The 228,813-nt window shown below is 60.0% G+C and carries 201 protein-coding genes, 1 tRNA gene and 4 pseudogenes (1 of these 206 only partly in view); 106 read left to right on the forward strand and 100 right to left on the reverse strand.

Going from position 1 to position 228,813, the window contains the following annotated elements:
- The first annotated feature begins 53 nt into the window (after positions 1-53).
- Genes dpdG through dpdD form a run of 6 tightly spaced genes read left to right on the forward strand, consistent with a single transcriptional unit; the run spans position 54 to position 11,382 of the window.
- Positions 54-389, forward strand: a complete 336-nt coding sequence (dpdG, locus tag AC1Q6I_RS01445; RefSeq protein ID WP_368773268.1) for a protein DpdG — start codon at positions 54-56, stop codon at positions 387-389.
- Positions 386-3,469: a protein DpdH gene (gene dpdH / locus AC1Q6I_RS01450; protein WP_102623968.1), complete on the forward strand. Its 3,084-nt coding sequence runs from the start codon at positions 386-388 to the stop codon at positions 3,467-3,469. Before dpdG ends, dpdH begins: the two co-directional genes overlap by 4 nt.
- Entirely contained in the window at positions 3,456-4,214 is a 759-nt protein-coding gene (locus tag AC1Q6I_RS01455) for a hypothetical protein (protein ID WP_102623969.1), read from the forward strand. The genes dpdH and AC1Q6I_RS01455 overlap by 14 nt, the downstream gene beginning before the upstream one ends.
- Positions 4,214-8,662 (forward strand): protein DpdJ, encoded by a 4,449-nt coding sequence (gene dpdJ, locus AC1Q6I_RS01460; protein ID WP_102623970.1) that lies wholly within the window; start codon positions 4,214-4,216, stop codon positions 8,660-8,662. Before AC1Q6I_RS01455 ends, dpdJ begins: the two co-directional genes overlap by 1 nt.
- 9 nt (positions 8,663-8,671) lie before the next feature.
- Positions 8,672-9,199, forward strand: coding sequence for a phospholipase D-like domain-containing protein DpdK (gene dpdK / locus AC1Q6I_RS01465; RefSeq protein ID WP_102623971.1), 528 nt, complete (start codon positions 8,672-8,674; stop codon positions 9,197-9,199).
- Positions 9,196-11,382: a protein DpdD gene (gene dpdD / locus AC1Q6I_RS01470; protein ID WP_102623972.1), complete on the forward strand. Its 2,187-nt coding sequence runs from the start codon at positions 9,196-9,198 to the stop codon at positions 11,380-11,382. The genes dpdK and dpdD overlap by 4 nt, the downstream gene beginning before the upstream one ends.
- Before the next feature lie 238 nt (positions 11,383-11,620).
- Here the strand turns inward: dpdD and AC1Q6I_RS01475 are convergent, their stop codons facing one another.
- The 8 genes from AC1Q6I_RS01475 to AC1Q6I_RS01510 form a co-directional block, all read right to left on the reverse strand.
- Positions 11,621-12,361: an HAD family hydrolase gene (locus AC1Q6I_RS01475; protein ID WP_102623973.1), complete on the reverse strand. Its 741-nt coding sequence runs from the start codon at positions 12,359-12,361 to the stop codon at positions 11,621-11,623.
- 2 nt (positions 12,362-12,363) lie between these two features.
- A complete protein-coding gene (locus AC1Q6I_RS01480; RefSeq protein ID WP_146015737.1) occupies positions 12,364-13,362 on the reverse strand; it encodes a hypothetical protein in 999 nt (332 codons plus the stop codon).
- 686 nt (positions 13,363-14,048) lie between these two features.
- Positions 14,049-14,684: a 7-carboxy-7-deazaguanine synthase gene (queE, locus tag AC1Q6I_RS01485; protein WP_102623974.1), complete on the reverse strand. Its 636-nt coding sequence runs from the start codon at positions 14,682-14,684 to the stop codon at positions 14,049-14,051.
- A 63-nt stretch (positions 14,685-14,747) separates the two neighbouring features.
- Positions 14,748-15,449 carry a 7-cyano-7-deazaguanine synthase QueC gene (gene queC, locus AC1Q6I_RS01490; RefSeq protein WP_102623975.1) on the reverse strand — a complete coding sequence of 234 codons (702 nt, stop codon included), beginning with the start codon at positions 15,447-15,449 and terminating at the stop codon, positions 14,748-14,750.
- Positions 15,450-15,476: 27 nt separating this feature from the next.
- Positions 15,477-16,532 (reverse strand): DGQHR domain-containing protein DpdB, encoded by a 1,056-nt coding sequence (gene dbpB, locus AC1Q6I_RS01495; RefSeq protein ID WP_102623976.1) that lies wholly within the window; start codon positions 16,530-16,532, stop codon positions 15,477-15,479.
- Positions 16,529-17,827 (reverse strand): tRNA-guanine transglycosylase DpdA, encoded by a 1,299-nt coding sequence (dpdA, locus tag AC1Q6I_RS01500; protein WP_102623977.1) that lies wholly within the window; start codon positions 17,825-17,827, stop codon positions 16,529-16,531. Before dpdA ends, dbpB (AC1Q6I_RS01495) begins: the two co-directional genes overlap by 4 nt.
- Complete coding sequence (dbpB, locus tag AC1Q6I_RS01505) at positions 17,824-18,945, reverse strand: DGQHR domain-containing protein DpdB (protein WP_029290753.1); 1,122 nt, start codon at positions 18,943-18,945, stop codon at positions 17,824-17,826. Before dbpB (AC1Q6I_RS01505) ends, dpdA begins: the two co-directional genes overlap by 4 nt.
- Positions 18,942-19,877 (reverse strand): hypothetical protein, encoded by a 936-nt coding sequence (locus AC1Q6I_RS01510; RefSeq protein ID WP_102623978.1) that lies wholly within the window; start codon positions 19,875-19,877, stop codon positions 18,942-18,944. Before AC1Q6I_RS01510 ends, dbpB (AC1Q6I_RS01505) begins: the two co-directional genes overlap by 4 nt.
- A 181-nt stretch (positions 19,878-20,058) precedes the next feature.
- Between AC1Q6I_RS01510 and dbpB (AC1Q6I_RS01515) the strand changes: the two genes are divergently transcribed.
- From dbpB (AC1Q6I_RS01515) to AC1Q6I_RS01535, 5 genes are all read left to right on the forward strand, one after another.
- On the forward strand, positions 20,059-21,114 hold the full coding sequence (gene dbpB / locus AC1Q6I_RS01515) for a DGQHR domain-containing protein DpdB (RefSeq protein WP_095974524.1): 1,056 nt from the start codon (positions 20,059-20,061) through the stop codon (positions 21,112-21,114).
- A gap of 32 nt (positions 21,115-21,146) precedes the next feature.
- Positions 21,147-21,584, forward strand: a complete 438-nt coding sequence (locus tag AC1Q6I_RS01520) for a hypothetical protein (protein WP_102623980.1) — start codon at positions 21,147-21,149, stop codon at positions 21,582-21,584.
- 44 nt (positions 21,585-21,628) lie between these two features.
- Positions 21,629-21,991 (forward strand): 6-carboxytetrahydropterin synthase QueD, encoded by a 363-nt coding sequence (gene queD / locus AC1Q6I_RS01525; RefSeq protein WP_081235185.1) that lies wholly within the window; start codon positions 21,629-21,631, stop codon positions 21,989-21,991.
- A gap of 130 nt (positions 21,992-22,121) precedes the next feature.
- The gene (locus AC1Q6I_RS01530; RefSeq protein WP_146015736.1) at positions 22,122-22,589 is read left to right on the forward strand and encodes a hypothetical protein; all 468 of its coding nucleotides are present in this window, start codon (positions 22,122-22,124) and stop codon (positions 22,587-22,589) included.
- A gap of 998 nt (positions 22,590-23,587) precedes the next feature.
- On the forward strand, positions 23,588-24,601 hold the full coding sequence (locus tag AC1Q6I_RS01535) for a hypothetical protein (protein WP_173903804.1): 1,014 nt from the start codon (positions 23,588-23,590) through the stop codon (positions 24,599-24,601).
- A 25-nt stretch (positions 24,602-24,626) separates the two neighbouring features.
- On the opposite strand, the gene AC1Q6I_RS01540 is transcribed toward AC1Q6I_RS01535, so the two are convergent.
- The 6 genes from AC1Q6I_RS01540 to AC1Q6I_RS01565 all read right to left on the reverse strand — a co-directional run bounded on the left by AC1Q6I_RS01540 (position 24,627) and on the right by AC1Q6I_RS01565 (position 30,722).
- The gene (locus tag AC1Q6I_RS01540; protein WP_102623981.1) at positions 24,627-25,691 is read right to left on the reverse strand and encodes a hypothetical protein; all 1,065 of its coding nucleotides are present in this window, start codon (positions 25,689-25,691) and stop codon (positions 24,627-24,629) included.
- Between the two features lie 44 nt (positions 25,692-25,735).
- Positions 25,736-27,673, reverse strand: coding sequence for a dynamin family protein (locus AC1Q6I_RS01545; RefSeq protein WP_158244424.1), 1,938 nt, complete (start codon positions 27,671-27,673; stop codon positions 25,736-25,738).
- Complete coding sequence (locus AC1Q6I_RS01550; RefSeq protein WP_102623983.1) at positions 27,648-29,756, reverse strand: hypothetical protein; 2,109 nt, start codon at positions 29,754-29,756, stop codon at positions 27,648-27,650. The genes AC1Q6I_RS01545 and AC1Q6I_RS01550 overlap by 26 nt, the downstream gene beginning before the upstream one ends.
- 159 nt (positions 29,757-29,915) lie before the next feature.
- On the reverse strand, positions 29,916-30,092 hold the full coding sequence (locus AC1Q6I_RS01555) for a hypothetical protein (protein ID WP_158244425.1): 177 nt from the start codon (positions 30,090-30,092) through the stop codon (positions 29,916-29,918).
- Positions 30,093-30,098: 6 nt separating this feature from the next.
- Positions 30,099-30,473: a hypothetical protein gene (locus AC1Q6I_RS01560; protein WP_102623984.1), complete on the reverse strand. Its 375-nt coding sequence runs from the start codon at positions 30,471-30,473 to the stop codon at positions 30,099-30,101.
- Positions 30,474-30,530: 57 nt separating this feature from the next.
- Positions 30,531-30,722 carry a hypothetical protein gene (locus AC1Q6I_RS01565; RefSeq protein WP_102623985.1) on the reverse strand — a complete coding sequence of 64 codons (192 nt, stop codon included), beginning with the start codon at positions 30,720-30,722 and terminating at the stop codon, positions 30,531-30,533.
- Positions 30,723-30,906: 184 nt separating this feature from the next.
- Here AC1Q6I_RS01565 and AC1Q6I_RS01570 point away from each other — a divergent pair, with 184 nt between their 5' ends.
- Positions 30,907-31,956 carry a type II toxin-antitoxin system RnlA family toxin gene (locus AC1Q6I_RS01570; RefSeq protein WP_102623986.1) on the forward strand — a complete coding sequence of 350 codons (1,050 nt, stop codon included), beginning with the start codon at positions 30,907-30,909 and terminating at the stop codon, positions 31,954-31,956.
- A complete protein-coding gene (locus tag AC1Q6I_RS01575; RefSeq protein ID WP_102623987.1) occupies positions 31,953-32,324 on the forward strand; it encodes a type II toxin-antitoxin system RnlB family antitoxin in 372 nt (123 codons plus the stop codon). Before AC1Q6I_RS01570 ends, AC1Q6I_RS01575 begins: the two co-directional genes overlap by 4 nt.
- Before the next feature lie 35 nt (positions 32,325-32,359).
- Here AC1Q6I_RS01575 and AC1Q6I_RS01580 read toward each other — a convergent pair whose 3' ends face one another.
- The gene (locus tag AC1Q6I_RS01580) at positions 32,360-33,031 is read right to left on the reverse strand and encodes a hypothetical protein (RefSeq protein WP_102623988.1); all 672 of its coding nucleotides are present in this window, start codon (positions 33,029-33,031) and stop codon (positions 32,360-32,362) included.
- 556 nt (positions 33,032-33,587) lie between these two features.
- A pseudogene (locus AC1Q6I_RS01585) lies at positions 33,588-35,040 on the reverse strand (tyrosine-type recombinase/integrase).
- A 78-nt stretch (positions 35,041-35,118) separates the two neighbouring features.
- Between AC1Q6I_RS01585 and AC1Q6I_RS01590 the strand changes: the two are divergent.
- Positions 35,119-35,258: transfer RNA gene (locus AC1Q6I_RS01590), tRNA-Ser, on the forward strand.
- A 78-nt stretch (positions 35,259-35,336) separates the two neighbouring features.
- On the opposite strand, the pseudogene AC1Q6I_RS01595 reads toward AC1Q6I_RS01590, so the two are convergent.
- Positions 35,337-35,588: pseudogene (locus AC1Q6I_RS01595) on the reverse strand (integrase); the annotation flags it as partial.
- A 240-nt stretch (positions 35,589-35,828) separates the two neighbouring features.
- On the opposite strand from AC1Q6I_RS01595, the gene AC1Q6I_RS01600 reads away from it, so the two are divergent.
- Together AC1Q6I_RS01600 and AC1Q6I_RS01605 are read left to right on the forward strand one after the other, a co-directional pair.
- On the forward strand, positions 35,829-37,061 hold the full coding sequence (locus AC1Q6I_RS01600; protein ID WP_102623989.1) for an MFS transporter: 1,233 nt from the start codon (positions 35,829-35,831) through the stop codon (positions 37,059-37,061).
- A 13-nt stretch (positions 37,062-37,074) separates the two neighbouring features.
- Positions 37,075-38,007, forward strand: a complete 933-nt coding sequence (locus AC1Q6I_RS01605) for a LysR family transcriptional regulator (RefSeq protein WP_102623990.1) — start codon at positions 37,075-37,077, stop codon at positions 38,005-38,007.
- 237 nt (positions 38,008-38,244) lie between these two features.
- On the opposite strand, the gene AC1Q6I_RS01610 is transcribed toward AC1Q6I_RS01605, so the two are convergent.
- From AC1Q6I_RS01610 to AC1Q6I_RS01620, 3 genes are read right to left on the reverse strand one after another with little or no spacing between them, the layout of a single operon-like run.
- Positions 38,245-40,500: a xanthine dehydrogenase family protein molybdopterin-binding subunit gene (locus tag AC1Q6I_RS01610; protein WP_102623991.1), complete on the reverse strand. Its 2,256-nt coding sequence runs from the start codon at positions 40,498-40,500 to the stop codon at positions 38,245-38,247.
- Positions 40,497-40,961 carry a (2Fe-2S)-binding protein gene (locus AC1Q6I_RS01615; RefSeq protein WP_024076457.1) on the reverse strand — a complete coding sequence of 155 codons (465 nt, stop codon included), beginning with the start codon at positions 40,959-40,961 and terminating at the stop codon, positions 40,497-40,499. The genes AC1Q6I_RS01610 and AC1Q6I_RS01615 overlap by 4 nt, the downstream gene beginning before the upstream one ends.
- A complete protein-coding gene (locus AC1Q6I_RS01620; RefSeq protein WP_102623992.1) occupies positions 40,958-42,232 on the reverse strand; it encodes a c-type cytochrome in 1,275 nt (424 codons plus the stop codon). Before AC1Q6I_RS01620 ends, AC1Q6I_RS01615 begins: the two co-directional genes overlap by 4 nt.
- Before the next feature lie 350 nt (positions 42,233-42,582).
- Between AC1Q6I_RS01620 and AC1Q6I_RS01625 the strand changes: the two genes are divergently transcribed.
- The 8 genes from AC1Q6I_RS01625 (at position 42,583) to AC1Q6I_RS01660 (ending at position 50,470) form a co-directional block, all read left to right on the forward strand.
- Entirely contained in the window at positions 42,583-43,227 is a 645-nt protein-coding gene (locus tag AC1Q6I_RS01625) for a DsbA family oxidoreductase (protein WP_102623993.1), read from the forward strand.
- 37 nt (positions 43,228-43,264) lie between these two features.
- Positions 43,265-44,377 (forward strand): alkene reductase, encoded by a 1,113-nt coding sequence (locus tag AC1Q6I_RS01630; protein ID WP_102623994.1) that lies wholly within the window; start codon positions 43,265-43,267, stop codon positions 44,375-44,377.
- 52 nt (positions 44,378-44,429) lie between these two features.
- The gene (locus AC1Q6I_RS01635) at positions 44,430-45,572 is read left to right on the forward strand and encodes an FAD binding domain-containing protein (RefSeq protein WP_102623995.1); all 1,143 of its coding nucleotides are present in this window, start codon (positions 44,430-44,432) and stop codon (positions 45,570-45,572) included.
- 207 nt (positions 45,573-45,779) lie between these two features.
- Entirely contained in the window at positions 45,780-46,679 is a 900-nt protein-coding gene (locus AC1Q6I_RS01640) for a LysR family transcriptional regulator (RefSeq protein WP_024076452.1), read from the forward strand.
- Between the two features lie 479 nt (positions 46,680-47,158).
- Positions 47,159-48,490 (forward strand): ABC transporter ATP-binding protein, encoded by a 1,332-nt coding sequence (locus tag AC1Q6I_RS01645; RefSeq protein ID WP_102623996.1) that lies wholly within the window; start codon positions 47,159-47,161, stop codon positions 48,488-48,490.
- Positions 48,491-48,494: 4 nt separating this feature from the next.
- A complete protein-coding gene (locus AC1Q6I_RS01650; protein WP_069076664.1) occupies positions 48,495-49,205 on the forward strand; it encodes a sulfotransferase family protein in 711 nt (236 codons plus the stop codon).
- Positions 49,206-49,462: 257 nt separating this feature from the next.
- Positions 49,463-50,026 (forward strand): hypothetical protein, encoded by a 564-nt coding sequence (locus AC1Q6I_RS01655; RefSeq protein WP_102623997.1) that lies wholly within the window; start codon positions 49,463-49,465, stop codon positions 50,024-50,026.
- Positions 50,027-50,110: 84 nt separating this feature from the next.
- Positions 50,111-50,470, forward strand: coding sequence for an NADPH-dependent F420 reductase (locus tag AC1Q6I_RS01660; RefSeq protein WP_227496815.1), 360 nt, complete (start codon positions 50,111-50,113; stop codon positions 50,468-50,470).
- Between the two features lie 142 nt (positions 50,471-50,612).
- Here AC1Q6I_RS01660 and AC1Q6I_RS01665 read toward each other — a convergent pair whose 3' ends face one another.
- Entirely contained in the window at positions 50,613-51,350 is a 738-nt protein-coding gene (locus AC1Q6I_RS01665; protein WP_069076666.1) for an anti-sigma factor family protein, read from the reverse strand.
- On the reverse strand, positions 51,343-51,855 hold the full coding sequence (locus AC1Q6I_RS01670; RefSeq protein WP_069076667.1) for a sigma-70 family RNA polymerase sigma factor: 513 nt from the start codon (positions 51,853-51,855) through the stop codon (positions 51,343-51,345). The genes AC1Q6I_RS01665 and AC1Q6I_RS01670 overlap by 8 nt, the downstream gene beginning before the upstream one ends.
- A gap of 153 nt (positions 51,856-52,008) precedes the next feature.
- Here AC1Q6I_RS01670 and AC1Q6I_RS01675 point away from each other — a divergent pair, with 153 nt between their 5' ends.
- Positions 52,009-52,977, forward strand: a complete 969-nt coding sequence (locus tag AC1Q6I_RS01675) for a metallophosphoesterase family protein (protein WP_069076668.1) — start codon at positions 52,009-52,011, stop codon at positions 52,975-52,977.
- Positions 52,978-52,989: 12 nt separating this feature from the next.
- Positions 52,990-53,298 (forward strand): plastocyanin/azurin family copper-binding protein, encoded by a 309-nt coding sequence (locus tag AC1Q6I_RS01680; protein ID WP_069076669.1) that lies wholly within the window; start codon positions 52,990-52,992, stop codon positions 53,296-53,298.
- Position 53,299: 1 nt separating this feature from the next.
- Here the strand turns inward: AC1Q6I_RS01680 and AC1Q6I_RS01685 are convergent, their stop codons facing one another.
- From AC1Q6I_RS01685 to urtA, 12 genes are all read right to left on the reverse strand, one after another.
- Positions 53,300-53,587 carry a hypothetical protein gene (locus AC1Q6I_RS01685; protein WP_219730552.1) on the reverse strand — a complete coding sequence of 96 codons (288 nt, stop codon included), beginning with the start codon at positions 53,585-53,587 and terminating at the stop codon, positions 53,300-53,302.
- A 77-nt stretch (positions 53,588-53,664) separates the two neighbouring features.
- Positions 53,665-54,543: an urease accessory protein UreD gene (locus tag AC1Q6I_RS01690; RefSeq protein ID WP_102623998.1), complete on the reverse strand. Its 879-nt coding sequence runs from the start codon at positions 54,541-54,543 to the stop codon at positions 53,665-53,667.
- Positions 54,540-55,193 carry an urease accessory protein UreG gene (gene ureG, locus AC1Q6I_RS01695; protein WP_069076670.1) on the reverse strand — a complete coding sequence of 218 codons (654 nt, stop codon included), beginning with the start codon at positions 55,191-55,193 and terminating at the stop codon, positions 54,540-54,542. Before ureG ends, AC1Q6I_RS01690 begins: the two co-directional genes overlap by 4 nt.
- Before the next feature lie 26 nt (positions 55,194-55,219).
- Positions 55,220-56,932, reverse strand: a complete 1,713-nt coding sequence (gene ureC, locus AC1Q6I_RS01700) for an urease subunit alpha (RefSeq protein ID WP_069076671.1) — start codon at positions 56,930-56,932, stop codon at positions 55,220-55,222.
- Positions 56,933-56,935: 3 nt separating this feature from the next.
- Positions 56,936-57,631, reverse strand: coding sequence for an urease subunit beta (locus AC1Q6I_RS01705; RefSeq protein ID WP_069076672.1), 696 nt, complete (start codon positions 57,629-57,631; stop codon positions 56,936-56,938).
- A 45-nt stretch (positions 57,632-57,676) separates the two neighbouring features.
- Positions 57,677-58,432, reverse strand: a complete 756-nt coding sequence (locus AC1Q6I_RS01710; protein ID WP_069076673.1) for an urease accessory protein UreF — start codon at positions 58,430-58,432, stop codon at positions 57,677-57,679.
- The gene (gene ureE, locus AC1Q6I_RS01715; protein ID WP_069076674.1) at positions 58,429-58,869 is read right to left on the reverse strand and encodes an urease accessory protein UreE; all 441 of its coding nucleotides are present in this window, start codon (positions 58,867-58,869) and stop codon (positions 58,429-58,431) included. The genes AC1Q6I_RS01710 and ureE overlap by 4 nt, the downstream gene beginning before the upstream one ends.
- A gap of 23 nt (positions 58,870-58,892) precedes the next feature.
- Positions 58,893-59,582 carry an urea ABC transporter ATP-binding subunit UrtE gene (urtE, locus tag AC1Q6I_RS01720; RefSeq protein ID WP_069081345.1) on the reverse strand — a complete coding sequence of 230 codons (690 nt, stop codon included), beginning with the start codon at positions 59,580-59,582 and terminating at the stop codon, positions 58,893-58,895.
- 2 nt (positions 59,583-59,584) lie between these two features.
- A complete protein-coding gene (gene urtD, locus AC1Q6I_RS01725; RefSeq protein WP_069076676.1) occupies positions 59,585-60,322 on the reverse strand; it encodes an urea ABC transporter ATP-binding protein UrtD in 738 nt (245 codons plus the stop codon).
- The gene (gene urtC / locus AC1Q6I_RS01730) at positions 60,319-61,467 is read right to left on the reverse strand and encodes an urea ABC transporter permease subunit UrtC (RefSeq protein WP_069076677.1); all 1,149 of its coding nucleotides are present in this window, start codon (positions 61,465-61,467) and stop codon (positions 60,319-60,321) included. The genes urtD and urtC overlap by 4 nt, the downstream gene beginning before the upstream one ends.
- A gap of 1 nt (position 61,468) precedes the next feature.
- Positions 61,469-62,371: an urea ABC transporter permease subunit UrtB gene (gene urtB / locus AC1Q6I_RS01735; RefSeq protein ID WP_069076678.1), complete on the reverse strand. Its 903-nt coding sequence runs from the start codon at positions 62,369-62,371 to the stop codon at positions 61,469-61,471.
- A 79-nt stretch (positions 62,372-62,450) separates the two neighbouring features.
- Positions 62,451-63,632, reverse strand: coding sequence for an urea ABC transporter substrate-binding protein (urtA, locus tag AC1Q6I_RS01740; RefSeq protein ID WP_065926081.1), 1,182 nt, complete (start codon positions 63,630-63,632; stop codon positions 62,451-62,453).
- 653 nt (positions 63,633-64,285) lie between these two features.
- Between urtA and AC1Q6I_RS01745 the strand changes: the two genes are divergently transcribed.
- The 3 genes from AC1Q6I_RS01745 (at position 64,286) to AC1Q6I_RS01755 (ending at position 67,812) form a co-directional block, all read left to right on the forward strand.
- Positions 64,286-65,434 carry a transporter substrate-binding domain-containing protein gene (locus tag AC1Q6I_RS01745; RefSeq protein ID WP_069076679.1) on the forward strand — a complete coding sequence of 383 codons (1,149 nt, stop codon included), beginning with the start codon at positions 64,286-64,288 and terminating at the stop codon, positions 65,432-65,434.
- Complete coding sequence (locus AC1Q6I_RS01750) at positions 65,431-66,063, forward strand: ANTAR domain-containing response regulator (RefSeq protein WP_069076680.1); 633 nt, start codon at positions 65,431-65,433, stop codon at positions 66,061-66,063. Before AC1Q6I_RS01745 ends, AC1Q6I_RS01750 begins: the two co-directional genes overlap by 4 nt.
- A gap of 213 nt (positions 66,064-66,276) precedes the next feature.
- Positions 66,277-67,812: an amidase gene (locus AC1Q6I_RS01755; RefSeq protein WP_069076681.1), complete on the forward strand. Its 1,536-nt coding sequence runs from the start codon at positions 66,277-66,279 to the stop codon at positions 67,810-67,812.
- A gap of 48 nt (positions 67,813-67,860) precedes the next feature.
- Here AC1Q6I_RS01755 and AC1Q6I_RS01760 read toward each other — a convergent pair whose 3' ends face one another.
- From AC1Q6I_RS01760 to baeS, 3 genes are all read right to left on the reverse strand, one after another.
- Positions 67,861-68,184 (reverse strand): IclR family transcriptional regulator domain-containing protein, encoded by a 324-nt coding sequence (locus AC1Q6I_RS01760; RefSeq protein WP_227496887.1) that lies wholly within the window; start codon positions 68,182-68,184, stop codon positions 67,861-67,863.
- A gap of 67 nt (positions 68,185-68,251) precedes the next feature.
- On the reverse strand, positions 68,252-68,935 hold the full coding sequence (locus AC1Q6I_RS01765; protein ID WP_024076450.1) for a response regulator: 684 nt from the start codon (positions 68,933-68,935) through the stop codon (positions 68,252-68,254).
- Between the two features lie 3 nt (positions 68,936-68,938).
- Positions 68,939-70,324 carry a sensor histidine kinase efflux regulator BaeS gene (gene baeS / locus AC1Q6I_RS01770; protein WP_069076683.1) on the reverse strand — a complete coding sequence of 462 codons (1,386 nt, stop codon included), beginning with the start codon at positions 70,322-70,324 and terminating at the stop codon, positions 68,939-68,941.
- Positions 70,325-70,467: 143 nt separating this feature from the next.
- On the opposite strand from baeS, the gene AC1Q6I_RS01775 reads away from it, so the two are divergent.
- The 4 genes from AC1Q6I_RS01775 to AC1Q6I_RS01790 all read left to right on the forward strand — a co-directional run bounded on the left by AC1Q6I_RS01775 (position 70,468) and on the right by AC1Q6I_RS01790 (position 76,982).
- Complete coding sequence (locus tag AC1Q6I_RS01775; protein ID WP_024076448.1) at positions 70,468-71,652, forward strand: efflux RND transporter periplasmic adaptor subunit; 1,185 nt, start codon at positions 70,468-70,470, stop codon at positions 71,650-71,652.
- 2 nt (positions 71,653-71,654) lie between these two features.
- Positions 71,655-74,789, forward strand: a complete 3,135-nt coding sequence (locus AC1Q6I_RS01780) for an efflux RND transporter permease subunit (RefSeq protein ID WP_024076447.1) — start codon at positions 71,655-71,657, stop codon at positions 74,787-74,789.
- The gene (locus tag AC1Q6I_RS01785) at positions 74,786-76,180 is read left to right on the forward strand and encodes an efflux transporter outer membrane subunit (RefSeq protein ID WP_102623999.1); all 1,395 of its coding nucleotides are present in this window, start codon (positions 74,786-74,788) and stop codon (positions 76,178-76,180) included. The genes AC1Q6I_RS01780 and AC1Q6I_RS01785 overlap by 4 nt, the downstream gene beginning before the upstream one ends.
- Before the next feature lie 100 nt (positions 76,181-76,280).
- A complete protein-coding gene (locus AC1Q6I_RS01790; protein WP_024076445.1) occupies positions 76,281-76,982 on the forward strand; it encodes an MlaA family lipoprotein in 702 nt (233 codons plus the stop codon).
- An 86-nt stretch (positions 76,983-77,068) separates the two neighbouring features.
- Here the strand turns inward: AC1Q6I_RS01790 and AC1Q6I_RS01795 are convergent, their stop codons facing one another.
- The 16 genes from AC1Q6I_RS01795 to AC1Q6I_RS01870 form a co-directional block, all read right to left on the reverse strand.
- Positions 77,069-78,067 (reverse strand): helix-turn-helix domain-containing protein, encoded by a 999-nt coding sequence (locus AC1Q6I_RS01795; RefSeq protein WP_024076444.1) that lies wholly within the window; start codon positions 78,065-78,067, stop codon positions 77,069-77,071.
- Between the two features lie 71 nt (positions 78,068-78,138).
- Positions 78,139-79,617 carry an aldehyde dehydrogenase family protein gene (locus AC1Q6I_RS01800; RefSeq protein ID WP_069076686.1) on the reverse strand — a complete coding sequence of 493 codons (1,479 nt, stop codon included), beginning with the start codon at positions 79,615-79,617 and terminating at the stop codon, positions 78,139-78,141.
- Positions 79,618-79,689: 72 nt separating this feature from the next.
- On the reverse strand, positions 79,690-80,538 hold the full coding sequence (locus AC1Q6I_RS01805) for a VOC family protein (RefSeq protein ID WP_102624000.1): 849 nt from the start codon (positions 80,536-80,538) through the stop codon (positions 79,690-79,692).
- A gap of 22 nt (positions 80,539-80,560) precedes the next feature.
- On the reverse strand, positions 80,561-82,207 hold the full coding sequence (locus tag AC1Q6I_RS01810; protein ID WP_102624001.1) for a bifunctional 3-(3-hydroxy-phenyl)propionate/3-hydroxycinnamic acid hydroxylase: 1,647 nt from the start codon (positions 82,205-82,207) through the stop codon (positions 80,561-80,563).
- A 21-nt stretch (positions 82,208-82,228) separates the two neighbouring features.
- Positions 82,229-83,050, reverse strand: a complete 822-nt coding sequence (locus AC1Q6I_RS01815) for an IclR family transcriptional regulator (RefSeq protein WP_102624002.1) — start codon at positions 83,048-83,050, stop codon at positions 82,229-82,231.
- 3 nt (positions 83,051-83,053) lie between these two features.
- The gene (locus AC1Q6I_RS01820) at positions 83,054-83,905 is read right to left on the reverse strand and encodes a fumarylacetoacetate hydrolase family protein (RefSeq protein ID WP_024076439.1); all 852 of its coding nucleotides are present in this window, start codon (positions 83,903-83,905) and stop codon (positions 83,054-83,056) included.
- 229 nt (positions 83,906-84,134) lie between these two features.
- A complete protein-coding gene (locus AC1Q6I_RS01825; protein ID WP_024076438.1) occupies positions 84,135-85,580 on the reverse strand; it encodes a carotenoid oxygenase family protein in 1,446 nt (481 codons plus the stop codon).
- 35 nt (positions 85,581-85,615) lie between these two features.
- The gene (locus tag AC1Q6I_RS01830; protein WP_041160978.1) at positions 85,616-86,797 is read right to left on the reverse strand and encodes an MFS transporter; all 1,182 of its coding nucleotides are present in this window, start codon (positions 86,795-86,797) and stop codon (positions 85,616-85,618) included.
- A 15-nt stretch (positions 86,798-86,812) separates the two neighbouring features.
- Positions 86,813-87,805 (reverse strand): SphA family protein, encoded by a 993-nt coding sequence (locus tag AC1Q6I_RS01835; RefSeq protein ID WP_041160977.1) that lies wholly within the window; start codon positions 87,803-87,805, stop codon positions 86,813-86,815.
- Positions 87,806-87,982: 177 nt separating this feature from the next.
- Complete coding sequence (locus AC1Q6I_RS01840; RefSeq protein WP_102624003.1) at positions 87,983-89,539, reverse strand: methyl-accepting chemotaxis protein; 1,557 nt, start codon at positions 89,537-89,539, stop codon at positions 87,983-87,985.
- Between the two features lie 342 nt (positions 89,540-89,881).
- Positions 89,882-90,115 carry a hypothetical protein gene (locus AC1Q6I_RS01845; protein WP_024076434.1) on the reverse strand — a complete coding sequence of 78 codons (234 nt, stop codon included), beginning with the start codon at positions 90,113-90,115 and terminating at the stop codon, positions 89,882-89,884.
- Between the two features lie 281 nt (positions 90,116-90,396).
- A complete protein-coding gene (locus tag AC1Q6I_RS01850) occupies positions 90,397-90,816 on the reverse strand; it encodes a DUF6691 family protein (protein WP_102624004.1) in 420 nt (139 codons plus the stop codon).
- Positions 90,817-90,818: 2 nt separating this feature from the next.
- Positions 90,819-91,253, reverse strand: a complete 435-nt coding sequence (locus AC1Q6I_RS01855; protein ID WP_024076432.1) for a YeeE/YedE family protein — start codon at positions 91,251-91,253, stop codon at positions 90,819-90,821.
- Positions 91,254-91,323: 70 nt separating this feature from the next.
- Positions 91,324-92,127, reverse strand: a complete 804-nt coding sequence (locus AC1Q6I_RS01860; protein WP_024076431.1) for a sulfite exporter TauE/SafE family protein — start codon at positions 92,125-92,127, stop codon at positions 91,324-91,326.
- 28 nt (positions 92,128-92,155) lie between these two features.
- Positions 92,156-93,826, reverse strand: a complete 1,671-nt coding sequence (locus AC1Q6I_RS01865; protein WP_102624005.1) for a bifunctional protein tyrosine phosphatase family protein/NAD(P)/FAD-dependent oxidoreductase — start codon at positions 93,824-93,826, stop codon at positions 92,156-92,158.
- Between the two features lie 52 nt (positions 93,827-93,878).
- Positions 93,879-94,757 carry an MBL fold metallo-hydrolase gene (locus tag AC1Q6I_RS01870; RefSeq protein WP_102624006.1) on the reverse strand — a complete coding sequence of 293 codons (879 nt, stop codon included), beginning with the start codon at positions 94,755-94,757 and terminating at the stop codon, positions 93,879-93,881.
- A 243-nt stretch (positions 94,758-95,000) separates the two neighbouring features.
- Here AC1Q6I_RS01870 and AC1Q6I_RS01875 point away from each other — a divergent pair, with 243 nt between their 5' ends.
- The 6 genes from AC1Q6I_RS01875 to AC1Q6I_RS01900 all read left to right on the forward strand — a co-directional run bounded on the left by AC1Q6I_RS01875 (position 95,001) and on the right by AC1Q6I_RS01900 (position 99,788).
- On the forward strand, positions 95,001-96,326 hold the full coding sequence (locus tag AC1Q6I_RS01875) for a sigma-54 interaction domain-containing protein (RefSeq protein WP_102624007.1): 1,326 nt from the start codon (positions 95,001-95,003) through the stop codon (positions 96,324-96,326).
- Positions 96,327-96,485: 159 nt separating this feature from the next.
- Positions 96,486-96,662 (forward strand): cytochrome oxidase putative small subunit CydP, encoded by a 177-nt coding sequence (gene cydP / locus AC1Q6I_RS01880; RefSeq protein WP_024076427.1) that lies wholly within the window; start codon positions 96,486-96,488, stop codon positions 96,660-96,662.
- Complete coding sequence (locus tag AC1Q6I_RS01885) at positions 96,659-98,230, forward strand: cytochrome ubiquinol oxidase subunit I (RefSeq protein ID WP_024076426.1); 1,572 nt, start codon at positions 96,659-96,661, stop codon at positions 98,228-98,230. The genes cydP and AC1Q6I_RS01885 overlap by 4 nt, the downstream gene beginning before the upstream one ends.
- Positions 98,223-99,359, forward strand: coding sequence for a cytochrome d ubiquinol oxidase subunit II (gene cydB, locus AC1Q6I_RS01890; RefSeq protein ID WP_102625090.1), 1,137 nt, complete (start codon positions 98,223-98,225; stop codon positions 99,357-99,359). The genes AC1Q6I_RS01885 and cydB overlap by 8 nt, the downstream gene beginning before the upstream one ends.
- Before the next feature lie 22 nt (positions 99,360-99,381).
- Positions 99,382-99,504: a cytochrome bd-I oxidase subunit CydX gene (cydX, locus tag AC1Q6I_RS01895; protein ID WP_024076424.1), complete on the forward strand. Its 123-nt coding sequence runs from the start codon at positions 99,382-99,384 to the stop codon at positions 99,502-99,504.
- Entirely contained in the window at positions 99,501-99,788 is a 288-nt protein-coding gene (locus AC1Q6I_RS01900) for a cyd operon YbgE family protein (protein ID WP_024076423.1), read from the forward strand. Before cydX ends, AC1Q6I_RS01900 begins: the two co-directional genes overlap by 4 nt.
- Positions 99,789-99,881: 93 nt before the next feature.
- Here the strand turns inward: AC1Q6I_RS01900 and bamA are convergent, their stop codons facing one another.
- On the reverse strand, positions 99,882-102,248 hold the full coding sequence (bamA, locus tag AC1Q6I_RS01905) for an outer membrane protein assembly factor BamA (RefSeq protein ID WP_102625089.1): 2,367 nt from the start codon (positions 102,246-102,248) through the stop codon (positions 99,882-99,884).
- Between the two features lie 188 nt (positions 102,249-102,436).
- On the opposite strand from bamA, the gene AC1Q6I_RS01910 reads away from it, so the two are divergent.
- From AC1Q6I_RS01910 to AC1Q6I_RS01925, 4 genes are all read left to right on the forward strand, one after another.
- Positions 102,437-103,120, forward strand: coding sequence for a response regulator transcription factor (locus tag AC1Q6I_RS01910; protein ID WP_041160976.1), 684 nt, complete (start codon positions 102,437-102,439; stop codon positions 103,118-103,120).
- Positions 103,117-104,400 (forward strand): ATP-binding protein, encoded by a 1,284-nt coding sequence (locus AC1Q6I_RS01915; RefSeq protein WP_069076699.1) that lies wholly within the window; start codon positions 103,117-103,119, stop codon positions 104,398-104,400. Before AC1Q6I_RS01910 ends, AC1Q6I_RS01915 begins: the two co-directional genes overlap by 4 nt.
- A gap of 57 nt (positions 104,401-104,457) precedes the next feature.
- The gene (locus AC1Q6I_RS01920; protein WP_069076700.1) at positions 104,458-104,910 is read left to right on the forward strand and encodes a hypothetical protein; all 453 of its coding nucleotides are present in this window, start codon (positions 104,458-104,460) and stop codon (positions 104,908-104,910) included.
- Between the two features lie 127 nt (positions 104,911-105,037).
- Positions 105,038-107,443 (forward strand): TonB-dependent receptor, encoded by a 2,406-nt coding sequence (locus AC1Q6I_RS01925; RefSeq protein WP_024076418.1) that lies wholly within the window; start codon positions 105,038-105,040, stop codon positions 107,441-107,443.
- Positions 107,444-107,495: 52 nt separating this feature from the next.
- Here AC1Q6I_RS01925 and AC1Q6I_RS01930 read toward each other — a convergent pair whose 3' ends face one another.
- Genes AC1Q6I_RS01930 through AC1Q6I_RS01940 form a run of 3 tightly spaced genes read right to left on the reverse strand, consistent with a single transcriptional unit; the run spans position 107,496 to position 112,070 of the window.
- Positions 107,496-108,428 carry a sulfonate ABC transporter substrate-binding protein gene (locus tag AC1Q6I_RS01930; protein WP_102625088.1) on the reverse strand — a complete coding sequence of 311 codons (933 nt, stop codon included), beginning with the start codon at positions 108,426-108,428 and terminating at the stop codon, positions 107,496-107,498.
- The gene (locus AC1Q6I_RS01935) at positions 108,425-109,756 is read right to left on the reverse strand and encodes an LLM class flavin-dependent oxidoreductase (protein ID WP_102625087.1); all 1,332 of its coding nucleotides are present in this window, start codon (positions 109,754-109,756) and stop codon (positions 108,425-108,427) included. The genes AC1Q6I_RS01930 and AC1Q6I_RS01935 overlap by 4 nt, the downstream gene beginning before the upstream one ends.
- Before the next feature lies 1 nt (position 109,757).
- Entirely contained in the window at positions 109,758-112,070 is a 2,313-nt protein-coding gene (locus AC1Q6I_RS01940) for a TonB-dependent receptor (RefSeq protein WP_371858336.1), read from the reverse strand.
- Positions 112,071-112,149: 79 nt separating this feature from the next.
- Here AC1Q6I_RS01940 and AC1Q6I_RS01945 point away from each other — a divergent pair, with 79 nt between their 5' ends.
- Both AC1Q6I_RS01945 and AC1Q6I_RS01950 read left to right on the forward strand, forming a co-directional pair.
- Positions 112,150-113,190 (forward strand): LacI family DNA-binding transcriptional regulator, encoded by a 1,041-nt coding sequence (locus AC1Q6I_RS01945; RefSeq protein WP_102625085.1) that lies wholly within the window; start codon positions 112,150-112,152, stop codon positions 113,188-113,190.
- Positions 113,191-113,252: 62 nt separating this feature from the next.
- The gene (locus AC1Q6I_RS01950; protein WP_024076417.1) at positions 113,253-113,867 is read left to right on the forward strand and encodes a TetR/AcrR family transcriptional regulator; all 615 of its coding nucleotides are present in this window, start codon (positions 113,253-113,255) and stop codon (positions 113,865-113,867) included.
- 496 nt (positions 113,868-114,363) lie between these two features.
- Here the strand turns inward: AC1Q6I_RS01950 and AC1Q6I_RS01955 are convergent, their stop codons facing one another.
- On the reverse strand, positions 114,364-117,114 hold the full coding sequence (locus tag AC1Q6I_RS01955; RefSeq protein ID WP_102625084.1) for a beta-glucosidase: 2,751 nt from the start codon (positions 117,112-117,114) through the stop codon (positions 114,364-114,366).
- Between the two features lie 507 nt (positions 117,115-117,621).
- On the opposite strand from AC1Q6I_RS01955, the gene AC1Q6I_RS01960 reads away from it, so the two are divergent.
- The 20 genes and pseudogenes from AC1Q6I_RS01960 to AC1Q6I_RS02055 form a co-directional block, all read left to right on the forward strand.
- Positions 117,622-117,846: a hypothetical protein gene (locus AC1Q6I_RS01960; protein ID WP_041160973.1), complete on the forward strand. Its 225-nt coding sequence runs from the start codon at positions 117,622-117,624 to the stop codon at positions 117,844-117,846.
- 155 nt (positions 117,847-118,001) lie between these two features.
- Positions 118,002-119,732, forward strand: coding sequence for a type II secretion system ATPase GspE (gene gspE, locus AC1Q6I_RS01965; protein ID WP_102625083.1), 1,731 nt, complete (start codon positions 118,002-118,004; stop codon positions 119,730-119,732).
- Positions 119,729-120,931, forward strand: a complete 1,203-nt coding sequence (gspF, locus tag AC1Q6I_RS01970) for a type II secretion system inner membrane protein GspF (protein ID WP_102625082.1) — start codon at positions 119,729-119,731, stop codon at positions 120,929-120,931. The genes gspE and gspF overlap by 4 nt, the downstream gene beginning before the upstream one ends.
- 20 nt (positions 120,932-120,951) lie before the next feature.
- The gene (gene gspG / locus AC1Q6I_RS01975) at positions 120,952-121,377 is read left to right on the forward strand and encodes a type II secretion system major pseudopilin GspG (RefSeq protein ID WP_069076600.1); all 426 of its coding nucleotides are present in this window, start codon (positions 120,952-120,954) and stop codon (positions 121,375-121,377) included.
- 9 nt (positions 121,378-121,386) lie between these two features.
- Positions 121,387-121,818: a type II secretion system protein gene (locus tag AC1Q6I_RS01980; protein WP_069076601.1), complete on the forward strand. Its 432-nt coding sequence runs from the start codon at positions 121,387-121,389 to the stop codon at positions 121,816-121,818.
- Positions 121,815-122,183: a type II secretion system protein gene (locus tag AC1Q6I_RS01985; RefSeq protein ID WP_069076602.1), complete on the forward strand. Its 369-nt coding sequence runs from the start codon at positions 121,815-121,817 to the stop codon at positions 122,181-122,183. The genes AC1Q6I_RS01980 and AC1Q6I_RS01985 overlap by 4 nt, the downstream gene beginning before the upstream one ends.
- Positions 122,180-122,809 carry a type II secretion system protein GspJ gene (locus tag AC1Q6I_RS01990; RefSeq protein ID WP_102625081.1) on the forward strand — a complete coding sequence of 210 codons (630 nt, stop codon included), beginning with the start codon at positions 122,180-122,182 and terminating at the stop codon, positions 122,807-122,809. Before AC1Q6I_RS01985 ends, AC1Q6I_RS01990 begins: the two co-directional genes overlap by 4 nt.
- Positions 122,806-123,531, forward strand: a complete 726-nt coding sequence (locus AC1Q6I_RS01995) for a hypothetical protein (RefSeq protein WP_024076408.1) — start codon at positions 122,806-122,808, stop codon at positions 123,529-123,531. The genes AC1Q6I_RS01990 and AC1Q6I_RS01995 overlap by 4 nt, the downstream gene beginning before the upstream one ends.
- Positions 123,528-124,571: a PilN domain-containing protein gene (locus AC1Q6I_RS02000; protein ID WP_102625080.1), complete on the forward strand. Its 1,044-nt coding sequence runs from the start codon at positions 123,528-123,530 to the stop codon at positions 124,569-124,571. Before AC1Q6I_RS01995 ends, AC1Q6I_RS02000 begins: the two co-directional genes overlap by 4 nt.
- Positions 124,546-125,157 carry a type II secretion system protein GspM gene (gene gspM, locus AC1Q6I_RS02005; protein ID WP_102625079.1) on the forward strand — a complete coding sequence of 204 codons (612 nt, stop codon included), beginning with the start codon at positions 124,546-124,548 and terminating at the stop codon, positions 125,155-125,157. The genes AC1Q6I_RS02000 and gspM overlap by 26 nt, the downstream gene beginning before the upstream one ends.
- On the forward strand, positions 125,154-125,678 hold the full coding sequence (locus AC1Q6I_RS02010) for a type II secretion system protein, XpsN-like (RefSeq protein ID WP_024076405.1): 525 nt from the start codon (positions 125,154-125,156) through the stop codon (positions 125,676-125,678). The genes gspM and AC1Q6I_RS02010 overlap by 4 nt, the downstream gene beginning before the upstream one ends.
- Positions 125,675-127,897: a type II secretion system secretin GspD gene (gene gspD / locus AC1Q6I_RS02015; RefSeq protein ID WP_024076404.1), complete on the forward strand. Its 2,223-nt coding sequence runs from the start codon at positions 125,675-125,677 to the stop codon at positions 127,895-127,897. The genes AC1Q6I_RS02010 and gspD overlap by 4 nt, the downstream gene beginning before the upstream one ends.
- Positions 127,898-128,999: 1,102 nt before the next feature.
- Positions 129,000-131,393, forward strand: coding sequence for a TonB-dependent receptor plug domain-containing protein (locus AC1Q6I_RS02020; protein ID WP_069076608.1), 2,394 nt, complete (start codon positions 129,000-129,002; stop codon positions 131,391-131,393).
- A 16-nt stretch (positions 131,394-131,409) separates the two neighbouring features.
- On the forward strand, positions 131,410-132,375 hold the full coding sequence (locus AC1Q6I_RS02025) for an amino acid ABC transporter permease (protein WP_024076402.1): 966 nt from the start codon (positions 131,410-131,412) through the stop codon (positions 132,373-132,375).
- Positions 132,368-133,141 carry an amino acid ABC transporter ATP-binding protein gene (locus AC1Q6I_RS02030; protein WP_024076401.1) on the forward strand — a complete coding sequence of 258 codons (774 nt, stop codon included), beginning with the start codon at positions 132,368-132,370 and terminating at the stop codon, positions 133,139-133,141. The genes AC1Q6I_RS02025 and AC1Q6I_RS02030 overlap by 8 nt, the downstream gene beginning before the upstream one ends.
- Positions 133,142-133,159: 18 nt before the next feature.
- Positions 133,160-134,083, forward strand: a complete 924-nt coding sequence (locus tag AC1Q6I_RS02035) for an ABC transporter substrate-binding protein (protein ID WP_024076400.1) — start codon at positions 133,160-133,162, stop codon at positions 134,081-134,083.
- Between the two features lie 12 nt (positions 134,084-134,095).
- Positions 134,096-135,679, forward strand: coding sequence for a flavin monoamine oxidase family protein (locus tag AC1Q6I_RS02040; protein WP_102625504.1), 1,584 nt, complete (start codon positions 134,096-134,098; stop codon positions 135,677-135,679).
- 11 nt (positions 135,680-135,690) lie between these two features.
- The gene (locus AC1Q6I_RS02045; protein WP_069076612.1) at positions 135,691-136,125 is read left to right on the forward strand and encodes a RidA family protein; all 435 of its coding nucleotides are present in this window, start codon (positions 135,691-135,693) and stop codon (positions 136,123-136,125) included.
- Between the two features lie 90 nt (positions 136,126-136,215).
- The gene (locus tag AC1Q6I_RS02050; RefSeq protein ID WP_024076397.1) at positions 136,216-137,541 is read left to right on the forward strand and encodes an LLM class flavin-dependent oxidoreductase; all 1,326 of its coding nucleotides are present in this window, start codon (positions 136,216-136,218) and stop codon (positions 137,539-137,541) included.
- 175 nt (positions 137,542-137,716) lie between these two features.
- Positions 137,717-138,118: pseudogene (locus AC1Q6I_RS02055) on the forward strand (Hcp family type VI secretion system effector); the annotation flags it as partial.
- A 195-nt stretch (positions 138,119-138,313) separates the two neighbouring features.
- Here the strand turns inward: AC1Q6I_RS02055 and AC1Q6I_RS02060 are convergent.
- Complete coding sequence (locus AC1Q6I_RS02060; protein WP_102625502.1) at positions 138,314-139,519, reverse strand: DUF1835 domain-containing protein; 1,206 nt, start codon at positions 139,517-139,519, stop codon at positions 138,314-138,316.
- A 255-nt stretch (positions 139,520-139,774) separates the two neighbouring features.
- Here AC1Q6I_RS02060 and AC1Q6I_RS02065 point away from each other — a divergent pair, with 255 nt between their 5' ends.
- The 6 genes from AC1Q6I_RS02065 to AC1Q6I_RS02090 all read left to right on the forward strand — a co-directional run bounded on the left by AC1Q6I_RS02065 (position 139,775) and on the right by AC1Q6I_RS02090 (position 144,871).
- Complete coding sequence (locus AC1Q6I_RS02065) at positions 139,775-140,452, forward strand: ABC transporter ATP-binding protein (protein ID WP_041161261.1); 678 nt, start codon at positions 139,775-139,777, stop codon at positions 140,450-140,452.
- Positions 140,449-141,240: an ABC transporter permease gene (locus tag AC1Q6I_RS02070; protein ID WP_102625501.1), complete on the forward strand. Its 792-nt coding sequence runs from the start codon at positions 140,449-140,451 to the stop codon at positions 141,238-141,240. The genes AC1Q6I_RS02065 and AC1Q6I_RS02070 overlap by 4 nt, the downstream gene beginning before the upstream one ends.
- 165 nt (positions 141,241-141,405) lie before the next feature.
- Positions 141,406-142,038, forward strand: coding sequence for a glutathione S-transferase family protein (locus AC1Q6I_RS02075; protein WP_102625500.1), 633 nt, complete (start codon positions 141,406-141,408; stop codon positions 142,036-142,038).
- Positions 142,039-142,056: 18 nt separating this feature from the next.
- Entirely contained in the window at positions 142,057-142,974 is a 918-nt protein-coding gene (locus tag AC1Q6I_RS02080) for a LysR family transcriptional regulator (protein WP_024076391.1), read from the forward strand.
- Positions 142,974-143,858: a LysR family transcriptional regulator gene (locus AC1Q6I_RS02085; RefSeq protein WP_102625499.1), complete on the forward strand. Its 885-nt coding sequence runs from the start codon at positions 142,974-142,976 to the stop codon at positions 143,856-143,858. The genes AC1Q6I_RS02080 and AC1Q6I_RS02085 overlap by 1 nt, the downstream gene beginning before the upstream one ends.
- An 80-nt stretch (positions 143,859-143,938) precedes the next feature.
- A complete protein-coding gene (locus AC1Q6I_RS02090; RefSeq protein ID WP_102625505.1) occupies positions 143,939-144,871 on the forward strand; it encodes a pyridoxamine 5'-phosphate oxidase family protein in 933 nt (310 codons plus the stop codon).
- Positions 144,872-144,967: 96 nt separating this feature from the next.
- On the opposite strand, the gene AC1Q6I_RS02095 is transcribed toward AC1Q6I_RS02090, so the two are convergent.
- Positions 144,968-145,744 carry a helix-turn-helix transcriptional regulator gene (locus AC1Q6I_RS02095; RefSeq protein ID WP_102642589.1) on the reverse strand — a complete coding sequence of 259 codons (777 nt, stop codon included), beginning with the start codon at positions 145,742-145,744 and terminating at the stop codon, positions 144,968-144,970.
- Positions 145,745-147,146: 1,402 nt separating this feature from the next.
- Here AC1Q6I_RS02095 and AC1Q6I_RS02100 point away from each other — a divergent pair.
- From AC1Q6I_RS02100 to AC1Q6I_RS02120, 5 genes are read left to right on the forward strand one after another with little or no spacing between them, the layout of a single operon-like run.
- A complete protein-coding gene (locus AC1Q6I_RS02100; RefSeq protein ID WP_102625317.1) occupies positions 147,147-148,019 on the forward strand; it encodes an McbB family protein in 873 nt (290 codons plus the stop codon).
- A 22-nt stretch (positions 148,020-148,041) separates the two neighbouring features.
- The gene (locus AC1Q6I_RS02105) at positions 148,042-148,806 is read left to right on the forward strand and encodes a SagB/ThcOx family dehydrogenase (protein WP_306661949.1); all 765 of its coding nucleotides are present in this window, start codon (positions 148,042-148,044) and stop codon (positions 148,804-148,806) included.
- Entirely contained in the window at positions 148,793-149,995 is a 1,203-nt protein-coding gene (locus AC1Q6I_RS02110) for a YcaO-like family protein (RefSeq protein WP_146015787.1), read from the forward strand. Before AC1Q6I_RS02105 ends, AC1Q6I_RS02110 begins: the two co-directional genes overlap by 14 nt.
- Positions 149,996-150,003: 8 nt before the next feature.
- Complete coding sequence (locus AC1Q6I_RS02115) at positions 150,004-150,747, forward strand: ABC transporter permease (protein ID WP_102625320.1); 744 nt, start codon at positions 150,004-150,006, stop codon at positions 150,745-150,747.
- On the forward strand, positions 150,747-151,460 hold the full coding sequence (locus AC1Q6I_RS02120) for an AAA family ATPase (RefSeq protein WP_102625321.1): 714 nt from the start codon (positions 150,747-150,749) through the stop codon (positions 151,458-151,460). Before AC1Q6I_RS02115 ends, AC1Q6I_RS02120 begins: the two co-directional genes overlap by 1 nt.
- A 23-nt stretch (positions 151,461-151,483) precedes the next feature.
- Here AC1Q6I_RS02120 and AC1Q6I_RS02125 read toward each other — a convergent pair whose 3' ends face one another.
- From AC1Q6I_RS02125 to pmrG, 3 genes are all read right to left on the reverse strand, one after another.
- Entirely contained in the window at positions 151,484-153,001 is a 1,518-nt protein-coding gene (locus AC1Q6I_RS02125; RefSeq protein WP_102625322.1) for an ArnT family glycosyltransferase, read from the reverse strand.
- Between the two features lie 9 nt (positions 153,002-153,010).
- Positions 153,011-154,666, reverse strand: coding sequence for a lipid IV(A) 4-amino-4-deoxy-L-arabinosyltransferase (gene arnT, locus AC1Q6I_RS02130; protein WP_102625323.1), 1,656 nt, complete (start codon positions 154,664-154,666; stop codon positions 153,011-153,013).
- Positions 154,667-154,854: 188 nt separating this feature from the next.
- On the reverse strand, positions 154,855-155,538 hold the full coding sequence (gene pmrG, locus AC1Q6I_RS02135; RefSeq protein WP_102625324.1) for a lipopolysaccharide core heptose(II)-phosphate phosphatase PmrG: 684 nt from the start codon (positions 155,536-155,538) through the stop codon (positions 154,855-154,857).
- Between the two features lie 278 nt (positions 155,539-155,816).
- Here pmrG and AC1Q6I_RS02140 point away from each other — a divergent pair, with 278 nt between their 5' ends.
- The 6 genes and pseudogenes from AC1Q6I_RS02140 (at position 155,817) to AC1Q6I_RS02165 (ending at position 162,591) form a co-directional block, all read left to right on the forward strand.
- Positions 155,817-156,485, forward strand: coding sequence for an ABC transporter ATP-binding protein (locus tag AC1Q6I_RS02140; RefSeq protein WP_102625325.1), 669 nt, complete (start codon positions 155,817-155,819; stop codon positions 156,483-156,485).
- Positions 156,485-158,947, forward strand: a complete 2,463-nt coding sequence (locus AC1Q6I_RS02145) for an ABC transporter permease (protein ID WP_102625326.1) — start codon at positions 156,485-156,487, stop codon at positions 158,945-158,947. Before AC1Q6I_RS02140 ends, AC1Q6I_RS02145 begins: the two co-directional genes overlap by 1 nt.
- A 76-nt stretch (positions 158,948-159,023) precedes the next feature.
- Positions 159,024-160,115, forward strand: a complete 1,092-nt coding sequence (locus tag AC1Q6I_RS02150; RefSeq protein WP_102625327.1) for a lipocalin-like domain-containing protein — start codon at positions 159,024-159,026, stop codon at positions 160,113-160,115.
- 277 nt (positions 160,116-160,392) lie between these two features.
- A complete protein-coding gene (locus AC1Q6I_RS02155) occupies positions 160,393-160,767 on the forward strand; it encodes a hypothetical protein (RefSeq protein ID WP_024076376.1) in 375 nt (124 codons plus the stop codon).
- Positions 160,752-160,892, forward strand: a pseudogene (locus AC1Q6I_RS02160) (lipocalin-like domain-containing protein); the annotation flags it as partial. The gene AC1Q6I_RS02155 and the pseudogene AC1Q6I_RS02160, both read left to right, overlap by 16 nt.
- A 187-nt stretch (positions 160,893-161,079) precedes the next feature.
- Complete coding sequence (locus AC1Q6I_RS02165; RefSeq protein ID WP_102625328.1) at positions 161,080-162,591, forward strand: hypothetical protein; 1,512 nt, start codon at positions 161,080-161,082, stop codon at positions 162,589-162,591.
- Positions 162,592-162,651: 60 nt separating this feature from the next.
- Here the strand turns inward: AC1Q6I_RS02165 and AC1Q6I_RS02170 are convergent, their stop codons facing one another.
- The gene (locus AC1Q6I_RS02170) at positions 162,652-163,749 is read right to left on the reverse strand and encodes an SMP-30/gluconolactonase/LRE family protein (protein ID WP_102625329.1); all 1,098 of its coding nucleotides are present in this window, start codon (positions 163,747-163,749) and stop codon (positions 162,652-162,654) included.
- Positions 163,746-164,423, reverse strand: a complete 678-nt coding sequence (locus AC1Q6I_RS02175; RefSeq protein ID WP_024076373.1) for a sterol desaturase family protein — start codon at positions 164,421-164,423, stop codon at positions 163,746-163,748. The genes AC1Q6I_RS02170 and AC1Q6I_RS02175 overlap by 4 nt, the downstream gene beginning before the upstream one ends.
- Positions 164,424-164,638: 215 nt before the next feature.
- Here AC1Q6I_RS02175 and AC1Q6I_RS02180 point away from each other — a divergent pair, with 215 nt between their 5' ends.
- The 6 genes from AC1Q6I_RS02180 to AC1Q6I_RS02205 all read left to right on the forward strand — a co-directional run bounded on the left by AC1Q6I_RS02180 (position 164,639) and on the right by AC1Q6I_RS02205 (position 171,843).
- Positions 164,639-165,562, forward strand: a complete 924-nt coding sequence (locus AC1Q6I_RS02180) for a substrate-binding domain-containing protein (RefSeq protein WP_102625330.1) — start codon at positions 164,639-164,641, stop codon at positions 165,560-165,562.
- A 64-nt stretch (positions 165,563-165,626) separates the two neighbouring features.
- Positions 165,627-167,135 (forward strand): sugar ABC transporter ATP-binding protein, encoded by a 1,509-nt coding sequence (locus AC1Q6I_RS02185; RefSeq protein WP_102625331.1) that lies wholly within the window; start codon positions 165,627-165,629, stop codon positions 167,133-167,135.
- Positions 167,101-168,093 (forward strand): ABC transporter permease, encoded by a 993-nt coding sequence (locus AC1Q6I_RS02190; RefSeq protein ID WP_024076370.1) that lies wholly within the window; start codon positions 167,101-167,103, stop codon positions 168,091-168,093. Before AC1Q6I_RS02185 ends, AC1Q6I_RS02190 begins: the two co-directional genes overlap by 35 nt.
- A gap of 27 nt (positions 168,094-168,120) precedes the next feature.
- Positions 168,121-169,200 carry an alcohol dehydrogenase catalytic domain-containing protein gene (locus AC1Q6I_RS02195; protein ID WP_069076627.1) on the forward strand — a complete coding sequence of 360 codons (1,080 nt, stop codon included), beginning with the start codon at positions 168,121-168,123 and terminating at the stop codon, positions 169,198-169,200.
- A gap of 1 nt (position 169,201) precedes the next feature.
- A complete protein-coding gene (locus AC1Q6I_RS02200; RefSeq protein ID WP_102625332.1) occupies positions 169,202-170,734 on the forward strand; it encodes an FGGY-family carbohydrate kinase in 1,533 nt (510 codons plus the stop codon).
- A gap of 383 nt (positions 170,735-171,117) precedes the next feature.
- Positions 171,118-171,843: an SDR family oxidoreductase gene (locus tag AC1Q6I_RS02205; RefSeq protein WP_102625209.1), complete on the forward strand. Its 726-nt coding sequence runs from the start codon at positions 171,118-171,120 to the stop codon at positions 171,841-171,843.
- Here the strand turns inward: AC1Q6I_RS02205 and AC1Q6I_RS02210 are convergent.
- The 14 genes from AC1Q6I_RS02210 to AC1Q6I_RS02275 all read right to left on the reverse strand — a co-directional run bounded on the left by AC1Q6I_RS02210 (position 171,840) and on the right by AC1Q6I_RS02275 (position 188,474).
- On the reverse strand, positions 171,840-172,844 hold the full coding sequence (locus tag AC1Q6I_RS02210) for a LacI family DNA-binding transcriptional regulator (protein ID WP_102625210.1): 1,005 nt from the start codon (positions 172,842-172,844) through the stop codon (positions 171,840-171,842). The genes AC1Q6I_RS02205 and AC1Q6I_RS02210 overlap by 4 nt on opposite strands.
- Positions 172,845-172,902: 58 nt before the next feature.
- Positions 172,903-173,766, reverse strand: a complete 864-nt coding sequence (locus AC1Q6I_RS02215) for a LysR family transcriptional regulator (RefSeq protein ID WP_024076365.1) — start codon at positions 173,764-173,766, stop codon at positions 172,903-172,905.
- A 148-nt stretch (positions 173,767-173,914) separates the two neighbouring features.
- Positions 173,915-175,321, reverse strand: a complete 1,407-nt coding sequence (locus AC1Q6I_RS02220) for an amidase (protein WP_024076364.1) — start codon at positions 175,319-175,321, stop codon at positions 173,915-173,917.
- Positions 175,318-176,586, reverse strand: coding sequence for a Zn-dependent hydrolase (locus AC1Q6I_RS02225; RefSeq protein ID WP_102625211.1), 1,269 nt, complete (start codon positions 176,584-176,586; stop codon positions 175,318-175,320). The genes AC1Q6I_RS02220 and AC1Q6I_RS02225 overlap by 4 nt, the downstream gene beginning before the upstream one ends.
- Positions 176,587-176,599: 13 nt before the next feature.
- A complete protein-coding gene (locus AC1Q6I_RS02230; RefSeq protein WP_102625212.1) occupies positions 176,600-177,295 on the reverse strand; it encodes an ABC transporter ATP-binding protein in 696 nt (231 codons plus the stop codon).
- Entirely contained in the window at positions 177,295-178,044 is a 750-nt protein-coding gene (locus AC1Q6I_RS02235) for an ABC transporter ATP-binding protein (RefSeq protein ID WP_024076361.1), read from the reverse strand. Before AC1Q6I_RS02235 ends, AC1Q6I_RS02230 begins: the two co-directional genes overlap by 1 nt.
- Positions 178,041-179,051 carry a branched-chain amino acid ABC transporter permease gene (locus tag AC1Q6I_RS02240; protein ID WP_024076360.1) on the reverse strand — a complete coding sequence of 337 codons (1,011 nt, stop codon included), beginning with the start codon at positions 179,049-179,051 and terminating at the stop codon, positions 178,041-178,043. Before AC1Q6I_RS02240 ends, AC1Q6I_RS02235 begins: the two co-directional genes overlap by 4 nt.
- A gap of 1 nt (position 179,052) precedes the next feature.
- Positions 179,053-179,913, reverse strand: a complete 861-nt coding sequence (locus AC1Q6I_RS02245) for a branched-chain amino acid ABC transporter permease (RefSeq protein WP_024076359.1) — start codon at positions 179,911-179,913, stop codon at positions 179,053-179,055.
- A 68-nt stretch (positions 179,914-179,981) separates the two neighbouring features.
- A complete protein-coding gene (locus AC1Q6I_RS02250; RefSeq protein WP_102625214.1) occupies positions 179,982-181,184 on the reverse strand; it encodes an ABC transporter substrate-binding protein in 1,203 nt (400 codons plus the stop codon).
- Positions 181,185-181,317: 133 nt separating this feature from the next.
- The gene (locus AC1Q6I_RS02255; RefSeq protein ID WP_024076357.1) at positions 181,318-182,085 is read right to left on the reverse strand and encodes a FadR/GntR family transcriptional regulator; all 768 of its coding nucleotides are present in this window, start codon (positions 182,083-182,085) and stop codon (positions 181,318-181,320) included.
- Positions 182,086-182,200: 115 nt separating this feature from the next.
- A complete protein-coding gene (locus AC1Q6I_RS02260) occupies positions 182,201-183,820 on the reverse strand; it encodes an alpha/beta fold hydrolase (protein ID WP_102625215.1) in 1,620 nt (539 codons plus the stop codon).
- 101 nt (positions 183,821-183,921) lie between these two features.
- Positions 183,922-185,337, reverse strand: a complete 1,416-nt coding sequence (locus AC1Q6I_RS02265; RefSeq protein ID WP_102625216.1) for an efflux transporter outer membrane subunit — start codon at positions 185,335-185,337, stop codon at positions 183,922-183,924.
- Entirely contained in the window at positions 185,330-187,303 is a 1,974-nt protein-coding gene (locus AC1Q6I_RS02270) for a MacB family efflux pump subunit (protein ID WP_102625219.1), read from the reverse strand. Before AC1Q6I_RS02270 ends, AC1Q6I_RS02265 begins: the two co-directional genes overlap by 8 nt.
- A gap of 1 nt (position 187,304) precedes the next feature.
- Positions 187,305-188,474, reverse strand: coding sequence for an efflux RND transporter periplasmic adaptor subunit (locus AC1Q6I_RS02275; RefSeq protein WP_102625217.1), 1,170 nt, complete (start codon positions 188,472-188,474; stop codon positions 187,305-187,307).
- 345 nt (positions 188,475-188,819) lie between these two features.
- Between AC1Q6I_RS02275 and AC1Q6I_RS02280 the strand changes: the two genes are divergently transcribed.
- The 4 genes from AC1Q6I_RS02280 (at position 188,820) to AC1Q6I_RS02295 (ending at position 192,979) form a co-directional block, all read left to right on the forward strand.
- Complete coding sequence (locus tag AC1Q6I_RS02280) at positions 188,820-189,302, forward strand: sigma-70 family RNA polymerase sigma factor (protein WP_024076351.1); 483 nt, start codon at positions 188,820-188,822, stop codon at positions 189,300-189,302.
- Between the two features lie 119 nt (positions 189,303-189,421).
- On the forward strand, positions 189,422-190,759 hold the full coding sequence (locus tag AC1Q6I_RS02285) for a lysine N(6)-hydroxylase/L-ornithine N(5)-oxygenase family protein (protein WP_069076592.1): 1,338 nt from the start codon (positions 189,422-189,424) through the stop codon (positions 190,757-190,759).
- 169 nt (positions 190,760-190,928) lie between these two features.
- Entirely contained in the window at positions 190,929-192,149 is a 1,221-nt protein-coding gene (locus AC1Q6I_RS02290) for a putative DNA modification/repair radical SAM protein (RefSeq protein ID WP_024076349.1), read from the forward strand.
- Positions 192,146-192,979, forward strand: a complete 834-nt coding sequence (locus AC1Q6I_RS02295) for a TIGR03915 family putative DNA repair protein (RefSeq protein WP_024076348.1) — start codon at positions 192,146-192,148, stop codon at positions 192,977-192,979. The genes AC1Q6I_RS02290 and AC1Q6I_RS02295 overlap by 4 nt, the downstream gene beginning before the upstream one ends.
- 242 nt (positions 192,980-193,221) lie before the next feature.
- Here AC1Q6I_RS02295 and AC1Q6I_RS02300 read toward each other — a convergent pair whose 3' ends face one another.
- From AC1Q6I_RS02300 to ctlX, 7 genes are all read right to left on the reverse strand, one after another.
- Positions 193,222-193,719 (reverse strand): Lrp/AsnC family transcriptional regulator, encoded by a 498-nt coding sequence (locus AC1Q6I_RS02300; protein ID WP_041160970.1) that lies wholly within the window; start codon positions 193,717-193,719, stop codon positions 193,222-193,224.
- A 5-nt stretch (positions 193,720-193,724) separates the two neighbouring features.
- Positions 193,725-194,555, reverse strand: a complete 831-nt coding sequence (locus AC1Q6I_RS02305) for an ABC transporter ATP-binding protein (RefSeq protein WP_024076346.1) — start codon at positions 194,553-194,555, stop codon at positions 193,725-193,727.
- Between the two features lie 3 nt (positions 194,556-194,558).
- Positions 194,559-195,272, reverse strand: a complete 714-nt coding sequence (locus tag AC1Q6I_RS02310) for an ABC transporter permease (RefSeq protein WP_024076345.1) — start codon at positions 195,270-195,272, stop codon at positions 194,559-194,561.
- Positions 195,269-195,970, reverse strand: coding sequence for an ABC transporter permease (locus tag AC1Q6I_RS02315; RefSeq protein ID WP_102625218.1), 702 nt, complete (start codon positions 195,968-195,970; stop codon positions 195,269-195,271). Before AC1Q6I_RS02315 ends, AC1Q6I_RS02310 begins: the two co-directional genes overlap by 4 nt.
- A gap of 151 nt (positions 195,971-196,121) precedes the next feature.
- Positions 196,122-196,901 (reverse strand): ABC transporter substrate-binding protein, encoded by a 780-nt coding sequence (locus AC1Q6I_RS02320; protein WP_024076343.1) that lies wholly within the window; start codon positions 196,899-196,901, stop codon positions 196,122-196,124.
- A 418-nt stretch (positions 196,902-197,319) separates the two neighbouring features.
- Positions 197,320-198,366, reverse strand: a complete 1,047-nt coding sequence (ocd, locus tag AC1Q6I_RS02325) for an ornithine cyclodeaminase (protein WP_069076569.1) — start codon at positions 198,364-198,366, stop codon at positions 197,320-197,322.
- 11 nt (positions 198,367-198,377) lie between these two features.
- On the reverse strand, positions 198,378-199,304 hold the full coding sequence (ctlX, locus tag AC1Q6I_RS02330) for a citrulline utilization hydrolase CtlX (protein WP_024076341.1): 927 nt from the start codon (positions 199,302-199,304) through the stop codon (positions 198,378-198,380).
- Between the two features lie 301 nt (positions 199,305-199,605).
- Here ctlX and AC1Q6I_RS02335 point away from each other — a divergent pair, with 301 nt between their 5' ends.
- Positions 199,606-200,499, forward strand: a complete 894-nt coding sequence (locus tag AC1Q6I_RS02335; RefSeq protein WP_102625605.1) for a GNAT family acetyltransferase — start codon at positions 199,606-199,608, stop codon at positions 200,497-200,499.
- A gap of 143 nt (positions 200,500-200,642) precedes the next feature.
- Here the strand turns inward: AC1Q6I_RS02335 and AC1Q6I_RS02340 are convergent, their stop codons facing one another.
- The 5 genes from AC1Q6I_RS02340 to AC1Q6I_RS02360 form a co-directional block, all read right to left on the reverse strand.
- Positions 200,643-201,662 carry a branched-chain amino acid aminotransferase gene (locus AC1Q6I_RS02340; RefSeq protein WP_024076339.1) on the reverse strand — a complete coding sequence of 340 codons (1,020 nt, stop codon included), beginning with the start codon at positions 201,660-201,662 and terminating at the stop codon, positions 200,643-200,645.
- Between the two features lie 209 nt (positions 201,663-201,871).
- Entirely contained in the window at positions 201,872-203,251 is a 1,380-nt protein-coding gene (gene lpdA, locus AC1Q6I_RS02345) for a dihydrolipoyl dehydrogenase (protein WP_102625604.1), read from the reverse strand.
- Between the two features lie 4 nt (positions 203,252-203,255).
- A complete protein-coding gene (locus AC1Q6I_RS02350; RefSeq protein ID WP_102625603.1) occupies positions 203,256-204,506 on the reverse strand; it encodes a dihydrolipoamide acetyltransferase family protein in 1,251 nt (416 codons plus the stop codon).
- On the reverse strand, positions 204,507-205,565 hold the full coding sequence (locus AC1Q6I_RS02355) for an alpha-ketoacid dehydrogenase subunit beta (protein ID WP_024076336.1): 1,059 nt from the start codon (positions 205,563-205,565) through the stop codon (positions 204,507-204,509).
- 1 nt (position 205,566) lies between these two features.
- A complete protein-coding gene (locus tag AC1Q6I_RS02360; protein ID WP_024076335.1) occupies positions 205,567-206,802 on the reverse strand; it encodes a 3-methyl-2-oxobutanoate dehydrogenase (2-methylpropanoyl-transferring) subunit alpha in 1,236 nt (411 codons plus the stop codon).
- A gap of 195 nt (positions 206,803-206,997) precedes the next feature.
- Here AC1Q6I_RS02360 and AC1Q6I_RS02365 point away from each other — a divergent pair, with 195 nt between their 5' ends.
- Positions 206,998-207,480 carry an Lrp/AsnC family transcriptional regulator gene (locus AC1Q6I_RS02365; RefSeq protein WP_017847498.1) on the forward strand — a complete coding sequence of 161 codons (483 nt, stop codon included), beginning with the start codon at positions 206,998-207,000 and terminating at the stop codon, positions 207,478-207,480.
- A 187-nt stretch (positions 207,481-207,667) separates the two neighbouring features.
- Positions 207,668-209,287, forward strand: coding sequence for a methyl-accepting chemotaxis protein (locus tag AC1Q6I_RS02370; RefSeq protein WP_371858352.1), 1,620 nt, complete (start codon positions 207,668-207,670; stop codon positions 209,285-209,287).
- 58 nt (positions 209,288-209,345) lie between these two features.
- Here AC1Q6I_RS02370 and AC1Q6I_RS02375 read toward each other — a convergent pair whose 3' ends face one another.
- Entirely contained in the window at positions 209,346-210,209 is an 864-nt protein-coding gene (locus tag AC1Q6I_RS02375) for an MBL fold metallo-hydrolase (protein ID WP_102625601.1), read from the reverse strand.
- 94 nt (positions 210,210-210,303) lie between these two features.
- Here AC1Q6I_RS02375 and AC1Q6I_RS02380 point away from each other — a divergent pair, with 94 nt between their 5' ends.
- The 5 genes from AC1Q6I_RS02380 to AC1Q6I_RS02400 all read left to right on the forward strand — a co-directional run bounded on the left by AC1Q6I_RS02380 (position 210,304) and on the right by AC1Q6I_RS02400 (position 216,149).
- The gene (locus AC1Q6I_RS02380) at positions 210,304-210,639 is read left to right on the forward strand and encodes an ArsR/SmtB family transcription factor (protein ID WP_024076332.1); all 336 of its coding nucleotides are present in this window, start codon (positions 210,304-210,306) and stop codon (positions 210,637-210,639) included.
- Positions 210,640-210,811: 172 nt separating this feature from the next.
- The gene (locus tag AC1Q6I_RS02385; protein WP_102625600.1) at positions 210,812-211,624 is read left to right on the forward strand and encodes a sulfite exporter TauE/SafE family protein; all 813 of its coding nucleotides are present in this window, start codon (positions 210,812-210,814) and stop codon (positions 211,622-211,624) included.
- 157 nt (positions 211,625-211,781) lie between these two features.
- Complete coding sequence (locus AC1Q6I_RS02390; RefSeq protein ID WP_102625599.1) at positions 211,782-212,957, forward strand: porin; 1,176 nt, start codon at positions 211,782-211,784, stop codon at positions 212,955-212,957.
- Positions 212,958-213,097: 140 nt separating this feature from the next.
- A complete protein-coding gene (nosP, locus tag AC1Q6I_RS02395) occupies positions 213,098-214,255 on the forward strand; it encodes a nitric oxide-sensing protein NosP (protein ID WP_069076574.1) in 1,158 nt (385 codons plus the stop codon).
- Positions 214,185-216,149, forward strand: coding sequence for a PAS domain-containing hybrid sensor histidine kinase/response regulator (locus AC1Q6I_RS02400; RefSeq protein WP_024076327.1), 1,965 nt, complete (start codon positions 214,185-214,187; stop codon positions 216,147-216,149). The genes nosP and AC1Q6I_RS02400 overlap by 71 nt, the downstream gene beginning before the upstream one ends.
- Positions 216,150-216,294: 145 nt before the next feature.
- Here AC1Q6I_RS02400 and AC1Q6I_RS02405 read toward each other — a convergent pair whose 3' ends face one another.
- From AC1Q6I_RS02405 to AC1Q6I_RS02430, 6 genes are all read right to left on the reverse strand, one after another.
- Positions 216,295-216,960 carry a response regulator transcription factor gene (locus AC1Q6I_RS02405; RefSeq protein ID WP_024076326.1) on the reverse strand — a complete coding sequence of 222 codons (666 nt, stop codon included), beginning with the start codon at positions 216,958-216,960 and terminating at the stop codon, positions 216,295-216,297.
- A gap of 24 nt (positions 216,961-216,984) precedes the next feature.
- Positions 216,985-217,524, reverse strand: coding sequence for a PQQ-dependent catabolism-associated CXXCW motif protein (locus tag AC1Q6I_RS02410; protein WP_024076325.1), 540 nt, complete (start codon positions 217,522-217,524; stop codon positions 216,985-216,987).
- A gap of 108 nt (positions 217,525-217,632) precedes the next feature.
- On the reverse strand, positions 217,633-218,424 hold the full coding sequence (locus tag AC1Q6I_RS02415; protein ID WP_021492851.1) for an ABC transporter permease: 792 nt from the start codon (positions 218,422-218,424) through the stop codon (positions 217,633-217,635).
- Positions 218,421-219,161, reverse strand: coding sequence for an ABC transporter ATP-binding protein (locus AC1Q6I_RS02420; RefSeq protein WP_024076324.1), 741 nt, complete (start codon positions 219,159-219,161; stop codon positions 218,421-218,423). The genes AC1Q6I_RS02415 and AC1Q6I_RS02420 overlap by 4 nt, the downstream gene beginning before the upstream one ends.
- A complete protein-coding gene (locus AC1Q6I_RS02425) occupies positions 219,158-220,117 on the reverse strand; it encodes a YVTN family beta-propeller repeat protein (RefSeq protein ID WP_024076323.1) in 960 nt (319 codons plus the stop codon). The genes AC1Q6I_RS02420 and AC1Q6I_RS02425 overlap by 4 nt, the downstream gene beginning before the upstream one ends.
- A gap of 34 nt (positions 220,118-220,151) precedes the next feature.
- Positions 220,152-221,336, reverse strand: a complete 1,185-nt coding sequence (locus AC1Q6I_RS02430; protein WP_024076322.1) for an ABC transporter substrate-binding protein — start codon at positions 221,334-221,336, stop codon at positions 220,152-220,154.
- Between the two features lie 279 nt (positions 221,337-221,615).
- Between AC1Q6I_RS02430 and AC1Q6I_RS02435 the strand changes: the two genes are divergently transcribed.
- A complete protein-coding gene (locus AC1Q6I_RS02435) occupies positions 221,616-222,878 on the forward strand; it encodes a sensor histidine kinase (protein WP_102624303.1) in 1,263 nt (420 codons plus the stop codon).
- Positions 222,875-223,501 (forward strand): response regulator transcription factor, encoded by a 627-nt coding sequence (locus AC1Q6I_RS02440; protein WP_024076319.1) that lies wholly within the window; start codon positions 222,875-222,877, stop codon positions 223,499-223,501. The genes AC1Q6I_RS02435 and AC1Q6I_RS02440 overlap by 4 nt, the downstream gene beginning before the upstream one ends.
- Before the next feature lie 136 nt (positions 223,502-223,637).
- On the opposite strand, the gene AC1Q6I_RS02445 is transcribed toward AC1Q6I_RS02440, so the two are convergent.
- Both AC1Q6I_RS02445 and exaA read right to left on the reverse strand, forming a co-directional pair.
- Positions 223,638-224,285 (reverse strand): pentapeptide repeat-containing protein, encoded by a 648-nt coding sequence (locus tag AC1Q6I_RS02445; RefSeq protein WP_024076318.1) that lies wholly within the window; start codon positions 224,283-224,285, stop codon positions 223,638-223,640.
- Positions 224,286-224,508: 223 nt separating this feature from the next.
- Entirely contained in the window at positions 224,509-226,404 is a 1,896-nt protein-coding gene (gene exaA / locus AC1Q6I_RS02450) for a quinoprotein ethanol dehydrogenase (protein WP_024076317.1), read from the reverse strand.
- Between the two features lie 255 nt (positions 226,405-226,659).
- Between exaA and pedF the strand changes: the two genes are divergently transcribed.
- The 4 genes in view from pedF to AC1Q6I_RS02470 are tightly spaced (at most 21 nt apart) and all read left to right on the forward strand, a layout consistent with a single transcriptional unit that may run on beyond the window.
- Positions 226,660-227,121 carry a cytochrome c-550 PedF gene (pedF, locus tag AC1Q6I_RS02455; protein WP_024076316.1) on the forward strand — a complete coding sequence of 154 codons (462 nt, stop codon included), beginning with the start codon at positions 226,660-226,662 and terminating at the stop codon, positions 227,119-227,121.
- Between the two features lie 3 nt (positions 227,122-227,124).
- Positions 227,125-228,000, forward strand: coding sequence for a substrate-binding periplasmic protein (locus tag AC1Q6I_RS02460; RefSeq protein WP_024076315.1), 876 nt, complete (start codon positions 227,125-227,127; stop codon positions 227,998-228,000).
- A gap of 21 nt (positions 228,001-228,021) precedes the next feature.
- The gene (locus AC1Q6I_RS02465) at positions 228,022-228,783 is read left to right on the forward strand and encodes a quinoprotein dehydrogenase-associated SoxYZ-like carrier (RefSeq protein WP_102624305.1); all 762 of its coding nucleotides are present in this window, start codon (positions 228,022-228,024) and stop codon (positions 228,781-228,783) included.
- Positions 228,784-228,799: 16 nt separating this feature from the next.
- On the forward strand, positions 228,800-228,813 hold the beginning of the coding sequence (locus tag AC1Q6I_RS02470; protein ID WP_102624302.1) for a quinoprotein relay system zinc metallohydrolase 1. Its footprint extends 919 nt past the window's final position; the window shows 14 of its 933 coding nt (coding positions 1-14); its start codon is at positions 228,800-228,802; its stop codon lies off the right edge, out of view.

The raw sequence follows: 228,813 nt of genomic DNA on the forward strand, positions 1-228,813 counted from the left end.
TTTTTTGATCATTTGGCGAGTTTAAAAGTTGCGCTAGGTGGTATGCCGGGGAAATACATGGCTACTTCAGACCATCCCTAGAGAAAGTTTTTGTAGATAGCAGCCCGTTACCGATCCGCGTGTTTATCGAGCGGTTGGCGGAGTATCTACCGATGCTTGATGGCGGGCGCTATCGCTTATTGCTTGAGCCGCTGATGGAGAGTTGGCAGCCGGATGACCCATATGAGATCAGCGCGGCACTTAGCCACGCTCTAGTTCGTTTGGAGAGTGCCTTCCGCCTTCGACTGGAGAAGGCTTCGGACGATAGCGCAAGTATGCGCCTGCAGTTACCAAATGGTGTTCTGCGCCTTGTAGGTGAGATCCATTACCGCGCTGAGGTATCCATATGAGTCTGCTCAATTACTGGCCAAGCCCCGAGAATGTCCTTCAGTGCATTCGTACCGAAGCGGAAGAGTTAGCCGAACATGTACTGCTGGCGGTGCATGAGCCGATGCAACTGGTCCGGGTCGGAAATGGTGTGGATCAGGAATGTACTGAAGAAGCGCTGCTCAGTCATTTCATGGAAGTAGAGCGACCTATTCCGTTGATTGGCCGTTCGGGCGTCGGTAAATCGCATCTGATTCGCTGGTTGGAAGCCCAGTTGAAGCTGCAGCCAATATCCGACGGCTGGCACATCGTCAGGATTCCTAAGAATGCTAGCTTGCGCCAGGTGCTGGAGAAATTGCTAGATGGGTTAGAGGGCGAAGACTTTGAGCAAGCGCGCGCACGAATCCGCTCTGTTGGCGATCTACTGAAGACGGAGGAGGTTGCTGATCTATTGTTGACCTTTATGGCGCAACAGTTGCACAGGTTAAATGAACGATCCGCAGAGGTCATTCGCTACTACCGCGAGAATCCTGAGGCGCGGCAGCAGTTGTCGATTGAAGAGGGGAGGCGTTGGAAGGATATTCAAGTGCATACCGCACCTGGGAGAGGGCTTTCGGAGTTGATCACTGACTCCAACTTCAAAACGAGTTTACTTGATCCGAAACACTGTATTTACCAATTCGCAAGCCGATTGACCCAGGGGGCAACCGACCAAGAGTTGAGCCGGAATGATTATGAGATCAGGGAAGAAGACTTAGATTTCAGCTTCAATCTCGACGATCTTTCGCAAAATGCGCGTCAGTATATTGGGCAGGCGCAGTTGAACACCAATCCCCAAGCTCGAGCAAGTGCAGTGCGGGTGTTGAACGAGGTATTGGGCGAGTCTACTCGAACAGCATTTCGTTATCTGTTTAGCTTCAATGGCGGTGGGTTCCAGGAGTTGTTCAAGGATATTCGCCGTACTCTCAAACTTCAGGATCGCACACTTGTGGTACTGGTCGAGGATATGGCAGCAATCTCGGCTATTGAGGACGTCCTGATCGATAGCCTCCTAGAGGAGGCCGTGCGGGATGGAGAGCAAGAGCTATGCACACTTCGCTCAGTTTTAGCTGTAACGGATGGTTACCAGGGATACCTGCGGCGTCAGGATACAATCAAGACTCGAGCACAATATGAATGGTTGATTCGCGATAATGGGCTACAGCGCGAAAAGACTCTTGAGCGGATCATCAACTTTTGTGGGCGTTACCTCAATGCTGCCCGCCACGGTCGTTCGGCACTAGAGAGTTCTTGGTACACACGTTCGGACGCTCCTCTTTGGCCGCCGGTCTGGCAGGATGAGGAGGGGGCTACAGAAGAGCTTCAGGCGTTTGGCAATGCTCCCTGCGGAGTTCCTCTCTTTCCATTCAATCGTAACGCTATTGCTGCGTTGGCTGACCATTACTGCAAAACCGACGATGAGTTGAGGTTCAATCCCCGTCAGGTGTTGAATCAGATCGTGTTGCGTGTGCTGCGCCACCATCGCCAAAGTTGTGAAGAACATCGGTTCCCCCCGGCAGAATTTGCAGGACTCAAGACTGGCGCCGGCTTGGCGGATCTCTACCGACTTGATGATCCAGCACGTTGTGAAACTTTGGCGGCTATCTGGGGCTACGACAGTCGTTCGATTGATGAGTTGCAGGTTAATTTGGACTCTCAAGTGGCCCAATTTTTTGGGCTGAAGGGGCTAGCCGAACTACTAAGGGAGGGGAAGGGGGCCTCTTCTACGTGGCCGTCTGCGGAAAAGAGAATTGCTCAAGATAATGGAACTGTACACCGAGAGAGGAACCCTCCTTCATCTCTAGATGTCGACCAGCAGAGAATCGAAAAAATTCAGGAAGCTGTTTCGCTTTGGTTTCAGCGTAAACAGAAACTGGATCAGGATCTTGCTCGTGATTTACGCTCAGGACTGGAACGCATTTACTTGCGATATAGTCGTTATGAGTGGTATGGCTTAAGAGAAAGACCACTTCTCAAGAGAAGGCTGATTCCTATCGAACTTCCATATGCGATAGGTAATGTGGCGGGTTGGACCTTGAAATTTTGTACGGAAAAAGATTTTTTGCAGCCAGAGCGCGTTGCATTCCTCCAAGGGGTGGCCTTAGCTTTGCTGCGTCACGAATATTTCAATGCCAAATCTTCTGATATTGGTTGGCAGTACTCGAGTGGATTTGATGACTATCTTCGTTGCCAGAATTTCGCTGCGCGTTGGGTTCCAGGAGTTCTACAAACGCTTGCCTCCGAAGATCGTGCCAATCTATCTGTATTGATGCAAGATCAAATACAACTTGCGAAGGGGTTGGGGTTATTAGGAGACTGCAGTAACGATCGCCAGCGTTTGAATGAGTTGCTCAGGCCTGCGGAGCAAATTCGAGAATCTCTACCGCGGTCTGTTGTTTCGGCGTTGGAGCAGTTTCGCCAACAGACTCTAAGTGAGTGGGATGAGAGGCGGGACGCCTGGCTGAAGTTGGTTTCAGTGAATGATCATGGAATTGATGGCGATCTGGCGCTCAGGCCGCTTCGGGACGCGCTAAAAGGACTTCAAGAGCATAAACTGGCACGCCTTGACAAAGAAATCATGCAAGCGTTCCAACCTTCAATTTGTGCCCTGGAAGTTTTGGAGGGTTGCACTCGTCAGGAACAGTTCTATGCCCTGATTGACGAAATGATCGAACTCATACGTGGGGTGAGTGATAACGGATTTCACTATCCACAACCTGTTGACTTTCCGAACTCGAAAAAATTGTGTGTGATACTAGTTGGGCTAAAGAGTAATGACGTATGGGGGGCTATAAAAGGGGGGCACGCGCTTCGACTTGAGGCCGATTCGATCAAGCGACTGCAGTTAGTCAACCAACTAGATGGACTGCGGTTGCGGGAAGTCGTTGAGGCGCTGAACTGCTGGAGCATTTTCTACCAGCACGTACTACCGCGATTGGAGAATGAGAACCGTCTGGTTGGCCTCGATGTCTTGCAACTTTCGCAAGAGTCAGTGACCGAACTGCTTGACGAGTTGACCGAGACCTTGTCGGACTTGCGGGAGGCTGGCCGTGACTACGCTTGAGCAGCAAATCCATGCACTACGCGAACAGTACCATCTTAACCAAACCGCTGGTCAGTCGAGAGTTGCAATTGACGACTGCAGAGGTATCCATGAGCGTTTCAGCAAGTTCGCTGAGCGTCTTAAAGAGTTGCAACGACAAACCACTGCACTTGCAGTGCTCCCAGCAGATGCCCCTGAGTCCATGGACTTGACAGAGGCATTTCATGACCAACGATCCAAAGTGGAAGCTAGCGTCAAGAGTTTTGTCCAGGTTTGGCGAAAAAATAAGAACCTTGCTCGCCAGGACGATGCTTTGGATAACGCGCAAAAGGCATTGCAGCACTTAACTGAACAGCTTTCTGAAAAAGTTGATTCTTGCTGGAAAGCTTGGACTGAGCAGCTTTTTAACAGTTGTGTGGTTGAGAAGGCGATTCTTGAGAATCAGCGTGATATACCAGGTTTAGAAAAGATTTACAGTGAGTATGTCGAACTACAGAAAAAATTTATTACTTTGGCTAGAACAGTGCCGTCGACGGTTTGGCCGCTCGAAGAGTTGATGGATTTGGTAGTTCGTATGCAAGAAGTAAGAGATCGAATGACATTAAATTTGCCGGAAAATGTTAAACGGTTTTTTATGTTGTTGAATCAACGCCGCACCTCAGGGTGTGTCTCCTTGTCAGCGTTAGATAAGGATACGTTTGGTTGGTTGCTAGATAATAATATGCTCGATCAGTTTATAGTAGAACGCAGTCGGAAACTATTTTGATGACTATATCTCTCAAGTGCTTACATGCCGGCCTTGATCGGTTGGAAGAGCTAGAAACATGTTTGTTAGCGTGGGGAGATACTAACGGCTTCTTTACCGAAGACGAAGTGTTGACTGTGCTGAAAGATGTACTGCCCAACCTAAATTCTTTAGACGTATTGCTGGGACTGTGCGATCACGCGATGCTAATCGAGTCACCGCACCCTGAAGGGTTGTCCAAGAGATATCGGACTCGAATGGGGGAGGCGGTACACCTCTACCGTAGTCTGCGTCAGTGGTTCTTGAACAAGCCGGTAGAACAGGCCCGTACTCTTGTATCGGATTTCCGTTTTGTTCGACGAGCACGGAGTTACCCACGCCGTGACCAATACTCGCATCTGCTTTTGTCACGACTGCAACAAGTCATGGGGGATAGGGCAGTAAAGCGATTTGAGGTCCCCCTCCGTGAGTTATTGGGAGATGAGGGGGGGAGCGTGAAGCTTGCTGGTTTCCAGTTGCGTGCGACTACTCGAATCTTACAGCAGTGGTTTGAGCGTTCTCCTCATACAACCGGAAGCATTGTCTGTGCTGGTACTGGAAGTGGTAAGACTCTGGCATTTTACTTGCCGGCGATGACCGCTCTGGTCGGTGATTTAGCGAAAGACGCGACACCGCGGGTACGGATTTTGGCTATATATCCACGGCGGGAGTTGCTCAAAGATCAGTTTATGGAAACTTGGAGCCAGTGCCGTAAGTTAGATGGATTGGTTCAATCACAAGCTAACCGAAAGATCCGTATTGGGGCCTTCTTTGGCGATACCTTAGTGGATTTGAAGCATGCCCGTTTAAAAGCCCAGGAACGCAACATTAATCTGTCGTTTGATCTGATGCGCTGTGCCAGTTCGGGTTGCGCAGGGAGCATGGAATGGCGACTGAGTAGCCTTGTTGAGGACCGCGAGGAACTACATTGCAGTCGTTGTGGCCATTGCGTTCCTGGCGACGAAGTCATTCTGACCCGCAGATCCCAGGCCAAGGTGCCGCCGGATATTCTATTCACTACTACTGAAATGCTGAATCAGCATCTTGGGAACTACGACTTCCACGGCCTTTTTGGGGTGGGCGCCTCGGCGGGGCCGACATTAGTGCTGCTCGATGAGGTGCATACCTATGGAGGAAGTAGCGGAGCCCAAACCGCCTATTTGTTGCGGCGATGGATGAAGCGCAGCGAGTGCCGGCCGCACTTCGTAGGCCTGTCTGCCACATTGAATGATGCTGCTGCCTTCTTCGCCGAGTTGATAGGGGCGAAAGATGGGCATGTTGAGTTAATCGAGCCGGTGGCGGACGAGATGGTCGACGAAGGCGCTGAATACCTGATGCTGCTGCGGGGCGATCCGGTTTCGCAAACAGCCCTACTATCTACCACTATTCAGGCTAGCATGCTGACCCGCCGCATCCTCGACAACCGTGATGGGCGGTCAGCAGGTACCTGGGGCAGCAAAGCCTTTGTATTTACTGATGATCTGGACGTCAATAATCGGTTATATCATCAACTTGCCGACGCCGAAGGGTGGAAGGCTAATGGAAGTAACCTGATTCCGGATCACGCTCCGCTTGCAAGCCTTAGGGGAGGAAGCCATTTTTTGGATCATCAGGGGCGCCTCAAGCGTATCCAGTTAGGGCAGGACTGGCAGGTAGGAATAGATATTGGCCATCCACTTGATGGGTGTGATCGAGCTCGAGTGGGACGCACCTCCAGCCAGGACGCTGGTGTTGACCCTAGCTCCGACTTAGTAGTGGCTACTGCTTCACTGGAGGTAGGCTTCAACGACCCATCGGTGGGCGCTGTACTGCAACACAAGGCGCCACGGAATGTAGCTTCCTATTTGCAGCGAAAAGGACGTGCAGGACGTTCTCGTAATATGCGTCCATGGATGCTGGTGGTGCTCTCCGAGTTTGGCCGGGACCGTGTTGCCTTTCAGCGTTATGAAGAATTGCTTTCCCCTGAAATCAAGGGACAGAGGTTGCCTCTGCAGAACGGGCATATCCAAAAAATGCAGGGAGCGATGGCGACGCTCGACTGGCTAGCTATACAACTCAACCAGGGCTCGGTATGGAACATACTGAACCATCCTAAATCGTACTCCGCGCAGTTGAAGACGTTGCTGTCCGTCGTAGATCTGGTGCTGCAACCTGGTAGCAGTCAAGACCGTTTCGTCAGTTACCTCAAGGAAGCATTACGTATTGAAGAAGCTGTATTGCAGCAGGTGCTTTGGGCCTCACCACGTTCATTGATGCTGGCCTTCTTGCCAACGCTCAGGCGAAACCTGATGACACGCTGGTGTGAGTATGGTGAGCAATGGAAAGGATTGTCGCGCGGCCGCTCGCCAATGCCTGAATTTATTCCGGAGGCGCTATTTGCCGAGTTGAATATTCCTAACCTTTTTGTAGTTCTACAGCGAGGGGTGGATAACAAGGGGAAATGGGAGGGCTTGCCATTTTATCAAGCCTTGCGCGAGTTTGCGCCAGGACGAATCTCCAAACGATTCGCCATTAAGCATGATTTGGCTGACTGGCTAGTTCCCCATGGCTTCCAGCCATTGGCAGATACCACACAACAAGTAAACTTTGAGATTGCTGAAGCGTTTGGCGATTATTTGCAAGATGAGGGGTTGGTTGCTGCGGGCACTTCATATGAAACTTCAGTAATGCGTCCTCGCGAAATACATACTTGTATCCTACGGAAAGCACATGGACTAGCGGAGAAGAGCAACGCGCGTATGCGTTGGCAGTTCGAATTCATTGTTTCCGGGTCGACGCCAACATATAAGCCACCTACGGGGAGTTGGGGGCAACATCTGATTGACGTCACCTTCTGCCTGCATCAGCAGATGACGGCTCTTGAAGTAGTGCGCTACAGCGATGGCACCGATGCGATGTTACGCTTTCGCAGCGGTAGCAATGCCCGTGTGAATTTTGTCTGGAAACGCCAGGGCGAACCGATAACCATTGGAGCCCGGCAGTGGGTAGATGCTCTGCGTCTGCGCTTTAGAATAGGAGGTGAAACAATCACCGATTTCTTAAGCGACCCACTGATTTTGGGGGCTTTGCGTCCAATGTTGTTTCGTCGTCGAGTTGAGCAATTGAATCAATTCGACGGAGATCCTTTCGCGGCTAATTGGGTCTGCGAATGCTATCTGGCCGCCTTGGCGGTGGAGTTGCAGGGTGTAGATACGAACGATCCATCAGTGATGTACGCTGCCTTGCAGCGTCTGAGATCTGATGACGGACTGGAGCGTCTACGCACGATTCCACAAAGTCTGTTCCAGCCCGATGATTTGGAGGACAGTCTTAAAGAGCAGGAATTGCAGATTAGTCTGCGCGAATTACTGAGTCGTTCTGAGTTGTTAGATGCGCTGGAAATATGTGCTGCAGCCCTCTGGCAGGATGTCTCGAGACTGCAGGATATCTCTGGTTGGGTAAGGGAATTATTGGCAAATACTTTGGCAGCAGCGCTACAGCAGACACTATGCACCTTGTTCGTAGACGTTGATGAGCGCTCAGTGCTGGCTGATGTGGTTTGGCAGGAAGACTGCCTAGAAGTTTGGCTCAGCGAAGTTGAACAGGGGGGCTGCGGTGTTATTAGTCGATTTGCACAGGACTATATTGAGGACCCGTTGCGTGTGCTGAATACGTTGGCCCGAAGTTTGCGACCTGGTGATTATGAGCAGATCGACTTCGATCTTTATGACCTGTTAAAAAAAGCTTCAATTGATAAGGAAATAGAAGGGGCGATGACAGCCGTTCGGGGGGCAATGGATCACATGCAGCGGCGGCAAGCCAATGCCAATATGCATGCGGTCTTATTGCAACAAGGCTTTGTGCTTAGTCACAGTTTCCTAAGCGTATTGCACTCCCGTGTACTAAGGCCTGGTAGCGGCACCCATACGGACGCGAAACTGCTGATGTTGCTTGCACAGTGGCGCGAACTTGAGGAGTTTAGCGGCGTAGAATGGGGACTGAATATTGCCGCTCACGCTTTGGCGAGACGGGCAGTAGGCAATAATGCCAGTCCATCTGAGTTGTTCCAGAGGCACTGTCTCCATCAGGGACTGCTTTGGCCAAGAGGTAACACCATTCGCCAATCCGAGTTAAGTTTCTACAACCCGTTCCACAATGGCCATTCAACTACAGAAAGGTTGTTGGGGGCCAAATTATTTGCCGAACATGCGCCTCGGTTAGCGTTGTCCAATGATTATTTGGACGAACTGCATCGAATGTTACGTGCAGGAGGGTGCGCTGAGTTAGTGATATCCCGAGAACAACAATGCGTAGTTTCAAACGTGATTACCGAAATTCAGCTACATCCAATCGATTACTTGGGCTTGTTACTTTACCCTCGGATTGGTGGATTGCATCGGGAACGGGGATTGCTAGTGTTGCGTATCGAATTGGCGGAGGCTTTGCAGTGAGGACGTGCCATGAGTGAGCAACGACAGATTTTTCTTCATGGGCCACTGGGACGGCGACAGTTTCGTGAGGTGTTGAGTAGCATGCTAGCGTCATTGCTAATTAAACCGGACGATATATGGCTTGTATCTCCATGGTTGAGTGATTTTCCGCTGCTGGACAACCGCTCTGGCCAATGGGATTCGTTGGAGCCGAAGTGGGGGGCTCGGGAGGTTTCCTTTAATGAACTATTAGCGCGAGCAGTCATTGGCGGTTGTACGTTGCGAATCGTGACTCGAAGTGAACCCTCCAGTCAAAATTTCATTCGGATCCTGGCGAATCGTTTAGGTGCTTCACCAGGATTTTATTACCTACTTAGCGAGAATCTACACACCAAGGGATTTTTAACGCGGACATGCTTTCTGAAGGGATCGTTGAACTACACGTTCAGCGGCGCGCAACGCAACGATGAGCATGTGATCCTAACCCAGGATGCACAATTAATCTCCGACGCACTTTTGGAGTTTGAACATCATTACCGTTTTGAGGCGCAGGCATGAGTAGTTCGCCGGGATGGCTTCAGCGTTTTTTCGCTTCGGACAATCAGATAGTCCTAGATCGGGTGCTTTCTTCAAGCAATCCATATGAACCTAGGTTCCAGGCTCTTCTCCAGCCGCTGATAGCATCCGCAGTTGAGGGGGCCTGGCCGATGCTGCTGCCGGTCAGCCGCAATGGCGAGCTTTACTTTTACGGTGCCGAGAAGGATCGACGGTCTTTGGAGGAGTTGAGGCAGATTTTGCAGGCAAGTCTAGGATCTGCGGATACCTATCCAGATTACAGGCTGATTAAAGATACAGAGGATGAAGCCGAGCGAATTTTGTTGGAGCAAGCGCCAGCGGGACTAATTAGAATTGATTTATTGGCGCGTACACAGAGTGAGTTTGTTTACCGGCAACGGGTGTTCCAAGGGCTGGCCACAGTATTGGCGTTGTATCGCCAGCGACCTCGGATGGCTACTTCATTTAAGCGCCCTCTTGGTCGGATCCTGCGTGATTTCTTCGCCGCTTGCCAGTTGAAAGATGGCTCTGCTGCTTCGCGTCTTTTTGAGGAACTTAAGACTACGGGCAATTTCAGTCAGCGGAACTTGATTTCTCTTGAGTTGCAAGCTTTGGAAGCCGAGAGGCGCTGGACGGATATTGTTGATCACCCTCGATTAATTGATTTTTTGGGAGGGCGAATTCCCGTTAGTGTGGTTAGCTTGCTATTGCGAGCGCTGGGGCATCTTGGCACCGATTCCTTACTTGAAAGAGGGGCTTTCGGCTGCGCCTCTTTAGAACAGTTACGTCTCCTGTATCGGCCACTGAGTCCACTTTTTGCAACTCCACCGTTGCTCGAGGTCCGTGAGTGCTTTGTCTCCGACTGGATGCGGTGGGCGGTGGGCGCAGGGGTGCTGGGATACTCGGAGGGACTCCTTGAGCTTCCGAATTTCGTTGACTCTGAATGGCTTGACCAACTCCGCGAGTGGGTCGGACTCTCCATCGACAATGAACCATTATTAATAACGGCGCAAACTTTCCCCAAAGTCGAGATTACCGAACCGCAGAACTTTGACGAGTTTCGCCTGCTGCTTGAGCGCTCATTGTCATCGTCCATGCAGGAGTTACAAGAGATTTGGTTGGCGTTGCAATTGGTTTCCGAACAGTTGAGGTCTAGATTAATAGCTTATCCTCGTCTGCAGTTCGTGTGGCAAGATCTAAGCCAAACGTTTGATGGTAGTAGGGAGCGCGGTTGGCAAGGGTGGCTGGGACGTCTGGAAGATGTATCCGCGGATCCTGATGTGTTGATCCGCGACCTACAGGAGCAAAGTCAGAATTGGTCAGTGGAGTCTTTCTCCGAGACAGAGTTCAGCAAACGCCTGCACGGTAGTTCATGCACCGGCATATTGTTACGCGACAGTTTGCCGTTGCTGCTCGACTGGTTGGATAGCCGCCAATTGCTATGTTCGGCAGACTTCTGGTTGGAATGGTTGGAACTATTGGCGCTGGATGACCTAGTCAATCCTTCGGATGTGTTATTGGCTGGCCAAGTCGTGCAGCATTTCTTGTCACGACCCAGTCAACTTGATGATCGTATTCGTCTTGGCGAGGCATTGGAGGTGCTATGGGAGAAGGGGGGATCGGTTACTGCCTATCCGGGAATGCTTGAAATAATCGAATTGCTGCTGGAGGAGAGTCAACCGGGACAACATATGCTGCAAAAACTCTGGCTGGTGCTGCAAGGATTCGCCGTGAACCGCTGGGCTAGACTCGAACTGTCGCAGCGCTATTTAACTAAGAGCCTTGCAGGAGAGATCCTTGGTCAAGATTGTGAGGCGAACTTCCCGCGGGCACTCACTCAAGACGTCGACTCTGAAAATAGTGCTTTCGGACCGGCGGCGATGTCAGGTAAGACGCTGGCTATCTACAGCCTTACTGAAGGCGCCGCGCGTCGTGCAAAGGCGGTATTGGAAGACATGTTTGCGGGGCTAGACGTAGAACTGAACCATGATCACACTGCTACCCCAACTTTGTTGAATCTGGCCAAGAAGGCAAGTTACTTTTTATTCGTTGCTGGCAGCGCGAAACATCAGGCATTTTATCCTGTTAGTCGTATACGGCAGGACTTGATCTATCCGTTAGGTCGGGGCGCTTCAAGTATCATCGATGCGTTCTGTAACTACTGCTCTGATAATTCGTTAAGTTGAAAAAATAATCGCCCGTTCTGGTTTTTTAAGGATGGCAGACTATAGGGAGATGGTGAGCCAATCTTTACAGTCCACTAAGCCCCGACATGGTGGCCACCATTTTTTGGTGGCCACCATCGCCCTAAACGATGTGACAGGTCGCTTATATTCTAGGATCGCTAGGATTAACTCATATGAATCCTGTGCAGGTGCAAAACGTTAATGAAAAATATCCGTTGTTAGAATGACTGTATGAGTTTTATTTTTGTTGGTTGAGGGCAAGCTGTACACCGAGGTGGTAATTGGTAATTGTTATAGTCTCTTTCAATGGGGCGTGTTTTTTTTGCCAGAAGGGATTAAAACCTCCAGGGAAATAAATAGTTTTAAAGCCAGCCTCTATTGCAGGAGCGACGTCACGCGTCAGTTGGTCACCAATGGACCATGCTTCTTTATTTTGATAGAGTTTGGCTATTCTCTGATAAAAGGCCTTAGACTTGGTGCCTTCGAGGCACAACGCCACAAAGTGCGAAATGCTATGCTCACTCAGGTGCCGTTTAATTCTTGTTATAGAACCTTCAGTGGCAATAACGACTATCGCTTCATTGCTGTAAAGCGCTTCTAGCCCTTCGATTACCCCGTCTCTTAATGGTGGTGTTATGCTTACTTCATTGTGAAATTTTTGAGTTGCATCTTTAGAAAATACATCGTTGCTTTCTAGGCCTGAAACTAAAGAGTACTTGATAGCGGCCTGTATAGGAGTTCCAGTGATTCTTTTTTTTAAGGCCGATATTAATAGCTCTGTAGGATACCTAAGTCCTAGGTGGTGCCGTTTTGAAATGTACTGATCGACCTCTCTTATATAGTCGAGTCGATTAGCTTGGTCTATTTCTATGTCAAGATTTTCTTCAATTGCTGATAGTAATTTTAACTGTGCCGCAGCATAGATTTTATCAGTGTCCCAAAGAGTGTTATCCGCATCGCTTACCCAGAGAATAGTCATGTTTAATTCTCATAAATTGCTAATACGTTAACATCTTCACCTTGCTTTAGCGTGCCAATTATTTTGATTCCATGTTTATGTCCGCGCCGCACCGTTTGGTATGCGAAAGTTCCGGTGTTGTATCCTCCTCTGGGTGTTAGGTGTAGATGAATTGGTATGATTTGATTTCCAGTTCGAGAGATAAGACGATAGTCAATCCAGTCAATTCGGCCTCCGTCTTTTGTTGCGTTTTCTACGGCCCTCATCGCGACTGATGATTCGAAGTGTTCTTCTAGGCTTCCCCAATATTTTTGCGCTTGTCCTGGTGTAGAACTGTATTGAGGAATTTTATTACCGTTTGTTGTGTTTTTTATAAGATCCTTATAGATTTCTTTAAGTTTTCCATCAGTTGTTTCTGCCGCCATTGGTACAATTTTTGATCCAATAGGTGCCTCAAATATAATGAGGGGCCGTGGCGCGGGTGTATCTATTAGTTTTGATACATCTGTCCACGAAAGAGTCAATCCTTCGGTGTCGAACACTTCTGTAAGGTCAGTCTTTGCCCAAAAAATTCGCTTGGGGTAGTTATTTGCGTAGAAGTTTATTATTTTTTCAAATCGCATTTCGGCGGAATTATTTTTCTCTTGATTAAATTCAGCGCCTTTGCTTGTGCTTGAGCTTCGTTTTTGACCAAGTTTTGTTGCTGTTGATAATTTCATAAAGGGGGCGAGGCCTATTTCACCGCTCCCTGTAATTTCATTGCTATATTCATTCGTGTTTACTGAAGACATGCTTGCCTTTCTTGATTTTGTCTCGAACTCTGGGCGACTCAGTGCGTCATGTAGTTTTTCTACAGCTTGTTCGTCAATAAAAAGAGGTATGTCTGCAACAAACCAAAGTTTATGTCGTAATCTATTTTTAAATTCTTCCTGAGCACTGTTAGGAGCGAGTTTTTTTGCGGTTGATAATGCCCAATATCCTACAGTGGTAAGCATTCTGGAAAGATATTTTTGAAAAGGCATTCGGAAGGTCTCTTTTAGTCGGCAACAACTCTGGGGCTTAATGGCCATTAACAGTTATTAAAGGTGTCATAAGATAATCAACCCCTAATCTATCAAAAAAAGGATACGTCCTCAATGGTGAAGGAGCTCTGCAATTCCATCACCTATTTCGTGAGGTCTACCGCTTGAATCACTTGACAGGCTGCGATACTGATGGGGCAAGGTTTGTGGCTTCGGTGTTACGGATCGCAACCTTGTATCCAGAGTGCGGAGTGTCTGGAAGTCATGAAAAATAGATGGTTCTCCTAAGACTGTTTGAGCGAGATCTTAAAATCATCGTCGAATAGGATGCGCTCTCTTCTGATCTCAATTTCCTCTCGGCTTTCATATTCATGGACGCATTCCAGTGGTATCTCAATGCTTACTACAACAAATGACGCTGAGATGTAATGTCTAATGTCCATAATAATGATGCTTGATTTTGTTTGGGTTGTTGTTTTAGCCGTTCGGTGGTGTCCGTTCAATGAGCCATTTTTTACTGAATAGGTGGTGGGGGTGGGATGTTGATATTTTCCCTATTTTTGAGTTATGAGATTTTTTATGGGATAGAGTTTAAGCAGGTGTTCTACAGTGTCGATATTTTGCAGAGGAAGAGACTATTATAAGAGGATTTTAATGTGTTCATGTTGTGGGTGGTAGTGTAGAGGTTAAGGTATAGCTAAGATTTTGTGACATTGTAAACTAAGTTTCCATTTTGGGTTACTTTTGCAATATTGGATTGCAGCTTCAGTGTTTTCTGCGATTTTTGGTCCGTCCATAGGTTGAAGGTAAAAGTGGTCGAAATTCAGATGTTCAAACATATTTGGCATTGAGTTTGTTTGTGGAAAAATAAGCTTAAGTTCATCTCCATTAGTTATTTTAAGTGCGGTATTTGATTTGGGGCTTACACAAAGCCAATCTATCCCTAAGGGAACTGCAACGGTGCCATTGGTTTCAACGGCAATACTGAAGTTTAGATTATGCAGAGCGTCTACCAATGCTTCGTCGACTTGAAGTAATGGTTCTCCTCCAGTTAATACCACATATTTATGATCTTGATGAGATATTGGCCAAAACGAATCAATGGCATGGGCAAGAGCTTCCGCATTTTTGAATTTATTCCCACCTTGACCATCTGTTCCCACGAAGTCCGTGTCACAGAATGTACAGATCGCGCTAGCCCTGTCCTGTTCTCGTCCCGACCAGAGGTTGCATCCTGAAAATCGGCAGAATACCGCGGGTCGGCCCGCTTGGTTGCCTTCCCCTTGAAGGGTGTAAAACATTTCTTTGATGCTGTAAGTCATTTTGTTTACTCATCTGATTCAAATAGGTGGCGAGTGCACTGATCCGCCACCGCTGAACCATCATCAATCTCGTTCTTGAATGTACTGCTCATATCCAGTTTTGCGCAGTTCGCAAGCTGGGCACGTTCCACACCCGTAGCCCCATTCATGTTTCTGCTGTCGAGTCCCGAGGTAGCAGGTGTGGGACTCTTCTTGAATCAGGCTGACCAAATCTCGATTACCTAGGTCTTCGGCCAAACGCCAGGTCTGAGCTTTGTTGAGCCACATCAAGGGAGTTTCAATGATCACTGGAGCGTCCATCCCGAGGCTCAAGGCCACCTGGGTGGCTTTAAGGGTGTTGTCCCGGCAGTCTGGGTAGCCGGAGTAGTCGGTTTCGCACATTCCCCCGACTAGCACTGTGAGGCCCCGTCGGTAGGCAATCGTGGCTGCGAACGTCAAAAACAGTAGATTCCTACCGGGTACAAACGTATTGGGAAGTCCATTCTTTTCAAACTCTATGGTTTTTTCAGCGGTCATCGCCGTATCGCTGATCTGTCCGAGTAATTTGAGGTCAAGCACGTGATCCTCACCGAGTCGCTTGGCCCAGTTCGGAAATCTGTTACGTACCTCCTGCAAGATACTCAGCCGACATTCGAGTTCGATTCGATGTCTCTGGCCATAATCAAAGCCAATGGTCTCGACGTGCTCGTAACGATCCAGCGCCCAGGCAAGGCAGGTGGTTGAATCTTGTCCGCCTGAAAAAAGAACTAAGGCTTTGGTGTGCATACTGCTCTCCTTGGAACTGGGTCTGATTTAGCGCCGTTTCAGTTCTTGCTTGAGTTTTTCAGTCAGATACTTAGTGAGCAATCCGATATCAGTGGGCGTGTTCTGGATACCATTCCAGGGGCGGCGGTCGGTTTCTGAAATATGCCAATCGCCACTTGTCCATGCCGTATGAGGTTTCAAAAGTTTTAGACCTTTGATAAAATCATCCTTGCTGGTTGTGCCTTGATCGGAGTAAAGCAACTCCATAACGAAGCTCAAAGAAACCAAGCCCGCCCCATGCTTCAAACGTGAGTTCCTGGGCGCTAGTCCTTCCCATTCTGATTTGAAAACTACTCGCACTGCATGGAAGAAGTTGTTGATAAGTTCGATGCTGCGTCCCTCAAAGTCATCAAACTTCATGAAGCTACGGATTGCGCCGTCATTTGCAGAGTTCATCACGAACTTCTGCATCGCCATGTCGCTTAGTACTCCTTTGGGATTCGTATGTTGCTTGATCTCGCCAAATAGAGAGGAGTTAGGCAGAAAATTCAACAGATCAATAATGCGAGCAGCAAATTTACGACTGGTGAACCGTTCTGGCAGGCCGTCAACAGTCGGTAAAAGTTCATAGATCAGTGATTTTGGCAGCGGTCGCGTATTGTTGACGAGCACAAACTGCTGTCGCAGTTCGTTGTAGTCTTTACAAATCAATGCAGATACAAATACCTGGAATCCAGGTTTTTCCATCGTCGCAAGGGCGCTGAGTCGTTGTTGTCCATCGACCACAAAACCTGGTTTTGATTCGGTAGCATCAATAATGATTTCTACAATACCCTCGCCGAGGTCTTTAATCGTTACCCCGTCCAGAAAGGCCAAGATAATTGCGTTAGGAAGCAATGCATCTTCGCGCTGAAGATAGTCACGAATATCTCTGATGTGCGACGCGACTTGATGGCGCTGAAAGCCTTTGAGGTGGCCTTCTTCATCGCGGCCGACTCTCTCAATTTCAGAAAAATCTAAAATTTCATTTGGAGTGGCCGCAAACGAAAATACATCATGCCCGGAGGCCTGTTGGGCGCGCACACCCTTAAATCGATAGATCATTGTTTCGAAAGTTCCAGAGTTTTCTGAAGGTGGCGGTGGTACACGCCTAAGTTATGAAATCCGCGTCGTTTGTTTCGATTGCTGGCTCGAAAGATAATAGTTTCGATACCCGCTGACTGACAAATCGAACATTGGCATTTTTGCCACGGTTTATCTCTCAGCGTGGGTGAGATTAGTCGGACATGCTTGGCGATTTCTTTTTCCATTTCTATTGATGATGATATCGATCCGGAAAGAGTCAGTCGGAGATAGTCTACTAGCACGGCTAAAGTTGAATCAAAGTCGAGCAGGTTTTTATCGTAGTCGCGGATCGCTAGCAACGCCGCTTTTTCTTTGATTTGTAACTCTTCCGCGCTCAGAGTGCCTTTTTTTATTCCTTGCATCAGGCGTGGATTTTCAATTGCCTGAGGAATGCGGATGGCGGTGTAGTAATCCAGTTTGCTTGTATTGTTGCCCATGTAGTAATTACACTTCGCATCTTTAAATGCGCGTATAAGGGGGGAGGTTGAGTCAAAACTGGTAATGCCATATCCGGTGAACTCATGGATGTTCTCAGCTTTAGCAAAACCCAGCAGATGAATATTTGTCTCGGGCTTAAGGACCGCTCGCAACTCTTTCAGAACCTCATGGATTTGATCGACTTTCAAAGGTACTAGACCTCCGATCGCCAAGTAGCGATAACCCATGTCTTCGAGTTGTTTTGCAGCGTTCGCCATGCTTTGAGGAGACCAACCCTGTACCGCTCCAAGAGGTTCGAAAGGCCATTCCGCCTCCTTCACTAAACGCAGAAACTCTTGCGCATTTTTGAGCGTAATTTCGTACCGAAACAGCACATCCTCCGACTGGCTCAGCGCTGGCGGATTGCTGGAGTCGCAGTTGAATATGATGTGGTCCGGCGAGCAGCCGTGGGTGAATCCCGCATCTGAGTAGAACTCTACTACTTCGCTTGGGCTATATGCAGGGGTAGGGTGCTCTACATAGGCGAAAGCCCCGCAGTCCCCTAGGACCATCGTATCTTTGAACTGAATGCCATCGAGTCTTAGAAATTTGCGCGCGCCTTCTCTGAGGAAGCGCTGCTGCTCGGAAGTCGAGTACCGAACCTTTGAATTAGCGACGCCATTTGCAGGTCGCACTGCGCTCATCGAGACCAAGAGTCCGTCATAAGGGACGGGGGTCATCATTTCGTGCGCATACTGGTCATCCCAGTATCTCTTCCGGCCCGGCGCATTTCGATCGTTGATGAAATCGTAGTCCGGGTCTACGTAGTCTTGGGTGTCGGCGTATAAAAATTTCATTGGTGAGCGCTGGTCATATAGAGGCGGATCAAGGTTTCTTGCAGCGCCTTGATATCTTGAGGGGTGCTTTGGATTTCATTCCACTGGACATTAATCATCGGCCACTGACCTGTTGTCCATGCGCAGTAGGGGGCTACTCTGGCCAGTTCTTGTAGCACGGCTTCGTAGGTTTCGCGCTGCCCACCGATTTTGGCGTAGATCCGATCCATAAGCACTCCCATGGCGATGATCCCCGCTGAGTGCATGAGTCGGCTGCTCTTGGATTCAAGTGCCCACGCCTCTGGAAACGTATCACGCACTGCTCGCCAGAAGGTCGTCAGTAGGTTGTACATGGACTCAACGTTCGCCGCACCGTCGGTGCTGGAGGTGTAGGGAGCCAACGCTCCCAACGGATTACTGATGCTATTGCGGATCATCGTTATTACAGCGGTGTCAGTGATCACTGCTTTGCTATTTTGCTCGGACGACCGCTTTATGAGTTTGTGGAAAGGGGAGTTGGGATCGCGGCTAAGAAGCCCGCACAACTCAGCTGGTGCCTTGCGAGCACTCAGTTCGCGGGGCAAAAGGATGCTGCCTGTCTCCGGCAGTAGTTCGTTGATCAGTCGAGTGGGCAAGGGTTTGGCCTTGTTGACCAAAATAAATTGCTCGCGCTGGGTGGTCAGGCTGTCGGATACAAAACCGATCACTGGCACAGGAAGATCCGAATTGGCCGCTTTCGCTAACGCCAATGAGCGCTGTTGCCCGTCCACGATCCAGGCAGACCTCATTCCTTCCTCCCTGATAGGGATCGTCAGCGTACCCGCTTGCGAAAGCCCCGCGTCGCCTGTCGGCTTGCTTCCGCGTGCTGCAACAAAACGCAGGTCAGGAGACAGCGCTAAGATAATTGCATTGGGGAAAAGTACATTTCCCTGATTGAGGTACTCAGTGATCCCTTTGACATGACTCTTAATCTCGGGGCGCTGAAAACCCTTGAGTGGACTGCTGTCTTCACGCGACAGGCGGCTGATGTCGGCAATTCGGACCAGGTCAGATCCCCTGATGAATAATGCATACACATCAAGGTTGTCGCCTTGCGTGGTGCGTAGTGCACGCACCACAATCGCATCTTCGCTCGTCATGCTTTGCTCTCTATGCTGTCTTGACCTTTGATGTCCTGCCAGATCCTCCGAAAGCGCGATTGCTCGCACGACACCAGGGCGTCGTCCCTTAAGTAGCGTAACAATCGGGTGGAACTGCCTTGGTAGTCAGCCCACACACACTCAAGCATGTAGGCAATTTCACTGTCCGATGCGCGCCGCCGGATGGTCGTTTTTGCTAGGGATAAAAGATCCATCGCCGCGCTGACGCTCTTTCGAGCGATCTCAGCAGGAGCACTCGACAGCTCAAGAATCTCAATGAAATGACGCAGTGCTCTCTGAGGGAAATCGTTGCGAGTGCCTGGTAGTGTTGAGGTTTCAAGGCGTTCGTCATAGGGCATCGCTACGCGTCGTAAATGGCTGGGAAGCATCTCGATGCCTGGGCGCGAAGTGAATATTCTGAGCTTGTCGATCTGCGTGTCCCTGATTTTTCCAAGGTCTTCGCCTATCAACTGGACATAGTTTGAAGAGAGGGCAATGAGCACCAAGTCGATGTCGGGTTGGCTGACAAGGTCCGCTAGGGCGCTTCCCTTTGATTGGGTGACATTCACGGCTTCCCACCAATCTGATGCGCGCACACCCAATTTTTCGAGGCGTGGGATGATAGAATTCGGATCCTGAGCCACCGTCAGGTTGTACGGTGGACATCTCTGATCGCCTTCAATCAACCCTAAGCCGGTCGATGCAAACATTAGCTTCGCGTCCAACTTCGTTGCTACGCGCCTCGCGTCAGAAACGCTTCTGCCCACGTAAAGTGAAGATGCCATCAGCGTGGTGGGACGTTCGTCTATTTGCCCCTTCCATGCCTTTGCCATGGCTGCAATCGATGAATAACACTCGTCGTTCAGCACCACCGGCGGCAGGCCGTCGAGACGTTTTCGATTGGTGCAGTTGGTGATGATGACGGTTCTCATGGGAAAACTGTAGGCCTGTTTTGACGGGTGTTGCATTTATCTGAGGCTGACAATTTACCATTTAATAACTGTATGGGCCAATGCGCTTAGGCTAGTTTTTATGCGGAAGGGTTGGTATAAGAGCCTCAATACTGCTGCTACCCCTCTTTCTGGGGGGGCGTTCGATGAAGGAAGAGACTCATTGCTTAAGTTCAGCGCAATCAAGGCGTTACAGAGCCCAACCCACCAAGTGGTATCGTTTGCGGCTACTGTTGAGCAGATTTTGGCGATCGCTAGCATCGACCGAGTCAAGCGTGATGATCGTGGCGCCCTTCATGGCTTTCAGCGGCCACAGGTGTCCAAGCACATACGAGAGATCCGCGATTACCTCTCCCGTCCCGATGCGGTAATGCCCAATGCTGTGGTGTTAGCGTTTACCAGTGGAGTCCGGGTGGTGGAAGGAAATGGAGCCTATGCAGAAATTGAGGTGGATATTTCATCCGGCCCTCCTGGGTTCGTTGTGGATGGTCAGCAGCGCCTTTCTGCGTTAGCTGGGCTCGAGGGGAGTTCGTTCCAGCTACTGGTGTCTGCTCTTGTGTGTGAAAATCAGGAAGAGCTTCGCCGGCAATTCATTCTCGTCAACAACACCAGTCCATTACCGAAATCGCTGGTATATGAACTGCTCCCGTCTGTCAGCGGCCTTCCATTCAGAATGACTTCCCGCGCCCGTGCAGCCCGCATCGTGGAAATGCTGAATTATGACGATCGATCTTCTTTGCAAGGACAGATTAAGCAGCATACCAACCCCTCAGGGGTCATCGGTGATACGTCGCTCCAGAAACTGGTAATGAATTCCCTATCTGACGGTTACTGTCGGGAGGTGATTGAGTTGTCGGGAGGTGAGGATCGGTGTTTCTTGGCCATCAGTGAGTTTTTCCAGGCGGTCCAGGAGGTGTTTGGAAATGCTTGGCATGGTCACACCCCTAAAAGCTCTCGTCTCGTCCATAGCGCGGGGATTATTTCCATGGGGTTCGTCATGGAGCAGTTGTGTGCTACAGGAGCGCCACTAGCCCCAGTATTCAAGTTAGGCCTTAGAAAGCTACAAGGATATACAGCTTGGACGCTCGATTCGGGAGAGTGGTCCTTTAAAACAGGCAACCGGCCATGGAATGGCGTTCAGAATTTACATGGTGATATTCATCTTTTGACTGATCATTTGACCAGGGTGGTTCGAAGTTCGGAACTCGTACCTAGCTAACTGGTGCTCATTACTAATATTTAGGAGGCATTATGACTACTTTGGTTTCCTCGGATCTTTCTCCAGCCCTGGCCAGTGACGCCAGTGTAAAAGAGTTCTCAGAAGTCATCCTTCATCTATCCATGGCTTTTCAGGAAGCATTGAGGAGGCTCGCAGGGCAGGACGAAGCTTTCCCTTCGGAAGGGTATGGCATGCTGACTGAAGCCTACGGTTTGCGGACGCGTGCGAATATTCTCTACCTGACGCCATCTACCCATGTGGTGCAGGCATTAAATTTTTCCCAAACTGCTATGTTGGGGAAATTCGAAGAAATATTGAATTGTTTGAGTGATGTAACCGATTTGCACACTGTTAACTCCATTTTGGTTTCCGTGATCACCATTGCATCAGCGCTGGGTGAAGGGCGAGCCAAAGTTGTAGAGTTTTTGTTTGAAACGTTATGCGTCGATCTTGAGTCTTGGAAGGTTTAGTCTAGGTGTTTGTTTTTTTGTCGCGTGAGATACGGGAGGAATCAGTGGAGATTTTTAAAGAGTTCGTTTTTGAGGCCGCTCATCGGCTGCCCAATGTTCCAGAAGGGCACAAATGTGGGCGTCTGCACGGTCACTCCTTTCGTATTGCAATTTATATTGATGGCCCTGTCGATAGGACGTCGGGTTGGGTCAGGGATTTTTCCGAGATAAAGGAAATTTTCGCGCCTCTGTATGAACGCTTAGATCACAATTATCTTAATGAAATTCCCGGACTGGAAAATCCGACGAGCGAGGTTTTAGCCGTTTGGGTTTGGCAGGAGCTAAAGCCATTGCTTCCAGAACTATCCGCAGTACGTATTCACGAGACATGTACAAGTGGATGTATTTATAGAGGGCCGGAGGTATAACCACTCTCGTGTAAAGAAAGTAGAACTATGCGCCGTGTGTAGTTCACTGGATAGGTGTAGGCTTTCATTGTCGAGTTTGGTGGTTAATTTTCTTGTCTAGCTCGGCCCTCGACCCTGTAGGGAGGTGGATATGGTCAAGCCTAACAACGGTCGAGGTAAAAGTGCTAGACGTGCTCAGACTCTTTCACCATATTCTCTTAAATGGTACCAGGCGAAGATTACTTCTTGGGGCTTTTCGTGGTCATTTCGAATGGCTACCCGACGCGAAGTATCGTCTGGGGAGGACGTTATCCAAGAGTTCGCTGTCCTCACTTTCAAAGGTACTGTGGTTTATCCAGAGGAATTTAAGTATCCGGAGATAGAGATTCAATTGGTGGAAGGGCTTGCCTTCATCCCCAAAGAGTCTGTTACTCCAAGTATTGGCTCGATGAGCGCAAATGGTCGATTGCTCTCGGTCTACGTCTCAGTTCCTGTGGAACGGATAAAGACATTGGTGTCCGTTGCACCTCACGTGCTTGTCGTTGATTTTCATGCATCGCCTTTACACTATCGTCGAGCGTTAGTCGTGTCGATACAATTAGATACTGAGGTGGAGTAATGTTTGGGCGCTGATCAAGGCGTATGTATCGAGTGGGCAAGGCAGGTCATGGTGTCAGGCGATCCCGTGCCAAAGATGCTAATCCGGCAACGTTGCATTGCACCGAAACTCAGTTCTCTCCATCCAACAACTTAGCCGCCCTGAACCTCTCTTCGAGCACCAGCACCACACCGGGGTAATACCTGGGACCGGAAATGAAGCCTTCATGACCGAGGTGTGGAAAGATGTAGGCATAACTGGTTTCTTGGCCTCCGGGGCGTACAAATCCCCGCTGCCCCTCTAGCCAGGTATGCGGCGTTTTTGTTTGTGTGTGATTTGTTGGGCTGCGCCGGGGAAAAGATCGCGATCTCTACATTCGTTCCGCCGCTTTGTGCGAGAACCACCCCAGAGCCCGTTTCTCAGGAATGTAGGTGCAGGTAACAGGCATTCGAAAAACTAGCCGCCGGTCGAAAAACAGTACTTTATCTAGGGTGTGGGCTGAAGTGTGGCTGGCAGATTTTTCCAAACCCAAGAAACGACAACGCCCTGAATAATAAGGGCTTTATCGTGTAAAGATGGCGGAGGCGATGGCGTCGATGGGCGCGTATGACTTGTCAGTCGTCTCTGGATATTTGTCTGAAGTAAAACCCACGATTTGCTTATCTCAAGAACAAGACTTCGCCGGCTGTTTTCAGAACTAGGGCGGAAAAAGGAATGTCGACGAAAATCCTGAGGTCCTGCACCCGTCCAGCTCAGCAGTGAGTCACATGTGGGCCTGGCTTTCGTTGCTCGATTCCGACTCCCGCGATGCTGGCAGTTTGCCTAGTCCGCTGGCATGCTCTCGACGATTCGTCAGCAGACATTGTTGAGCCAAGGAGAGCAGGTGTGGGTTTAGCGAACAAGGCCAAGGCAGTTCAACTGAGTGTTCTGAGCAAATATGGTGTCCTGGCGGATTTTTCCGGCTTGGATGAGGGGGGCTTGACCGTGCCCTGAAGGGGCGTTTGTCTGCAAGCGCGTCGATGGACCTGACCTTTGCTAACTGGTGTGATCAGTTGCTGGGGCTGGGACGGCGAGTGCCGGTTGCGCGTTTTGACCATCAGGTCGCGGGGCAAATCCGGCTGGACAAGCTCGCGGTGGGGCAGGGCCTCGCCGTAAGCCTCAAGGCGCACAACAGGCAGCTTCAAGCCAGGCTCAAGGCGTCCGAGCAAGAAGTCACGCGGTTGCAAGACGAGCTGCAAGCACTTCGGCAAACCAGGAATCATGCGGCATTGATGGAACCGGAGTCCGTAGCCGCGCAGAGGTTGAAGTCTTGGTATCACGATACAACCGATCCTCTGCATAACATCCTGTGGGAAATCAAGGAAATTGACGGTCGCATCTTCGACCATCAAGGCCACATTAACCGGGATTACCGTCAACAACTGGTCGAGATCATTCTGCGGGCACTGAATGGTTTGGCCCGTTTCGGTTTATATGTCGAGGCCGAGTTGCGTGACGCTTCACCCAGAGAGCCTGTTTTGCCATCGGTGATGTTGCATCACAACCCACCAGATCAGGGTGACGAGCATCTACTTGAACACTTCGACTTTGTCGTCAAGGGTGTGCAACCGGATGTGCTGAGGGCGGCCAGCGAACTCCATTTTCTTGGCCAGGCTCTACCTGAAATGGACAAACAGCACCGCTTCGATTGCCACGTCAAGGTCTCCTATCGCCACGGGCTCGAGTTGGACAAGGACGAACTGTTCCATCTGTCTTGCTTCCTGCAAAAGTTGTTTGAGGCCCTGGCAAGGTCAAATGATGGTCGGCCGAGGGGAGCATTGCGAGAAACGGTGATTCTCTGCCTGCTGCTTTCCTGGACCGCACCCTGCATGCCCATGCGATTACAACGAGCGCAGGTGCTGAGCCTGCAAGAAACGTTCTACAGAGGGCACAAGCCGTTCACGACCGAAACCTCGAATCCCGACAGGGACGTATCCGCTGGAAAAATTCTCGAGCACCTGTTCCATACGTTGCATGCGCTTGTTATGCGGTGAAAAGGACAGTGAGCCTGAAGGGCCGCTAGCCGATATGCAGGATCAAGTAGGCCAGCGCTCCGAGGCTCAACAGGCCTACTGGGACGACGGTGTAGAGCAAGGCCTTGGCATGTCCTGCGGTTCGCTGCAGATTGACTTGCAGGTCGTCGACCCGGGCGTCCTGCGTCAGTAAATGCTGGTGAATGGCTGCTAGCGTTTGCAAAGTGGATTCGTGCTGCGTACTGGCGTGGACTGCTTGCGTGCAGAGAGTGACTTGCACGCGCTGGTCCTGCTGGGCAATGGCCTGCTCCACAGAGGTGCGGCCCTTGCTGGCCAACACGGCGATCAGTGCTTCCAGGCGCTTCGTATGCTCCTTGCCGAGTTGTTGCAGTTGCTCGAGCAACTGATCGTTGCCCTCGCGATGGACTGACTGGTTTGCTTCGCTCAGTGCCTTCAGTTGTGTTTGCGTGTCGAGCTGAAACGTCTGGTGATGGTCGTTCAGTTGCCCTTTGAGCGTTTGGCTGTGGGTGTTAAGAGCTTGCAGGGTCTGTTGGCCGAGCGTTTCGGCTTGAGTGCTCAACGTCTCGAGCAGATGCACCGCCCGGGTGACTGCCAGCGCCTCGGTGCTTTGCTGAGTATCTGCCAGTCCGGACATCTGCTCGAACAGCCGCTCATTGCTTTCGTGATGGGCTAGCCGGTTGGCGTCGTTCAGGGCGTGCAGTTGCGCTTGGGTATGGGCCTGGAACGCATGCTGGTGTTCACTTAAAAGGCCATCGAGCGCTTCGGTTTGGCTCGATAGCGCTTTAAGAGTTTGCTGACTGAACGCTTCCGTTTGGGCGCTCAGTGTCGTTGCCAGGTCGTTAGTTCGGGTGTGTGCCTGATGTTCGGCATCGTGTTGGCCGTCCAGCAATGCTTGAAATTGTTCGTCGAGGGCAAGGCTGTTGGCGGGGTAGTGGCGATCGAGCGTTCGCTTGATCTTGCTTATCTGCGCCATCAGACCGTCATGGCGGTCCTTGATCTCTTTGTCGAGCGGATACAGCGCACTGTCCAGCAGGGCAGTGAGTTCGTCTTTCAGTGGCGCGATCACGATATCGTTGAGCAACTGTGCCATGTCTTGCCTGGCGGCTCGCATTTCGTCTTGAACTGTGTTGTCAGTCACGTCGAGGGTTTTCCGGCGTAGAGTTTTTCCGCTTCGTTGATCAGCAAATGGGTATTCAGCACGGCCAGGAATTTATCCATAGCGGTTGAGCCCTTGGCGATACCTGTCTTGACGGTTTGGAGGGCTTGTACGAAGGCGTCATTGACCCGTCGCTCAAAGTGTTCGGCGATTTGCAGCGAGCTGGTCATCCTGGCCAGATTTGCATCCAGTTCTGACTGTAGTTTCGCAAGGGTGTCCTGGTGGCCGTGTAGTTGTTGCAGCTTTTCTGCCACGTTTCGCTTCTGTGTTTTGAGCGCGCGCACGGTCTTCTCGATTTTCTCGGCTTGCGCGCGGAAGCCGTCAATGAAGCTTTGATGGGCAAGTGATGCATGGCGTTGCTGACTTTTACGAAAAGCCATATCCAGCACTATCCTGTCGTTTTCGAAGTTCGACGACCAGAAGTAGCTGTCTCTGCTGTAGTCATCCAGGACATAGGCGATGGCGTGGAAGTCTTTGTCATCGAAGGTGATGCGAGGCAACCGGTCAACACATTCGCTTAAAGGCGCCTTCAGATGATCTGCAGCCACGCGCTCAAATAGTTCATTGAAGATGTCTGTCCAACCCTGGCACCGTTGTTTCAGACGCTCTTTTTCCTCTTCAAGTGCCTCTTGCAGCGCTGACACGGTTTCGGAGTCTACCTTGACCGGCGAGCCTTCGAATAATGATTCAAACAGCGTTTTGCACTCCGTGTGCACTAATTTGGACAGAACGGCACCCAGCTGCTTTTGAGTCGTGTGCTGCTCGTCGAGGCTTGTTTGGTGATCCTCAAGCATCTCTAACCAGGGACTATCGGACAGCGTCGGGTAGTGCTTGCCCAGTTGTTTTTCCAACACCACCAGTTCTTCATCTAGCTCTGCCTTGCGCTCTTCGTAGCGCGCTCGGAACACCGAAATTTGACCCTGTACGACGCTATCCAGTTGAAAGGCCGCGAACAACCGCGAGAACGGTCCGGACGCATCTTTGATGTCGGTAATCAGTTGCTGTCTGAATTCACTGACCACCGGTGCAATGTGCGCATAGTACTCAGGGTCGGTGTTTGCCAGATCACGAGCGGAATCGCCCAGTTCAAGCACATACAGATTGTCGGCAAAGCGTGAAGGGATTTTTAGTTCGAGAGTTTCGATCTCGCTGATCATTGCTAGACGTACTTCGTGTACGTCGAGCGGAGTATCGAGGAAGCGCTTGCGCACGCTACTGAGGGAGAAACAAGAAGTCACTACCACGCGAAAACGTACTGGCTGGCTTGCCCAGTGGGCCAGTTCCTCGATCCGCAGGTTTTCCGGTCGAAGGAAGCCCAGGCTGCTGGCCTGGGTCACTAGTAGCACCAGGTCCGCCACGGTGACATAACGACGAGCGAGCTGTTCTACCAGTTGCTGTTCGTTTCGATTGCGTGCGTCCAACCCGGGCAAGTCGATCAGCTTGACGTCCACGTCGAGCGCATTGCCAGACTCGACCGGGAACAGCCGGTCGGGGATGAGGATATCGGTCAGGTCTGTATTCTGCCGGCTGCCTTGCTCGACTGTGCGGCGAATATCGGCCAGTGCCTGAGTAGCCTGGGCCTCGTCCATTGGCTGGTCACCCCCGATGTACCAGTTGTCATCGGGCGCACGACCGTAGCGCAGCGGCATGGCCGTGGCAGACTTGCCCACGGCTTGGCCGCCGCGTAGTACGCGCGCCACTTCATCGCGAGTGTTCGACGCTAGCCCCAGCAGGTCGAGAATGAGGGTGGTTTTGCCGACTTGCGTCGCGCCGTAGACTACCACCGTCACTTGGTCGGTGCGCCTGACCTGATCGCTAACCTCCGGCGCCAGTTCGTGAACAAACCGGTCGAAGGCTTGCAATGCCCAATCGTGACGCTGTCGATGTCGCTCAAGCCAGGTAGCGGGAATGGGCACGGTCGATCTCGGTTTCCAGATTGCGCCGAGACACGTCCAGTGCCCGCAGTGACCGGGCCAGCGCATCGCGTTCGGCGAACTGGTCAATATCAACGCCGTAGGCCAGGCTCAGATTGCGCTGGATACGCGTCTCTATCATGTCCATCAGTTCGTCATAGTGCTCAAGACTGGTTTCGATCAAGTGGTCCTTGAAGTGCTCGATGCTGGCACCGATGAAGTTCCGTTTGGCCACGTCATAGTGATGCACTGAACTTGCCGCTTTGTAGCCAATGAACCCAAGGCCCATCAGACCGGTGGCGGCCACCGATAGGGTTGCCCCAAGGCCAGTGGCTGCGCCCCCGGCGAGTATAGGAATCACATCGAAGCTTCCGTCGATGGCCAGGTCCACTGCAGTGATTGCGAGCAGGGCGCGAATGGCTTGCTGAGCACCCTGAGTAAACTTCGGCAGCGTTTCGCCAATATCTTTGGCGAGCTGCACGGGGTCGTAGTTCACCAACTGTGAAGTGTCTATGACGTTGCGCCGGCACAGCGCGATGCCCTGGCTCATACGCAGGTATTCCATCGTCAGCGCAGGCAGGTGTTGCAGGGCAGTATTGAACTGCTGGGTTCGAGTCGTGCTGGTATCGAGGTGATTTTCGCTGGAGGTCTCGTTGAGCAGCAGGCAAACGTGCTTCTGAAGTAACTGCGGGTCGACCCTATTGCTCAAAGGGGAGATGGCTCCACCATCAGCTTTTTCGTAACCGAGGTACTGCCCGGGCTGATCTTCATTACGCAGGCTTAACAGGGCCTGGGCGTCGAGATGCTCTTTGGGGGCATGGCCAAGGGCGAGTAGGTCGTTGGCAACGTGGGTCAATGCAAGGTAGGTGGCATCAACGGGGGTCTGGCCGGCCTGGTTTTCCCAGTGCAGATTGATGCGATCTATGAAGCGTTGCTCGGTTTCGCTGGCATTGAGCAGGAAGAAGTCTTTGGCGGTCCGTAGTTTGTTACCCCAGCCTTCTTCCTCGTCGCCGTAGGCTTTTTTGGCGCTAGCCGTGGCTTGGCGTGCGTATTGGTCAACGTAATGGTGCAAGGACTTCTGATATTTTTTGCGGTAGCTGATGACTGACTGGCGGAACTTGTTAAGGATGGAGTCAATCAGTGCGTCCTGGGCGCTGGCGCGTGCACCGGCGTCTTCGACCAAAGATTCGAGCAAGGTCACAGCGGCTTCCAACTCCAACTCCACGATGGAGCGTAGATCCGTCAGGCGCTGGTGGTGAACGCTTTCCGGCACCTGGGCGTATTTGGCCAACGCTTCGATCAGTTGTGGAACCCAGCGCGCGCGGTACTCTTCGCCACGCCCGACGCACAGGATACGATCCAGTTCCTCGGCAGGTACGTCGCAGGCTTCCGCGGCAGAAAGGCGCAGCGTGTCACGCTCATCGTCGCTTTTGCCTTCGGTACGGCCGATGGTAATAATCGGTTGGCGGCCCTGAAGGGCGTTTTCCAACATGTCGACCAGTACTTCGTTCGTTGCGTTAGTCGCCAGGGCATTGGCGTTGGTGACCATGATGCTGCCCATGGCATGCTTGAGCGTGTCGCGCATCTCCTCCTGCCACAGGCTGTTGGTACGGCTCAGCCGTTCGTATCCAGGCAGCAGCAAAAAGCCGAAGCCATCACTGAAGTGACGGCGGGGCACATACAAACGCAGCAGCAGGAAACGTTCACCGGTAGAGAAACTGCGCAGTTCCTTGGCCAGGGTCTCCTGGTTGATTTCGTGTTCCTCGCCGTATTCATCCACGCCACGGGCGTAGGATGCTTCACAGTCTCGCTCGAGGATAAACAGTGGGCGACATTCGCCACGGCCCGGGTTGTCCTGCAGCCAATCATCCAGACCGTAGAGTTCACGTAGCAAGTGGGTTTTGCCGGCGCCTTGGGTGCCGCCTACGCAAATGAAATAAGTCGCGTGCATTTCGCGAATGACTAGCAACTTGCGTAACACCGCGCGAATTTTTTCGCGCTCGGCGTTGGTGCGGTCGAATTGCACGGCGATGTTGAGGATTTGCCGCAGTGCTTCGTTGACCGGGTCGATAAGGGTGGCGTACATGCCGGAACTCCTTGTTAAACGGTACTTGGCGAGTGTGGCCAAGCCCTGGCGAAGCCTTGAGGTGAAACTGGCTACGCCGCAGAAAAATGGTTCGCCAGCATATCGACCGCCCAACGGAAATGTTTAGCGGTCGTTTTCACGACAACGATTGCGTACTGGTTAGCGGTTCGCCAAAACAAACGCGCTACCGCTCAAAAAAGTGCTTTCCGAATCAATCCATTCACCGCCTTCATCACGCTTCATGACTTTTTCGTTTGTGGGCAAACCCTGGGCGTTGTATTGGTAGTTGTAGGTCATGTCGTACATTTTCTTGCCGTTTTTCGTGCGTTTGAGCATGACTTTTTACTGGTCGGGCGCGCCTTGCAGTTCGGTGTAGCTTTCCATCTCACCCTGGCGATCAATGAATGAAGTGACATTGGCTGTCTTGGGCTCGTAGAAAGTCGTGATGCGACTGCCGTCCGGCCAGATGGCGCCGGCTAGACTGCCGGCAGTGTTGTAGTTGAAGCCGTAGGTGCAGTTCCAGGCGTTTTTGTGCGAGGTTTGCCAGCCTTTTTCGTTGTAGTAGAAATCGCCGTCATAGCCTTCTACAGTGGTGAATTCCACCACGCGGCCGGCATCGCCGTAGCGGAAGGTGACCACGGCTTTGTCGCCCTGGCGCAGGGCGAGCAGGCGTCCTTGATCGTCGCGTTGTATGTCGACGTTTTCGAACTTTTGCATCGCCCCCCTTATCGTTGAACAGCACCACGGGGGGGGGGCGTCGCGCTCGGCGTCCTCTCAGCGCCAACCGCCCGATTGCCATTGCAGGACCTGCGCTGATTTCTTGGGGTAACCTTCAGCCTCATCCTCTTTGATCAGTGCATCAAAAAGGATTGCGCAGCGTTCGATCAAAGTCGATGAGATCATCACATTCAAGACACGCTTGTCTCTGTAATCGAGGTAGCTCTCCTTGACCGGGGTGGCGAACAAATGTGGTTCGGCAGTTTTGTTTGTTTAGAGGGTGGATCGACTCGTTGTTGCAAAAAAGCCAAATTGAGCTATCAATGCCTAGGGAGAAATCTGACGAGTGGGTAGCACCAATAAATGGCGGAGGCTTTTCGCTATCATTTGGATCAAGTAGTATCTGCGTTCCTATGGATGGAATATTTAAGAAATGAGTAAGTCCGAAGCTAAGAAGTACAAAGACCTAAATCTTAACTTTGATAGTATCGCTCCATGTATTGAGCGGCATGGTGGAACTAATCCTGTTCTCGAAAAAAAGAACGATAAAGAACAGCATCTTCGGTTTCATGTTAAAGATAACGTTTTTCTTATGAAGATCTTTCCCGTATCGGGAGGAGTTTTTTCCTTGGGGAAGGCTGCGGGTCATTGTCCGGATACATTTGAGCACTTCGCGAATAAAATCATCGAGGAGTGTGTTACGCCTACCCCGGCAAGTTTGAATGTGTCTTTGCCACGCTTTCCATCAGAACATGTTGTGCCTATTCTAGACTATCTGGTGGAGGCAGGGGCCCAAGTTAGTGAGGTTGACGGTGGCACCCTGTGTAAGATGTACAGGGTTGTAGGTTCTCTGGGTGATAGCTTAGTCATTAAGCATTATAACTCGGGTACGCTTCAGTTTCAGGGGAAGTATAGGCAGCTCGCAGCGATTGTTAGTGACTATCTTGGCTCGGTTCTTTCGCTTGATGATGTTATTAAGGCACAGTCAAAAATTTACGTTGTAGAATTAACTGTTCAACAAGTTAAAGATGGGCTTTTAGCGGTTCTTCCCGCTGCGCACGGTTTCATATCGGATGCAGTAAGAATTCAACTTAGCTCTGCTTTCGCGCTCGCGAAAATCGAACTGCCTGTAGAAGACTACTCATGTGTAGCTCTTCCTGCATTGCGCGGTTTAGAAGGGTTCGTCAAGGATCTGTTGATCCGAGGGAACCTCCACCCGGCTAAGCAGTCTACCTTTGGTGACTATTTTCGGGATGGTAAGTTGGGAAAGGATCAATCAACTCACGTGACTGCAAATGGTGGCGTAGCGCTCGCTGAGGTGATAGACGAATGCTATGCTTACTATAGCGCGGAGCGTCATCGAACCGCTCATATGGACGCACCAAGCACTACCAGTAGAATTCTGGATTTTTCGACAGCAAAAGCTATAGTTAGCAAGGTTTTTGAATTAATCGAGGCGGCTTCTAAGAGACTCATGAAATGAAATCTGACTATTTGGTAAGTACTGAGCTTCCTAATAGCTTGGGAGTATCAGCTTTTATTTTGGCGGCCAATTACCATAGCCCTTTTGAGTGTCTTGAAGAAATTTCTCAAGAGCTGGATAGGCAATCGGTTAAGGGGGCTGTTGTTTTTGATCTTCTACTGGCGAATGGCACTAAAATTAATAGATATTTTTTGGCGCAATTCGACGGAAAGAAATTTGCTATAGACAGTATTCAAGAAGCCAGTATGGAATACATGAGCTTCAGTAAGGTGTCAGCTGAGATGCTAAAGCGTAGTGCGAAGCTTATAGATGATGTATTACTGACACCTGCTATGAAGTTTGCGGTGCGTCGCGGTATACCGTTCTAGTTATATTAACTCAAGGTCGACGAATGCGGCCCGCTTCAAATTGATGAACTGTTGTATCCTTCGATTCTGTCTGCCATGACACAAGCCCGTTGTCCCGCAGCAGGTGGTACGTACATACCGAACCGTCTGATGCTTCCGCCGTTCACCGCGGCGTTTGTGCTGTCGGCTGATGCGAAGGGCAGATTCTGGAGTGTCGCAGGTTCGAGCATCCTGAGTCCGTGGAGGTGGCATGCTGACCTGCCTTGGTCATCGCAAATTGGATCCATCACCGAACCCATGCGCTTCCAGCAGACGGCCGTTCCCCGGTGTGCCCATTGGCCCGTGCTGCCGATGGCCAGGCGCTGCAGCCTATCCAGTGACTCATGCAGGTGCCGGACCGTCACGCCGCGTAACTTTTTGGGGCAGGCTTCCAGAAGCGGGTCGTTGGCCGACTCGTCGCCGTCAATGACATCCGGGATCAGCGGCCAGTCTAAACCGGGATGCCGGTGCCATTGCTCAATCCATGCGGTGTAGCCATCAACATCCAGCTTGCCGCCTTTCTTCCAAACCGAAAACGCACCGTTGTCGAACACGAACGACTGGCAGACATCGGCAACGATGCCCATATCGTCCTGACGCGGAAACGGCATCAGGGTATGCCGACCGGCAAGGAACCGGGCGCCGTCCTGGCGGGTGCCAGCGACCGGCATGTCGTGGTATGCAATCATCCGCTAAGCCTCACTGTTCGATCTCGACGCCCTGGTGCGTGGCGAGGATGGTTTGATCGCCGCCCAGGGATTCAGCCAGTCGATCAGCGATCTGCTCGTGTCATCCCTTCTTGATCAGCGCGGTAACTGCCCGGATGTGCTCGACATGGATCATCGACAAGTACCTCAACTCAAGCCGATATAATGGTTTCGCCGTCGGACGGGCAGACGACTACGAACGTGTGTCGGTACGTATTCATGCGGGATCCTCGCCGGCTGGCGTGATTCGTTGATATGGGGTATTGCGGGTAACCGGCATGGAGTCGGATCAGCCGACGTCGAAGAGACTCAACTTGTGGGTGCCGACGCCAAATTGACCTGGTTGCCGAGATTCACTGACCCAGCCTGACTCCTTGCACCGTTGCCTGTTCGAGATTAGTACCGATTTTGAGGTGGGTTAGTCTTACATCGGCACGTGGGTCAATTCGGCATCGGGGTCAACAGGCCGGGACCTATCTGAGGAAAGCGCTCGGCGATGTCCACGAAACTATGAGGACTCAGCACTAAAGAGGCCTACTTATGAAGACAGTAGAAATCCTGTCGCGGTATACGCTGGAAAAGACATCATCGACTCGGTTGGCGGATGCTCGTAGGTTGAGGATCGTACGGCACTAAGCCGATCACCCAGCATTTTCCAGGCGCATTTCTTCTCTTCGGCATAGTCGTGATGGAGGTAGTGGCGCCTAACCCGGGAGCCAGCCAGTACATGGTTTTGGCAGCGATCAATGACATCCAGGCTGACACCTAAGGCTTGCATCATGGTTGCGCCCGTACGGCGTAGGTCATGCGGCGTCCAGTCACCGTTTTGGCCGTCGGCCAGGACCAGCGTGTTGTCATGACGCCGTCGTGACAGGGCCTTGCGGTTTTTGACCCGAGCCTGGCGATCGCCGACCTGTTTACTCACCGCTTTCACGTCCACATGCCCATCATCCTGCTTGTTCGGAAAGCACCACTGGGAATGTCGCGTCAGGGTCTTGAGTTCCTGAAAGAAATGCAGGGCAAAGGGGGAGAGGAAGACATGATGGTCTTGTTTCTTGCCCCGGGAGCCTTTGACGTTTTCGCTCGGGATAAACCAGGTTTGCTGATCCAGATTGACATTCCTCCATTCGGCCTGCAGCAACTCGCCGATCCGGCACAAGGTGCCCAGGCTGATCCAGAGCGCGAGTTGGGGCTCCTTTTTCAACGGCCGAATGCCCTCGTATTTTTGGCCTGCGGGGAGGGTGCTGTAGTCGATAGTCATTTGCTGGAAGCGCTTGTGCAATTCCAACAACTCACCAGGCGAGAGAATACGGCTTCTTTCCTCTTCGTAGTCAGACGGGATCAGCTTATTAATCTCAATAAGGTTGGTCGGGTTGCCATCAACCAGCAGAGCCCGCCAGGGTTGGCGCTTTTTTGCCCATGCAAACATCTGAGTGATATCGGCAAACAAACCAATGGCCTGTCGATTGGCGCCGCGACCGACGACGGTTCGCGCCACGCTCCGTAAGTCGTGTTCATACGGAAGACAATGTCTTGTTTTTCAGTGTGGGGTACAGGTCCTTGGTGAAGCGTCGGCGCATTTCAGCGTTACCATCTTTCCTCGCTACGCCATTCAGAAGCCATTTTTCTGCCATATCTCCTAAGGTCAGTCCCTTTGCCTTTAGCGTTTCGGCGGCGACAAGTTGAGCGTTGACCTCTGCTCGGATTCGCGCTTTTTCGGCTCGTTTATGATCGTTGGGGGTCACTCCGGTCGCTACAAGGTCGCGGGCGATGTTCCGTATTTTGCGTATTTCCGGTAGTGATGTGCCTGGCCATGTCCCGCACGAAATATCGGTGAATCTCCCTTCCCATCGGAACTGGTAATAGAACGCGACGGTAATACATTTTTTCTTGAGTTGAACCTTGCCAGAGAGACCACCGTCTTCCCTGAGCACTCGACCTGCATCGTTCGCGTCTAATGACTCCAGTTCTTTGGCGGGGAGTTTGGTCATGACTTTTCCCTCCAAAAAAACACCCCCACATTTACCCCCACAGAAACGTCAGCTACCGATGGATTTCGTTGGACGGTGCTGGGCGTGGTGGAGTACTGGAGCCCTCGTAGATACTAGCTCGGTGGATTCTTTTTGGGTATTTAGCGATCCGCTGAAATTCGCCAATAGCTAGCATGGGGTGCTAGGGGTCGAGTGTTCGAATCACTCCGTCCCGACCATTATTCCTGAGTAAAATCAGACAATTGAGCCGATCTAACAGATCGGCTTTTTTGTGCCTGGGCAAAATCAGCGCAAAACTACCCGGTGATTTCACTGATATTCAGGTCCGGGATTGCTTCTGCCCAGATGATTTCATCGTGGTCCCGCTGGTAGTTTTTGGTCATGCCCTCGCTCGCATGACCAGTGATCTTTTGCTCATCCTTTCCGGCTTTCTCTTACAGGTGCACCGACAGAGCTCGCACTTCGTGGAAGCCTGGCATCTCCTCTTCCTTCCAGCCCGCGTAGCCGCTCGCCGCCTCGCTGACCGCCTTGAGCGCTCGCGTCAAATATGAGCCGGCCTAATGAATTTGGACATATCAATAGGGCGCTCTGATGGCGTCCAAACCTGAGGTGTGAAGTTGCTGTTATCGACTCAGCCCGGGCATCTCTTGCGCACGACGCAACGCGACGTTGCGTCCCGGCCATATTCTCTCGAGGTGCACTGCCGCCTATGTTGTTGGCCTGGCAAACATGAATGCGAGTGACCTTCGTTGGAAGGTCACCGCTGTCGAACCTCAGGAGTCTATGGCATGGACCTTTCTACACGTGATACAGCAGCGACGATACAAAAAGCATCAATGACAAAGGGGCTGGTGCTTCTATTTGCTTTTTGTTGCGGTGCCATCGTGGCCAACATCTATTACGCACAACCGATTATTAGCTTGATCGCCCCGGATATCGGCATGTCGAGTGGGAGCGCGAGTTTCATCGTTTCGCTGACCCAGATTGGTTATGCGCTCGGATTGTTTTTCCTGGTGCCCTTGGCGGACCTGGTAGAAAACCGTCGGCTGATGATCGCGACGATCGTGATTACGATCTTCAGCCTGGTCGCCGCCGGTTTATCCAAGCAGCCGAGTGTATTTCTAGTGGTGTCGGCACTCATCGGTTTCAGCTCAGTCTCCGTGCAGATGCTTATTCCGTTGGCGGCACATCTGGCATCGGAAGAGTCTCGCGGTCGGGTGGTTGGCGGGATTATGGGGGGCTTGCTGCTAGGGATTCTGCTGGCGCGGCCGCTGTCGAGCCTGGTTGCCGATCATTTGGGCTGGCGGGTGGTGTTTGTCGGGGCCGCCGCCTTGATGCTCGTTATCGCCATCGTGATTGGCATGACCCTGCCTAAATGGCAACCGACCCATCGTGCCTCGTACGGCCAATTGCTGATGTCCCTGGGCCAACTGTTTTGCCGCGAGCCCGTGCTGCGTCAGCGCGCGCTCTATCAAGGGCTGATGTTTGCGGCGTTCAGTTTGTTCTGGACCGCTGTGCCATTGATATTGAGTCGTGAGTTCGGCCTCACGCAAAGTCAGATTGCGATTTTCTCTCTGGTTGGCGCCATCGGTGCCATTGCCGCACCTATCAGTGGCCGTCTTGCCGATGCAGGCCATACTCGACGAGCGTCGCAGGTGGCCATGGTGCTGGGTGTATTGAGTTTCCTTCCGGCCTTCATCAATCCCTTTTACGGTGTGATTGGGTTGGCCGTCACCGGGATAGCACTGGATTTTGCAGTGCAAATGAACATGGTGCTTGGCCAGCGAGCTGTCTATGCATTGGGCACTGCCAACAGAGGCCGTCTGAATGCGTTGTACATGATCAGTATCTTTATTGGGGGTGCAATCGGTTCTTCGGTAGCCAGTTTGCTTTATGAACATGCCGGCTGGCTGGCAATTGCTGCGGTGGGAAGCGCATTGTCGCTGGTAGCTCTAGTCGTCTTCTCGGTGGTTTCTCGTCGGACCCGAACTGGCACAATGCTCAATATGAACAACGGTTGAGTCAAGGAGTGTCATGGACAAGCTGCTCGCATTGAAGATGTTCGTCCAGGCTGTGGATTCGAAGGGCTTTTCTTCTGCCGCTCGACAGTTAGGCCTGGCGACGTCTTCTGTGACTCGGATGATCGATGGGCTTGAGGCGGAACTGGGCGCTGTCTTGCTTAATCGATCCACGCGTCAAATCTCATTGTCAGATGCCGGGGCCGCCTACTACTTGAAAGCGCGGGAAGTGCTCAATGCTGTCGCCGAGGCGGATGCCTCGGTCAGTGACCGCGGGGAACTCCCTGCGGGCCATCTTCGTATTTCCGTGCCCGTAGCGCTGGGGCGTCGTCTGATTGCACCTCATATTGCCTCGCTGTTGAAGCGATACCCTCAACTTGTGTTGGACATGACGCTCTCCGATGACATCGTTGAATTACTGGGGGAGCGCGTCGATCTGGCGATTCGATTGGGATCGGCAGCCGCCATGGATGGTGTCGTCAGTCGTCCCGTCGGTCATTTCAAGCGCCGGGTGGTGGCCAGTGCCGAGTACCTGAATGCACATGGCTTTCCTGAACATCCCATGGACCTCATGCAGCACGAGTGCCTGCGTTTCAGTTACGGCCCAAAGCAACAGGTGTGGACTTTCCTGAAGGAAGGTGAGGAGACTCGAGTACCGATTGAGGGCCGCTTCAAAAGCAACAATGCCGAGGTTTTGCGTGAGGTTGCGTTGGCGGGCGGTGGAGTGGCTCTGTTACCTGACTGGCTCGTCAACGACGATATTGGCAGCGGTGATTTGACTTCATTGTTCGAGTCCTTTGTTATCAATCCGAACGATGCTAGTTCGGCCATTTCCGCACTGTATCTTCCCAATCATCGTGGCTCCAAGCGCGTCAATGCGTTTATCGATTTCATCAGCGAATTGCTAGGGCCTGAAGGCTCGTTTTCGAACGATGCTGTCAGGAGATAGCATTGAAATGCTCAAGCACCTGCAAAACTCTATCGATATTTCCCCAGCAAAGAGGAACTGATAGACCGCGTGTACGACGAGGTATATCAGTGGGATTCCTCGTGTTCGCGTTAACGGGTTGCTGCATGAGCGCCAGGCGCTCATGAGCGTGCGCCTGGCTACCGATTCAGACGTTTCGCCGGCATCGGCTGGCTGACTTGTGGCCGAAGGGCATAAAGTCGACACCGCCCGGATCGGTCATGACCCCAGCGCCTCCTGCCAGCCACGTCGCGCCAGCGGCAGATCGAGCAAGCGCTTGCCGGTGGCATCGTTGATGGCATTGCCCAGTGCTGCGGCCATGGGGCCCTGGACGATTTCCGCCGCACCAAGAAATGGCTGATCCGGCTGATCAATCAGGTGGACCTCGACCTGTTGCGGCAAATCCGGAAAACGCATGATCGGATAGCCGCTCCAGTCGAAACTGTGCATGCCGCTGGCGTCATAGAGGATTCGCTCATAGAGCGTCCAACTGGCGGACTGCACGATGCCACCCTGGATCTGATTGAGCAGCCCGTCGGGGCTGACAATTTGCCCCACGTCGACGGCGGCGACAACGCGATCAATCGTCACCTGTCCAGTCTGGCGCTGCACATGCAACTGCACGGCGATTGCGCAGTAACCCATGATGTTTTTGTAGCGGGCAAAGGCAAAGCCGACTCCGCTGCCGGGGCCCGTTGCTTTTTGCGGCCAGCGGAACTCAGCGGCCACGCGCTCCACCACTGCCCGTGCTCGCGGATCGCTCAAGTGATTCAGGCGAAATTGTACCGGGTCGACGGTGGCCCTGGCCGCCAGTTCATCGACGGTGCTCTCGATGGCGAAGATGTTGATATGGGCACCGAGCGAACGCATGGCCGAGGTCCTGAATGGCATGGTCAGTACAAAATTCAGATCGACCTTCAGGTTGGGTATCTCATACAACGGAACGGCATTGCGGTCGCCGTCGCCTTCGGGCTGAGCGATCGGCACCGAAGGCGCCGGGGTGAAGGGATTGGCCAACAGCCACGCCGGCAACAGGCGCCCGGCGTTGACGATACGTTCGTTGTGCGGCGTACTCCAGAGTTCGTATGTCCAGTCGCGAAGCCGCCCGCTGTCGTCCAGTCCTGCTTCCACTTCGGCAAGCATGGCCGAGCTGTAGGGCTCCCAGAGATTTTCCTGTTCGCGCATCCATTGCACCCGTATCGGCTTGCCGGGAATGGCCATGGCGATCAGCGCGGCGTCGGCGGCGGCGTCATCGGCGCCGTTGTGGCCATAGCAACCGGAGCCTTCAGCGTGGATGCACCGCACCTGAGCCACCGGCAGGCCGACCATCTCGGCGATACCTGCGCGCAATGGATAGACACCTTGAGAGTGGGTCCACACGGTCAGTGTGCCGTCCTTGAACCAGGCCACTGCGCAGGAGGGGCCGATGGAGCCGTGCATCAGGTATTGCTTGGTCACCCGGGCCTTGTAGGCGTGTGGTGTCGGTTGCGGGAGGTCACCCTTGGCACTCACCGGGTAGCGTCGCGCCGGCAATTCGGTGAGGAGTTGATGGATGTGTGTCGAGTCGGGCAGCGGGTTACCTGCTGTCCAGCGGGCCGTGGCATAGCCCTCGCGCATTGCTTTGACCGCCAGCCATTCATCGGTGGCGACCACGGCAAGGTAGCTGCCGTTGCGGATCAGTTTCACCTCACCGGGCAGTTTCCCGAGGGCGGCCTCGTCAATCTCCAGAAGCTGACTGCCGCGCCGGGGTGGCCGTATCACGCGGGCATGCAGCATATCGGGCAGGCGCATATCCTGCACGTAGGCTGCACCGCCGCTGACTTTGGCCGGGATGTCCAGTCGAGGCAGTGATTGGCCGATCAGGGTGAAACGGCTGGCTGGCTTGAAGGGCGAGTTGGCCGATGCAAAACGATGCAGTTGGACCCCTGCCACGGCTTGTGCGTAGGTCATGCTGCGGCCTTGCGCATCGTAGATCACCGCGTCCCGCGTGGTCAGGCTGTCGACGTTGAGATGCCATTGCCGTGCCGCGGACTCGAGCAACAATTGACGCACCTGGGCCGCGGCGTTGAACAGCGCGGTGCCGCTGTCGACGATCGTATGGCTGCCGGCGGTATACCCTTCATTGGGGGTCAGTGCGGTGTCGGCGGTGAGAAAACGGATGAGCGTGGGCGGCACTTCCAGCCGCTCGGCGGCGATCTGCAGGAGCGCAGTTTTGACGCCAGTGCCCAGTTCCACTTTGCCGGTGTAGACGGTGATGCCATCTTTCGCATCAATGCGGATCCAGGCGTCCAGGTGAGGAGTGGCGCGCAGGCTGCCCGGCAGGTCGGGGGCGAGGATCTCTGTCCCCAAGGTGTCTACTTCAGTGTCGGCGAAGGCGCGAGGAATGGCCGGGAGCAGTGCGAACCCCATCACCAATGCGCCATTTATCATGAATGCGCGGCGGCTCAGATCGACTTTTTGCGTTGAGGTTTTCATACCTTGCCCCCTTGCGCGATGACCGACTTGATAGCGGCGAGGATTCGCACATGGGTGCCGCAGCGGCACAAGTTGGGTGCCATGTGGCGACGGATCGTTTCATCGTCCGGATGGGGGTTGGCTTCCAATAGCGCCTGTGCGCGGACGATCATTCCCGCGATGCAATAGCCGCACTGGGCCGCCTGTTCCTCGATAAAGGCTTTCTGCAAGGCGCCCGGTTGGTCAGCGCTGCCGAGGCTCTCGACCGTGCGCACCGATTTGCCCGCCAGCGCGCCGCAGGGCGTCAGGCAGGAAAACACCGGTTTGTCGTTCACTAGCACCGTGCAGGCGCCACATTGACCCAGACCGCAGCCGTATTTGGCGCCGTTGAGCCCCACTTGATTGCGCAAGGCATACAGCAAGGGCATGTCGTCCGCGATGTCCAGTTCGTGAGTCTTGCCGTTGATATCGAGTGTGATCACGGTTGCTGCTCCTGAGCCCGAATGCTTTTGATGGTCTTGTCGAGATCCGTCCAGGGACGGTTCGCGCAACTTTGGTTGCGCAAGTACTCGGCAAGTGCGGCCACATGGGTGTCGTCCAGGCTAGGGGCGAAGGCAGGCATGTAGTGGCTGGAAGCGGCGCTGGACATGGGGATGCCCTGCAGGATGGTCTGGATCAAATTGCGTGGCGAGTCCGCCATCACCGCCGAGGTGTTCGCCAGCGCCGGCCGCGATTCAATGACGCGCATCGGCGCCGCGCCGCCGTGGCAACTCGCGCAGGCGCCGTCGAACAATGAGGCGCCCATAAGTGCTCTGGCGCTGGGCTTGACCCCAGAAGTGCAGGGCGGCGATGGGGCATCCGATGAGGTTTTCTTGAGGTCGAGAATGTACTGCGCGATGGCATGGGCATCTTCCGTCGGCAATTGCGCGATGCTCAGACTGACCGGCAACATCGGGCCCGCTGCTGCGCCGTGTCCTTCGGCGACCTCGCCCGTCAGATAGGCGACCAACTGGGCTTCGTTCCAGGGGTGTTGCGCCTCGGTCATTCCGCGCAGGGCAGGGGCTGTCCAGCCGTCGACGACACCACCGTTGAACCGTTCGCTGCTTTTTTCCCCGCCAATCAGATTCAGGGGCGAATGGCAGGATGAACAATGTCCCGCTCCCTCGACCAGGTAGCGTCCGCGGTTCCATTGTGCTGACTGGTTGGGAAGTGGCTCCAGCGGATCTCCATGCAGGAACAACAAGTTCCAGAAGGACACCAGCGGACGGAAGTTCATGGGGAAGACCATGTGGTTCTGCGGCGCGGTGTATGTGATCGGGTCCACGCTCATCAGGTAGGCATAGGCGTCGGCGATATCGGCGTCGCTCATCTTTCGATAATGCACGTAGGGGAACGCCGGATAGAGGAAATGGCCGTCACGCGCGATGCCTTCACGCATGGCCCGTTCAAAGGCGTCCAGCGACCACTTTCCGATACCGGACTCCGGGTCCGGGGTAATGTTGGTGGTGAAGAGGGTTCCGAAAGGCGTTACCAGCGGCAAACCGCCGGCCATGTAGGCGCCTCCTGGCCGTGTGTGACAGACCGCACAGTCTCCGGCTTCGACGACGCGGCGGCCTCTGTCCAGGGTTTCGCGATCGGCCTTCAGGGGCTGGCTGACCGTGGCAATTTCCGGCCTCCACATCATCCAGAACGCAAACCCTAACCCCACGACGCCGATCGCCAGAACGACACCGATGATCGTTTTGCGCTTCATCGCCTTACCTCTCGAGCTGAATTAACGACAGATTTTTCAATCCGCCGCGTGCGATGGGCGTACGGCGATTTTCCATGACGTGAGCTTAGAGAGGGCGCTTGTGATGGAGTACCCCATCAAGGCGCAACGCTACATTGCGCCAGGCGCAACGGTGACCGAATCAACAACCGTTAACTCGCGCAGCGTGCGCCCCTGTCCAAAGACAGGCGCTCAAGGACCGTGGCGCGCCGAAGGCGTGATCGGCACATCGTTGCGTTTTGCGAAAAGCTACGTTGTGCAATCGACGGATTCTCTGGCGGCGCTCCGGCCCCTACCTTGGGGGGGTGAAACACTCAACCACGGAGACCGTCATGAGTTTGCACTCATCCTCAATTCAAGTGACTTACGACTTCATCTGCCCATGGTGCTGGATCGGAGAGGAACATCTCGAACGCGCTCTGGCCGCTTCGGGTTTATCAACGGACCGCCCCATCGGCTTCCTGCCTTATCAGTTGAACCCTGACATGCCCGTTCAAGGCATGGATCGCAAAGTCTATCGCTCTGGCAAATTCGGCAGTTGGGCACGTAGCCAGGCGATGGACGCACAGGTCACCCACGCCGGTAAGGCGGTCGGGCTTGAGTTCGATTACGAGCGAGTCAAAAAAACGCCCAACACCCTGGCCGCGCATCGGTTGGTATGGCGCGAGCAACAGGCGGGTCGAGACGCGTCGACGCTGGTCAAGGCCATTTTCAAGGCGTACTTCGGCGAGGGGCGGGATATCGGCGACCTCACGATACTGGCCGACATCGCTGCCGAAACCGGGCAGGACCGAGCGGTCATTGTCGACTTTCTCAAGTCCGATGAAGGCACGGCTGAAGTCTTGAAGCTCGAAGCCCAAACCAAGGCATCCGGTGTGCGCTCGGTGCCCAGCATTCAGATCGCAGATGACGTGATCAGTGGCGCCCAGCCCGTCGAAATAATGACCCGGATACTGAAACGAAGCGAAGCCGCTTAAGGCGTTTTTCCAATCCCTATTCATTCAGGAAATCATCATGACTCATCACTTGTTCAGCCCGATCAAACTTGGCCAACTCACCCTCAAGCACCGCGTCGCCATGGCGCCTCTGACTCGTTCGCGGGCGGGGCAACCTGGCAACGTACCGACATCGATGAACGTCGAGTACTACCGTCAGCGTGCCAGTGCCGCATTGATCATTACCGAGGCTACGCAGATTTCGCAGCAGGGCCAGGGTTACGCCTGGACCCCCGGCATCCATAGCGACGAGCAGATCCAGGGCTGGAAGGCGGTCAGCGAGGCCGTGCACGCAGAAGGCGGGCGCATTTTCCTGCAGCTCTGGCATGTGGGGCGAGTGTCGCATCCGGTGTTCCAGCCTGGCGGCGGCTTGCCGGTGGCGCCGACCGCGCAACCGGTGCCCGGCAAGACCTTCATCCTCAATGAAGAGGGCGAGGGCGTATGGGGTGATGTACCTGTCCCTCAAGCGCTGGACATTCCCGGGATCGAAGCGATCGTTGCCGACTTCCGCAAGGCCGCTCGCAACGCGATCCTGGCGGGTATGGACGGTGTGGAAATTCACGCCGGCAATGGTTACCTGCTCGACCAATTCATCAACAGCGCCAGCAATCAGCGAAGTGATCGCTACGGGGGAAGTATCGAAAACCGTGCCCGGTTGCTGCTTGAAGTCGTGGACGCCGTGACCGCGCAAGTAGGCGCCGAACGCGTAGCTGTCCGCCTGACACCGATGGGACGTTTCATGGGGATGGGCGATGACACCCCGGAACAAACCTTTGGCTACATCGCATCCCGGCTCAATCACTGGAATCTCGCGTACCTGCACCTGGTAGAACCGATGATGGTTGGCACAGTGCTCGATGAAAGTAACGACCCACGCTGGGACGCGATCATCAAGCAACTGCGTAATGACTTCCACGGCGTTCTGATGTTGGCGGGAGGCTACTCCGGCGAAACGGCCGAACAGGCCATTGTGCAGGGGCGTGCGGACCTCATTGCGTTTGGTCGCCCGTTCATTGCCAACCCCGACTTACCGGCTCGCTTGCGCGGTCGCAACGAACTCAACGTGGCTGACGGCAACAGCTTTTTTGGCGGCGACGCCAAGGGGTACATCGACTATCCGGTGTTGGCATAACGCAACGCTAAACCGCAGCCGGGGAAATCACCCGGCAACGAGGAGAAAGGTAATGAAGCGTTCAGGTGTTCCGAAGGCCTTGGTCATTGGTGGTTCCCTGGGAGGGCTGTTCGCCGCCACGGCGTTACGCGCGATTGGTTGGCAGGTCGATATTTACGAGCGATCCCCTGCGGCGATGAACAGTCGTGGCGGGGGCATCGTTTTGCAGGCGGATGTCCTGCACCATTTTCGCTATGCGGGCATTCATCCGGCAGGGGCGCTCGGCGTCCGGTCCCATGATCGTCTCTATCTGGATCGAGTCGGTAGCATCGTGCATAAAGAGCCGATGCCGCAAACCCAGACGTCCTGGAATACGCTATACAGCGCGTTATTTTCTGCGTTTCCTGCCGAGCATTATCACCGTGGCAAGACGTTGGTGGATCTGACCCAGAATGAGCACAGGGTGACTGCGACTTTTGCAGATGGCGGCAGTGCAGAGGGTGACCTGCTGATTGGTGCCGATGGCGCGGGTTCAACCGTACGAAGCATGGTGCTGCCTGGAGCGGTACCTACTTATTCGGGGTATGTGGTGTGGCGTGGGCTGGTCGATGAAGAGCAACTTCCAGACTTCGCCAAAACGCAGCTTTACGAGGACTTTGTTTTTCAACAGGACCCCGAATCGCTGATGCTGGAATACATGGTCCCGGGCGTGAATGGCTCCGTTAATCCTGGCGAGCGTCGGTTCAATTGGCTGTGGTATTTGAAAGCTGCACAAGGGCCGGAACTGGACGCTGTGCTCACTGACCGCAATGGCCATCGGCGTAGTCACTCCATTCCACCCGGGGCCTTGGCCACGGGGCAGGATGCTTACATTCGGGAAATGGGTGAGCGGCAGGCGAACCCGGCTTTTCGGGAACTGATTCGCCAGACCAAGGATATTTTTGTGCAGGCGATCCTTGATCTCAACGTCCCGCAAATGGTGTTTGGCCGTGTGCTGTTGACGGGGGATGCCGCTTTTGTGCCGCGTCCTCATACCGCCGGAAGCACGGCCAAGGCCGCCCGCAATGCACTGTCCCTGGCGCAAACAATCGATGACAGCGGCGACCTCGATCATGCACTGCTGGCCTGGCAGCGACAGCAACTTGCAGAAGGCAAGCGCATGGCGGATTGGGGAGTGAATATGGGCAATCGGATCATGGGCATCGCGCAAGCCTGATGGGTGCGGTTCACACCGGCCAACCTGTACCTGCCCCGGGATGCCACTCTATTGATCAATCGGTTATTTGTCGTTTTTTGATTGTCATCCGATCAATTGTAGGGTCGCAGGCCTCTTTAATCAGGCCATTGAGCACAGCCATGCAAGATTCCCATTGCCTGGTCATGCACAGTCGCCACCTTTACCTTTCGATTTCGGAGTCCGTTCATGGACAAGTTGCTTGCGCTGAAAATGTTTGTCGAAACGGTACGCTGTGGGGGGTACTCATCTGCAGCGCGTAAGCTCGGCATCTCCACGTCGTCGGTGACGCGGCAGGTCGCGGGGCTGGAAAGTGAGTTGGGCGCCAGCCTGCTCAACCGCACCACGCGCAATACGAGCGTCACAGTGGCGGGGCAGCACTATTTCGATAAGGCCGTGGCGATCCTGGAGGCCATCGATGAAGCGGATGCCGTCGTTGCCGATCGTGGCAGCGAAGCTCAGGGGCGTCTGCGGGTCAGTGTCCCGGTGGAGTTCGGCCGGCGAATCATCGCCCCGCACTTGGGGCGGCTGCTTGAACGCCATCCCGGTCTGGAAATCAGTCTCTTGCTGAGCGACGAGATCAGTGACCTGCTCAGCGAACAAATTGATGTGTCAGTACGTCTCGGTTCATCGGTTGTCAGTGACGACATCATCAGCAGGCAGTTGGGCGAGTTCCAGCGCTGGGTTGTGGCGAGTCCCGAATACCTGGCACGAACCGGACTGCCCCGACACCCTTGCGACTTGCTGGAGCACCAGTGCTTACGTTTCGATTACCGCATGGGCCACCACCAATGGACATTCCAGGGGGATGAGGACGTCATCCGCTTGAATGTGCAGGGGCGGCTGCAAAGCAACAATGCCGACATTCTGCGCGAGGCTGCCTTGGCCGGTGGCGGGGTGACGCTGTTGGCCGATTGGCTGGTACGTGAGGATGTCAGTGCAGGTCGGCTGACGCGGGTGTTGGAGCAATATGAGGTCAACCCAGGCAGTGCAAGCACCTGCATCAATGCGCTGTATCTGCCCAACCATCGTGGCTCCAGTCGCATCAATGTATTCATAGCGTTTCTTCAGGAAATAATCACGCCCTAAGCGCGTCTCGTGCATCAGGCAAGACCGCGTTGCACATTTCCCCGCGTGCTTGAGTTCGTACAGTGGCATCCATCAACTGCCCCCGGTCGTCAACGCAGCATCCCGCGGCCACTGACAAAAAATTTCGTTTAGAACAGGACGTCAGCATGACGCAGTTGGCAGCTCAAACAGTCTTATCGGGGTGGGCAAGGGTGCTAGGGGGGCGAGTGTTCGAATCACTCCGTCCCGACCATATTTTTCAATGACTTAGGCCAATGTTCACAGCATTGGCCTTTTTCATGTGCGTGAGGCCTGCCAGCTTCCGTTCAGCCTCTGATCATGGCTAATCCTTTGACTTTTTGTGATTGAACAGGCGCGCGATGTTTTGATTTGGGGCAGAATGTCGGACTTCATCGGCTTGACAAAATACTTGGTGATCTCCTTGGTGTGTCTCTGGGCAGGATTTGCTTTCTTCCAAATCGCGCGTAAAGGTTTTGCAGATGTGTTCTGAGTTTTCAATACAGGTTAAAAGTGTTAGCAAGCATTTTCGAATATACGCCAGCCCGCGCGCGCGTCTGCTGCAGATGTTCAGTAGGGAAAAGCACTATAAGGAGTTTGTGGCGCTAGATGATGTTTCTTTTGTAATAAATAAAGGCGAGACAGTTGGCATTGTTGGTCGCAATGGGAGTGGAAAATCTACGTTGTTGCAGATGATTTGCGGCACTCTGACCCCTACTTCCGGTGAGATAACTACACATGGCCGTATTGCCGCGCTGCTAGAGTTGGGGTCGGGTTTCAATCCCGAGTTCAGTGGGCGAGAGAATGTTTACATGAATGCTTCCATACTTGGACTTTCCAATGCGGAAACTGCAGCACGCTTTGAGTCCATACTCGCCTTTGCAGAGATTGAAGACTTCATAGATCAGCCGGTCAAGAATTACTCCAGTGGCATGATGGTGAGGCTGGCTTTTGCTGTGGCTATCAATGTCGACCCGCAGATCCTGATTGTCGATGAGGCGCTGGCTGTGGGGGATGAGCTCTTCCAGCGCAAATGCTATGCGCGGATCGAGGCTATCAAGGCCCAAGGTGCGACCATTTTGTTCGTTTCCCATGCAAGTAATACGGTTGTGAGCCTGTGTGACCGGGCGATTCTGCTGGATGGTGGTAAAAAAATTACTGAAGGCACGCCCAAATCAGTGGTTGGTAAGTATCAGCGGCTGCTGAACGCTCCTGCCGACAAAGCCAAGGTCATGCGCGAACAAATGTTGGCTGGTATCGAGGCGCCTCCGAGTCCCGAGTTGGCTGAGCCTGGAGAAGTGGATGAGCCATGTCAGGAAATGGCGGGATATTTCGATCCGCACCTTGTTTCCAAGACTGTGCTGTCTTATGAATCTCGTGGTGCATTGATCTCTGATCCTCAGTTACTCAACATCCAAGGGCAAAAGGTTAATTGTCTCAAGGCAGGAGAAACTTATCGCTATACCTACCGTGTGCGCTTTGATCGTGATGCTAGGAATGTCCGTTTTGGTATGCTGATCAAGACTCCCACTGGCGTGGAGTTGGGAGGGGCTACTTCAGCCAAGCAGATCGCAGAGGGAATCGTGGTTGTTTCATCCGGTTCCGTGCTGTCGGTGGAGTACAGTTTTGTCTGTCGCCTCAATGAAGGATTGTATTTTCTCAATGCTGGCGTATCCGGGGATTGTGGTGAGGGATTCCACCATCTTCATCGCGTCGTCGATGCGTTGTGCTTTCGCGTGAGTGCGGAAAGCAAGCAGTTCGGGCTTGGTCTCGTGGATTTCTCATGTGCGCCGGAATGGTCTTTGGTAGAGTGATTGGATGTTAAGGTTTATCGGAATTGGTGCCCAGAAAAGCGGCACTAGCTGGTTATACGAAGTGTTGAGCAAGCATCCAAGTGTAAGCTTTCCAGCTGGCAAGGAAGTTCACTTCTGGGATGCTCACTACCTGAATGGTGTTGGCTGGTACAGCAGTTTGTTCAGTGAGGAACGCTGCAATGGCGACATCACTCCTGCCTATGCAATTCTGCCACTCGACCGGATTCGTGAAGTGCACCAATACTTTCCCAGCTTACGTATCGTTTATCTGATGCGAAATCCGATTGAGCGAGCATGGTCTTCTGCCAGGATGGCACTGCGCCGAGCCGAAATGGAGTTTTGTGAAGCGTCTGATCAGTGGTTCATTGATCATTTCAAATCGCAGGGATCGTTGCAGCGTGGTGACTACGCCAACTGCTTGAGAAACTGGATGTCGGTCTATCCTCGTGAGAGCTTTTTGATTTCTCGCTACGAAACGATTGCGCACGACCCCGTTGGTTTCGCCAACAGGGTACTGAGTCACATTGGCTTGGGTGAGTTTTTCTCCGAGACTCATCGTCCCGAGTTATCTCGGCCGGTCTTCGAGGGCTACAAATCTGCTATCCGACCGGAATTGTTGCAAGTGTTGCATCGGCTCTATGCTGACAAGATCGACGCATTGAGCGAGCTGCTCGAGGCTGACTTCTCAGACTGGAAGAACAGGTGTTGGCGCTGACGGAAAGCTGACCCACCCAGCCGATTGATAATTGACCCAGGACGGATTGCTGATTTTTGCCCCAGCAATTGTGGATAAGTTTAGCAGCAGTGTTCTGGTTGACGACGCATCCAGCCCCACTGACCCGCTGATGTAGCGCACTATCGCTCCCGGATCAGCCGTCACTGGCATTCCATGCGCGCTGGATGCCTGGTTGGGTACTGGGTACAGTGCTTGGAGTCCAAGTTGCACTATCCGCCTGAATCGCAAGGATGCCCATGCGTAAAATCTTGATAGCGTTGTCGCTCGTTATTCCCTCGCTCCTGCTGCCTGGCTGCTCAGCTGTGTCGACTTTCGACAAGTATGCAACCTTGCGCTTTTATGAGTTCAGTCGAACGGACATTAAGTACAGTCACTTTGATGGTGAGTCAGGCATGCTGAGTTCTAATCCCAATTTTCGGAATACAATGCTGCCCGCACGGATAGCCGATAACAATCAATGGATCGACTTCACTGATGACATGGGGCAAGTTTATAAGACGTTTGGAAATACCTTACATCGCGACACATTTCCAGCTGGGCTGGAGCCGATCAAAGAGTTTGTTGCCTGGAGTCAGCTTCCGCCAATGCAGCGCCTGATTATGCGCGATACGTTGAATGCCAAGCCTGAGTTCACATCTATTAACGCTCGACTGGTGCTTGAGCGCGGCACGAATGAGCCGCTGTTGGTTTTTACAGGCAGTTCGCTACCTTGGGAGACAGCCCCGCAGTATGCGATCGACAAAGTCAACGCAGTCAGAATGCTGGTGAATGCGCGGATCTGGTATGAGATTTTGAAGTAGCAGGCTTCCGAGAAGGCCAATGGCAGATCTGACAGCCCAGCCCCACGCTGGGCTTTTTGCATCTGGCGGGAAATATCGGTACTAATGAAAACCCAATCGAGCGTGATGTCGTTTTGCCTCTTCCCACTCGCGACCTATGGAATCAAGGCGGTCGATCTGGGTGGCAAGTATTCGAGCGAGGTATTCGCTCAGTTCGTCCCAGGCGCGCGGGTTGTCAAAGCCTTCAACCACCTTGATGTGGCAGTGCTGGCGGAGCCGGAAGTGGCGGGCGGCAAGCGCGTCTTGTTCTACTCAGGCGATGATGCAGCCGCAAAGGCAGACGTGCGTAAGATCATTGAAGAGACCGGCTTCTATCCCGTTGACCTGGGGTCGCTTGACGTTGGTGGGCATCTGGCATCGCTGCCTTTTGGCTCGCTGTCTGCGCAGAACTTCATCAAGATCTGATCGCACAACGCTGAATAACGCGCAGTATTTTCCCCGGGAGACCGGACTGCCGTTGACGAGTGATTCCCGGGACTGGCATCTGGCATTACGCGCGTGGGGTGTAGTGGTCATGCCCTCTCCCTATGGGCGTACTTATCTGTCTTCAGTTCTGGATGAGTTGGCCGAGGGTCTGCAGTTCGCCTTTTTCTACATCGGAAACAAGGACGTAGCGCATGTGCTTAGCTTGCCACGAGACGACGTTGAAGCCTCGGATTGATTGGGTTTGCTGAGGTTTGTCAGCTTCGGGGGTGGGCAGTATGAACACGTTGATAATGTGTTTCGCCCGGCCATAGCTCAGTGCTGCTATGGTCTGGTGTTGCAGATAATCAAGGCGTCCGCCCAGCAGCACAAACCCTTGCGCCGTGTAGTCGACCACCGGTGGCGAGAAGTCGAGTTTGCCGGCGAACCACGGTTTGACGGTGTGACGGTCGGAGGAAACGACGTCGTTGAGGTGTTCGCCCATCAGCGAGCGCACGTGGCTGGAGACGGCTTCGTCCATCAGCGGTTGTTCGCCGTCGGGCGTTGCGATGTAAAGCATCGCGGCCAGCGCCAACGTCGTCGCAGAGAACGCTGGGGCGAGCCATTTCCGCCAGCGTTCCATTAGGCCAATGGCAGGTGCTTCAGGCGCGAAGATACGGGTGGCTAACGCTGCCGGCGCCGGGTAATACGCAGCATGGCGCTTCACGCTGACCTTCAGCGCTTTTACTTCTTCACACACCCGCGCGCATTCCCTGCACAAAACCAGATGCGCAGACACATCCGCAGCCAAAGCAGGATCCAGTTCCTGATCCACATAACCTTGCAACCGAACCCGGCAAACCGGGCAATCAAGCTCATTCATGATCGTGCAACTTCAGTAATTCAATCTTGAGCATCGCGCGCGCCCGGGCCAGTCGCGACATGACGGTGCCCATCGGAATGTCGGCCACCAGGGCGATGTCTTTGTAGGGCAGGTCTTCGAGTTCTTTGAGCACGATCACCTCGCGATACGCTGGCGGCAGGGCGCTGAGGGCTTGCTGGAGCAACGCGACGTTTTCGGTGTGAATGGCCAGCAATTCCGGGGTCTGGCTGTGGCTGAGTGCGCCTTCATGCTCGCCGATGTCGTCTTCGATGGCCACCCAATGCCGCCCGGCCGAGGCTTTGAGCCAGGTGTAGCTTTCGTTGCGCACGATAGCCAGGAACCACGCCCTGGCATTGCCATCGGCAAAGCGCTGCAAAAACCTGAAGGCGCGCAACGCGCTTTCCTGCACAACGTCGCGCGCGGCGCTGTCGTTGCCGGTCAGCCAGCGCGCGAGGTTGTAGGCGGCGTCCAGATGGGGCGCTATCAGTTCCTCGAATTGCTTCATGGTCGGTTCCGCACCGTCACACCTCTATAACTGTGCTGCGCGGGCGTTTATTCCCGCAAAAGAATTTATTTTTTGGCTCGGAATAAACCGCCACCGCGCAAGGTTTCCCTCGTGTCAGCTACCTCACTGTAGTTCGCCCGCGAGGACACACCGATGGCCATGCACACAAAACCTCAACGCCGCACCGACGGCTTGCTCAACCCGGACCGGCGCACGCTGCTCAAGTGTTCGGCGTGGGCCGGGGCCGGCGTCATCTGGGCCTTGCATGGCGGCATTCCGAAAGCCTTTGCGCTGGATGCGGCGGGCAACGTTTCCGATCCCGAGGCGTTGGACAGCACCTTCCACTTCGTACAGATCAGCGACTCGCACATCGGCTTCAACAAGGAGGCCAATCCGGAGCCGGTGAAGACCCTGCAAGTGGCGATCGACAAAGTTATTGCGCTGCCGAAACGGCCTTCGCTGATCCTTCATACCGGCGACATTACCCACCTGTCCAAAGCCGAGGAATTCGACACGTCGGCGCAGTTGCTCAAGGCGCTGCCGTCCACCGTGCATTACGTGCCGGGCGAGCACGACACGCTCGATGCGGGCGGCGGCGCGCTCTATCTGGAGCGTTATGGCAAGGGCACCAAAGGCAATGGCTGGTATAGCTTCGACGATCACGGCGTGCATTTCATTGCGCTGGTGAATGTCTTCAATTTTCAAGCGGGGCGTGAGGCCAATCTCGGCGCCGATCAACTCGCCTGGCTGGCGGATGACTTGCGCGTGGTGTCGAGCAGTACACCCATCGTCGTCTTCACCCACATTCCGTTGTGGACGATTTATCAGCCATGGGGCTGGGGCACCGAGGACGGCGATCAGGCGATCGCGATGCTGCGCAAGTTTGGTTCGGTGACGGTGCTGAACGGGCATATTCACCAGGTCATTCAGAAGGTCGAAGGCAACATCACCTTCCACACCGCCCGTGGCACGGCGTATCCGCAACCTGCACCGGGTGCGGCACCTTCACCGGGGCCGATGACGGTGGCGGCGGATCAGTTGCGCAATTATCTGGGGGTTACCGAGGTGCGTGCCACGCAGGGCGATCACCCGTTGGCGCTGATTGACTCGACATTGGTTTAAGAGGGTGGACAAATGAAAACGCGACTGTTGGCGCTGCTGTGCCTGATGTTGTCGATGCCGGTGTGGGCGCAGGAAGTGAAGATCGACATCAAGCAATTCATGTTCGACCCCAAGGATCTGACCGTGGCCGTGGGCACCAAAGTGACGTGGGTGAACGACGATCAGGTCCCGCACACGGTCGCGGAAACCCACAAGGTGTTTCGCTCGGGAGCGCTGGATACGGACGATAGTTTTTCCTGGGTGTTCGATACCCCAGGGGAGTTTGAGTACTTCTGTGCGCTGCATCCGCAGATGATCGGGAGGATTATCGTGACTCAATAATCTAGCCGGAAAACGTCAGTACCGTTGTCTCTTCAGTTGCCGCGATGAAGGCCGCGACCTGCTCCTTCGGGGGCGGAGAGAGTTGGCAATATTCGTCTGCCAGGTATTCGATAACGGCTTGGTCATCCCAGGGGCCAAGCGATGTCAGGTAGTCAGGGTACTGATTCTGAATCTCTACCCATGAAGAGTAAGGTTTTTTGGAGAGCAGCATCTTTGTGTGGGTGTAAATAATGTGGATGTGCACGAGGCGGTTTTCCTTACGCTGCCTGGGGGTTGTGACTTCTTTCATGACTGTCCTTGCGCAAGGGCCGGCGCGGTGGAAGCGGGCGCGCCATCATCTACAAAGAGCTTGAGCAGCATCAGCACTCATTTGCGACGTACACGCGGTGCCACGCCGGTCAGATGCTCACGCACGCACGCCCAGGCTGTGTGAAGGCTGTTGCGCAGTGACACGGCATCAAGGGTCATGATGCGTAATGAAACCCCGCAATCGTTGGGCAACGCGCTGACACCCAGATAGCGGTCGGGGTGAGCGGGTAGGGCATTGCGCAAGGCTGTTTTCAACGCTTCGACAGGTAAGCCCTGGCCCACAAGCATAAATGTTGCCAGGGTCTGGAAGGCATGACTGACGCCCGGTAATTGCCGCAGCAGGTCTTGCCCGCTCAGCGCCAGGCGATCGCCGGCCAGTAAGCGGCCTGCCGGGCAGCGCACTTCCAGGTCGGCGCGGTAGAAATCGAAGAGGCCGGCACTGTCTTGAGGGGTGTGCAGGCAAAACGCGTCGCACAGCATCACCCTGGCGCCCGGGTGCAGATTCACCCTCACCTGGCTGTACAGGTTTGCCTGGGGAAACAGGATCGTCGCCATTGGCAGGTACTCCAGCAATGCTCCGCGTTCGGCGGTGAGGCTGACAGTCTGGCGTGCCGATTGCTCGAGCATGCTGTGCGCTACCGTCGCCGCGCCAGTGCTGACATGGACTTGAGTGTCCGGCCCGGCATGCAGGTGCATCCGCAAATCCTGCCCTGCGAAAATCCCGCCCGAGCACGACTGCACATACACGGCGGCCATGTCTTTCGGGTCGTCCGGCAGCTTCAGGGTGCGGCCCAGATGAAAGGGATAGCCCACGCGCTGCTCGCTGATATAACTGGCGCCGGACGGCGCTTTGCTGAAGGCGATCCGGGCCTGCACCGGTGACGATGCCTGGGGCGGGGCAATCAACGGGCGAAGCAGTTCCTGCGGCGCGTTCATGGTCGGTCAAACAATACGGCGCGGCTGATGGCTTCGACTACCGCGTCGACCCCGTCACCCGTCGCGCAGTTGGTGAACAGCACGGGCCGGCCGTTGCGGGCTTCGGCGGATTCGCGACGCATGCGTGGCAGATCAACGCCCACATAGGGCGCCAGATCATATTTGTTGACCACCAGCAGATCACAGCTCAACACGCCTGGCCCTCGTTTGCGCGGGATGTCATCGCCGCCAGCAACATCAATCACAAAGATCCAGTAATCCACCAAGTCCAACGAGAAGGTCGAGGCCAGGTTGTCGCCACCGGACTCAATCAGGATCAGGTCCAGGTTCTCGAATCGCGCTTCCAGTTCGTCGGCCATTTGCAGGTTCAGCGTCGGGTCTTCGCGGATCGCCGTGTGCGGGCAGGCGCCGGTTTCTACCGCGAGCACCCGTTGTGGGTCGATCAGGCCGCTGCGCTGCACCCGTTCGGCGTCCTCGCGGGTCGCCAGGTCGTTGGTGATGATGGCCAGTTCGGTGCCGCGCGCGATGAAGCGCGGAATCAGTTGCTCCAGCAGGCGAGTCTTGCCCGAACCGACCGGGCCGCCAATCCCGACTCGCGCGGCGCCGGGGTGGGCTTGCGGCTGCGGTACGGCGTGGAATGCAGTGCTCATTATCGGGTTCCTTTTATTGGCTGTGATCAGCGCAACATGTAGCGCTGGGCCAGGGGCACTTCGCTGACCGGCTCGCAGGTCAAGCGCTCACCGTCGGCGTACACATCGAAGGTCTGTGGGTCGACGCGAATGTCCGGGCAGGCGTCGTTGTGCAGCATGTCGGACTTGCGCAGGGTGCGGGTGCCGAAGGCCGGCAACAGGACTTTTTTCAGGCCCAGCTTCTCGGCGGTATTGGCCTCTACCGCGAGGCGGTTGACGAAATTCACCGACAGCGCCTGTTTGGCTTCACCGAAGGCACCCCATTGCGGGCGCATGATCAGCGGTTCGCAGGTGTACAGCGAGGCTGCCGAGTCGCCCATCACGCCGTGCACGATAAAACCGCCCTTGACCACCAGCTCCGGCTTGATGCCAAAAAAGGCAGGGCGCCACAGCACCAGGTCAGCGATCTTGCCCGGCTCCAGCGAGCCGATATAACTGTCGATTCCGAACACCCGCGCAGCATTGATCGTGTACTTGGCGATGTAACGCTTGATGCGTTCGTTGTCGCCCAATCCGGTTTTTTCTTCCGGCAAACGGCCGCGTTGGTCTTTCATCTTCGAGGCCAGTTGCCAGGTGCGACAGATCACCTCGTTGATGCGCCCCATGCCCTGGCTGTCGGAGCCCAGGATCGAAATCGCCCCGGTGTCGTGCAGGATGTCTTCGGCGGCGATGGTCTGCGGACGGACCCTGGACTCTGCGAATGCCACGTCTTCCGGCACGTCCGGATTGAGGTGATGGCAGACCATGATCATGTCCAGGTGCTCGTCGAAGGTGTTGACGGTGTACGGATTGGTCGGGTTGGTCGAGGAGGGGATGCAGTTGGATTTTCCTGCCACGCTGATGATGTCCGGGGCGTGGCCGCCGCCTGCACCTTCGGTGTGGTACATGTGGATCGTGCGGTCGCCGATGGCGGCCAGCGTGTCTTCGAGAAAGCCCGACTCATTCAGGGTGTCAGTGTGCAGTTGCACCTGAAAGTCGTATTCATCGGCCACCTTGAGGCAGGTATCGATCACGGCGGGCATCGCGCCCCAGTCCTCGTGGATCTTCAAACCCAGGCAGCCACCACGCAGTTGGCCGAGCAGCGATTCCGGCTTGCTGGAATTACCCCTGCCGAGAAAGCCGAAATTGATTGGCCAGGCTTCAGAGGCTTGCAGCATCTTGCCAACATTCCATTCGCCGCCGCAGTCGATCCCCACGGTAATCGGCCCAAGCGAGCCGCCGATCAGCGTCGTCAGGCCCGCGGCGAGCGCGTGGTCGCAGAGTTGCGCAGAATCGAAATGCACGTGCACGTCGATCCCGCCGGGCGTGACGATCAGGCCTTCAGCGTCGCGCACGGTGGTTGCGATGCCGCAGATCAGCAGCGGATGCACACCGTCCATGACCTGCGGATTGCCGGCCTTGCCGATGGCTACGATCTTGCCGTCCTTGATGCCGATGTCGCCTTTGACGATGCCGATCACCGGGTCGATGATCAGCGCGTTGCAGATCAGCATGTCCAGCGCGCCGTCTGCGCTGTCATGCCCCGGCATCAGGCCCATGCCGTCGCGCAGGGTCTTGCCGCCGCCGTGCAGGCATTCATCGCCGGGCACCGAGTGGTCGAATTCCACCTCGGCCAGCAGCGAAGTATCCCCCAGGCGCACGGCGTCGCCGGTGGTGGGGCCGTACATCGCGGCGTATTCCTTGCGAGTCATCGTTGCCATGGATCACGCCCCCTTGAACTGTTGAGCGCGCGCGCGATCGAGCGCGATGGCTTTGCAGGCCGGATCGTGCAGGTTGCCGTTGGTCAAACCGCTGAAACCGTGGATGTCACCCGTGCCGCCGAATTGCACCAGGTGCACTTCGCGCAGCTCCCCCGGCTCAAAACGCACGGCGGTGCCGGCGGGAATGTCCAGGTGCATGCCGAAGGCGGCGGCGCGGGGGAAATCCAGCGCCTTGTTGACTTCGAAAAAGTGGTAGTGACTGCCGATTTGCACCGGCCGGTCGCCGGTATTGATCGCCCGTACGGTGGTCGTGGGGCGACCGCTGTTGAGCTGTATATCGCACTCGGGCGAGATGATTTCGCCAGGCGTCGGCATGACGGCCAACGGCAACTGGCCGGGTCGAATCGGCTGATGCACGGTGACCAGTTTGGTGCCATCGGGGAACGTACCCTCCACTTGCAGCACCGGCAGCAGATCGGCCACGCCGGGCATGACATCGTCAGTGTTGAGGAGCGTTGAGCCGAAACTGATCAGCTCGGCCACGCTGCGCCCCTCACGGGCGCCTTCCAGTATTTCATCGGCAATCAGCGCCGAGGCTTCCGGAAAGTTCAGGCGCAGCCCTTTGGCGCGGCGTTTACGCGAGAGTTCGGCGGCGGTGTACAGCGTCAGCCGCTCAAGTTCGGTGGGCGTCAGCAGCATGTTCAAGCTCCTGTGTCGGCAGCAGGCGTTTTCGTGCCTGCCACCTCAATTGGCGAAAAGACGGAGGTCCTGGGTTTCGTGACGCATCACGGCAATCTCGGCCATGGGTGTGAAACCGCTGGCGTCGTCGGGGGCGAGCGGAGCCTCAGCCAGCAGTTGCAGGAGCAAGGGCTGGATATCGGTAAGCACCCGCTGCGCATCCACATGCCCCATTACGCCCAGGCGCACAGCGGCGCTGACCAGTCCGGTGCATAACCCATGGGCGGCAGCGAGTTGGCAGTGCTCGAGTGGCATGCCGAGACGTTTCCACAGCAGCCCTTGCAGCACCGGCAAATGCCCCGGCGTTGCTCGGGCGAGCACGTGTTGCTGGTAAGCGGCAGCGCCGGGTGTACCGAGCGCGACATGCACGCCCAGCAACGATTGGCCAACGCGACGTGAGCCTTGGCGCAGTTCCTCTGCCAGGGTCAGGGCCTCGATGTGACTGTCCAGGTCCATCAGGGTGGCGAGGTCAGCCGCCGCGTGCCAGGCGGCGCATAAAAACACCCGGTCAAAACTGTTCCAGCGATGGCGCAATTGCCCTTCGACGAAGGCCCGCACCTGAACGCTGCGATCATTCTGCAGCCCGCGCTGACGGCGCCTGACAGGGACGCGGTCGGTCATCGAGTCGTTCTGCCCCAGGCGTGCATCGGCCACCAGCGTTTCCAGCCCCCATGACCAGGCAACCGCGCCGCCGGGGAAAAAGCTGTCCGCCTGTTGCAGCGCCAGCAGGCTGCTGCGCAAATCGGCCGGTGCGGCGCTCATAGGCGCTGCACCCGGCCGTCCGCGAGCATCGGCGCCAGACGTTCGAGGTAATCGGCCTGCGGGCCATTCAGCGGGATCCGTAACGTCGTGCCTGCAAAGCGCACGGCCCAGTGCATGTTTCCGGCGAAATACCCCAGCTCCAGCGCTGCGGCAGCGTCCCTCGGTTGCAGGTCGAGAAACTGCACGTCCTGCATTTGCACGACGATGGCGCGCTGACCGTCGAGCATCAGCACCGAGCCGTTACGCAGTTGCTGATGGCGCTCCAGCCGAATCGCACAGTCGGTGCCGCGATCACTGGCCAGGCGCAGGCGATGACGCTGAATATCGCTGGCCGACAGGCTGAGGGTTTCGACCTGGCCTGCGTGGCTGAGGTCATGCAAACGGTCGGCGAGGGCAGGGTCGCTGGCCTGGCCCAGAATGCGGTCAAGGATCAACATGGTGTGCGCTCCCAGGTCCGGTTTCAGATGGTCAGGTAGCGCAGGATGCGCTCGCGGTCGACGGTTTCCCGGACCTCGCTGTGGACGAACTCGCCTTTCTCGATGATCAGGTAACGGTCGGCCACTGCCATCGCAAACGACAGCACCTGTTCGGAGACGATCAGCGAAAACCCCCGTTCTTTTTTCAGCAGGTTCAGGGCCCGGGCGATGTCCTTGATGATCGATGGCTGAATGCCCTCGGTCGGCTCATCCAGGATCAGCACTTTGGGGTTGGACACTAGCGCGCGGGCAATCGCCAGCTGTTGTTGCTGGCCGCCGGAGAGGTTGCCGCCCTTGCGTCGACGCATCTCGAACAGCACCGGGAAGTACTCGTAGATGTAGTCGGGAATCGGCGCGGCTGGGGCGCCCTGCATGCCCGTGAGGATGTTTTCCTCAACCGTCAGGTACGGAAAAATCATCCGCCCCTGTGGCACGAAGCCCACCCCGGCGGCCACCCGCTCATAGCTCTTGCTGGCAGTGAGTTCCTGGCCCGCCAGCGTGATGCTGCCGCTACGTGTCGGCAGCATGCCCACCAGGCTTCTGAGCAGGGTGGTCTTGCCCATGCCGTTGCGACCCATGATCGCCAGGGACTCGGCGGGTGCGAGAGCCAGGTTGAGGTTGCGCAGCACATGGCTGTCGCCGTAATACACGTTCAGGTTATTGACGGTCAGCATGCTCAGTGCCCCAGATAGACGTCGATGACGCGAGGATCGTTTTGCACCTGATCCATCGAGCCGTAGGCCAGGGTTTTGCCCTGGTGCAGGACGGTGACTTTGTCAGCCACTGACTTCACGAACTCCATGTCGTGCTCGATGATCACCATGGCGCGGCCCTTGGCGATACGCTTGAGCAGGCCCGCGGTCTTTTCCCGTTCGCCTGCACTCATGCCGGCCACCGGCTCGTCCAGCAGCAACAGGTCCGGGCGCTGCATCAGCAACATGCCGATCTCCAGCCACTGCTTTTGCCCGTGGGACAACAGCCCGGCTTTGCGCCCCAGTTGGTCCTGGAGGAAAATCATCTCGGCGGTCTGCTCGATCTCTGCTTGCAGGGCCGCGTCTTTGCGGGCGAACAGGCAGTTAAAAATGCCGCGTTTGCCAGGCGATGAGATGTCGAGGTTCTCGCGCACGGTGAGGTCTTCATACACCGAAGGGTTCTGGAACTTGCGCCCAACGCCCGCGCGGGTGATCTGGTACTCGATCATGTTGGCCAGTTGCAGGTCCTTGAAACGGATGCTGCCGGCACTCGGGCGGGTTTTGCCGCAGATCATGTCAAGCAGGGTGGTCTTGCCCGCGCCGTTAGGGCCGATCACTACGTGCACCTGGTTTTCTTCGACATAGAAATTCAGGCTGTCCACTGCCTTGAACCCGTCGAACGACACCGTGAGGTCTTCGACACTCAGCAACAGGCCACTCATGACTGCACCTCCTGTTGGGCGTGGCCAAGGCGTTGCAGCAAACCGGCCAGCCCGGTCGGCAAGAACAGCACCACGCCCATGAACAGGAAACCGATGAAGTACTGCCAGAAGTTGACGAAATTTTCCGACAGGTAGGTTTTGGCCACGCCAATCAACAGCGTGCCGTACACCGCACCCACCAGCGACAGACGCCCGCCAAGGGCTGCGTAAATGACGATTTCGGTCGAGGGGATGATGCCCACCAGCGACGGCGACGCGAGGCCGACCTGCAGGGTGAACATCACTCCGCCGAGCGCCGAGATCAGTGCCGCCACGGCAAAGATGAACGCTTTGAACAGTGCTGTGTTGTAGCCGGAAAACCGCACGCGGTCCTCACGGTCACGGATCGCCACCACCACTTTGCCCAGTCGGCTGCGCAGGATGAACCCGCACAACGCCACGCAGCCCAGCAGCAACAGGGTGGTGATCAGGTACAGAATCCAGGGCGTTTGAGGCGTTTGCAGGCTCATGCCAAAGGCGGTCTTGAAGTCGGTCAGGCCATTGACGCCACCGGTGTAGCCTTGCTGGCCGATGATCATGATCGACATGATCGCCGCCAACGACAGGGTGATGATCGAAAAGTACACGCCGCCCACGCGCTTCTTGAAATACGCGTAGCTGAATACAAACGCGAGCAATGTCGGGAGGATGAGGATCGCCGCAAAGGTGAATGTCGCCGACTCGAAAGGCTTCCACCACCAGGGCAGCGCGTCGACGCTGTTCCAGATCATGAAGTCCGGCAACGCCGAGCCGTAGAAGGCGGCGAGTGCGCTCGCCGCTTCGTCGGTGGCCGTGGCTTCAAGTTTCAGGTACATCGCCATCATGTAGCTGCCAAGGCCAAAGAAGATGCCCTGGCCCAGGCTGAGTATCCCGCCGTACCCCCAGATCATCACCATGCCCACGGCGCAGAACGCCAGGCTCAAATATTTGCCGGCCAGGCCCAGGCGAAAGTCGCCCAGGCTCAGGGGCAATATCACCAGCAACAGCAGCGACAGCCAGGCCAGGCTGTGGCGCTCGAGCAACGGCAGCAACCCGGCGCGCAGCCAGCGCGTGGTCGGCGTCGAGGTGCTGGGGCGGGTGAGGGGCGTCTCAGTCATATCGTTCATCTCAGCGTCTCACTTTCGCGGCGAACAAGCCGTTGGGGCGGAAGAACAGCAGCACGATCACCACCAGCAGCGTGATGGCTTTGGCCATGGATCCGGTGGTGAGGTATTCCAGCGAAATCTGCGTCTGGCCGATGGCGAAGGCCGACAGGAAGGTGCCCAGCAAACTCTCCACCCCGCCAAACACCACGACGATGAAGGTGTCGACCAGGTACTGCTGGCCGCTCACCGGGCCGGTCGAGGCGAGCATGGTGAACGAGCTGCCGGCGATCCCGGCCAGCCCGCAGCCCAGGGCAAACGTGACCGCGTCGACGCGGGCGGTGTTGATGCCGGCCGCCCCGGCCATGGCGCGGTTCTGGGTCACCGCGCGAATGCGCAAACCCCAGCGGCTGCGGTACAAAAACAGAAACACGGCGCCGGCGATGACCAGTGTCAGGCCGATGATGAAAATCCGGTTGAGCGGCAGTTCCAGGCCATCGCTGATCTTCCAGGCGCCTTGCAGCCATTGCACGGTGGGCACGCTGACTTCCTTGGGCCCGAAGACTTGGCGGAACACCTGCTGCAGCACCAACGACAGGCCCCAGGTCGCCAGAAGCGTGTCGAGCGGGCGGTTGTACATGAAGCGAATAAAGCAGCGTTCGAGCAAGAAACCAAACGCGAAGGTCACGACGAAGGCCACGCCGATGCCGATCACGAAATACCAGCCCATGTAGTCGGGAAAGTAGCGCGCAAACACCACGGACGTGACGTAGGTCATGTAGGACCCCATCGCCATCAACTCGCCATGGGCCATGTTGATTACGCCCATCAGGCCGAACACGATGGTCAGCCCCAGGGCCATCAGTACCAACACCGAGAACAGCGAGAACCCGCTGAAGACCTGCATCACCAAAATATCGAAAGTCATTGCGTCGCTACCTGTCGCTGCACGTTGGCGGACCGCGTGGGCGGGAGAGGGCGCGAGTCAGATCGCGCCCGACCCTGCATCACAGTTTCGGGAAAGGGTTGGGCTCGATGGGCGCGGACTCGTAGATCACGTCAACCTGACCCTGGGCATTGAGGGTGCCGATACGCGCGCGCTTCCACAGGTGGTGGTTGTCCTTGTGGACTTTGACCTCGCCTTCAGGCGCGTCGAGGGTCAGTTCCGAGGACGCGGCGATCACGGCCGGGACGTCGAAACTGCCGGCTTTTTCCACGGCTTTCTTCCACAGGTACACTGCGGTGTACGCGGCAGCCATTGGGTCGCCGACCACGCGTTTGTCGCCATAGCGGGCCTTGAAGGCGGCGACGAATTTCTCGTTGACCGGGTTTTTCAGGCTCTGGAAGTAGCTCATGCAGGTGAGAAAACCGGTGAGGTTTTCGGCGCCGATGCCGGTGACTTCTTCTTCGGTGACGGCCAGCGCCATCAGCGTCTGGTTGCTGCTGTCGATGCCGGCGGCCTTGAGCTGTTTGTAGAACGCCACGTTTGAGCCACCGACGATGGTGGACAGCACGATGTCGGGCTTGGCGGCCTTGATTTTGTTGATCACCGAGGAGAACTCGATGTTGCCCAGGGGCAGGTAATCCTCACCGACGATGGATCCGCCCTGCTTGGTCACCGACGCCCGTGCCAGCTTATTGGTGGTGCGCGGCCAGATGTAGTCCGACCCCACGAGGTAGACGGTCTTGCCTTTGTTGGCCATCAACCAGCTGACGGCTGCCAGGGTTTGCTGCGACGCTTCGGCGCCGGTGTAGATGATGGCCGGGGATTTTTCCAGGCCTTCATAGAACGTCGGGTAATACAGCAACGCCTTGTTGCGTTCGAACACCGGCAACACCGCTTTACGCGACGCCGAGGTGAAGGCGCCGAACGTAGCGACAACGTGATCGTTTTCCAACAGCTTGCGCGCCTTCTCGGCGAAGGTCGGCCAATCGCTGGCACCGTCCTCGACGATCGGTTCGATGGTCTTGCCGAGCACGCCACCGCTGGCGTTGATTTCGTCGATGGCGAGTTTTTCCGCATCCACCACCGAGGCCTCACTGATGGCCATGGTGCCGGTCAGCGAGTGGATGATGCCGACCTTCACGGTCTCGGCTGCCTGCACCTGGCTGACCAGGGAAAACGGCAACAGGCTGAAGGCGCCCAGCAACAGGGCATGCTTGATCAAACGGCGTTTGTCGTTGTGCATTCACTTCTCTCCAGGAATAAAAAAAGCCCGACATCCCGGCTAAATCAATAGTCGGGAAATCAGGCTTCTTGTGCCGAATCTGGCGGGACAGCTGTGTCCGATCCAGTCGTACGCGAGGTGCTTCCCTACTTGCCAAGGGGGCGTAGGGCAAACAGCTGGCGCGATGTCTCTGGAGAGTTATAGCAAGGGCAGTGCCAATTGCGACCAGGGCGTTTTCCGGGCAGTTGAGGGGAGGGGGCGAGTGACTCCTGCATCTATTGCCGCGTGTCACTGGCCTGCGCTGCTTTGGCGCGAATGCATGATAAATGCACCAATACCGTGAGCATGTGGGCGGCATGGGTTGGCTCCAAGGCAAGGATTGAAACCGGCTGGCGCCAGGCGAGCAGGTTGCCCGTTGTGTGTGGCCCACTATCTGCATGAGTGACAGGCAACACCCTCGCAGGGTCCCTTGTCACACGCCCATCCTTGGCAGGTGTGGAAGGCCCCTCGCATGACTGGCCCTGACAGCGTTGTCGCGCCAGCCCCAGGCACAACCCGCCTGAGAGCAGCCGTTGCGTTTACACGGCGTCTCGTTCAATCATTTTTTTGCACAGGCCTCCAGACCCCCATCCACGAGCGGGTGTCTTTTCTCACGTTGAACAAGGTTTATAGGCATGGTTGACCAGTCGATCCGCATAGGCGGTCTGTTTTCCGATACCGGTGTCACGGCGGCTGCCGAGGGCTCGACGATGCGCGGCGCGCAGTTCGCGATTGCGCAGATCAATGCGGCCGGCGGGGTCGATGGTCGCCCGCTGCAGTTGATCACCCGCAACCCCGATTCAACGCCTGCGCTGTACGCCATGCACATCGAATCGCTGATCCGCGAAGAACACCTGCGGTTTTTCTTTGGTTGCTACACCTCGGCTGCACGCAAGGCGGCACTGCCGATTGTCGAGCGCTACGACGCCCTGTTGCTGTACCCGGTGTATTACGAAGGTTTCGAGTATTCGCGCAACATCATCTACACCGGCGCCACACCGAATCACAATGCCTTGCCGCTGGGTAATTACATGCTGGACAACTTCGGCAATCGCGTGTTGATGATCGGTTCCGAATACGTCTACCCGTACGAAACCAATCGCTTGATGAGCGACCTGTTGTACGAGCGTGGCGGCACCAAGCTGGGCGAGTATTACCTGCCGCTGAAAAATGCGCGGCCGGAAGATTTCGCCAAGCTGATGGTCAAGGCCAAGGAACTCAAGCCCTCGTTTATTTTCTCGACAGTCGTCGGTGAAACCATGGGGCATTTGTACCAGGCCTACGCCGACGCAGGCTTTGATCCGGCAGTGATGCCGATTGCCAGCCTGACGACCAGCGAAACCGACATTCAGCAAATGGGTGTTCACCTGGGCGCGGGGCATATTTCGGCGGCTACGTATTTTCAGTCGGTGGACACGCCGACCAACCGCCAATGCATTGCCCAATACCGCGAGCTGTTTGGTCAGCATCAGGTCACTGACCGTTGCTGGGAGGCGGCCTACTTCCAGGTGCATTTGCTGGCCAAGGCGATCGTTCGAGCGGGCAGCACTGAAGTGGAGGCTGTGCTGCAGGCCATGCGCGGGCTGGAATTCGAAGCGCCACAAGGACGCATTCGGATCGATGCCAACAATCACCATACGTACCTGTTTTCGCGGATCGGCCGGGCCAATGTCGAGGGTCAATTCGACATCCTTTACGAAAGCCAGCGTGCACTCAAGCCTGACCCATATGCCATTGCACCCAATTTCAATGAATGGTCCGGCTCGGTGGGGAGACGTCTATGACCGTGCGCGCCGCCAAGAAACGCCTGCGCAACGACGGTGCCGGTGGCATCAAGGACCTGCGCGACGTCAGCGTATTGGTGATGCACCCGGATGACGAGGATGGACGCAACCTGATCGAACAGTTGCAGCGCATCGGTTGTCAGGTGCGTGTGCAATGGCCGATTCCGGAGCGCTTGAGCGCTGAGGCGGACGTGATCGTGTTGGCGGTGTCGCCGGAAAGCCTGTCGACCAACACACCATGGCTGCTGCACGCCAGCACGCCGCCGATCATTCCGGTGATTGCCTATGAGAACCCGATCATTGTCGAGGCATTGGTGCAATTGAACGCTTGCTCTGTCATTCCTTCGCCCGTGAAGTCGTTCGGTTTGCTGACCGCGTTGGCGATCACGCTCAGTCAGTCACGCAAGGCCCGCGAACGGGAAAGGCACGTCAAGCGCCTGGAAGGGCGCATGGCGGTCATGCGCACCGTGCAGCAGGCGAAAATAATCCTCATCGAAACCAAGGGCATGTCGGAGACCGATGCCTACAACGCCTTGCGAGATCAAGCCATGGCCAAACGCGAACCGGTGGAAAAAATCGCCGAAGCACTGGTCAAGGCCCACGAGTTGTTCCGACAAGCCTGTTCCTGAACAGTCTTTGAGCATCAAGCTTGTGAAGGCTTGATCCTCTTCTGCGTGGACGTTTGCCATACGCCTCACTTGGCAGGTATGGATCACCGCGTGGCGACCGGCATGGACAATGGAGTCCTCCGGAGCGAGCCGTAACCTGTGCATTGGGCACGGCCGGTTCGAGTCAATGATCACCCGATATCGGGTGGTTCTTAACGTCACTTGGAGAACACCATGTCCGTAAAACGCCCCAGCAAAGCCGATTTTCTGATGGCCGCCGAAGACCACGGTTATCACCTGACAGATAGCCAGATGGAGGCCTTCCTCAATCTGGCCGACGAAACGTTGAACGCCTATGAAGCCATCGATGCGCTGTACGCCGCCAACGTCGCGCAGCAACCGCCTGAACGCGAATACAACAAAGCCGCCGAGGCAGACAACCTGCACGGCGCCTGGTACGTGAAAACCCGCATCGTTGGAGCGGCGCAAGGGCCATTGGCCGGCAGGACTGTGGTCATCAAGGACAACGTGTCGGTGGCTGGCGTCCCCATGGCTAACGGTTCATTGAGCCTGGACGGGTATATCCCGTCCGAAGACGCCACTGTGGTCAAACGCTTGCTGGCGGCCGGGGCCACGGTGGTCGGCAAGTCGGTGTGTGAAGACTTGTGTTTCTCCGGGGCCAGTTTCACCTCCGCCAGCGGCCCGGTTAAAAACCCGTGGGACCTGACGCGCAATGCAGGCGGCTCGTCCAGCGGAAGCGCGGTGCTGGTGGCGCTTGGCCAAGTCGACATGGCCATCGGCGGCGATCAGGGCGGTTCGATCCGGATGCCGTCGGCCTGGAGCGGCATCGTCGGGCACAAACCGACTTACGGCCTGGTGCCTTACACCGGGGCGTTCCCGATTGAGCGAACCATCGATCACGTGGGCCCGATGGCCAATAACGTGCGCGATGTGGCAGTGATGCTCGATGTCATTGCGGGAGCCGATGGGCTTGATTCCCGGCAAAAGAGTCCACCCGCGGTCAACTGCCTCGCGACGCTGGACCAGGGCGTTGCCGGCTTGAAGATCGGCTTGCTGCGAGAGGGGTTTGCGATCCCGGGGATGTCCGAGCCGCAGGTGGATGCGCTGGTCAAGGCGGCGGTTGCCCAGCTTGAAAGCTTGGGCGCCAGTGTCGGCGAAGCGAGTGCTCCGTGGCACACGGGCGTGGCATTGGATCTGTGGAACGTGATTGCCACTGACGGCGCGGCGTATCAGATGTTGCAGGGCAATGGTTACGGCATGAACGTCGACGGTTATTACGACCCGGACATCATGAGTTACTTCGGCGAAAAACGCCGTGAACACGCGGATGCGTTGTCCAGTAGCGTGCGAGCGGTCGCGTTGACCGGTCACTACAGCCTGAAAAACCTGCATGGCGCCTACTACGCCAAGGCGCGGATGCTGGTACCGGAGCTGACGCGCCAGTACGACGAGGCATTCAAGGATTTTGATGTATTGGTGCTGCCCACCATGCCCTTCGTAGCCACGCCGTTGACCGCCGCGGATGCGCCCGTCGAGGAGTACGTGCACAGTGCACTGGACATGCTCGCCAATACCGCGCCGTTTGACCTCACGGGGCACCCCGCGACGTCGATCCCGGCGGGGCTTGCGGACGGCTTGCCGGTAGCCATGATGATCGTTGCCCCGCGTTTCCAGGACGCCCTCGCATTACGCGTTGCCCAGGCCTACGAACACGCCCGTGGCGCATTCCCTAAACCCCCGGCGCTGTAAACCGATTGCCTGCCCTGGCGCTGGCGAATACGTTCGCTGGCGCCTGGGCTACTTTGCCTGCCAGCCCAATTGTCTGGAAATCTGCTGGGTGGCTTCCATCAGCCGATTAACGTAATCCTGCTTGAGTTCTTCGCGAAAACGAAAGCAGGGGAAGGACACGCTCATGCCCGCTATCACGTGGCCGAAACGGTCACGGATCGGTGCGGCCAGGCAGCGCATATTGTCTTCGAACTCTTCATGGTCTTCGGCATAACCCTGGGCGCGTACCACTTCCAGTTCTTGTAGATAGGCCTCGATGCTGGTCAAGGTGTTGGCGGTACGGCGCTCGAAACTTTCTTCCTGCAAATGAGCGATCAGCTCGGGCTGCTCCAGCCAGGGCCTTTAGGATGGTCAAGGGGGGCGTTGCCAGGGTGCAGACTGCCTTGGCCTCGACAAAACCTCAGCCCCCGGAAAGCTGAAACCGATAGCCCACCCCATACAACGACTCGATGGGCGTTTCCCCAGGGCATGCCTGCTCCAGCTTACGCCGCAGGTTACGGATATGGCTGTCCACCGTGCGGTCGGTGACCACACGGTGGTCGGAGTAGATGTTGTCGAGCAGTTGGTCACGGGAAAACACCCGCCCGGCGGAACGTGCAAAGGTGCTGAGCAAGCGCAGTTCCAGCGGCGTGAGGTCCAGTTCGATACCGTCGAGTGACGCACGGTATTGCGCTTCGTCGATCAGCAGGCGCGGCGGTGTGCTGGTCAGCAGTTGGGGGCCGCGACGCAGGATGGCCTTGACTCGTGCTACTACCTCGCGCGGGCTGAACGGCTTGCAGATGTAGTCGTCGGCGCCCAGGTCCAGGCCCTGCAGGCGGTCCACCTCTTCGACTCGGGCGGTGATCATGATGATCGGTACGGCGCTGAACCCGCGCAGGTCCTGGCACACTTGCATACCGTCGCGCCCGGGTAGCATCAGGTCGAGCAAGATCAGGCGCGGTGCCTGGGCGCGCACGCTCGGCACCACCTGCAAGCCGTTGTCCAGGCAGCGCGTCGGGTAGCCCGCGGCGACCAGGTAATCGCGCATCAGTGCGGCCAGCTTCGGTTCGTCTTCGACGATCAGGATCGGGCTTTCGTCGCTCATGAGTCAGGTATTCCGTGGCAGGCGCAGGGTCAGCCAAAGACCGCCGAGGGGGGAGTGAGCGGCGCTGAGGCTGCCGCCGTGGGCGAGGGCGATGCTGTGACAAATCGCCAGCCCCAGGCCGGCCCCGCCACTGGCGCGGTTGCGCGACGATTCACCGCGATAGAAACGCTCGAACAGGCGCGGCAGTTGTTCGGCTGAAACGCCTGGGCCGGAGTCTAGAACATCAATGCACACGTCGGTGCGATCCAGGCCGGCGCGGATGCGTATGAGCCCCTGCGGGTCGGTGTAGCGCACGGCGTTTTCCAACAGGTTGGAAAACAATTGCTGTAAGCGATTGGCGTCGGCCAGCAGTTCTAGGGGTTGGGATGGCAAGTCCAGTTCGATGCGCAGGTGCTGGGCGTGCAAGCGCTCCTGGAACATCGCCACACTGTTGCGCAGCAGCGGCTCCAGTGCGCAAGCGCTCTTGCGATAGGTCAGTGCGCCCACATCCGCCAGGGACAGTTCATACAGATCATCCACCAGCTTGCTGAGCATGCCGACCTCACCTTGCAAGGATTTCATCGAGCCTTGGTCCAGGGTGCGCACGCCATCCTCGATGGCCTCCAGCTCGCCGCGCAACACCGACAGCGGGGTACGCAATTCGTGGGACACATCGGCCATGAACTCACGACGCATCTGTTCATTGCGCTCCAGGGTATAGGCGAGCTGATTGAAGTCCCGGGCCAATTGGCCCACTTCGTCATTGGAGGCCACCGCCACGCGGCCGCTGTAGTCGCCGCTGGCCAGGCGATGGGTCGCTGCGGCCACCCGTTTGACCGGCTCTAACAACGTGCGGGCGATCCACCAGGCAATCAGCATCGCCAGTAGCAGCGAAAAGGCGCCCATCACCAGGCTGGTGCGTAACTGGTATTGCTGGAACCGTTCGCCGCCGGCCTCGGTCACGCTCTGGAACGGGGTCACGGCCAGCCAGCCGACGGTTTCATCGGCCACCACGATCGGGCGCAACAAGGCGTCGTTGCCGATATCCGGGTAGCCGTTCACGCGTTTTTTGTGTTTATCCAGCAATGCAATGCGAAACAGCGCGCCCGTCAGGTCCGAGGCCATGGGGGTACGCAAGTCGTTCTTCGCCGGATCTTCGCCGAGTTCGGGCCGCATAATGTCAAACCAGCGGTCCGGCTGGTTGCGCAGGAACTCCCAATTCCCCTCACGCGCATAGGCACTGGCCAGGCGTGGCAGCACGGGTGCCATGCGGTCCAGCGCCTGCTCATTGAGATACCCGAGAAAGCCGCGCCCAAAACTCCAGCTCGTCGCCAAGCCCATGCTCAGGATGACCAGCAGCACACCGGCCAGTACCGCGATAAACAGCTTGGTGGAGATACTCAACTTCATGCAGGTGGGCCGTTAAGAATGGATGGACCATTTAGGCCCTGGCGACGGAAAGATTCAACCCGGTCGGGCAATCTTCAATTTTCCTGCACATTTGCCTCGCAGGATGGCGCTGACTCAAGCCATTCCGTCTTGCAGAGGCAGCTATGTCCACGAAAATAATCGCCAAATTCCTGGTAACCGCCGCGGTTTTCCTGTCGTTGATCATTCTGGTCATGTTGGGTGGCTGCTCCGGTGGCGAGCCGGCGCCTGAAGCGGTCACCCCCAAAGTCTCGGTGATCAGCATAAAGCCCCAGAGCCAGGTGCTGACCACTGAGTTGGCCGGGCGCACCCAGGCGTTCATGGTGGCGCAGATTCGTCCGCAGGTGGGCGGCATCGTCCAGCGGCGACTGTTTGTCGAGGGCGCGGATGTCAAGGTCGGGCAGGCCCTGTACCAATTGGATGCGGCGTCCTATACCGCCGCGCTGGCGCAGTCCCAGGCGAGCCTGGCCAAGGCTCGCGCCACGCTTAAATCGGCGCAGAGCACCGCCAGGCGCGACGCGGAACTGGTGAAGATCAATGCCATCAGCCAGCAGGATAACGAGGACGCCCAGGCGACCTTGCTGACGGCTGCCGCCGATGTGCAAGTCGCCGAGGCGGAAGTCGAAACTGCCCGGATCAACCTGGCGTACACACGTATCACCTCGCCGGTCAGCGGGCGCATCGAAACGTCCACCGTGACCCCTGGCGCGCTGGTGGTGGCCAATCAGGACAGTGCATTGACCACGGTGCAGCAACTCGATCCGATCTATGTGGACGTTACCCAATCGACCACGCAATTGCTGCGGCTCAAGCGGGACCTGGCCAGCGGCGTGTTGCAGTCCAACGGTGACGGCCAGGCGCGGGTCAGCCTGAAGCTGGACGATGGCAGCACTTACAACCAGCAAGGGCGGCTCAAGGTCAGCGGCGTCAGTGTCAACGAGGGGACGGGCACCGTCACCCTGCGCGCGGAGTTCGCCAATCCAGACCACCTGCTGCTACCGGGCATGTATGTCCGCGCGGTGCTGGAGCAGGCCCGCAATGACCAGGCCATTCTGGTTCCGCAAAAAGCAGTGACCCGCAGCGCCAGCGGTGTGACCACGGCGCTACTGGTGGTCGACGGCAAGGTGGAACAACGTCAGCTGAGCATTGATCGCGCGGTGGGCAATCAATGGTGGGTCACGGCAGGCCTCAAGGCGGGTGACCAGTTGATTGTCGAAGGCGGACAAAAAGTCCGTGCCGGTGCCGCAGTCCAGGCGCAGGACGCCAGCGCGCAAGCGGCCACGCCACCCACCCCTGTGAAGGAGGGTTAAGCGTGGCGCACTTTTTTATTGATCGACCGATTTTCGCCTGGGTCATCGCCATCGTGATCATGCTCGGTGGCAGCCTCTCCATCAGCCAGTTGCCGTTGGAGCAATACCCGGACATCGCGCCACCCACGGTGAAGATTTCCGCGACCTACACCGGAGCCTCGGCCAAGACCGTGGAAGACTCGGTGACCCAGGTCATCGAACAGCAGATGAAAGGCCTGGATAACCTGACCTACATGTCGGCCACCAGCAGTTCGGCGGGCAGTGCCAGCATCAGTTTGACGTTCACCGCCGGCACCGACCCGGATGTCGCCCAAATGCAGGTACAGAACAAGCTGCAACAAGCCGAGTCGAGACTGCCGCAATCGGTACAAAGCGAAGGCCTGACCGTGACCAAGGGCGGCTCGGACTTCCTGATGATTGTCGCCCTGGCATCGGATGACCCCAGCGTGACCGGCACCCAGATCGGCGACTACATTTCCACCACCTTGCTGGACTCCATCAGCCGCATAGACGGGGTCGGCGATGTGCAGACATTGGGGGCAGGCTATGCCATGCGTATCTGGCTGGACCCGGCCCTGTTGGAAAAGTACGCGCTGATGCCTTCGGACGTCAGCAGTGCCCTGGAGGCGCAGAACACCGAAGTCTCCGCCGGGCAACTGGGGGCATTGCCGGCGATCAAGGGGCAGCAGTTGAACGCCACGATCAGTGCCCGCAGCAAACTGCAGACCGTCGAAGCGTTTCGTGATGTGGTGGTCAAGTCCAGCAGCGACGGTGCCGTGGTGTTGCTGGGCGATATCGCGACCCTGGAACTGGGCAGCGAAAGCTACGACATCAGCACCGCCCTCAACGGCAAGCCCGCGGCGGCCATGGGGGTGCAACTGGCGGCAGGCGCGAATGCGCTGAACGTCGGCAAGGCGGTCAAGGCCAAGCTCAAGGAGATGGAACCGTTCTACCCGACTGAAATGCAGCTTAAAAACGTGATTGCCTACGACACCACGCCGTTTGTCAGCCTGTCCATCGAGGAAGTGGTCAAGGCCTTGGGCGAGGCCATCGTGCTGGTGGTGTTGATCATGTTCCTGTTCCTGCAAAACCTGCGCGCGACGCTGATCCCGGCGATTACCGTGCCGGTGGTGTTGCTGGGCACGTTCGGCGTGTTGGCGATGTTTGGCTATTCGATCAACACCTTGACGATGTTTGCCATGGTCCTGGCGATTGGCTTGCTGGTGGACGACGCCATTGTGGTGGTGGAAAACGTTGAGCGGCTGATGGGGGAGGGGCTATCGCCTGTGGCGGCCACGCGTCAATCGATGCGCGAAATCAGCGGCGCACTGGTCGGCATCACGCTGGTGCTGAGCGCGGTGTTTATCCCCATGGCGTTTTTCGGCGGTTCCACCGGGATTATCTATCGGCAGTTTTCGGTGACCATTGTCTCGGCCATGGTCCTCTCGGTGTTGGTGGCGATGACGCTGACCCCCGCGCTGTGCGCTTCGTTGCTCAAAACCCACGATGGCCAGGGGCATGCGGCCCAGCGCGGGTTCTTCGGCGGGTTCAACCGCACCTTTGAACGTGCCAGCGCCGCTTACGAGCGTTGGGTGGGTGTGGTGTTGCGGCGTTGGGTGCGCAGCCTGCTGCTCTATGGCGGGGTGCTGGTGGTCATGGCGGTGGGCTACATGAGCCTGGCCACGTCGTTTCTGCCGGACGAAGACCAAGGGATCCTCCTGGCACAGATCCAGTTGCCGGTCGGCGCGACGGACAGCCGCACCCAGGCGGTGATCAAGCAGTTCGAGGACTACATCCTCAAACAGCCCGAAGTCGAAGCGATGATCAGCATCAGCGGGCTGGGCATGGGGGGGAACAGCCAGAACACCGCGCGCGCGTTTATCCGCCTCAAGGACTGGGACGAACGCGGTGGGCCCGGCCAGGGTGCGGCGGCCATTGCCCAACGGGCGACCCTGGCACTGGCCAGCATCGGGGATGCCGACGCGTTCGTCATGCAACCGCCGACCGTACGCGGCCTGGGCCAAAGCTCGGGGTTCGACCTGCAACTCAAGGACCTCGCTGGCCTGGGCCACGATGCACTGGTGGCGGCCCGCGAACAGTTTCTTGAGCTGGCCAGAAAGGATCCACGTTTGCTCGGGGTTCGCAGCAACGGCCTGGACGATGCGCCGCAGCTCAAGGTCAGCATCGACGACCGCAAGGCCGGGGCCCTGAGCCTGAGTACCAGCGACATCAACACCACCTTGTCGACGGCGTTGGGCGGTACTTATGTGAATGACTTTCTCAACCAGGGCCGGGTGAAAAAAGTCTACGTGCAGGGCCAGGCATCCGCGCGCATGCAGGCCGCGGACCTTGATCATTGGTTCGTGCGCAACAGCAACAATGAAATGGTGCCGTTCTCATCGTTTGCCAGCAGCACCTGGAGTTACGGCTCACCCTTGCTGGAACGCTACAACGGTAACGCCTCCCTGGAAATCGTCGGTGACCCCGCGCCAGGGGTGAGCTCCGGCGACGCGATGGACGCGGTGGAAGCCATTGTCCGGCAATTGCCCCAGGGCATCGGCTACGAATGGACCGGGCAGTCCTATCAGTTGCGGCTATCCGGCTCCCAGGCCCCGCTGCTCTATGCCCTCTCCGTATTGTTTGTGTTCCTGTGCCTGGCCGCACTCTACGAGAGTTGGTCGGTGCCGTTCTCGGTGATTCTGGTGGTGCCCCTGGGGGTGATTGGCGCCGTGTTGGCGACCCGCGTCGCGGGGTTGAGCAACGACGTGTATTTCCAGGTGGGGCTGTTGACCACCGTGGGCCTGGCGGCGAAAAACGCGATCCTGATCGTTGAGTTCGCCAAGCACCTGCAAGAGCAGGGCAACAGCCTGATCGACGCGACGCTGATCGCGGTGCGCCAGCGCCTGCGGCCGATCCTGATGACGTCCCTGGCCTTCATGTTCGGCGTGTTGCCGCTGGCCTTGAGTACCGGCGCAGGTTCCGCCGGACGTCAGGCCATCGGTACCGGCGTACTGGGCGGGATGTTCAGCGCCACGGTGCTGGGGATCTTCTTTGTACCGCTGTTTTTTGTGCTGATCCGCCGCCGTTTCGGCCGCGAGCGCAGTGCTCGTCAATCTGCCCCGACAGGTGATGCATGATCAAGTCACATTGGCCTTTACTGGCCGCCATGGTCCTGGGCGGCTGCGTCAACCTGGCGCCCCAGTATGAGCGGCCTGAAGCGCCCGTCTCCGGGCAATGGCTGCCGGCGGCCAGCCTGCCGAAAGGGCAGGTGGGCGCCGACGTCAAATGGCAGCAGTTCTTCACCGACATCCGCCTGGCGCAGTTGCAGGCGTTGGCGCTGGCCAATAACCGCGACTTGCGCCTGGCCAACCTGAACGTGGAGAAGGCCCAGGCGCAGTACCGCATCAAGCGCGCGGACCTGTTTCCCACCCTTGATGCGAGCGTCAGCGGCACCCATAGCCGTACGCCGGGGTCGTTGTCCAATACCGGCACGGCGGCCACCACCCACGATTACAGCGCGCAATTGGGGCTGAGCAGCTATGAACTGGACGTGTTTGGCCGGGTACGCAACCTTCGGGACGAGGCCCTGGAAGACTACCTGGCGCTGACGGAAACCCGGCGCAGCACGCAAATCAGCCTGGTGGCCGAAGTGGCCACCGCCTGGCTGACCCTGGCGGCCGACAACGAACGGCTGCTGCTGGCCCAGGAAACCCTGACCAGCCAGTTGGCCACCTACAACCTGACCCAGCGCAGCTATGCCCTGGGCGGCTCCTCCGCGCTGTCCGTGGCCCAAGCCCAGACCACGGTCGAGTCGGCGCGGGGCGATGTGGCGTCCTACGAGAGTCAGATTCTGCAGGACCGCAATGCCTTGCGCCTGTTGGTCGGCAGTGACGTGCCCGAGGCCCTGTTGCCGGGCACGCACCTGGAGTCAGCGGCCGTGCTGGTGCAGATACCCGCGGGCCTGCCTTCCAGCCTGCTGCAACAACGCCCGGATGTGCTGTCGGCCGAACACACCCTCAAGTCCGCCAATATCGATATCGGCGCGGCGCGCGCGGCGTTTTACCCCAGCATCAGCCTGACCGCCAATGCCGGCTCCTCCAGCGCGGCGTTGGCCGGCCTGTTCAAATCCGGCAGCGGTGCCTGGACCTTTGCCCCGAGCATCAGCGTGCCGATTTTTGACGCGGGCAGTAACCGCGCGACCCTGGACTCGGCCAGGGTCGAACGTGATATCCAGGTGCAGACCTACCAGCAAACCCTGCAGACCGCGTTCCGTGAAGTGGCCGACGCGCTGGCGGTGCGCAGCACCCTGGATCGCCGGATCGCCGCGCAACAGGCGCTGACCGACGCCAGCCGCAAAAGCTTCGAACTCTCCGATGCCCTCTATCGTGGCGGGTCGAAAAGCTACCTCGAAGCCCTGGATGCGCAACGCTCCCTCTACAGTGCACAGCAAGACCTGATCACCCTGCGCCTGACCGAGCAGAGCAACCGCATCACGCTCTACAAAGTGTTAGGCGGCGGCTGGAACTGAAGGCCCAGGCGAAAAGACTCTGCCGCATACACACATAACCGCAGCGATGGAACGGCTTGCGTGGATCAAATCGGGTGACTTCATTCATTGGGGAACAAACATGCGTGCCTTTCGTTTCACCTTAAGCCGTCGGGCCCAGGCACTGGCCTGCGCCTGTTTCATCACGCTGTCACCGCTGTGCCGTGCGGATTCCGACGAGGACCCATGGGAGGGGTTCAACCGATCGATCTTTGCATTCAATGACACGTTGGATACGTATGCACTCAAACCGCTCGCCCAAGGCTATCAATTCATCACCCCCCGTAGGGTCCAGGACGGTATTCATAACGTCTTCAACAATCTGGGGGAGGTGAAAAACCTGGCTAACAATGTACTTCAAGCCAAATTTCACAGTGCCGGCGTGGATACCAGTCGCTTTTTGCTCAACAGCACGCTGGGCCTGGTGGGGATGATCGACGTCGCGACGCCGATGGGGCTGCAACGCAGTGACCAAGACTTTGGCCAAACCCTGGGGCACTGGGGCGTCAACAGCGGCCCTTACCTGGTACTGCCATTCCTGGGGCCAAGCACGCTTCGCGATGCACCCGCGATCCTGCCCGATGCCTACGCCAACCCGGTCCGTTACATCGGCGACGTTCCGACGCGCAATAGCCTGTACGGCGTGAGCATGATCGACGGGCGTGCCCAATACCTGAAATCTGAAAAGCTCATCACTGGCGATAAATACAACTTTATCCGCAGTGTTTATCTGCAAAACCGAGCGTTCAAGATCCAGGGCGCAAACGTCAAGGATGACTTTTGAGCCGTGTGACGACCTACACGAGGTGACCTGCATGCGTTGCCAGGCCCGTCCAGCCTGACCTCGGTGTGGATGGGCGGTGCCTGGGGTTACGCCGCGGTGGAGTTGGCGCGGGCGTCGCTGGCGGTCTCACGAAACAGCCGGGGCGACATGCCGAATGTCGACTTGAAGTGCCGGCTGAAATGGGAGCTGCTGCCATAACCCCAGGCGTAGGCTATTTCGGTGAGGGAGCGATGGGCCTGCTCGTGGTTGCGCAGGTCTTCGGCGCAGCGGGACAACCGACGCTGCCAGATGTACTCGCTGACGCTGCACCCCAGTTCGTCCTGGAATGCCCGATGCAAACTGCGCACCGAACACTGCTCGGCGTTGGCGATGCGTTCGATGCTCAGGTCGCGGTCGGCCAGGTGGCGCTCAATGTAGGCCTTGAGGCGGTTCTGCTTGAAGAAGCGGAAGTCATGGTCGAGCTGCTTTTCATCTTGCTTGTTCTTCAGCGCATTGTTCAGCAGCCCGGCGATACTGTCGCCGATCAGCCCCGCCGACTGGCTGTTGAGCAAGGGGTATTGGTGGTAGGCGTCGCTGATCAAGTGCATCAGCATGCGCCCCAGCCCGTTGCGGCCGCTCAAGTGCATGTCGCCGGTCTGGGTCAGTTGCCCGGCAGCCCCCTGGAACAGCAGGATAAAGTGCTCGCAGCCCTGGGTACTGGTGACGCTGAAGGGTTTGCCGCAGTCGACCAGGAGCATCTCGTCCGGCGCGACGGCGCTGCTTTTCTGGCCTTGCTCGAAGTGACTGACACCGGCGATTTGCAATATCAGCATACGCGGGGTGTCGAGCACATCGAGCGCCTGGCTCAGGTGACGTGAATAGCGATGGGCACTGGCGGTCATGCGGCAGAAACGCAACTGGCCCAGGTCGCCGTATTCCAGTCGCCCCTGGAAATTACCGTTGTGCAGCGGGTCGATGTGGGTGGATTCCAGGCGCTTTATATACTCCGGCGTGCGGCCCAGATGATCGCTCATGAATTCTTTCCACTTCATCAGCCGATCGGAGCGCATGACCTGTTCGGTGGACACACAGGCTAGATTATTCATTGGTTTCGCCTTTTGTTTTTTGTTTTGGGCAGACGGGGCAGGGCTGGACCCTGCCCGATCCTCGCAGACGATCAGAACGGGTAGTGATGGCTCCCGGCTTGCCAGGTCACCCAATGGGCCCGGGTGAATTCATCCAAGGCATAGTGACCATTGAAGCGGCCAAGGCCGGAGTTCTTTTCGCCGCCGAACGGCGCATTGGGCTGATCATCGACCGTGATGTCGTTGATATGGGTCATGCCCGCCACGATGCCACGGGCAAAGCTCAGGCCGCGCGCCATGTCGCGGGTAAACACCGCACTGGACAGACCGTACTCGCTGGCGTTGGCCAACTCCAGGGCATGGGCCTGGTTTTGCGCGATCATCAACGGCAGCAACGGCCCGAAGGTTTCGTCGCGAGCCAGGGCCTGGTCGGGGCCCACTTCGCCAAAGACATGGGCCGGCAGCACCAGCCCGCGCGCCTGGCCGCCACACAACTGCTTGAGACCGGCGCGCTCGGCGGCGGCGATCTTCCCCAGCAGACCGTCGAGCTGACTTTGGTTGACCACCGGCCCGATCACCGTATCGGCCTGGGCCGGGTCACCGGTCTTGAGATTGCGCACGCGCTCGACCACCAGCGCTGCGAAATCGGCATACAGCGAGCGATCCACAATGACCCGGTTGACGCTCATGCAAATCTGGCCCTGATGCAGGAAGCGCCCGACCACGGCGGCATGCGCCGCGATCTCGATGTCCGCATCCTCCAGCACCACCAGCGGCGCGTTGCCGCCCAGCTCCAGCGCCACCCGCTTGATGTGCTTGCCACCGGTGGCGATGCGTCCGACATTGCGTCCCACATCGGTGGAACCGGTGAAAGAGATCAGGCTCGGTATCGGGTGTTCGACGAAGGCATCGCCAATCTCCGAACCCGCGCCGACCACCACGTTCAGCGAACCGGCCGGGAACCCGGCTTCTTCGAACAGGTGGGCAATCAGCAGGCCGCCGGTCACTGCCGTGTCGCTGGCCGGCTTGAGTACCACGGTATTGCCCAGCGCAAGTGCCGGCACCACGGAACGCATGCTCAGGTACAGCGGGAAGTTCCACGGGCTGATCACACCGACCACCCCCAGTGGTTCGCGAAACACGAAGCTCTGCTCACCAGGCTTGTAGCTGGTCAGGATCCGTCCCTCAACCTGCATCGGCAGGGTGGTGCACTCGCGAACCAGGTTGAGGGTGAACTGCCACTCCATGCCCGCCTTGATGCGGGTACTGCCGGACTCACGGATCAGCCAGTCGATGATTTCTTCGCGGCGGTTCTGGATGACCTGGGCGAGCTTTTCCAGCTGTGCGCCGCGCTCGGTCGGGTGCAGCGCGGCCCAGTCGGTCTGTGCGCGCTGGGCGGCCTGGTAGGCGTCATCCAGGTCGGCCACCGAGGCCAGGGGCATTTCCAGCAAGGGTTCGCCGTTGAAGGGGTTGCGGTCGTCCAGGCGTCGTGTCGAACCACCGGCGCGCCAGGTGCCGTTGATGTATTGGTCGCCGTTGATGGCGTAGGCCGCGAGTATTGGAGTTGTCATTGTCTTACCTTTGAGGCAGGTAGCCGCGTCGATTGAGGGTGGGTGAGGGCAGACCCTTTAGGTTGTGCGTATTCAGCTTCGGATCCAGGCGCGTCCCCAGGAGTTGAGGGTGTATTCCTCCTGCGGCCAGACGCCAGGCGGGCGCGTGGCCTCGGTGATCTCCAGCTCGGCCGAGAACTCCAGGCGGTTGCGATCGGCATCGACCACCATGAAGAACAGGTTGTTGCCTGGGCCATGTCGTCCCGGGCCGAAGAACAAGGTGATGCGTTCCTTGGCGAAGCGGTCGCCCCAGTCGCGAATGTCGTTCCATTCGTTGGTTTCGTAACAGTGGTGATCCCACTCGTTTTTCGATCCGCGGAAGAACGCCAGCGAATGGTGCTCATCGTCCGAACGCAGGAAGCAGGTGGTGAGCTGGCCGCTCTGCTCGTCGACGACGTTGTCCGAGACGGTGAAGCCCACCGTGTTGACGTAGAAGTCGATCATCGCTTCCAGCTCCGTGGTCTGGAACACCACGTGCTGCAGGCGGCCCGGCATGCCCTTGCGGTCGAGCGTGGACGCGCTGCGAGACACCCCAAATACGGTTTGTCGACCCTGGGGGTCACGGATTTGAAAGGCGCCCGCTTCCAGCAACGGCGAGTCGAGCGCCTCGACGTTACAACCGTTGCCGAGCAGGCGCGTGCGCAGCTCGTTCAAGTGTGCTTGGCTGCCTAGGTCGTACGCCGCCGCGAGCAGGCCGCTATGGTCGGCGGGCGAGATCAGCATGGCCCGTTGAGGCCCCTGGAGCAGCCAGCTGCCGTCGGCTTGCGCCAGGCTGTCCATGTCCAGCAGGCGCCGATAGAAATCGACTTGCTGCTGGGGCGCTTTGCTCGCCAGGTGCAGGTAACACAGGCGTGCGGGAGTGGAAGTCTGCAAGGTTTGCATAAACACCTCTGGGGCTGATGGTTCAGGGGTAGACGGGCGCCATCGCCGGCTGATCCACGCGATGGTTCGTCAGGGTGATGCCGAACAACGACTGCAATGCGCCAGCGGCCTGGTCTTGTGTGGCCAGGTCGAAGATGGCGGCCACATAGCGATCCGGGCGCAGCAGCACAAACGTGTGGCTGTCGCCGAGCAGGTCCTTGAGCGCATCCTCGCGGTCGTGCAGCACGGTGCAGCCGGGCAGTGATGGCAGGGCCTGCACGTGCGCCGGCAGGATCAGGATGCGCTTGGCTTCCAGGTGGTCCCAAAGGCCGTGGCGCAGTTCATCCAGGCGCTGGCGAGCGGGGTCGCCATATTGGATCAGGGCAAAACCGGCACCGATGGTGGTGTCCAGCAGTTGTATGTGGCCTTGGGCATCGGTCAGCAATGGCTGAGGAAACATTTGCCCGCAGGCCAGCTTCCCGGCCTTGCCTTCGGGCAATACCAGGCCTTTGGTAAAACGTGGTTTGGGCTTGAAGCGCATTTGCAGGAAATAATCGCGCAGCGGCGGCACCAGGCCGATTAACGCGAAGGCCGCGCTGATCAGGCGAGCCCGCAGCACGGTGGCCGGCGCCATGACCACGCCAAGGTTCAGGGCCAGCTTGATCAAGGCCCAGGCATGGTCGCGCCGCTCGCTTTCGTAGGACAGCAGGGCGGTTGCGGCCATTTGGCCCTTGAGCACAGCGATCAGCTTCCAGCCCAGATTGTGCGCGTCGCGAACGCCGCTGTTCATCCCTTGCCCGGCGTAGGGCGGGGTCAAGTGGGCGGCATCGCCGGCAAGAAATACGCGGCCGACCTGCCAACGCTCGGCGACGCGGGCATGAAAGGTGTAGACCGTCTTGCGCACGATAGACACCGGGGCATCGCCCTTGAACGGACGAAGCAGCGTGTGCAGGCATTCGGGGCTGAGCACCTGCGCATCGGTTTCGCCCGACTTGAGCTGGAACTCAAAGCGCCGAGTATGGTGCGGGCCGGGCACTTCCACCACCGGGCGTCGGGCATCGCAATACACGCGGGTCTGCCAGAAGGGGTCGTCGTCCTGGTCGGTGTCGACCACCAGCCAGCGTGAGGAAAAACTCGACCCTACCATCTCGATCCCCAGTTGCTTGCGCACCGGGCTGCGACCGCCGTCGCAGGCGATCAGGTAGCTGGCCTTGACGTCGAGCAGTTGGCCATCGGCATCCTTGATCAACGCGCGCACGCCGTGCTGGTCTTGAGTGAACTCGAGCAGTTCGTGATTGAAGCGCGCTGTCAGGTTGGCAAAACGTTCAAGGCCGACCTTCAGCGTGCTTTCGAACAGCGGCTGGCGAAACGCATTGCGCTTGGGGAACCCATATAACCTGCCGGTGGGCTCGACCTTGCCAAAGCAACGGCCGCCTGCGCGGGTGAAGTAATGCACACCGTAGCCGGGCACGACGTCGCGTAACACGGCGTCATCCAGCCCGATCGCCTGCATGGTGCGCAAGGATTCATCATCGATCGAAACGGCGCGGGGTTCGGTCACGGTGCCGGGTTTGCGGTCGACGATCAGGGTGTCCACATTGGCCTGGCCGAGCAGGTTGGCCAGGGTCAGCCCGGTGGGGCCGGCGCCGACGATCAGGACTTGAGTGCTGAAGCTGTTGAGGGTTGTCATTGTTATTCCCTTCCAAAGGTTTCAGTCCGGCTGCGGCGGGCGATGGGTCAGCGCCGCCATGCGTTGCGACAGCGTCTGCGCGAGGGCCAGCATCTGTGCCCCTTGTTGCGCTTCCTGGGCGTTGTCGCGCTGCTGGATCGGGCGCACGCAACTGATGCTGCCGACCACCTTGCCGTCGCTGTCGAAGATCGGCGCCGCCAGGCCGTAGACGCCGGGATCGATTTCCGCCGCGCTGGCGACATAGCCCTGGCGACGCAGTTGCTGCAGCGAGCGGCGGAACTGTTCCCAGGTCTGGCCCAGGTGGCTGGCGCGCACTTCATCAGGGTTTTCCAGGAACAGTTGGTTGTGCTGGCGCGAGGTCATGTTGGCGAGGATCGCCTTCGACGTTGCGCCGAGGAACAGCGGCCTGGGTGAGCCCCGGGAGTAGCTGACCTCACTGAACAACTCGCCATGCTGGTGGATACACACCACCTGGTCCTTGAACAGCCGGCAGATCAGCCAGACCTGTTGTTCGCTCCAGCGTGGCAGGTCGTGTTCCAGCGACTGTGCGGCGCGCACCAGGGGGTCGCTCAGGCGCAGTTGGCGGTCCCAGGTGATAATCCGCGCGCCGAGTGCGTAGCGTCCGGCTTCGACCTGAAACAACAGGCTCGCCTCGGCCAGTTCGCGCACATAGCGATAGATGGTCGAGCGCGTATAGCCCAGTGCGGCGCCCATTTCGTCGACCGCCCAGATCGGGCTGGCTTCGGTGAATAAATCCAGTACCCGCAGCATGCGTTCAAGGCTCGAACCTTTGCTATCGGCGTCCTGTTCGGACAGCTGTTCTGCTTCAGACAATGGCTGCATGGCTTACTGCTCGTCGGCGATGTTGTTGCGCAGAATGCCGATGCCGGCTATCTCGACTTCGACGGTATCGCCGGGCTTCATCCAGACCGCTGGTTCGCGGAAGGCGCCGACGCCGCCGGTGGTGCCGCTGACAATCACATCGCCGGGCGCCAGTTCGGTGAAGGTGGAGCAGTACTCGATCAACTGGCGCACACTGAAAATCATGTCGCTGGTGCAGGTGTGTTGCATCACTTCGCCGTTCAGGCGCGTGGTCAATTCCAGGTCCTGCGGGTCGCCGATCTCATCGCGCGTTACCAGCCAGGGACCGAAGCCGCCGGTGTTGGGGAAATTCTTACCCGGCACGAACTGAATGGTGTGCTTCTGCCAGTCGCGGACGCTGCCATCGTTGTAGCAGGCATAACCGGCCACATAGTCCAATGCATCCGCTGCCTTGACGTGCCGCGCGGTTTTGCCGATGACCACCGCGAGCTCGCCTTCGAAGTCCAGTTTGTGCGAAGCCTTCGGACGAATGATCGGTTGCAGGTGCGCCACCTGGCTGTCGGCGAAGCGCGTGAAAATCATCGGGTAGGTTGGCATGTCACGCCCGGTTTCACGCACGTGGGTGGCGTAGTTGATGCCGATGCACAGCACTTTGCCGGGGTTTGCGATCACTGGCAGGAACGTCACGTCCGCGATTGCGACGCGGGGCAATGACGCCAGCACGGCTGGGGTCAGTTCCCCGAGGCGATGGGCGGTGATGGCTTGCTTGAGGTCCGTGCCAACGGTGGGCTTGACCGATTCCAGGTCAATCAACTGGTCACCGTCGACCACACCGTAGGTCGTACGGCCGTGAACAATGAAGCTTGCGAGTTTCATGAAGTGTCCTCTCGTAAAGGGCAGCGGGAGATGGCGGCAATGGGGGTTAATCTAGTCCTGCACATTTATCCTGTAAAGTGGGATTTATGCATAAATCCTGCAATATGAAATAAATGAGATTTTTCTGTTCGATCATCGGATCGAGGCCGGCAATGCCAGGCAGCCCGTGCCATTCCAGCAAGTGGATGGCCACGGGCGTGACGCGCGGAAGGGGGAACGCTGGGACGATTTAGCGCGGTGCCCAGCAGCCATGCAGTGACATGCGCAGGCGGAACGGGATTTTGATGCGTGCGATGGGGCCGGCGGCCATGGCGGAGGCGTCCAGCACCACCAGTTCGCTGCGGCCTTCGGCAATCAGGTTGAGCAGGCACACCACGTAGCCATCGCCTTCCGCGGCGTCAGCGGAGCGTGGAATGAAAATGGGTTCCTGGAAGCAGCCGCTGTCACCGGGAAACCAGGCATCGGTGACACCGGTGGTGAGGTTGAGGTGAGCCAGCAGGTTAAAGAACTGGAACGGCATCGGCCCGTTCGACGGGTTGTAGGGGCGCTCTGGATCGAAGGCGAGCAGGAATCCATGTTCATATTTGCGCCCGATGTAGCGGTCATCACAGCGGGGAAACTCGCAGGGGTAGTCGGTCAGCGCCTGGGGTTGCAGTTCATCTTGCGCACTGTTGAGGTCGAACACCCAGCGCATCAGGCTGGCGGCCAGGGTTTCCGGTGGCGGTACAAAACCGTCCGCCTGGGGGAAGAAGTAAAAGATGTTGCCGCCGGTGACCGGCATGTCCAGATAGACTTTGCCGCCTTCGTCGAACGCATTCAGGGTGTGGCCCTGGAAGCCGTCCTTGGGCCCTTTGAACCAGCGCACGTCCCGCGCATGCCCATGGCGGGGCAGCACGGCAAACAGCTGGGGCAGCTCGGGTTGCCACTGGAAATGCTGGCCGCCATTTTTCATGCGCTCGACGTCTACCGTCAGCGGGATCAGCGGGAACACCACATAATGTTCGGTGACCGCGAAGTCGTGGACCATCGCTGCATAGGGGGCCTGGAACCAGATTTCATGCAGCAGTTTTCCCTGCGGCGAAATCTCGAAATAGGCCATGTCGGGTGTGCCGTCGCCTTTGGCTTCGTAGCTGAAGGCCAGCAGGTTGCCGGTGACGGGGTCGAGCTTGGGGTGGGCAGTGAACGTTGCAGAGTTGATCTGCCCGTCGAAATTCCACTCGCCGAGGGTTTCCAGCGTCTGTGGGTCCAGGGCCCAGGGCATGGCATCTTCCTTGAGCGCCAGCAGGACGTTGTTGTGCGGGATCACCGAGGTGTTGGCGGTGGTGTTGTTTTTGGCCGCGAGCGGGTCGTTGGTGTAGACGTTGCGGTACACGCCGTTGAGCGAACGCCCTTCACGGCGTTGAGCGACCAGGCGATCGGTCAGCACATAGCGTCGACGCAGCGAGACCTTGCCGCCTTCAAAGTAAAAACCGCTGACCAGGGCGTCGCCGTTGAAGAAAATATCGCTGCCGAGCATCGGCGGGTACTGCGGGTCCGGCGACACCTGATAAAAAGTGCCACGGATCGACTCGGGAAGGGTGCCTTCGACTTCAAGGTCGTACACCTCGCCCTCGACGCGGCTGGGTGCATACAGCGCCCCGGAAAATTCGGGGGTATTGGGGAATGGCGTATTCATTGCGTGATCTCATTGAGCGGTTTGGTTGACGTCGTTCAGGCGGATTGGGTTGCCAGGGCTTGCCCACAAGGCTTCACGCCTCGACGGAAACGGGCCACCACCAGGCACGAGATGATCAAGGCCAGCATATAAGCGCAGGCGGCGAGCCAACCCACCGCGCGAAAGTGCCCTTCGCCGACTACCAGCGCGGCGCCAAAGGGGCCAAGGCCCTGACCGACGAAAATCGCTGCGTTGCCAAGGCCGGCCAATCGACCGGAGGGGTCGAGTTCGGCGGCCATGGACAGCAGGTACGGCAAGCTGAAAAACCACACCATATGAATCAGGCAAGCCGTGGTGGCGAATGCCACGGTGCTGTCGCCGTAGACCATGATCAGGGTGGCCAGTAACGCAGTGCCGAAGCTCAACAGTTGCGGGAACAATAGCCCCAGACGCCGCCCGATCAGCCCGGAAAGGCCGGCACCGAGGGCGCCCGCCAGGATGCTGCCACCGAGGATGGCGCCGATCTGCTGGGGCTCCAGGCCCAGGCTTTTGCCGATGCGTTCCTGATACACCCACAGGGCGGAGTGCCCGAAGAACAGTAGCGCAAACAGCGCGATCAGCAGCATCGACGTCAGCCCGAACGGCCGGGCTGCGCCATGGGCGATGCGTTGGGCGTCCGGGTAGTGCCTGGGTATTCTCCAGCAACCCAGTGCGGCGAGCAGGCTGGTGATGGCCAGCAGGCAAAAGGCACCCTGTACGCCAAACCCCCGCAACAGCAGGGGCATGGAGGTGACCAGCAGCATGCCCCATAACAGGTTGCCGATATTGATCACCGCAAAGGTCGCATCTTTGGACCTGCGCAGTGCCGCGGTCGCATATACCACCGCCATGACCGCGCCACCGCTGGCGCCGCAGATGATTCTGAAGACCACCAGCCATGCCTGGCTGTGAAGCTGGGTGCTGACCAGGTTGCCAGCGGCCAGGATCAACAACGCTACCAGGGCAAAGCGGCGGCGGTCGACACGCGCCATCAACAGCGCACAGGCGCCGCAGGCGATGGCCATCGCGATCAGCTCGGCGGCGAAAATCGTGCCGATGGCATTGAGCGGCACACCCAGTTGATCAATCAACGCGCCGCCCAGAATCGGCTGGATCTGCAGCGTTCCCAGGGAAATGACCATCATCAGGCAGATAACGCCCAGTGATTGCTTGCTGTCGATGGAGTCGAGCGCATTCATCACACATCACCTCAGTCAGAACTTATGGACGTAGCGAACTTGCACGGCGTAATCGGTTTTGCTGCGGTTCTCTACGCCGGTTTCTTTATAGGTATTGAGCCAGAACGCCTTGTCCTCAGTGATCTTCCAGAACAGGCCAGGGCCAATGCCGAGGACTTTCTCGCGGGAATTACTCAAGCGGTCGCCGTTGACCTGGTCATCCGAAATCTGCCGGAAGTAATAGCCGTTGATCCCGACCGAGACCTTCGGGAACACCTCGTACGAGGCCGTAAAGTTGGCCCAGGCCGATTGCCCTGCTTGGGTGTCGCGCACCGGTCGCCCTTCAAAGAACTGCGCCGAGCTGCTGGCTGGATCGTCGTTCTTGAAGTTGTACAGGTAATTCAGGCGCCAGCTCACTTCCCAGCGCGGTGCCGGCATCAAGGTCGCGGCCCAGTAGGGGTTGAAGGAGAAGTAGTTGGAGCCGGTATTCAAGTCCTTGTGTTTGTCGTACTTGCCGGTGGGCAGGATCGTATCGAAGGCCACGCGCTGCACAAACACCGGCCGGCCTTCGGCATTGACGATCGGATCGAACTGGATCTGCGGGCCGACCGTGACGTCGCCCAGGCCAACGCCGTTGTCCTTGAGTTTGGCGCCGTTGTCGCCAAAGTCGCCGTCCAGTGAGATCACGGGTACCAACAGGCTCCAACCCAGGTGCGCGCCACCGCCGATGGTGTCGGGTGAGTAATAGCTGAATTGGTTGATCAAGCTGATGACATTGATCTTCGGGTTATCGAAGTTGCGGTTGTCCTTGCCGCCATTGTCACGAATGCTGCTGGCCGTACTGAATTTCAGATAGGTCTGATGCGTCAGCCCGGGTGGCCCGGCGAACCCGTCGTAGAAGCTGGTGCCGCCCAGGTTGATACCGCTGGGTTGGCTGACGGAGGGCGGAGGAGGGCCCTCGGCAGCATAGGTGGCAAGTGATACGAAGCTCAGAGCCAGGCACGCTGGCAAGGATGGTGTCAGTCTCATTGACGTCGCTCTATTATTGGAGTTGTGAGCTGGGGTAGCTTCCCCTGGCGCTTCAACTCTAATTCCTGAGCTTTTGCGTTACTTGTACACAGCGGTCAGAGTTGACTGAGAGCGTCATGTTGCCGGCGTTAGGCGCTTGAGCGGCAAGTTTGTGCAATCAGCCCACCCCTCGCGCCCCTAGACCTTGAAGCGCTCCACCAACCTTTCCAGTTCATGCCCCAGCCGCGCCAGCTCGTTACTCGACGCTGCGGTTTCTTCGCAGGTGTTGGCCGTCTGCTCGGAAATGTCGCGGACGTTGATCACGCTGCGATTGATCTCCTCGGTGACAGCGCTCTGTTGTTCGGCTGCCGTGGCAATCTGCTGGTTCATTGACTGAATGATCGAGACCTTGCCCGTGATGTTCTCCAGCGCATTGACCGCTCGATGGGTGCATTCCACGCTGCTTTCACTCAGCAGCAGGCTGCTTTCCATGCCGGAGGCCACGGCGTGGGTGCCGCTTTGGACGCCGGCGACCAGGGTTTCAATTTCTTCGGTGGAGCGCTGGGTGCGCAGGGCGAGGTTGCGGACCTCGTCCGCGACCACCGCAAACCCGCGACCAGCCTCTCCGGCGCGGGCCGCTTCGATGGCCGCGTTCAGCGCCAGCAGGTTGGTTTGCTGGGCCACGGCCTTGATCACATCCAGTACGCCGCCGATTTTGTCGCTTTGTTCCTGGAGATGGCGCACCGCGTCCGCCGACTGGTTGAGTTCTGCCGCCAATCGCTGGATTTGCGCGATGGCTTCGCCCACGATCCGTTCCCCTTCGCTGGCCTGCTGATCGGCGATGGATGCCGCCGCAGAAGCTTCTTCGGCATTGCGTGCGACGTTGTGCACGGTGGCGGTCATCTCGTTCATTGCCGTGGCCACATGATCCGTTTCGGCTTTCTGGTTGCTGATGCCGGAATTGGTGTGCTCGGTGACCGCCGACAGCTGCTCGGCCGCGCTGGCCACCTGGATAACACCGGAGCGAATGCCGTCGATCAGTTCGTGGAGGTTGAGCATCATCTGCTGAAGGCCTGATTGCAGCTGGCCCAGTTCGTCACGCCGGTTGACCTGCAGATGCTCGGTCAAATCACCCTGGGCAATGCGGTTCACCGCCCGGAGCGTGTGTTGCAGTGGGTTCACGATTTGACGGGTGATGACCCACGCAGCGAGGGCGCCCAGCAACAGCGCCAAGGCCGCGACGAGCCCCAGCAGGGTCTTGGTGGAAGCGGCGTCGGCATCGCGTTTGGCATTTTGCGATTGAATGAGTTTTTGCGTGGTATCGAGCAGCAGGTCACCCAACTGGCCCATCCGTTTAAACAACGACGCCTGGTCAATGCCGGGGGTGGACAGGTCGTGCAGCAGCCCTCCGTACGCGGTGACCGCATTTTCCTGCTGTTGGATCAGGTCGGCATCCAGTGGGTCGATGAACAGTGCCCGAATACTGTGCAGGTGGGCTGCGAGCTGATCCAGGGTTTGCTGCAACGGTTGATAGGCATTCGGTTGGGAGTTCGTACCGATGCGTAGACGAATGATTCGCAAGTCTTTGGTGTAATCGCTGACCTGCGCAATTTTTTCAACTTTCAGCCCACGATCGGTCAACGTCACCACGGCGTACCAGCCGGTCGCGGCCAGTAACAACGCAAGCCCCAGTACCAGACCGAACCCCCAACTTAATTTAGCACTGACTCGGATATTGCTGATCCAGCCGAACATATGGACTCCCGGTAGTAACGCAGGTTGATAAGTGAGTTCTGAGTGTCGACCTTGAATCGCAATGCTTTAGCGTGAGTGTGACGGCCACACTATTACTCCGGCTGGTTTTGAGCACTGCATGAAAAAATATCGAGAGGTGGAATGAAGGGCGGTAGTGCCACTGAAAGGTTAAAGCACCTTGTTTTTCGGGGGGTGGAAAGATTGGCCAATTAACCAAGTGCGTTTTCAGAAGGCTCATAGTGTGATCTTGTGCTTTAGTCGAATATTCAGGAAGGCCAGGTTCTGGTGAGCCCGAATAGAGAGCGACAACTTCCCGAAAGGGCCACGATCGTCATCATGAATTTAATGGTTGATGGCTTTTTTCAGGTAGGAAAACAGCTGGTCCTGGCAAGCCCTGTAGTGATTTTCAAGGTTCTCGACCTCCCACATGCGGGCGAGCCAGACCTCATCGCAAGCCTCTTCTAAATGGTTTACGGTTGTCATCCAACTGGTTTGGGCGTTCAGCGTCGCCTGCATTAATTGCAAGAACTCCTCATTAATGGGAAGGGTATTGGGTGTGGATTGTTTGAGGGGCATTAAAAGTACCAGGCAACAATTTTAATCAGGGTGGGGGTTTGTGCTGCCCACTATAAAACGCTGCTCGCAAAGGGCCATATTCGACGAATGGCTAACAAGTCGGGCACTCATAGTTGAATTTTTTAGGTGCGGGTATTCATCCGCTGGATAATATCGTTATGGTGATAATCATTGTTTGTTGCATTAAACCGATGATTCGATTCAGCCGATAAGTTGAGCCTTAAATAATCGCTCTTGAATGATCGGCTGCAACGCTATTGCTGTTGAGAGTGCAAACGCAATCAACGACCGCGGCGGTTTTCCAGGGCCGTAAATAACAACATGCCACCCAGCATGGCCACCATGAACACCAACGCTTGCCAATGCCCGGTCAGCAGGATGGCCACGGCCGGCCCAGGACAAATTCCGGCGATCCCCCAACCGATGCCAAATAACAGGCTGCCGCCGATCAGGCGCCGGTCCAACTCACGCTTGGCAGGGAACTGCATGGGCGCGCCCAGGAGCGAACGGGCGTGTCGGCGTGCCCAGGTCAGCGGGCCAATCGCGACGGCAATGGCGCCGCCCATGACCAGCGCCAGGGACGGGTCCCAGGCCCCAGCCAAATCCAGGAACGCGAGCACTTTGCTCGGGTTGGCCATGCCGGCCAGCAGCAGGCCCAGACCGAACAGCAGGCCGGCGATGAATGCCGTGACTTTGAGCATGTTCAAACCCCCAGTAGATGACGCAGCACAAACACCGTCAGGAATCCGCTGGCCATGAAACAAACCGTGGCGACCATTGAGCGCGGCGACAGGCGTGATAAGCCACACACCCCATGGCCACTGGTGCAACCTGAGCCATACCGCGTACCAACCCCCACCAGCACACCGGCGACGATCAGCCCGAGCCCGCCGCTCTGGAACTCAATCGCCGGCAGCGCGGCAAACAAGCCCCATAGCAGCGGCGCGACCAGCAGGCCCAGCAGAAACAGCGCTTTTTCACTTACGCCTTCGCCACCGCGCTGCAGCAGGCTGCCGATCAGGCCGCTGATGCCGGCGATGCGGCCGTTGCCGACGGCGAACAGGCTGGCCGCCAGGCCAATCAATGCGCCGCCTGCCAGGGACGACCAGGGGGTGAAGTTGAGCCAGTCGACAGTCATGGGGTTTCTCCTGTGCACATCTTGGGGGACTGGCGCGGTTCAGGCGCGCCTGAAAGTCGCTCGTTCAGGTTCATGTATTAATCGCCTTGACCAGCAGGGCCACCGCCACCAGCATCGACACGGCGGCAAACCCTCGTTGCAGGTGGGGCCCCGCCAACCGAGCCGCGATCAGGCGTCCGCCGGCCATGCCAGACAATGCGCCCAGAGAGAACGGCAGCGCAATTGCCCACTGCAAATGCCCGGCCGCCGAACTGGCCGCAACGCCGGAAATGGACACCAGCGCTATCACCGCCAGGGACGTTGCCAGCACCGACTGCGTGGTCAAATTCGTGTATCGCTGCAGCGCCGGTACCATCACAAAGCCGCCCCCCACGCCGAGCAGGCCCGACAGCCCGCCCGCGACTATGCCAGACACGGTGAGCGCCCAGGCGCACGGCGCCGTCCAGTTCAGCTTTCCGCGCTGGGGGTTCAATACGCAAGGCGGCTTGGGCGCGACGGCGGTCTTCGAGGCCGGGGAGGGCGGCAACGAGCGCTTGAATACCCGGAACGCCACGTACATCAGCACGCAGGCAAACAGGACCGTTAACGGACGATTCGGTGTGCGTTGTGCCAACCAAAGGCCCAGGGGCGAGCAGACGATCCCCGCGGCCGCGATCAACAACGCGGCCTTGTAGCGGACGGTGCCGTTCTTGAGGCCCATCACCGCGCCCAGGGTCGCGGCCAGCCCTACCGCCAGCAGGCCAATAGGCCCGGCCTCGGCCATGCTCAAGCCCGCCCCGAATACCAGTAACGGCACCGCGAGTATGCCGCCGCCGGCACCGGTCAGGGCCAGAATCACGCCCACCGTGAGCCCCAGCAGTAAGACGATGATCATCTGAGTGTCCTTGCCTTCTGCGCGGCATTCATTGGTCGGTCAACTCGGGTTTCGCCAGCCACTCCCGCCCCTTGAGCATGCCTTTCCAGTACAGCGGCGGAAGAATCCGCTCTTTGAGCAGCCAGGCCAGCCTGGAAGGTCGAGTGCCGTCGATCAGCCATGACGGGAAGCTGGGGGCGACCTTGCCGCCGTAGGTGAACTCCGCCAATACAATCTTGCCGCGCTCCACTGTCAGCGGGCAGGAGCCGTAACCGTCGTACTGGGCGACGCCGGTTGCCTTACCGAGTGCCGCCAACACGTTATGGGCCACCACCGGTGCCTGCTTGCGCGCGGCGGCGGCTGTCTTGGCGTTACTGGTGTTGGCTACGTCGCCCAGGGCGTGAATGTTGGCCCAGGTTTTATGGCGCAGCGTGGCGGGCTCGACATCTACCCAACCCGCCGCGTCTGCCAGGGGGCTGACCCGAATGAAATCCGGCGCGATCTGCGGCGGCACCACATGCAGCAAATCAAACTCGCGCGTCACCCGGCGAGCGCTGCCATCGGCGTGTACGCTGCTGAACGTGGCGGTGCGTGCCGGGCCATCGACGTGGGTGAGGGTATTGCCGAAATTCAGGTCGATCCCATACGCCGTGACATATTCCATCAACGCCGGCACATAGTCGGCCACCCCGAACAGCACCGCGCCGGCGCTGTGGAACTCGATGTCGACGGCATCCAGCACACCGCTGCGTTTCCAATGATCGGCCGACAAGTACATGGCTTTTTGCGGTGCCCCGGCACATTTGATCGGCATGGGCGGCTGCGTGAAAATCGCCCGGCCACCGCGCAAGTGTTGCACCTGTTCCCAGGTATAAGGCGCCAGGTGATACAGGTAATTGGAGGTCACGCCGTTGCGCCCCAGGGTCTCTGATAAGCCCTCGATGGCATGCCAATCGAGCTTCAGGCCGGGGCAGACGATCAGTTGCTCGTATTTGACCACCCGGCAGCCATCCAGAATGACCGCGTTTCTCTCGGGTTCGAAGGCCGCCACCGCGGCCTTGATCCAATGCACGCCGCGGGGCAGGGTGGCGCCCATGGTGTGGGCCGTTTGACGCGCATCGAACACACCGCCGCCGACCAGCGTCCAGCCAGGTTGGTAGTAATGCACATCGGCCGGGTCGACGATCGCGATGTCGAGCCCCGGCGCGCGTGCCAGCAGGCTGGAGGCGGTGGCGATACCCGCCGCGCCAGCGCCGATGATGACCACGGTGTGCTGCGCCTCAGCCACTTCGACCGGCGTGCGACCCTGGTTCGCAATCCGCCGAATCACGCCTTTCATGTCGAAGCCGGCTTTTTTGGCGCTTTCGACAATGTGCGGCAGGTCGTGCTGACCTGCTTGTGACAGCGCCCACATCGTGGTCGAGCGCATACCGGAGCGGCAATAGGCCAACACCGGCTTGGGCAGCGTTTCCAACAGTTGGCCGAAGGCAATCCCTTGCTCGTCGGTGACTTTGCCCGATTCGGCGGGTAGATAGTGCGCCTCGATGCCGACCGCGTCGGCGGCGCGTTTGATTTCGGCAAACAACGGTTGGTCAGCGCCCTCACCATCGGGGCGGTTGCACACGATGGCTCGAAAGCCGGCGGCTTTCAGTTCGGCCAGTTGGCTGGGGAAAATCTGTTCTGATACTGATAGAGCAGGTGCAAGGCTGCGGATATCCATACGTGTCTCCGTGATGGGGATTTTTCTTATGTGTTTTTTTGGGTAGGAAATGTCAGACGACGTTGAGGGGGATTTTCAGGTAGCGGGTACCGTTGGCTTCAGGCGCAGGCAAATGCCCGGCGCGGATGTTGACCTGGACTGAGGGCAGAATCAGGGTCGGCATGTCCAGCGCTGCATCGCGCTTGGTGCGCATCGCTACGAACGCCTCCTCGCTGATGCCATTACGCACATGCACGTTGAGTTCGCGCTGTTCGGCAACGGTGCTGACGAATTGCACCTCACGCCCGCCCGGCTGGTAGTCGTGGCACATGTACAGCAACGTCTGCGCGGGCAGGCTCAGGACTTTGTTGATGGACTGGAACAGCGTGCGCGCGTTACCGCCGGGGAAGTCACAGCGGGCGGTGCCGTAGTCGGGCATGAACAGGGTATCGCCGACAAACGCCGCCGTTTCACTGCCATTGCTGATCAGGTAGGTCATGCAGGCCGGCGTATGGCCGGGGGTATGCAGCGTAGAGCAGTGCAGCGTGCCGATACGGAACGTTTCCTCGTTGGCGAACAGGTGATCGAACTGGCTGCCGTCGCGGGGCATATCGCTGCCGGCATTGAACAGCGTGCCGAACACCTTTTGCACCGTCGAAATCTGGCTGCCGATGCCTATTTTTCCACCGAGCTTTTCCTTCAGGTAGGGCGCGGCGGTCAGGTGGTCGGCGTGGACGTGGGTCTCCAGAATCCACTCGACCTGCGCATTCAGCGCGTTCACCCGGGCTATCAGGCGGTCGGCAGAGGTGGTGGCGGTGTGGCCTGATTTGGGCTCGTAATCCAAAACGCTGTCGATGATCGCGCAGTGGTGGGTGGCTTCATCCAGCACCAGATAGCTGACGGTATGGGTAGCAGGATCGAAGAAGCCTTCGACGTGAAGTTTGGCGCGCATGAACGGTCTCCTTGAGGGGGCTTTTTTACCGAGCCACTTAGACTAAGGACTGACAGTGCAATAAGTTTGCCAGGCGATGGCGCCCACTAAATCGTCTGATATCTAATTGATTTTATTGGGCTTTATATTTGTGTATGGGCGTGTTCGGGCGTCTGTCGGATGGGGTTTTCTGCCATTGGCAGTGCCTGTTGACAGAGGTGGCAGTGCCACACCAGGATAGAAGAATGGATTCCAGGAGCCATGATGAAGACTTTCCAGCCGACCCCCACCAACGCCGTGCCCCCTCCGGATCAAGTGCAGTCGCTTGTTTCGTTTTTGGAGCACGAACCCAACCCCATGATCGTGCTTGATCCGGACTACAACATCCTGGCGGCCAACACGGCTTATCAGCGTCAGTTCGGCAGCGCCGACAAGCCCTTCATCGGGCATAAGTGCTATCAGATCTCCCACCATTACGACGTCCCGTGTGATCAGGCGGGTGAGAATTGCCCGATGAAAAAAGCCCAGGAAATGCGTGGGCCGGATCGTGTCTTGCACATCCACCACACGCCTCGGGGGCCTGAGCATGTCGACGTGGAATTGCGCCCGATCCTCGACGAGCACGGGGTGATTACCGCCTATGTGGAGCGCCTGACACTGGTACGCAGCGCCTCGGCGCGCCCCAGCGACGAAGGGTTGGTCGGCTGTTCACCGGCTTTCAACCTCGCCCTGTCGGAGTTGCAACGGGTGGCGCCCTCCATGCTGCCGGTGCTGCTGCTGGGGGAATCGGGCACCGGTAAAGAGCTGTTCGCACGCGCCGTCCATGAAACCAGCGAGCGGGCCGCCGGGCCGTTTGTGGTGGTGGATTGCTCGGGCTTGACCGAAACGCTGTTCGAGAGCGAGCTGTTCGGCCATGAAAAAGGCGCCTTTACCGGCGCCATCACGCGCAAGCCCGGCTTGGTCGAAACCGCCCAGGGCGGCACATTATTCCTGGATGAAATTGGCGATGTGCCGCTGGCCATGCAGGTGAAACTGTTGCGCCTGATCGAATCCTCGACTTATCGCCGGGTTGGCAGTGTCGAGACCTGTCACGCCAATTTCAGATTGATTGCCGCCACCCACAAACCGCTGGAAAAGATGATGGAAAAAGGCGAGTTCAGGCAGGACCTGTACTATCGCATCAGCGCCTTCCCGATTCACTTGCCACCCTTGCGTAACCGGGTCGAAGACATCGGCTTGCTGGCCAATTCCTTTCTGCAGCGTGGCGGTGCCGGCAAGCGCCGCCTGACCCTAGACCCTGAAGCCTTGGCAAGGCTCCAGCAGTACCCCTGGCCTGGCAATATCCGTGAGTTACGCAATGCGCTGGAAAGAGCCAGCCTGTTCGCTGACGACGGCGTCATCCGTGCCGTCCATTTACCCCAGGCATGCGTGGCGCTGCCGCCTCAGGCTGTGGCTTCGACACCGTCCGACAGCAACACGCTGGCGCAGGCCCTGGCGACATTCAAAGGCACTCGCAGCGAGTTGGCCAGGCACCTGGGCATCAGTGACAGGACCTTGTACCGACGCCTGAAAGAACAGGGCCTGGCCTAGGCAGTCTCCGACTGCCAGCGCGCTGCCAACCTGGCAGATTGGCAGCGCGCTGGCCTGCCAATTCCCGCTGAATTCAACCCGATCACATCGTAACTTTCTGTTTTATAAGCATATAAATACAGACCCAGGCCTTGGCATGCCCTGTGCTAATTGCCTGGCATGACCATTTCCGACAAACGCCTGCTACGCCATCTGCTCACCGCGGTGCTGATCAAGCTCGTGCTGCTGAGCGTGCTGTGGTGGCTGTTCGTCCGGGATTCGCACGTCACTGTCGACCCGAACACGGTCGGCAACCGATTCGGTGTACCCACCTCGACTCAAGGGGCAAGCAAGTGATCTCAGAACAACTGGTGGATTTGTCACGGCTGCAGTTCGCGGCGACTGCGCTATACCACTTTCTTTTCGTGCCGCTGACGGTGGGCATGGTGTGGCTGCTGGTCATCATGGAGAGCGTCTATGTGATGACCGGGAATGTCATCTGGAAAGATATGACGCGCTTTTGGGGCAAGTTATTCGGCATCAACTTCGCCTTGGGGGTGACCACCGGCATCACCTTGGAATTTCAGTTCGGCACCAACTGGGCCTACTACTCCCACTACGTGGGCGACATCTTCGGCGCCCCGCTGGCCATTGAGGGGTTGATGGCGTTTTTCCTCGAATCGACCATGATCGGGCTGTTCTTTTTTGGCTGGGATCGCCTGAAGAAAGAGCATCACTTGCTGGTCACGCTGCTGATGGCCATCGGTACCAACCTGTCGGCGTTGTGGATATTGATCGCCAATGGCTGGATGCAGAACCCGGTGGGCTCGGAGTTCAGCTACATCACCATGCGCATGGAGATGGTGGATTTCTGGGCGGTGGTGTTCAACCCGGTGGCCCAGGCCAAGTTTGTCCACACGGTATCTGCCGGTTATGTCACCGGCTCAATGTTTGTGTTGTCGATCTCCAGTTGGTACTTGCTCAAGGGGCGTGACATCGAGTTCGCCAAGCGCAGTTTTCGGGTGGCGGCTGCCTTCGGCCTGGCCTCCGTGCTGAGCGTCATCGTGCTGGGGGATGAGTCGGGTTACACGGTGGGCGAGGCGCAGCAAACCAAGCTCGCGGCCATGGAGGCCATGTGGGAAACCAAGCCGGCGCCGGCGGGGCTGACCTTGCTGGCCAGCATCAATGAAGCCGAATCCCGGAACAACTGGGAAGTCGACGTGCCGTGGGTGATGGGCTTGATCGGCACGCGCTCGGTGAGCAAACAGATTCCCGGCATTCATGACATCAAAGAGAAAAACCGCGCGCGCATCCTGCGTGGCATTACCGCGGTCAATGCGCTGGAAGCCCTGCGCGCCGATCGCACCGATAAGGCGGCGTTCGAGACCTTCGAAGCGTACAAGGCCGACCTCGGCTTTGGCCTGCTGCTTAAAAAGTACGTCGCGGATGTCAACCAGGCCACCCCGGCCATTATCGACAAGGCGGTGAACGATACCGTACCGCGCGTAACCCCGATGTTCTGGGCGTTCCGGGCCATGGTCGCGCTGGGTTTCGCCATGCTCCTGCTGTTCGGGCTAGCCTTCTGGAGCACCTTGAAGTCGGCCTGCACACGTCGTCGCTGGCTGCTGCGTTGGGCGCTCTGCATGCTCCCCGCGCCCTGGCTCGCCTGCGAGCTGGGCTGGTTCGTCGCTGAATACGGTCGTCAACCCTGGACCATCTACGGCGTGCTGCCCACCCACATGAGCGTCTCCACGCTCAGCATCAACAACCTCTATGGCTCGCTGGCAGGATTCGTCGCTTTCTACACCGTGCTGCTGGTGGTTGAAATGTTCCTGATGGTCAAGTTCGCCCGCCAAGGGCCCGGCAGCCTCGGAACCGGCCGTTATGCCCACGATGCCAATCTGAAGGAACTCCACCATGCTTGATTACGTCACCCTGAAAATTATCTGGTGGGCACTGGTCGGCGTACTGCTGATCGGCTTCGCCATCATGGACGGCCACGACATGGGGGTCGGCACCCTGCTGCCCTTTGTAGGCCGCACAGACCTGGAACGCCGCGTCGCAATCAACACGGTGGGGCCGCACTGGGACGGCAACCAGGTGTGGTTCATCACGGCGGGCGGCGCGTTGTTCGCGGCCTGGCCGGTGGTGTATGCCACTGCGTTCAGCGGGTTTTACTGGGCGATGATCCTGGTCCTGTGGGCGTTGTTTTTCCGCCCCGTGGGGTTCGACTATCGCAGCAAGATCCACAACGCCAGATGGCGCAGCACCTGGGACTGGGGGCTGTTTGTCGGCGGGGCCGTGCCGCCGCTGGTGTTCGGCATCGCCTTCGGCAACCTGTTGCAAGGTGTGCCGTTCCATTTCAGCGACCTGCTCGTATCGACGTACACCGGGAGTTTCTGGCAACTGCTGAACCCCTTCGCGCTGCTGACCGGGGTGGTGAGCAGTGCAATGATCACGCTGCAAGGCGGTACGTACCTGGCGCACCGCACTGAAGGGGCGATCCAGGCCCGGGCGATCAAAGGCGGGGTGGGCGCGGCGTTGGTGCTGCTCTGCACATTTGTGATCGCTGGCATCTGGTTGCAATGGATCGACGGCTATCGCATTACCTCGGTGGTGGATACCGCCGGGCTGCCGGACATTCTCAACAAGACGGTGGTGCGCGAAGCCGGTGCCTGGATGGCCAATTACGGCCATTACCCTTGGCTGTGGCTGCTGCCCGTGCTGGGCTTGGGCGGCGCAGCCGCTGCCGCGTTGTTGCTGATGATGCGGCGGACCCTGGCCGCGTTCGTCGCGTCGTCGCTCGCGGTGATCGGCGTGATCAGCACGGCCGGTGTCTCGATGTTTCCCTTCGTCATGCCGTCGTCATCGGTACCGGCGGCCAGCCTGACCGTGTGGGACAGCGTTGCCAGTCATCTGAGCCTGGCGATTATGTTCTGGGCCACGCTGATTTTCATGCCGCTGATCGTGATCTACACCTCATGGGCCTATCGCGTCATGCGCGGCAAGGTCACCGTGGCGCAGATCAAAGCCAACGAACATTCAGCCTACTAGCGTCATCGGAGGAGCAACGACTATGTGGTATTTCGCCTGGATGCTGGGAGTCGGCTTTGCACTGCTGCTGGCCATATTAAATGCGATGTGGGGCGAGAACGAAGCCGGCCGCGCCCTGAACGATCGCGACGAGACGCGGCCATGACGCCGCGTGCCGCCGACGCACCGGCGCCCTCACAGCTACACCTGCTGAGCTTGCTGCTTGCCATCGCGATGATGCTGGCGTGTACGCTCTATCCGCCGATGATGACCGCGCCAGATGGCCGCGCTGATCATGGGCTGGCAACGGCGTTGTTCACCGCGATGAGCGTGGCCTTTGTCAGGGGCGTGGGGTTTGTGCCACGCAGGCGTGTGTGGCGCGGGTTGTTCTCGGGCTGGACCTGCCTGGCCGCTCTGGCCCTGGCGGGCGCGCTGAAGTTCCTGCGCTGAAGGAGCGACGATCCCGACGCTACGGTGGCATCTCTTTGCCGTAGCGGGATCGTCAAGCCTTGCGCACAGTGCGGCGCCGGAATGCTGGAAGCGTCAGAACGTCTGGCCCATGGAAAACTGGAAGATCTGCTTATCCGCGTTCTCCGGCGTGCGGATCGGATACGCCAGGTTGACACTCAAGGGCCCCAGCGGGCTGTACCACGTCACGCCCACCCCCACTGAGCTGGCCATCTGGCTCAGGTCCACACTGCCGCAGCCTTGGGTGGTGCTCAGGTAGCATTTGTCCGAATACACCGAGCCCATGTCCCAGAACAGCGAGGTGCGCACGGATTTGTTGTCCTTGATGAACGGCACCGGGAACAAGTACTCCGCGCCCCCGGTAATCAGGATATTGCCGCCCAACGCATCGGTATCGCGGTCTGAATAGTACGCCTGACCGGCGCTGGCATAGGTGCCGGTCGCCGGGGTGCTGCGCGGGCCGAGGGTGCCACTTTTAAAACCGCGCACCGTGCCTTCGCCGCCCGCGGTATAGCTTTCATAGAAGGGCAGCCCGTCCGTGGCGCCATAACCGTTGCCGTAACCGAGCTTGGTATGCAAGCGCAGGGCCGTGGTGTTGCTGACGGGCAGGAAGGTTTGCCCCGTGTAGTCGACTTTGTAGAAGCTCAGGTCACTGCCGGGCACCGTCACGGTCAGGTTGAGGTTTTGCGAGTGCCCGCGCGTGGCCAATACGCCCTTGTTCAAGGTCGACTCCGACCAGCCCAGGTTGGCCTTGAAGTTGGTGAACTGCTTGCCTTCGCGCTCGATGAAATCGTAGATCTCGTCGGCGCTGTAAGTGCCTGGCTCGATGCTGTCGTGTTGGGCGGTCAGGCCGAAACTCAGGCGTGAGGTCTCATTGATCGGGTAACCGAGGGTGGCGCCCAGGCCAAAACTGTTGATGGCGTAATAAGACACCCCATCATCGTAGTATTTGTTGTAGTCGGTCTTGTTGTAGAACGCGTTGTAACCCAGGCTCACCCCGTCGGCCGTGAAGTAAGGGTCGGTGAAACCGATGTTGTACTTGCTCTGGTAGGACGAACGGGTCAGCCCCAGGCTGGCGTAATTACCCGTGCCGAGAAAGTTGTTCTGGGTAATCGAGCCGCCGAGGATCAGCCCCGAACTCTGGGCGAAGCCGACGCTGGCGGTAATCGAGCCGGAGGCTTGTTCTTCCACGGCGTAGTTCACATCCAGCTGGTCATCCACGCCGGCGACTGCCGGCGTCTCGACATTCACCTCCTTGAAGAACCCCAGGCGCTCCAGGCGGACCTTGGATTGGTCGATCAGGTAGGTCGACGCCCAGCCACCCTCCATCTGGCGCATTTCGCGGCGCAACACCTGGTCGTCGGTCTTGGTATTGCCCCGGAAGTTGATGCGATTGACGTAAGCCCGCTTGCCGGGGTCGACGCTGAAGAGGATGTCGACCGTATGGTCGGCGTCATGGACCTGGGGCGTACCGTTGACGTTGGCGAACGTATAGCCTTCGTTGCCCAGGCGGCGGGTAATCAACTCCGAGGTGGTGGTCATCAATTTGCGCGAGAACACCTGGCCCTTTTGCACCAGCAGCAATGATTGGAGCTGGTCTTGCGGGACTTTCAGCTCGCCGCTCAACTTGACGTCGCGCACCGTGTATTTCTGGCCTTCCTGGATGTTCACGGTGATGTAGACGTGCTTTTTGTCCGGGGTCATGGAAACCTGGGTCGAGCTGATGTCCATGTTGATGTAGCCACGGTCCAGGTAATAGGAGCGCAGCCGTTCGAGGTCGCCGGAGAGTTTCTCCCGCGCGTATTTATCGTCGTTCTTGAAAAATGACAGCCAGTTGCTGGTCTTGAGCGTGAAGGTGTCGGTCAAGGCGTCGTCGGGGAATACCGTATTGCCCACCACGTTGATGTGCTGGATCGACGCCACTTCACCTTCATCGATCTTGATCTTCACGCCGACCCGGTTGCGCGGCTGGGCGATGACCTCGGTGTCGACCGACGCCGAATAGCGGCCCTGGGCAACGTACTGACGCTGCAACTCATTGCGCACACCCTCCAGGGTGGCACGCTGGAATATCTCACCTTCGGCAAGCCCGCTCTGCTTCATGCCCTTCATCAAGTCGTCGGTGGAGATCGCCTTGTTGCCTTCGAATTCGATACTGGCAACCGAAGGACGCTCGACTACATTGATAATCAGCACGTCGCCTTCGCGGCTCAACTGGATGTCCTGGAAGAACCCGGTCTTGAACAACGCACGCGTGGAGTCCACCAGGCGCCGGTCATCCGCTTCGTCGCCGACATTCAGCGGCAGTGCGCCGAACACGCTGCCCGCCGAGACCCGTTGCAGGCCATTGATTCGAATATCCGAGATTTTGAAGCCTTGGGCGAGTACCAGTGAGGCATTGAGCAGCAGCGCAACCGAGCAGAGCAGGCGCGAAAAATTCATCAAGATCTTTTCCAGAACACATCGACAAGCAGCGCCGGCGCGCTTGGATCACTCGCCGACCGGTGAAGGGCGAGCATACGAGCGCGGGGCGTTTGGTGCGGTTAACCGAATGTCAAGTTAGGTAAAGGTTGGCCCGAATCGCTGCTGCAAGGCTGATAATGCGCACCCACCCCACAGACGAGCCGGCAATGATCTCCGTACTGTTAGTCGACGACGACCAGGAATTGACTGGAATGCTGAGCCAGTACCTGGCGTGTGAAGGCTTCGAAGCCACGGCCGTGCACACGGGCGAGGAGGGCGAGGCCGAAGCGCTGTCGGGCCGCTACAGCATTGTGGTGCTGGATGTCATGCTGCCCCAGCGCTCGGGCATCGAGGTGCTGCGGCGTATCCGCACGGTCAGCCAGGTGCCCGTGGTGCTGCTGACCGCCCGTGGCGACAACATCGATCGCATCACCGGCCTGGAGCTGGGCGCCGACGATTATGTGCCCAAGCCCAGTTCCCCAGGCGAGCTGGTGGCACGCCTGCGCGCCATCATGCGCAGGGTGCAGGCGGCGGGCCAGCCGACCACCGAGGTGATCAAGACCGGCTCGCTGGTGTTGTGGCCAGGCAAGCGTGAGGCCCTGTGGAACGGCGCCGAGCTGGGTGTGACCAGCACCGAGTTCAGCCTGCTCGAAGAGCTGGCCCGCAGCGCCGGCCAGGTGGTAAGCAAAAAGGACCTGTCGCTCAACGCCCTGGGCTGCCCGCTGACCCGCTACGATCGGCGCATTGACGTGCACATCAGCAGCATCCGGCAAAAGCTGGGGCCGCGCCCGGATGCCAAGGCCTGGATCCAGAGCGTGCGCGGGCTTGGCTACCTGTTGATTGCCGAATGAGCAAGCCCGGCCTGCTGTTCTGGAAGCTGTTCCTGGCTTTCTGGCTGGCGACCACCTTGACGTTCCTGGTGGGCGTCGGTGTGCTTGAGGTGGGCCGCTTCCGCCCGGGCGACCCGCATGTGGAGGCGATCCTCGCCAGCGAAAAGAGGCTGCTGCAACAGTTTGGTGTCCAAGCCGCCGGCCAGCTTCTGACGGTATGGGAGCGGCCGCCGGATGAGGCCATTGGGGTCTATGACAGCACCGGCCAGTTGCTGGTTGGCGCTCCCGTTGCACAGCCGGCCTATGAGCAAGCGGTCACCAGCCGGGAGGGCCTGGCGCTGTCTCTGCGGTCGACCCATGCGCCGGGTAATGACGCAGGCAGGCCGTGGCCCCAGATCCCGCTGATCATCGGTACGCTGATGAGTGCGTTGTTCAGCGGTTACATGGCGTACTACCTGGCCTGGCCCTTGGCGCACTTGCGTCGGGCAATGAGCGATGTGGCCCAGGGGCGTTTCGAAACCCGGGTCAAACCGTCCATGGGCAAGCGCCGCGATGAAATCGTCGACCTGGCCGAAGACTGCGACCGCATGGCCAACCAGTTGAAGGTATTGGTGCAAGCCCAGCAGCACCTGCTGCACGACATCTCCCATGAGCTGCGCTCGCCGCTGACGCGCATGCAAGCGGCCATCGGCCTGTTGCGCCAGGACGCCGCGCGCCTGGAAATGCTCGAACGCATCGAGCGCGAATCCGAACGCATGGACACCCTGATCGAAGCGTTGCTGACCCTGGCTCGCCTGCAAGGCCGGCCCGAAAGCATCGAGCGCGAGCCGGTGGATATCGTCGAATTGCTGGCGATGATTGTCGAAGATGCGCAGTTCGAAGCCGGTATCAAGGGCTGCCGCGTTCATCTGCAGGCTTGCCCGCCGTTTATCGCCTGTGTCAGCGGCGAGTTGCTGTACCGCTGCTTTGAGAATGTGATCCGCAACGCTGTGCGCTATACCCGGCCGGGTACTACCGTGCGGGTCTCGGCGCACGTCAATGCCGAGGCCAATCGCTTGAGCGTGCGCATCAGCGACCAAGGCCCGGGGGTGCAGCATGACCGGCTGCACAGCATCTTCCAGCCGTTCGAGCGCGGCGTGGGCGATGCCACTGTCGGCTTTGGCCTGGGCCTGGCCATCGCCGCGCGGGCAGTGCAGATGCACGGCGGCACTATCGAGGCGCGCAATGAGATGGGGGGAGGGCTGACCGTGGAGGTCAACCTGCACAGCGCGCGATCTTTACACGACATTACATTGGCTTGACCGCCCTGTACGTCGCCGCTCATTAGACTGGTCGCCAGTGATCGAGCGGAGATGGCAATGTTTCAGGTGCATAAAAAGGGCTTTGTGCCCGGCAGGAAAATGGTCGACGGCCTGGTCCCGTATGATTTCTTTTGCGAAGACAGCCCGGCGATCAATCTCTTCGTGTTTACCGGCGCGGCCACCCCAGGCGCAAGCGTCGAAGAGCAGACGCTGTGGGGCTTCACCCGGCTGGAGCGGTTCGAGGCGATGACCAGCGTGCTGGTGGGCAACAAGCAACAGGCCGGCTGGTTTCAAAGCGTCAATGTGCTGACCGGGCCTGACCTGAACGGTACGCAAAGCGTGAAATTCCAGCGCGTGCTGAAAATCATCAAGCACGCGAGCGCCACGCGCAAAGTCGACTACGAGATCCTGACCGACGAAGGCGACACCTACTTCACCCGGCCGACCGTCGCGCCGAACTGTGCGCAAACCGTCATCTATTCGGCCGACACCTCCGCTCAGCGTGGGTAAACACGCCATCAAGGCTGCGTAAGGAGTACTCGAACTTTTTTTGTGAATGATTTTCGTCGAAGCCTGTCCCTTTTTTTCACCTCACCGGTCATTCCAGGTAAGTGAACAAAATCGAGAGCTTCTTCCAATGCCCGCAGTCCTCCCCTTGCGCTTGCGCCCGTTGCTCAAGCTGAGCCTGGTGCTGAGCCTCAGCGCCAGCCCGCTGTTTGTCCCGCTCAGCTATGCCGAAGACACCGCCGCCCGCCGCAGCTACCAGGTGCCCGCCGGGAGCCTGAGTGCCGCGCTGACCCGTTTTGCCGGGTTGTCAGGCGTCAACCTGTCGGTGGACCCGGCGCTGGTCAGCGGGCGCAGCAGCGCTGGGTTGTCCGGTGAGTACGGCGTGGAGGAGGGCTTTGCGCGTTTGCTGCAAGGCTCGGGCCTGCAACTGCAATCGATGGGCGAGCAGGCCTACATGCTGGTGCCGGTACCGGATGGCAGCAGCCTGGAGCTGGCGCCGACGTCCATCCTGGGCACCACGGGCCTGTATGACGGCGATACCTACGCTGGCGGCCAGGTGGCGCGCCGTGGCTCGCAAGGCTTGCTGGGCACGCGGGACTTCATGGAAACGCCGTTCAGCATGACCACCTACACCCAGGACACGGTCAAGAACCAGCAGGCGCGCACCCTCGGCGACCTGATTGCCAGCGACCCCTCGGTACGCGCCACTAACCCGGCCGGCGGGCGGTATGAACAGTTCACCATTCGCGGCTTCAGCCTGTTCAACAGTGATGTGGCCTACAACGGCCTGTACGGCGTGCTGCCCACTTACACCATCGACATGGAAATGGCCGACCGCGTCGACATCTTCAAAGGCCCCACCCAGTTGATCAACGGCATCTCGCCGCGCGGCAGCGTGGGCGGCGGCATCAACGTGGTGCCCAAGCGCGCCACCGACAAGGACATCACTTCGTTTACCGGTACCTGGGCCTCCGACAGCCAGGCGGGCGGGGCGGTGGATGTGGGGCGGCGCTTTGGCGAGGACAACAAGTTCGGCCTGCGTTTCAATGGCGTGAAGCAATCTGGCGATACCACCTGGGACCACCAGAGCGTCGACCGCGAAATGGCGGTGCTGGGCCTGGATTTCCGTGGCGAACGCCTGCGCCTTTCCACCGATATCGGCCACACCGAACGCGATACCGATGCGCCACAGGAACGTGTGCAAGTGGCCGCCGCCGCGCCAGTGCCGAGCGCCAACGATGTGCGCCACAACTACGCGCAATCCTGGAGCAAGGCCAGCACCAACGACACCTTCGGTACCGTGAATGCCGAATATGACCTCAGCGATTCGGTGATGCTCTACGGCGGTGTGGGCGCGCGTAAAAGCAACCACGACTTCCTGCGCCATGCAGTGTCAGTGACCAATGCGGCCGGCGATTTCACGGTGCAGCCCCGTGATTTCACCCGTGATGAAAATGTGCGCACCTACAACGCGGGTGTGCGCAACTGGTTTCACACCGGGCCAGTGAGCCATGAGGTCAACCTGGCCGCCAGCTACTTCTATATGGACTTCACCAACGGCGGCGCGCGTTATGCGAACGCGTCGAGCAATCTCTACAACCCCGTGCAAACTGCGACGCCGTCCGTGGCCACGCGCCAGGATGCGAAGGTCTACACCGAGAACAAGTTCAGTGGCGTGGCCTTGTCCGACACCCTCGGCTTCTTCGATGATCGCCTGCTGTTGACCCTTGGCGCGCGCTGGCAGCGGGTCAAGGTGGATGACTGGAACAATGGGGTCAAAGGCCTCACCGGCTACGACGAAGAAAAGATCTCGCCATCCGGCGGCTTGCTGTTCAAAGCCACCGACAAACTGTCGCTGTACGCCAACTACATGGAGGGCTTGAGCCAGGGCAAGATCGCGCCGTCCACGTCGAGGAATGAAGACGAGATCTTCCCGCCGTTTATCAGCCGCCAGGTCGAAGTCGGCGCCAAATACGACGCCGGAGCCTTCGCCGTGACCGCCGCCGTGTTCCGCATCAAGCAACCGGCCTATGAAACCAACGCCACCTCGCGGTTATTCGGCCCCAACGGCAAACGCCAGAACCAAGGGGCGGAAGTCAGCGTGTTCGGTGAACCGCTCAAGGGCGTCCGCCTGCTCGGTGGGGTGATGTACATCGACAGCGAACTGACGCACACCACTAACGGTACCTACGACGGCAACCGCGCGCCGGCCACGCCCAAGTACAACGTCAACCTCGGCGCCGAGTGGGACGTACCGACCCTCGAAGGCTTGACCCTGACCAGCCGCGGCATCTACTCCAGTTCGCAGTACCTGGACCCGTCCAACGTCAAGGAAATCGACGCCTGGAACCGCATCGACGTCGGCGCACGCTATGCCTTCAAGGTGGATGACAAGCACATCACCCTGCGGGCCAATGTCGAGAACGTCGCCGATAAGCGCTATTGGAGCTCGGCGGGTGCGTCGGATGACAGCGAGCCGGGGCTGACCCTGTCGACCCCACGCACCTACCTGCTGTCTGCCACCGTCGATTTCTAGACGCTGATTAAAAATGTGGGAGAGGCGGTACGACCACTCCCACATTTGGATCTCAATGGGCTCCGGATTTCCACACGGCCCTCTTGACCTCGATGGCTTTGGGCAACAACCGGTTCTGGAAAAACAGATCCGCCGTCGCCTGCTGCGCCTGAATGATCCCCTCATCAATCGGCAAAATCGGCGAAGGCGGGCGGTTATCCATGTAGCGCGCAACCACGTCGGCGGGCAGGCCCATGAAGTCGGTCAGTACTTTCAGGCTGTCTTCGCGCTGGCTGCGGGTAAGGGCTTCGGCGGCGGTGAGTTCGTCGAGCAGATCATGGATAAACGCACCGTTGTCCCGCGCATACTCGCGCCGGGCGGTGTACACCGGTCCCGACAGGCCCAAGCCTTCGCCATTGGCCAGCACCTGGCTGGGGCTCTGGCTCAAGGCGAGTGACGAGTAGGGTTCCCAAATCGCCCAGGCGTCGACGCTGCCTTGTTCGAACGCCGCTCGCGCATCGGCCGGGGGCAGGTATACCGGTTGGATGTCCTTGTAGCTCAGGCCGGCGTTGTTCAGCGCGCGCAGGATCAGGTTGTGGGAGCTGGAACCTTTCTGGAATGCGACTTTCTTGCCCTTGAGGTCCGCGACCGAATGCAGCGGGCTATCGTTGCGCACCAGGATCGTCTCGGCGCTCGGCTTGGGCGGTTCGGCGCCGATGTAGACCAGGTCGGCCCCGGCGGCCTGGGCGAACAGCGGCGGGATGTCGCCGGTGGAACCCACATCCAGTGCCCCCACGTTCAGCGCTTCAAGCATCTGCGGGCCGGCGGGGAATTCGATCCACTTCACATCGGTCTTCGGGAAACGCTTTTCCAGCAGGTCATGTTGCTTGGCAAGGACCAGCGCGATGGAGCCCTTTTGGTAGCCGATCCGCAGGGTGGCGGGGGCGGCGGCCAGTGCGGTTTGCGTCACGGCCAGCAGGGCCAGGATCAGTGCGGGAATTTTCATGCTCCAGCCTCTGTAAAACGATGGGCCGGGCGCGCCAGGCCGAGGTTTTCGCGCAAGGTGGAACCGCTGTATTCAGTGCGAAACAGGCCGCGTCGCTGCAGCTCGGGCACCACTGATTGCGCGAAGTCTTCCAACCCACCCGGCAAGTGCGGCACCAGGATATTGAAACCATCGGCCGCGCCGTTTTCGAACCAGTTCTGCAGCTCATCGGCAATCTGCGCGGGCGTGCCGATCAGGCTGTAATGCCCACGGCCACCGGCAATTCGCCGACCCAATTGCGCGAGAGTCAGTTGCTCACGGTTGGCCAAATCACTCAGCAGTTGCTGACGACTGCGTTGCCCACTGTCGGTCAACGGCAGCTGCGGCAACGGCCCGTCCAGCGGATAGCCGGACAGGTCGAAATTGCCCAGCATGCGCCCCAGCAACGCGACACCCACCTCCGGTTCAACCAGCGCCTGGAACGCCTCGAATTTGCCCTGGGCCTGGGCCTCGGTCGCCCCGACCACCACAAACACGCCGGGCATGATTTTCAGCGAATCCGGCTCGCGCCCGTACTGGCTCAAGCGTCCCTTGAGGTCGGCATAAAACGCCTGGGCATTGGCCAACGAGGTCTGTGCGGTGAACACCACCTCGGCGGTCTGCGCCGCCAGCTCACGGCCGGCTTCGGACGAACCAGCCTGCACGATCACCGGTTGGCCCTGGGGCGAGCGCGCCACATTCAGCGGGCCCTTGACCCGGAAGTGTTCGCCCACATGGTCCAGCACATGCAGCTTCGCCGGGGCGTAATAGTTGCCGCTGGCCTTGTCGCGCACAAATGCATCGTCTTCCCAACTGTCCCACAGCCCGGTCACCACCTGATGAAACTCCTTGGCGCGGCTGTAGCGTTCGCGATGGCCGAGGTGTTCGTCGCGGCCAAAATTCTGCGCTTCGGCGGCGTTGTCCGAGGTCACCAGGTTCCAGCCCGCGCGCCCGCCGGACAGGTGATCCAGCGAAGCGAACTTGCGCGCCACATGGTAAGGCTCGTTGTAGCTGGTGGTCGCCGTGGCGATCAGGCCGATATGCTCGGTCACCGCACTCAGCGCCGAGAGCAGGGTGAGCGGCTCGAAATGATCCGAGCGTGCCATATGGCTGGCGATCTCGCCGGTGGCGGCGGCGACGCTGTCGGCCACGAACAGCGCATCGAACTTCGCCGCTTCGGCCACCCGCGCCAGGTGTTTGTACTGGGCAAAGTCCAACCCCGCATTCGCCGGTACGTCCGGGTGGCGCCAGGCGGCGACATGGTGCCCGGTGGCCATGAGAAAGGCGCCGAGTTTCAGTTGACGGCTCATGCTAGAAATCCTTGCGCAGTTGCACGCCGAAGTAACGCTCATCGTCACGGGGTACAGCGCGGTAGATGTAGTTGCCGCCGCTGGCCAGCAGCGGTGAGTAGGACTTGTCGGCGAGGTTCTTGGCCAGCAATGCCACGCGCCAGCCGTTGTTGTAGTCAGCCAGGGCCACGCTGGCGTTCCAGATGCCGTAGGCGCCTTGCTTGGTGTCGACGTTCTGGCTGATGTCGTACTGCACTTCGCTTTGCCAGCTGTAGTCGGTGCCCAGTTCGATGTCCAGGCCGTTATCCAGAGGGATCGTGTAGTCGGCGCGCACGTAACTTTTCCAGTCCGGGCTGAAGGGCAGTGGTTTGCCGTTGACGTTGCACGTCGCCGCGGCACCGGCGGGGCAGGCGAACTCATCAATGCGCGCACGGGTGTAAGCGAGGGCGCCGGAGAGCTTGAGTTGCTGGGTGGCTTGCAGGGCGTAATCCAGCTCGACGCCTTCGGTGCTGACGCTACCGGCATTGATCAGGCGGGTCACGACCTGGCCGGCGACGGTGTCGAAAAAGTTGGCCTGGTAGTTGTCGTAGTCGCTGTGGAATACCGCGACGTTAGTGGTCAGGCGGTTGTTCCAGGCCGTGGCCTTGATCCCGGCTTCCCACGTGTTGGAGGTTTCCGGCTTGAGCGCATCGGTGTCGCGCGGTTGCATATTGAAGAACACGTTGTAGGCCGGGCCCTTGTAGCCGCGCGAGTAGGTGAGGTAGCTGGTGACGCTATCGCTGATGTCGTACTGCACCCCGAGGCGACCGGACCAGCCGTCTTCGTCCACCGAGCCGGAACTGGAGGTAGCCGGTTGAATCCCGCTGACCGTGGTGGCCGAGGTGGAGACGCGGCGGTGATCGTATTTCAGGTCATCGTGGGTGTAGCGCAGACCGGCGATACCACGAAAGCGCGAGGTGAAATTCAGCGTGGTCTCGCCGAACACCGCGTAGCTGTCGCTGGTGGTGCTGTAGTCGGCGATGCCACGGTCGGTGCGCGTGGTGGTGGTCAACGTACGTTGATAGGTTTCCTCGTCCTTGCCGTGCATGTAGAACAGGCCGCCGACGTATTCCAGGAACTCACCCTTGGGCGAGGCCAGGCGCAGCTCCTGGGAGTATTGGTCGAAGGCCAGCTCGCCCTTGTCGGCAGTGCCGGGGAAGGCGGCGGTCACCGTGCCGAGGCGGTCGCCATCCTGGTACTGGGTGTTGTCCCAGCCGCGCCAGGCGGTGATCGAGGTCAGGGTGTAGTCGCCGAGGTTCCAGTCCAACTGAGCGGACAAACCTTTGTTGGTGTCTTCGACGTGGCTGCGCGTATCGGTGTTGATGTCGCGGTTGTCGCCGGAGGCGCGCACCGGGCTCAGGGCATTGGTGAAGGCCGGGCTCAGGGACTTGCTGACCACGCCATTCGGCGCGTCGTCGTGGGACTGCATGTAGTCGGCGATCAGGGTCAGTTTCACGTCCTCGTTGGGGGTGAATTCCAGCTTGCCGCGAATGCCCTTGTGGTTGTAGCCGTTGACCTCCTGGCCGTTGTGCTGGTTATCGACGTTACCGTCGTAGCTGCCGAACAGCGTGCTGATTGAGCCCTTGAGCACATCCGGCACCAGGCTGCCGCCGATGCCGAAACGGGTGCGGCTTTCATTGCCGCTGTAGTACGACTGGTCGATATAGCCGTGGGTCTCGGCGGTGGGCGCCTTGCTGGTAATGTTGAGCACGCCGGCCGAGGCGTTCTTGCCGAACAAGGTGCCTTGCGGGCCGCGCAGCACCTCGATGCGTTCGAGGTCCAGCAGGTCGAGGGTGGCCTGGCCGGGGCGCGCATAGACCACACCGTCGATCACTGTGGCCACCGTCGGCTCCACGCCAGGGGAGGTGGAAATGGTGCCCACGCCGCGCACGAACAGCGAGGTGTCCTTGTTCGAGGCGCCGGTGCGGAAGTTCAGCGACGGCACTTGCTGGGCGATGCTTGCCACGCCGTTGCGGTTGTCGCGCTCCAGTTGTTCGCCGTCCAGCACCGAGACCGCCACCGGGACTTTTTGCAGTGACTCTTCACGCCGGGTGGCGGTGACCGTCACCGATTTGAGCGTGGGCTCCTGTTCGTCAGCGGCAAAGGCGCCGGGTACGGGGAGGGCGGTCAGACCGGCGAGAAGGAATAAGTGCGTGTGCCTGTGCATGGTGTGTTCGCTCGAAAAATGCCCTGAACCGCTACGGTTCTTACGACCGTCAGCGCCTGTGAAAACTGTCGTGGGCATTCGCTTGAGCGAGTAGCAGACAGCGCGCTTTGTTAGCGCTAACATCGGCATTATTGGTAGCTCGGGTTTAGAGCGTCAAAGACTTAAAAATTATTCCTATATTCTTTTTTGTTTTTAGCAGGATGATCCCGTGAGCGAAGACAAACCGCGCAAACGCCGTGGCGCCGGGCGCGTCACCTTGAACACCGTGGCCCGCCAGGCCGGGGTGTCGGCAATCACCGTGTCGCGCTATTTCAACCAACCGGAGCAGGTCTCGCCCGAGCGTCGTGAACGCATCGCCGACGTGGTGGCCGAGCTGGGTTATGTGCCCAACCTGGTGGCTGGCGGGCTGGCGTCGGCGCGGGGGCGGATCGTGGCGATGGTAATCCCGAACATCTCGGGGCCGATATTCGCCAACACGATCCAGGGCTTCAGCGACACCCTCAGTCGCCATGGGTATCAGCTGTTGCTGGCGTCCAGTTACTTCAGCGCCGAGCAGGAAGAAAGCGCGGTGCGCGCGTTCCTCGGTTGGTCGCCGGCGGCGCTGGTGCTGACCAGCCGCTTCCACAGCGCGGGCACCGACAAGATGATCGCCGACGCCGATATTCCGGTGGTGGAAACCTGGGACTACGTGCCCGACCGCGCGCCGTTGCAGATCGGTTTTTCCCACTACGCAGTCGGCGTCACGGCCGCGCGCTACCTGCATGGCAAGGGCTATCGGCGCATCGCCTTCGTGCAGAACAGCGCTACGGGGGACTTCAGCGCGCAGGAGCGGGGCGATGGGTTTTCCGCGACCCTGATCGAGCTGGGTGTACAACCCTGGGTCTTCGCCCCGGACGCCGACCGCGCGCCTTTCGAGGCCGGCAAGCAGGCGATGGAAGCCCTGATGAGCCATGCCACCCCGCCTGACGCGATCTTCTTCGCCAATGACAACCTCGCCGCCGGTGGTTTGCTGGCGGGACAGCGTGCCGGGCTGAAGATCCCGCAGGACTGCGCCGTGCTCGGGTTTGGCGATTACCCGTTTGCCGAGATGCTGTTACCGAGCCTCAGCACCATCAAGCCGCCTGCCTTGGAAATCGGTGTGCTGGCGGCCACGCGGGTGCTGGAAAGCCTTGGGGTCGTGCCGGTGGAGGATGAAGTACAGCGTTTGAACCTGTTGGACTGCCGCCTGATCGAACGGGAAAGCGCCTGAGCTTTATTTGCGGCCCAGGGGCAATTTGGATACGGTGCAAGCCTGCCCACAAGGACCTCCCCATGACCGAGCCTGCCCCCAAGACCCGCCGCGCGCCCAAAGGTGAAAAACGCCGCGAAGAGCTGTTGGACGCGGCCTTGCAGGTGTTTTCCCTGGAGGGTTACAGCGGCGCTTCGGTGGCCAAGGTGGCGGCCATCGTCGGTATTTCCGTGGCCGGTGTGCTGCATCACTTCCCCAGCAAAATTTCATTATTGATGGGCGTGTTGCAACGTCGCGACGAGGTCAATCAACGGATTGCCGATGAAGTGCGCGCGGAAAAGTCGTTGACCGGGTTGCTCGGCAGCCTGCGCGCGATCAACCGTTCGAACGCCACCGCGCCGGGCGTGGTGCGCGCGTTTACCATCTTGAATGCCGAAAGCCTGCTCGACACCCAACCGGCCTGGGCCTGGTTCCAGGCGCGCTATGCGGCGATTCAGCAACGTATGCAGGGGCAGTTTGCCGACCTGGTCGCAGCGGGGGAGGTGCGCAGCGATGTGGACATCGCCGGGCTGGTGGAAGAAATCCTGGCCATGATGGACGGCTTGCAGATCCAGTGGCTGCGCTTTCCGGAGCAGGTGGACCTGGTGGCGCGGTTTGACAGCTACATCGCGCGGGTCGAGGCAGCCATCAGAACTTGAGTCGAACACAGTCAAATGTGGGAGGGGCGGTGCGACGATTCGACTTGCCCCCGATGGCGGCCTCTGGGCCGACTATTTTTTTGGATTGGACCGGGTACATATCCGTTGCTGCGGTAACGGCGACTTAGGGTTCCGCCCTTACGGCGGCTCACTTTGGAAAAGCCCCAAAGTAAGCAAAGGGCTCTTGCCCCACCACTCGGCACCTCGCCCAGGCTCGGTGTGCCCGCAATCCGACAGTGATTTGGGGGGCCGCCGCCACGCGCCATCCATGGCGCGGGGCGGCTAAACCGGCATCCCTGCCGGTTTACCCCCCAAATCACTATCGAATTGCGGCCAGCGTGGTTTAACGGGGCGCCTGAGATCAAGATCAAGATCTAAAGCAAGATCAAGGGCGGCTCGCTTCGCATCGTGGTTACCGTTGGCTAATACAACGTTGTGTAGATACCCATGCTCATCGGGGGCAAGTCGAATCGTCGCACCGCCCCTCCCACAGAGGTCAGTTACCGGTGGCACTGCCCTGGCTGCTGTCATCGCTCATGTCATAGCCATCACCGTCGCTGGTGCCGCTATCACCTTCATTTTGATGCAGCACACCGCCGGTCTTCACCGTCGATTCACGCAGCGTCGAGTTGAGCGCCGAGCGCGGCAGTGGGTTGCTGGTGGTGGTCGACAGGTCCTGGCGGAACGGGTTGACCAGCTTGGCGTTCAGGCGAATGTCCTGGGACGACGCGCCCACCGACAGGTTGAAGCTGTCGGCATCCACGACCCATTGCTTGCTCGCCACGTCGTAGTAGGCCAGCGAGCGATCGTTGAGCTCGATGGTCACGCGCTTGCTCTCGCCCGGCTTCAAGAACACTTTCTTGTAGCCCTTGAGTTCCTTGATCGCGCGTTCGACTTTCGGGTTGTTCTGGCCCACGTACAACTCGGCCACTTCGGCGCCCGCGACCTTGCCGGTGTTGGCCAGGTCGAACGACACCTTGATCGGCGCACCGGCCACCGCCACCCCAGGGGTCACGCTGATGTTGCTGTAGCCGAAGGTGGTGTACGACAAGCCGTAGCCGAACGGGTAGAGCGGCTTGATGCCCTTTTTCTCGTAGCCGCGATAGCCCAGGAACAGGTCGTCCTTGTAGCTCATCTCGGCCAGGGTTTCCTGGTTGTCGAACTTGGGGAAGGTCGCGTAGATCGGGTTGTCTTCGATGTTGCGCTCGATGCTGATCGGCAGCTTGGCCGACGGGTTGACCTTGCCCAGCAGGATCTCCGCCAACGCCTGGCCGCCGTTCTGCCCAGGGTAGAACGCATGCAGCGCGGCCGGTACCTGGTCGATCCAGTCGCTCATCTTCAAGCCGGTACCGCCGTGCAGGGTGACCACGGTATTCGGGTTGACCTTGGCGATGCTCTGGATCAGCAGGTTCTGGTACTCGGGCAGGTCGAAACTGTGGTCGAAGCCTTCGCCTTCGTATTCATTGCTGTTACCGGCCGCGACCAATACCGCGTCGTACTGGGCCAGGTCCTGCGGTGCCACCAGCGAGGCCCAGCTCATCTGCACGCCCACCAGGCCGCCCATGGTCGACAGGTAGCCGTTGCGGCGTGAATATTCCAGCTTGATGTCGACCGGTTTGCCGGCTTCCAGGTTGACCTTGGCAAACACCGGAATGGTCGGCGGAATACTGTTGTTCGGCAGCGGTTTGCCGTCGCCGTTGTCGAGGACTTTCTGGCCGTTGACGTAGAGGCGCACGGCGCCGTCGGCACGCACCTTGAACACCTGCTCGCCGCTGACCGTCGGGGTGATCTGGCCGCTGTAGCGAATCGAGGTGGCGGCGGTATCGCCGTTCACTGGGAGGCTGTCGGTGGACCAGTCCAGGTCGACATGGGTGTCGGTGCGGCTGGCGGCCGGGTCGCCGGACCAGTTGGTGTTGCTGAAGAACTCGGTCTTCAAGCCTTTGACGCGGTTGCCATGGCTGTCGGCATGGGTCCAGGTCGAGGTGGCGGGGTCCAGGGACAGCCCGTCGATGAACTCGACCTTGGCGCCCGGCGCCAGTTGCTGCAAGCCGCTCAGCTCACTGATGTAGTTGGCGGCCATGACGTTGGCGCTGCCAAAACCGGTAGGTGGCGCGTACTTGGCCAGGGTGCCGACCACGGCGATGCGCTTGACCTTTTTGGCGTCCAGCGGCAGCAGGCTGTGCTGGTTTTTCAGCAGCACGATGCCTTCGCGGGCAGCGTTCAGGGCCACGCGGTTGCTGGTAGCACTGTTCATGTTGTGGCTGGTCAGCGGCGCCTTGCTGTCGAACTTGTACAGGTAGATCTGCTTGAGGATGCGGCGCACCTTGTCATCGATGGTCGCGCTGCTCAGCTCGCCGCTGTCCAGGTACGGCTTGAGGATGGTGCTGTTCATCTGGTAGCCCATCATGTCCAGGTCGGTACCCGCCTGTGCCGCCGGCAAGCCGTTGACCACTGCGTTGTAGTCGCTCTGCACGAACCCCGGGTAGCCCCATTCGGTCTTGAGGATGTCACGCATCAGGTGCTTGTTCTGGCAGGCGAACTCGCCGTTCACCTGCTGGAAGGCGCACATCATCATCGCGACCTTGCTGTTCTTCGAGGCGGACTCGAACGGCTGCAGGGTCATCTCGCGCAGCACGCGCTCGCTGATGATTTCATTGAGGTGGAAGCGGTTGCTTTCCTGGTCGTTGGCGGCGAAATGCTTGGCGTTGGCCCACACACCACGCGACTGAATGCCGTTGATCACCGCCGGCCCCAGGCTGGCGCCCAGGAACGGATCTTCACCGGACAAGTACTCGAACGCCCGGCCGCTGTACGGCATGCGGTAGAGGTTCACGCCTGGGCCGGTGACGAACTGATAGCCGCCACTGGCGGTGTCATAGCCCAGGGCACGGCCCAGGTCGATGGCGCGACGTGGGTTCCAGCTGGCGGCCAGGTTCGGCCCCGACGGGTAGACCACGCCCTGCGCATTGCCTTCGCTGGTGTAGCGCACGCCCACGCCGCCATCGGCGCCGTGAATCTGCGGGATGCCGTACTGGGTCAGTGGCTTGACGTCCCAGCCTCCGGTGCCGCCGATGTAGGCGAGTTTTTCTTCCATCGTCATCTTCGCCAGGGTCTTGTCCGCGGCTTTTTCCGCGCGGCTTACCCGGCCTTCATCCAGGGCGGGGCTGGTGGCCGCATGCACCTGGGACACGGCCAGTGCCAGCAGGGCGAATGCCGACTGTGCACCGATCATTTTGCGTTTATTCATGGGACTCTCCGACAACAGTTCAGTAAACATGGCGCGCCGAGAAGTGCGTATTGCACTGCACCTCGTCACTTTTTTCTGGGCAAAAGTTGCCCGTGATCGCAATTTTTAACCGATGGCTAATTGCAACTATTTGGCGAAATTCGCAGTTTTATAAGTTTAATAATTGTATTGGTTATTGTTGTGGGTAGTGTCTAAGCGATATCACGGGATGGCATTTTGAACCGCGAAAACGGCATAATTAAGGCAATTCTTGCGCTTGTAAGTCAAACGAAAGCTAATTTTTGCGTGAAATAAGAAATAATTTCTTACGTTCTGGAACTAAGACTAAACCTACCAGTCGATTGGTTTAACAAAAAACATCCTGGCATGGCTAACTAGTGGCATTGCTCGATGGTTCTAAAGTGCCATGTTTACACAAGCTGTCATACACAACGCTTTGGTGTAGGGTCTTGATCGAGTTCAAGGCGCCACTTGGGCTATTTGCTGTTTTTGATCTGGAGAAAGTTGATGAAGATTTCCCTGTTGGGTGCCGGTGTTGTATTGGGCGTTGCGCTAAGTGGTGCGGTGATGGCGGCTGATGCCACCGACGCGGATGCCAAGTCAGGCGCCGCCGATTCCACCGTGCTGACCCAGAGCCACGATGCCAAGGCGGCCAAGAAGCAGAAGACCGAAACCACCAAAGGCGGGCGGCCGCTGAACAGCAGCCAGGCCGCGCCGAAGACCTCGAACTAACGGGGAAACGCGGTCCCTTGTGGGAGGGGGCTTGCCCCCGATAACGGTGTATCAGCCGGCGCATACGGCAGCTGGCCCACCGCTATCGGGGGCAAGCCCCCTCCCACAAGGGTTTCCCAACGCCCTTTAGAACATCGCCCTTCAGATAGTCACCCATGCCCAGTTCCTCAACGCCCATCGATGCCTGCCAACTGCACATCCCGCACACCGAACAGGTCTGCGCGTGGCTGATGCAACACGCTGGGTTGAAAACCGTTGACCTGGAGCGCGCCCGGCGCCTGTCCCAGGAGGGCGGCGATGCCGAGTTGCTCGGCCTGCTCACACGTTTAGGGCTGGTCTCGGAAGTGGAACTGGCCCGTGCCTGGGCGGACCTGCTCGGCGCACCGCTGCTGCTGGCCGATGCGGCGCCGCCGCTGCTTGATCCGTTGCCGGTATTGACCGAACGCTTCATGCACCACTACCAGGTGGTGCCCGTGGGCTGGAGCCAGGGCGGCCTGCGGGTACTGGCGGCCAACCCGTCGCTGGTCTACCCGTTCCAGGCCATCGCCTATGCCTGCGGCGTACCCGTGTGGCTGGCCGTGGGCCCGCGCAACGAAGTCGAAACCCTGATCGAGCGCTACTACGGCCAGGGCCGTTCGGCCATGGGCACCCTGATCGAAAACCTCGACGAGCAGGGCAGTGCCCTGGAAGACATCGAACACCTCAAGGACATGGCCTCCGAAGCGCCGGTGATTCGCCTGGTCAACCTGATCCTGCAGCGCGCGGTGGAACATCGTGCCTCGGATATTCATATCGAACCCTTCGAAAACCAGCTCAAGGTGCGCTACCGCATCGACGGCGTGCTGCACGAAGCCGAAGCCCCGCCGTCCAGTTCTTCGGCGGCGGTGATTTCGCGGGTGAAGATCATGGCGCGCCTGGACATCGCCGAGCGGCGCCTGCCCCAGGACGGGCGCATCATGCTGCGCATCCAGGGCAAGGAGCTGGACTTGCGGGTGTCCACGGTGCCCACCAGTTTTGGCGAATCGGTGGTCATGCGTTTGCTCGACCGCCAGACCGTGCAATTCGATTTCCAGAGCCTGGGCTTTGATGGCCAGCGCCTGGAAACCTTCCTCGAAGTGCTCGAGCGGCCCCACGGCATCCTGCTGGTCACCGGGCCCACCGGCTCGGGCAAGACCACCACCCTGTACACCGCGTTGTCACGGCTCAATACCGCCGAGCGCAAGATCATCACCGTCGAAGACCCGGTGGAATACCAGCTTGAAGGCATCAACCAGATTCAGGTCAAGCCGGCCATCGGCCTGGACTTCGCCGGTGCGCTGCGCTCCATCGTGCGCCAGGACCCGGACGTGATCATGATCGGTGAAATCCGCGACCTGGAAACCTGCCGCATCGCCATCCAGTCGTCCCTCACCGGCCACCTGGTGCTCTCGACCCTGCACACCAACAGCGCGGCCGCGAGTATCACGCGCTTGCTCGACATGGGCGTCGAAAGCTACCTGATTGCCTCGACCGTCAACGGCATCCTCGCCCAGCGCCTGGTGCGACGCCTGGACCCGGCCACCCGCGAAGCCTTCGAAGCCCCTGCGGAATTGATCGCCGAGCACGGCCTGGATCGGTTTACCGAGCTGCGCCCGATCCTGCTCTATCGCCCCCGCGCCGATGCGCCGGGCGGTGGTTACCACGGCCGCAGTGCGATCACCGAACTGCTGGTGATGAACGACGAGCTGCGCAGCCTGCTGATGCGCCAGGCCGACGCCGCCACCCTCGAACAGGCCGCCCGCCGTGGCGGCCTGCGCACCTTGCATGAAGAAGGCCTGCGCCAGGCCGTGGCGGGTGTCACCTCCCTTGAAGAAGTGCTGCGCGTCACCCGTGGAGAGGGCGCATGAGCCTGTTCAAATACCGTGCCCTCGACGGCCAGGGCCAGGCGCAAAACGGCACCCTCGAAGCCAAGGACCAGGACGCCGCCGTCGCCGCGCTGCACAAGCGCGGCTTGTTGCTGTTGCAGATCGAGGTGGCGGGCGCCCAGGGCCTGCGCAAGGCCTTCGGCCGGGGCCAGTTGAACGGCGCGGCGCTGGTCAGTTTCACGCAACAGTTGGCCACCCTATTGGGCGCCGGTCAGCCGCTGGAGCGTTCCCTGGGCATCCTGCTCAAGCAGCCTGGCCAGCCGCAGACCCGCGCGTTGATCGAGCGCATCCGCGAACAGGTCAAGGCCGGCCAGCCGTTATCCAAGGCGCTAGAGGCGGAGGGCAGTCAATTCTCGCCGCTGTACTTGAGTATGGTCCGCGCCGGTGAGGCGGGCGGCGCCCTCGAAGACACCCTGCGCCAGCTCAGCGATTACCTGGAACGCAGCCAGTTACTCAGGGGCGAAGTGATCAACGCGTTGATCTACCCGGCCTTTCTGGTGGTCGGCGTGCTCGGTTCGCTGGCCTTGCTGCTGGCCTACGTGGTGCCGCAGTTCGTGCCGATCTTCAAGGATCTGGGTGTGCCGATTCCGCTGATCACCGAGGTGATCCTGGGCCTTGGCCAATTCCTCGGGGCCTACGGCCTGGTGGTGCTGGCCGGGTTGATTGTCGTCGCATGGGCCCTGGCCGCACGTCTACGCGACCCCCAGCGCCGCGAACGCTATGACCGCCGCGTGCTGGGCATCCGCATCATCGGCCCGCTGCTGCAACGGGTCGAAGCCGCCCGCTTGGCCCGCACCCTCGGCACGCTGCTCAGCAACGGTGTGGCGCTGCTGCAAGCGCTGGTGATTGCCCGCCAGGTCTGCACCAACCGCGCCCTGCAAGCCCAGGTCGCCCAGGCCGCCGAGTCGGTCAAAGGCGGCGGCACCCTGGCCAGCGCTTTCGGCAGCGAGCCGCTGTTGCCCGATCTGGCGTTGCAAATGATTGAAGTCGGCGAACAGGCCGGCGAACTCGACAGCATGCTGCTCAAGGTCGCCGAGGTGTTCGACGTCGAAGCCAAACGCGGCATCGACCGCCTGCTCGCCGCGCTGGTGCCGTCCCTGACCGTGGTCATGGCGGTGCTGGTGGCGGTGATCATGCTGGCGATCATGCTGCCGCTGATGAGCCTGACCAGCAATATATGAACCCTTAAGGAAACACGCTGATGCGCCATACCCGATTCAAGTCCGCCCGCCGCCAGGGCGGTTTTACCTTGCTGGAAATGCTCGCGGTGATCGTGCTGCTGGGCATCGTCGCGACCATCGTGGTCCGCCAGGTCGGCGGCAACGTGGACAAGGGCAAGTACGGCGCGGGCAAGGCCCAACTGGCCAGCTTGAGCATGAAGATCGAAAGCTACGGCCTGGACGTTGGCTCGCCGCCCAAGACCCTGCAGCAACTGGTCGACAAGCCGGGCAACAGCGCCGGTTGGGCCGGGCCGTACGCCAAGCCGTCAGACCTCAAGGACCCGTTCGGTCATGCCTTCGGCTACCGCTTCCCGGGTGAGCACGGTGCGTTCGACCTGATTTTCTACGGCCAGGACGGCCAGCCCGGCGGCGAAGGCTACAGCGCCGACCTGGGCAACTGGGAATAACCCACGACCATGGCCAACGCCCAACGCGGCTTTACCCTGCTGGAAATGCTGGTGGTGATCGTCTTGATCAGCATCGCGGCCGGTTTGGTCGGGTTTGGCCTGCAACAAGGCCTGCGCGCCGCCAAAGAACGCCAGGCCGTCGGGCAGGTGGTCGAGGCATTGCGCAGCACGCGGGCGCGGGCGATTGTCAGCGGCACCACCGAAAGCACCGTGTTCGATTTGCGCAACCTCAGCGTGCAGGCGCCGGGCCGTCCGAAAAAGTATTGGCCGGCCGGGCTGCAAGTGACCCTGCACACCGCCGAGCAAGCCGGCGCGGCAGTGGATTTCTATCCCGATGGCAGTTCCACGGGGGGCCATGTGTTGCTGGCCAACGGCAGTCGGCGTTGGCGCATCGACATCGGCTGGCTGACCGGCAGCGTGCAGTCCAAGGCGCTGCCATGAAGCGCCAGGCGGGTTTTACCTTGCTGGAAATGCTCGCCGCGCTGACGCTGATGGCGATCTGTAGCACGGTGCTGCTGGTCGCCTTCGGCCAGAGCGCGCGCTCGTTGTTGCAGGTGTCCCACAGCGACCGCCTGACTCATGCGGCCTTGAGTGTGATGGATCAGGAAGGCACCGGGCCTTTGGCCAGCGGCATACGCCAGGGCGAGTTGGACGGTATCGCCTGGCAACTGCGCATCGCCCAACAGCCCAGCCGCGTTGGCCAGGCGCATCTGTTTCGCCTGGATCTCACCGTCAGCGAAGGCCCGCGCCGTGCCAGTTTCAGCACCTTGAAACTGCGCGCTGCCGGCCTCGGGGCTGGTTTGTGAGGGCGCGTCAGCAGGGCTTCACCTTGCTTGAGATCATGATCGTTCTCAGCCTGCTCGGGGTGTTGCTGACCCTGGTCGGCGGCGCCTTGCTGGGCGCCAATCGCGCCGTGCTCAAGGCCCAGCGCTACACGGTCAGCCTGGATGAAATGCGCGCCGCGCAACAGTTTTTACGCACCGCCATCAGCGAGGCGTTGCCGTTGGATGTGACCGAGGACGACAGCCAGACCGATGGCTTTTTTGCCGGTGGCCCCCAGCGCATGCAATTTGTCGCGACCTTGCCGGGTGTGCTCGGTGGCGGGATTCAGCGCTTCACCTTGCAGTTGGTGGGGCCTGAATCGCAGCGCGACTTGCAGGTGGCGTTCGCACGGTTTGAGTCCGCGGCGCAAGTCAGCGTCCCGGCCTCGCGCAGTGAGCCGCAAGTGTTGTTGAAGGATGTCGAGGATCTGCAATTCAGCTATCGCGGCGTGTCGCCCAAGGGCCAGGCCACCGGCTGGATCAGTACGTGGCCGTGGACCAAGCGCCTGCCATACGCGGTGCGGATTGACGCGCGGGTGAATGGGCCGGTGCCATGGGTGACCCAGGTGGTTGCCTTGCGCCTGAACCTGTCCGGCGGGGCGCCCGAATGATCAAGCATCAACGCGGTGTGGCCCTGCTGCTGGTGCTGTGGGTGCTGGCCTTGCTCAGCCTGTTGTTGGGCGGCCTGGCCGGCTGGGTGCAATTGGAAACGCGCCAGGCCGCCTGGCACCGCCAACACACCCAGGCGGTGCTGGCCGCCGAGGCCGGGGTGGCGCTGGCGATGCAGGCCGTCGCGGACCCGTTGCAGCGCAAGCAGTGGATTGCCGACGGGCGTGAAATCGCGCTGGTGTTCGACGATGCGCAGCTGCGCGTCAGCCTGCACAGCGAGCGCGGCAAGTTGTATTTGAACAGCGCCGAAGTGGGCGATTTCGCCCGCCTGGCCCTGGCCTGCGGTGCGACCCAGGCCCAGGCCAAGCAGCTTGCCAGAGCCTTGGAAGTACGCCGCAACCAGGGCCTGGCGCCGTTTCGGGTGGTGGAAGAAGTGCGCCAGCTGCCGGGCATGACCCAGGCGCTGTACAGCGAACTGGTGCCCGAGATCAGCCTGTGGAGTGGCCTGGACCGGCCTGATCCGGCATTTGCCAGTGCCGTGATGCGCCGCGCGCTGAACCTGCCGCACCCGAGTGCGGTGGGTGCCGATCCCGGCGACGTGCTGGTGGTCAGCAGTCGCGCACAACGCCCCGGCGGTTACCACGCCCAGGTGCAAGCCACCGTGTTATTGAGCCCCGCGCAAGGCAGCGCACAACCTTATCGAGTCCTACGTTGGCAAGAATGAACGAACAGCTAACCGCGCGGCTTCAGGCGCTGGCACAGCCCATCACCCAGCGCTGGCGCGGCAGCCTGCTGCAACTGGGCTGGCGCCTGTGGCTCAAGGAGCTGCGTGGCTGCCTGCCGGCGTGGTTGTCGTTCGCCGATATCCCCGAGCGTGTCTACGCCTGGCCGTTGACCGCGGCGGTCGAAAAGCGCCCTGGCGAAGCGCGTCAGGTGCTGGTGCTGCCGCCGGAAACAGTGCTGGTGCAAACCCTGCAATTGCCTCCGGCGGCGGCGCGCAACCTGTCGACGGTGGTCGGCTATGAACTGGACCGCTTCACGCCGTTCGACGCCGCCCAGTTGTACTTTGTCGCGCGCCAGGAACGCCGCACCCCCAGCCACCTGCATGTCACGCTGGTAGCGATCCTGCGTGAGCGCCTCGACCAGATCCTCATCGACTGCAGCGCCCTCGGCTTGCAGCCCCATGCCGTGGATGTCGCCGATAGCGCAGGCAACCCCATGGGCATCGACTTGCTGCCGGCGCCATTGCGCCCGCGCCAGCGCCCCCAGGGCAAGGGCCTGCAACGCAGCCTGCCGTGGTTGTGCGGCGCCTTGGTGATTGCGGCGATGCTGTTGTGGCTCAACGACCGCCAGCGCGTGCTCGATGCCATGCAGCACAGTGTGCGCGAGCAGAGAGCCCAGGTCGCCGAGATCCAGGCCCTGCGCCAGCAACTGCTCAATACCCGTGGCGCCGCCCAGTACCTGATTCGCCGCAAGGCCGCTCAACCGCCGCTGGCGGCGCTGCTCAACGAGCTGACCGCGTGCCTGCCGTCGGACACCTGGCTCGACCAGTTGGAAGTCAACGACGGCGCCGATGTGTCCTTCTCCGGGCAAAGCGCCAAGGCCAGTGCGCTGATCACCCGGATCAAGGCCTGCCACAGCCTGGAAAACGCCCAGTTCGAAGGGGTGATCCAACCCGATGCGCAAACCGGCAAGGATCAGTTTTCCTTGCGCGCCCACCTGCACCAGGAGGCCGCCGATGCGCCGACCACTGACACCCCGTGAACGCCGTGGCGCGGCCCTGATCGCCCTGGCCCTGGTGCTCGGCGCCGGTTACTGGCTGTTGATCGACAGCTGGTTCGCCGGCCCCCTGCGCAGCATGGGCGAGCAGGCCGAGCAATTGCGTGAACAGCAGCAACGCTACGCCGGTGTGTTGCGCCAGGGCGAGAGCCTGCGCCAACAGCTGGAGCAAGCGCGGCAGGACCCGGCCAGCAGCACCAGCCTGTTGCCCGGCGACGACCCCAGTGCGGTGGCGGCGGACCTGATGCAGCGCATCGCCGACCTGATCAACAGCCGCGCCGGCCTCGGTGGCGGTTGCAGCCTGACCCAGCGCATGCCCATCACCCCGGAGCAGGACGACGCCGAGCCCTATCGCCAGGTCAAGGTCAGCCTGACCCTCAACTGCGCCATCGAGCCGTTGACCGCGATCCTGCATGAACTGGAGTACCAGCGGCCATTTCTGTTTGTCGACGAGATGAGCATCCGCCGCCCGCCGAACGCGCCGGCCAGCGGCGGCGCCGGACAATTGGTGGTGCACCTGTTGGTGCGCGGTTACCTGCAACCGGCCGCCGCCCGGCAGGTGCAGCGATGATCAATGCATTGCGTCCCCTGGAATGGCTGTTGCTCGGTGTGGCCGGGCTGCTGGGCCTGCTGATGGTCGGCATCCTCAGCAGCATCGGCGATGCGCCGCAGTGGTTGCCGGCGCCGGCCCCCGATGCGCGCGCCAATACCGCCGCCAAGGTACTGGTGGCACCGAGCGCGACCCTCGAAAGCCTGGCCGGCACCTGGCAAGCACCGCTGTTCAGCCCCGACCGCAGCCCTGACCGTGCGGTGGGCCAGGCGGCCGTCTCCAGCCTGTCGAGCCTGGTGCTGACCGGTATCGTCCTCGACGGCGACCTGCGCGTGGCGCTGCTCAAGCGTGCCGATGGCCCACCGCTCAAGGTCCACCAGGGCCAGACCCTGCCCAATGGCTGGCGCCTGGAACACCTCACGCCCCGCGATGCGCGCTTTGTACTCGACGGTCGCACGCAAACCCTGAGCCTGCGTGCCCTGCGTTTGCCGCCGCCGTCCACCACCGCCCCGATTACCCTTCCTCACGAGTCCACCCCTTGATCGATACCTTCCCTGGCGCCTTGCGCACCACCGTGTTCTGCCTGGCCACCGCCGTTTCCCTCGGTGGCTGCGGCACATTCCCTGAGCATCTCGACCCGGACGAGGCCCTGTTGCATGAGGCGATGCAGGGCACCGGTTCGCAGCGCCCGCCCGTGGACCCGGCCAGCGAACAGGCCCCGGTCGACAGCGGCCAACCCCAGGCGAAAACCCCGCCCCAGCGCCAGTTGATACGTGGCAACCAGCAGTTCGTGCGCCAACCGGCCGCGGTCTCGGCCGCCAAGGAGGAGGGCAGCGGCGACATCGTCTTCAACTTCGCTGACCAGCCGATCGAAGCCGTGATCAACAGCGTGATGGGCGACCTGCTGCACGAGAACTACAGCATCGCCCAGGGTGTGAAGGGCAATGTCAGCTTTTCCACCTCCAAGCCGGTGAACAAGCAGCAGGCCTTGTCGATTCTGGAGACCCTGCTGTCGTGGACCGACAACGCGATGATCAAGCAGGGCAACCGCTATGTGATCCTGCCGGCCAACCAGGCGGTAGCGGGCAAGCTGGTGCCGGAGATGCGCGTGTCACAACCCTCCAGCGGCCTGTCGGCACGCCTGTTTCCGCTGCGCTATATCTCGGCCACCGAGATGCAGAAACTGCTCAAGCCGTTCGCTCGCGAGAACGCCTTCCTGCTGGTGGACCCGGCGCGCAATGTGCTGAGCCTGGCCGGCACTCCCGAGGAACTGGCCAACTACCAGGACACCATCGACACCTTCGACGTAGATTGGCTCAAGGGCATGTCGGTGGGCGTGTTCGGCCTGCAACGCGCGTCGGTGGCCGAGCTGATGCCCGAGCTGCAAAAAATGTTCGGCCCCGACAGCGGCATGCCCCTGGCGGGCATGGTGCGCTTTTTGCCCATCGAGCGGACCAACTCGGTGGTGGCGATCTCATCGCAGCCGCAGTACCTCAGCGAAGTCGGCGACTGGATTCACACCATCGACGAGGGCGGCGGCAACGAGCCGCAGATGTATGTCTACGACGTGCGCAACATGAAGGCCACCGACCTGGCCAAGTACCTGCGGCAGATCTACGGCACGGGCGCGATCAAGGACGACACGCCGGCCAAGGTCGCCCCTGGTTTGCGCACCGCGACCTTGTCCTCGGCGGGCACCAACAGCACCTCCGGCAGCACGCCGGGTGGCCTGAGCAACAACCTCAATAGCAACCAGCCGCCTGCGGAGGATGACGAGCAGGCACCCGAAGCCGAGCAGGACAACGCCGAGCAGGGCGCGAGCGAAGACGCCCCGGCCAAAAGCCTCGACGCCGGCACCCGCATCACCGCGCAAAAAAGCAGTAACCAACTGCTGGTGCGCACGCGCCCGGTGCAGTGGAAAGAGATCGAATCGGCGATCAAGCGCCTCGACAACCCACCGCTGCAAGTGCAGATCGAAACGCGCATCCTCGAGGTCAAGCTCACGGGTGAACTGGACCTTGGTGTGCAGTGGTACCTCGGTCGCCTGGCGGGCAATTCCACCAGCACCACCGTGGGCAACGCCGCCGGCAGCCAAGGCGCCTTGGGCGGCGGCGGGGCAGGGTTGGGGGCGACGGATTCGTTGTTCTATTCCTTCGTCAGCTCCAACCTGCAAGTGGCCCTGCACGCCCTCGAAACCAACGGCCGCACCCAGGTGCTGTCAGCGCCGTCGCTGGTGGTGATGAACAACCAGCCGGCGCAGATCCAGGTGGGCGACAACATCCCGATCAGCCAGACCACGGTCAACACCGGCACCTCCGACACCACGTTGAGCAGTGTTGAATATGTGCAGACTGGGGTGATCCTCGACGTCGTGCCACGGATTAATCCGGGTGGTTTGGTGTACATGGATATTCAGCAGCAGGTCAGCGATGCCCAGGACCAGCAGGCGTCCAGCAACGACACCCAGGCCAACCCGCGTATCTCCACGCGCTCGGTATCGACCCAGGTCGCGGTGCAGAGTGGGCAAACGGTGTTGCTGGGCGGTTTGATCAAGCAGGACAACGCAGAGAGCGTCAGTGCGGTGCCTTACCTTGGGAAGATTCCGGGGTTGCGCTGGTTGTTTGGCAATACCAGCAAGTCCAAGGACCGCACGGAGTTGATTGTGCTGATTACGCCCAGGGTGATTACCAGCAGCAGCCAGGCGCGGCAGGTGACGGATGATTATCGCCAGCAGATGCAGTTGTTGAAGCCGGCTAACTGAAATGTGGGAGGGGGCTTGCCCCCGATGGCGGCCTGACAGCCGACCAGGATGTTGGATCAGATCGAGTACATATCCGTTGCTGCGGTAACGGCGACTTAGGGTTCCGCTCTTACAGCGGGTCACTTTTGGAAAAGAGCCCGGGATGCCGGCCCAGCCAAAAGTAACCAAAAGGGCTCTTGCCCCACCACTCGGCACCTCGCCTAGGCTCGGTGTGCCCGTAATCCGACAGTGATTTGGGGGGCCGCCGCCACGCGCCATCCATGGCGCGGGGCGGCTAAACCGGCATCCCTGCCGGTTTACCCCCCAAATCACTATCGAATTGCGGCCAGCGTGGTTTAACGGGGCGCCTGAGATCAAAAGCAAGATCAAGGGCGGCTCGCTTCGCCTCGTGGTTACTGTTGGCTGGTACAACGTTGAGCGCCCGGCAGATAGGGCTGTTGTGGCGAGCGGGCTTGTCCCGCGTTGGGCTGCGTAGCGGCCCCAGTAAAGAAGAACGCGGTGTATCAGACACTCTGTAGAGGCTGGTTTTGGGGCTGCTTCGCAGCCCAACGCGGGACAAGCCCGCTCGCCACAGGGAGATTTGTCAGGATCTGAAAAGTGGTGTAGATACCCGTGCCCCGATGAGGGCGTGTCAGTTGGTGCATCTGTGGCTGACCCACAGCTATCGGGGGCAAGTCGAATCGTCGCACCGCCCCTCCCACATTTGGATCTGCGTACATCAGGTAGGCCTGGGTCTGAGCTAAAGGCCTATCTCAAAAGACATTATTTATATGAATAAAAAAACTAAAAAATAATAAAATTAGAGAATATTAGCTTATACCAAAACAGCATTATATTTTCAAAACCCATTCCGTTATGTTTGATCGCAACAGCCTACCCCTGACCTCGGATGGTACCCAGCGTGATTCAGATTCTGCGCGCCATAACCGGGTGATAGCCCCGCGGCAGAATCGTTGGAAGGGAGCTCAACGTATGTTGCCGATTCAACCCCCTCGACTGCCCCACACCTAGTCACCAATCGCCGCAATACCCCTGAAAAAACGAGCACCGCGCCCGCCCGCGTGACTGCCCGACTTCGCGATTTGGAATGTCTGGAGTGGCTATGAAGCAAGTCTTACAACCGACCGTCTTACTGGCGCTGGCCGTACTGGCCGCAGCGGCACAGGCCCAGGACGACAGCACCCTGTCCACCGTGGTGGTCACCGGTAACCGTGGCGCCGAGCAGCGCACGGTCACCAGCAGCCCGGTGCCGATCGATGTGGTCAGCGCCAAGCAATTGCAGAACACCGGCAAGCCCGGCTTGATGGAAGCGCTGAGCGCGGTGATCCCGTCGCTGACCCTGCCGGAAAAAACCGGCTGGGACGCCAGCGGCATGGCCCGTGCCCCGAACCTGCGTGGCCTGAGCGCCGCCGAGGTGCTGGTGCTGGTCAACGGCAAGCGCCGCCACACCAGCGCGACCCTGAACATCAACGGGATCAACACCGGCGCCGCGCCGGCAGACCTGGACCTGATTCCCATCAGCGCCATCGACCATGTGGAAGTGCTGCGCGATGGCGCCGCCGCCCAGTACGGCTCCGATGCAATCGCTGGGGTGATCAACGTGATCCTCAAGGCTGATACCAGCGGCACCTCGGTGACCAACGCCGGCCTGGGTTACGACGGCAAGAAACAGACCGTGCAGCAAAGCCTCAACAAGGGGTTTGAAATCGGCAACGGCGGCATCGTGCAACTGGCCCTGGACGCGCGCAGCCAGAATGATGACAACAAGGCCAGCGCCAACGGCTACACCTATGAGCAAGCCTATGGCCTGGCCGGCAAGTCGACCTACGGCGGCTACGGCACGCCCAAGACCAACCTGCTGACCCTGGGCTACAACGCCGAGCTGCCGATCGATGACCGCTTGAGCCTATACTCCTTCACGACCTATTCGCGGCGCAAGGCCGAGCAGGGCCAGAACTTCCGCCTGCCGACCATCACCAACACCATCACCACCGGACCCAATGGCTACCCGTCCGGCTACACGCCGACCTGGTACATCGACGAGGACGACTTCCAGGCCGCATTCGGTGGCAAAGGTAGCGTGGGCGCGTGGGACTGGGATTTGTCCACCACCTATGGGCGCAACGAGGCGGAGCAGGGCACCACCCATAACCAGAACCCCTCCTTAGGCGAGGCCACGCCGAACAGCTTCACCTCCGGCACGTGGATTTCCACCGAGCTGACCACCAACCTCGACTTCAAGCGCGGCTTCGATATCGGCCTGCAAAAGCCGCTGGACCTGTCCTATGGCTTTGAGCATCGGCGTGACACCTATGAGGTGCAGGCCGGAGACTACGCGTCCTACGCCAATGGCGGCTACTGCGTGGCGCCGGGCAACTGCGCCTCGTCCGGGGCCCAGGTCACCAACGGCATTTCACCGGACGAAGAAAGCAGCGCCTCGCGCAACAGCCTGGCCAGTTACGTTGACGTGGGCTTCAACCCGCTGCCCGACTGGTATATCGGCACCGCCTTTCGCTACGAGCATTACAACGAAGGCGTGGGCGCCACCCGCAGCGGCAAGTTGACCACGCGTTATGACTTCACCCCACAATTTGCCGTGCGCGCCACGGTCAGCAATGGCTTTCGCGCACCGTCCCTGGCCAACAGCTTGTTCAGTGCGCGCTCGACCACCTATGGCGTGGTCGACGGCGTGTACCAGTCGATCAACTACGGTGTCCTGCCAGTCGGTTCGGCCGCCGCCAAGGCCCTGGGCGCAGAGGACTTGAAGCCCGAGCGCTCCACCAACTTCAGCCTCGGCTTTACCCTGACCCCCACCGATCGCCTGAGCTTCACCGCCGACGCCTACGTGATCAACCTGCGCGATCGCATCACCCTCACCGGCACCTTGCTCGGCCCGGAAGTCACCCAGGTATTGCAGAACAACGGCATCAACTCCACCTCCGGCGGCCAGTACTTCATCAACGGCGCCGATACCCGCACCAAGGGCCTGGACCTGGTCAGCAGCTACAACCAGGACCTTGGCCCATACGGCTCGCTGAAGTGGACGGCGGCGTTCAACTGGAACCAGACCAAGATCCTCAACTACAAGGAGTCCACCAACATCCTGGGCACCTCCTATGACTTGATGGATCGCCAGGCGCGCAACCTGATCACCGGAGTGCAGCCCAACACCAAGTTGATCCTCGGCGGCGACTGGAGCATCGATCGCTTCAACCTCAACCTGGCCCTGACCCGCTACGGCACCTACAAGGAAGTCAACTCATCGGCCAACCGCGACCTGGACCGCGTCTACAGCGCCAAGTGGATCACTGACCTGGACCTTGGCTACCACCTCACCAAGGACCTGAACATCGCCGTCGGCGCCAAGAACCTGTTCGACCTCTATCCGAAGAAACAAGGCGTGCCCAGCAGCACCATGCTTGCCAGCTACGGCACCTATTCGCCCTACGGTTTTACCGGCGGGTATTACTACACCCGCTTGACCTATGCCTTCTAAGGCCGAGGAGTCACACATGCCCATCGTCGCCAAATCCTATGACCTGATTGACTCGCCCAGCACGGTGCGCCAGGCCCGTGTGTCCACACCGATCAAAGCCCTGCAGGTGGTGCCCGCGCGCCATCCCTGGCGCTGGGCCGGGTCGATCTTTGCCGCGCTGGTGCTGCTCGCCATCGTGCATTCCCTGGCCACCAACCCGCGCTGGGAGTGGGGCGTGTTCGGCCAGTGGTTCTTCTCGCCGTCGGTGCTGCGCGGCCTTGGCCAGACGCTGTTGCTGACGCTGCTGAGCACGCTGTTCAGCGTCATCCTCGGCACCGCGCTGGCGTTGGCGCGGCTGTCGGGCTCGCCACTGCTGGCGGCCCTGGCCTGGGGCTATATCTGGTTTTTTCGCTCGATGCCGGCGCTGCTGGTGTTGATCATCCTCTACAACTTCGCCTACCTGTACGACCACATCGTGCTCGGCGTACCGTTCACCGGCGTGGTGTTCGCCGAGTGGTCGACGGTCGACGTACTCAGCCAATTCACCGTGGCCGTGCTGGGCTTGAGCCTGATGCAGGCGGCGTACGCGGCGGAGATCATCCGCGGTGGCCTGATCGGTGTAGATGCCGGCCAGCATGAAGCGGCAGCGGCCCTCGGTTTGCCTGCGTCGCGGCGTATCTTCCGGATCATCCTGCCCCAGGCGCTGCGTTCGATCCTGCCGTCGGGGTTCAACGAAATCATCGGCCTGGTCAAAGGCACGTCCATCGTCTACGTGCTGGCTTTGCCGGAGCTGTTCTACACCGTGCAGGTCATCTACAACCGCACCCAGGCGGTGATCCCGCTGCTGATCGTCGCCACCGTCTGGTACCTGATCATCACCACCGTGCTCACCAGCGCGCAGTACTACGTCGAGCGGTATTTCGCCCGTGGCACTGCGCGTGTACTGCCGCCGACCCCGCTGCAGCGCATCCGTCGCTGGCTCAAGGAGAAATCCCATGAGTGACGCCCGCGCCGGCCGTATCCAGATCCAGGGCGTGGGCAAGCGCTTTGGCAATCAACAGGTGTTGAAAGACATCGACCTGACCATCGATCCAGGCAAGGTCACGGTGATTCTCGGGCCGTCCGGCTCGGGTAAATCGACCTTGCTGCGCACCATCAACCACCTGGAAAAGATCGACAGCGGGCACATCACCATCGACGGTGAATACGTCGGCTATCGACGCAAGGGCGACCTGCTTTACGAACTCAAGGAACGCGAGATTCTCAAGCGCCGCATCGACGTGGGTTTCGTGTTCCAGAACTTCAACCTGTTCCCGCACTTGACCGCCTGGGAGAACGTCGCCGAGGCGCCGCTGGCGCACAAGCGCTGGAGCAAGGCCGACGCCCAGGCCAAGGCCACGGCGCTGCTGGCCAAGGTCGGCCTGGCGGACAAGGTCGATGCCTACCCCCGCCAGCTTTCCGGCGGCCAGCAACAGCGCGTGGCGATTGCCCGTGCGCTGGCGCTGGACCCCAAGGTGCTGCTGTTCGATGAGCCCACTTCAGCCCTCGACCCGGAACTGGTGGGCGAAGTACTCGACGTGATCAAGGGCCTCACCCGATTGGGCGTGACCCTGGTGATCGTCACCCACGAAATCGGCTTTGCCCGCGAAGTGGCCGACCACGTGGTGTTCCTCTGCGACGGCGAGTTGATCGAAGAGGGCCCGCCCGAACAGATTTTCCGCCAACCCCGACATCCCCGCACCGCGGCCTTTCTCGGCAAGGTGCTTTAGTTCAAGGAGTGACTGCCCATGTTTATCAATACTGCCCGCGTGGCCCTGCTGGCGCTGGCCGTCAGCACCGCGCAACACGCATTTGCCGTGCAACAGGTCGACCTCAGCCCCGACCGCCCGCGCATCCATGCGCCGCGCAATGAAGCGGCCATCGCGCAGATCCCGCCGGGCTTCAAGTTCGCCCAGCCGGGCAAGTTCACCGTGGCCGTGTCCGGCGTGGCCGGGCCGCCCCTGGCGCTGTTGGCCAGCGATGACAAGACCACCATCGGCAGCGAAGCCGACACCGCGCAACTGGTGGCCGACAGCCTCGGCCTGCAACTCAATGTGGTGCAGACCAGCTGGGAAGACTGGCCCCTGGGCGTCAGCTCGGGCAAGTACGACGCGGTGATCAGCAACGTCACCGTGACCGAGGCGCGCAAGAAGCGCTTTGACTTCGCCACGTATCGCCAGGATGTGCTCGGGTTTTATGTGAAGAGCACCAGCAAGATCAGCGAGATCAAACAGGCGGCCGATATCGCCGGGCTGAAGATCATCGTGGGTTCCGGCACCAACCAGGAAAAGGTCCTGCTGGCCTGGAACGAGGCCAATGAAAAGGCTGGCCTCAAGCCCGCGCTGTTGCAGTACTTCGACGACCAGGCCGCCGCGCAACTGGCGGTGCAATCCGGGCGCAGCGATGCGTTGTTCGGGCCTAACTCGGTGTACGCCTATTCGGCGGCGATCACCGGCGGCATCAAGCGCGTCGGCACGGTGAACGGTGGCTGGCCGTTGCAGGCGGACATTGCCGTGACCACCCGCAAGGACAACGGCCTGGTCAAGCCAATCCACACGGCCCTGGAAGGCGCGATTGCCGGCGGCCAATACGAACAGGTGCTGCAACGCTGGGGCCTGGACGTGGAGCGGGTCGACAAGTCGCTGATCAACCCACCGGGCCTGCCGGATTAAGGAGTATCGACCATGGGACTGACACGACGTGAAGCCTTATCCAGCATCGCTGCGGTAGGCGGCGAAAAGGCCGTGAAGGATGCACTCGCGGTACTCGGCCTGGGGCCGTCGTCGCACCGCCGGCCGCAACCGCTGAAACTCAAGGCCGGCCTGGGGCAGGGCACCCGCGTGCTGGTGCTCGGTGCGGGGATTGCCGGGCTGGTCACCGCCCTGGAACTGACCCGCGCCGGCTTCGCCGTGCAGGTGCTGGAAGCCCGCGACCGCGTAGGCGGGCGCACTTGGACCCTGCGCCATGGCGACCGTGTGGATTACAAGGATGGCCGTACACAGACCGCAGCGTTTGACCCGGGGCATTACTTCAATGCCGGGCCTGCGCGTATTCCCAGCCAGCACCGCACGATCCTCGACTATTGCAGTGAACTGGGCGTGCCGCTGGAAGTGCTGGTCAACAGCAGCCATGGCGCCCAGGTACGGCCGGATGTGAACCAGCCGGCGTTTACGGTTGGCCAGGCGATCAACGATGCGCGCGGGCACTTGTCCGGGTTGCTGGCCAAAGCGGTGCAGCGCGATGCGCTTGACGATGTGCTGAGCGCCGAGGAACGCACGCGCTTGCTGGCATTCCTGCAGGTGTATGGCGACCTGTCCCAGGAGCTGACCTTTGAGGGCACGATCCGTTCGGGGCACCTGGAATCCCCCGCCCACCCTGGCGCCTTGCCTGCCAGCCGCCGCCCGTTGGCGCTGGACCAACTGCTGCACCCCGAGCTGTGGGGCGCCTTGCTGCACACCGAGTTCCCGGAGTTCTCGGCGACCATGTTCCAGCCGGTGGGCGGCATGGACCGCATCACCGATGCCTTCTACCAGCGCGTCAGCGATCACGTGCAGTTGGGCGCCCAGGTCCGCCAGATCCGCCAGTTGGACGACGGTGTCGTGGTGACCTATCACGACCAGCGCAGCGGCCGCGAACAGGTGGTGCGCGCCGATTACCTGGTCTCGACGCTACCGCTGCCGCTGGTGGCCAGGCTCGACACCGACTTCAGCGAGCCGATCAAAGCCGCGCTGCTCAGCACCCGCAGCGACCAGGCGACGAAAGTGGCGTGGCAATCGCCGCGCTTCTGGGAAACCGACTACCGCACCTACGGCGGCCTGTCCTGGATCGAACACCCGGCGCGCCTGCTCTGGTACCCCAGCAACGACCTCAACACCCGCGAGGGCTTGTTGGTGGCCGGCTATGTGACCGGGGAGGGCGCCGATGTGTTTGGCGCGCAACCGTTCGACCAGCAGTACGCCACCTCCAAGGAGGCGGTGGAGTTGTTGCATCCTGGGTATTCCAGGTACCTGCGCCACCCACTGGCGGTGTCCTGGGAACAGATCCCTTTCAGCGAAGGCCCGTGGCTGCAGCGTGAGCACTTCCCGGCCGCTGCCAGCGCCTTGCTCGAAGCAGGCCACGGCCGCGCGTACTTCGCTGGCGACGGCCTGGTGCAAAGCGGCGTGGGCATCTGGCAGGAATCGGCGGCCAACTCGGCGCGGCATGTGGTGGCGCAACTGGCTGAGCGCGTTACCCGACAAACCCACCTTGCGGCAGTGGCCGCCTCCTGAGGAACCCCACCATGAGCGACAGCATTCAACGCACCAGCGTCGGCGATTTCCCGATCTCGCAGACCGTCACCGTACCCGCGTCCGCCAGCCTGGTTTTCGTCAGCGGAACCTTGCCGGACCTGGCTGATCCGAACGCCCCGGCCGGCACGCCGGCGGCCTATGGCAGTACCGAAGTACAGACCGTGTCGGTGTTCGACAAACTACGCAAGATCCTGCGCCAGCAAGACCTGGACCTGGGCGATATCGTGCAGCTGCGCGTGTTCCTGGTGGGCGCCGAAGAAACCGGCGGCAAGCTGGATTTTGCCGGATTGCAGCGCGGTTATACGCAGTTCTTCGGTACCCCTGAACAGCCGAATAAACCTGCGCGCACCGCGCTGCAAGTCGTCGCGCTGCCCTTGCCCGGAGCGCTGGTCGAAGTCGAAGCCATCGCTGCCAGAACAGCCTGATTCACGCGGGAAAAACGCTGGGAGCAAGCCCCCTCCCACCGTTTATCCGGTTCAGCCAGATGATCCTCATGTCCACCTTGGAGAATCCCGATGTCTACAGCACCCCGGCAACTCAAATTCGGCGCCATCCTCACCGGCGTCGGCACCGCGCAAAACGAATGGCTGCACCCGCAAATCCCTGGCAATGCCAGTGTCGATATCGACTGGTACCGTGCCCAGGCACAGCAGGCGGAAGCGGCCAAGTTCGACCTGGTGTTCATCGTCGACAGCCCCTACATCACCCCCGATTCGGCACCGCACTTCCTCAACCGCCTGGAGCCGCTGACCCTGCTCTCGGCCATTGCCGGCGCGACGTCGAAGATCGGCCTGGTCGCCACCTTGACCACGTCCTATACCGAACCTTTCAACGTCGCCCGCCAGTTCGCCTCCCTGGACCTGATCAGTGGCGGCCGCGCCGGCTGGAATGTGGTCACCACCGGCCTGGAAGGCGCGGCCGGTAACTTCGGCCGTGAGCAGCATATCGACCATACCGAGCGCTATCGTCGGGCAGCCGAGCACCTGGAGGTAGTGCAAGGCCTTTGGGATTCCTACGAGGACGACGCCTTTGTGCGCGACAAGGCGAGCAAGGTGTTCCTCGACCCGCAGCGCCAGCACCGCCTCGACCATCACGGCGAGTTCTTCTCGGTGACCGGGCCGCTGAATATCGCGCGCTCAGTCCAAGGCCAACCGGTGATTTTCCAGGCGGGCATTTCCGAATCCGGACGCAGCTTGGCGGCCAACTATGCCGAGGGCATTTTTGCTGGGGTGGGTAATTTCGAGGACGCCCAGGCCTATTACAGCGATATCAAACAACGTACCGCCGCTGCCGGGCGCAACCCCGATCACGTGACCATCCTGCCGGGTATTTCGCCGATCATTGCCGACACCGATGAGCAGGCCCAGGCCATCGACCGCGAACGCAATGGCGAGCTGGATTTGAACAAGGCACTGGTGCAGTTGGGGCGGCCGTTCAACTACCACGACTTCAGCCAGTACCCGTTGGACGAACCCTTCCCCGACCTGGGCGACCTGGGCAGCAATGGCTATCGCGGGCATGCCGAAAACATCAAGCAAGTCGCCCGCGAACAGGGCCTGACTCTGCGTGAGGCGGCGTTGCGCTTTGCCAAGCCGTTCTCCAGCTTCGTCGGCTCGCCCAAGACCGTGGCAGATGAGATCGAGCGTTGGTTTGTGGACGGGGCGGTGGATGGCTTCAACATCCATGTAGGGGCGCCGGATGACTTTGCGCGGTTTACCGACCAGGTGCTGCCGCTGCTGCGTGAGCGTGGGTTGTTTCGTCGTGAGTACAGCCACAGCACGCTGCGTGGGCACCTGGGGTTGCCGGTGCCGGTGAATCGGCATACGGCGGCAAGGAGCTAGGCGGCCTGAGGGTCATCACCACTTCCAGCCGCCCTGTTGTTTCAGGGGCGCGATAACGCCGTTGCGTTTATGCCTGATTTCCAACATCTCTCGGCGCATTTGTCGTTGGCGTTTGCTGTTCAGGCATAGAAGCCCGATCAGCAGGCTTAGTAAGGCAAGGGTAAATAGGAGGTAATGGGCCTGGGGGTTGTCGCAGACAGGGTCGATGCACTCGGGCACTGGAGGTGGTGCGGGCAAGGTCAATATCGCCAACCTGAACCTGAAAAAACCGCTGGATAAATCCAGCCCCAACCTGATGATGGCCTGCGCCAGTGGCAAGCATTACCCCGAAGCCAAATTGGTGGTGCGCAAGGCGGGCGGAGCCAGCCCGGTGGAGTACCTGGTGATCACCTTGAAGGAAGTGATGGTGGTGTCCTACGGCACCGGTGCGCAAAGTCAGGATGATGTGCTCTACGACAACATCGCCTTGAACTTCGCCACCGTCGAGGTCAGTTACCAGCCGCAGAAAGCCGACGGTACCAAGGACGGTGGGGCGGTGAAGTTTGGCTGGAATATCCGGCAGAACGTGAAAGCCTGAGCCACGGCCAATCAATCACTATTACCGCAACAACAAGGCTCGTTGCTTGACTTGCCGCTTTTGTTCAAACGGCAACTCCCCATCATCCCCATACGGCGCGCTGTACCGGTTGCAGGCGCCGGCGCTGGGGGCTACTGGTATCCCATCAAGGCGGTCGGCAGCAGGCAGGTGACAATCAGGTCACTCTCAGGTGAGTCAAGGCCGCCATACGGGCGACAGATGTTTATCAAGGGTCCAATGGCATTGGCCGGGCTTCAGGCTCACACCGCCGACCCACCGTTCATGGCTGGCGTGGTCCAGCCAGTAAGCGTCGCCGTTCAGTACTTGATGCCCCAGTGTCGTCAGCGCCAGCACCCGCCGAGGCCATTCGAGGTGGGGCTCGGTTTCTGTCAGCAACGGCTGCTCACCATCGATCAACGGCCGCAACAGCGCGTGAAACATCATGTCTCCCAGGAACGGCAGCGGTTCGCGCTTGGCCATCAATTCGGCAAACACGCGCCCGAACGTCACCGGGCCGGCTTCGGCGAGGTACGCCAGGGACAGGCGTTCGGTCAGCGACAGCCCATCCCGCGCGCCTGGCAATTCCTGCAGTTGTCGCCGCAAGGCGGGTGCCAGCAAGGGCAGGGCGGGATGCGGGCGCTGGGCCAGGGCGGCCAACTTGAGTGGGGCGCTGTCGCAGTAGGCTGCCCAAGCCTCACGGGCCAGTTGCAGCGCAGCCTCATCGATCAACCGCCGTTGCGGCCAGAGCCAGGCGAGGACATCGGGGGCCAGTTGGCCTATGCCGATAAAGCGTTCGACGCCGGGGATGCGGTCGACCTCGATCAGCTCCAGCTTACGGGGTACACGTTCAAGGCTGGCCAAGGCGCGGATCAGGAACAACTGGTCATAGGCATCCGCCTCGCACCAGAGCACGCTGTGCTCGGCGTTGGCCAGGGTTTCAAGCTGGTTGTACTCATCATTGACGCGACGCGTGACATCGGCCAGGTCCAAGGTGAATGCCTGGCTGATGAACGCACTGCGCATCGCGCGGAATGCGTCGCGGGGCAGGTCGCGAACCGGGCCCATGCACAACGGGTCGGTGAGCATCTGGAACTGGCCCTTGAACCCGGCCAGCTGCAGGCTGTGGGCAATGTCACTACCGCAGCGCCAATGGGTGGTGCGGGCTTCATCGCTGGCGTCGAAATCGGGATGGCGGGCGGCGAAATCGAGGGCGTCGACGTGGGCCTTGAGCTTGGGCCAACTGCTGAAACCCAGTTGTCTGGCGACCTGCCATTGGGCCTGGGACAACGTGGCGCCGGGGTTTTCGGCTTTCAGGCGCGGTAGCAGTTCCTTGGCGCGCTTGCGCTGTTGCTCAAGGTTGATACGGCCATCGGTGGTGGAGGTCAGGGGGCGTTGTGACATACGAGCTCCTTGCACAAACCTTTTCCGCTTTAAGGTTGGGAGTCGTAGAAATGAGGGGGTGCTTCACTGTCTTGGGCGCAGCCCTTTCCGCGGAAGGTGGCGTAGAGAGCGCCAGGCGGCAAATATAGGCAGGGCAGGTGTCGATTGCAAGGCACCGCTATGGGACGGGGCGCCATCGTTTGATTTTTTGCTATGAAAAGCCTGCTCGTCTGCTTCACCATTGCGTCCGACCGACAGCCGAGGAACACCGCGTTCATGAGCGCACTGATCGAAACCCGCGCCCTGACGCGCATGGACGAGCGCCGCCAGGTGCCCTTGCTCCAACCGACGGATTTCTCCTTGAAACGCGCCGACCGCGTGTCGATCACCGGCACGTCCGGTTCCGGTAAAAGCGTGTTCCTGCGGGCCTTGGCGTTGCTCGATGCCCCCTCTTCGGGGCAGGTCCTGTGGAACGGCCAGCCGATCAGCAACGCCCAGATTCCCCACTACCGCAGCCATATCAGCTACCTGTCCCAACGCCCGGCGCTGATCGACGGTACGGTGGAAGACAACCTGCGGTTTCCCTTCAGCCTCAAGACCCTGCGTCAACGCCATTTCGAGCCGGCGGCTGTCATCGCGCTGCTGGGCCACGCCGGCAAGTCGCCCGACTTCCTGGCGAAGAATGCCGGTGACCTATCGGGCGGGGAGGCCCAGGTGATGTCGTTGATCCGCACGTTGCAGCTCAACCCCGAGGTGCTGTTGCTGGACGAACCCACCGCTGCCCTCGACCCCGCGTCATCCCGTGAGGTGGAAGCGTTGATCGATGCCTGGTTCGCCGCTGACAACGCGCGTGCCTATATCTGGGTGTCCCATGACCTCGACCAGGCCCGGCGCATGAGCGATATCCACCTGCACATGAGTGCCGGGGTATTGAGTGGAGCCGCCCAGCCATGAATTATCAAAATCTCACGGCACTGGACATGGCCATTGCCGCTTCGCTGATCCTGATCAACGGCGCGTTGTCGCTGGCGTTGCGCCTGGGCCTGGAGCGCCAGTTGCTGTGGGCCGCCGTGCGCACCGTGGTGCAACTGCTGGCGATCGGTTACCTGCTGGGCTGGGTGTTCGAATTCGCCTACTGGTACGTGGTGCTGCCACTGATGTGCGCGATGACGCTGATCGCCGGGCTGTCGGCTGCCGGGCGCGGGCGGCGCACTTACCGTGGGCAACTGGTCGACAGCATCGTGTCGGTATGGGGCAGTTCGTGGCTGGTGACGGCGGTGGGTTTGTTTGCGGTGATTCGCATCCACCCCTGGTACGAGCCGCAGTACGCGATCCCGATCCTCGGCATGATCCTCGGCAATACCCTGACGGGTGTGTCCCTGGGCATCGAGCGCATGACCCAGGAACTCACATCGGGCCGCAACACCATCGAGATGATCCTGGCCCTCGGCGGTTCGCGCTGGGAAGCGGCGCAGGAAGCGATTCGCCAGGCAGTGCGCGCCGGGATGATCCCGACGCTGAACCAGATGACCGTGGTCGGTATCGTCAGCCTGCCCGGCATGATGACCGGCCAGGTGCTGGCGGGGGAGAGCCCGGTGGATGCGGTGCGCTACCAGATCGTGATTATGTTCTTGATCGCGGCGTCGTCGGCGTTGGGCACGGTCGGCGCGGTGCTGTTGACCTACCGGCGGTTGTTTTCCAAGAGCCATCGATTCTTGCGCGATCGCTTGGAAGAGCGCTGAAGGACTCTCCCGCGCCGAGTTGGCGTACGTTGCAGCGACGGGAAAAAACTTCGGCGGGTGATTGTTTCACTGGATGAAATGCTGGATTGTCAATCCTGGTCATTCCATTGATCGAGGCCGCGGAGGACCCTGCGAGGCGTCGAACCCCTACCTTTGGAGCCTTTCATGTCCCAGCCTGCGATCAAACTTTATGGTTTCCCATTGTCCGGCCACTCCCATCGGGTCGAGTTGATGCTGTCCCTGTTGGGGCTGCCCAGTGAATTCATCCTGGTCGACCTCAAGCAAGGCGCGCATAAAACCCCCGAATTCCTGGCCACCCTCAACAGCTTCGGCCAGGTACCGGCGATTAACGATAACGGCACGATACTGGCCGATTCCAACGCCATCCTGGTCTACCTGGCCAACCAATATGGCGACGGTCAATGGCTGCCCAGCGACCCAGTCGGCCAGGCGCGTGTACAGCGCTGGCTTTCGGCCGCTGCCGGTCAATTGCATGCAGGGCCTGCGAGCGCGCGGTTGGCGGTGGTGTTTGGCGCCGATGTCGATACCGTCACCGCCATCAGCCGCTCCCATGCCTTGCTGGCGTTGGTGGAGCAGCAACTGAGCCAAAGCCGCTTCCTGGCTGGCGAGCAGCCGAGCATCGCGGATATCGCTTTCTACACCTATGTGGCTCATGCACCGGAAGGCAATGTATCGTTGGCCGACTACCCTCAGGTACGCGCCTGGCTCGCCAGCATCGAGGCTTTGCCAGGCTTTGTGGGCATGCCGCGTACGGCGGTGGGTTTGCAATCACAGTAACCCTCACGAGGCGCGCGGATGGATCGATTTCATGAAATGCAGGTGTTCCTCGCGGTGGCCGAGGAGGCGGGCTTTGCCGCCGCCGCGCGCCGCCTTAAGACCTCGCCGCCCAGCGTGACGCGGGCCATCGCCGCCATGGAACAGCGCATCGGCACGCAACTGCTGGCGCGCACCACCCGCAGCCTGCACTTGACCGAAGCCGGCCAGCGTTACCTGGAAGATTGCCGGCGCATTCTCGCCGAACTCAATGAGGCCGAGGAGGCGGCGGCGGGCAGTTATTCCGTCCCCTGCGGCCATCTGGCGGTGACCGCGCCGGTGCTGTTTGGCGAGCTGTATGTGGCGCCGGTGCTGGGGGATTACCTGGATCGCTTCCCCCTGGTGAACATCAATGCCTTGCTGGTCGACCGCGTGGTGAACATGACCGACGAAGGCGTCGACGTGGCCGTGCGGATCGGCCATCTGCACGAGCCTGGCCAACAGGCGATCCAGGTCGGTGAAGTGCGCCGCGTGGTGTGCGCCGCGCCTGGTTATCTGGATCAGTGGGGGCGGCCGCAACGCCCCGAACATTTGCGTGAGGCCAAGGTGGTGACCTCGTCCGCCAGCCAGCGGGTGGGTGAATGGCAGTTTGTCGACGCTGGCCAGCCGTTGACGGTGCCTATTGAGCCGCGCCTGGTGGTCACGGCGAATAACGCGGCGATCAACCTGGCGCGGCTGGGCTGGGGCTTGACCCGGGTGCTGTCTTACCAGGTCGCGGCGGCGGTGGCGGCGGGTGAATTGGAGATTGTGCTGGAAGCGTTCGAGCCGGCACCACTGCCGATCCAGGTGGTGTTCCAGCAGAGCAACCGGGTGCCGGCCAAGGTGCAGACTTTCGTGGACTTCCTCGCCCATCGCCTCGGCCAGGATGCAGCCCTGAACCCGCCGATGCGGCGCGGCTGATGGAGCGCTATCACGACATGCAGCTGTTCGTGGCGTTGGCCGGGCAGCCGAGCCTGGCCGCGGCTGCACGCAGCGCCCAGGTGTCCGGGCCGACGCTGATGCGTGCGATTGCCCGTTTGGAGGCGCGCCTGCGCGTGCCGTTGCTGCAACGCAGTACGCAGGGTGCCAGCCTCACCGACGTGGGCAGCGCCTACATGGCCGACTGTGTGCGCCTGCTGGCTGCCGTGGAGGCCGCGCAAGCCTCGGCCAAAGGCTTGCATGTGCAGGCCCAGGGCAATTTGCGGGTGTTCTTGCCGTTCCTGTTCAGTTGCCACGTGATGGCGCCGGTGTTGGCCAGCTACATGGACCGCTATCCCGATGTACACCTGTCGGCGCATTACCACGACTACTACCCGAACCTGCATGAAGAGGGGCTGGATGTGGCGATCCTGGTGGGTGAACTGCCCAGTTCGGCGCTGATCGCACGGCCAGTCGGGCACGTGCGGCATATCCTCTGCGCCAGCCCCGCTTACCTCCAAGCCCACGGTGCGCCAGCGCATCCCGCCGACCTCAAGCGCCATCATCTGATCGCCAGCGTCGATCAAGTGTCCTGGGCGTTTCGGGGCTATCAGCTCAAGGCCCGTGCGCGCCTGGGGTGTGCCACGGTACAAGGGGCGATCAGTGCCGCGGTGCAGGGCGCGGGCCTGGTGCGTTGCTTGAGCTATCCCGTGCATGAGCATCTGCTCAGTGGGCAGTTGCTTCGCGTCTTGCCAGGCTATGAGCCGCCAGCCATGCCCGTGCACGTGGTGTATCGCGAAGGCCGCAATGCGCCGATGCGCGTGCGCAGCTTTGTCGACCACTGCGTGGCAGCCCTGCGCGAACACCCGGCATTTCAGTTGGCGTAACAGTGGATTGCCGGCGGTGGGCATTCTCTCGGTGCTCGCCGGGGTGCAGCATGGGGCTGTCCAAACTTGAGGTGATTGCCATGAACCCGAACGAACAGTCCCCCTGGCATGCCGGTGAACGGCAGATACAGGCAAGTGCCGGCGCCGCCGAACGCATGGCCGTGATCGGGCCGAAGGTGATTCGCGATCATTTGCCGGAGCAGCATCGGGATTTCTATCCCTTGCTGCCGTACCTGATACTCGGTGTGGTGGATGAGCACGGCATTCCCTGGGCGACGATGCTCGAAGGCGCTCCGGGGTTTGCCCATTCACCCGACCCCCACACCTTGCAGATCGATAGCCTGCCCAGTGCAAGTGACCCCGCCAGGGCCGCTTTGCACAGCGATGCTGCTGTGGGCTTGCTGGGCATCGACCTCAATACCCGTCGACGCAATCGCATGAACGGGCGAATCGGTGCTCTGGATCACGACGGTTTCTCCGTCAACGTGGTGCACACCTTCGGCAACTGCCCCAAGTACATCCAGCTGCGGCCCGTCGATTCAATCGCGCGTAAGCCCGGTTGCATGGCCGAGCACGCCAACCACCTGGATGATGCCGCCCGCATGATGATCCGCAACGCCGACACCTTCTTCGTTGCCAGCTACGTGGATGCGGACGGCGAACGCTCGGTGGACGTTTCCCATCGTGGCGGCAACACCGGGTTCGTGCGGGTCGAAGGCAATGTGCTGACCATCCCCGACTTTGCCGGCAATCTGTTCTTCAATACCTTGGGCAACCTTGCGGCCAACCCCGTGGCGGGCCTGTTGTTCATCGATTTTGCATCAGGTGATGTGATGCAACTGGCCGGTCGCACTTCGCTGATACTCGGCGGCCCGGAAGTCGACGAGTTCGACGGTGCACAGCGGTTGTGGACGGTGACCGTGGAGCATGTCATTCGCCGCCCGGCGGCGTTGGCATTGAGGTGGCGGTTTGCGGAGTTTTCACCGTTCAGCCTGGCGATGGGCCGTCGGTAGATGGGGGAGAGGGGGCGGGGGCGGCTGCGACCGCCACCCGAGGCCAGCGCGCAATGCTTCAGGCCATGCCGCTTGTGGTAAGCATCGGCCTGCGCATCAGGCGCCGATCATCCATTTCGCCAACCCGTGCCGGCCACTGACGCCCAGCTTGGCGGCGGCGCGCTTGAGGTAGGTTTCGACCGAGCTGTTTTTCACGCTGAGCTGTTCTGCCATTTGCGGCACGGTGCCGCCGGTCAACAGGCCGAGACACACCTGCTGCTCACGGGCCGATAGGGTGATATCGCTGAGGGAAAGGCGCTTGTCGAACTCGCGCTGCAACTGCGAGTGTTCCAGCAGGGTGTGCGCCGGTTCGCGCTCGGGGGGCGCAGCCTGGCGCAGCAATTGTGCGTGCCGCTCCATCAGCGGTAACAGGGTGTCTGACAGGCACTTGAGAAACGACAGCTCGGCCAGGGAAAAACCGCGCTGGGCCGGTGGACGGTACAACGAAATCACATAGCGTCGATCACCCTGGCGTGACACCAGGCTGCACTGGTGCGAGCGGTCGGCGCGGGCCCTTATCTGGATCAGCAATGGGTCCTGCATGTCGAGCATGTCCCGCAGCAGCGGATGCTCGTTCAGTGGGGGCAGGGTGTGGGCGGGCGAAAGCTCATTTCTCTGCCCGGCGCGGCCCAATCGCTGGATGTTGAGCACGCGGCCGTGCTGTTCGTCGAGGGTCCATTCATTGAGCTCGGCACCGTGGATCGGTACCCACTGGTCCACCAGCTGCCACAGATGGGCGGCGAATGCGGCGTGGCCGCTGGTTGCGATCAACTCGCCCAATTCGGCGTAAAAAACCGGGTTCTCCATGGTGTTGATACGGCGCGGCAGACTCATAGCCATCTTTCATCCTTGATGTCGAAAACCTCAACGGGCGCCCTGGCGTGGGCGCCGGGGCCCAGGTGTGCGGCGGAAACAAGGGACACAATCTGCCATATAAATAACGCCATTAATTCGACGCTCCTCACGGCCATTTGCGCTGTAGAAGAAACCGCAGTGCTCAATACGATTCGTAACTATTTGATATTAAACATAATTATTGTTTATTGATGGAGTGTTTGTCACTCGGCAGCGGACAGATATAGCTGATGTCCTACATCGATTTCATCGTTTCAACAGTGGGACGCGGGGCTTCGCGGGCGCTGGCTTTTGCCTCGTCGAGCAGGAGGCATTGTTCTTAGGCGAAGGCGGGCAGGCCGAGCTTGAACTCCACGTACTCAGTTGATGCCGGAGAAGCAGGTTGGGGGGCTGAGGGCGTTTAATCGGTTGCTGGTAAAACGTCTATAGCTCAAACCTTTCGCAACGCGGCGAAGTGGCTATTGCCAGACCTGCTTGGACCTGCCGTTGAAGCAACCGGTGAAGCGCAAATACCAGGCGGACTAGCAGTAACGGGGGCCGACGCCGGTATGTGTCCTGCCGCCGAATAGCAAGTCCGGGAAAAATTCGGCAGCCCAGCCAGCCCCCCCAACTGACCGCCGACAAGCCCCAGCTTGTACACTTTCTTGAGCGTTTCTTCCGTGCGGAAAAGCGAAAAATGCAGGAGTTGGTGAGGTTGTAGACCAATGCGGGTGAGTCCTGTGTGCAGCGGCAAAGGGCGGTCGACCTATTTCTTGCCGGATACTTGAAGTAAGACCGTATGTCGGATTTTCTTGTGAGGTTCGTTTGATTTGTTCTGTGTTCTACAAATTTTCTTGGCTTTAAAAGATTTATAGGTGTCGATTGAGATTTGGTAAGTTATTAATTTTATGGGGGTTAAATATTTATATCTAGTATGGGTAGCACATCTTTATTTCGTGCGTGCTTGTTGGCGTTCTGATTATCGTGAAAGAAAATTCCTAAGATATGTGGTTCCTTTTCCTACAAGGCGAACTTGGGAAAGTTGCGCTTTTTTTAAGCTGGGTCTAGATTGCTATCGTCACTTGTTAATAAGTGATTGAAAATAATGTTTGTGTGATATCAGGAGAGTTGAGATGAAAGATGAAGAGTTTGGAATGATGTTTTTTAGTTTCGATAATGAGTATGGGTTCAATCCGTATGTAGGTAACGCTGGCGCATCAGGAAGCCAAGGCGGGTGTGGTGGAAGTGGAGGATGTGGTGGTGGGGGGGGATGTAACGGCGGCAGTGGGGGGTGCCACAATTCAATAGTCGAGCAACCACCTGCGAATGAGTAAATCTAACAGTTACCCACTTAACGAGGTTTTCCAGCGGATGCTAGAAAACCTCTATAGGGGATTGCGCGATGAATATAAGTATACCTAACTATGAAATCTTGAATTTCGAAACGGAAAGCTTAGTCATATCTGACATGGGCGTCTCAAAGGTACATTCGCAGCCACTGCTGAAAGCACTTCGGCAGCTTAAGTTGTCGAGTTGGATGACGAAGGATGAAGTTGACGAGGTGCTATCTGAAAATGGTTTGGAGGCTGACAGTGCATTTGAGTTTTTGAAGGGGATTATTCCATTTAGATCGGTTGAGGAAATATATTTCGAAAAGACGGTAATCGTGCATTCTCTGAGGAAGAGGAGGTACTTTGAAAAGATTTTCAGGCAGGAGTTGTCTGGGATTTTAGAGTTTAAAGAGTTTTCAGGTGACGTAGTTGAATCCATTAGGGGGGGGCGATGCTTTGTGGTGTTGGTGTGTCAATTTTATGACTATAATTCTATTAAGAAGCTGCATTTTGAGCTGGCGAAAGCTTCACCGCAAAGTGCTATTAGCGTTTGTTGGCCGATGGGCGGTTTTTTTTGTATAGGGCAGCCTTATATCGCAGAAATAGGAAATCCTTGCCATTTTTGCACCGTTGACAGACTGGCCAATGATCAGTCTGTTAAGCATTCTAAGAGTAATTGGGCGAGCGTTCTGGCATTTTGTAAGGATAAACATGTAAGTATCCCTTTCAAGGCGCTAAGTCTTTATCAAGAAATGATTGTAATCGGCGCTATAATTAGGAAGGTTAAGTTTTTCACTGAGATTGGTGTGGCGCGTAAATATCAGGATGATATTTTATATGTAACATATCTCCAGTTAAGCGATGGGAGGATTTTCGAGGAGTCGAACTCGCATTGGTATATGTGTGATTGCTTGGGGCGGCAGTATGAAAAATGTTCCGCATGATTATTATCTCAGGTTTATAGAAATGTCAGTCTATGATGAAGTGCTCGAATTTCATAGTAAGGGAAATTTTACGATTCATAAAGCATTTCAAGAACATACCAGTTTGCATTTTTTAGATGAGAGATGCCTTGCACAATTAACAGGGAATGAACTGGTTCTCTATCCTGATATGGATTTGACAGTTGAATTAAAATTCTCCGCTGAAAATAGAGAAGGGTTGCTACGTCGAAATGAATCTTGTGATCGATTTGTATCGGGGGCGTTAGAGTTTGCAGAGGTCGAAAAATTAATTAGTCCGTTGCTGTCAATGAATGCGCATACTTACAAGAGAGGCTATCCAAGTGGTGGGGCACTTTACCCCGCCGAAGTTTTCCTTTGTTCGCTTTCTGAGGAGCCTAGTACTTGGCCAGGTGCGGGAAAGATTTTGCATCTACTCCCAAAGTCTAGAAAGTTTGAAGTGATGCAGGTTGAGACCGATCTTGAAGAACTCAAAGCCGCCATACTAGCTCCCCCCAATGATATTGGTAGTCCCAGCTTGGCACTGATTTATGTTGTCTATATGCCGAAGAGCGTGTTCAAGTATCGGTATCGTGGCTACCGAATGGCGCTCATGGAAATTGGTTCGATCTACATGTTGGTGGAACTCCAAGCTAAATCTATGGGGTTGGCATGCCGACTTTGGTCGGCGTATACGGACTCTATGCTTTGTAAGATTTTGGGTTTAAATCCCGCCTTGTTCTTTCCTATGTGTGTTCACTTTATAGGTGTGCAGCATGAAAGTTATTAATTCTATGCAGAAGCCAGATCTGCCTGGATCATTGCTGTTTCAGCCCGCAGGATTGCTAGCGTTACCAAATTCTGTAGAGGTGTCCGACGCCCTGTCGGTCAATGGGTCAGGCGTGGGAGAAGGTTCGAACTCAATCAAAACGGCGTTAGGTGAGTATTTTGAACGTCGTCATTTTTACAGAGAGATTCTTTCGAGTAAGCAGGGGTTTCTCAATGAGTCGTTGAGGGATGCGGAAGTTGATAGCTTTGTCGGTGCTTTTATCCAGACAGCGTCTAAAAGCGTATCTATTCGAGAGGTTGAAAATCATAAATTTACTTTGAGTAAGGTGGTGAGAGCTCTAGATTTTTCTACATGCTTCATTCCTACTATTTGTATTTCTCTTTCTTCACATAGACTCGAGGATGATAACTTCATTTATCCTCTAAGGGATACCTGTGGATGTAGTTTTCATTGGTGTCCAAACTTTGCATTTCTAGGTGCGGTAAAGGAGTACCTTGAACGGCAATTCCTTGTCAAGTTTTGGTTGACAAAAAAATGTCACTCCATAGTGCCCCCAGGTCGAGCGTTCGAACTATTGTCGCAAAAAAAATCAGGCATTTATACAACGCTCTCATCTCTGCTGGAGAACTCTCGATTTTTGATATTTCTGACATTCGGTTTCCGGGTGTTTGTATATTGGTTGTCTATGGCCGAAACAAGGGGGGGGCATCATGTGAACTATTGCGCAGGGATGTCCTATGCAGCGATGGCTGGCGATGCACTGGAAAAATCAATACTTGAACTATGGCAAACTTATCGATTTATGGATTTGTTTAAGGCTATCGGTTCTGATGAAGAGAAGGTTGAGGATTATTATCTGCGATATTTTCTGAGTTGCAATGTGTATGAGACGTATCGGGATATCACTGATGTACAGGTTGTTGCTGAGGAAAAGAGAGATGCCTCACGAGCAGGTTTTACGTTGTCCGGCTTTTTGTCCGTTTTAAATGATCAGGGTATTTTAGGTTATTTTTATGCAAGACATTCTATGGTTAATGGTGTTGGTTGTGTTTTCAGTAAGTATGTTTCGCCCGATCTTTTCCTTCATATGAATAATTCGAAGAATATAAATTTTTCCAATAAATACTCCAAGGAGTTTGCGGGCGCGATACTGCAGTCTCGCTTGGAAAAAATGGTGCCGTTTCCATGAGGTGAGTGATGAGATATTACCCCTTGCTTAAGCCATTCCTTTTGGCGGGTCTATTTATTAAGGAACAGTTAAAAGAGCCCGTGGCTTTATTTTGGATCGTTATATCCCCAGCGGTTACGTTCTATTTGATCGCCTATGCCAGGGTGGGGGAGGGTACGCTGTCTCAGCGTTATCTGGATAATACCTCGTGGTTTTATGCGTTCGTATCGTCGAGTGTTGCCCTGTTTGGCTTGGCATTTTATATAGTGGGGAGAAGGGAGAGTGGGTTTCTACGATCCTTCGTCTATACGCGGCGCACAAAAATAATCTTTCTTTTGGGGCAGTTTTTTGCCTATTCTGTAATGTCGGTTATCTATTGTTCTGCTTTTTATGTGTTCACGAGAAACTATTTTGGCGTAATGGACGTTACAGAGTTTTTTGTTGTGCTTGGGCGGTTTTACATCTGCTTTCTCTTGTTTTCCGTACCTTCGCTTCTGCTGACGTTGATTCCAATGGGGTTTCAAAATACAAATACGGTTTTTTCTATATTTTCATTCCTGATGCTGGTGCTGGGAGTTGTCAGCGCGAACGCCTCTCATCGCGTGTTTGAAGTGATCCGCTATTTTAATCCGATGTGGTGGGCAAACCAGATAATGTCACTGGGGGTCGCTGAATGCGCATTCCTCGTTAGGGTGGTTGTTTGCCTTTTTGTTATTTCGTTTTTGATGTTGATCCGTTTTTTACTTATTAACCCAGTGTGGAGTCGCTATTGATGAGACGGCTTATCGTAAAAACACTGGGTATCAGATATGCACGTCATGTGGTGCTTGAAAACGCCTCGTTGACGGTCGATCCCGGTTCAATTTCAGGCTTGTTGGGACCTAATGGTTCTGGAAAAACGACTTTTTTTGACGCGGTGTGTTGTCTGAAAAAAGCCAATTCCGGTGAGATATCCAATTCGTTCTCGAAGTTGCTTTATCTATCACAAATCATTACGACGCCGCCGGTGCTGCGAATGTTTGATGTTTTTAAAATGATGATGCTTTTTTGTTCTGACACACAGGTCACACAAAAGCACGCGCTGGAAAAAATTGAAAAATGGAGCCCGGGGATAGCTGAACGCTATTGTGAAATATGGGAAAAGAAATCGTCTCTTTGCAGTTACGGAGAAAAGCGATGGTTTTTTACCTTGTCCCTGCTCTCCGTTAACGCTGATCTGGTGATACTGGATGAGCCCACGGCAGGTGTGGATCCTGAGTTTCGTTATCACATCTGGAAATGCCTGGAAGGGGCTGCCGCGGAAGGTGTCGCGATTGTGGTTTCATCGCATAACGTCGATGAGATCGTTGCCCACTGCGATGACTTCTACATGCTGAGTCAGCGGCGTTTCAACCGCTTCACTGATGCTGAGGGCTTCATGAACGCCTATGACGCTGCAAGCCTGGATGAGGCGTTTATTCATGCCGCGAGCCTGCCAAAGGGTTAAAGGCAGGCGCGCACCAGGCTCGGTTACTTCCCCTGTGGGATAAACGCTACGCTGCCACCCGAACGCGTGTGAAACAACCGCTCGCCATTGTCCGGCTGGGTGGTGATCACCTGGTGATCCGCGCCCAGGTAGGCCAGCGGTGTGGGATCTTCCTTGGAGAACTGCGCGATGATGATCGTATGCTGCGCGTCGAAGCCCTGGCCGCTGGTTTTTTCCAGCCAGGCCATGAACTCGGCGCTGGTGCCCTGGCGCGGGAAGTCCTGGGTCTCGGCGACGTAGTAGAACGGTTTGCCGTGGTTTTGCAGGTACATCGGCAGTTTGTTGTCGACCTCCACCAGTACCATTTGCCATTGGTTCCAGGGGGCGCTCTTGATGGCCTGGGCCTGAACGTCCTTGACGAAACGGGTCACGCCGCCGTTGCCATTGGTCCAGGGATACGCCACGCCCAATACCAGCAGCATCAACAGGGCCGCAGCGGCAAACCCTTTCTGCCAACGCGGCCAGCTCGCCGGTTTTTTCGCCAGCCGCTCACTCACCCACCAGGCCGCCAGTAACTGCGCGAAGGGCACCAGGGGCAACACGTAGTAGCTGCGTCGGCTACCGCTGGCGGTGAAGAACACAAACAACAGGCCCAGGCCCCAGACCAGCCAGCGCACATTGGGGGGAGTCTGGCGCCAGTGCCGCACGGCCAGCCACAGGCCGAGCAGCCAGCATGGGGCCCAAGGCAGGGTGTAGGCGGGCAGGTAGATCAGGTAGGTGTAGATCGGCCCCATATGGTCGAACGGGTCGAAGAAGCGCACCACGTTTTCGCGGAACACCAACGCCAGGCCGCTTTCACCGTAAGTCGGCGCACCGTAGAGGTGGGACAGCACGAACGGGATGGCGTAGAACGCCGCAGCGATCAGCAGCGCCAGCACCAGGCGCAGGTTGAGGTGGCGTTTGTAGCGCTGTTCGCTGAGCAAGTGCGGCAGCAGTACCAGGCCCGGCAGTACAAAACCGATCAAGCCTTTGAACAGCGACGTCGCCGCCAGCAACAGGAAAAATACCGTGTAGCGCCCCAGGCGTGTGTCGTCCGGCCCGCGCCAGTACCACCACACTGCCGCCAGTACGCCACACACGGTGAGCACATCCGCCGTGGCCACGCGTGCCCAGAACAGAAAGTAGAAGGTGGTGGCGAGCATCCAGCCGGCAATCAGCCCGGTGCCCTTGCGGAACAGGCGCTCGCCGATCAGGTAGACCAGCCAGATGCTCAGCCATGCCGCGATCACCGAGGACAGGCGCAGCGACCACGGGCCCAGGCCACCCATCAGGTTGGCAAACGCGGTGATCAGCCAGTAGGAGGGCAGGGGCTTGTCGTAGTACGGCGCTCCCTTGAGGTAGGGGTCGAAGTAGTCGCCGCTTTGCAGCATCTGCAATGCGATATTGGCCCAACGGGTTTCCGGTCCCCACAGATCGCGACTGCCCAGGCCCAGCAGCAGGAGCAAGGCCGACACGCCCAGCAATAGCAACAGGGCGCCGCGCTCGGTTTTCCAGAAAGTCATGGTGGGTTCCTAGGGGGATTGCGGATAGAGGGTGAGTACCAGGTCGCCCTTGCGATAGCGTTTGCCACCGGGCGGCAGTTGCCCCTCTTCAATGTGTTCGCTGGTGCTCCGGACACGCATCAGGACCCCCACCGAACCCTGTTTACGGGCATCGGCCAGCCAGGCCTGGACATCGTCCAGCCCGACCTTACGGTGCACCGAGTCGGGGTATTGCAGGCCATAGCGCAACTCGCCTTCGGTGTTATAGAGCGTCACCTGTGTGCGGTTCAGGCGCCAGGCCAGGGCCGAGGCCGATTCCAGTTCATTGCTCAGCAATGCCTGGGTTTGCTGCAAGTCGTCCAGGTGTTCCAACACGAACTGGTCGGGCATTTCGTTATCCGCCACGAACTCGGGCATGCCCACTGGCAGCAGTACCACCAGCAAGCCGATACCCAGGGCCGGCATTGCCCATAGCGTGAGCGGGCGCACGGCTTGCAGCAGGTTGGAGAGAATCCAGCCCAACAGCACGATAAAGGTCAGCGACAGGCTGAACATCTCCGCGTGGCTATTGCCGTACAGCGGCCTGGTGAGTTGCAGATAAATCAGTGCCACCATCGCGACCATGCCGATCACGAAGTTGAGCATGCCGTTGATGCTGAGGGCGCGTGCTTTGCGTTGTTGAATCAGGTCGATCAGGGCATGCCCCATCAACAAGGCCAGCGGCAGCAGGCACGGCATGATGTAGGTCGGCAACTTGCCGTTGCTCAGGCTGAAAAAGCCCAGCGGCAGCAGCATCCACAGGGCGAGGAAGACCATCGCCGGTTGACGTTTTTCTTTCCAGGCCTTGAGCAGGGTATTGGGTAACAGCGCCGACCACGGCAGGCAGGCCACCACCATGATCGGCAGGAAGAACCACCACGGCCGCGCATGCTGGGCATTGTCGGAGGCAAAGCGGCGGATGTGTTCATGCCAGAAGAAGAAGCGCCAGTAGTCCGGTTCCTGCACGTGGATCGCCCACACCCAGGGCAGGCAGATCAGCAGCGCGACGCCAATCGCCAGCGGGCCATAACGCAGCAATTCACCCAGGCGGCGCTGCCAGAGCATGTACGGCACGGCAATCAGCACCGGCAGCAGCCACGCCAGGAAGCCCTTGGTCATGAAGCCCATGGCACAGGCCACGCCCAGCACCGCCCAGGCTCCCAGCCGGGCCCGCACGGTGCGGCTGTCGAGGGCAAACCACAGCGCTACCAGGCTGAGGTTGACCCAGAACGTGAACTGCGGATCGAGGTTGGAGTAGCTGGCTTGCCCGGCTACGAGGCCAAAGCTCAGGTAGAGCAGGGCGCAGGCGAAGCTTTTGCGTGGGTCGTTCCACAGGCGGCGGGCGATCAGGTAGGCCAGCAGCACGCTCAACCCGCTGGTCAGCGCCGAAGCGATCCGCACCCCGAACAGGTTCTGCCCAAACACCGCTTGGCCGAGCGCGATCAGCCAATAACCGGCGGCGGGTTTTTCAAAGTAGCGCAGGCCCATGAAATGCGGGGCCACCCAGTTGCCGCTGGTGAGCATTTCCTGGCTGATCTGGGCGTAGCGGGTTTCGTCGGGTACCCATAAACCGTGCAGGCCAAGAGGCAGGAGATAAAACGCGGCAATCGCCAGCAGCAGTAAGGGCAGAGGTTTTATTCGGGTCATGCGAACGTCGCTCCTTGACGTCTAAGGGAGGGAAATGGATGTAGGAAAGTTGTAGTGCAAAGACTCACAATGTTCACTAAGTCGCTGAAAATAGTCATGACGTCCTTAACTAACAGGCGCGACTAAACATGCCAGAAGTTGGCTGTCGTTTGGCTGAACACCTGCGCCTTGTATATGTAAAAAATTGTCTAGAGTTGCTTGATTGCCGCTGGCCAGTCCTCGCTGTTCATGATGCCCAGGGTCTTGAAATGGCCGTTGCCCAGCACCTCCACGAACAGCGCGCTACCGTACTCGGCGGTCACCGCATGGGGGTACCCGAGTGCTTGTTCGAAGTCATTGATGCAGGCACTGTGGGTGATCAGCACCAGGTTGCGCCCGGGTTGTTTGTGGCTGAGGATTTCTTCGCCCATGGCGTCGCCGCAGATCGCCAGCGGGCCTGGGGAGAGCAGGGTCTTGCCGAACATGAACTGCGAGGTCTGGGCGGTGCGGGTGGTGGGGCTGCTGAGGATGTCAGCGCTCTCCATACCCAGGGTTTTAAAGGCTTTGCCGATTTCCTTGGCCTGCTGGGTGCCGTGGATGGTCAGGCCATCAGCGGGGCCGAAGCAGGGGTTTGACGAGCGGTCGCAGCGCTCTTCATGGCGCACAAGCACAACCACATTGCCGTCGCGCCAGCCAGCGAGCAAGCCTGAGGTGAGCAGGCGATTACCAACGCCCAGGTCCGGCGGGGACAGTGGCCAGGCCAGGTAGCCGGCCAGTAAGGTCCCGAAGAAGGCAGCCACTGCCATGCCCAGCCAGAGCTTCTTCAAGCGTTTGGCCCGGGCTTGGTATGAGCGCGATTTGGTCAGGGTCAGGTTAACCACGTTGTTCACCATCGACACGTTAGGCAGCGTTTTTTATCAAACAGGTGCAACTCTCTGAGTGCGCCCGTAGTGGTGCAGGAGCCTGTCATACAGTTGCTGTCTTTTTGCTGAAAATCGGTGTGTTAAAAGTTGCCAGTGCCGGCAACTAAAAAGTTGGTCGTTATTGGCAGTTGGTCGGCACTTTATGCGCTGATCGGTAGGTAACCGGTGAAATGCATGTGAAAAATTTGCGTGGCGAGGGCGGTCAGCCGTTATCCTCGATTGCAGTCCATTGGCGAGCGAGCATTCCCATGTTGCAGGTGCAAGGTGTCCATAAAAGCTACGTCACTGCGCAGGGCCCGCTGACCGTCTTGGCCGGCGTTGATCTGCACCTGGCTGAGTGTAGCAGCCTGGCGTTGATGGGCGAGTCGGGTAGCGGGAAGAGTACGCTTTTGCACCTGGTGGCCGGTCTCGATCGTGTCGACAGCGGCAGCATCCGCATGGGGCGGCAGCGTCTCGACCAAATGAGCGAAACGCAACTGGCCCACTGGCGCCGCACGGAAATCGGTCTGGTATTCCAGCAGTTCAACCTCATCGGCAGTTTGCGCGTGGACGACAACCTGGCCTTCCAGGCGCGGCTGGCAGGACGCTTCGATCCGCAGTGGCAGGCGCAGTTGGTGGAGCGCCTGGGCCTTGGCGACTTGCTCAAGCGCTATCCCGAACAACTGTCAGGTGGCCAGCAGCAACGGGTGGCGGTGGGGCGGGCGTTGGCGTCGCGACCGGGCCTGCTGCTGGCCGATGAGCCCACCGGCAATCTGGATGAAGCCACCAGTGATGACGTGCTGCAATTGCTGCTGGACCTGTTGCGCGACACCCCCACCAGCCTGTTGATGGTCACCCACAGCGCGCGGATTGCCGCACGGCTTGATCGCCAGATGGTGTTGCAGCGCGGGCATGTGCAAGCCCCGGATGCGGGTTGATGGCGGTATTCCAGTGGACCTTGCGCGCGTTGCTCAGCCATTGGCGGCGCCATCCCGTACAGTTTTTCAGCGTGCTGACCGGACTATGGCTGGCGACCGCCCTGCTGACCGGCGTACAGGCCCTGAACAGCCAGGCGCGTGACAGCTACGCCAGGGCCAGCCAATTGATCGGCGGCGAACCCCAGGCCAGCCTGAGTGCGCCGGACGGCGCCAGTTTCCCCCAGGCGCTGTTTGCCCAATTGCGCCGCGCCGGGTGGCCGGTGTCGCCGGTGGTGCAGGGGCGGGTGGTGCTCAAGGGGCATGAAGACCAGCGCCTGCAATTGATGGGCATCGACCCGCTGTCGTTGCCCGGCAGTGGCGTGGTGGCGGGGCAGCGCTTGAGCCAGGCACAGATGCTCGTCTTCTTCGAGCCGCCCGGGCGCACCTGGATCGCTCCGCAGACCTTGCAGGCGCTGGGGCTGCACGCCGGTGAGCAGCCGCTGACGACGAGCGGGCGCACCTTGCCGCCGTTGCAGGTACAGCCGGACATGGCGCCCGGCATGCTGTTGACCGATATCGGCTTCGCCCAACCATTGCTGGACATGCCCGCGCGCCTGTCGCGCTTGCTGGTGGACAAGGCTTACGCCGCCAGCCAGCCCACGCCGCCGGCCGAGCTGCAACTCAAGCAGGGCGAAGACAACAACCTGTCGCGGCTCACCGAAAGCTTTCACCTGAACCTTGATGCGCTGGGCTTCCTGTCCTTTGTGGTGGGGCTGTTTATTGTGCACGCGGCCATCGGCCTGGCCCTGGAGCAGCGACGCGGGCTGTTGCGTACATTGCGCGCCTGCGGCGTGAGTGCGCGGATGTTGATCCTCGGCCTGGGGGTGGAGCTGGGTGCCTTGTCGATAGTGGGGGGCGTGCTCGGCGTCGCCAGCGGCTACCTGTTGGCCAGCCTGCTGCTGCCGGATGTGGCTGCCAGCCTGCGTGGCTTGTATGGCGCCGAGGTGCCGGGCCAATTGAGCTTGAGCCCAGGGTGGTGGGTGGCAGGGGTGGGCTTGAGCTTGCTCGGCGCCTTGCTTGCCGGCGCCAGCAGCCTATGGCGCGCGGCCCGCCTGCCATTGCTGGCGATGGCCAATGCCCAGGCCTGGCACGAGGCCCATGGGCGCTGGTTGCGCCGCCAGGGCTGGGTGGCGGCGACGGCCTTACTGATCGCGCTGCTGGCGTTATGGCTGGGCGACAGCCTGGCTGCCGGTTTTGTGTTGATGGCGGCCTTGCTGCTCGGCGCCGCCCTGGGTTTGCCGGTGTTGCTCAACGGCGTGCTGGAGGCGCTGCTGGGGCGCAGCCGTTCGGTACTCGGCCAGTGGTTTCTGGCTGACTGCCGCCAACAATTGCCGGCCTTGAGCCTGGCATTGATGGCGCTGCTGTTGGCCCTGGCCGCGAATATCGGCGCGGGCTCCATGACCTCGGGCTTTCGCCACACCTTCAATAACTGGCTGGAGCAACGCCTCACCGCCGAGCTGTACCTCAACCCGCAAAACCCGGCCCAGGCCGAGCAACTCAGCACCTGGCTGGCGCAGCAACCGCTGGTGCAAACCGTGCTGCCTACCTGGCAGGTTGCGGTGCAATTACAGGGCTGGCCGGCGGATCTGTTTGGCGTGGTCGACGACCCTACCTATCGCCAGCACTGGCCGTTGCTGGAAGCGGCGAGCGCGCCGTGGGACCAGTTGCAGCAAGGCGAGACCCTGATGCTCAGCGAACAACTGGCGCGGCGGCTTGGCGTGAGGCTGGGTGACACGGTCAGTATTCCCACGCCGCACGGTGTGTGGTCGCCCACCGTGGTGGGGGTGTACGCCGATTACGGCAACCCCAAGGGCCACGTGCTGGTCAACGCCCGGCACCTGCTGGCCCACTGGTCGAGACTGACGCCGGCGCGTTTCAACCTGCGGGTGTTGCCGGAAAACGTGGCGCCGCTGGTGGACGAAGTGCAGCGCGCCTTTGCCTTGGAAGACAGCCGTATCGTCGATCAACAGCAACTCAAGGGGTGGTCGAGCCAGGTGTTCGAACGCACCTTCGCCGCCACCGCCGCGCTCAACAGCCTGACCTTGGGCGTGGCCGGCGTGGCGCTGTTCATCAGCCTGCTGACCCAGAGCCAAAGCCGCCTCGGCCAACTCGCTCCGCTGTGGGCGCTGGGGGTGACGCGGCGGCAATTGATGCTGCTGAACCTGGGGCAAACCTGGCTGCTGGCGGTGCTCACGCTGCTGCTGGCGTTGCCGCTGGGCCTGTTGCTGGCGTGGTGCCTGGATGCGGTGATCAACGTGCAGGCTTTTGGCTGGCGCCTGCCGTTGCAAGTGTTCCCGTGGCAGCTCGCACAATTGCTCGGGCTGGCGCTGCTGGCCACGCTGTTGGCGTCGGCCTGGCCGCTGTGGCAGCTGTATCGCAGCCGTCCGGCGGACTTGTTGAGGACGTTTGCCCATGAAGATTAAGCCCCTGTTCCTGGCTGTCCTCTCTGTAGGAGCGAGCTTGCTCGCGAAAAACCCGAGAGCGCCGCGTGCATCCGGAATGTCCGCGTTATCGTTGACGTTTTTCGCGAGCAAGCTCGCTCCTACAGGGCTTCTTCTGTTGCTGCTAGGCGCGTGCGACCAACAACCTGCGCCGCCGGAAAGCTTTGCCGGCCTGGGCAGTGACGCGGCCGACTTTGCCCAGGTGCTGCCCGGCAAGGTCTTCAGCTTTCCCGAGGATCACGGCCCCCACGATGGCTTTCGTATCGAGTGGTGGTACGTCACCGCCAACCTCAAGGACGCCCAGGGCAATGTGTTCGGCGTGCAATGGACGCTGTTTCGCAACGCCCTCAAGGCCGGGCCGACGCAAGCCGGCTGGCACGATTCAAACGTATGGCTCGGCCACGCGGCGGTCACCTCCGCCACTCGCCATTACGCCGCCGAACGCTTCGCCCGCGGCGGCGTCGGCCAGGCCGGGGCGCAGGCAGTGCCGTTCAACGCCTGGATCGACGACTGGAATTTCGCCAGCGAGCCCGGCGCCGCGAGCGCATTGGCGGCGATGCGACTCAAGGCCAGCGGAGCGCAATTTGCCTACGACCTGCACCTGACCTCCAGCCGGCCATTGGTGTTGCAAGGCGACAACGGCTACAGCCGCAAATCCGACCAGGGCCAGGCGTCGTACTACTACAGCCAGCCGTTCTTTACTGCCGAAGGCAGCGTCAGCATCGACGGCAAGACGTATCAGGTCAGCGGCCCGGCCTGGCTCGACCGTGAATGGAGCAGCCAACCGTTGACCGCCAGCCAGACCGGTTGGGACTGGTTCTCCCTGCACCTGGACCGTGGCGAGCAGATGATGCTGTTCCGTGTGCGGCAAACCGACGGCACGGCCTACCTGACCGGCACTTGGATCGACCGCGAGGGCCATACCCAGACCCTGCACAACGCCGACATCCAACTGGCACCGCTGGACACCACGGCGGTCGACGGACGCCAGATTCCCACACGCTGGTCGCTGAAAATTCCCGGTAAACAACTGGATATCACCACCCAGGCCGTCAACCCGAACGCCTGGATGAACCTGAGTATTCCGTACTGGGAAGGGCCGGTGCAGTTTGACGGTGGGGTGGGTTACCTGGAGATGACCGGTTATTAGGGTTGTTTCTGTAGGCCCAGTTTCTTCGCGAAGTAGGCAACTTCCCAAATGCATTTCAGCCCACCCGCGTTTGTGTCCGGGGCGTAGGTGCTTGCTTATATTTCGACGCCATCTTCTTTGCATCTCGGATGTAGGGCATGGCGCAGAGCTATATCAACGACCGCACAACGGACTACAGCAGTTTGAAATCCCGCCTCGTGGGCAGCGCCCCTAGCCAGCAGCGCTCCGATCATTTTGATGTGCTCAACCGGCACCTGCGGCCAGAGGGGGCTTAATCGTGTCGTTTTTTCTTGCCTTCACCATTGTGCATTTTGGTGGGGCGTTTGTCGTTTTGGGGCTGGCGTTGTTTGCCGAATATACAAAACTCGACGAGGTGGAAGGTTATTTCAGTCATAACGAAAGGGTCCGCGCCAATAAGCGATTCTGGAGACGAAACCGGTGGATCGACAGGCAATACCGCATGCTGTTGATGTTTGATTTCCTGTCTGACTCAGCACGCTATGTGAAAGCAGGTGTTGTGACCGAGGCCGAGCTGGCGTCGGTTCCCTTAGGACTGAAGCGTTGGGTGTTGTGGCCTTATTACGTAGGTTTCATTTGGGTTATTGCAACAGTCGTTTGGACCGTTTGGCGTAGATGGGCCGATATCACCTGACCGGCACCTGGATCGACCGCGAAGGCTGCCCCCAGACCCTGTACAACGCCGACATCCAACTGGCACCGCTGGACACAGCGGTGATCGACGGACGTCACATTCCTACACGCTGGTCGCTGAAGATTTGGGCTGTCAGCTGGGGCTATTGGGCACTTGGCTCCAGAGGGGGTCCGTTTTTTTCCACGCGAATTTCTCCTTAAAACCACATTTCTCTGAAAAAATACTGTACATCCATCCAGTCTTATCCTACATTCCATCCCAGGTGACCGGATGTCACCTGACCTTCAGTTTTTAACTATGGATGGATAAAAAATGAAATCGAAAAAAGCCTTTATGCTGGGCGCGGCCATGGCGGCCACCTGCTTTGTCTCGGCCTTTGCCCTCGCTGAACAATACCCTCACCTGGCTGCGCAAGCGGCGCCTCCCGCGGTCAAACAAGGGTTGAAAAACGCTGCGAAGATCAAGGCCAACAAGGCGCCGACTGCCCTCAAGCAGCAACTGCAGGCGGGTGCCCAGTTGAAGAAACCGCTGTTTGCCGCCAAGGCGCAAGCCGACTCGGTGGTGGAAAACAACACCGCGCCGTCCAGGGTGACCCAGGTACAAAAAGCCACGGCCCAGTCGGCGCCCGCCGTGCAGGCCGCGCTGGTCCAGGGCTGTGAGCAGACGCTGGATGTCAACGCGCTCTACACGATTAATGGTGTGCAAACCGGCGACCTGCTGTGCTACCACTTCAACCTGCCGCAGAAAGCGCGAATCAACGTCCTGCTGGTCAACCAGACCGCGGGCACCGACATGTCGTTGTCGCTGTTCCAGGATGACGGCCAGGGCAATCCGCTGCCTTTGGGCACCTCGAACAACCCTGGTACTGGCGATGAAAGCCTCGGCGGTGTGGTGCCGGCCGGCGATTACTACTGGTTCATGGAAGCCAACGCGGCTGTCCAAGGGTCGAGCTTTCAGTTTGGTGTTGCAGTCGATACCAACCTCGACGCCTTTGAACCCAATGACACCCCGGACACGGCCTTCCAACTGCCGGACACCCTCAACTACATCAGCGGCAATGCCGACAGCCTGGATGATGTCGATTACTTCGACTTCACCGCGGTCCGTGGCCAGAGTGTCGGTATTGCGCTGACGGCCGATGCGGCCAGTGGCAGCACGCGTAACAAGTGGATCCTTGAGCGTTTCGATGGTGCCCAGTGGGTCACCGTGGGGGCCAACGTCCTGTCGACATCGATCCCGAGCCCGGGCGTCGGCGGCGTGGTCAAGGTGCGTGTGCGGCCGAACCAGCACCCGAATGAGCCGTGGAGCGCGACGGGTAAATACAACCTGTCGTTTGGCTCCAATCCACGGGTGAACAACCCGGATGTGAAGGGCGAGGCGAACGTGTTGCGCATCCCGTACTCGGCTTCCGATGTGGGCTACGGCTACATGACCACCCAAGCCTATCGGGACCTGACCTGGACCATGGGCCTGTCGGACAGTACCGGTGCGCCACTGGTAGGGCTGCACCCGGTCGTCTACCTCGACCAGCACATCAATCCGGACACCGGCAATATCGTCTACAAGGCGTATTCGGCGGCGACCGGCAGTTCGGGGCTAGCGTCGGGCACGATCAACGTGGGCACCTGCTTCGGTGATTTCCAGACCACCTTTGTCGATTACGCCCAGGGCTACAAGAACACCTGGCGTACCGACTTCAACTACGGCGTGTGGCGCATGGAAGTGCTGGAATACCCAGGCATTGGTGTCGGTGGCGATAACACCGAGTTCGTCAGCTTCGGCCACCTGTGCAAACAGACCTTGCTGAGCAGCACCAAGAGCTGAACATGATTGACCCGTAGTCCCCAGGGCATACAGGCCAGGCGCCTGTATGCCCTGTTTGCGTTATGGCGCCAACGCCAGTTTCAACGGCAAGCGCGCCATGCTCGTATTCTTCAACGAGCCCAGGTACAACCAGTCGCCATACTCCCGCGCGGTGGTGATCGGTGAGTAGTTGCCCGCGCTGCCATCCTGCAAATTAGCGATGACCTTGCCCTCGGTATCCAGCCCCAGCACAAAGGCTTTGCGCTCGATGGGCTTGGGCACCACCATCAGCGCGCGCACCATCACCTTGCGCAGCAGCGGGTAGCCGGCAAAGCTGTCCAGCAACGGATTGCGCGGCGAATACAGCGCGACCCAGAAGCGGTCCTGGCCATTGAAACTGAGGTTGTCCGGCAGGCCGGGCAGGTTGTCGATAAACAGGTCATGGCTGCCGGCGCGGTCGCCCTTGAGCCAGTAACGGCTGATGCGGTAGGCACCGGTCTCATTCACCAGCACGTAGCGTTCATCCGGCCCCAGGGCCACGCCGTTGGCGAATTGCAGTTGGTCGAGCAACACCTCGGTGCGGGCGTTGCTGAAGTCGTAACGCAGCAACCGCCCGTCGCCGCCATGCTCGATCACGGCTTCACCGTCCTGCCCGTAGCCCCAGCGGCTCGAAGCATCGCTGAAGTACGCGTAGCGCCCGCTGGCGTCCACGCTCACGTCATCGGTAAACCCGAACGGCACGCCATTGGCCGCAGTGCTCAGGGTGGTGATCTGGCGATTGCGGTCCAATGCCAGCAGGCCCTTGACCCCATCGGCGATGATCAAGCGCCCATCCGGGTGCAGCGCTATGCCCAGTGGGCGCCCGCCGGTATTGGCCAGCACTTCCAGGCTGCGGCTGTCGGGCGAGGTGCGGATGATGCGCCCGTCATGCAACCCGCTGATCAGATAGCCCTGGGCATCCAGCAGCAGGGCCTCGGGCCCGTCGATGTCTTGGGCACCGATTTTTTGTACGCCCTTGAGGCGCTGGTTTTCGGCGTAGGGGCCGTCTTTCAGCGAGGGCGCCTTGGGGGGGACCCAGTTCACCGGTTGTACTGGGGTGGGCATCAACAGCAGAAAGGCGATCACTGCCAGGAGCAGCACAAACAACAGGTGGCGCAGTTTTTTGGGGCGGGTACTCATGACGGTTCCTGGTTGTCGTGGGGGTTCGGTTCCCAATGCAGGGTGCCGAACAGGTAATCCATCAGCGGCAAGACAATATTGAAGTTGCGCCCCTGCATCAGCTCGCGACGGTGGTGCAGGGCGTGCAACCGGTGCATCTGGCGAATCCACGGCAGGCGTGCCAATGGATGTGCGACGGGCAAGTGCTCACAGGCGTGAAACACTTCGTAAAGCAAATAACCGAGGATCATGCAGCCAGCAAACAATCCGGCGACATTGGGGCTCAACTGCTTGAGCAGCCACCAGGCGGGCAGGGTGATCGCCAGGCTGTGCAGCACGATCAGCCAGGCGGGGAACAGGATCACCCGCCAGTCGCGAGGGCTGTCGTAGGTCATGTGGCCGGGGGTGAAGAAACTGTGGTGATCGCCGGTGTGGCGCGCGTAGAACAGGCGTGACAAGGCATGTTTGTGATGGCCGAGGTGACGGTGCACCAGGTAGATACACAGGTTGAAGAACACCAGGGTCGCGGGCACGGTCAGCCATTGCAGCGGGGTGATTCGATGCGTCGATGACCAGGCCAGGAGGATGCTGGCGATGCCGTAGCCGAACACGAAACCGGCATGCAGCCAGGGGTTGTAATGGGGCGCGACATTGGCGCGGTAGCGGGCGCGAAAGGTCTCGGTAGGGTGGGCCATGGCGGGTGCTCGGATTTTTTTTGTTGGAGGCTGAGCTTAGTTGGTGCTCAAGATTGTGCGAGCTTTTGCGGCGTACCTCCAACAAGCCGCCTCCCATATTTCGACCGCGCCCGACCAGTGGCCCCTTGCGCCTGCCGGATTTCCTTGCTAGCTTCTCGCAAAATGTTAACGATAACATTTGCTCTAACAATAAAAACAAAACAGAGACCCACGCCATGAAAATGCTTCCGAAAACCCTGTGTTTATTGGCTGTAAGCATCGCCCTCGGTACCGTTTCCCCGGCCTTTGCCGACGCCGCCAAACCGCTGCGCATCGGCGCGTCCTTCCAGGAAATCAACAACCCCTATTTCGTCACCATGAAAAACGCCCTGGAAGAGGCGGGTGCCACCATCGGCGCGAAACTGATCATCACCGACGCCCGCCACGACGTGTCCAAGCAGGTCAGTGACGTGGAAGACATGCTGCAAAAGGGCATCGATATCCTGCTGATCAACCCTACGGATTCGGTCGGCGTGCAATCGGCGGTCAAGTCCGCCCACGCTGCCGGCGTGGTGGTCGTGGCGGTCGACGCACAGGCCGAAGGCCCACTGGATTCCTTCGTCGGTTCGAAGAACTTCGACGCCGGCTTCCAGGCCTGTGAATACCTGGCTAAGAACATCGGCGACAAAGGCAATATCGCGATCCTCGACGGCATCGCCGTGGTGCCGATCCTCGAGCGTGTGCGCGGCTGCAAAGAGGCCGTGGCCAAGCACCCGGACATCAAGATTGTCAGCATCCAGAACGGCAAGCAGGAACGTGACCAGGCGCTGACCGTCACCGAGAACATGCTCCAGGCGCAACCGACGCTCAAAGGCATTTTCAGCGTGAATGACAACGGCTCCCTCGGCGCACTCTCGGCCATCGAAGCCAGTGGCCTGGACGTGAAACTGGTCAGCGTCGACGGTGCGCCGGAAGCGATCAAGGCGATCCAGAAACCCGGCAGCAAGTTCATCGCCACCTCCGCCCAATACCCCCGCGATCAGATCCGCCTGGCCCTGGGCATCGCCCTGGCGAAGAAGTGGGGCGCTCAGGTACCCGCCACCATTCCAGTGGACATCACCCTGATCGACCAGGCCAAGGCCAAGGACTTCAGCTGGTAAATCACCCAGGCCCCACGTGCGTCGTGGGGCTTGAGGCCATCCTTCTGAATACGAGGTCGGCGGTATGAGCAGTCTTCTGAAGCTGGAAAATATCTGTAAGCGTTACCCCGGTGTGCAGGCCCTCAAGTCCATCGACCTGCAGGTGGAGCGTGGCGAGATTCACGCGTTGCTGGGGGAAAATGGCGCCGGCAAATCGACCCTGATGAAAATCCTCGGCGGCGTCGAACATCAGGACGAAGGGCACATCCTGATCGATGGCCAACCCCGGCACTTCGCGACCTACCGCGATGCGATTGCCGCGGGCATCGGCATCGTGTTCCAGGAATTCAGCCTGATCCCCTACCTCACGGCGGTGGAAAATATCTTCCTCGGCCATGAGCTGAGCAACCGCTTCGGGCTGCTGCGCAAGCGCGAAATGGTCGAGGCGTGCGAAGCGTTGTTCAAGCGCCTCGGTGTGACGATTGACCTGAAGTGCGCGGTCAAGCACCTGAGCGTGGCCGAGCAGCAGTTTGTCGAAATCGCCAAGGCCCTGGCCCTGGATGCGCGCCTGCTGGTGCTGGATGAACCGACCGCGACGTTGACCCCCAGCGAAGCCGAGCTGCTGTTCGACATCATGCGCGAGCTCAAGCGCCAGGGCGTCGCGGTGATCTTTATCTCTCACCACCTGGAGGAAATCTTTCAGGTGTGCGACCGCATCAGCGTGCTGCGTGACGGCGCCAATGTGGGCGTCACCGAAGTGGCCGACAGCGATATCGACCGCCTGGTGGAAATGATGGTGGGCCGCCGCCTGGAATGCAGTTTCCCTTCCAAGCCGAGCAGCGAGCGTGGCCCGGTGTTGCTGGAGGTCAAGGACATCCAGCTGGTGCGCAACGGCCCGCGTAATCGCTTCAACCTGCACAAGGGCGAGATCCTCGGCTTTGCCGGCCTGGTGGGCTCGGGCCGCACTGAACTGGCCCTGGGCATGATGGGCGCGCTGCCATCGGTGAGCAAAGACGTGTGGCTGCGAGGCGAGAAAATCACCCTCGACGACCCGGCCCAGGCGTTGGCCCACGGTATCGGCCTGCTCCCTGAGAGCCGCAAGAGCGAAGGGCTGATCACCGATTTCAGCATTCGCGAAAATATCTCCTTGAACAACCTGCCCAAGTACCAGGGCGCCTCGGGCCTGATCGACAAGGCCAAGGAGTGCGCCAGTGTCGAAGACCTGATGCGCCAGCTGTCGATCAAGGCGCCCAGCGGCGAAAGCCGGGTGTTCAACCTCAGCAGCGGCAACCAGCAAAAGGTGGTGATCGCGCGTTGGATCAACCACCACTGCGACGTGCTGGTATTCGATGAGCCCACCCGTGGCATCGATGTCGGCGCCAAGGCCCAGATCTACGCGCTGATGCGCAGCCTGACCGAGCAGGGCTACGCGATCATCATGATTTCCTCCGAACTGCCCGAAATCATTGGCATGTGCGACCGCGTCGCCGTGTTCCACAAAGGCGCCATCGTCAAGCTGCTCGAAGGCTGCGCCGTCAATCCTCAAGAGGTCATGCGCCATGCAACAGGGGGCTCAAGTGAATACGTCCATTAACAGCGTCGACACCCGCCGACTGCGCCTGAACCTGGCGCAGCTGGTGCGCTCGCCGGCGTTCTATCCCTTCGTGGGGCTGGTGGTGGTGACCCTGGTGATGATCCTGGCCAGCGACACCTTCCTCACGGCCAGCAACCTGTCGAATATCGCTCGCCAGGTGTCGATCAACGCGATTATCGCGGTGGGTATGACCTGCGTGATTCTCACTGGCGGTATCGATTTGTCGGTGGGGCCGGTGATGGCCTTGTCCGGCACCCTGACCGCCGGCCTGATGGTCGCGGGGCTGCCGCCGGGCCTGGCGATTGGCGCCGGCATGCTGGTCGGCGTGGCCTTCGGTATCGGCAACGGACTGTTCGTGGCCTACCTGCACATGCCGCCGATCATCGTGACCCTGGCGACCATGGGCATCGCCCGTGGCCTGGGCCTGATGTACACCGATGGCTACCCGATTTCCGGGCTGCCGGAGTGGTTCGGCTTCTTCGGTCGCCAGAGCCTGTTCGGCATCGAAGTGCCGATCCTGATCATGCTGATCACCTACTTTGCCGCCTATGTGCTGCTGCAACACACGCGCATCGGCCGCTACATCTACGCCATCGGTGGCAATGAAGAAGCCGTGCGCTTGTCCGGGGTGCGCGCGGCGCGCTTCAAGTTGCTGGTGTACGCCATCAGCGGGCTGACGGCCGCGATTGCCGGGCTGGTGCTTACCTCGCGCCTGATGAGCGGCCAGCCGAATGCGGGGGTCTCGTTCGAGCTGGATGCGATCGCCGCCGTGGTGCTGGGCGGTGCGTCGATTGCCGGTGGGCGCGGGGTGATCGTCGGCACGTTGCTCGGCGCGATGCTGCTCGGCGTACTGAATAACGGACTGAACATGCTTGGCGTCTCGCCTTACGTCCAGAGCGTGATCAAGGGCGGGATCATTTTGCTGGCGATCTTTATCAGCCGTCAGCGCCACCGATAAACCTCTATCCACACAGGACCCAATACCATGGAAAAGCACACTCACATGCAAGCCGTCGTCTGCCACGGCCCGAAAGACTATCGCCTGGAACGCATCGGCAAACCCCAGGCGCGCCCCAATGAACTGGTGATTCGCATCGCCGCCTGCGGCATCTGCGCCAGTGACTGCAAGTGCCACTCCGGCGCGGCCATGTTCTGGGGCGGCGACAACCCCTGGGTCAAGGCGCCGGTGGTGCCGGGCCATGAATTTTTTGGCTATGTGGTCGAGGTGGGCGAGGGTGCCGAGGAGCACTTCGAGGTCTCCGTCGGCGACAAGGTGATCGCCGAGCAGATCGTGCCCTGTGGCAAGTGCCGCTTCTGCAAGTCGGGCAAGTACTGGATGTGCGAAGTGCATAACATCTTCGGCTTCCAGCGCGAAGTGGCCGAAGGCGGCATGGCCCAGTACATGCGCATCCCCAAGACCGCCATCGTGCACAAGATTCCCGAGTCGGTGTCCCTGGAGGATTCCGCGCTGGTGGAACCGATGGCCTGCTCGATCCACACCGTGAACCGTGGGGACCTCCAGCTTGATGACGTGGTGGTGATCGCCGGCGCCGGTACCCTGGGCCTGTGCATGGTCCAGGTCGCCGCGTTGAAAACCCCGAAGAAACTGGTGGTGATCGACATGGTCGACGAGCGCCTGGAACTGGCGAAAACATTCGGTGCCGATGTGGTGATCAACCCGTCCCGTGACAACGCCCGCGAGATCATCAACAGCCTGACCGACAACTACGGCTGCGACGTGTACATCGAGACCACCGGCGTCCCGGCCGGCGTGACCCAGGGCCTGGACCTGATCCGCAAGCTCGGGCGGTTTGTCGAGTTCAGCGTGTTTGGTGCCGAGACCAGCGTCGATTGGTCGATCATCGGTGACCGCAAGGAACTGGACGTACGCGGCGCCCACCTGGGGCCGTATTGCTACCCGATCGCCATCGACCTGTTCGAGCGTGGCCTGGTCACCTCCCAAGGCATCGTCACCCACGACTTCCCGCTTGACGATTTTGCCGAAGCCTTCGAATTGGCCAACTCGACCAAGTCGATCAAGGTGCTGTTGAAGCCGGTGGTTTGACATGAACTACGTGATGGGCGTCGACATTGGAACCCAGAGTACCAAGGCGCTGCTGGTGGATGCTCAAGGCACGATCATCGCCCAGCACAGCCAGGGGTATCGCGTGGATACCCCGAAAGTGCGCTGGGCCGAGCAGTGGCCACAGGTGTGGTTGGACGCGGTCGAGGCCTGCGTTGCGCAGTGCATGGCCAAGGCCGGGGTTGCGAAAGAACAGGTCAAGGCCCTGTGTATCAGCAGCCTGTACGGTGGTTCGGGGATTGCGGTGGATGCGCAGATCACGCCGCTGCACCCCTGCCTGATCTGGATGGACCGGCGTGCCGGCGAGCAGGTGGCGTGGGTGCGTGAGCACGTTGATTTGGCGCGTCTGTACGCGGTCACCGGCAATTCGGTAGACAGCTACTACGGCTTCACCAAGATGCTCTGGCTCAAGCAGCACCAGCCCGAAGTGTGGGCTGACACCCGTTACTTGCTGCCACCCAACAGCTATATCAACTGGTGCCTGACCGGTGAACTGGCGGTGGACCATAGCAGCGCCGGCAACATGGGCGGGGTGTATGACGTGGCACAGCGGGGCTGGTCGCGGGAGATGCTTGCCGCGCTGGGTATCCCCCTGGCGATGATGCCCGAACGGTTGGTGTATTCCGGCGAAGTGGTCGGCGAACTGCGGGACGCCTGGGCCACGCGATTGGGCTTGGCGGCCGGTATGCCGGTCCTCGCCGGCGGGGTGGATGCGGCCATGGCAACCCTGGCCGCTGGGGTGACACAGCCGGGCAACCACGTGGCGATGATCGGCACCAGCATGTGCTGGGGCTATCTGAACCAGCAGGTGGATGCGCACCACGGCCTGGTGAGTTTTCCCCATGTCTACAACGGCCAACGCGACCTGTACATCTTCGGCGGCGCAATCACCGCCGGGGCGTCGGTCAGCTGGTTTCGCGAGCAGTTCTGCCAGGCCGAGGAGCAACAGGCCCGGGCCACCGGCCAGGACAGCCTGGTATTGCTGGAAGAACGCGCGATGAAGATCCCGGCGGGCAGTGAAGGCTTGCTGTTTTTGCCCTACCTGATGGGCGAACGCAGCCCGGTCTGGGACGACCGCGCCAGTGGCAGTTTTGTCGGGCTCAACCTGTACCACAGCCGCATTCACCTGTACCGCGCGGTCCTGGAAGGGGTGAGTTTCGCCCTGCGCCACAACATCGAGGCCGGCACCCGTGGCGCGCACTCCCTGGACCCGCGCTTGATTGTGGTGGGTGGGGCGAGCCATTCGGATTTGTGGATGCAGATCATCGCGGACGTCACGCGCTACCCGGTGTACACCATCGTCCAGGAAGTGGAAGCGGCCCTCGGCGCGGCGTTGCTGGCGGCGCATACGGTGGGGTTGGTGAGTGATGGGGAGATGGCGAAGGGGTGGGTGCAACTGCAATTGCGGGCGGAGCCGAAGGTGGAAAACGTCGAGGCCTATGACCGCGCGTTCGCCGAGTACCTGAAGCTGTATCCGGCCCTGAAGCCCGTCATGCACGGCCTGCAAGCCCACTGAACATCCGACCACCCCTGTGGCGAGCGGGCTTGCTGTGGTGAGGGGGCTTACTGTGGCGAGGGGGCTTACTGTGGCGAGCGGGCTTGCCCCGCGTTGGGCTGCGCAGCAGCCCCAAATCCCGCACCGCGTTTGGTCTGAAAAAACGCGGTGATCTTACTGGGGCTGCTGCGCAGCCCAACGCGGGGCAAGCCCGCTCGCCACAACAAGCCCGCTCATTACCACAGGCAAGCCCGCTCGCCACAAAAAATAGCTCGCCTGCCACAAAAATGCGGTCATCCAGCTGGAGTTTTAATCCTTAACAATCAATAAGTTATTTTGTTTTTTATATGAGGGGGCTTGCCCCCTCCCACAGCGGATCTTCATTGTTTTTGGGAATTTCATTCATGCAAGCCACCTTCGACTTCACCCACCAGCGCATCCTCGTCACCGGCGCCAGCAGCGGTATCGGCCGCGAAATCGCCCTGCAACTCATCAACAGCGGCGCCGAAGTGATTGCCCTTGGCCGCGACGCCCAAGCCCTGTCTCAACTCGGCTGCCAAACCCTGTGCCTGGACATCGCCGACAGCGCCGCCCTGGATAACGCGCTGCAAGACCTGCCGCCCCTGCACGGCCTGGTCAACTGTGCCGGTATTTCACGCCTGGAACCCGCCGCGGCTATCAGCGCCGACGCCTTCGACCAGGTGATGCAGGTCAACGCCCGTGCCGCGGCCCAGGTCGCCAGCCGCGTGGCGGCGAAGATGATCGCGGCGAAGATCGCCGGCAGTATCGTCAATGTGTCCAGCCAGGCGTCGCTGGTGGCGCTGGACGACCACCTCGGCTACTGCGCCTCCAAGGCCGCACTGGATGCGATCACCCGCGTGCAGTGCGCCGAATGGGGCCGCTTCGGTATTCGCGTCAACAGCGTCAACCCCACGGTGACGCTCACGCCAATGGCGACCATGGCCTGGTCCGAGCCGGCCAAGCGCGACCCGGCGCTGGCGGCGATCCCCTTGGGGCGGTTTGCGCAAACCGTGGAAGTGGCGTTGCCGGTGCTGTTCCTGTTGAGCCGCGCGGCCAGCATGATCAGCGGTGTCAGCCTGCCGATCGACGGTGGCTACACCAGCCGCTAGCCGTTCTCCAGCCGGCCGGCGATAACCACCTTGTCCCGTGGCTTGTATGGGTCTTCCAGGCGGTCGAGCAGCAGGCGTACCGCGCTGCTGCCGGCCAGGGAGGCGTCGTGGGCGACGCAGGCGATCGGCACGCCGAAGATATCGGCGAAGGGCAGCCGGTCGATGCCGCAGATGGTCAGGCTGTCATGGGGGATGTTGTGCATGCGCAGCGCGCGCAGGGCACCGAGGGTGATCAATTGGTTGAAGCCCATGATCGCGTCCGGCGCCGAATGTTCGGCAAGGTAGTCGAGGGTGTGCAGGTAGGAGGGCATCAGCGTGTAGTCGCCGGCCTGCACCTCGACCTGCACCTGCGGGTGTTCGGCCAGCACTTCGCGCAGGCCCTTGAGGCGCTCGACGGTGATGCGTGAATGCTCGGGGCCGGTCAGCACCAGCAGGCGCTTGAGGTCAGGGGTCTGGCGCAACAGGTAATGCGCGGCCTGGATGCCGCTGTGGTAGTTGTCGAGCACCACACGGCTGAACGGGCTGTTGTGGATCGTGCGATCGAGCAGCACCACCGGGGTCTTGCCGTTGCCCAGGCGCTCCAGGTAGTCGGGTTGGTAGCTCGGCTCATCGGACACCGGCGACAGGATAATCCCCGCCACGCGGTAGCCGAGCAGGGTGTCCACCGCCTTGCTTTCCAGCTCTGCCAGCTCATCGGTGTCCACCAGCATGATCGTATAGCCGTGCTGTTTGGCCTCGCGGGAAATCGCCTTGATCATCTCGCTGTAGAACGGGTTGTCGACCGACGCCGTGATCACGCCGATGATCAGGCTTTCACTGCGCTTGAGCCCGCGGGCGAAGGCGTTGGGCACGTAGTCCAGCTCCCGCGCCACTTCGAGAATGCGCGCCAGGGTCGCGGGCTTGACCTGGTCGGGTTTGTTCAGCGCCCGAGACACCGTGATGGTCGTCATGTTGACCCGTTTGGCGATGTCGCTGATGGTGACGGACTTTTTCTTGTTCATCGGTAAGGCTGCAAAAGGAAACACCCGCAGGCTAGCATGCACGGCGGTGGTTGGTGACTCAAATCAACGGGTCCCAGCGTTGCGACCAGTCGCTTTCGGCCTTGACCACCTCACGCAGCAACCCCAGCGCCTGCTGCAATACGGCCGAATCCCGCGCTCGCGAGTACACCAGGAATGTCGGGAAGCTGAACTCCGGCGCCTTCGGCACGCGTTGCATCACGCCGCTGTCGAGGTAGCTCTGCACCACCCGCGTGCGGAAGTACCCCGCGCCGCCGTGCTCCAGGATGTACTGCAACGCCAGCGGCCCCAAGTTGAAACTCAAGGCGGCGCGGGCCTTGTCGGGCAGGGCGGCGTCATGCTGCTGGCGAAAACCCGGGCCCCAGTCGATATACACATACGGGTCCGGCTGACTCACCCGTTGCACCAGGATCAGTTTTTCCTCCAGCACCTGCTCCACCTGCAACCCCGGCCAGTATTGCGGCTGGAACACCAGCGCGGCGTCGAGTACGCCCAGCTCTAGCTGGCGCAACAGGTACTCGCCTTCGCGGATTTCGGTGCGCAGGGCATACCCGGGGATGTGTTCGCGCAGGGCCTGGGCCCAGCCGAGCATCAATGGGTTGCACAGGCTGACTTCGCCACCGATATGCAACACGTTGCGGTAGCCATCCGGCAACGGCAGATCGCGCCGCGCGGCTTCCCAGGTTTGCAGCAACTGGTTGGCATACACCACAAACGCCTCGCCATCGGCGGTCAGGCGCGCGCCGGCGCGGTTGCGTACAAACAGCGTACTGCCCAGCTGGCTTTCCAGGTTTTTCACGCGGGCGGTGATGGCGGTCTGGGTGACGTGCAGTTTCTCGGCGGCGGCGGCGAGGCTGCCGCAGCGGGAGATTTCGAGGAAGGTGCGTGCCAGTTCGATGTCCATGAAGCCCCCAGGGATGAATGGGGGACTATTGTAGTGGAATGCGATCAAGAACTGTGGGAGGGGGCTTGCTCCCGATTGCAGTGTGTCAGTTGACCGATCGGCTTCTGGCACACCCTCATCGGGAGCAAGCCTCCTCCCACAGTTGGATCTACGCTACTCCGGTGATCGGGGCTGGCAGATGATCGGTAGGGAATGCCTTGGCATATGCCTGGCAAACCCGCAACACCGTCTCATCGGCAAACCGCGCCGCGACCACGTGCAACCCCACCGGCAGGCCATTCGCCGCCAGCCCGCACGGCACCGACGCGGCTGGTTGCTGCGTCAGGTTGAAGGGGTAGGTGAAGGGCGTCCACTGCGTCCATGCCTGCATCCCGGAGCCTGGCGGTACGTCGTGCCCGGCCTCGAACGCGGTGATCGGCATCATCGGCGACACCAGCACATCGTAGTGCTCGTGGAACGCTGCCATCCTTGCCACCAGCGCCGCCCGGGCTTCGAGCGCGGCGTTGAAGTCCTCCAGGCTCAACTGCACGCCGCGTTGCGCGATACGCAGCAGGCCGGGGTCCAGCAGCTGTTTTTGCGCATCGCTCATCGAGCCGGTCAGGCGGGCGGCGCCAGCCGCCCATAAAGTGCTGAACACCTCCAGCGGGTCACTGAAGCCTGGATCGATCTGCTCGACATGGGCGCCCAATTGCTCCAGGCCTCGAACCGCCTGGGCGACCACGCTGGCCACCTGGGGATCGACGTTCACATAGCCGAACGTGGGGCTGTAGGCCACGCGCAGGCCCTTCAAGTCCATCGCCCCCGCCAACCATGGCGTGGTCCTCGGCGCGCCGATCAGGCCATCCCGCGCATCCGGCTGCGCCACGGTTTGCAGCATCAGTACGCTGTCTTCCACGGTGCGGGTCATCGGCCCCAGGTGGGACAAGATCGTCATGGAACTGGCCGGCCACTGCGGCACGTAGCCGAAGGTCGGCTTGATCCCGAACGTCCCGGTAAATGCACAGGGAATGCGGATCGAACCGCCCGCATCGCTGCCCTGGTGCAGCACGCCCAGGTTCAACGCCGCCGCCGCGCCCGCGCCGCCGGAAGACCCGCCCGCCGTGGTGCGCGTGTCCCACGGGTTGCGTGTGATGCCGTACAGCGGGTTGTCGGTGACGCCTTTCCAGCCGAATTCCGGGGTGGTGGTCTTGCCCAGCAGCACCGCGCCGGCCTTGCGCATAAAGGCCGGGAAGGGCGCGTCGACGTCCCACGGTCCCTCGGCGCTAGACGTACGCGAGCCCTTGCGGGTGGGCATGCCGATCGTCAGCGTGAGGTCCTTGATCGACGCCGGTACGCCGTCCAGCGCGCCGCAGGGTTCGCCCTTGAACCAACGTTCTTCCGAAGCCCGCGCTGCATGCAGCGCGCCCTCGGGGTCGACATGGCAGTAGGCGTTCACCACCGGGTTGTAGCGCTCGATGCGCAGCAGCGCGTCTTCGGTCACTTCAACCGGTGACAGGCTCTTATCGCGAAAATGCGCCAGCAGTTGCACCGCCGTCAGTTGGCCCATCTCACTCATGGCTGATCCCCCTGTGCCGCATTGACCATGGCGCGTAGCAACACCGCGCAGCCCGCTGCCAGGTCATCCGGCGCGGCGTTTTCGATTTCGTTGTGGCTGATGCCGCCTTCGCACGGCACGAAAATCATCCCGGCCGGGCCGAGTTCGGCGACAAAGATCGCGTCATGCCCGGCACCGCTGACGATGTCCATATGGCTCAGGCCCAAGGCGCTGGCGGCGTCGCGCACGGCGTTGACGCAGGCCGGGTGGAAGTCCAGGGGTGGGAAGTCGGCGGTGGGGGTCAACTCGTAGCTCAGGCCGTGTGTGGCGGCGGTGGTTTCGATCACGCCACGCACTTCATCGACCATGGCTTGCAGCTTGTCGGCATGCAGGTGGCGCAGGTCGATGGTCATCTGCACCTGGCCGGGAATCACATTACGCGAACCGGGGTGCAGGCTCAGGCAACCGACCGTGCCGCAGGCGTGGGGTTGTTGTTGATGGGCGATGCGGTTGACTGCGCTGACGACCTCGGCGGCGCCCACCAGGGCGTCCTTGCGCAGGTGCATGGGCGTCGGGCCCGCGTGGGCTTCGACGCCGGTGAGGGTCAGGTCGAACCACTTCTGGCCCAGGCAACCCATCACCACGCCAAGGGTAATGGCCTGGTCTTCCAGCACCGGGCCCTGTTCGATATGCGCTTCGAAATACGCACCGACCGGGTGACCCGACACCGCGCGGGCACCGGCATAGCCGATGCGCTGCAACTCGGCGCCCACCGACAGGCCTTGCTCGTCCTGCTTGTCGAGGGTGTCCTGCAAGTCGAACTTACCGGCAAATACCCCGGAGCCCATCATGCACGGCGGAAAGCGCGAGCCTTCTTCGTTGGTCCACACCACCACTTCAATCGGCGCTTGGGTCTCGATCTTCAGGTCATTCAGGGTGCGGATCACTTCAAGGCCCGCCATCACCCCGTAGCAACCATCGAACTTGCCACCGGTGGGCTGGGTGTCGATATGGCTGCCGGTCATCACCGGTGGCAGGGCGGGATTGAGGCCAGGGCGACGCGCGAAAATATTGCCGATGGCGTCGACACTGACGCTGCACCCGGCCGCCTCGCACCATTGCACGAACAGGTCACGGGCCTGGCGATCCAGGTCGGTGAGGGCCAGGCGGCAGACGCCGCCCTTGACGGTGGCGCCGAGCTGGGCCAGGTCCATCAGCGATTGCCACAGGCGGTCGCGGTTGATCAGCGGGGCATTGCTCTGGAGCGGTTGGGCAAAGCTATTCATCTTCGTACTCCGGTCAGGCGCTCAGGGCCAGGTAGCGATTCTTGATTGTCGGGTCGGCGCGGAAGTCTGCAGCGCTGCCTTCGTACACCACGCGGCCTTGTTCGAGCACGTAATGGCGGTCGGCGAGCTTGTCGCAGACCATCAGGTTCTGTTCCACCAGCAGCACCGGCAGGCCGTCGTCCTTGACCTTGCGCAGGATCTTCACCAGCTCGTCGACGATCACCGGGGCCAGGCCTTCGGTGGGCTCGTCGAGGATCAGCAGCTTGGGGTCGTTAAGCAGGGCGCGGGCGATGGCGAGCATCTGTTGCTCGCCGCCGGACAAGGCGTGGCCGGCGTTTTTGCGCCGTTCCTTGAGGCGCGGGAACATGCCGTACACATCTTCCAGCTGCCAGCGGCTGGTCTTGCGCGTGGCGATGCGCAGGTTTTCCTCAACGCTGAGCAGGCGAAAGATCCCGCGGTTTTCCGGCACCAGCGCCAAGCCCTGGCGCGCGATTTCAAAGATCTTCTGCCCCACCAGCGCGTGGCCATTGAAGTGGATCTGGCCCTGGCGCGGGCAAATGATGCCGAGGATGCTGCGCAAGGTGGTGGTCTTGCCGGCGCCGTTGCGGCCCAGCAGGGTCACCAGTTCGCCGGGGTTGACCCTCAGCGACACGCCTTCGAGCACGTGGCTTTTGTCGTAGTAGGAGTGGATATTCTCGACGATCAGCATCAGGCAGCCTCCCCCAGGTAAGCGGTGCGTACACGTTCATCGGCGCGCACGAACTCCGGCGTGCCTTCCACCAGGATCTGGCCGTGGCTCATAACGGTGATGCGTTGGCTGATGGACATGACGATGCTCATGTTGTGTTCGATCAACAGCACCGTATGGTCGCGGCCCAGGTCGCTGATCAGTTGGGTCATGATCGGGATATCGTCGATGCCCATGCCCGAAGTGGGTTCGTCGAGCATCAACAGTTTGGGTTTGGAGCAGATCGACATACCCACTTCCAGCACCCGTTGCTGGCCGTGGGACAACTCGCCGGCCAAGGTCTCGGCGCGCGCGGTGAGTTGCAGGCGTTCGAGCACCTGGTCGGCCATCTCCCGGTGTTCGCGCTGGTTGTCGACGTGGCGCCAGAAGTTCAAGGCGCGCGCACCGTCGCGGCCTTGGGCGGCCAGGCGCAGGTTTTCGCGCACGCTGAGGTTCTGGAACAGGCTGGTGAGCTGGAACGAGCGCGCCATGCCCAGGCCGACACGGGCGTGGGCCGGTTTGCGCATCAGGGGGTGGCCGTCGAAGTGGATGGCTCCGGCGGTGGCCTGGCGTTCGCCGGTCAGGCAGTGGAACAGGCTGGTCTTGCCCGCGCCGTTGGGGCCGATGATGGTATGGATGGTGCCGGCTTCGACCTTGAGGTTGACGCCGTTGACCGCATGGAACGCGCCGTAGGCCAGCTCCAGGTCCTTGGTTTCCAACAGGATGCTCATAGCCCTTGCTCCTTGGCGACGATGGCCGCTTTGCGACGGCCGCGCACTTTCTCGAACAGCGACGCCAGGCCGCCCCACAACCCCCCGCGCATGAAGATCACCACCAGGATCAGGATCACCCCCAGCAGCATCAGCCAGCGCGGCCACAGGTCGGAAAGGAAGTCCCCCAGCAGCACGATGGAGCCGGCACCCAGCAATGAACCGAACAGCGAGCCGGTACCGCCGACGATGGTCATGATCAGGATGTTCTCGGACATCGCCAGGTCGATGTTCGACAGCGGCACAAAGTGCAGCAACATGGCGTACAGCGCCCCGGCAATCCCGGTGACCGCGCCGGACAGCACGAACACCAGGATCTTGAAGTGGCGGGTGTCGTAGCCGATGGCCGAGGCACGGGTTTCGTTTTCGCGGATCGCCATCAGCGTGCTGCCGAACGGTGAGGCGATCACTCGGCGCGCGCCGATAAAGATCAGCAGGAACAGCACCGCGACGAAGGCGTAGAACGCTCGCGCGTCAGCCAATGACAGCAGCACGGTGTCACCGATACGGATCTCCGGGCGCGGCACGCTGAGCAGGCCGTTGTCGCCGCCGGTCCAGTCGCTCAAGGTGTAGGCAACGAAGTAGGCCATCTGGCTGAAGGCCAACGTCAGCATCACGAAGTAGATCCCGGTGCGCCGGATCGCCAGGGCGCCCACCAGCAACGCGAGGAAACCACCGGCGATGGCAGCCCCCAGCAGGGCGACGAACAGGCCCAGGTGCAAGTGGATCATCAGCAGCGCCGCGCAATAGGCGCCGGCCCCGAAGAAGATGCCTTGGCCAAACGACAACAGGCCGGTGTAGCCGAGCAACAGGTTGCAGGCCAGGGCTGCCATGGCAAAGATCAGGATCTCGGTGGCCAGGGTCGCCGAAGGTAGGATCAACGGCAGGCCGATCAACACCGCCAGCACCCACAGGAGCATGGCGCGTGACTGGGTCTTGGCAAACGGCAGGGGGTTTTTCTCGCTCATGTCAGGCTCTCCCGAACAGGCCGTAGGGGCGCACCAGAATCACCGCGGCCATGGCGCCGTAGATCATCAGGCTCGCACCCTGGGGCCAGAGTGTGGTCATCAGGCTTTGCACCACGCCCACCAGCAAACCGCCGACCAGCGCACCGCTGAAGGAACCCATGCCGCCGATGACCACCACCACAAAGGCGATCCCGAGAATTTCCGGCCCGACAAAGGGTTGGGCACCGCGCAACGGTGCGAACAGGACGCCCGCCATGCCCGCCAGGCCTACGCCGAGGGCAAAGGTCATGGAGAACAGCCGGAAGATATTGGTGCCCAGCAGCGACACGGTTTCGGTGCTCTCGCTGCCGGCGCGCACCAGGGCGCCAAAGCGCGTGCGTTCCAGCAGCAGCCACAGGCCCAGGCCGACCAGCCCGGAAAACAGGATGAGGAACAGGCGGTAGTAGGGGTAGACGAAATCACCCACCACCAGCACCCCACGCAGCAGTTCCGGCACGGCCACGCTCTTGCCCACCGGGCCCCAGATCATCACGCTGGCCTCCTGGATGATCAGCGCAATCCCTAGGGTCACCAGGATCTGGAACATGTGCGGCAGGTGATAAATCCGCTGGATCAATAATCGCTCGATCACCCACGCCAGCGCGGCCACCACCAGCGGCGCGAGCAGCAGCGCCAGCCAGAAGTTGCCGGTGAGGCTCACGGCGGTGTAGCAGATGTACGCGCCCAGCAGGAAGAACGCGCCGTGGGCGAAGTTGACGAAGTTGAGCAAGCCGAAAATGATCGTCAGCCCGACCGCGATCAGGAAGTAGATCATCCCCAGGCCAAGGCCATTGAGTATCTGGAACAGGTAAAGATTAAGCATGCACAAACCCTCGAACAGGTGGCCGCGCGAGCGGCCCTGCCGTGTACAACCGGTGATGTTTTAGCGGATCAGGCGAGCGTGCAGCCCGTGGCGTCCACCGGCGGGAACGACTGGCCGGCGCTGAGTACCTTGGCCAGGTCATCCTTGTCGGCCATCTCGCCAGCGGCCTTGCCAACCAGCAGGTAGTAATCCTTGATCACCTGGTGGTCGCCGGCGCGGATCGATTCCTTGCCGGTCGGGCCTTCGAAACTCAGGCCCTGCATGGCCTTGGCCACGGTCGCCCCGTCGAAGCTGCCGGTGGCAACAATGGTGTCGAGCATGACCTTGGTGCTGATGTAGTCGGCGGCCAGCGGGTAGGTGGGGTTGATGCCGTACTTGGCCTGGGTCAGCTTGACCAGTTCGCGGTTGAGCGGGGTATCGACCTGGTGCCAGTACTGCGCGCCGAGGTACACGCCTTCCAGCACGTCGCTGCCCAGCTCCTGGAACTGGTCGAGGCCGGCGGACCACACCAGCAGGATTTTCATGCGTTCCTTGATGCCGAAGTTCACCGCCTGGCGCAGGGTGTTGGACGACTGGCTGCCGAAGTTGAGCAGCACCAGCACGTCGGGCTTGGTCGAGATGGCGTTGGTCAGGTAGCCGGAGAATTCCTGCTCCTGCAACGAGTGATAGCTGTTGCCGACATGTTCCAGGCCGTGCTCCTTGAGCACGTTTTTGGCGCCTTCGAGCAACGCTTCACCGAACACGTACTGTGGGGTGATGGTGTACCAGCGCTTGGCGTCCGGCAGCAACTTGATCAACGGCACCAGGGTTTCGCGGATCGCGCCGTAGGTGGGCACCGACCAGCGGAACGTGGCGGCGTTGCAGTCCTTGCCGGTGACCTCATCGGCGCCCACCGGTGTCATGAACACGCCGCCGGCCTTGTCGACTTCCTTGGCCACCGCCAGGGCCGACGATGACAGCGTGCAGCCCTGGAAGAACCGCGCGCCGTCCTGCTGGATGGCTTCCTGGACCTTGCGCACGGCCTTGCCGGCGTTGCCTTCGGTATCGATGACTTTATAGTTCAGCGGGCGGCCGAGGATTTCGCGATGTTGTTCCACCGCCAGGCGCGAACCCATGTCGGCAAATTTGCCATAGCTGGCAAAGGCGCCAGACATGGACTTGAGGCCGTAAAAGGTAAAGGGCTCGGCGGCAAATGCCGAACGCACACTCAGCGGGAGGCTGAGGGCGGCGGCTGCGGTGAGGCTGGCTTTCAATAACGTACGACGCTGCATGGGGTGACTCCCTGGTTTAGTTATTGGCAGGAGTAGCAATGGCGATACGGTGGAGCAGGGCCTGTGGGCAGGCCTGTTATTGGGGCGACGCGGTAGCTGGGTTGGAACAGGGTCAAACGCTGGGAGTAGGGTCTTAAGAGTGATCGAACTCCAGTAGAAAATGCGGGCTGACCTGGCCTTCGAGGGCGGTCATATGGTGTTCGGCGTCGCACATGTGTTCATGCATCAGGCTGCGCACCGCGCCTTCGTCGCCGGCACGAAAAGCGCTCAGCAGCTGCTTGTGATAGTCGAGGTTGGCCGCGTCGAACTGTTTGCGTTTGGGCTTGTAGGCTTTTTTCAGCACCACCAGGTCGCGCAGCAGGTCGTTGAGAAACTGCGCCATAAAGCTCAGCAACGGGTTAGGGCAGGCCTTGGCCAGCAGGTTATGGAACTCCAGTTCCGCCAGGCGCTGTTCGCGCTGGCCGGCTTCGCTGTCTTCCGGAGCGCTGCAAAAATCCACGTTGTCCTGCAGGGCCTGGTAATCGGCTTCACTCAGGCGCCCGAGTACCGACACTGCCAGTTCCACCTCGATCACCTTGCGCAGTTGATACACCTGCTCGCCATCCAGGTGCTGGAAGTGCAGGTAATTGCGCAAGGCGCGGCTGGCCGGTTCAGTGCCGGCCTGGTTCAGATACGCCCCGCCACTGGGGCCGGTGCGCGTACTCACCAGGCCCTCGACCTCCAGCGCCTTGAGCGCCTCACGGGCCGAGCCCTTGGAGCATTGGAAGCTTTCCATCAGCTCGCGCTCGGTGGGCAGGCGGTCGCCGGGCTTCAGCGCATCGGTGACGATGGAGCGCTTGACCGACTCGACAATCACATCGGACAGCTTCTGGCGTTTGCGGCGTAGCGGGCGAGTCAGCATGGGTTCGATTTATCGTATTAATGCGGATAAATAGCACTTAATAACGATTGGGCCGGGGCGTCAACGCGAGGTGTCGTTTCTGGTGCGAAGGGGTCGCAAACGGGTGTGGGGAAGCTCACTGCAAGGTGGCATCGGTGCACACCGTCGAACGGGGTGGCTTGGTGCCGTGCATCAGGTAGTCCCCGACCCAGCGGTTCACGCAGGCACTCACGCCGCTGAACGAAACCCCGTGGACATAGGCGTCCTTGAGCTGCACGCGACTGGCCGGGAAGGTGCGTTCAAAGGCCCAGGCGGCACCAGTGGACGGGGCATGGTCGTCGAATTCGGCTTGCACCATCAGCAGGCTGTCGAGCTGTGCCAGTGCCTTGTGCGGCAGCGGGGCGGCGGTTTTGCGTGGCCAGGTCGTGCATTGGCGAGCTTCGAGGGCACTGCCGGCGACGGGGTGCTTGGCGAGGGATTCGGACTCTTTCTGCTGCCACTGTTCTTCGCTGGAGTAGACCGAGTCATTGCACAGGATGGCGGTTTTTACCGAGTCGGCAGCCGACATGCGCAGCGGCCCCGGCTTCGGCACATTGGCCTGCAGCGGTTCGCGCACGCGCTGCAGCAGCAGGCTGAACATTGCCTTGGCCCGCTGTTCGATCTCGGCGTCGGGGCTGAATAGATACGCGCGTGCCCGAGCCTCCAGCGTCAGGTCATCGCTGTCGGGGGCTTCCCGCAGCCAGCGGCTGAGCACGTGGGCCCCCATCAAACCGGCGGGGTCGCTGTAGTAGCGGTTGTTGGAGCGCAGGGCCGTGCGCACACTGGGCAGCAGTTCCATGAAGACCCTGCGCACCGCCACCGGTGAATCGCCCAGTTGGTAGAGCCCTGGGTAAAGGGCGGCGGGGGTGGCGACGAAGCGATCGAAGATCTTTTCCTTTTCGCTGGCCACGATAAAACTGGCGTGCTCGAAGGTGGACGTCCAGTTCAGGTTCGAGTCGAGCACCATGCGCCCGACATGGGCCGGGAACAGGCCGCCGTACCAAGCGCCGAGCCAGGTGCCGTAGGCGTTACCCAGGTAGTTGAAGCGCAGTTCGCCCAGTTGCTTGCGTACAAACTCCAGGTCGCGGGCCGTCTGCTCGGTGGTGATGTAGGGCGTCAGCGGATGGCTGGCGCAGGCTTGGGCGATCAACCGCGCGTTGTGGCGCACAGCGGCCAGGTTGGCCTCGCTGCGGTCTTCACTGACGTCCCCTTGCGGCACGATCTTGCGCTCGGACTGACACTCCAGGCGCGACCCTGGCAGGCTGCCCAGGCCCCGAGGGGTGACTTCGACCACATCATAGGTGTCGGCCAGCTCGCGGTAGGTATCGCCCCAGTCGGGTTGCCGGGCGTAATGCTTCCACACCGTCGCCAGGTGCACGGCGAAGGCGCCGCCCGCATCGAGCCCCGGCCCGCCAGGGTTGGCAAACAGCGCGCCCTGGCGAGACAGCGGTTGCTTGGCGCCGACGCGCGTGATGTCAAAACTGATGCTGCCGCGCTCAGGGGCGGCGTGGTCGAGGGGCGCGGTGACGATGCCGCATTGGGTGCGTTCGATGACCTCCGGGTCCAGGCGCTCAAGCGCGGGCTGCGGGCAGTCGAGAAACCATTCGATACCGAAGGGGGAGGGCTGCGCCTGGGGGTGGCCGACGGAGGGTATGAGGGTGGCCATCAGGACCAGGCAACGGAAGGTGATGGCGCTGGCAGTGGTCAGGGATTTCATCTGCGGTCCTGGTCAGTCGGGAGAGTGACTTTTTTACCAAGGACCGCACGCTTAAAAATGTAGGAGGAAAAAACAGCGCGTGTATGAAATGCGAATTTTGTTTATCGGATGTCGGAGTGCCAGCCGCCCCCCAACGCTTTGTACAGCGCAATACTGGCCTGCAGGCGTGACAGCCGCAGTTGTACGTCCAGGTCCTGGGCCGTGTACAGGGTGCGCTGGGTTTCCAGCACCGTGAGCAGGTCTTCGGCGCCCGCCTGGTAACGGCTTTCGGCGATCTGGAAGGCGGTCTGCGCCTGTTGCAGCTCTTCGCGTTGCCATTGGCGTTGCTGGTCCAGGCGCGTGATGCTGCTGAGGGTTTTTTCCACATCGGCAAAGCCGTTGATGATTGCGCCGCGATAGGTTTGCAGCAGTTCATCCTGGCGCGCGCGGGCCTTGTCGCGTTCAGCCCTTAAACGGCCGTGGTTGAAAATCGGCCCGACCAGCCCGGCGGTCAGCGTGTAGTACGGGCTGCGCAGCATATCCGCGGCCTTGTAGGCGTCGGAGCCGAGCGTAGCGCCAAGGGTCACCTTGGGCAGCAAGGCCGCGCGGGCGACGGCCACATTGGCTTGCGCGGCGGCCAATTCGGCCTCGGCCTTGGCCAGGTCGGGGCGACGGCTCAGCAATTGGCTGGGCACACCCGCACCGATACTCGGCCAGGTCAGCGTCGCGAAGGACTCTGTGCCCAGGTCCAGGGCTTGCACGGGTTGGCCAAGCAGGGTCGCGAGGGTGATGCGCGACTCTTCGGCGACTTGCTGGATCAGCGGCAGTTGCCGTTGCTGGCTGGCGACCAGGCTTTTCTGTTGCGCCAGCTCCAGGGCGGTGGCAGAGCCGGCGTCGTAGCGAGTCTGCACCAGGGCCAGCACGTTGCGCGCATTGGCCAGGTTCAGCTCGGCGATCTGCTCGCGTTGGCGGGCGGCGAGGGTCTGGGCATAACGGTCGGCGACGTTGCCGAGCAGGGTCAATTCCACTGTGGCCTGGTCCGACTCGCTCGCGCGCAGGCTGTACAGCGCGCTGTCCCGGGCGGCGGCGCGGCCTCCCCAGAAGTCCACTTCATAACTGGCGGTGAAATTGGCGCCGAAGTTCTCCACGGTATCGTCGCTTTGCGAGGCATCCAGGTCCGGCCCACCCTGGCCGCGCAACAATTTCTGGCGGCTGGTGGTGAGGTTCAGATTCACCTCGGGCAGCAGCGGCGCACCGGCAATCACCGCCGTCGCCTGGGCCTGGCGCACCCGTGCCATGGCGGCGGCGACGTCGAAACTGTCACGCCGGGCCTGGTCGATCAGGCGGTTGAGTTGCGGGCTGCCAAACTGGGTCCACCAGCGTTGGTCGATGGCCTGGGCGGCGTTTCGCTCGGCGTATTGCCAGGCAGCCGGTGCTGCGATACCGCTGTCCACGGCGGGGGCAGGGCCGGTGCAGGCGTTGAGCAGCAGGCACAGGCTGATGACTGACACGTGCGGCAGGGGGGAGGGTTTATTCACTGGTCAATGCCTTAACCGGATCGAGCCGGGCAGCTTTACGGGCCGGCATAAAGCCGAAGACGACGCCGGTGACCAGCGCACAGCCAAACGCGCCGAGCACCGCCACCAGGGAAAACTGCACCGCGACCTGGGCCAGCAGCAACAGGCCGCCCACCAGCAGTGCCAGGGCGATACCACATAAGCCGCCGACCACCGAGAGCATCACCGCTTCGGTGAGGAACTGACGCAGGATGTCGCGCTGGCGTGCGCCGGTGGCCATGCGGATGCCGATTTCGCGGGTGCGCTCGCGCACCGTCATCAACATGATGTTCATCACGCCGATGCCGCCCACCAACAGGGAAATCGCCGCAATCGAACCGAGCATCAGCGACAGGGTGTTCTGGGTGTGGGCTTCGGCCTGGATCATCGCGGCGTTGTTGGTCAGTTCATAGTCGCGCTTGCCGTTGTGCAGTTTCTGCATCAATTGGTCGATGGCCACTTCGGCGTCATGCACCTTGCGCGCATCGGCGGCGGCAATCACCACGTATTCGGGGTTGTAGCTGCCGAACAGGCGCACGCTGGCGGCGCTATAGGGAATCGCGATGCGGTCGTCACTGTCCTTGTTTCCGGAGGTGGCGCCTTTTTCCGCCAGCACGCCGACCACCTGGAATGGCACGTTTTCGATCAGGATGTACTGCCCGATCGGATTGACCTGGGCCTTGAACAGCTTCTCGCGGATGCGATGGCCGATCACCGCTACGGTGGCGGCGGCCTGTTCGTCGGCGGCGGTGAAGTAGCTGCCCTCGACCACGGGCCAGTTGAAGATCTCCGGGAAATTGGTGTCGTTGCCGCCCACATAAGCCATGTAGTCGACGTTGCCGTAACGCACCCCGGCCTCGGTGCCGTTGACCGGCATGATGCGCTTGACCTGGGGCAGGCTGGCCAGGGCCGCGACGTCGTTGAGGGTCACGATCCCCAGCGGTGTGCGTGGGTTGGGTGACGAGCCGCTCAGATACAGAATGTTGGAACCGAACGCGCCCATCTGCGCCATGACCTGGCGCTTGCTGCCTTCGCCGACCGCCAGCATCACCACCACCGAGGCCACGCCGATGATGATCCCGAGCAACGTCAGCGCGGTGCGGAAGCGGTTGATCCACATCACCCGCCATGCGGCTTGTACCGCGTCCAACAGTTCAGCCTTCCACGCGCCGTTGTGTTCGGCACCGTCGATCAAGCGTTGGCGCAGGTCCACGGCTTGCAATGCGTCGCGGCTGGCGGTGGCCGCGACGTAATGTTCATCGGCGGCAGAGTCGCTGATGATCAGGCCGTCGCGAATCTCGATGATGCGGTTGGCGCGCGCGGCCACTTCGCGATCGTGGGTGATCAGGATCACCACGTGGCCCTGGCTCGCCAGTTCGTCGAGCAGGGCCATGACCTCGGCGCCGCTGTGGCTGTCGAGGGCGCCGGTGGGTTCGTCGGCGAGGATGATATGCCCGCCGTTCATCAGTGCGCGGGCAATCGAGACGCGCTGTTGCTGGCCGCCGGACAGCTGGTGCGGACGGTTGCCGGTGCGCTCGGCCAGGCCCAGGCGCGTGAGCAGGGCGTTAGCGCGGGCGTGGCGTTCGGCGGCGCTGAGGCCGGCATAGATCGCCGGCATCTCGACGTTTTCCTGGGCCGTGCCCGACGGGATCAGGTGGTAGCCCTGGAACACAAAGCCGAACGCCTCGCGACGCAGCCAGGCCAGTTCGTCGTTGCCCAGGTGCGCGACGTTTTCCCCGGCGAACAGGTAGTCGCCTGTGCTGGGGCGGTCGAGGCAGCCGAGGATATTCATCAGCGTGGACTTGCCGGAACCGGAGGCGCCGACGATGGCGACGAACTCCCCGGCATGGATCGACAGGTCGATCCCGCGCAGCACGTCGACCTGCGGGCTATCGCCGCCGCCGTAGGATTTGCGGATGTGCTTGAGTTCGATCAGGGGCGTGGTCACGTCAACCCCCACTGCCGTCGAGCGGGCCGATCAGCAGGTGATCGCCTTCGTTGAGGCCGTCGAGCACCTCGACCCGCAAGCGATCGCTGAGGCCCAGGCGCACTTCGCGCTCCTCGATACGCCCCTTTTTCGTGACCACGCGCGCGATCTGCCTGTCGGCGCGCGACGTTCCCTGCAATGCCGCGACGGGCACGGTCAGCGCATCCCGTGCCTGGCCGGCGACAAAGAACACCTGGGTGGTCATTTCAGCCATCAGCGCGTTGTCGGGGTTATCCACATCCAGCAGCACCGTGTACAGCACAACGCGGCCGGTCCCGTTTTTGCTGGAGCTGGTCGGGCTGCCACTGCCCTGGGTCTCATTCAGCGGTTTGGGGGGAATCGGCAGGATTTGCCGCACGGTGCTGGTCCAGCGGCGGTTGCCGCCGCTCAGGGTGGTGAAATAGGCCGTCATGCCGGGTTTGACATGGCCGATATCGGCTTCCGAGACTTCAGCCCACACCGTCATCGGCGACAACTTGGCGATGCGCAGGATCAACGGCGTCTGCTGCTGCGCGTTGAGGGTCTGGCCGACGCGCGCATCCACGGCGACCACGGTGCCGGTCATCGGCGCATAGATGCGCGTATAACCCAACTCGGCTTCGTCACTGCGCAGGCTGGCCTGGGCCTGGAGAATCTGCGCCTGGAACATCGCGACCCGGGCCTGGGTGGCGCTCAGTTCGGCCTTGGCGGTTTGCACGTCTTCTTCGCGGGTGGCATTGCCGGCGGCCAGGCGCTGCTGGCGCTGGTACTTCTGCTGCGCCAGTGCGTGCTGGGCCTTCTGCTCCTGCAATTGGGCCTTGAGGTTTTCGATGGCGTAGCGGCTGGCGTCGAGCTTGGCCTTTTGCGTCGAAGGGTCGATCTCCACCAGCAACTGGCCTTCCTGGACCTGGTCGCCGGCCTCGACATGGATCTTGCGGATCTGCCCGGACGCCTGGGCGCCCACATCCACGTAGCGCCGCGGTTGCAGGGTGCCCAGGGCGGTGACGCTGTTTTCGATATTGCCGCGCGTGACGGTGACGGTCGTCAGGTTGTCGGCGCCCTGGGGCAGCACCTGCCAGGCGGCCACGGCGATGATGGGAAGCAGGCACGCGGCAGCGAGCAGAGCGCGTCGGGCGGAGCGAGGGCGTTTCATGCTTTGGTTCCAGCCAGGGAAGTTCGGGCCGCGATTGCGGGGGGCTGACAGTTAAACGAGGGAATTGCCCGAAGATTTAGGCGGTTACACACGCAGATAGCGCTATGGCGAGTAAAAAAATCGCCGATGGGTGCAAGACTTCTTTAAAAGTAGATGAGAATTACTATAAATTGCACGCAGCCAAACTGCCATTACTGAATGGCCCGTATTTGTGTAGGAGCGAGCGTGCTCGCGAAGAGCTCAAGGACGCCGCGTTCACTCTGGTTTCCCGCGTTATCGTTGACGTACTTCGCGAGCACGCTCGCTCCTACAGCACCTAATGCCGCCGCCCGTAGGCCGGGAGTCATGTTGGAAAACTACTATCGTGAGCTGGTGTGTTTCCTCAACGCCAAGCTAGGCAACCGCCAGGTGGCCGAAGATGTGGTGCATGACGCTTATGTGCGGGTGTTGGAGCGCACCAGCGAGACGCCCATCGACCAGCCTCGAGCCTTCCTGTACCGCACGGCGTTGAACCTGGTGATCGACGGGCACCGGCGCAATGCCTTGCGCCAGGTTGAGCCGCTGGACGTGCTGGACCATGAAGAACGGTTTTCCAGCTACGCGCCCCACACCAGCCATGATCAGGCCCAGCGCCTGGAGTTGCTCGAACGGGCGCTGGCCGAATTACCCGCGCCGTGCCGCCACAGCTTCCTGCTGCGCAAACTCGAGGGTTTGTCCCATTCGCAAATCGCCGAACGCCTGGGTATTTCACGCAGCCTGGTGGAAAAACACATCGTCAATGCCATGAAGCACTGCCGGGTCCGGATGCGTGAGTGGGACGCGCACTGATCGGCGATCGGTTAAATTTTATTTCATTGTCCTCGTTTCCTATCAACACATGACCTGTTGTGCAGGTCTTGAAGGTATTCCCGCCCCACCGCCACGGGGCTTATCCAGAGGACACTGGAATGACACAGGCAATTGCTTCGCCCGCGGTTCACGACCTGATCGGTATCGGTTTCGGCCCTTCGAACCTGGCGCTGGCCATCGCCCTGCAGGAGCGTGAAAAGACGCAGGGCAAACTGGACGTGCTGTTTCTCGACAAACAGGCTGATTACCGCTGGCACGGCAATACCCTGGTGACCCAGAGCGAACTGCAGATTTCGTTCCTCAAGGACCTGGTGACCCTGCGCAACCCCACCAGCCCGTACTCCTTCGTCAACTACCTCAAGGCCCATGACCGCCTGGTGGACTTCATCAACCTGGGCACCTTCTACCCGTGCCGCATGGAGTTCAACGACTACCTGCGCTGGGTCGCCGGGCAGTTCCAGGCCGTGGGCCGCTACGGAGAGGAAGTGCTGGCCATCGAGCCGATCCTGCATCAACAGCAGGTCGAGGCGTTGCGGGTGATTTCCCGTGATGCCCAGGGTGAGCAGCATGTGCGTACCACCCGTGCGGTCGTGGTCAGCGCCGGTGGCACGCCGCGGGTGCCGGAGGTGTTCAAGGCCCTGAAGGATGATGGCCGGGTGTTCCACCATTCCCAGTATTTGTCGCGCTTGGCCCAGCAGCCCTGTGTCGACGGCAAGGCGATGCGGATCGCGGTGATCGGCGGCGGCCAGAGTGCGGCCGAAGCCTTCATCGACTTGAATGACAGCTTCCCGTCGGTGCAGGTCGACATGATCCTGCGCGGCTCGGCACTCAAGCCGGCCGATGACAGCCCGTTCGTCAACGAAGTGTTCTCGCCGGCCTTCACCGACCTGGTGTTCCAGCAGGCCGGCACCGAGCGTGAACGCCTGCTCGCCGAGTACCAGAACACCAACTATTCGGTGGTGGACCTGGACCTGATCGAACGCATCTACGGCATCTTCTACCGCCAGAAAGTCTCCGGCATTGCGCGCCATGCGTTCCGCACCATGACCGTGGTCGAGAAGGCCACCCCCGGTCCGTTGGGCATCGAACTGGCCCTGCGCAACAACGCCACCGGCGAAACCAGCGTCAGCCACTACGACGCGGTGATCCTGGCCACCGGCTACGAGCGCCAGATGCATCGCGAATTGCTGGCGCCGCTGGAGGAGTATCTGGGTGACTTTGAAGTGGCGCGCGACTACCGCCTCGTCACCGATGAGCGCTGCAAGGCCGGCATCTACATCCAGGGCTTCAGCCAGGCCAGCCATGGCTTGAGCGATACGTTGCTGTCGGTGCTGCCGATTCGTGCGGATGAGATTGCAGCGTCGCTGTTCGAGCATGATCGTCATCGTGGCCAGGGCCGCTCGGTGCAGGACCGGCTGCTCGCCGCCGCCAGCTGACCCCCTTGCAGGAGCGAGCTTGCCGCGAAAACCGTCGACGATAACGCGGGCATTCTGGGTTGACGCGGTGGTCTTGCGTTCTTCGCGAGCAAGCTCGCTCCTACAGGTGGTACTGGCAACACTGTGGGGCGACTGGTACTGTATAAAAAACCAGTATCGGTAGCCCTCCATGCAATTGATCGAAAAACTCAGCATCCTCGCCGACGCCGCCAAGTACGATGCCTCGTGCGCCAGCAGTGGCGCGCCCAAGCGTAGCTCGGAGGGCAAGGCGGGGCTGGGTTCCACCGATGGCATGGGCATCTGCCACAGCTACACGCCGGATGGGCGCTGTGTGTCGCTGCTCAAGGTGTTGCTCACCAACTTCTGCCTCTACGACTGCCAATACTGCGTCAATCGCCGCTCCAGCGACGTGCCGCGGGCACGCTTCAGCCCGGAGGAGGTGGTCACGCTCACGTTGGATTTCTATCGGCGCAATTGCGTCAGCGGGCTGTTCCTCAGCTCGGGCATCATCCGCTCGGCGGACTACACCATGGAGCAGCTCGTGCGGGTGGCCAAGCTGCTGCGCGAAGAACATGACTTTCGCGGCTATATCCACCTCAAGACCATTCCCGAAGCCGACCCGGCGTTGATCGCCGAGGCCGGGCGGTATGCTGATCGCCTCAGTGTGAATATCGAATTGCCCACCGATGCCAGCCTGCAAACCCTGGCGCCGGAGAAGCAGATCGTCTCGATCAAGCAGGCCATGCAGACCATCTACACCGGCGAACAGACCGTGCTCAACGAACCCCGTGCCCCGCGTTTCGCGCCGGCCGGGCAGAGCACGCAGATGATCGTCGGCGCCGACGACACCGACGACAGCACCATCCTCCACGGGGCCGAGGCGTTGTATGGCAATTTCAAGCTGCGCCGCGTGTATTACTCGGCGTTCAGCCCCATCCCCAACAGCCCGAAAAGCGTGCCCCTGGCCGCGCCGCCATTGATGCGCGAGCACCGTTTGTACCAGGCGGATTTCCTGCTGCGCAGCTACGGCTTCAGCGCCAATGAACTGTTCGAAGGCCCTGGCCACCTGGCCCTGGATATCGACCCCAAGCTGGCCTGGGCCCTGGAACACCGCGACGTCTTCCCCCTGGACCTGAACCGTGCCGAAGCGACCCTGATCGCCCGTATCCCCGGTATCGGCCTGCGCACCACCCAGCGGCTGGTGGACCTGCGTCGTGAACGCAAGATCCGTTTCGAAGACCTGGCCCGCATGCGCTGCGTGCTGGCCAAGGCCAAGCCATTTTTCATCACCAGCGACTACCACCCGCAACAGGCTGAAAGCACCAGCGTGCTGCTGCGTGAACAACTGCGTGACCGTCCGCAGCCGCAACAAATGGGGTTGTGGGGATGATCAGCCTGGAATGCGACAACCTGTTCAGTACCTGGCGCGAACAGGCGCGTTGGCTGCTCAGCCATCAGGTCGATCCCAGCCAGGTGAGTTGGGGCGAGGCTGAAGTGGCGGACCTGTTCGCCACCGACGAACCGATCCCCGAGGGGCTGGGGCCGTTCCAGGCGCGGATTCCCAAGGCGTTGCTCGAACTGCTGGAAGCCGCCGCCTGTTACCACGGCGAGCAGCGCTGGAGCCTGTTGTATGAGGTGCTGTGGCGGGTCAGCCATGGCGACCGCACGGCAATGCTCGCGGGGGACAAACTGGGCAGCGAACTGCAACGGCGAATCAAGCAGGTCAGCCGCGAGGCTCATCACCTGCATGCGTTCGTGCGGTTTATCGCGGTACCCCAGGAGGCCGGGCCCGAGCTGCCGGAGTACGTGGCCTGGCATGAGCCGGCCCATGACATTCTCCGCAGCGCCAGCCAGCACTTTATCGGGCGCATGGGCCGCCATCGCTGGATGATCGCGACACCGTTGGATGGGGTTTACTACGATGGCGAGCAACTGATCCATCAACGCCAGTGCCCAGAGGCGTGGCAGCAGTTGGCGCAGAATGTCGAGGACCCCCACAGTGCCATGTGGTTGACCTATTACAGCCACATCTTCAACCCGGCGCGGTTGAACCCCAAGGTGATGGAAGGGCATTTGCCAAGCCGGTTCTGGAAGAACTTGCCGGAGGGCAAGTTGATCCCGGGGTTGATCAGCGAGGCGCGGACGGGGAAGCAGAAGGATGGGCAGGCGAGCCTGATTGGGGCAAAGCCGGGTAAGCGCATCTCCAGCGGGCACGCTTAAAAAATGTGGCAGGGAGCTTGTTGTGGCAAGCCTTAATGCCGTTCAGTTAAGGCTTTTTTGTAGGAGCGAGCTTGCTCGCGAAAAACTCACAGGCGCCGCGTTCATTCAGGAAACACGCGTTATCGTTGACGTTTTTCGCGAGCAAGAACTAGGCGTCCCCCTCGCTCCTACAGAAGGCGATGTACGCTTAACTGAACGGCATTAGGGCAAGCCTGCTCGCCACATACAACTGGGCTTGATCCTTATGCCAGTTCAGTGGCGGTGTTCTTGACGATTGCGAGTTCGGGATGTGCCACGAGTTTGTCGATGTGCAACTCATCATTGTTCAACCAGGTCTCGGTCAGCACCCGGTAATGCTCCATATCCCGGCAGCGCATGCGCAGGCTGTAGTCGAACGGCCCGCTGATCAGCTGGCATTCGAACACCTGCGGGCAGGCCTTGACGCAGGCTTCGAAAGCCTTTTGCGCCGAGCGCCCGCTCTGGTTGGACAAGGCCACGAGCACCAGCAGAGACAGCCCTGGCGAGACCATCTGCACATCGATGATCGCCCCATACCCGCGGATCACCCCACGTCGCTCCAGCTTGCGCACCCGCTCCAGGCAGGGCCGGGGAGTGAGGTGGACCAGTGACGAGAGCTTTTCGTAGGTGATACGCCCCTGATGCCGCAGCACATCGATGATTGCCTCATCGATGCGATCCAGCGCAGGGGAAGAATGGGGTCCGTTGGCCTTGGTATCCATGGGTTTCACTTCAAACGATTGGAAAGAAATTGCTGCAAGCGTTCGCTGTTGGGGTGGTCGAGGATCTCGGCGCCGCCTTGTTCTTCGACCCGGCCCTGATGCAAGAACAGCACTTGGCTGGACACCTGGCGGGCAAAGCCCATTTCGTGGGTGACCATCAACATGGTACGACCTTCCTCAGCCAACGTCTGTATGACTTTGAGGACCTCTCCTACAAGTTCAGGGTCGAGGGCCGAGGTCGGTTCATCGAACAGGATGATTTCCGGCTCCATCGCCAGGGCCCGGGCGATGGCCACGCGCTGCTGTTGACCGCCAGACAGGAACGCCGGGTATTGATCCGCCACCCGGCCAGGCAGGCCGACCTTGTCCAGGTACAGACGCGCGCGTTTTTCCGCCTCGGCGGCGCTCACGCCCAGCACCCGGCGCGGGGCCATGGTGATGTTCTCCAGCACGGTCATGTGGCTCCACAGGTTGAAATGCTGGAACACCATGGCCAGGCGCGTGCGCAGGTTCTGCAATTGCTCCTGGTGCGGTGCGCGGGTACCGGCGCGGCCCTGGCGCATTTCGATGCTGATGCCGTCCAGGGTGATGACCCCGGCGTCCGGTTGTTCGAGGAAGTTGATGCAACGCAGCATGGTGCTTTTGCCCGAGCCGCTGGCGCCGATCAGGCTGATCACATCGCCGTTGCGTGCGTTGAGGGACACGCCCTTGAGCACTTCGTGTTCGCCGTAGCGTTTATGGATGCCTTCGACCTGCAGCTTGACGGCAGCCGTGGCCGTTCGTGTAGCGGGGACATCGACAGGATAAGTGGCCAGGGCCTGCGCGGACTGATTCATGGGTTAGCCTCGGGTAGGAACAAGAAAACGCATCCAGCGACGTTCGGCCAGTCGAAACAGGCCCACCAGTGCAAAGGACAGCAGCATGTAGAGCAGGGCAGCGATACCGAAGGCCTGGAACGTCAGGAACGTTTCGGCATTCGCATCGCGGGCCACCTTGAGGATATCGGCGACGGTGGCGGTAAACGCCAGCGATGTGGCGTGCAGCATCAGGATCATTTCATTGCTGTAGGCCGGCAACGCCCGGCGCAACGCGGCCGGTACCACCACAAACAGGTTCAGGCGCCAGCCATGCAGGCCGTAGGCGCGTGCCGCTTCGAGTTCGCCGTGGGGAATATTACGGATCGCCCCGGCAAAGATTTCCACGGTGTAGGCGCAGGTGTTGAGCACGAAGGCCAGCAGGGTGCAGTTCAAGGCATTGCGGAAAAACTGGTTGAGCAGGGCGTTGTCCTGCACCACCTCCAGGCTGTACAGCCCGGTGTAGCAAATCAACAGTTGGATATACAGCGGCGTGCCCCGGAACAGGTAGGTGTACACCTCCACTGGCCAGCGCAGCCAGACGTGTTCCGAGACGCGGGCCAGTGCCAGGGGGATCGACAGGACAAAGCCGAACACCACCGAGATAATGAACAGCCACAGGGTCATGGCGACGCCGGACAAACCCGCGCCATCGCTGAACAGGTAGGCCAGGCCGTATTGCTGGAACAGTTCGATCATCGCGCCATCCCCTTGATGCCGAGGTTGTAGCGCCGCTCGAGGCGCTTGAAGATGCGGTTGGAGAGGGTGGTGATCACCAGGTAGACCAGGCCGGCGAGGATCAGGAAGTACAACGGCTCATTGGTGGTCTTGCCGGCGTTTTGCGCGGCCTTGACCAGGTCCGACAGGCCGATGATCGACACCAGCGCCGTGGACTTGAGCAGCACCAGCCAGTTATTGCCCAGGCCCGGCAGGGCGAAGCGCATCAACTGCGGGAACAGCACCAGGCGAAACCGCTGCCAGCGGCTCAGGCCATAGGCGGTCGCGGCTTCCAGTTGGCCGACCGGCACGCTGAGGATCGCGCCACGGAAGTTTTCGGTGAAATACGCGCCATAAATAAACCCCAGGGTGATCACCCCAGCGGTGAACGGGTCGATTTCGAAGTAGTTCCAGCCGAATACTTCGCTCAGGTCGTTGAGCCACAGTTGCAAGCTGTAGAAGATCAGCAGGATCAGCACCAGGTCCGGCACGCTGCGGATCAGCGTGGTGTAGAGCGTCGCCGGCACGCGCAGCCAGTTGGCGCTGGAAAGCTTGGCACCGGCGGCGACCAGGCCCAGGGTGAGGCTCAGGGTCAGCGCCAGGAGCGCCAGCTTGAGCGTCATCCAGGCACCCTGGGCCAGCATCGGGCCGTAGCCTTGCAAGTTGAGGAGTTCGTTCATTGGGGGGATCTCTAAAGGAACGACGCCCTTTTGTAGGAGCGAGCTTGCTCGCGAAGAACTCAAGGGCACCGCGTTGAACCGTATTCGCTGCGTTACCGTTTACGACCTTCGCGAGCAAGCTCGCTCCTACAAGGGCTTTGGCCGGTGGGGCTTACTCGTTGTAGATGTCTTGATCACCGAAGTATTTCTTCTGGATCTGCGCGTAGGTGCCGTCTGCCTGTACAGCGGCGATGCCCTTGTTGATCAGCGCACGCAAGTCCTGGTCGTTCTTGCGCAGGCCCATGGCGATGTCCAGGGGCAGGGTCGGGTCCTTGAAGGCCGGGCCGGTCTTGAAGTCGGCGCCTTCAGGCTTGGACAGGAAGTTGAGTTGGGCTTCGAGCTTGTCGGTCAGGGTGGCGTCGAGGCGGCCGTTCTGCAGGTCGGCGTAGTTCTGTTCCTGGGACTGGTATGCCTTGATCTGCGCGCCGAGCTTGGCCAGTTGGGCACGGGCATAGGCTTCTTGCAGCGAGCCTTGCAGCACACCGACTTGCTTGCCTTTCAACGATTCCGGCGTGTCGCCGAACTCGGCGCTTTTACGGGTGATGACCGAGGTCGGGCTGAGGAACAGGCGGTCGGTGAAGTCGATGACTTTCTCGCGCGCCGGGGTCACCGCCATGGACGACATGATCGCGTCGAACTTGCGCGCACGCAGGGCCGGGATCATGCCGTCGAATTCGTTGTGCACCCAGGTGCATTTGACTTCGAGCTTGGCGCAGATGGCGTTGCCCAACTCGATATCGAAACCTTGCAGGCTGCCATCGGCGGCCACGGATTCAAACGGGGGATACTCGGGGAATACGCCAAAGCGGATTTCTTTCCAATCCTGGGCGTGGGCGGTGGTGGCGCACAGTGGCAACAGCAACGCAGCGAAGAGTGATCGCAGTGGAGTCATGTGTAAGTCCCTATATTTTGTAATTGATGTCAGGGCAGTCAAAAGGTGAATCGAGTCTTTATTGTTTAGTGCAGCTTTGTGGTCGTTCGGCTTCTTGTGGGGAGCCCACTTGTTGTGGCGAGCGGGCTTGTCCCGCGTTGGGCTGCGTAGCAGCCCCAAGCCATTCACCGCGTTTTTACAGACACGACGCGGCGTTTTTATTGGGGCTGCTGCGCAGCCCAACGCGGGGCAAGCCCGCTCGCCACAGAGAATGCTTCATGGTGGTGCGTTTTTTGTGTCGTTTACCCCCAGCTCAAAGCGCAAATTGCGCTGTTAAAACAAGCAATGCAGCGGAATCGGCTGTAGCACCCTATGAATCGGCTTTTCAGTCCTGGAAATCCGGCCTGCCCTGGGCGCAAAGCGGCAGGCCAGAGCGGTCTCAGGCGCGCTTTTTGTGCTGTGCACGAGGTTGTTGGGCCAGGCGCGCGAACAGGTCTTTCGGGTCGGCCAGGTCGGGTACCAGTTCCAGCTCGCTGCCGACATCCAGCGCCTTGGCGACGTCGAGCACGTAGCGCAGGGCGGAGTAGTCTTCGATGGCAAACCCCACCGAGTCGAACAGGGTGACCTGGCGCGCATTTTCACGGCCGGGCTGCTGGCCGTTGATCACCTGCCACAACTCGGTCACCGGCGAGTCTTCCGGCATGTGCTGGATTTCACCTTCGATGCGGCTTTGCGGTTCGTATTCGACGATCACCCGGGCGCGCTCGACGATGCGTCGGTCCAGCTCAGTCTTGCCTGGGCAGTCGCCGCCCACGGCATTAAGGTGCATGCCGGGTTCGATCATCTCGTCGGTGAGGATGGTGGCGTAGGCTTTGTCGGCGGTGACGGTGGTGACGATATCCGCACCTTTGACGGCCTCGGCCACGCTGCCGGCCAGGATCACCTTGATTGCCGGGAATGCCTTGAGGTTGGTGGCCAGCTTGGCGGTGGCCCTGGCGTCGATGTCGAACAGGCGGATCTCGTTGATGCCGAGCATCGCGTGGAAGGCCAGTGCCTGGAATTCGCTCTGGGAGCCGTTGCCGATCAACGCCATGCTGCGGCTGTTGTCGCGGGCCAGGTAGCGGGCCACCAGGGCTGAGGTGGCGGCGGTACGAATCGCGGTGGTCAGGGTCATCTCCGCCAGCAGCACCGGTTTACCGGTGTCCACGTCGCCCAGGGCTCCAAAGGCCATCACGGTAAGCATGCCGGCCAGGGTGTTTTTCGGGTGGCCGTTGACGTATTTGAAGGCGTACAGCGAGGCGTCGGACACCGGCATCAACTCGATCACGCCATCCGGCGAGTGGTTGGCCAGGCGTGCGCATTTCTCGAAGTCCTGCCAGCGCAGGTAGTCGGCGCGGATGTACTCGGCCATCTCGGTGATGCAGGTTTGCAGGCCTTTTTGCGAAACCAGGTAGCTGAGGTCGTTGACGTCGATATAACGGGTCATGGCAAGACTCCTTATTGAAATGAGGGACGGGCGGGCAGATGCACTTCTGCCAGCATGCAGCGGGCACTGCCGCCGCCGATGCGTTCGATGTTGTCGATGTTCACCACCACCGGCCGTGTGTGGCGCTCCACATGCTGGCGCTGGGCCGGTTGCAGCGCGCTCCAGGCACTGGCAGACATCACCAGCAGCGGCTGGCCGTCGCGGTCGTGGACTTCGAGCATGTTGCCGGCGAAGGCTTCGAGCTGGTCGAAGTCGAGGCCGAGGATGTCTTTGCCGGTGTCGCGCAGCGAGCGCTCCAGGGCCTGGCGTTCGTTGGCATCGGGCAGCGCTTGCAGGCACACCACCGCGAGGTCGCGGCCGACACTCATCATCACGTTGCTGTGGTAGATCGGCGCATGGTGCCGGTCGACGGCGTGGAACACGCAGAGTTGGTAGTCGAGACGTTCGGCGAACTGGCGCAGGGCGGCGTGGTGGGTGCGCCCGGAATGGCAGGCGTAGCTGATACGGTGCTGACGGTCGAGCACCATGCTGCCGGTGCCTTCGAGGAAGATGTTTTGTTGTTCGAGGTGGCTGAGGTCGATGGTGTCCTTGATCGCAAAGCGCTGCTCCAGCACTTGCAGCACACCCTTGTTGCGCTCCAGTCGGCGGTTCTGGCCTTCCATCGGGTACAGCACCAGGCTGCCATCGGCGTGGCTGCTCCACCAGTTATTGGGAAAGATCGAGTCCGGGGTGTGAGGCGCCGGGGTGTCCTGCACCACCAGTACTTCCACGCCGTGCTGGCGCAGGGTGTCGACGTAGCCGTCGAACTCTTCCAGCGCTTTCTGCTGTGCACCGAGCGGGTCGAGGGGCGCACGTTGGAAGCGGTTGTTGATCGCGGTGTCCGGGTTGAAGGCAAAGCGCGCCGGGCGAATCATCAGGACGGTGTTGGTGGTTTGCATGGGTGCACGAATCCATGGGGTGAGCTGTGGGGCTATTTTGTGGCTTGTGCGGTATGAATCCCGGCTGAAACAACGGGGCGGCTCAGCCGGGAAAGCTGAAAAGGGGGGTAGGGCAGCCGAATCGGCTGCCGGGGGTGGAATGCGGTCAAAATGTGGGAGTGGGCGGTGCGACGATTCGACTGGCCCCCGATAGCAATCTTTCGGTTACAGGTTATCTGACTGGCACACCGCTATCAGGGGCAAGGCCCCTCCCACATTGGTACAGTGGCGACTGTTATAGCGCCGTCAGCCAGGAGGAACCATGTCTACCGTCGTTCGTCTCGCCCAATCCGCCGATGCCGAAGGGATCAGCCAGGTCATCCTCGCGGCTTTGCACAGCAGCAATGCGCGGGATTATCCGGCGGAGGTGATTGCGCGGGTGGCCAGCAACTTCACGCCGGACGCGGTGCTGGACCTGCTCAAGCGCCGTGTGGTGCTGGTGGCGGTGCAGGACTCGGTGATCGTCGCCACGGCGGCCTTGGATGGAAATGTGGTGCGCTCGGTGTTCGTCAACCCGGCGCTGCACGGGCAGGGCATTGGTCGGCTGCTGATGATTGAAATCGAACTGCGCGCGCGGGACGCGGGGGTGACGACGCTGAGTGTGCCGTCCTCGCTGACCGCCGAGCCGTTCTACACCAAGCTGGGCTTTCACACGGTACGCGATGTCTACCACGGCAATGAGCGCACGTTGGTGATGGAAAAGGCGCTGTTGTCGCGCCATCCCATCGGGCCGTATCGCGACCGCCAGCATCGGGCGCAGGTGGTGGCGTTATGGCAGGAGGCGTTTGGTTATGACACGGCGCATAACCTGCCGACCTTGGCGATCGATAAGAAACTGGCGGTCAATGACGGGCTGTTTTTCGTGGCGACGGACAAAAAAACCGTGATCGGGACGATTCTTGCCGGCTACGACGGCCATCGCGGCTGGCTGTACTCGGTGGCCGTGCACGCCGACTATCGGCGTCATGGCCTGGGTTCCTCGCTGGTGCGGCATGCGGAACAGGCACTGACGGCCCTGGGCTGCATGAAGATCAACCTGCAGATCACCAGTGGCAATGATGCGGTGGCGGGGTTTTACGAGGCGCTGGGGTATGGGGTGGAGCCGAGGATCAGCATGGGCAAGAAGATTGTCGAGAATATCCCGACTCAATCTTGAGAACACTGCAAATCAAATGTGGGAGGGGGCTTGCCCCCGATGGCGGAGTATCAGTCAACAGATTCATTGACTGACCCACTGCCATCGGGGGCAAGTCGAATCGTCGCACCGCCCCTCCCACAAGGTTTTGCAGTGTTGCTGGCTTAGACTTTTACGATCCAACCCTCTGGCGCTTCGACGTCACCGGTCTGCACACCGGTCAGCTCTTTGTAGAGCTTCTGGGTGATCGGGCCGACTTCGGTCTCGCTGTAGAACACGTGCAGCTTGCCGTTGTACTGGATACCGCCGATCGGCGAGATCACGGCGGCAGTCCCGCAGGCGCCGGCTTCCTTGAAGTCCGACAGTTTGTCGATGAACACTTCGCCCTCGATCACTTCCAGGCCCAGGCGGGTCTTGGCCAGTTCGATCAGCGACAGGCGGGTGATGCCTGGCAGCACCGAAGGTGACTTCGGTGTGATGAACTTGTTGTCGTGGGTGATCCCGAAGAAGTTGGCCGAGCCGACTTCCTCGATTTTCGAGTGGGTCATCGGGTCCAGGTAGATCGCGTCGGCAAAACCGGATTTCTTCGCTTCCGAGCCCGGCATCAGGCTGGCGGCGTAGTTGCCACCGACCTTGGCGGCACCGGTGCCCTGTGGCGCGGCGCGGTCGAAGGTGGAGATCTGGAAGTTGTGCGGCACCAGGCCGCCCTTGAAGTAGGCGCCGACCGGGATGCAGAACACCGAGAAGATGAACTCCGGCGCGGTACGCACGCCGATGTTGTCACCGGTACCGATCACGAACGGGCGCAGGTACAGCGCGCCGCCGCTGCCGTACGGCGGGATGAACCGCTCGTTGGCCTTGACCACTTGTTTGCACGCGTCGATGAATGCGTCGGTCGGGACGTGCGGCATCAGCAGGCGCGCGCAACTGCGCTGCATGCGCGCGGCGTTCTGGTCCGGACGGAACAGGTTGATCGAGCCGTCCTTGCAGCGGTAGGCCTTGAGGCCTTCGAAGCACTGCTGACCGTAGTGCAGGGCCGTGGAGCCCTCGCTGATGTGCAGCACGTTGTCGTCGGTCAGGGTGCCGGCTTGCCATTCGCCGTTTTTCCAGACCTGGAGAAACCGCTTGTCGGTCTTGATGTAGTCAAAACCCAGCTTGTCCCAATTGATGCTTTCGTTACCCATGACACCCTCTATCTTTGGTCAAGTCGGTTTTTTTCTGAATGGGCGCAACAATACTGCATTCGCAGGTCCGTTCGCATCCCCCGCGTCCCTTGTAGGAGCGAGCTTGCTCGCGAAAAACTCAAGGGCGCCGCGTTCATTCTGGTTTCACGCGTTATCGTTGACGATTTTCGCGAGCAAGCTCGCTCCTACAGACGGCGTTGTGAGCCCGGTTAAAGGTGCAAGGCATGCCCGAGCGCACGCAGTGCCGCTTCCTGCACCGCCTCACCGAGCGTCGGATGGGCATGGATAGTGCCCGCCACGTCTTCCAGGCGCGCGCCCATTTCCAGGCTCACGCCGAACGCGGTGGACAGCTCGGACACGCCGGCACCGACCGCTTGCCAGCCGACAATCAGATGATTGTCCCGCCGCGCTACCACCCGTACGAAACCGGTTTTCGACTCCAGGGTCATCGCGCGGCCGTTGGCGGCAAACGGGAAACTCGACACGATGCAGTCCAGGCCGGCGGCCTTGGCTTCATCGGGCGTCTTGCCGACCACCACCAGTTCCGGGTCGGTAAAGCACACCGCCGGGATCGCCGCCGGGTTGAATTCGCGGTGTTGACCGCTGATCAGTTCCGCGACCATCTCGCCCTGGGCCATGGCCCGGTGCGCCAGCATCGGCTCGCCGCTGAGGTCGCCGATCGCCCACACATTGTGCATGCTGGTCTGGCAACGGTTGTTGATCCTGATCGCCGCGCCATTCATCTCCAGGTCCAGCGCCTCGAGGTTCCAACCCTGGGTATTGGGTTTGCGACCGACGGCCACCAATACCTGGTCGGTCGCCAGTGACAAGGTGTCGCCATTCGGGTCGCGCACTTGCAGGTGGTTGTGTTCGAAGCCGGTGACGCTGTGCTTGAGGTAGAGCTTCACTCCCAGCTGCTTGAGGGACTCAACCACCGGCTGGGTCAGTTCGGCGTCATAGGCGGGGAGTATGCGCTCCTGCGCCTCCACCACGCTGACTTCGGCGCCGAGCTTGCGGTAGGCAATGCCCAGCTCCAGGCCGATATAGCCACCGCCCACCACAATCAGGCGCTTGGGCACGCGGGTCGGCGCCAGGGCTTCGGTGGAGGAGATGATCGGCCCGCCAATCGGCAGCATCGGCAGGTTGACGCTTTTCGAGCCGGTGGCCAGCAACAGGTGTTCGCACTGGATGCGCTGGTCGCCGACGTCGACGGTCTTGCCGTCCACCACGTTGGCCCAGCCGTGGATCACCTGCACCTTGTGTTTCTTCAGCAGCGCGGCAACGCCAGTGGTCAGGCGATCGACAATGCCGTCTTTCCATTCCACGCTTTTGCGGATGTCCAGGGTCGGCACATCCACTTCGATGCCCAGCTGGGAACCCTGGCTGTGGTGGATGGTTTGCTGGAACTGTTCGGCCACATGGATCAGGGCCTTGGACGGAATGCAGCCGATATTCAGGCAGGTACCGCCCAATGCCTGGCCTTCGACCAGAATGGTCGGGATGCCCAACTGGCCGGCGCGAATGGCGGCCACATAACCGCCGGGGCCGCCGCCGATAATCAGTAGGGTGGTATGCAGTGTTTGAGTCATGCCCTTACTCCAGGAACAGGCTGGCGGGTTGTTCGAGCAAGCCGCGAATGGCCTGGATGAATTGTGCCGCGTCCATGCCATCGACCACTCGGTGATCGAAGGAACTGGAGAGGTTCATCATCTTGCGGATCACGATCTGGCCCTTGATCACCATCGGCCGTTCGACGATGCGGTTGACGCCGACGATGGCCACTTCCGGCAGGTTCAGCACCGGGGTGCTGACGATACCGCCCAAGGCACCCAGGCTGGTCAGGGTAATGGTCGACCCCGACAGTTCGTCGCGGCTGGCCTTGCCATTGCGCGCGGCGGTGGCCAGGCGCGCGATTTCCTCGGCATTGCCCCACAGGCTGCGCGCCTCGGCGTGACGCACCACCGGCACCATCAGGCCCACATCGCTCTGCGTCGCGACGCCCACGTGGACGGCGCCAAGGCGGGTGATGACCTGGGCTTCGTCGTCGTACCGCGCATTGATCTGCGGGAACTCCCGCAACGCCACGACCATGGCGCGCACGATGAATGGCAGCAGGGTCAGCTTGCCGCGTGTCGCACCGTGCTTCTCATTGAGGTGCACACGCAATTCGTCCAGGGCGGTGACGTCGATCTCCTCCACATAGCTGAAATGCGCGGCGCGGCGGGTGGCGTCCTGCATGCGCTGGGCGATCTTGCGGCGCATGCCGATCACCGGGATCTGTTCTTCGTCGTTGCGTTCGGCGTAGGGGTTGGCGGCAGCGGACGTTTTCAGCGAACCCCGCAGCAAGTAGGCGTCCAGGTCTTCGTGCAGGATCCGGCCGGCAGGGCCCGTGCCCTGGACCAGGCGCAGTTGGATACCCGCATCCAACGCATGCTTGCGCACGGCGGGGGAGGCCAGTGGGCCTTCATTGGCATCGCGAGCCACGGGGGCGTGTGGCGCCACGGCCGGCTTGCTTTCCACCACCGGGGCCGCCTTGGCTTCAACCACCGGCGCGGCTTTCACCGGTGCCGCGGTGACCGGCGCATCCTTGGTATTGCCTGCGCCTTCCACTTCAATGCTGATCAAGACACTGCCCACGGCCATGACTTCACCCGGCTCGCCGCCGAGGGCAATCACCCTGCCATGGACCGGCGAGGGAATATCCACCATCGCCTTGTCGGTCATCACATCCGCCAGCACCTGGTCTTCGACCACCATATCGCCGACCTTCACATGCCAGGCCGACAGTTCAACTTCCGCAATGCCTTCGCCAATGTCCGGCATCTTGATTACGTGCGTGCCCATTCAGACCTCCATGACCCGTTTCAACGCCGCGCCCACTCGGGACGGACCTGGGAAATACGCCCATTCCTGCGCGTGTGGGTAGGGGGTGTCCCAACCGGTGACGCGTTCGATTGGCGCTTCCAGGTGGTGGAAGCAATGTTCCTGCACCAGCGCCACCAGTTCGGCGCCGAAGCCGCAGGTACGGGTGGCTTCATGCACCACCACGCAACGGCCGGTCTTTTTCACCGACTTGACGATGGTTTCCAGGTCCAGCGGCCACAGGCTGCGCAGGTCGATGACCTCGGCGTCGATGCCGGTCTCCTCGGCGGCGACTTGCGACACATACACGGTGGTGCCGTAGGTCAGCACGGTCACGGCCGAGCCTGGGCGCACGATGGCGGCCACATCCAGTGGCACGGTGTAGTAACCGTCCGGCACTTGTGCCTGCGGGTGTTTCGACCACGGCGTGACCGGGCGGTCGTGGTGGCCATCGAACGGGCCGTTGTACAGGCGCTTGGGCTCCAGGAAGATCACCGGGTCATCGTTTTCGATCGAGGCTATCAGCAGGCCCTTGGCGTCATACGGGTTGGACGGCATCACCGTGCGCAGGCCGCAGACCTGGGTGAACACCGCTTCGATGCTCTGGCTGTGGGTCTGGCCGCCGTAGATGCCGCCGCCGCAGGGCATGCGCATGGTCAGCGGTGCGGTGAACTGGCCGGCCGAGCGATAACGCAGGCGCGCGGCTTCCGAGATGATCTGGTCGGTGGCGGGGTAGACGTAGTCGGCGAACTGGATTTCTGCCACCGGGCGCAGGCCGTAGGCACCCATGCCCACCGCCACGCCGATAATGCCGCTTTCCGAGATCGGTGCGTCGAACACCCGCGAACTGCCGTATTTGCTCTGCAGGCCTTCGGTGCAACGGAACACGCCGCCGAAATAACCGACGTCCTGGCCGAATACCACCACGTTATCGTCACGCTCAAGCATCACATCCATGGCCGAGCGCAGGGCCTGGATCATGGTCATGGTGGTGGTGGTCATGGCGGTTTCCAATTCGATGCTGTTGTTGTGATCGTTCATGTCAGACCCCCAACTCTTGACGCTGGCGCTTCAAGTGCTCCGGCATCTCTTTATAGACGTCTTCGAACATGGTCGCGGCGCTCGGAATCTGGCCACCGGCCAGGGTGCCGTACTGTTCGGCTTCTTTCTGCGCGGCGATCACCTCGGCTTCAAGTTCGGCACTGACCGCCGCGTGTTCCTCTTCGGACCACTGGCCAATCTTGATCAGGTGCTGCTTGAGGCGGGCAATCGGGTCACCCAGGGGGAAGTGGCTCCAGTCGTCGGCAGGGCGGTACTTGGACGGATCATCCGACGTGGAATGCGGGCCGGCGCGATAAGTGACCCATTCGATCAGGGTTGGCCCGAGGTTGCGGCGCGCACGCTCGGCAGCCCAGGCGGAGGCGGCATACACCGCGATAAAGTCGTTGCCATCCACGCGCAGGGAGGCGATGCCGCAACCGACGCCGCGTCCGGCGAAGGTGGTGGCTTCACCGCCGGCAATCGCCTGGAACGTGGAGATGGCCCACTGGTTGTTGACCACGTTGAGAATCACCGGCGCGCGGTACACGTGGGCGAAGGTGAGCGCGGTGTGGAAGTCCGATTCGGCGGTGGCGCCGTCGCCGATCCAGGCGGAGGCGATCTTGGTATCGCCCTTGATTGCCGAGGCCATGCCCCAGCCCACGCCTTGTACGAATTGGGTGGCGAGGTTACCGGAAATAGTGAAGAAACCTGCGTCCTTGACCGAGTACATGATCGGCAGTTGGCGGCCCTTGAGCGGATCGCGCTCGTTGGACAGCAGTTGGCAGATCAGGTCCACCAGCGGTACGTCGCGGGCCATCAGGATGCTTTGCTGGCGGTAGGTGGGGAAGCACATGTCGTCGATGTTCAAGGCCAGGGCCTGGGCGCTGCCGATGGCTTCTTCGCCGAGGCTCTGCATGTAGAACGACATTTTCTTCTGACGCTGGGCGACCACCATGCGGTTGTCGAAGATCCGCGTCTTGAGCATGGCGCGCATGCCGCGCCGAAGGACCTCGACAGGCACCCCTTCGGCCCATGGGCCCAGGGCCTGGCCCTGGTCGTCGAGCACGCGGATCAGGCCCTTGGCCAGGTCGGCGGTGTCGGCGGGTTCTACGTCGATGGCGGGTTTGCGCACCAGGCCGGCGTCGGTCAGGCGCAGGTAGGCAAAGTCGGTCTTGCAGCCTGGGCGGCCCGAGGGTTCGGGAACGTGCAGGCGCAGTGGTGCATACGGCTGGTTCATGGCTTTCTACGCTCGATCTTGTGAATTTCTTGTAGTGGGCGCGCTAGCTGACAGTCAGTCTTCGGGTAGAAGAAATCTTGTCCTACAACAATCATAGGCTCGGCGTAGAAGAATATTTATCTCTGTTTCGTTGCGCTCCGGCTCATTTGCGGATAAAAAAACTGCATAAACATAATAAACAGGTGATTTTGTCTCATGCGCAAACTGGACCGTACCGATATCGGCATTCTCAACGCCTTGCAGGAGAATGCGCGCATCACCAACGCCGACCTCGCCCGTTCGGTCAACCTCTCCCCCACGCCGTGCTTCAACCGGGTCAAGGCGATGGAGGAACTGGGCCTGATCCGTGACCAGGTCACCCTGCTGGATGCCGATTTGCTGGGGCTGCACGTGAACGTGTTTATCCACGTCAGCCTGGAGAAACAGAACGAACTGGCCTTGCAGCAATTCGAAGGCGCGATTTCCGACCGGCCCGAGGTGATGGAGTGCTATTTGATGGCCGGCGACCCCGACTATTTGATCCGCGTACTGGTGCCAACGATCCAGTCACTGGAGCGCTTCATGATGGACTTCCTGACCAAAGTGCCGGGGGTGGCGAATATTCGCTCAAGCTTTGCGCTCAAACAGGTGCGTTACAAGACCGCGTTGCCACTGCCACCGGATGGCTTGATGGTCTGATACCAACAGGTGATAAGACTCACCACTTTGATAGTTAGCTAGATAACTAAAGTAGTTGTTTTATTATTTCCACCTATAAATAAAAAATTGCTTAATCAGTCACGTATTTTTCACATCCGTTTCAACACATTAACACCCATAAGGCCGTGAAGTTCGCGGCCCAGGAAAGGGGTGAGCCGCGATGTCCATGAGAGCCTTGAAGTTGAACTTTCGTACCACGCTATGTTTTGGTGTGGTGTGCCTTCTACTGTTGATACAAGGGGCCATGACGCTGATAAAAGTCGACAAAGTTTATTCGTCGACTGTCGATATAGAAACTAACTGGCTGCCCAGTATTCGTCTGGGCGGTGAGATAGATGCGGCGTTTTACAAGCTGCGTCTTGATCTGCGTCGTTTTGCCATGGAAAGCGACCACCAGGACCCCGCGTCCCTTGAGAAACTCAAAAGCATTCGTGCCGCCGCGCTTGAAGTTGCCGAGCGCTATGCACCGTTAGTGTCGGGCCCCGAGGAAGAAGCCAAGTACAAGCAGGCAATGAGCGGGATCAAGAACTACGTCCAGAAAACCGATGAGTTTCTTGCGCAAGTCTCCACCCTGTCCCCTGAGCAGATGTCGACTTACTTGCGTGATGTCAACGGGCCTATTGCGCTTGAAGTGCAACGCTCCATCAGCGAACTGATCGAGTTGAATGCCCGCGGCTCCAGCCAGGCGGTGCAAGTTGCCTCCGGTGAGTATCAAGCCGCGCGTCTGTTTACCTGGCTACTGATGATCGGCTCAGTGCTGCTCACCCTCGTGGTTGCGCGTTTGTTTACCCGCAGCATTATCATGCCGGTACGTGAATTGTTGGTGTCGACCGGCAAAATTGCCGACGGCGATTTGCGTGTCGCGATCGCCGTCAACGGCAATGACGAGTTGACCGAGTTACAACGGTCGACCGCGTCCATGCAAATGAACCTGAAAAGTACCTTGCAGCATATTTCTGAGGCGTCCGGGCAGTTGGCCTCGGCTGCGGAAGAGATGAGCGCCATTACCCGCGAGTCCAGTGCAGGGATTGAACGCCAAAGCATGGAAACGGATCAGGCGGCCACGGCGGTTAACGAGATGACGGCGGCGGTGGAAGAAGTGGCGCGCAATGCGGTTTCGGCTTCCCAGTCGACGCAAGACTCCCAGCGCTCGGCCAAAGTTGGCCATGAGCGGGTGACGCAAACCATCGCCTCGATCGAGAAACTCAGCGCCACGGTGCAGCAGACCGGTATCGAAGTCGAAGGGTTGGCCAAGCAGGCACAGGACATCGCCCGGGTGGTTGAAGTCATTCGCTCGATTGCCGAGCAAACCAACCTGCTGGCCTTGAACGCGGCCATTGAAGCCGCCAGGGCAGGGGAGCAGGGGCGGGGCTTTGCGGTGGTGGCCGACGAAGTGCGGGCACTGGCCCATAGAACGCAAACCTCGACCCAGGAAATCGAGCAGATGATTGCGAAAATCCAGACGTGCTCCAGTGACGCGGTGTCTTCCATGGCCCTCAACCGCAACGAAGCGCTGGACTCGTTGAAGATCGCCCATGAAGCGGGCCTGGCCATTACTCAGATCACCGAGGCCATCACGGATATCAATGACCGTAACCTGTTGATTGCGACCGCCTCCGAGGAGCAGGCCCACGTGGCCCGGTCCGTGGACCAGAACCTGATCAGTATTCGCGATCTTTCCATCCAGAGTTCGTCGGCGGCCGGTCAGACCTCGATCGCCAGCCAAGAGCTGTCGAGGCTGGCGGTGGACCTCAAGCAGATCGTGTCGAAATTTGCCGTAGCCTGATCACACCTGCGAAATACCCCCGGAGCATGCAACGGCATGGACGCCACGCAGGATGGCTTTAGAGCTGATTCAACGGAATCTTCAGGTACACCACCCCATTCCCCTCCGCTGGCGGCATATTGCCCGCTCGCACATTCACCTGGATCGCCGGCAATAACAGCGTGGGCATCCCAAGGCCCGCATCGCGCTGGGTGCGCATTGCCACAAACGCCGCTTCGTCCACCCCGTCATGCACATGAATATTCCCCGCGCGCTGCTCGGCCACGGTGGTCAGGCATTGGGCCGCGCGGCCCTCGGGTGGGTAGTCATGGCACACGTACAGCCGGGTCTGGGGTGGGAAGGCCAGGAGTTTGCGCATCGACGCATACAACTGGCGCGCATCGCCGCCGGGGAAGTCACAGCGGGCGGTGCCGACATCCGGCATGAACAGGGTGTCGCCCACCAGGATCAACTGGTCGTCGATCAGGTAGGCCATGTCCGCTGGCGTATGCCCGGGGACGTGCAGGGCCTTGGCCTTCAGAGAGCCGATATGGAACACCTCATCCGGCGCAAACAGGTGATCGAACTGCGAACCGTCGACGCGAAATTCCGGCTCCAGATTGAACAGGTTCTTGAACACGTCCTGCACCTTGCTGATGCACTGGCCAATGGCGATCTTGCCGCCCAGTATCCGCCGCAAGTACGGCGCGGCAGACAGATGGTCCGCATGGGCGTGGGTCTCCAGCAGCCACTGCACCTGCAGGTGATGCTCGCGCACAAAAGCAATCACCTTATCGGCCTGGGCGGTGTCGGTGCGTCCGGACGCCGGGTCGTAGTTGAGCACCGAGTCGACGATGGCGCAGGCGCTGCCATCGGTTTCATAGACGACGTAGGTGTAGGTCGACGATGCCTCGTCCAGAAAGGCTTGAATCAACGCTGGCATGGCGGCTGTCCCCGGTGAGGAAAAAAGTGATTACAATCAGTTTACATTTACACATAATGTTTTGAGCTTAAGTGAGAGAAAGGACCCGCGGCAAATGGAATCTACTCTGAGTGAAGGCGAAGTCGCCCAGTTGCGCGCGTCGGCGTCCAAGGCGTGTTCCTTGCTCAAGGCCCTGGCCAACGAGGATCGCTTGTTGATCCTGTGCCAGTTGACCCAGGGGGAGCGCAATGTCGGCGAGCTGGAAACCATGACCGGTGTGCGCCAGCCCACGCTGTCACAACAGTTGGGCATCCTGCGCGACGAAGGGCTGGTGTCGACCCGCCGCGAAGGTAAATACATCTTCTACGGCCTGGCCAGCCACGAAGTGATCCAAGTGATGAAGACCTTGTCCGGTCTTTACTGCGGCGCGGTCATGAAAAGCTGGGCGTGAGGCCATACGGCAGCGACCCTTGTGTGCATGACGATAAGAAAGGCGATCGACCATGAATGACCAACACTGGGGACCGACCATCAGTGGCGATATCGTTGTCACCGGCGGTTCGGCAGGCATTGGCCTGCTCAAGGGCCGTGAGTGGCAGACCCGTCTGACCAAGGTGGATTGAATGCTGCTGGCCAGTCTTTTGGGGATGTTGATGGGCCTGGTCATGGGCTTGACCGGTGCCGGTGGTGGCATCCTCGGGGTGCCGGCGTTGGTACTGGGCCTGGGGTTGAGCATGACCCAGGCCGCGCCGGTGTCGTTGCTTGCCGTGGGCGCGGCGGCGGCGGTCGGGGCGATCGATGGGTTGCGCCACGGCCTGGTCCGTTATCGTGCCGCGTTGTTGATCGCCTTGCTCGGTGCGCTGTTTTCACCCTTGGGCGTATTTCTCGCCCACCAAATGCCCGAGCCACTGCTGATGGGCCTGTTCAGTGCGCTGATGGTGCTGGTGGCCTGGCGCATGCTGCAGCGCGAAAAGGTCGAGACCGGCCCGAGTGACCATGGCGCCGCGTCCTGGGGCCAGAAAAACTGCATGCTCGACCAGCAGACCGGGCGCCTGGCCTGGACCGTCAAATGCAGCGCGACCTTGGCCGCGTTGGGCGCGGTGACCGGTGCCGTGTCGGGCCTGCTTGGGGTCGGCGGTGGCTTTCTGATCGTGCCGGCGTTCAAGCAACTGACCGATGTGCAGATGCGTGGCATCGTCGCCACCTCGTTGATGGTGATCAGCCTGATCTCGTTGATCGGTGTGGCGGGCGCCATGCAGGCCGGGGTGAGCATCGAAGCGGTGGGCTGGGTGTTTATCGGCGCGAGCATCGTCGGCATGCTCATCGGCCGGCGCCTGTGTGCGCATATCCCTGCGCGCACCTTGCAAGTGGGGTTCGCCAGCCTGTGTGTCCTGGTGGCCCTCGGCATGTTGGTCAAGGCCGGTCTTACGTCCTAAGTGCCGGGCCTGTCTCCGGGCCCGTCTTACGCCCCATTTGCCGGGCTCCCCCGGCCCGCCCAAAGCACCCTCAAATCACGGCCAAGGCAGCGTAGGCCGGGGCCTGGCATCTTTCGATAATCGCCTCCGACATCACGTCCCTGTTGCGGAGCGCACCATGCATAACAATAAGAACCTCCCCCTGCGTCTGTTACCTGCTTTTATTCTCAGCCTCGGGCTCAGCCCGTTCGCCGATGCGGAAATCATGCTGTATGACAAAGACGACACGACCTTTTCCACCGATGGCTACATCAACGCCTTCTACGTCAACAGCAAGGTGGACCGCGCCGGTGACCAATACGATCGGCGCCAGGCGCGGGTGAAGATGGGCTTCTTGCCCAACTACCTGGGCTTCAACATGAGCAAGCAGGCTGACGACCTCAAGCTCGGCGCCCGCGCATCGTTCTGGGTGACCATCAACGACAGCGAAACCAATGGCACCGACACCGCCATCGACGTGCGCCAGTTCTACGGCACCGTGGCCAACCCCGAGTGGGGCGAGGTGCTGATCGGCAAGGATTTCGGCCTGTTCGCGCGCTCCAATATCCTGCTCGATGAGCTGCTCGCGGGCTACGGCCAGGTCAGCGACAGCCTCGGCCTGGTGGATGGCGGCGGGGTGTCGTTCGGCAATATCGGCAGCGGTTACCCGTACCCGTTCCCCACCTCGCAGATCACCTACCGCACCCCGGTGATGGATGGCCTGCGCATTGCCGTGGGCATCCTCGACCCGGTGGATACCAACGACAGCAGCCCCCAAGGCAAGGCCTACCAGAAGAACCCGCGCACCGAGAGCGAGGTCACCTACCAGTTCGACCTCGGCGGGGCGAAAATCTATAGCTGGCTCAACGGCAGCTACCAGACCTCCGACAACACCGACTCGACCGTGGCGTCCGTCACCTCCAAGGGCCTGGGCTATGGCGTGCAGGCGAAAGTGGGCGGCCTGTCCCTGACCGGCTCGGGCTTCCAGGCCAAGGGCATCAACCCGTTCTTCACCAACAATGCCGGCGAGGCGACCCTGCGTAATGTCGACAGCAACGGCTACCTGCTCCAGGGCTCGTACAAGCTGGGCAAGAACCGCCTGGCGTTGTCCTATGGCAAGACCCAGGACGACGGCAACGGCGTGGTGGGCAGCGGCGCGGATTATGAGACCCGGGGTATTGCACTGTTCCACGACGTGAATGCCAACCTGAAGCTGGTGGCCGAGTACAACCAGTTCCAGATCAAGGGGCATGACACCCGCGCGCAGAATGAAGACACCGATACCTTCGCCGTCGGAGCCGTGCTCACCTGGTAACCCCTGCACTGCAATCCAACTGGAGGGGCGGTGCGATACCGTGAAACTTCATCCCATCGCATCCCCCCACCCAGTACCCAAGTAGCATAGGTCCCGCCCCCCGCCCTTCGTACACTCATGCCTCAGAGGGGGAACCAACGATGCACAACAGTGAAGGCGTAGTCAGTGCCATGTCCCAGGCGATCGATGCCAGGCAGGCCGCCGAGGAATTGGCCGAGCAACTGCTGCATCCATACCTGGGCTTCGTGCTGTTTTTCTGCTCAGCCTCCTACGATCTACAGGCCCTGGGCCAGGCCCTGCAACAGTGCTTCGGCAGCGTACGGGTGGTGGGCTGCACCAGTGCCGGCGAGATCACGCCTGAAGGCTATGGCCGTAATTGCGTCACGGCAATGGGCTTTAACCACGCGCACTTTTCCATCGCCACCGAATTGATCGACCAGGTGGAACACTTCAGCCTGATCGACGCCCAGCAGATGGTCGAACGTCTCGTCGGCGGCTGTCGCAGCAACACCCTGGCGCCGATCAAGGGCAATACCTTCGCCCTGACCTTGCTCGATGGTTTGTCCAGTCGTGAAGAAATGGTGCTCGCCGCCCTCAGTGCCGCGCTTGGCGACATTCCGCACTTCGGCGGTTCGGCCGGTGACGACAACTTCCTCACCCACACTCACGTGTACTTCAACGGCGCCTTCCACAGTGGTGCGGCGGTGGTGGTGCTGGTCAATACCTGGCTGGATTTCGAGGTCTTCACCACTCACCACATTCTGCCGCGCAGCGAAAAGCTGGTGGTGACCGGCGCCGACAGCCCGTCGCGCCGCGTCTTCGAACTCAACGCCGAACCCGCCGCCGAAGAATACGCGCGACATATCGGCGTGGCCGTGGCCGACCTTGACCACCGTATCTTCGCTGCCCACCCGCTGGCGGTGCGTATCCATGACCAGTACTACGTGCGGGCGATCCAGCAGGTGCATGACGACCTGAGCCTGAGTTTCTACTGTGCGGTGGAAAACGGCATCGTGCTCACCGTGATGAAGCCGGGGCCGATCCTGCCGAACCTGGAAAACCTGTTCGACGGCCTGCAATCGCGTCTTGGCGACTTGCTGCTGACCATTGGTTGCGACTGCTTCCTGCGGCGCCTGGAGCTGGAAGACAGCGACAACCTCGAACAAATCGGCTGCTTTCTGCGTGACCATCGGGTGATGGGGTTCAACACCTACGGAGAACAGTTCAATGGCATGCATATCAACCAAACCTTCACCGGCGTCGCCATTGCCCGAGGTCGAGCTCCTGGATCGCACTGAACTGTTGGCCGAGGTGGCGCGACTGCGCCAGGACAACCACAAGCTGGCGCGGATCAATGCGGCGTTGATCGAGCGTATCGAGTCCGGCGTGACCCAGGGCAATGACCCGTACACCACCTTCCAGCATTCGGTGGTACTGGCCGAACAAGTGCGCGAGCGCACCGACGCACTCAACCAGGCGATGGCCGAACTGCGCGCCAGCAACCATTTGTTGATCAACGCCCGGCTGCGCGCCGAAACGCTGCGGCGGGAACAGGCCGCCGCGCAAAAAGCCCAGGAAAGCGAGCGCTGGATTCGCCTGATCACCGACCATGTGCCGGCCCTGATCGGCTACCTGAATGCCGACCTGGTGTATGAGTTCACCAACAAAGTCTACGAAGAATGGTACTGCTGGCCACGGGGCATGATGCTCGGGCAGAGCCTGCGCGAAGTGCACAGCGAACAGCACTGCCAGCGCCTGGATGCGTATGTCGCCCGCGCGCTGGCGGGGGAGAGCGTGACCTTCGAATTCGCCGAAACCAATATCAAGAACCAGGAGCGCTACATGCTGCGCTCCTACGTGCCCAACCGCCTGGCCAATGGCGAAGTGGTGGGGATTTTCGTGCTGATCCGCGACATCACCGAACGCCGCCGCACCGCCGAAGCCTTGCATCAGGCTTACCTGCATCTGGAGCAGCGCGTCGCCCAGCGTACCTCGGAGCTGACCTCGCTCAACGACCAACTGCTGCGCGAGATCGACGAGCGTCGCCGGGTGGAGTCACGCCTGCGTGAAGCCAAGCTGGAGGCGGAACAGGCCAACCTGTCGAAAACCAAATTCCTCGCCGCCGTCAGCCACGACCTGCTGCAACCGCTGAACGCCGCGCGGCTGTTCACCGGTGCCTTGCTCGAACGCCGCGAGCCCCAGGCCAATGAAACCCTGGTGCGCAACGTGAGCAATTCCCTGGAAGACGTGGAAAACCTGCTGGGTACCCTGGTGGATATCTCCAAGCTGGACGCCGGGGTGATCAAGGCCGATATCGCCCCGTTTGCCTTGAGCGAGTTGCTCGACAACCTGGCTGTGGAATACACCGAACTGGCTCGCAGCGAAGGTTTGGCGTTGCACTTTATCGGCTGTTCGGCGCTGGTGCGCAGCGATATCCAGCTGCTTGCGCGTATCCTGCGCAACCTGCTGAGCAATGCGATTCGCTACACCTATCAGGGGCGCATCGTGCTCGGTTGCCGGCGCCAGCACCAGCGTTTGTCGATCCAGGTGTGGGACAGCGGCATGGGCATTGCTGAGGAGCGCCTGGAGGAGATCTTCCAGGAGTTCAAGCGCGGTGATGTGCAGCGGCGCGATCAGGACCGCGGGTTGGGCCTGGGGCTGGCGATCGTGGAGAAGATCGCCGGGATACTCGGCCATCGCATCACCGTCAAATCATGGCCGGGCAAGGGCTCGATGTTCTCGGTGGAGGTGCCGTTAAGCGCCACTGCTCCGCGTTCATTGCCCATGCCGGCGATGACCGAGCCGATGCTCGAACGCCTGCAAGGCGCGCGGGTGTGGGTGCTGGATAACGACGCAGCCATTTGCGCGGGCATGCGCACCTTGCTCGAAGGCTGGGGGTGCAGCGTGATCACCGCACTGTCGGAGCAGGACCTGGCGCGCCAGGTGGACAACTACCATGCCGAGGCGGACCTGTTGATCGCCGACTACCACCTGGACGATGAGCAGAACGGTGTCGACGCCGTGGCACGCATCAACGCCCGGCGCGCCAGCCCGATCCCGGCGATGATGATCACCGCCAACTACAACAACGAGCTGAAGCTACAGATCCGCGAACTGGGGCACACCTTGATGCATAAGCCAGTGCGGCCGATGAAGCTCAAGACTGCCATGAGCCACCTGCTCGGCAAGTGAACCCCGAAACCCCATCAAATGCAGATCAACCTGTGGGAGGGGGCTTGCCCCCGATAGCGGTGTGTCAGTCAACTTTTATGTCACTGACCCACTGCCATCGGGGGCAAGCCCCCTCCCACCTTTGATTGGTGTTGTGTCAGGAAACTCAGCGGCGCAGGTACGAGCCGAAATCTATATCTCCGGCACTGAGTATCGCCTGCACCCGGTTGTGCACATTCAATTTACGCAGGATCGCCGACACGTGGGCCTTCACGGTGGTCTCGGCAATTTCCAGGGTGTAGGCAATCTGTTTGTTCGACTCACCCTTGGTCATGCGTTCCAGGACCAGCAACTGCTTGCGGGTCAATGCCTGCAGCAGTTCGGGGGCGAAGCCGGGGTTTTCGTTGAGGCGGCGGTGGGTACCTGTTTTCTGGGTGCGGATGATGTCCGGCGGCAGGTACACGTTGCCGTTGAGAATCTGCTGGATCGCCTCGGTCATCTGCTGGCGCGGCGAGGACTTGGTGATAAAACCAACGGCACCGTAGGTGATGGCTTGCAGCACGATCTGCTTGTCCTGCTCGGCCGACACGATCACCACCGGAATGGTCGGCGACTCGTTGCGCAGGTTGATCAGGCCATTGAGGCCGTGCATGCCGGGCATGTTCAGGTCGAGCAGGATCAGGTCCAGGTCGTCGTGTTCCTGGGTCAGCGCCAGGGCACTGTCCAGGTCGGCGGTCTCCATCACTTCGCTGCCGGGGAAACCGTCGCTGATGACGTTATGGATCGCTTCGCGAAACAGTGGGTGATCATCGGCAATCAGGATTTTGTACATGGCCGTTCACCTTTCTTATTGTGGTTATTCAAATGGCTCGGGTTGCGCAACCGACACCGGCAGCTTCGCCGCTTCCCAGGCATCCAGGCCATCGCGATACCAGTACACAGAGGTATAGCCCAGGTTGGCGGCACGTTTTACCGCGTTCCAACTCAACCAGCAATCGGAGCGGCAATAGAAGACCAGCGGTCGTGTCGGGTCGCCGCCGCTGTAGGTGTACAGGTGGCGCACGAAGTAGCTTTGCCATTCCGGCGTGAGGTCGCCATCGCCGGTATTGGCCAGCCAGTGGCTGCCGGGCAGGTTGGCGTGAGGCTGGTCTTCGATGAAGCGACCTTGCAGCCATTGGCGCCGATACACGTCGATCAGCACCGGTGCCGGGGTCTGCGCCAGCAGGGCTTGCAGGGCCGGGGTGTCGATGATCGTGGCGCCCGGCAAGTGATCGGGCGTGGGGCTGCGGTACAGGCTGATGCGGTAGCCGTCGGCGGAAAACAGTGGGGTGTCGGCATGCGCGTAAGCGATGAACAGACACAGCAGTGCCAACAGAGGCAGTCGGGCAGGCAGCATGGCGGGGCAATCCTTATCGTTATGCGGCCATTACACGTGAGTCCCGAGCCCTTGGGAATGCGACGATAGACAGGAAAACCAGTACTAAAGTAGTAGTTTTTGCCAGCCTCAGCCCTTTTTGCGCAACGCCGCATGCTGAGGGTTGAAGGTCAGTACCGCCAACACCGCGAACAGCACGGTCAAGCCCAGGCACACCGCCAGGGCCAGGCCGGCGAAGCGTTCATACAGGGCAAAGCGCACCAGCTCCACGGCGTGGGTAAACGGGTTGATCGCGCACAACCAGTACAGCCATTCACTGGAGTCGCGCATCTTCCACAGCGGGTACAGCGCCGATGACAGGAAAAACAGCGGGAAGATCACGAAATTCATCACCCCGGCAAAGTTTTCCAACTGACGAATGGCATTCGACAGCAGCAGGCCCAGGGCACTCAGCATCAAGGCCACCAGCAGCAAGGCGGGCAGGGCGATCAGCAGCCCCATGGCCGGCGGTTGCACGCCATACACCCAGGCAATCGCCAGGAACCCGTACACCTGCAACAGCGAAATCAACGCGGTGGCGAGCAGCTTGCTGCACAGCAAAAATGTGCGCGGCAGCGGGCTGGTCAGCAGCACGCGCATGCTGCCCATCTCGCGGTCGTAAACCATCGACAACGAACCCTGCATGCCGTTGAACAGCAGGATCATGCAGGCCAGCCCCGGGATGATGTAGACCTCGTAGGGGATGTAAGTGTCGTAGGGTTCGATCACCGAAATGCCCAGCGCAGCGCGGAACCCGGCGGCAAACACCAGCAACCACAACAGCGGGCGCACCAGGGCGCTGAGAAACCGGGTGCGCTGCAACACAAAGCGCAGCCACTCGCGCAGCACGATGCCGCGCAAGCATTGCCAGTAAGCGTTCATGCCACGGCTCCTGTGGGGGCGGGGCGGGTCAGGCGCGCGAACACGCTGCCCAGGTCGCCGCCCTGGGCCTGGATCAACGCGTCGACTTGCCCGCTGGCCACCAAGCGGCCCTGGTGCAGAATCATCAGCGCATCGTCGGGCTGCACTTCATCGAGCAGGTGGGTGGTCCACAGCACGCTGATGCCTTGCTCCAGGCACAGCCTGCGCACGTGCTGGTTCAGGGCCAGGCGGCTGGCGGGGTCGAGGCCGACACTGGCTTCATCCAACAGCAGCAAGCGGGGTTCGTGCAGCAACGCCCGGGCGATTTCGACGCGGCGCCGGTGACCGCCGTTGAGTTCGCGGACTTTTTCGCGGCGCCGTTCCGTCAGGGCCTGGCGCGCCAGCTCGGCGGCAACGCGCAGGTCGGTCTGGCGCCGCGATAAGCCGTGCAGCGCGGCGTGGTAGCGCAGGTTCTGCTCCACGCTCAAATCCAGGTCCAAGGTGCTTTGCTGGAACACCACCCCCAGTTGCGTGAGTGCTGCGCGTGGCGCATCGCGCAGGGAGTGGCCGCCCACGCGGATATCGCCGCTTTGCAAGTCGTACAACCGCGTGAGCAGCGCGATCAAGGTGGATTTGCCCGCGCCGTTGGGCCCCAGCAACGCGGCAAACCCTCCGGGCGCCAGGCTGAAACTCACCTCGTGCAGGGCCTGGCGTGCGCCATAGGCGAAGCTCAGGTCGCGCACCTCCAGGGCGTTCATGGCGTCACCACCACGCCCCACGGATAACGTCCGACCTTGACCGACTTGATCACCTTGAGGCTGTCCACATCGATCACCGATACATCGCCGCTCACGCCATTGGTGGCCAGCAACTGTTTTTCGTCCGGGGTGAATGCCATCTGCCAGACGCGGCGGCCCACCAGCAGGTAGTCGAGGATTTCGAAGGTCTTGGCATCGATCACCGCCACATGGTTGGCCGGGCCGAGGGCGACAAAGCCGTACTTGCCGTCGGCGCTGAGCTTGATCCCGACCGGCTGCACCTTGTCCGGGTGCACGCCCTTGATCTTGAAGGTCAGGGTCTTGAGGATCGTGCGGCTGGCCACGTCGAGGATGGTCACGGTGCCGCCGATTTCCGCCGAAGCCCACAGCTGCGAGCCATCGTGGTTGAACTCGACGAAGCGCGGGCGCTGGTCCACCAGGGTGCTGTCGGCCAGGGTCTGGGTGCTGGTGTCGATCCAATGCAGCATGTTCGTGGTTTCGCTGGTGTTCACCGCCCACTTGCCGTCCGGGCTCACGGCCATGCCTTCAGGCTCCACGCCGACGTTGATCTGGCCGAGCACCTTGGAGGTCTCGGTGTCGATCACTGTCACCAGCGCATCGTCTTCGTTGGACACGTACAACCAGCGGTTATTGGGGTGCAAGGCGAACTGCTCGGGGTCCTTGCCGGAGGGCAGTTCCTTGATGATCTTGCGCGTCGCCACGTCCATCACCTGTACCCGGTCCGAGTCGCTGGCGCAGATGTACAGCAACGTGTTGTCGTGGGACAGCAACAAGCCCCTTGGGCGCTGGCCGACCTTGAGGGTGTCGGTGACTTGCAGGGTCTGCATGTCGATCAGGCTCAGGCTGTTGTCTTTCTCGTTGGAGACCCAGGCGGTGCTGGCCATGGCGTGCCCGGCGGCAAGCAGCAGGGCGCATGAGAGCAGGGTGCGGCGCATGGCGGATTCCTTATTATTGTGAGTAGGGGAGCGATCAGGGGAAGCGGCAGGTCACCTCGGGCTTGTCGTAGCCCAGGCTGTCCATTTCGTTGAAGGGGTGCAGGAAACCGTCCTGGGGCGAGGTGCTGACCAGGGCGCGGGGCTGCACGATCGGGATCGGTTGGCGCAACTCGCCGTTCCACGGGCGGTAGCTGAGCTTGCGGCCCTTGAAACCGTCCAGTGGCAATTGTTCGCTGATCTCCAGTTGGCGGATGGCCATGGGCTCGACCTGGCGCAACTTGTTGACCGCACTGGCGACGCTGCGCACGGCCATCCAGGCGGCGAAGTCGCGGTCGTTCATCCAGCGCCCGGCCAGGGCCTCGAAGCGTTTTTGCAATTGCGCGGCGCCGTAGGTCTCGACGGTTTTGTGCCAGCCGGTGGGCGTCAGGCCCTGAGTGCCGGCGACGGGGCGCGGGTACCAGGTCTGGTAGGGCACGTACTCGCCGAAGTCGCCGCGCTCATCGGCCACCAGTACCACGTCGTATTCGGCGGTCTGGGTGAACAGCGGCATATCCGCCTGGGCACTGCGGCGTTGGTCGTTATCGAAACGCCAGGCTTTTTCCGCCACCAGTTGCACGCCGAAACGCTTGGCGGCGCGGCGCAGGGCGGCGGCGTAGGCTTGGTCATCCTCGGTGGGGCCGACGATCAGCAGCGCCTTTTGCCATTTGCGCACCACCATGAACTGCGCCAGGGCATCGGCGAGCATGGCCCGGCTCGGCAGGCTGTGCAGCACGTTACCCAGGCAGTCGGTGCTGCGCAGGCTGTCATCCGGGCTGCCTGCGTTGAATAGCAGGCTGTCGGGCAGTGCCGCGCTGAGTTGGCGCAGGCTGGCGGCGGGGGCGTTGACCACGAACACGCGCAGGCCCTGGGCGTGCTGGGCCTGGGCGGCGGCGAGCAGGGCCTCGGGGGTGTCCACCGTAGCGCTGGTCAGGCTGTAGCGCTGGTTGAGAAAGGCGCCGGTGCTGTTGCTGTCGATGATCGCCAGCTCGGCGCCGCGTTGCCCGGCATCGCTCGGCTCGGGGATCACATTCGACAGCAGCGGCCCCGGATCCGGCCGGTAGCCCAGGTAGCCAATCTGTACCGCCAGCGGCGCCTCGGCGGCCTGGCTGGCGCTGGCCACCCCGGCGGCGCAAGCGATCGCCAGCAGGTACAGCACGGCGTAGGGGGCGAGCAGGCGCATAAGGCACTCCATGACAGGTAGCGCCAGCATAGGAACCCTTGGGGGCGCTGCAAATATGCAGAAAGTACCGCTGGGGCAGTACCAAGGTAGTAGCCCCGCGCGCGTGGCGCGGTCTTAGCATGGGGCATCCGCGTCGCGCTCACTCGGGAGATGAACGCTCATGCACATCCTCAAGGTCCTGCTCCTACCGTTCCTGCTGATCGTCAGCCTGATCGGCGTCGACAAGCTGCACGCACCACGCCCGGCGTCGAGCGTGCCCGCCAGCGTGGCGCGCTAGGCATGTCGGCGCTGTGGCGCATCAACCTGTGGGTGTGCGGCTTTTTCGCCCTGGTCACCTGCGCCTGCACTGGCCTGTTGATGCACCAGGCCTTGGCGGATGTGGAGCGCGAGCTGCAATCGGCCGAAGCGGTGGTGCACTACCTCAGCGAAACCGCCGAGCGCGACCCCGCCAGCCTGCAGCCACACCTCACCGCCAGCCTGCGTCATGTGCGCGTGCATTGGCTGGGGCCTGGCGAAACCTTGCAGGCACCGGCGGCAGATGGCCTGGATGCCTGGCTCGGCCGCCTGCTGTTTGCCCAGGCGCGGCGCAGTCCCCAGGTACTGGACTTGCCGGACGGCCGGCGCGTGTCGATCGCGGTCGACCCACGGGATGAAATCGACGAAGTCTGGGACTCCCTGCAACAACTGTTGGGCCTGTGCGCGTTGGCGCTGGCCTTGAGCCTGTTGACCATCCGTTGGGCGGTGCGCCGTGGCATGGGCGTGCTCGATGAGTTGCTGCGGGCCCTGCAGCAGGTGTGCGCCGGCCAGCTCAATGTCCGTCTGCACAGCGCGGGGTCGCCGGAAGCGCGGCAACTGGCGCTGCATTTCAACCGCATGACCCACGCCCTGGAGCAGGCGCGCACCGACAACACCCAACTGACCCAGACCCTGATGGCGGTGCAGGAGCAGGAGCGCAATCACCTGGCCCAGACCCTGCACGATGACCTGGGCCAATACCTGGCCGGCATTCGCGCCCAGGCCTGCCTGTTACGCCTGGTCACCGACCAGCCGCCATTGCTGGCGCGCACGGTGGCGCAACTGGAAGATCACTGCGACCACTTGCAGCAAGGTTTCCGCGCGCTGGTCCACGACCTGTACCCGGTGGCCCTGCAACACCTGCCGATGGCCGAGGCTTTTTCGATGCTGGTCACGCAGTGGCAGGCCAGCCATGGCATCGATTGCCGGCTACGGGTCAGCACCGATTTGCCGGCATTGTCCGGAGCGAGCAAGACCCACCTCTACCGCCTGCTCCAGGAGGCCCTGACCAATGTCGTGCGGCATGCCGACGCCAGCCATGTCTGCGTGCGCCTGCACCGTCGCGGTTCGCGCCTGCGCCTGTGGGTGCGCGACAACGGGCGCGGTGCACACACGCCGCAGCGCCCGGGTGTCGGCCTGTATTCGATGGCCGAACGCGCGCGCTGCCTGGGCGGCGAACTGAAAATCCTCAGCCATCCCGGCGCCGGTTGGGCGCTGGCGTTGAACATGCCATTGGAGGCTTCATGAATATTCTGTTGGTGGATGACCACGCGGTGGTGCGCCAGGGCTATGCCAGCCTGTTGCGGGCGCTGCTGCCGGCCATTGAGGTGCGCGAGGCGGCCAGTGGTGAAGAAGCCCTCAGCCGCGTGCAGGAAGCGGTGCCGAACCTGGTGATCATGGATTTCGGCCTGCCCGGTATCAGCGGCCTGGAAACCACGCGCCGCCTGCGCCAGCGCCTGCCGCAGTTGCGCGTGCTGTTCTTCAGCATGCACGACGAATTACCACTGGTGCGCCAGGCCCTGGAGGCGGGGGCCTCAGGCTACCTGACCAAAAGCTCGGCGCCCGAGGTGTTGATCGAAGCGGTGCGGCGCATCCTCGACGGCCACGCCTATATCGAACAGGCCCTGGCCACCGAGCTGGCCTACACCCCCAGCGATCAACGCCTGCAGGGCATGACCCCGCGCGAGCTGGAGATTTTCCTGATGCTGGCCAAGGGCACGCCTACCCGGGCGATTGCCGACCAGCTGAATATCAGCAGCAAGACCGTGTCCAACCACTTGACCTTGCTCAAGAGCAAGTTGCAGGTCAGTTCCCATGCCGAACTGGTGCATCTGGGGATCGACATGGGCGTGGTGCGCGTAGCGGGCTGACAGTTTTCTCTCTGTTTTACACCCTTCAAATGTGGGAGGGGGCTTGCCCCCGATAGCGGTGCTTCAGTCACTCAGGCATTGACTGATCCACCGCCATCGGGGGCAAGCCCCCTCCCACATTTTGAATCGTGGTGGTCTAGCGATTCCAGGTGGTAGGACAGTCTTTGCAGCCTTCCATATTGGCATCCTGAAAGTTCGCATAGTGCTGGCGACTGCCGGTGAGCGTGGCCTGTTCCAGGTTGCTTTCGCCGAACTTGGCTTCCTGTAGATTCGCATCGCTCAGGTCCGCTCCTTGCAGGTCGGCCTTGCTCAGCCAGGTCATTTCCAGGTCGGCGGCACGCAGGTTGGCCTTGTGCATTTTTGCCCCCGACAGCCGTGCGAATTGCAGGTAGGCCGCGCTGAGGTTGGCGTTTTCGAACTGTGCGCCCTGGGCAAACAGACCCCAACCCTGGATCGCCATCAGCGTCGCGCCGGTGAAGTCGGCCAGGCGCAGGTTGCTTTGCTGCAAGCTGGCGCGGGTCAGGTTGGCGCCCTGCAACCGGGCTTTTTCCAGGTTGGCCAGGTCGAGGTTGGCATGGCGCAAATCGGCGTCGCGCAGGTCGGCACCGGCCAGGTTCATTCTGCTCAGGTCCTGGTTGCTGAGGTTGGCGCCCTTGAGGTTGGCGCCGGGGCATTGGCTGTGTTCGGCGATCGTACAGCCGTTGACGACCAGTGGGGCGTCGTCGCCGTCGTCGGCGTGCGCCAGGGGCAGGGAGAGCAGGAGTAACAAGGGCAGGTAGTTCATCGTGCAACCTCTAGGGATCCTGTGGGGAGCGGGTTTACTGTGGCAAGCGGGCTTACTGTGGCGAGCGGGCTTGCCCCGCGTTCGGCTGCGCAGCAGTCGTAGAGCCTGAGCGCACGGTGCTGCTGGAGAAATGCCGGGGCCGCTTCGCAGCCCAGCGCGGGGCAAGCCCGCTCGCCACAGGAGCCTGCTTACTGCAAAAGGCGGCCCGGCATTCTCGCAGGGGTTATTTTTGCGCGGTTTTCTGATCCCAGCTCGGGATCTTGAACACCCAGAACGACCCGCCTTGCGCCACCGGCTTGGTCAGCTCGGCCATGTCGCCGCCCCACAACGGCACCGCGCCGCCATAACCGACGGTGACGCCAATGTACTGCTCGCCATCCTGTTCCCAGGTGATCGGCGGCGAGACGATGCCGCTGCCGGTCTGGAACTTCCACAGCTCCTTGCCGGTTTTCGCGTCGAAGGCCTTGAAGAAACCATCGCCGGTCCCGGTGAACACCAGGTTGCCCTTGGTCGCCAGCACGCCGGCCCACAACGGCAGGTGTTCCTTGTGTTCCCACACCACCTTGCCGGTAGTGGGGTTCATCGCGCGCAGGGTGCCGACGTGGTCCTCATACATGCGCTTGATACGAAAGCCCATGCCCAGGTAGGCCGAGCCCTTCTTGTAGTTGACCTCTTCGGTCCAGTATTCCTCTTTCCACTGGTTGCCCGGGATGTAGAACAGGCCGGTGTCCTGGCTGTAGGCCATGGGGTTCCAGTTCTTGCCGCCCAGGAACGGCGGAGAGACCTCCACGGGTTTGCCCTTGGTTTCACCCGGCAATGGCTTGGCCGGGCGTTGGCCTGGGTTTTCCACGGGGCGGCCGGTCTTCAGGTCGATATGGCTGGCCCAGGTAATGTTGTCGACAAACGGGAAGGCGTTCTGCAGCTTGCCGTTGTTGCGGTCGACCACGTAGAAGAAGCCGTTGCGGTCGGCGTGGCCGGTAGCCTTGACCACTTTGCCGTCCTTGTCCTTGTAGTCGAACAGCACCAGTTCGTTGTTGCCGGAGAAGTCCCAGGCATCGTTCGGCGTGTGCTGGTAGAACCATTTCACTTCACCGGTGCTCGGGTCGACGCCGACCTGGCCGGAGGTGTAGAGGCTGTCGAAATCGTGGGGGTTGCCGTCCTTGGAGGTGCGCGCCCAGGTGTTCCACGGGCCGGGGTTGCCGGCGCCGACGATGATGGTGTTGGTCTCGGCATCGAAGCTCGCGCTCTGCCAAGGTGCGCCGCCGCCGTGGCTCCAGGCCTCGACCTTGCCGGTTTCGGTGGTCGGGTCATCCGGCCACGACGGGGCTTTCACGTCGCCGGTCGGCGTGCTGTCCTTGCCGTTGAGGCGGCCCATATGGCCCTCCACGAACGGACGCATCCAGACCTCTTCGCCGGTGTCCGGGTCACGCGCAAACAGCTGGCCGACCACGCCGAACTCATCGCCGGAGCTGCCGTGGATCAGCAGCACCTTGCCGCTGACCTTATCCTTGATCAGCACCGGGGCGCCGGTCATGGTGTAGCCAGCGGCGTGGTCGCCGAACTTCTTGTTCCACACCACTTTGCCGGTGTTCTTGTCGAGGGCGATCAGGCGCGCGTCGAGGGTACCGAAGTAGATCTTGTCGCCGAAGATCGCCGCTCCCCGGTTGACCACGTCACAGCAGGGGCGAATGTTGTCGGGCAGGCGGTGATTGTAGGTCCACAGGCGCTTGCCGGTCTTGGCGTCGAGGGCGAACACGCGGGAGTAGGAACCGGTCACGTAGACCACGCCGTCGCTGACGATGGCCTGGGATTCCTGGCCGCGTTGTTTCTCATCGCCGAACGAGTAGGACCAGGCCGGGGTGAGCTTGAACACGTTCTTGTCGTTGACCTGGGCCAGCGGGCTCCAGCGCTGGGCGTTGGTGCCCATGCCGTATTGCAGCACGTCCTGGGTGGTCAGGTGGTCGTTGGCGATGTCTTCCCAGGTGACGTTGCGGGTTTGCTTGGCCGCAGGCTCGGCGGCGGCATAGCCCGCGGCACTGAGGGACAGGCTGCCCACCAGCACGAAGGCTTGCACGGCAAGGCTTAAAGGTGAGAGGGCGGGTAGCGATCTTATTGTCATGGTTGCAGTTCCCAGTGGAGGTTTTGGCCTGCACAGGGTGGAGCGTCAGGGGGCCGGACGGATACGGAAAAATGCCCGCTGTGGCCGGGAAGACTTCCCGTGGCGCCGCTGTTTTAGGCGTGCCCCACAAGCCCTACTACCAAGGGAGGATAAGCCGGCCACCAAAGCAGCATACGGCCCATGCCCCGGGGTTTCTAAGATGGTTGCCATAGCCTCTGCAAGGAGGTTTTGCGTGCAATCCTGAGGGCAAAAATAATGACAACAAAACACAACGCCTTGCTTGTCGCCGGGCTGTTGGCCGGTGTGATCGCTGCGGGCTCCGCCTGGGCCCATGGCAACGTGGTCCCGCAAGCCGTGGAAACCAAGGGCCTGACCTCGATCAAGGACGCCGGCGTGCCGGTCAACGAAGACGGCTGGGCGGCGGTCAATCCGTACCGCACCTCCCCTGAACACGACCGGGCCGTGGAAATCGGCTCGTCCGCCTATAACCAGAACTGCGCCGCCTGCCACGGCCTGGAAGCCAAGTCCGGCGGCATCGCCCCCGACCTGCGCATGCTCGACGTGGGCGAAGCCGGTGATGAGTGGTTCGTCGAGCGCGTGCGTCATGGCGCGGTACGCGACGGCCGGGTGTATATGCCGAAGATGGCCGACTACCTGAGCCAGGAAGCCTTGTGGGCCGTGCGCACCTACCTGGACACCGTGCACGTCGAGGAGTAAGCCATGCGCCTGTTCGCTTATGTGCTTGGCCTGGCCCTGCTGTGTTGCCAGACGGCACAGGCACAGGTGCGCAGCTATGACCAGATGATCGCCGACGGCGAACTGAAAGTGGCGGTGTACAAGGACTTTGCCCCCTACAGCTTTGAAGACGGCGCCACCCCGCGTGGGGTCGACGTGGAGCTGGCCCAGGCCCTGGCCAAGGCGCTGGGGGTGCAACTCACGTTGATCTGGGCGCCGGCCGGCGAGAAGCTTGACGACGACCTGCGCGACTACATCTGGCGCGGCAGCCCGTTGCACAACCAGCAATTGGCCGACCTGATGATGCGCGCGCCCTACGACCGCGATTACGCGCAAAAGCGCAATGACCAGGGCGAGCTGGAAAACGGCCATGTGGTGATGTTCGGGCCTTACCAGAACGAACAATGGCAGGTGGCCTACGATCGCCGGCGCCTGGACAAGGTCGCCAGCGTGGCGGTGTTCGAGCAGCACCCGGTCGGCGTCGAAGTCGACAGCGTGCCGTCGTTCTACCTGACCTCGGTGTTCAACGGCATGCTTGCCGGCAAGACCCATCACTACCCCGGCGTGCCCCAGGCCTTTGCGGCGATGAAGGCCGGCGAGGTCGATGCGGTGATGGCCATGCGTGGCGAAATCGACTGGCAGGTGCATGAGGCCCACGACCCGCAACTGGCCCTGGCCGAGAACGCCTACCCGAACATGGGCAGGCAACGCTGGGAAATCGGCATGGCGGTGCATGAAAGCAATCGCCAGTTGGCCTACGCGGTGGAAGAGGCCCTTGAAGGCTTGATCCGCGACGGTTCGCTGCAAGCCATCTACAGCCATTACGGCCTGCAATACGAAGTGCCCGAGATGTACCAATAGGAGCAGGCGATGATCTGGCGACTGAACGTGCGACTGAGCTGCCTGCTGGCCTGCTGGTTACCGCTGGCGGCCCACGCCGTGGACGTCGAGCCAGGCAAGGACCCGGTGCCGTCGGTGATGTGGGCGTTCTACCACAAGCAGTTTCTGGCCGAAGCGCCGTTTGTGTTCGACGAACGGGTCAAGCTGCTGACGCCGCCGTTTGCCGAAGATGCGCGCCAGGTGCCGCTGGAGATCGACGCCCGGGCGTTCAAGGGCCATGTGCTGAAAATCCTCGCCTGGGCCGAGCTCAACCCATTGCCGAAGATCGTCGACTTCCAGCCCAAGGCCGGGGTGCTGCCGTGGCTATCGCTGCGGATTCGTATCGAACAGGCCACGCCGTTGCGCGCGGCAGTGCTCACCGACGACGGGCTGTGGCACGTCGGCTCGACCCTGATCGATGCGGCCGGCGGCGGCTGCACCGCGCCCAGCGTGGTACGCACCCAGCCCGGCTGGGAAGAACACATCGGTGAAGTGCTCGGCGGGCGTTACCCGCGTGGCGAGTTCAGCCGGGTGCGCGTGCAGGTGGCGCATCCGATGGACAACGGCATGGTCAGCGGCATCCCCGAGTTCTACCTCAACCATGCGCAACTGCGGGGCCAGGACGGCCAGGTGCTGGCCGAGCTGGAGCTGTTCCCGGCGGTCAGCGAAAACCCCAACCTGGCCTTTGATATCGACGCCCCAGGGCCGACCCGCCTGGTGTTGCGCGACAACAGTGGCAATGAATTCGACGCCGCCATTCCCTGACCAGAAGGAGCGCGGCATGCGCTGGATTCT

The organism is Pseudomonas sp. MPR-R2A5 (genome assembly GCF_058793055.1).

Excerpts from the sequence above, each read along its gene's own strand:
- AC1Q6I_RS02340 (WP_024076339.1), bottom strand. The coding sequence starts at position 201,662 with ATGGGTAACGAAAGCATCAATTGGGACAAGCTGGGTTTTGACTACATC.
- AC1Q6I_RS02020 (WP_069076608.1), top strand. The coding sequence starts at position 129,000 with ATGAAGCAAGTCTTACAACCGACCGTCTTACTGGCGCTGGCCGTACTG.
- AC1Q6I_RS01810 (WP_102624001.1), bottom strand. The coding sequence starts at position 82,207 with ATGACAACCCTCAACAGCTTCAGCACTCAAGTCCTGATCGTCGGCGCC.
- exaA (WP_024076317.1), bottom strand. The coding sequence starts at position 226,404 with ATGACAATAAGATCGCTACCCGCCCTCTCACCTTTAAGCCTTGCCGTG.
- AC1Q6I_RS01520 (WP_102623980.1), top strand. The coding sequence starts at position 21,147 with ATGACTACTTTGGTTTCCTCGGATCTTTCTCCAGCCCTGGCCAGTGAC.
- AC1Q6I_RS01935 (WP_102625087.1), bottom strand. The coding sequence starts at position 109,756 with ATGAGCCGTCAACTGAAACTCGGCGCCTTTCTCATGGCCACCGGGCAC.
- AC1Q6I_RS02410 (WP_024076325.1), bottom strand. The coding sequence starts at position 217,524 with ATGCTGCCTGCCCGACTGCCTCTGTTGGCACTGCTGTGTCTGTTCATC.
- AC1Q6I_RS01690 (WP_102623998.1), bottom strand. The coding sequence starts at position 54,543 with ATGAACGCGCCGCAGGAACTGCTTCGCCCGTTGATTGCCCCGCCCCAG.
- AC1Q6I_RS01870 (WP_102624006.1), bottom strand. The coding sequence starts at position 94,757 with ATGCGCGCCAAACTTCACGTCGAAGGCTTCTTCGATCCTGCTACCCAT.
- AC1Q6I_RS01675 (WP_069076668.1), top strand. The coding sequence starts at position 52,009 with ATGGCCATGCACACAAAACCTCAACGCCGCACCGACGGCTTGCTCAAC.
- AC1Q6I_RS02190 (WP_024076370.1), top strand. The coding sequence starts at position 167,101 with ATGCAACAGGGGGCTCAAGTGAATACGTCCATTAACAGCGTCGACACC.
- AC1Q6I_RS02200 (WP_102625332.1), top strand. The coding sequence starts at position 169,202 with ATGAACTACGTGATGGGCGTCGACATTGGAACCCAGAGTACCAAGGCG.
- AC1Q6I_RS02215 (WP_024076365.1), bottom strand. The coding sequence starts at position 173,766 with ATGGACATCGAACTGGCACGCACCTTCCTCGAAATCTCCCGCTGCGGC.
- AC1Q6I_RS02350 (WP_102625603.1), bottom strand. The coding sequence starts at position 204,506 with ATGGGCACGCACGTAATCAAGATGCCGGACATTGGCGAAGGCATTGCG.
- AC1Q6I_RS02125 (WP_102625322.1), bottom strand. The coding sequence starts at position 153,001 with ATGACTTTCTGGAAAACCGAGCGCGGCGCCCTGTTGCTATTGCTGGGC.
- AC1Q6I_RS01950 (WP_024076417.1), top strand. The coding sequence starts at position 113,253 with ATGACCGAGCCTGCCCCCAAGACCCGCCGCGCGCCCAAAGGTGAAAAA.
- AC1Q6I_RS02085 (WP_102625499.1), top strand. The coding sequence starts at position 142,974 with ATGGAGCGCTATCACGACATGCAGCTGTTCGTGGCGTTGGCCGGGCAG.
- AC1Q6I_RS01645 (WP_102623996.1), top strand. The coding sequence starts at position 47,159 with ATGTGTTCTGAGTTTTCAATACAGGTTAAAAGTGTTAGCAAGCATTTT.
- AC1Q6I_RS01685 (WP_219730552.1), bottom strand. The coding sequence starts at position 53,587 with ATGAAAGAAGTCACAACCCCCAGGCAGCGTAAGGAAAACCGCCTCGTG.
- urtE (WP_069081345.1), bottom strand. The coding sequence starts at position 59,582 with ATGCTGACCGTCAATAACCTGAACGTGTATTACGGCGACAGCCATGTG.
- AC1Q6I_RS02080 (WP_024076391.1), top strand. The coding sequence starts at position 142,057 with ATGGATCGATTTCATGAAATGCAGGTGTTCCTCGCGGTGGCCGAGGAG.
- AC1Q6I_RS01925 (WP_024076418.1), top strand. The coding sequence starts at position 105,038 with ATGCCCGCAGTCCTCCCCTTGCGCTTGCGCCCGTTGCTCAAGCTGAGC.
- ctlX (WP_024076341.1), bottom strand. The coding sequence starts at position 199,304 with ATGCAAACCACCAACACCGTCCTGATGATTCGCCCGGCGCGCTTTGCC.
- gspM (WP_102625079.1), top strand. The coding sequence starts at position 124,546 with ATGCGCCGACCACTGACACCCCGTGAACGCCGTGGCGCGGCCCTGATC.
- AC1Q6I_RS01835 (WP_041160977.1), bottom strand. The coding sequence starts at position 87,805 with ATGAGACTGACACCATCCTTGCCAGCGTGCCTGGCTCTGAGCTTCGTA.
- AC1Q6I_RS02045 (WP_069076612.1), top strand. The coding sequence starts at position 135,691 with ATGAGCGACAGCATTCAACGCACCAGCGTCGGCGATTTCCCGATCTCG.
- AC1Q6I_RS02150 (WP_102625327.1), top strand. The coding sequence starts at position 159,024 with ATGTCCGCGTTATCGTTGACGTTTTTCGCGAGCAAGCTCGCTCCTACA.
- gspG (WP_069076600.1), top strand. The coding sequence starts at position 120,952 with ATGCGCCATACCCGATTCAAGTCCGCCCGCCGCCAGGGCGGTTTTACC.
- ureE (WP_069076674.1), bottom strand. The coding sequence starts at position 58,869 with ATGTTGATCCTTGACCGCATTCTGGGCCAGGCCAGCGACCCTGCCCTC.
- AC1Q6I_RS02385 (WP_102625600.1), top strand. The coding sequence starts at position 210,812 with ATGCTGCTGGCCAGTCTTTTGGGGATGTTGATGGGCCTGGTCATGGGC.
- AC1Q6I_RS02120 (WP_102625321.1), top strand. The coding sequence starts at position 150,747 with ATGAGACGGCTTATCGTAAAAACACTGGGTATCAGATATGCACGTCAT.
- AC1Q6I_RS01665 (WP_069076666.1), bottom strand. The coding sequence starts at position 51,350 with ATGAATGAGCTTGATTGCCCGGTTTGCCGGGTTCGGTTGCAAGGTTAT.
- AC1Q6I_RS01670 (WP_069076667.1), bottom strand. The coding sequence starts at position 51,855 with ATGAAGCAATTCGAGGAACTGATAGCGCCCCATCTGGACGCCGCCTAC.
- cydB (WP_102625090.1), top strand. The coding sequence starts at position 98,223 with ATGCTTGATTACGTCACCCTGAAAATTATCTGGTGGGCACTGGTCGGC.
- AC1Q6I_RS01915 (WP_069076699.1), top strand. The coding sequence starts at position 103,117 with ATGAGCAAGCCCGGCCTGCTGTTCTGGAAGCTGTTCCTGGCTTTCTGG.
- urtC (WP_069076677.1), bottom strand. The coding sequence starts at position 61,467 with ATGAACGATATGACTGAGACGCCCCTCACCCGCCCCAGCACCTCGACG.
- AC1Q6I_RS01840 (WP_102624003.1), bottom strand. The coding sequence starts at position 89,539 with ATGTTCGGCTGGATCAGCAATATCCGAGTCAGTGCTAAATTAAGTTGG.
- AC1Q6I_RS01930 (WP_102625088.1), bottom strand. The coding sequence starts at position 108,428 with ATGAAAATTCCCGCACTGATCCTGGCCCTGCTGGCCGTGACGCAAACC.
- AC1Q6I_RS01680 (WP_069076669.1), top strand. The coding sequence starts at position 52,990 with ATGAAAACGCGACTGTTGGCGCTGCTGTGCCTGATGTTGTCGATGCCG.
- ocd (WP_069076569.1), bottom strand. The coding sequence starts at position 198,366 with ATGACCCGTTATATCGACGTCAACGACCTCAGCTACCTGGTTTCGCAA.
- AC1Q6I_RS01660 (WP_227496815.1), top strand. The coding sequence starts at position 50,111 with ATGAAAACCCAATCGAGCGTGATGTCGTTTTGCCTCTTCCCACTCGCG.
- dbpB (WP_029290753.1), bottom strand. The coding sequence starts at position 18,945 with ATGACGAGCGAAGATGCGATTGTGGTGCGTGCACTACGCACCACGCAA.
- urtB (WP_069076678.1), bottom strand. The coding sequence starts at position 62,371 with ATGACTTTCGATATTTTGGTGATGCAGGTCTTCAGCGGGTTCTCGCTG.
- lpdA (WP_102625604.1), bottom strand. The coding sequence starts at position 203,251 with ATGACTCAAACACTGCATACCACCCTACTGATTATCGGCGGCGGCCCC.
- AC1Q6I_RS02315 (WP_102625218.1), bottom strand. The coding sequence starts at position 195,970 with ATGAACGAACTCCTCAACTTGCAAGGCTACGGCCCGATGCTGGCCCAG.
- AC1Q6I_RS02380 (WP_024076332.1), top strand. The coding sequence starts at position 210,304 with ATGGAATCTACTCTGAGTGAAGGCGAAGTCGCCCAGTTGCGCGCGTCG.
- AC1Q6I_RS01815 (WP_102624002.1), bottom strand. The coding sequence starts at position 83,050 with ATGCAGCCATTGTCTGAAGCAGAACAGCTGTCCGAACAGGACGCCGAT.
- AC1Q6I_RS02025 (WP_024076402.1), top strand. The coding sequence starts at position 131,410 with ATGCCCATCGTCGCCAAATCCTATGACCTGATTGACTCGCCCAGCACG.
- AC1Q6I_RS02285 (WP_069076592.1), top strand. The coding sequence starts at position 189,422 with ATGACACAGGCAATTGCTTCGCCCGCGGTTCACGACCTGATCGGTATC.
- AC1Q6I_RS01600 (WP_102623989.1), top strand. The coding sequence starts at position 35,829 with ATGGACCTTTCTACACGTGATACAGCAGCGACGATACAAAAAGCATCA.
- AC1Q6I_RS01765 (WP_024076450.1), bottom strand. The coding sequence starts at position 68,935 with ATGAGCGACGAAAGCCCGATCCTGATCGTCGAAGACGAACCGAAGCTG.
- AC1Q6I_RS02295 (WP_024076348.1), top strand. The coding sequence starts at position 192,146 with ATGATCAGCCTGGAATGCGACAACCTGTTCAGTACCTGGCGCGAACAG.
- ureG (WP_069076670.1), bottom strand. The coding sequence starts at position 55,193 with ATGAGCACTGCATTCCACGCCGTACCGCAGCCGCAAGCCCACCCCGGC.
- AC1Q6I_RS02000 (WP_102625080.1), top strand. The coding sequence starts at position 123,528 with ATGAACGAACAGCTAACCGCGCGGCTTCAGGCGCTGGCACAGCCCATC.
- AC1Q6I_RS02185 (WP_102625331.1), top strand. The coding sequence starts at position 165,627 with ATGAGCAGTCTTCTGAAGCTGGAAAATATCTGTAAGCGTTACCCCGGT.
- AC1Q6I_RS02405 (WP_024076326.1), bottom strand. The coding sequence starts at position 216,960 with ATGTACAAAATCCTGATTGCCGATGATCACCCACTGTTTCGCGAAGCG.
- AC1Q6I_RS02260 (WP_102625215.1), bottom strand. The coding sequence starts at position 183,820 with ATGAAATCCCTGACCACTGCCAGCGCCATCACCTTCCGTTGCCTGGTC.
- AC1Q6I_RS01805 (WP_102624000.1), bottom strand. The coding sequence starts at position 80,538 with ATGCAAACCTTGCAGACTTCCACTCCCGCACGCCTGTGTTACCTGCAC.
- AC1Q6I_RS01635 (WP_102623995.1), top strand. The coding sequence starts at position 44,430 with ATGAAGCGTTCAGGTGTTCCGAAGGCCTTGGTCATTGGTGGTTCCCTG.
- AC1Q6I_RS01610 (WP_102623991.1), bottom strand. The coding sequence starts at position 40,500 with ATGAAAACCTCAACGCAAAAAGTCGATCTGAGCCGCCGCGCATTCATG.
- AC1Q6I_RS02145 (WP_102625326.1), top strand. The coding sequence starts at position 156,485 with ATGGCGGTATTCCAGTGGACCTTGCGCGCGTTGCTCAGCCATTGGCGG.
- AC1Q6I_RS02305 (WP_024076346.1), bottom strand. The coding sequence starts at position 194,555 with ATGAATCAGTCCGCGCAGGCCCTGGCCACTTATCCTGTCGATGTCCCC.
- AC1Q6I_RS01570 (WP_102623986.1), top strand. The coding sequence starts at position 30,907 with ATGAGTAAGTCCGAAGCTAAGAAGTACAAAGACCTAAATCTTAACTTT.
- AC1Q6I_RS02175 (WP_024076373.1), bottom strand. The coding sequence starts at position 164,423 with ATGGCCCACCCTACCGAGACCTTTCGCGCCCGCTACCGCGCCAATGTC.
- AC1Q6I_RS02090 (WP_102625505.1), top strand. The coding sequence starts at position 143,939 with ATGAACCCGAACGAACAGTCCCCCTGGCATGCCGGTGAACGGCAGATA.
- AC1Q6I_RS02110 (WP_146015787.1), top strand. The coding sequence starts at position 148,793 with ATGAAAGTTATTAATTCTATGCAGAAGCCAGATCTGCCTGGATCATTG.
- AC1Q6I_RS02365 (WP_017847498.1), top strand. The coding sequence starts at position 206,998 with ATGCGCAAACTGGACCGTACCGATATCGGCATTCTCAACGCCTTGCAG.
- AC1Q6I_RS02230 (WP_102625212.1), bottom strand. The coding sequence starts at position 177,295 with ATGCTGATCGTCGAGAATATCCACTCCTACTACGACAAAAGCCACGTG.
- AC1Q6I_RS01620 (WP_102623992.1), bottom strand. The coding sequence starts at position 42,232 with ATGAAGCGCAAAACGATCATCGGTGTCGTTCTGGCGATCGGCGTCGTG.
- AC1Q6I_RS02355 (WP_024076336.1), bottom strand. The coding sequence starts at position 205,565 with ATGAACGATCACAACAACAGCATCGAATTGGAAACCGCCATGACCACC.
- pedF (WP_024076316.1), top strand. The coding sequence starts at position 226,660 with ATGACAACAAAACACAACGCCTTGCTTGTCGCCGGGCTGTTGGCCGGT.
- AC1Q6I_RS01980 (WP_069076601.1), top strand. The coding sequence starts at position 121,387 with ATGGCCAACGCCCAACGCGGCTTTACCCTGCTGGAAATGCTGGTGGTG.
- AC1Q6I_RS01910 (WP_041160976.1), top strand. The coding sequence starts at position 102,437 with ATGATCTCCGTACTGTTAGTCGACGACGACCAGGAATTGACTGGAATG.
- AC1Q6I_RS02280 (WP_024076351.1), top strand. The coding sequence starts at position 188,820 with ATGTTGGAAAACTACTATCGTGAGCTGGTGTGTTTCCTCAACGCCAAG.
- AC1Q6I_RS01790 (WP_024076445.1), top strand. The coding sequence starts at position 76,281 with ATGCGTGCCTTTCGTTTCACCTTAAGCCGTCGGGCCCAGGCACTGGCC.
- AC1Q6I_RS01830 (WP_041160978.1), bottom strand. The coding sequence starts at position 86,797 with ATGAATGCGCTCGACTCCATCGACAGCAAGCAATCACTGGGCGTTATC.
- AC1Q6I_RS01920 (WP_069076700.1), top strand. The coding sequence starts at position 104,458 with ATGTTTCAGGTGCATAAAAAGGGCTTTGTGCCCGGCAGGAAAATGGTC.
- AC1Q6I_RS02440 (WP_024076319.1), top strand. The coding sequence starts at position 222,875 with ATGAATATTCTGTTGGTGGATGACCACGCGGTGGTGCGCCAGGGCTAT.
- AC1Q6I_RS02170 (WP_102625329.1), bottom strand. The coding sequence starts at position 163,749 with ATGAGTACCCGCCCCAAAAAACTGCGCCACCTGTTGTTTGTGCTGCTC.
- AC1Q6I_RS02115 (WP_102625320.1), top strand. The coding sequence starts at position 150,004 with ATGAGATATTACCCCTTGCTTAAGCCATTCCTTTTGGCGGGTCTATTT.
- AC1Q6I_RS02100 (WP_102625317.1), top strand. The coding sequence starts at position 147,147 with ATGAATATAAGTATACCTAACTATGAAATCTTGAATTTCGAAACGGAA.
- AC1Q6I_RS02310 (WP_024076345.1), bottom strand. The coding sequence starts at position 195,272 with ATGATCGAACTGTTCCAGCAATACGGCCTGGCCTACCTGTTCAGCGAT.
- AC1Q6I_RS02375 (WP_102625601.1), bottom strand. The coding sequence starts at position 210,209 with ATGCCAGCGTTGATTCAAGCCTTTCTGGACGAGGCATCGTCGACCTAC.
- AC1Q6I_RS01955 (WP_102625084.1), bottom strand. The coding sequence starts at position 117,114 with ATGAATAAACGCAAAATGATCGGTGCACAGTCGGCATTCGCCCTGCTG.
- dpdD (WP_102623972.1), top strand. The coding sequence starts at position 9,196 with ATGAGTAGTTCGCCGGGATGGCTTCAGCGTTTTTTCGCTTCGGACAAT.
- AC1Q6I_RS02165 (WP_102625328.1), top strand. The coding sequence starts at position 161,080 with ATGAAATCGAAAAAAGCCTTTATGCTGGGCGCGGCCATGGCGGCCACC.
- AC1Q6I_RS01625 (WP_102623993.1), top strand. The coding sequence starts at position 42,583 with ATGAGTTTGCACTCATCCTCAATTCAAGTGACTTACGACTTCATCTGC.
- cydP (WP_024076427.1), top strand. The coding sequence starts at position 96,486 with ATGACCATTTCCGACAAACGCCTGCTACGCCATCTGCTCACCGCGGTG.
- AC1Q6I_RS02290 (WP_024076349.1), top strand. The coding sequence starts at position 190,929 with ATGCAATTGATCGAAAAACTCAGCATCCTCGCCGACGCCGCCAAGTAC.
- urtA (WP_065926081.1), bottom strand. The coding sequence starts at position 63,632 with ATGCACAACGACAAACGCCGTTTGATCAAGCATGCCCTGTTGCTGGGC.
- gspF (WP_102625082.1), top strand. The coding sequence starts at position 119,729 with ATGAGCCTGTTCAAATACCGTGCCCTCGACGGCCAGGGCCAGGCGCAA.
- AC1Q6I_RS02275 (WP_102625217.1), bottom strand. The coding sequence starts at position 188,474 with ATGAAACGCCCTCGCTCCGCCCGACGCGCTCTGCTCGCTGCCGCGTGC.
- AC1Q6I_RS02070 (WP_102625501.1), top strand. The coding sequence starts at position 140,449 with ATGAATTATCAAAATCTCACGGCACTGGACATGGCCATTGCCGCTTCG.
- queC (WP_102623975.1), bottom strand. The coding sequence starts at position 15,449 with ATGCACACCAAAGCCTTAGTTCTTTTTTCAGGCGGACAAGATTCAACC.
- AC1Q6I_RS02435 (WP_102624303.1), top strand. The coding sequence starts at position 221,616 with ATGTCGGCGCTGTGGCGCATCAACCTGTGGGTGTGCGGCTTTTTCGCC.
- AC1Q6I_RS02255 (WP_024076357.1), bottom strand. The coding sequence starts at position 182,085 with ATGCTGACTCGCCCGCTACGCCGCAAACGCCAGAAGCTGTCCGATGTG.
- AC1Q6I_RS01820 (WP_024076439.1), bottom strand. The coding sequence starts at position 83,905 with ATGAAACTCGCAAGCTTCATTGTTCACGGCCGTACGACCTACGGTGTG.
- nosP (WP_069076574.1), top strand. The coding sequence starts at position 213,098 with ATGCACAACAGTGAAGGCGTAGTCAGTGCCATGTCCCAGGCGATCGAT.
- AC1Q6I_RS02225 (WP_102625211.1), bottom strand. The coding sequence starts at position 176,586 with ATGAATAGCTTTGCCCAACCGCTCCAGAGCAATGCCCCGCTGATCAAC.
- AC1Q6I_RS02430 (WP_024076322.1), bottom strand. The coding sequence starts at position 221,336 with ATGCGCCTGCTCGCCCCCTACGCCGTGCTGTACCTGCTGGCGATCGCT.
- AC1Q6I_RS01705 (WP_069076672.1), bottom strand. The coding sequence starts at position 57,631 with ATGCTGCTGACGCCCACCGAACTTGAGCGGCTGACGCTGTACACCGCC.
- AC1Q6I_RS01475 (WP_102623973.1), bottom strand. The coding sequence starts at position 12,361 with ATGACTATTCTCTGGGTAAGCGATGCGGATAACACTCTTTGGGACACT.
- AC1Q6I_RS02420 (WP_024076324.1), bottom strand. The coding sequence starts at position 219,161 with ATGAACGCCCTGGAGGTGCGCGACCTGAGCTTCGCCTATGGCGCACGC.
- dbpB (WP_102623976.1), bottom strand. The coding sequence starts at position 16,532 with ATGATCTATCGATTTAAGGGTGTGCGCGCCCAACAGGCCTCCGGGCAT.
- AC1Q6I_RS02335 (WP_102625605.1), top strand. The coding sequence starts at position 199,606 with ATGTCTACCGTCGTTCGTCTCGCCCAATCCGCCGATGCCGAAGGGATC.
- AC1Q6I_RS01845 (WP_024076434.1), bottom strand. The coding sequence starts at position 90,115 with ATGCCCCTCAAACAATCCACACCCAATACCCTTCCCATTAATGAGGAG.
- AC1Q6I_RS02060 (WP_102625502.1), bottom strand. The coding sequence starts at position 139,519 with ATGTCACAACGCCCCCTGACCTCCACCACCGATGGCCGTATCAACCTT.
- AC1Q6I_RS02235 (WP_024076361.1), bottom strand. The coding sequence starts at position 178,044 with ATGAGCATCCTGTTGGAAACCAAGGACCTGGAGCTGGCCTACGGCGCG.
- AC1Q6I_RS02300 (WP_041160970.1), bottom strand. The coding sequence starts at position 193,719 with ATGGATACCAAGGCCAACGGACCCCATTCTTCCCCTGCGCTGGATCGC.
- AC1Q6I_RS02210 (WP_102625210.1), bottom strand. The coding sequence starts at position 172,844 with ATGAACAAGAAAAAGTCCGTCACCATCAGCGACATCGCCAAACGGGTC.
- AC1Q6I_RS01650 (WP_069076664.1), top strand. The coding sequence starts at position 48,495 with ATGTTAAGGTTTATCGGAATTGGTGCCCAGAAAAGCGGCACTAGCTGG.
- AC1Q6I_RS01860 (WP_024076431.1), bottom strand. The coding sequence starts at position 92,127 with ATGATCATCGTCTTACTGCTGGGGCTCACGGTGGGCGTGATTCTGGCC.
- AC1Q6I_RS02245 (WP_024076359.1), bottom strand. The coding sequence starts at position 179,913 with ATGCTTAATCTTTACCTGTTCCAGATACTCAATGGCCTTGGCCTGGGG.
- AC1Q6I_RS01550 (WP_102623983.1), bottom strand. The coding sequence starts at position 29,756 with ATGTACGCCACCCTTATCGACCCGGTCAACGAAGCACTGCGGCAAATC.
- gspE (WP_102625083.1), top strand. The coding sequence starts at position 118,002 with ATGCCCAGTTCCTCAACGCCCATCGATGCCTGCCAACTGCACATCCCG.
- urtD (WP_069076676.1), bottom strand. The coding sequence starts at position 60,322 with ATGAGTGGCCTGTTGCTGAGTGTCGAAGACCTCACGGTGTCGTTCGAC.
- AC1Q6I_RS02460 (WP_024076315.1), top strand. The coding sequence starts at position 227,125 with ATGCGCCTGTTCGCTTATGTGCTTGGCCTGGCCCTGCTGTGTTGCCAG.
- AC1Q6I_RS02415 (WP_021492851.1), bottom strand. The coding sequence starts at position 218,424 with ATGAACGCTTACTGGCAATGCTTGCGCGGCATCGTGCTGCGCGAGTGG.
- AC1Q6I_RS01900 (WP_024076423.1), top strand. The coding sequence starts at position 99,501 with ATGACGCCGCGTGCCGCCGACGCACCGGCGCCCTCACAGCTACACCTG.
- ureC (WP_069076671.1), bottom strand. The coding sequence starts at position 56,932 with ATGGCAACGATGACTCGCAAGGAATACGCCGCGATGTACGGCCCCACC.
- AC1Q6I_RS02035 (WP_024076400.1), top strand. The coding sequence starts at position 133,160 with ATGTTTATCAATACTGCCCGCGTGGCCCTGCTGGCGCTGGCCGTCAGC.
- AC1Q6I_RS01750 (WP_069076680.1), top strand. The coding sequence starts at position 65,431 with ATGACCGTGCGCGCCGCCAAGAAACGCCTGCGCAACGACGGTGCCGGT.
- AC1Q6I_RS01865 (WP_102624005.1), bottom strand. The coding sequence starts at position 93,826 with ATGGATATCCGCAGCCTTGCACCTGCTCTATCAGTATCAGAACAGATT.
- arnT (WP_102625323.1), bottom strand. The coding sequence starts at position 154,666 with ATGACCCGAATAAAACCTCTGCCCTTACTGCTGCTGGCGATTGCCGCG.
- AC1Q6I_RS01985 (WP_069076602.1), top strand. The coding sequence starts at position 121,815 with ATGAAGCGCCAGGCGGGTTTTACCTTGCTGGAAATGCTCGCCGCGCTG.
- AC1Q6I_RS01630 (WP_102623994.1), top strand. The coding sequence starts at position 43,265 with ATGACTCATCACTTGTTCAGCCCGATCAAACTTGGCCAACTCACCCTC.
- AC1Q6I_RS01530 (WP_146015736.1), top strand. The coding sequence starts at position 22,122 with ATGGTCAAGCCTAACAACGGTCGAGGTAAAAGTGCTAGACGTGCTCAG.
- AC1Q6I_RS01875 (WP_102624007.1), top strand. The coding sequence starts at position 95,001 with ATGAAGACTTTCCAGCCGACCCCCACCAACGCCGTGCCCCCTCCGGAT.
- pmrG (WP_102625324.1), bottom strand. The coding sequence starts at position 155,538 with ATGGTGAACAACGTGGTTAACCTGACCCTGACCAAATCGCGCTCATAC.
- AC1Q6I_RS01800 (WP_069076686.1), bottom strand. The coding sequence starts at position 79,617 with ATGACAACTCCAATACTCGCGGCCTACGCCATCAACGGCGACCAATAC.
- AC1Q6I_RS02010 (WP_024076405.1), top strand. The coding sequence starts at position 125,154 with ATGATCAATGCATTGCGTCCCCTGGAATGGCTGTTGCTCGGTGTGGCC.
- AC1Q6I_RS02250 (WP_102625214.1), bottom strand. The coding sequence starts at position 181,184 with ATGCAGCGTCGTACGTTATTGAAAGCCAGCCTCACCGCAGCCGCCGCC.
- AC1Q6I_RS02105 (WP_306661949.1), top strand. The coding sequence starts at position 148,042 with ATGTCAGTCTATGATGAAGTGCTCGAATTTCATAGTAAGGGAAATTTT.
- AC1Q6I_RS01540 (WP_102623981.1), bottom strand. The coding sequence starts at position 25,691 with ATGGCACAGTTGCTCAACGATATCGTGATCGCGCCACTGAAAGACGAA.
- dpdH (WP_102623968.1), top strand. The coding sequence starts at position 386 with ATGAGTCTGCTCAATTACTGGCCAAGCCCCGAGAATGTCCTTCAGTGC.
- AC1Q6I_RS02030 (WP_024076401.1), top strand. The coding sequence starts at position 132,368 with ATGAGTGACGCCCGCGCCGGCCGTATCCAGATCCAGGGCGTGGGCAAG.
- AC1Q6I_RS02195 (WP_069076627.1), top strand. The coding sequence starts at position 168,121 with ATGGAAAAGCACACTCACATGCAAGCCGTCGTCTGCCACGGCCCGAAA.
- AC1Q6I_RS01995 (WP_024076408.1), top strand. The coding sequence starts at position 122,806 with ATGATCAAGCATCAACGCGGTGTGGCCCTGCTGCTGGTGCTGTGGGTG.
- AC1Q6I_RS01785 (WP_102623999.1), top strand. The coding sequence starts at position 74,786 with ATGATCAAGTCACATTGGCCTTTACTGGCCGCCATGGTCCTGGGCGGC.
- AC1Q6I_RS01710 (WP_069076673.1), bottom strand. The coding sequence starts at position 58,432 with ATGAGCGCCGCACCGGCCGATTTGCGCAGCAGCCTGCTGGCGCTGCAA.
- dpdA (WP_102623977.1), bottom strand. The coding sequence starts at position 17,827 with ATGAAATTTTTATACGCCGACACCCAAGACTACGTAGACCCGGACTAC.
- baeS (WP_069076683.1), bottom strand. The coding sequence starts at position 70,324 with ATGAAGTTGAGTATCTCCACCAAGCTGTTTATCGCGGTACTGGCCGGT.
- AC1Q6I_RS01855 (WP_024076432.1), bottom strand. The coding sequence starts at position 91,253 with ATGACTGTCGACTGGCTCAACTTCACCCCCTGGTCGTCCCTGGCAGGC.
- queE (WP_102623974.1), bottom strand. The coding sequence starts at position 14,684 with ATGACTTACAGCATCAAAGAAATGTTTTACACCCTTCAAGGGGAAGGC.
- AC1Q6I_RS01850 (WP_102624004.1), bottom strand. The coding sequence starts at position 90,816 with ATGCTCAAAGTCACGGCATTCATCGCCGGCCTGCTGTTCGGTCTGGGC.
- AC1Q6I_RS02425 (WP_024076323.1), bottom strand. The coding sequence starts at position 220,117 with ATGCGCCGCACCCTGCTCTCATGCGCCCTGCTGCTTGCCGCCGGGCAC.
- AC1Q6I_RS01940 (WP_371858336.1), bottom strand. The coding sequence starts at position 112,070 with ATGCCGATGTTAGCGCTAACAAAGCGCGCTGTCTGCTACTCGCTCAAG.
- AC1Q6I_RS02370 (WP_371858352.1), top strand. The coding sequence starts at position 207,668 with ATGAGAGCCTTGAAGTTGAACTTTCGTACCACGCTATGTTTTGGTGTG.
- AC1Q6I_RS02390 (WP_102625599.1), top strand. The coding sequence starts at position 211,782 with ATGCATAACAATAAGAACCTCCCCCTGCGTCTGTTACCTGCTTTTATT.
- bamA (WP_102625089.1), bottom strand. The coding sequence starts at position 102,248 with ATGAATTTTTCGCGCCTGCTCTGCTCGGTTGCGCTGCTGCTCAATGCC.
- AC1Q6I_RS01755 (WP_069076681.1), top strand. The coding sequence starts at position 66,277 with ATGTCCGTAAAACGCCCCAGCAAAGCCGATTTTCTGATGGCCGCCGAA.
- dpdJ (WP_102623970.1), top strand. The coding sequence starts at position 4,214 with ATGACTATATCTCTCAAGTGCTTACATGCCGGCCTTGATCGGTTGGAA.
- AC1Q6I_RS02095 (WP_102642589.1), bottom strand. The coding sequence starts at position 145,744 with ATGAGTCTGCCGCGCCGTATCAACACCATGGAGAACCCGGTTTTTTAC.
- AC1Q6I_RS01580 (WP_102623988.1), bottom strand. The coding sequence starts at position 33,031 with ATGATTGCATACCACGACATGCCGGTCGCTGGCACCCGCCAGGACGGC.
- AC1Q6I_RS02180 (WP_102625330.1), top strand. The coding sequence starts at position 164,639 with ATGAAAATGCTTCCGAAAACCCTGTGTTTATTGGCTGTAAGCATCGCC.
- AC1Q6I_RS01510 (WP_102623978.1), bottom strand. The coding sequence starts at position 19,877 with ATGAGAACCGTCATCATCACCAACTGCACCAATCGAAAACGTCTCGAC.
- AC1Q6I_RS01795 (WP_024076444.1), bottom strand. The coding sequence starts at position 78,067 with ATGAATAATCTAGCCTGTGTGTCCACCGAACAGGTCATGCGCTCCGAT.
- AC1Q6I_RS01560 (WP_102623984.1), bottom strand. The coding sequence starts at position 30,473 with ATGCAAAAGTTCGAAAACGTCGACATACAACGCGACGATCAAGGACGC.
- AC1Q6I_RS02445 (WP_024076318.1), bottom strand. The coding sequence starts at position 224,285 with ATGAACTACCTGCCCTTGTTACTCCTGCTCTCCCTGCCCCTGGCGCAC.
- AC1Q6I_RS02320 (WP_024076343.1), bottom strand. The coding sequence starts at position 196,901 with ATGACTCCACTGCGATCACTCTTCGCTGCGTTGCTGTTGCCACTGTGC.
- AC1Q6I_RS01575 (WP_102623987.1), top strand. The coding sequence starts at position 31,953 with ATGAAATCTGACTATTTGGTAAGTACTGAGCTTCCTAATAGCTTGGGA.
- AC1Q6I_RS02400 (WP_024076327.1), top strand. The coding sequence starts at position 214,185 with ATGGCATGCATATCAACCAAACCTTCACCGGCGTCGCCATTGCCCGAG.
- AC1Q6I_RS01775 (WP_024076448.1), top strand. The coding sequence starts at position 70,468 with ATGTCCACGAAAATAATCGCCAAATTCCTGGTAACCGCCGCGGTTTTC.
- AC1Q6I_RS01745 (WP_069076679.1), top strand. The coding sequence starts at position 64,286 with ATGGTTGACCAGTCGATCCGCATAGGCGGTCTGTTTTCCGATACCGGT.
- AC1Q6I_RS01640 (WP_024076452.1), top strand. The coding sequence starts at position 45,780 with ATGGACAAGTTGCTTGCGCTGAAAATGTTTGTCGAAACGGTACGCTGT.
- AC1Q6I_RS02360 (WP_024076335.1), bottom strand. The coding sequence starts at position 206,802 with ATGAACCAGCCGTATGCACCACTGCGCCTGCACGTTCCCGAACCCTCG.
- AC1Q6I_RS02075 (WP_102625500.1), top strand. The coding sequence starts at position 141,406 with ATGTCCCAGCCTGCGATCAAACTTTATGGTTTCCCATTGTCCGGCCAC.
- AC1Q6I_RS01480 (WP_146015737.1), bottom strand. The coding sequence starts at position 13,362 with ATGCCTTTTCAAAAATATCTTTCCAGAATGCTTACCACTGTAGGATAT.
- AC1Q6I_RS01655 (WP_102623997.1), top strand. The coding sequence starts at position 49,463 with ATGCGTAAAATCTTGATAGCGTTGTCGCTCGTTATTCCCTCGCTCCTG.
- AC1Q6I_RS02040 (WP_102625504.1), top strand. The coding sequence starts at position 134,096 with ATGGGACTGACACGACGTGAAGCCTTATCCAGCATCGCTGCGGTAGGC.
- AC1Q6I_RS02140 (WP_102625325.1), top strand. The coding sequence starts at position 155,817 with ATGTTGCAGGTGCAAGGTGTCCATAAAAGCTACGTCACTGCGCAGGGC.
- dpdK (WP_102623971.1), top strand. The coding sequence starts at position 8,672 with ATGAGTGAGCAACGACAGATTTTTCTTCATGGGCCACTGGGACGGCGA.
- cydX (WP_024076424.1), top strand. The coding sequence starts at position 99,382 with ATGTGGTATTTCGCCTGGATGCTGGGAGTCGGCTTTGCACTGCTGCTG.
- AC1Q6I_RS01825 (WP_024076438.1), bottom strand. The coding sequence starts at position 85,580 with ATGAATACGCCATTCCCCAATACCCCCGAATTTTCCGGGGCGCTGTAT.
- AC1Q6I_RS01535 (WP_173903804.1), top strand. The coding sequence starts at position 23,588 with ATGGACCTGACCTTTGCTAACTGGTGTGATCAGTTGCTGGGGCTGGGA.
- AC1Q6I_RS02205 (WP_102625209.1), top strand. The coding sequence starts at position 171,118 with ATGCAAGCCACCTTCGACTTCACCCACCAGCGCATCCTCGTCACCGGC.
- AC1Q6I_RS02065 (WP_041161261.1), top strand. The coding sequence starts at position 139,775 with ATGAGCGCACTGATCGAAACCCGCGCCCTGACGCGCATGGACGAGCGC.
- AC1Q6I_RS01960 (WP_041160973.1), top strand. The coding sequence starts at position 117,622 with ATGAAGATTTCCCTGTTGGGTGCCGGTGTTGTATTGGGCGTTGCGCTA.
- AC1Q6I_RS02220 (WP_024076364.1), bottom strand. The coding sequence starts at position 175,321 with ATGAGTGAGATGGGCCAACTGACGGCGGTGCAACTGCTGGCGCATTTT.
- AC1Q6I_RS01555 (WP_158244425.1), bottom strand. The coding sequence starts at position 30,092 with ATGCTCAAACGCACGAAAAACGGCAAGAAAATGTACGACATGACCTAC.
- AC1Q6I_RS02050 (WP_024076397.1), top strand. The coding sequence starts at position 136,216 with ATGTCTACAGCACCCCGGCAACTCAAATTCGGCGCCATCCTCACCGGC.
- AC1Q6I_RS01605 (WP_102623990.1), top strand. The coding sequence starts at position 37,075 with ATGGACAAGCTGCTCGCATTGAAGATGTTCGTCCAGGCTGTGGATTCG.
- AC1Q6I_RS02240 (WP_024076360.1), bottom strand. The coding sequence starts at position 179,051 with ATGAGCGAGAAAAACCCCCTGCCGTTTGCCAAGACCCAGTCACGCGCC.